Origin of the sequence: Pseudomonas sp. BNK-30 (genome assembly GCF_047456185.1) — a bacterium.
In the GTDB taxonomy this organism is placed as follows: domain Bacteria; phylum Pseudomonadota; class Gammaproteobacteria; order Pseudomonadales; family Pseudomonadaceae; genus Aquipseudomonas; species Aquipseudomonas putida_E.
Genome location: NZ_CP179904.1, coordinates 4,483,709 through 4,706,653, shown reverse-complemented (window position 1 = coordinate 4,706,653; position 222,945 = coordinate 4,483,709). Strand labels below are relative to the sequence as shown.

Genomic DNA, 222,945 nt, shown 5'->3' with positions numbered 1-222,945 from the left:
GCGTATACAGCTTGGCCATCGCCTCCGCCGTTGGATACAGGTTGGGGTTGTTGCGGATCGCTGGGCTGACCTGGTCCGTCGCATCCTTGTTCGGGTTCGGGTACCCGACAAAGTCGCTGATCGGCGCAATCACCTCTGGGCGCAGCAGGTAGTTGATGAACGTATGCGCATCCTCCGGGTTGGCAGCGCCCTTCGGAATCGCCAGCATGTCGAACCAGATCGGCGCGCCCTCCTTGGGCAAACGCATGTCCACCACCACACCGTTTTTCGCATCCCGGGCGCGGTTTGCTGCCTGGGAGAAGCTGCCGGAATAACCAACGGCAACGCAGATGTCACCGTTGGCGATATCCGCCATGTACTTGGAAGAGTGGAAGTAGGTGATGTAGGGGCGGATCTTCTGCAGCAGAGCCTCGGCTTGCTTGTAGTCATCCGGCTTGCTGCTGTTGGGGTCCAGCCCCAGGTATTGCAACGCCAGCGGCAGGATCTCTGATGGCGAGTCGAGCAGCGCTACGCCGCACTGCTTGAGCTTGGCGATGTTCTCTTCCTTGAAGAGCAGGTCCCAGCTGTCCACGGGGGCCTTGTCGCCCAGTACCGCCTTGACCTTGTCCGGGTTGAAGCCGATCAGCACCGTGCCGTACATGTAGGGCACGGCGAACTTGTTGCCTGGGTCGTTGGCCTCGATGAGCTTCATCAGTGCCGGGTCCAGGTGTTGCCAGTTCGGCAGCTTGCTGCGGTCCAGTGGCTGGAACACCCCCGCCTCGATCTGCTTGGCGAGAAAGACGTTGGACGGTACTACCACGTCGTAGCCGGAGTTGCCTGTTAGCAGCTTCGCTTCCAGGGCTTCGTTGGTGTCGAAGATGTCGTAGACCAGCTTGACGCCGCTGTCCTTCTGGAAGCCGGTCAAGGTTTGCGGGGTGATGTAATCGAACCAGTTGTAGACGCGCAAGGTGCGCTGTTCGGCTTGTGCCTGGACGGCGCCGGTGAACAGGGTGGCAGCTATGAGTGGGGCGAGCAGGCGCTTGAGTCGGGCCATTATCGGGCTCCTGGCTGGGCGAGCTGGAAGCCTTCCAGCACATTGACCGCGTTGATACCGATTTCTTCCACTGCGTAGCCGCCTTCCATCACGAACAAGGTCGGCTTGCCGAGCTGGGCGATGCGTTTGCCCATCTCCAGATAGTCCGGGCTGTCCAGCTTGAACTGGGAGATAGGGTCATCCTTGAAGGTGTCCACGCCCAGAGAGATGACCAAAACGTCGGCATCGTAATCGGCGATGCGCCGGCAGGCGTCTTCCAGCGCGGCGCTCCAGGCTGCCCAGTCGCTGCCGGCAGGCAGCGGGTAATTGATGTTGCAGCCTTCGCCCGCGCCTGCGCCGGTTTCGTCCGCGTAGCCCAGGAAGAACGGGAACTCGTCTTGCGGGTCGCCGTGGATCGAGGCGAAGAACACGTCATCGCGCTGGTAGAAGATGTCCTGGGTGCCATTGCCATGGTGGTAATCGACGTCAAGGATAGCCACCTTGGCCCTGCCTTGGTCGAGGAAGGCCTGGGCAGCAATCGCGGCGTTGTTCAGGTAGCAGTAACCTCCCATGACCTCGGCGGCGGCGTGATGCCCTGGTGGGCGGCACAGGGCGAAGGCCGCATGGGCGCCTTGCTCGATTGCAGCTTGGGCGGTGAGGGCAACCTGTGCTGCGCTGTAGGCGGCCTGCCAGGTGCCTGCGGTGATGGGCGCGCCGGCATCGAAACTGTAGTAGCCCAACTCGCCATGCAGGCCGGTGGGTTTGACTTGGCGCAAGGTGCGTGCCGGCCAGGTGAAGGGCAACAAGTCGCCCTCCTGACCCAGCGCCGCCCAACGTGCCCAGGCACCTTCGAAGAAGTCGAGATAGTCTGCGCTGTGGATGCGCTGCAGTGGTGCACGGCCAAAATCGGTCGGGGCCTGGACATCACCGAGGTTGCGCTTTTTCACCTGCTCGAGCACATGGTCAGCACGCGAAGGCATTTCGAAGCAGGGCATCAGCTTGCCGTCGATCAGCTCGCAGCGGCCGTGGTGCAGGCGGTGGTCATCGGAATAGATCGTCAGCATTGTTGTTCTCCGGTAGTACTGGCGTTGGCCCATTTTCACGGGCTGCCGGGCGCGGGAGAACGACGCAAACGGCCAAAAGGGGATCGATGTGGCCAAGCTCGCCGGCCTTGATCAACCTCGGAAATGGCTGGGCGCCACACCGCTCCAACGCTGGAAGGCATGCCGGAAGCTTGCCGTCTCACTGAACCCCAAGCGCTCGGCAATTCGGTAGATCGGCATCTGCCCCTCGGCCAGCAGCTGCTTGGCTCGCTCGAATCGCAGCTCATCGAGCAGCTGTTGATAACTGCTGCCCAGCGCCTGTAAGTGCCGGCGCAAGGTACGAGATGAGCAGTTCATCTGCCGCGCCAAGCCTTCCAGGCCGGGGGCAGCGTCCAGTTGCTGCAGCAGTAATTGGCGTATCCGCCCCAGCCAGGCCTGGCGCCCGGTGAATTCAAGGTTCAGGCGCCGGCAGCGCTCGCTCATGGCTTTGTGGGTGATCGGGTCGGCCAGGGGCAGTGGGGCGTCCAGCCAGCGCCGCTCGAAAGCAAAAGCGTTGTCCGGCGCGTCGAACCCGAGCGGGCACGGGAAAGCATCGGTATAGCGGGCGTGATAGTCGGGCCGAGCATGTTCGAAACGCGCGCCGAGCAGCGGCAGCGGGCGGCCCAGCAGGTCGTCACAGATGACTTTGAGCGAGACCAGGCAGAACTCGGCATTGAAAGCGGCCAGCGCCGGGAGGTCGCGGTATTCATCGGCGCTAAGCCAGATGCGCTGGCCATCGTCTATCAGGCGTAAGCGAAAGACTGTTCCCAGCAGTGCCGGATACTGCAAAGCAAGGCGCAAGGCGTCACCCAAAGTGGCACTGGAGAGCAGGGCGTAACCCAGCATGCCGTAGCACGACACATGCATGCGTCTGCCCAGCTCCAGGCCAATGTCTTCACGCCGTGCCACGGCGTTGGCGCATACCTGCAGCTCTTGCTGGGTGGTGATGCGGGCATCGGCATGGCCAAGGTCTGCCGGGCCTATACCGCTGCCAGCCAGCAGCGCCGTTGCCTCGCACCCCTGTTCCTGAAACAGGTTGAGGATCAGCGAAACCGCGTTGAGGGTGGTCAGGTGGCTGTGCAGCATGCTCGCTATTCCCGGGACAGGTATGAATAGATGAGCAATTTGCATGCCGTTATCGCAATCGGCGTTGACTCGCGGAAGGTACAATGCCCGTGGCGATCATTAAAGCCACCGGCCAGGAGCCCAGTGTGACTGCGCTACGCACTTGGCTCCCGCCGAGGGGCTTAAGGATGCAGCCAGAAAGGCTTGGTTACATTGGCGCGACGTCCCGGCATTGCCTGGCCAAGCGTCATCCGCTTTGGTTTGCCGGCGATCGGGTTCACCTGGAAAGCAACGATAATCATCTTGGCGCTTAGACGGCACTCGAAATGACGACGGCCAACATATCCGCCAACGTATCTGTCCAGAAATTTGCTGTGTCGAATTTACCGGCGCCTCCATAACTCGTCATTCCGTTTCCGCTGCGGTAGAGGGTGCAAACAACAACTTCATCATCTGCTATCGAGTTTTCATCGTAGGTTTTTGACCTATTCAGCGAGCGACCTTGATCCGCGTTCTTGATGGGCCAGGGTATCCCGTGGTCTGGCATGGAACTTCCCCGCATCCACATAATACGGTCGTTTTCTTCTTTTGCCGCTTTCATTTTTGCAGCTTGACTATCAATCGTATCCCATTTTGGCTTGGCTATCCGCTCCAGGAAAACGTCCTGCCCTCTCAATGATTTGATAACTGGCGCTAAAACTTCATTGATGGTGTCAGCCTGGTTTATATAGAACTCTAGTGGCAAAAGCATGTAACTGCTGTCATAAATATTTGCAGGGATGGTGTTGCTTTTCACGATCACCACCATGCGTAGTTTTCTGATTTTTTCTCCTAATTCGACTACGGATCCAGGAAAAAGCTTATGGGCGAGGACTGGCAGAACGAAGGTATCACCTTGCCTTTTTGCTTCCCCGCTATTCCAGGTGCCCATCAGCAGGGTGGTATCAGAGGGATCATAAATGAAGTTTTTATCGAGTAGCCCCTCGTAGCTGGAAGCATTGCCTAAACTATAGTCGCCCAGGCGATGTTCAGGGGAGTGCGGACTGGCGGGGTCTTCAATAACATAAGGATGAGTTTCAAAGCCTGTCCGAGGAGCCTTTACGATGCGAGTGATTTTATAGTTTTTCATGACACGTCTCTTTGAGGAGTTGGTAGTCCGAATGCTAATTTCACTCAATGGCTGCGGCAACTGGTAAAAATGATAGTTTTGACAGGTAAACAAGGGCAGTGGCGCTAAGCTAATTTGAGGCCCTTATTCGAAACGACATTCAGATATAAAAGGTGGTGGGCTTCCGGAAAGAGATTTCTCACCCCCAAGAGAAAGAACCTGCTGTTCCGCTTGTCTTAGGCAGGCGCAGTCATCGCTTCACAATCCCAAGCGGTGGTGGGGCTTTGGTTTGCTCGCACGAATATCACCCATCAATCCGGCGTCCTTGTTTGCGTCTTTCCCGGATTGCGTGAAGAACAAAAAAAGGGCCCGGAGCGTGCGCTCGGGCCCTTGAAAGGTCGAGAGGTGTCTAGTCCCTCAAACCTGGTGAGACTGTTTGCAGCAGCCGGGTTACGCCTTCAGCGGAACCAGACGTGGAGCGATCATGTTTTCCGGGCGCAGGATGTCGTTGAGCATCACTTCGTCCAGCAGCTGTTCTTCGCGCACCAGTTCCAGCACACCACGGCCGGTTTCCAGGGCTACGCGGGCGATACGGGTGGCGTTTTCGTAGCCGATGTAGGGGTTCAGGGCGGTGACCAGGCCGATCGAGTGCTCGACCAGTTCACGGCAGCGCTGTTCGTTGGCAGTGATGCCGACGATGCAGTGCTCGCGCAGCATGTCCATGGCACGCTGGAGCAGGCGGATCGAGTCGAAGATCTTGTAGGCGATCAGCGGCTCCATCACGTTCAGCTGCAGCTGGCCACCTTCGGCGGCGACGGTCAGGGCCAGGTCGTTGCCCATGATGGCGAAGGCAACCTGGTTGACGGCTTCCGGGATGACCGGGTTGACCTTGCCTGGCATGATCGAGCTGCCTGGCTGGCGCGCTGGCAGGTTGATCTCGTTGATGCCGGTGCGTGGGCCGCTGGACAGCAGGCGCAGGTCGTTGCAGATCTTCGACAGCTTGACCGCAGTACGCTTGAGCATGCCGGAGAACAGCACGAAGGCGCCCATGTCGGAGGTGGCTTCGATCAGGTCGGCAGCCGGTACCAGCGGCTGGCCGCTGATGGTCGCCAGGCGCTGTACGGCCAGGGCCTGGTAGCCAGGGTCGGCGTTGATGCCGGTGCCGATGGCGGTACCGCCCAGGTTGATTTCGGTCAGCAGTTCCGGGGCCAGCGAGCGCAGGCGCTGCAGGTCTTCGGTCATGGTGGTGGCGAAGGCGCGGAATTCCTGGCCCAGGGTCATCGGCACGGCGTCCTGCAGCTGGGTGCGGCCCATCTTCAGTACGTGGTCGAACTCTTTACCTTTGGCAGCGAAGGCCTGGATCAGGCTGTCGAGGCTGGCCAGCAGCGCGTCGTGGCCCAGCAGCAGGCCCAGACGGATGGCGGTCGGGTAAGCGTCGTTGGTCGACTGCGCCATGTTCACGTCGTTGTTCGGGTGCAGGTACTGGTACTCACCCTTCTGGTGGCCCATGGCCTCCAGTGCGACGTTGGCGATGACTTCGTTGGCGTTCATGTTGGTGGAAGTACCAGCGCCACCTTGAATCATGTCCACAACGAACTGGTCGTGGAAGTCACCGCGGATCAGGCGGGCGCAGGCCTCGCTGATGGCGGCGTGCTTGGCATCGCTCAGGTGCCCCAGCTCGCGGTTGGCGTCGGCAGCGGCCTGCTTGACCATGGCAAGTGCCACGACCAGCTTCGGGTAGTGCGACAGCGGAACACCGGAGAGATGGAAGTTGTTGGCAGCGCGCAGAGTCTGGATGCCGTAGTAGGCATCGGCAGGGACTTCAAGGGTACCAAGCAGATCTTTTTCGACGCGGAACGATGCAGCGGAGGACATGATGGATATCATCTCGATTTTGACCCGGCACATGCCGGAATGGCGCCAATCCTAGGCCTTAAGGGGATTTTGCGGCCAATGCTGTTGCACGCTAACCTATGCACAAACGGCATAGTGTTTGATGTGACGCCAATTGACATTCGAGCGTGTTCCATTTTGGTGCATGCCGGGAGATTCGCTTAGTGAACCTAGAAAGCAAATGGCTGGAAGACTTCAGTGCGCTGGCCGCCACCCGTAGTTTTTCCCAGGCGGCGGAGCGCCGTTTCGTCACCCAGCCGGCGTTCAGCCGACGTATTCGTAGCCTGGAGGCGGCGCTTGGCCTGACGCTGGTGAATCGTTCCCGCACGCCCGTCGAGCTGACGGCGGCTGGTCAACTTTTTCTGGTTACGGCGCGCACAGTTGTCGACCAGTTGAGCGAAGTTCTACGCCATTTGCATCATCTTGAAGGTGGCCAGGGCGAGGTGATCCAGGTGGCGGCGGCGCACTCGCTGGCATCAGGCTTTTTCCCTCGCTGGGTTGCACAACTGCGTAACGATGGTTTGAACATCGCCACACGGCTGGTAGCCACCAACGTCGGTGATGCTGTGCATGCCTTGCGCGAAGGCGGCTGCGATTTGATGCTGGCTTTCTATGACCCGGATGCGGCGCTGCAGATGGACGCCGAAATTTTCCCGTCGCTGCACATGGGGACCACCGAAATGCTTCCCGTCTGCGCCGTGGGGGCCGATGGAAAGCCGATGTTCGACCTTGAGGGCGATGCCAGCGTACCGTTGCTTGCTTACAGTGCCGGCGCCTTCCTTGGCCGCTCCGTGAGCCTGCTGCTGCGCCAGCGTAATTTGCGTTACACCACGGTCTATGAAACAGCCATGGCTGACAGTTTGAAGAGCATGGCGTTGGAAGGCATGGGCGTTGCCTGGGTGCCCCGGCTTTCAATGCGTGGCGAACTGGAGCGTGGCGAGTTGGCCATCTGCGGAGGGGCCCAGTGGCATGTGCCACTGGAAATCCGCTTGTATCGCTGTGCATTGGTGCGCAAGGCCAACGTGCGCCTGCTCTGGCGCAAGCTCGAGTCCGCTGGTGCTCAAGGTGAAGGCTCAGTGTGAGTTGTACTTGAGGTAGTCGGCGATGTTCGCCCGGTTCTTGTCGCTGTACCGGTAGCAGTTCGATCGGGCCGGAATTCGGGGGTGTGTGTAGGTTTCGCACACCCATCCGTTGAACTTCAGTTCGGCGTCTTCATGCGTGGCGGAAAGCAGATGGCCGATTTCATGGGCGGCGCTGCTGTAAGCGGCCAATGAGGCGATGGCGGTGTTCTGTTTGAAGTACGCCAGGCCCGCATTGTAGTTAAGCCCGCTGTGGTCATAGCTGTTGCGCGTCATCAGCAGGTGCTTGTTCATGAACGAGAAGGGGTGGTTCGAGGTCAGTTCAAGCACTCCTTGGGTGAACGCCTCAAGAATCTGACTCGATGGCACGCCTTGATAATCAATATCGGTGATGCCGGGCACGTTGCGTCGCAAGATCAGTTCCGTGGGGTGGGAGGTGAAACTGCGCATCTCATCGAGCCAGTGCTGAAAGTAATCGTTGTGCAATTGCTCGTCGCTGATGCTGGCCAGTTCGTCGTGAAGGTAAACGGTCACAACCAGCGACTTGGCCGCTACTGCGCAAGGCAGCTGCAGGGACAGCAGGAGGCTGAAAAAGAACGTGAGGGTCTTGGGCATGGCGATTCTCCAAGGAGATTGAAATTGGCGGGCGCAATCGTCACCACCCGGAATGCCTTTCGGCAGTGGGAAAAAGTTGTCCCACGAGACAGCTTGCCCTTTGATCCGACATGTGCTTGTAGGGGTGGGCGGGCCGACTTGAAATACGCTACAATCCCGCGCCTTCGGCCGACCCGGTCGATTCAGAATCCGTATGACAAGCCACGCCGGTCCACCTGCGTGGCTTGTTGCTTTTAGCGCGCCAGAAGGCGCTTGCAGGAGAGGCTCGACGATGAGTGCACTGGTTGGCGTGATCATGGGCTCCAAGTCCGATTGGTCCACCCTTAGCCACACCGCCGATATGCTGGAAAAACTCGGCATTCCCTACGAAGTGAAGGTGGTTTCCGCCCACCGCACCCCGGATCTGCTGTTCCAGTACGCTGAAGAAGCCGAAGGGCGTGGCATCGAGGTGATCATCGCCGGCGCTGGTGGCGCTGCGCACCTGCCTGGCATGTGCGCCGCCAAGACCCACCTGCCGGTGCTGGGTGTGCCGGTACAGTCGTCGATGTTGTCGGGTGTCGACTCGCTGCTGTCGATCGTGCAGATGCCTGCCGGCGTACCGGTTGCCACCCTGGCCATCGGCCGTGCCGGCGCGGTCAACGCCGCGCTGCTGTCGGCGAGCATCCTTGGTGCCAAATACCCGCAGTATCACGCGGCGCTCAAGCAGTTCCGCACCGAGCAGACCGACACTGTGCTGGACAATCCAGACCCACGTCAGGCTTGAGGCTGAACCCATGAAGATCGGTGTTATCGGTGGCGGCCAGCTGGGCCGCATGCTGGCTCTGGCGGGCACCCCGCTGGGCATGAACTTCGCCTTCCTCGACCCGGCGCCGGACGCCTGCGCGGCGCCACTTGGCGAGCACCTGCGTGCCGACTACGGCGACCAGGACCACCTGCGCCAGCTGGCAGACGAAGTCGACCTGGTGACCTTCGAGTTCGAAAGCGTCCCGGCCGAGACCGTCGCCTTCCTCTCGCAGTTCGTCCCGGTGTACCCGAGCGCCGAAGCGCTGCGTATCGCCCGCGACCGCCTGTTCGAGAAGAGCATGTTCCGCGACCTGGGCATTCCAACCCCGGCCTTCGCCGACATCCTCTCGCAGGCCGACCTTGATGCGGCGGTGGCCAGCATCGGCCTGCCGGCCGTGCTCAAGACCCGGACCCTGGGTTACGACGGCAAGGGCCAGAAGGTTCTGCGCACCCCTGAAGATGTGGTGGGTACCTTTGCCGAGCTGGGCAGCGTGCCGTGCCTGCTGGAAGGCTTCGTGCCGTTCACCGGCGAAGTATCCCTGGTGGCCGTGCGAGCACGCGATGGCGAAACCCGCTTCTACCCGTTGGTGCACAACACCCACGAGAGCGGCATCCTGCGCCTGTCCGTGGCAAGCCAGGCGCACCCTCTGCAGGGCCTGGCCGAAGATTATGTCGGCCGTGTGCTCAAGCAGCTGGACTATGTGGGTGTGATGGCCTTCGAGTTCTTTGAAGTCGACGGTGGCCTCAAGGCCAACGAGATCGCGCCGCGTGTGCACAACTCCGGGCACTGGACCATCGAAGGCGCCGAGTGCAGCCAGTTCGAAAACCACCTTCGCGCCGTTGCCGGCCTGCCGCTGGGTTCGACTGCCAAGGTTGGCGAGAGCGCCATGCTCAACTTCATCGGTGAAGTGCCGGCAGTGGACAAGGTCATCGCCATCGATGACTGCCACCTGCATCACTATGGCAAGGCCTTCAAGGCCGGGCGCAAGGTAGGCCACGCCACCTTGCGTTGCCAGGACATGGCCACCCTCGAGCGCAAGATTGCCGAAGTAGAGGCCCTGATCAGCAACTGATCGGGCATCTGATCGAACTTCTGCAAGCGGTTCGCCCTCTGAAATGGCAACAAGCCAAAGCGCTGTCTAGGCTTTGGCTTGCTCCATCTTCACTGCAGAGGGATTGCCATGGGTATCATTGGAACTATCTTCATCGGCCTCATCGTTGGTCTGCTGGCGCGCTTCATCAAGCCCGGCGACGACAGCATGGGCTGGATCATGACCATCCTGCTGGGTATTGCCGGCTCCTTGATCGCCACGTATGGCGGCCAGGCGCTGGGTATTTACCAGGCCGGGCAGGCAGCGGGCTTCTTCGGCGCGCTGGTGGGTGCCATCGTCCTTCTGGTGATCTACGGATTCATCAAGAAACGCTGAATACTGGTTAGAATGCCCGGCAATTCATCCGAGTTGCCGAGCATCTTCATGCGTGCGTTATTCCTCATCCCCATGCTCCTGGCCAGCTCCCTGGCCCATGCCGAACTGCCTGAAACCGACTGGCTCAAGCTGATGCCCAAGTCGGACCAGAAAGCCCTCGAGCAAATGCCCGAGATCGACCACAACTCGCCGGAGGCGATGGGTACCTTCACCGACAAGGGCGGCTTGAAGCAAAGCAAGGGCCTGCCGGCGGTGATGTACTCGACCAAGACCGTGGCCGCCATGAACGGCAAGGAAATTCGTCTCGGTGGTTACCCCGTGCCGCTTGAAAGCGATGCCAAGGGCAACAGCACGCTGTTCTTCCTGGTGCCGTACCCGGGCGCCTGCATCCATGTACCGCCGCCGCCACCCAACCAGCTGGTGCTGGTGCGCTATCCGAAGGGCTTGAAGATCGATGACATCTACACGCCGTTGTGGGTCAGCGGGACGTTGAAGGTGGAAAAGGTCAGCAACGACCTGGCCGATGCGGCGTATGCGCTGGAAGCCCGGAAGGTGAGGGTAGTGGAGGACGCTGACCTGTGAAGGGGCTGCTCCTGCAGGTATGCGCGATCTCCGAGCGGCCTTGTGTCGCGAAAGGACCGCACAGCGGTCCCAGGCAGTTGAATCAAAGCGCTACGCTGCCAATTGCCACTTGCAGGGAATGAACCGCCCCAGGCTTCAACTCCACCACATCGTCCCAGACATTCGCCGTCTCGATGCACAGCATCCGCTGCCAGCCATCATCGGCCATGTCAGGCAAATCCCGGGCTCTGTCGGTCCATGGGTTCCAGATCACCGCTGAACGTGAACCGCTGCTGGTCAGGGTAATGCGCCGGTTCCAGTGCGGGTCGACAATGCTCAGTTGTGCAGGCGTATTCAGGTAGATGCGATCGGTCTCACCGGTGAACGTCAGCGCACCCTGCTGCTGGCGCTGTTCCCAGTCAGCCAGGGTCTCGATGTAGCCCAGCCCGTCGACACCCTCGACGCGCGCCTGGCGCACATCGCTGACGGCAAAGTAGCTGTGCAGGGCCTGGCTGATGGTGACAGGGGTATTGCCCCTGTTACGGCTGGTGAGGGTCAGTTCAAGCGCATCACCCATGACGATCAGCAGCTTCAGCTCCACATCATGCGGCCACTCTGGCAGATCGCCCTGGGCCTTTGGCAGTTCGAATTCGATGCGCAGCGCGCCGGCTGCCTCTTCGATGCCCAACAGTTGCCAGTCACATGTGCGGGCCAACCCGTGGGCGGGAGCCTGCGTGCCACGGTACATGCCCTGAACGGATTCGGGGTTGCGCTGCAGGTTGCCGAACCACGGCCAGCACACCGGCACGCCTGCGCGCACCGACTTACCCTGACGGAACATGGCCTGGTCACTCAGCCACAGCAGCGGCGGCTCGCCAATGTGCTGGTAGCTGAGGATCTGTGCACCCTGCTGGGCGATCAGTAGTTCGGCACGGTCGCTGGTGATACGCCAGCAGTTGAGTTCGCCGTGTTGCTCGGTTACGACCTGGTAGGTAGCCATTGCGCTCGTCTCATTGATTGCCTGTGGGCCTTGGACCCGGTGCCTTGCAATGAGTTTACCGCTCGCGTGGCTTAGCGACGAGGCACCGAGCGGGTGCGGCCGCTGCCATCGATGGCGACGAAGACGAACACCGCTTCAGTCACCTTGCGCCATTCGCTGGACAGCGGGTCGTCGCTCCACACTTCGACCATCATCTGGATCGAGCTGCGGCCGATTTCCAGCGTCTGGGTATAGAACGACAGTTGTGCGCCCACGGCCACAGGCACCAGGAAGGCCATGCGGTCAATGGCCACTGTTGCCACCCGGCCGCCCGCGACGCGGCTCGCCATGGCAGTGCCTGCCAGGTCCATCTGGGCGACCAGCCAGCCGCCAAAGATGTCGCCAAAACCGTTGGTTTCGCGGGGCAACGCAGTGATTTGCAGGGCCAGGTCGCCTTGCGGGATAGGATCTTCTTGTTCGAGCTCAATCATGCGGTGGGGCCTCTGACCCGTGACGCTTTCGTTGGTGTGGCGCAAAGGCCGAGTAAACGATTCAGCTTGAAACATACTACGCCGATTTCGTTTCGCTGGACGGCCGTAGGGAAATTCTGCGAAACCGCCTGACTTAAAAGACCGGCGTTTTCGCACAACATCCCACTGTGGCGGCAACGTTTTCCTACGAACGGGCAGTATATATAGCCAAACGCTCAGCGACGACCGTGCAGTCATGAATATCTGTATGGATTTTGTATCGCTTTCAGCACGCCCCGGCAATTTGCTATCTTCGCCTGTCACCGCCAGAAGCCGCGTGCCAAGCGGCCTGCATGCCCTACAAGAGAAGAACAAGCAATGACCTCCGTGCCGAGCAGTATCGAGCAGCCCTCGCGGCCGCTGACCCGCAGTGACTACAAGACCCTCTCACTGTCCGCGCTAGGCGGAGCCCTTGAGTTCTACGACTTCATCATTTTCGTGTTTTTCGCCACGGTGGTCGGCAAGCTGTTCTTCCCGGCCGACATGCCCGAGTGGCTGCGTCTGATGCAGACCTTCGGCATTTTCGCCGCTGGCTACCTGGCCCGGCCGCTGGGCGGCATCATCATGGCCCACTTCGGCGACCTGCTTGGGCGCAAGAAGATGTTCACCCTGAGCATCTTCATGATGGCCCTGCCAACGCTGATCATGGGCTTGCTGCCGACCTATGCCCAGATCGGCATGTGGGCACCGATCCTGTTGCTGTTGATGCGCGTGATCCAGGGTGCGGCGATCGGGGGCGAAGTGCCTGGCGCCTGGGTGTTCGTGTCCGAGCATGTGCCAGCGCGTAATACCGGCTATGCCTGCGGCACCCTGACCGCCGGCCTGACCGCTGGCATCCTGCTTGGCTCGCTGGTGGCGACGCTGATCAACACGGCCTATAGCGTTGAAGAAGTCGCCGACTACGCCTGGCGTATCCCGTTCCTGCTTGGCGGTGTGTTCGGCCTGTTCTCGGTGTACCTGCGCCGCTGGCTGCACGAAACGCCGGTATTCGCCGAGATGCAGCAGCGCAAGGCGCTTGCCGAAGAGCTGCCGCTGCGGGCCGTGCTGCGTGATCACCGCGGGCCGATCATCCTGTCGATGCTGCTGACCTGGATGCTTTCTGCCGGCATCGTAGTGGTCATCCTGATGACACCGGCGTTGTTGCAGAGCATCTACCACATCAGCCCCACCGACTCGCTCAAGGCCAACAGCCTGGCGATCGTGCTGCTTAGCCTTGGCTGCATCGGCTCCGGCAGCCTGGCCGACCGCTTTGGTGCCGGCCGCGTCTTCGTGATCGGCAGCCTGCTGCTGCTGGTGACGTCCTGGACCTTCTACCACAGCCTGCCGACCCACCCGCAACTGCTGTTCCCGCTGTATGCCATCACCGGCCTGTGCGTAGGCGTGATCGGCGCGGTGCCCTATGTGATGGTCAAGGCGTTCCCGGCGGCGGTGCGCTTCAGCGGCCTGTCGTTCTCCTACAACGTGGCCTACGCCATTTTCGGCGGCTTGACGCCGATGGTGGTGACCGCGCTGCTCAAGGTCAGCCCGATGGCGCCTGCTTATTACGTAGCGGGCCTGTGCGCCGTCGGTCTGGTTGTCGGGCTGTATTTGCTGTCGAAAAAACGCTGATATCGCTCTAGCCCCCACGCTTGCAACATTTTGAAAGGCCATCCTGGGTATCCAGTGATGGCCTTTCATCCAATTGTCATATTGGAGTCATATCGTATTCATGCGGCCTGCAGATACTTGGGCCCGATCCATCCAACATCCCAATATTCCTGCTAGGAGCAAGGCATGAAACTGAAGCGTTTGATGGCGGCCCTCACCTTTGCCGCCGCTGGCGTTGCAACCGCCAACGCGGTAGCCGCCGTCGACCCTGCGATCCCGACCTACACCAAGACTACCGGTGTTTCGGGCAACCTCTCCAGCGTCGGTTCCGACACCCTCGCGAACCTCATGACTCTGTGGGCCGAGGCCTACAAGAAGGAATATCCGAACGTCAACATCCAGATCCAGGCTGCCGGCTCCTCCACCGCGCCACCCGCGCTGACCGAAGGCACCGCCAACCTTGGCCCGATGAGCCGCAAGATGAAGGACGTCGAGCTGCAGGCCTTCGAGCAGAAGTATGGCTACAAGCCGACCGCCATCCCGGTCGCCGTCGACGCCCTGGCCGTGTTCGTACACAAGGACAACCCGATCAAGGGCCTGACCATGGCTCAGGTCGACGCGATCTTCTCTTCCACTCGCCTGTGCGGCGCCAAGGCCGACGTCAAGACCTGGGGCGACCTGGGCGTGACCGGCGACCTGGCCAACAAGCCAGTTCAGCTGTTCGGCCGTAACTCGGTATCGGGTACCTACGGTTACTTCAAGGAAGAAGCCCTGTGCAAAGGCGACTTCAAGCCTAACGTCAACGAACAGCCCGGCTCGGCGTCGGTCGTGCAGTCGATCAGCTCCTCGTTGAACGGCATCGGCTACTCGGGCATCGGCTACAAGACTGCCAGCGTCAAGACCGTAGGTCTGGCCAAGAAGGAAGGCGGCGAGTTCATCGAAGACAACGAAGCCAATGCCCTGAACGGTACCTACCCGCTGTCGCGCTTCCTGTACGTCTACGTCAACAAGGCCCCGAACAAGCCTCTGGCCCCGCTGGAAGCCGAGTTCGTCAAGCTGGTGCTGTCGCAGGCTGGCCAGCAGGTCGTGGTGAAGGACGGCTACATTCCGCTGCCGGCCAAGGTGGTCGACAAGACCCTGGCTGACCTGGGCCTGTCCCACGCCGGTAACGTTGCAAAGAAGTAAGTAACTGAGGAAAAGGCCGGCACTGAAGCCGGTCTTTTCCACGAATTCTCGGTCCGAAGCCAGGGCTCCTGAGCGGCGGGCTTTTTTGCGTCAACGCACTGTCATGTTTTTGTCATACGGGACCGCTAGGGTGTGCGCATGAATGATCTGGCCAACTCCACCATGACCCAAAAATCCCCTCCCGAGCGGATTGATTTCAATACGCCCGAGTTGCAACGCAAGCGCCGCATGCGCGCGCTCAAGGACCGCCTGACCCGCTGGTATGTACTGGTGGGCGGGCTTGCCGTGCTGGCAGCCATCACGCTGATCTTCTTCTATCTGGCCTACGTGGTGCTGCCGCTGTTCCAGGGCGCCGAGCTGACCAGCAAGAAGGCCCTGGAGCCGACCTGGCTGCAGCAGGATGCCGGTAAGCCGCTGATGATCGCGCTCGAAGAGCAGAACCTGGTCGGCATGCGCGTCTCGGACAAGGGACAGGCACTGTTCTTCGATACCAAGACCGGTAACGAGCTCAACCGCGTCGACCTGCCACTGCCGGCAGGCACCCAGGTCAGCTCGATCAGCACCGACCAGCCGGGCAGCCCCCTGGTAGTGCTGGGCTTGTCCAATGGTCAGGCGCTGGTGTTCCACCACACCTACAAGATCACCTACCCGGACAACAAAAAGACCATCACCCCAGGCATCGACTACCCGTACGGCCCGGAGCCGTTCGTGTTGGATGAGCAGGGCCGCGCGCTGGAGCATGTCAGCGTCAACGTAAACGGCGATACTCTGATGCTGGCCGGTTCCACCGGTGCGCATCTGCAGGTGGTCGAGCTGACGCGCACCGAAAACCTGATGACCGAAGAGGTCACCACCGAGCAAAACCGCATCGAGCTGCCGCAAATGACCGAGGTGGTGAAGAACATCTTCATCGACCCGCGCCAGCAGTGGCTGTACGTGATCAACGGCCGAGCCACCGCGGATGTCTTCAGCCTGCGCGACAAGAGCCTCAATGGCCGCTACAAGCTGTCCGAGAGCGCTGACACCGAGATCACCGCCACCGCGCAACTGGTCGGCGGCATCTCGCTGATCATCGGTGACTCCAAAGGCGGCCTGGCCCAGTGGTTCATGGCCCGTGACCCGGATGGCGAATCGCGTTTCAAGCAGATCCGTACCTTCCAGATGGGCAAGACGCCGATCGTCCAGATCGACGCCGAAGAGCGCCGCAAGGGCTTCATCGCCCTGGACGCCGAAGGCAAGCTGGGCGTCTTCCACAGCACCGCGCACCGCACCCTGCTGGTCGAGCCTGCTGCCGAAGGCCCGGGTATCCTGGCCCTGTCGCCGCGTGCCAACCGTATCTTCATCGAAGAGGGCGGCAAGCTGCTGCCACTGAACCTGAAGAACCCGCACCCGGAAATTTCCTTCAGCGCACTGTGGGGCAAGGTCTGGTACGAGAACTACGACGAGCCCAAGTACGTCTGGCAGTCGACGGCTTCGAACACCGACTTCGAGCCTAAGCTGAGCCTGTCGCCCCTGACCTTCGGTACCCTCAAGGCCGCGTTCTACGCGATGATCCTGGCGGCTCCGCTGGCCATCGCTGCAGCAATCTACACCGCTTACTTCATGGCCCCGGGCATGCGCCGCAAGGTCAAGCCGGTGATCGAACTGATGGAAGCGATGCCGACGGTGATCCTCGGCTTCTTCGCTGGCCTGTTCCTCGCGCCGTACCTGGAAGGGCACCTGCCGGGTGTGTTCAGCCTGTTCCTGCTGATGCCGTTCGGCATCCTGCTGGCGGGCTTCACCTGGAGCCGCCTGCCTGAGTCGATTCGCCTGCGCGTGCCGGATGGTTGGGAAGCCGCCATCCTGATCCCGGTGATCCTGTTCACCGGCTGGTTCGCCCTGACCATGAGCCCGTACCTGGAAACCTGGTTCTTCGGCGGCGACATGCGCCTGTGGATCACCAATGACCTGGGTATCACCTACGACCAGCGCAACGCCCTGGTAGTGGGTATCGCCATGGGCTTTGCGGTCATCCCGAACATCTACTCGATCGCCGAAGACGCCGTGTTCAGCGTGCCGCGCAGCCTGACCCTGGGCTCCCTGGCCCTGGGTGCGACGCCGTGGCAGACCTTGACTCGTGTGGTCATCCTCACTGCCAGCCCGGGTATCTTCTCGGCGCTGATGATCGGCATGGGCCGAGCGGTGGGCGAGACCATGATCGTGCTCATGGCCACCGGCAACACCCCGGTGATGGAGATGAACCTGTTCGAAGGCATGCGTACCTTGGCCGCCAACGTGGCGGTGGAAATGCCCGAATCCGAAGTCGGCGGCAGCCATTACCGTGTGCTGTTCCTCGCCGCTCTCGTGCTGCTGATGTTCACCTTCATCATGAACACCTTGGCCGAGCTGATTCGCCAGCGTCTGCGCAAGAAATACTCGTCGCTTTGATAGAAAGGTAGAGATCCGTGAAAAAGGATTCCCTCAAAGGCTGGTTCAAGAGCGGCGCCCCAGGCGTCTGGATCAGCGGTGGCGCGGTCGCCATGGCGGTCATCATGACCGTCGGCCTGCTGGCCGTGATCGCTGTACGCGGCTTGGGCCACTTCTGGCCCGCCGACCTGGTCCAGGCCACCTACAAGGTGCCGGGCCAGGGTGACCACGTCATCGTCGGTGAAGTGGTTCAGAAAGAAGAAGTGCCCCGCGTCCGCCTCAAGGGTGCCGGCCTGCCGGTTCCTGACGAAGGCCCGGAGTTCATGACCCGTGAGCTGATCAAGGTGGGTAACCGTGACCTCAACGGCAGTGACTTCACTTGGGTGGTGGGTGAATGGTTGGTCGACGAGCAGCGTCCGGTCGACCTGATCGCCCTGGAGCGCCGCGAATGGGGCAACTTCTACGGCTACCTGGTGAGCGTCAAGGAACAAGGCCGCGTGGTCGCCGAGGGCGCTGGCGCCTGGAACGAGCTGCAGGCACGCCTGAAACGCGCCAACCAGCTCAACAGCGAGCTGCAGCAGCTTGAGAAAAAAGACATCGGTGCCATCAACCATGGCCTTGAGCGCCTGCGTCTGCATGGCCGCAAGCTGGAGCTGGAAGGCAAGCTGGACGCTACGGCCCAGGCCGACATGGATGCCGAACGTGCCGAGTTGAACAGCCGCTACAAGGCCATCGAAGACCGCCTCAGCAGCCTGCATCAGGCCTTCTCCCGCGACAGCCTGGTCGCTCGCGACGGCAACGGTCGCGAAGTGGAGATCAACCTGAGCAAGGTCGTGCACGCCATCCAGCCTAACGCCATGTCCGGCTTTACCAAGATGGGCACCTACTTCGCCAAGGTCTGGGAGTTCCTCAGCGACGATCCTCGTGAAGCCAACACCGAAGGCGGTATCTTCCCGGCTATTTTCGGTACCGTGATGATGACCCTGATCATGGCCGTGATCGTCACCCCGTTCGGCGTGCTGGCGGCGGTCTACTTGCGCGAATACGCCAAGCAAGGCCCGGTGACGCGCCTGATCCGCATCGCCGTGAACAACCTGGCGGGCGTTCCGGCCATCGTCTACGGCGTGTTCGGCCTGGGCTTCTTCGTCTATGTGCTGGGTGGTTCGATCGACCGTCTGTTCTTCCCCGAGTCGCTGCCGGCACCGACCCTGGGCACGCCAGGCCTGCTGTGGGCATCGCTGACCCTGGCGCTGCTGGCTGTGCCGGTGGTGATCGTGGCCACCGAGGAAGGCCTGGCGCGTATTCCACGCACCGTGCGTGAAGGCTCGCTGGCGCTTGGCGCGACCAAGGCCGAGACCCTGTGGAAAATCGTGCTGCCAATGGCCAGCCCGGCGATGATGACCGGCATGATCCTCGCCGTGGCCCGTGCCGCTGGTGAAGTGGCGCCGCTGATGTTGGTCGGCGTGGTCAAGCTGGCGCCGTCGTTGCCGCTGGACGGTAACTACCCGTACCTGCACCTGGACCAGAAGATCATGCACCTGGGCTTCCACATCTACGATGTCGGCTTCCAGAGCCCCAACGTCGAAGCCGCGCGGCCGTTGGTATACGCCACTGCGCTGCTGCTGGTGATGGTAATCGCCACCCTCAACCTCTCGGCGGTGTGGATCCGTAACCACCTGCGCGAGAAGTACAAGGCCCTCGACCACTGATTGATGCTTTAAGCCACAAGCGGCAAGCTCCAAGAGGAGTGCCGCTTTGCCCTAACTTGCAGCTTGCAGCTCAAAGCTTGCAGCTACAAACGGAGTGAGACCATGCAGCAAGAATCCCACACCCACGGCATCGACATGGCTGCCCTGGGCCGCGACAAGCAGAGCCTGCGCCTGGCCGAAGAGACCGTGGCCATCGAAGTACCCGGCCTGAGCCTGTATTACGGTGACAAGCAGGCGTTGTTCGATGTCAGCATGAACATCCCCAAGCAACGCGTGACGGCTTTCATCGGCCCGTCCGGCTGCGGCAAGTCGACCCTGCTGCGCACCTTCAACCGCATGAACGACCTGGTTGACGGTTGCCGTGTCGAAGGCGCCATCAACCTGTACGGCAACAACATCTACCGCAAGGGCGAGGACGTGGCCGAGCTGCGCCGCCGCGTGGGCATGGTGTTCCAGAAGCCAAACCCGTTCCCCAAGACCATCTACGAGAACGTGGTGTATGGCCTGCGTATCCAGGGCATCAACAAGAAGCGCGTGCTGGACGAAGCGGTCGAGTGGGCACTGAAGGGCGCGGCCCTGTGGGAGGAGGTCAAGGACCGCCTGCATGACTCGGCGCTGGGCCTGTCCGGCGGCCAGCAGCAGCGTCTGGTGATCGCCCGTACCATCGCCGTCGAGCCTGAAGTGCTGCTGCTCGACGAGCCTTGCTCGGCACTGGACCCGATCTCGACGCTGAAGGTCGAAGAGCTGATCTACGAACTGAAATCCAAGTACACCATCGTTATCGTGACCCACAACATGCAACAGGCGGCCCGTGTTTCGGACTACACCGCGTTCATGTACATGGGCAAACTGGTCGAATTCGGTGATACCGACACCCTGTTCACCAACCCGGCGAAGAAGCAGACCGAAGACTACATCACCGGTCGCTACGGCTAACGGCGCTGTTGGGCGCGCCTGCGGGCTTTGAGCTTCAAGCTTCAAGCTTCAAGAAAAAGCAGCCAGCGCGGAGCCAGGAAACGACACGAACTACTTGAGGCTTGCAGCTTGCAGCTTCGCGGAGCTAAACGATGATCAACAAAGAAAGCCTGACGCACCACATTTCCCAGCAGTTCAACGCCGAACTCGAAGAGGTGCGCAGCCACCTCCTGGCCATGGGCGGGCTGGTCGAGAAACAGGTCAATGACGCGGTCACCGCGCTGATCGAGGCCGACTCGGGCCTGGCCCAGCAGGTGCGTGAAGTCGACGAGCAGATCAACCAGATGGAGCGCAACATCGACGAGGAGTGCGTGCGCATCCTCGCCCGTCGCCAGCCGGCGGCCTCCGACCTGCGCCTGATCATCAGCATTTCCAAGTCGGTGATCGACCTGGAGCGTATTGGTGACGAATCGACCAAGATCGCCCGCCGCGCCATCCAGTTGTGCGAAGAAGGCGAGTCGCCGCGCGGCTACGTCGAGGTGCGCCACATTGGCGACCAGGTGCGCAACATGGTGCGCGACGCACTGGATGCCTTCGCCCGCTTCGATGCCGACCTGGCTCTGTCGGTTGCCCAGTACGACAAGACCATCGACCGCGAGTACAAGACCGCCCTGCGTGAACTGGTGACCTACATGATGGAAGACCCGCGCTCGATCTCGCGGGTGCTGAGCGTCATTTGGGCCCTGCGTTCGCTGGAGCGTATCGGCGACCACGCGCGTAACATCTCGGAACTGGTGATCTACCTGGTGCGCGGTACCGATGTACGCCACATGGGCCTCAAGCGCATGAAAGCCGAAGTTCAGGGCACGGCTGGCGATGAGGCCGAAATTGCTAATGTTCCGGCTGAACCGGACGATAAATAAGATTGCTCCCGAGCATCGACGCCCGGCCTTCGCCGGGCGTTTTCGTTTGCGCTTGAGCAGTCAGCAGGCACCCGCGAACGATGCAAAGAAGTCCCGGCGTGATCCAGGTGTTGGCAAATGGCCACCAATCGGCGGTAGGCTAGTCGGGATTCAAGAGGAGTATCGATGAGTAAAGTCAATGTGCTGGTCGTGGATGACGCCCCGTTCATCCGTGATCTGGTGAGGAAGTGCCTGCGTAATGCCTTCCCGGGCATGGTCATCGAAGATGCGGTCAACGGCCGCAAGGCCATGGCCATGCTGGGCAAGGAAACCTTCGACCTTGTGCTGTGCGACTGGGAAATGCCCGAGATGTCCGGCCTTGAGCTGCTGACCTGGTGCCGCCAGCAGCCAGAAATGAAGAGCCTGCAGTTCATCATGGTGACCAGCCGCGGCGACAAGGAAAACGTCATCCAGGCCATTCAGGCGGGCGTCTCCGATTTTGTCGGCAAGCCATTCACCAACGAGCAGTTGCTGACCAAGGTGAAGAAAGCCCTGACCAAGATCGGCAAGCTTGAAAGCTTGGTCGCCGGTGGCCAGGCGCGGGTGAATTCGGCGTTCGCCAACGATTCGCTGAGCGCGCTGACCGGGGGCAAACCTGAAGCGGTCAAGGCCGCGCCTGCTGCGGCTGCGCCGGCCAAGCCGTTGATCAATGCACCGAAACCGCAGACGGCCGCCGCAGCCGCTGCGCAGACCGGGCGTGGACAAGGCCAGCTGCGCCTTTCCAGTGGTACTCAGCCTTGTGTGATCAAGGCGCTGAGCCTTAAGGAGGCGTTGCTGGTGGTACGTCGCAGTGCAGTGCTGCCACAGGTGCTCGAAGGCGCTGTACTGGACCTTGAGCAGGGCGAGAGCGCTGAAGTTGCCCGCCTGAATGGTTACCTGCATGCCATTGCGGCATTGGAGCCGAAACCTGAAAGCGACTGGCTGCAACTGACCTTCAAATTCGTCGACCAGGATGCACAGAAGCTCGACTACCTGTCGCGGCTGATTGCCCGCGGCACTACGCAGAAGCACTTCACCCCCGGCGCCTAGTTTCGTCGTACTCCGACCCTGTTGGAGCGGCCTTGTGTCGCGAAAGGGCTGCAGCGCAGCCCCCCAGCCATTCTTGCCGCGCTGCAAAACGGGGCCGCTGTGCGGCCCTTTCGCGACGCAAGGCCGCTCCTACAGGGCTGCGGCGGTCTTCCGACCAACTGTCATACCGCTCCCAGATCCCACTGCTAGGCTTCGACAGAACATCACTGTCAAAAAGCCACTATCATGCCCGCCGCCGCCCGCCTGCTGCTGTTCTGTGCCTCGCTCACGGCCTCGGCGTCGAGCCTGGGCATGACCATTTACAAGACCACTGACAATTTCGGGGTGGCTTCCTATTCCGAGCGCCCCAGCCCAGGGGCAAAGGCTCTGGAGCTGGGCGAGCCGATATTCGAGCAGGTTGAGGGTCAGGTACGCCTGCAAACCGAGCCGTTTCCGGGCGGCGTGCGCTTCCTGGTGCGTAATGAGCTGTACGTGCCCATGCAGGTTGAACTGCGCGTCGATCAGTTGGCCAATGCCTTCGGCGGCAACGGCCCGCGGATCGTGCGAGCCGTAGTCGGGCCACGCTCGACCAAGGTGCTCAGCTCGGTGTTGGCGGCCCCCGGCGGGCCGCTCCGTTATGCCAGCAAATTTCAGTACGCCATGGGTGACCCTGGTCAGCGCTCGCAGGCTTATCGTTATCCTTTCCCATGGAAAGGCGGCCCTTTCCGCCTGACTCAAGGGCCCAACGGCCGCTTCAGCCATTACGGTCCCAAGGGCCGTCATGCCATGGACATCGCCATGCCGGAGGGCACCCCGATCATTGCGGCGAGGGGTGGGATGGTGGTGAAGATCGAGAACAACCAGAGCGGACGAGGTACCAACCCCTCGGGCAATTTCGTGCGCATTCTTCACCCGGACGGCACTATGGGAGTGTATCTGCACCTGATGCGCGGTTCAGTGGTAGTGGCCGAGGGGCAGCAGGTGGCGTTGGGGCAGGCGTTGGCCAAGTCGGGCAATACCGGCAACAGCACAGGCCCTCACCTGCATTTCGTGGTGCAGCGCAACGTCGGCTTGGCGCTGGAGTCGATCCCCTTCCAGTTCGACCGGCCGATTGGCGGTTTGCCGAACTTTACTGCGGGAAATCCCTGAAATTGCTTGCCTGGCTGTGATTTATAAGCTACATAAATGCTTATGAAGAGTATCAAACAAACGACCACCTTCAGAAACTGGGAGCAGAAGCTCCGAGACAAACAGGCAAGGGCGATCATCGCTGCACGTGTATTTCGTTTAGCGCATGGTTTAGCTGGTGATGTCCAGCCGGTGGGCCAAGGCGTTAGTGAACTGCGCATCCACCACGGCCCCGGTTACCGAGTGTATTTCCAGCAGCGTGGAAATCAGCTTGTCCTGTTGTTGTGTGGTGGAGACAAGAGCAGCCAGGCGCGAGATATCGAGACAGCTAAAGGCTTGGCCAGTCAGTGGAGGGACGACGAGTGAAAGAGCAATTCTATGACTATGACCCAGCCGAAGCGTTGACGGACGCTGAGTCCATTGCCGTCTTCATGGAAGACGCTTTTGAAACGGGTGATGCTGCCTACATCGCACAGGCCCTTGGCGTAGTAGCTCGGGCTAAAGGAATGTCTGCCATTGCGAATGAGGCAGGTGTATCCCGAGAGCACCTTTACCGGTCCTTCTCGGAAAAGGGTAACCCTACGCTTAAAACTATGCTGGCCGTGATGAGGGCCGTTGGTTTGGACCTGACGTCTCGCAAGCACGTGAAATCTGCACACTGAACACAAGCATCCACGGGGCCGCCAAGCGGCCCCGCCAGCTCAGCCGAGCTTGAGCACCTTGGCCAGCACGATCTTGGGCCCTTTCATCTTCTTGATGATGATGCGCAGGCCTTCGACTTCCAGCACTTCCTCTTCCTCAGGCACGCGCTTGAGCGTTTCGTAGATAAGCCCGGCCAGGGTTTCCGCTTCGATGTGGTCAAGGTCGATGCCCAGCAAGCGCTCCACCTTGAACAGCGGCGTGTCGCCACGCACCAGCAGCTTGCCTGGCTGGTAGGCCAGGATGCCGCGCTCGGTCTTGCGGTGTTCGTCCTGAATGTCGCCCACCAGCACTTCCAGCACGTCTTCCATGGTCAGGTAGCCAATCACCTTGCCATCGGCTTCCTCGACCAGCACGAAGTGCGCGCCACCCTTGCGGAACTGCTCCAGCAGTTGAGACAACGGCATGTGCCGCGATACACGCTCCAGCGGGCGGGCCAAGTCTTCCAGGTCGACGGTTTCGGGCAGGTGCTCGAGCTCGGCCAGTTCCAGCAGCAGGTCCTTGATGTGCAAAAGCCCGGTGAACTCCTCACGCTCGGCGTCGTACAGCGGATAGCGGCTGAACTTGTGGCGGCGCACCAGGGCCAGGATTTCCTTGAGTGGCGCATGGGCGTCGATGCTGACCATGTCTTCGCGCGAGTTGGCCCAGTCGACCACTTCCAGCTCGCCCATCTCCACGGCCGAGGCCAGCACACGCATGCCCTGGTCGCTCGGGTCCTGGCCACGGCTGGAGTGCAGGATCAGCTTGAGCTCTTCACGGCTGTAATGGTGCTCGTGGTGCGGGCCAGGCTCGCCCTGGCCGGCAAAGCGCAGGATGGTGTTGGCACTGGCGTTGAGCAGGTAGATGGCCGGGTACATCAGCCAGTAGAACAGGTAAAGCGGCACCGCAGTCCACAGCGACAGCAGTTCGGGCTTGCGGATCGCCCAGGATTTGGGCGCCAGCTCACCGACCACGATGTGCAGGTACGAGATGACGAAGAAGGCGACGAAGAACGAGACACCCTTGATCAACTCTGGCGTGTCCACGCCCAGGTATGCCAGCAGCGGCTCGAGCAGGTGGGCGAATGCCGGCTCACCGACCCAGCCAAGGCCCAGGGAGGCGAGGGTGATACCCAGCTGGCAGGCCGACAGGTAGGCGTCGAGCTGGTTGTGTACCTTGCGCAGGATGCTGCCGCGCCAGCCGTGCTGCTCGGCAATGGATTCGACACGCGTTGAGCGCAGCTTGACCATGGCGAACTCGGCGGCTACGAAAAAGCCGTTGAGCAGCACCAGGAACAGGGCAAAGAGAATCATGCCGAAATCGGCGAATAACGAGGTGAGGCTGATACCAGGGGAAGGGTCCATGATGGATTTTTTACGGGGTCCGTCTTTGGGGAAGGTAGAAAAAAAGTGCCAGCTTTTGCTGGCACAGGGGGGTCAATGTAGCGGCTGGGGCGGCAAAAGCAAAGTGGCCCTTGGAATCAAGCGTCACCGTTAGCCAGTTGTGCGGGGGCAAAGTGACAGGTGAAGGTACTGCCATGGCCCGGTACGCTGCTGATCTCAAGGCGCCCGCGATGGCGCATGAGCACATGCTTGACGATCGCCAGCCCCAGGCCGGTGCCTCCTGTGTTGGAAGCGCGGCTGGAGTCGACGCGGTAGAAACGTTCGGTCAGCCGCGGCAGGTGCTTGGCGTCGATACCGACCCCCGAGTCCTGCACTGACAGGTGGGCGCCCTGGTCGTCGGCCCACCAGCGGATACGGATGTTGCCTTCGTCCTGGGTGTACTTCACCGCGTTGAACACCAGGTTGGAGAAAGCGCTGCGCAACTCCGACTCGCTGCCTTTGAGGCGAAGGCCCGGCGCTGCCTCCAGGGTAATGCGCTGGTTGCGCGGCCCGGACAGCGCCTGGGCGTCGCTCATGATCGCACCGAGCAGGGTGTCGACCGCCACCGGCTGGTTGTCCGACGGGTAATCGGTGGCTTCCAGCTTGGCCAGCAGCAGTAGGTCGTTGAGCAGGGCCTGCATGCGCGAGCCTTGCTGGCTCATCTGCTGCAACGCCCGGCTCCAGCGCGGGTTCACGTCTTCGACGTTATCCAGCAGGGTTTCCAGGTAACCGGCTATCACCGTCAGCGGTGTACGCAACTCGTGCGAGACGTTGGCCACGAAGTCCTTGCGCATCTGTTCGAGCTGATGGATGCGAGTAACGTCGCGCACCAGCATCAGGTGTTCGTTGTTGCCGTAGCGGGTGAGGTGCAGCTGCACGCGCATGCGGTCATTGATGGGGGAAGGAATTTCCAGCGGTTCGGCAAAGTTCTGCGACTCGAAGTATTCCTTGAAGCGTGGGTGGCGTACCAGGTTTGTGACCGGCTGGCCGCCATCTTGCGGAGTCTTGAAGCCCAGCAGGGTTTCTGCGGCGCGGTTCCACCATTCCAGGTTGCCGTCGCTGTCGAGCATGATCACCGCGTCGCGCAGTGCTGCCGTGGACTCCTGTACCCGGTCGATCACTGCCTGCAGACGGCCGCGTACGCGCTGGTCGCGGCGTTGCAGGTGGTAGATGCTGTCGAACACCTCGCCCCACAGGCCATAGCCGTCGGGCGGTGCTTCGTCGGGCTGATGGTTGCGCAACCAGTCATGCAGGCGCAGCAACTGTTTGAGGGTCCAGCCCAGGTACAGGCCTAGGCCGATGGCCAGGCTCCAGCCGTAAAAACCGCTGACCAGGCCGCCTACCAGGCAGACAGTGATCAGCAGGAGCAGGTGGCGAATCAGGGTTGCGTGCCAGTTCTGGTTCAATTGACAGATCCTTCGGATCCAGCCGCAAGCTGCAAGCTACAAGCTGCAAGAAGAAGCGGATCGGTGATGCTGATAGTCCTTTTTCCAGCCTGGATGCTGCTGGCTTTTCCTTGCAGCTTGAGGCTCGAAGCTCGCAGCTAGCTTTTGGTCGAGAAGCGGTAGCCAGTGCCCCGAACGGTTTGTACCAGATTTTCGTAGGCTTCACCCAGTGCCTTGCGCAGGCGGCGGATGTGCACATCGACGGTGCGTTCCTCGACATAGACGTTGCCGCCCCAGACCTGGTCGAGCAACTGGCCCCGGGTGTAGGCGCGCTCCTGGTGGGTCATGAAGAACTGCAGCAGGCGGTATTCGGTAGGGCCCATTTCGGCCGGCTTGCCGTCGATGGTCACGCGGTGGCTGATCGGGTCGAGCAGCAGGCCGCCGACTTCGATAGGGGCTTCGCTGTCGCTTGGGCCGGCGCGGCGCAGCACGGCCTTCAGGCGCGCCACCAGTTCACGAGGCGAAAAGGGTTTGGTGATGTAGTCGTCGGCGCCGACTTCCAGGCCCTGGATCTTGTTGTCCTCTTCGCCCTTGGCGGTGAGCATGATGATCGGGATATCGCCGGTGAGCTCATCGCGCTTGAGGCGGCGAGCCAACTCGATGCCGGAGGTGCCCGGCAGCATCCAGTCGAGCAGGATCAGGTCCGGTTTACGGTCGACGATGATTGCGTGGGCCTGTTGGGAGTTCTCGGCTTCCAGGCAGTCATAGCCGGCCATTTCCAATGCAACGGCGATCATCTCGCGAATGGGCGCTTCGTCGTCGACGATCAGAATGTTTCTGCCAACCATGCTTTAAACCTCTCCTGGAATATCGGGTCTGGCCCGCATTAGATAACGGAATTATTGCAGCTGTGTGACAGGGTGTTGGCCATTCTGGCGACATTGCATGACTGGGCTAGGCTTTGAGGGGCCGCTGCGGCGGCTGTGCGAACTCATTCCACCCTCCGAATTCACGGTGATTCCAATGACACGACACACGCTGAGCTGGATGGCCCTTTGCGCTGCACTGGCACTGCCCGGGGTAGCGTCGGCCCACCATGCCATGGAGAAGGACGGCATGTGGGTCGATCACGCGGGCATGACGCTGTACACCTTCGACAAGGATGCTGGCGGCAAGTCGATGTGCAATGGCGAGTGCGCCACCAACTGGCCGCCGCTGCTGGTCAAGGCCGATGACGAGCCTGCCAAGGACAAGTGGTCGGTGGTGATGCGCGACGATGGCAAGAAGCAGTGGGCATATGACGGCAAGCCCCTGTATACCTTCGTGAAGGACAAGAAGGCTGGGGACATGACCGGTGATGGTTTGAAAGACGTCTGGCACGTCGCCAAGCCTTGAGATGGCTGGGGCCGCTTTGCGGCCCAATCGCCGGCAAGCCGGCTTCCACAGGGTGGCTTGCCGAGGTTGTGTTCAGCGCAGGGCGTAATCGAGCACCACACCCATGAATACCAGCAGCCCCGCCCAGTGATTGTGCAGAAACGCCTTGAAGCACGACTCTCTGTCCAGCTTGCGCGTCGACCAGTACTCCCAGGCAAAGCACAGTGCGGCACCCAGCAGCCCAAGGTGGAACCAGCCACCCAGCTCGAAGCGGCTTCCCGCCAGCAACAGGCAGCCCAGCGACAGCATCTGCAGGGTCAGAATGATCACCCGGTCGGACTCGCCGAACAGGATCGCAGTCGATTTCACCCCGATTTTCAGGTCATCGTCCCGGTCGACCATGGCGTAGTAGGTATCGTAACCCACCGTCCACAGCAGGTTGGCGATGTACAGCAGCCAGGCGCTGGCCGGCAACTCGCCGCCGGCGGCAGTGAAGGCCATGGGGATACCCCAGGAATACGCAGCCCCCAGCACTACCTGCGGGTAATAGGTGTAGCGCTTCATGAACGGGTAACAGAACGCCAAAGCCACCGCGCCGAATGACAGCCACACAGTCTTGCTGTTGGTACACAGCACCAGCAGGAAGCTCACCGCCACCAGGATCCCGAACAGCGCCAGCGCCTCGCGTGGCTTGACCCGGCCACTGGCCAGCGGGCGGTCGGCGGTGCGTTTAACGTGGCCATCGACCTTGCGATCGGCGAAGTCATTGATGCAGCAGCCAGCGGCACGCATCAGCACCACGCCTAGGCCGAAGATCAGCACGTTGGCCAAGGTGGGCGAACCAAGGCCTGCAATCCACACCGCCGTCAGGGTCGGCCACAGCAGCAGGTAGATGCCGATCGGCCGGTCCATGCGACTGAGCTGGATGAAGTCCCAGGCGCGCGGGTGCACGCGGTTGAGCGACTTGAGCAGTTGCAGGTACATCAGCAGTTTTCCTCCTTGGCTGCTTGCCACAGTGCCGGCAGGAATACTTCGGCCACCAGCAGATCGAGGCCATCGCGCTCGAAGCGCGAGCGCCGCCCCCACAACCCTGCATGGGCCGCTTCGACAGGTAACCACTGCTGTGGATAAGTGCACACTTCAATGGGGTGACGGATGAACGCCTGGTCGCAGAACAACAACTCGCCCAGCGAACGGCTGCCCAAGGTTTCCAGGTGCAAACCGCCGTGTTCCAAGGCGCTACGGCTGGCCACACTGCGGGCGAAGACCCACGGCTGACCATGGCCGCGCAAGTACACCTCGCGCACCCAGCCTTCAGCGCCTGGCGCGATACCCAGCGCCAGGCATTCGTCATCGCGCAGCGCCTGCCAGCCCTCGAACAGCGGAGTGACGCTGAAATGATCGTGAGACAGTCGGGTAAGGCGGCGAGTCAGGGAACCTTCGTCGAACAGCCAGTCGAGGGCAGGCTGGTCGGTATCGACCGCCAGTTGTGGATACGCCAGCCACGCGACAGCGGCTGCTTGCGGGGATTCGTACGACACGTCGATATGCTTGATTAGAGCCAGAGAGGCGGCGAGCTTAGCATGATTGCCCCAACTGCTTGCATAATGCCCGCGTAAGGGCCCTGAGCCCGAATGACAAAGCCTGAGCCTGTACCGAGGAACGACAAATCATGAAGAAGTGGCAGTGTATTGTCTGTGGCCTGATCTACGACGAGGCCCAAGGATGGCCGGATGACGGCATCGCGCCGGGTACCCGGTGGGAGGATGTGCCGCAGGATTGGCTGTGCCCCGATTGCGGCGTCGGCAAAAGCGACTTTGAAATGATCGCCATCGGCTGATCGCCATGCTGTTCAACCAAGAGGAAAGCACGAAATGACGTCCCCCGTGGTCATCATCGGGACCGGCCTGGCCGGCTATAACCTCGCCCGTGAGTTTCGCAAGCTCGATGGCGATACGCCGCTGCTGCTGATTACCGCCGACGACGGTCGCTCCTATTCCAAGCCCATGCTTTCTACCGGCTTCGCCAAGCAGAAGGACGCGGACGGCCTGTGCATGGCCGAGCCGGGGGCCATGGCCGAGCAACTCAAGGCGGTTATCCGCACCCACACGCGTATCAGCGGTATCGACCCTGGCCACAAGCGCCTGTGGATTGGCGAAGAAGCGGTGGAGTATCGCGATCTGGTGCTGGCCTGGGGCGCGCAGACCGTGCAGGTGCCGGTGGAGGGTGACGGGGCAGATCATGTGTTCCCGGTCAATGATCTGGAAGACTACGCACGTTTGCGTGCTGCCGCGGCTGGCAACCAGCGTGTATTGATCCTCGGGGCCGGCCTGATCGGCTGCGAGTTCGCCAATGACATGCGCCTGGGTGGCTTTGAGGTCGATGTGGTGGCGCCGTGCGAGCAGGTCATGCCGACCCTGTTGCATCCTGCCGCTGCCGCTGCCGTTCAGGGTGGGTTGCAAGGGCTGGGCGTGCGTTTTCACCTGGGGCCCGTACTCACTCGCCTGCAGCAGGTGAGCGAAGGCCTTGAGGCGCACTTGTCCGATGGCAGCGTGATCGCCTGCGACCTGGTGGTATCGGCCATCGGCCTGCGCCCGCGTACCGACCTGGCCGCTGCAGCGGGCCTGCAGACCAACCGCGGCGTAGTCGTGGACCGCCAACTGCGCACCTCCCACGGCAACATTTTCGCACTGGGCGACTGTGCTGAAGTCGAAGGTATCAACCTGCTCTATGTGATGCCATTGATGGCCTGCGCTCGAGCCCTGGCCCAGACTTTGACAGGCAACCCGACGCAGGTCAGTTACGGGCCGATGCCCATCACTGTGAAAACACCGGCTTGCCCGTTGGTGGTTTCGCCGCCGCCGCCTGGTTGCGAAGGTACCTGGCAGGTGCAAGGGCAGGGCAGTGACCTGAAAGTGCTCTGTCACGCTGCTGACGGCCAGTTGCTGGGCTATGCCCTGACAGGCAGCGCCGTCATGGAAAAACTGGCCCTGAACCGGCAGCTGCCTGCGCTGATGGCGTAAACAGCGGGCGTTCTGTCGGATTTATCCTGTAGTTGACCGCACAATGGCCGCCCAGATACTGGCGCGGCCCCGGTCGGCGTGCCATTCTCACTTCCGTCTGCCGCAGATTAGAGCCTGCGGTGCCTTGAACGCTGCTTCACGGGCAGCACGGCAATAACAACAAGAATTCCCGTCAAAGAGGCTTCATTATGCGTAAACCAGAACTCGCCGCCGTCATCGCCGAAAAGGCCGATCTGACCAAGGAAAAGGCCAATCAGGTGCTCAATGCCATTCTCGACAGCATCACCGGTGCGCTGGACAAAGACACCGTGACCCTCGTCGGCTTCGGCACTTTTGAAAAACGGCATCGCGGCGCCCGTACCGGCAAGAATCCTCAGACCGGTGAGCCGGTGAAGATCAAGGCCAGCAATACTGTGGCCTTCAAGCCTGGCAAAAACCTGCGTGACAGCGTCAATGTGCCCGCCAAGCCGGCCAAGAAAGCCAAATGACCGACGCTTGACTTGCAGCCTCTGCTCAAACGGGCGCCTCAGTGCGCCCGTTGTGCTTTCGGAAAGCATCGAGCTGCGAATGTGCGTAAATAGTTCAGGAAACGGATAAACTGTGCGCTTCGGTCATTTTATATTCGAGGCGCGTTGATGAAGTTCCGCTTTCTTCTCTGGGCCATGGGGTTGTTGATGGCCAAGGCCAGCCGTAACAACCCGGCATTTCAGCAGCAACTCAAGGACAAGGACCTGGTGTTCCAGATGCAGACGCTCGATGGCAAGGTTGCCCGGCACTTCATCGTCAGTGGCGAACGCATCAGCAGTAAAGGTGGCGCTCATCCGCAGCCAGCCTTTGCCATTGCCTTCAAGGACGCTGCCTATGGCTTCGCCACGATGCAGGCGAGCAACAAGCAGTTGGCGTTCATGCAGGGCATTCAGGACAAGAGCATCCAGATCAAGGGCAATCCGGCGCTGGTGATGTGGTTCCAGGGTTTGATGAAATACCTGAAACCGAAGAAGAAAAAAGGCTGAACAGCTGGGGCTGCTGTGCAGCCCCAACGTTTTCAGTGCGGTGCGTTGAACTGCGACGCCAGTTCGCGCAGCAAACTCTCGGCCTCGAGCACCTTGTTCACGACGTCCTCAGCTTTCTCCCGGGTAATGCCCAGGCGCTCCAGCAATTCGTCGGGGATCGCCTCCTGCGGCCCCGAGCCGATGCCGCGGCAGCGCAGCAGACGGGTCGCCAGGCACACCAGGTTGGGGTACGCCGAGTATTCGCCGTCATAGGCAGGATCATGCTGGAAGCGCAGCGCGGTCGACAGCTCTTCGGGCATGTCCCACAGCTTCATCAGCCAGGCGCCGATCTGCTCGCGGCTGATACCCAGCAGGTGCTGCTCCACATAGGTGTGGCACAGGTGCGGGTTGACCTCCAGATGGCGGCAGATCAGCGAGAAGTGCGGCGGGAACACATGCGCCAGCAGCAGATAGCCGAAGTTGTGCAACAGCCCGGCCAGGTAAGTCAGGCCGGCTTCAGGGCGTTCGGCCCGCGGCATGGCCCGGGTCAGGCCTTCGATGATGGCCGCGGTGTAGATCGACTGCTGCCAGTACGGCGTCGCCTGTTGTGGGTGGTCCTTGGGCAGGCTCAACGTCTTGCCCAATGCCAGGCCCAGGGCCAGGTTGATCACCAGATCGAAGCCTAAGACGCGGACGATGGCATCTTCCACCGAGCGGATCTTGCCTGGGGAGGCGTAATAGGGTGAAGCAGCCCAGCTGACCACCTGTGCGGCCAGGGCCGGGTCGGTTTCGACCACGCCGGTGATGTCGTCGATGCTGGCATTGGGGTCGACCCGCAGCTTGATGATTTTCTGCGCCGTATCGGCCAGTGGCGGGATCTCGATGGTTTCTTCCAGGCGCTTCTGGATGCGGCGGGCGGTGAATGCCTGCACTGCTAGGGTAATCTCCCTGGAGTCATCATCCGGGCGGTCGAGATTGGGGCGTATTTCCCTGACGGGTTGGCCGAAAGTGCCAGCGCTGGCCTTTTGCATCATGTGCTTGAAGTCGTCACGCTGGATTTCCAGCAACAGACCGGCTTCACCGGACTGGATCAGCAGGCGTTCGGCATCGAGCAACTTGCCTTCATAGAGGCAGGGCGAACTGGTCAGCGCCGGAATCGCAGGCAAGGCCTTCAGATGGTGCTTGTCGAGCATCTGTTTCAGGCGTTGTACCGGCACGGCTTTGAGCTTGCGGCCCGTCAGCTCTTCCAGACGATTGAGGTCCAGCAGCTTGCTCTGCGGGAACAGCACCATCAATGCGCCGATCTCGTCATCCAGCAGGATCGCCTGTACCCGTGAAGCAGCCGGCAGTTGCGTATGCTCTGGCACCTCGCGATAGGCAACACCCAGTTTTTCGAGCAACAGCCGGATGACAGACGGTGCGTGTGGGGTTGCGGTGTCCAGGGCAGCTTCAGTCATGGTCCGTATCCACTGATTCTTTTAAACGCGAAGTATAACCAGTCTGGTCGCAAAGCTGGATCCATTCTGGTACTGGCGTCACACTTGGCCATATTGCTGGCCGTGGCGCAGCCAGCGGTCGAGCAGCGGGCTGACGTGCTCGGGCCAGCGTGCAATGAGGGCTTGTGCGGCGTCGCGCACGGCTGGCAACAGGTCGGCATCGCGCATCAGGTCGGCGACCTTGAATTGTAACAAGCCGGTCTGGCGCGTCCCGAGCATCTCGCCCGGGCCGCGCAGCTCCAGGTCCTTTTCAGCGATGACGAAGCCGTCGTTGGTTTCGCGCATGATCCCCAGGCGTTCGCGGCCGATCTGCGACAGCGGCGGGTGATACAGCAGCACGCAGTGGCTCACCGCGCTGCCCCGGCCTACCCGGCCGCGCAACTGGTGCAGTTGGGCAAGGCCCAGGCGTTCGGGGTTCTCGATGATCATCAGGCTGGCGTTGGGCACGTCCACACCCACCTCGATCACCGTGGTTGCGACCAGCAGTTGCAGGTCGCCTTGCTTGAATTCGGCCATCACCGCGGCCTTTTCCGTAGGTTTCATGCGCCCGTGGATCAGGCCCACGCGCAGTTCACCCAAGGCGCTGCCCAGTTCCTCGTAGGTACTCTCGGCTGCCTGGCAGGTAAGTTCTTCGGACTCTTCGATCAGGGTGCAGACCCAATAGGCCTGGCGCCCTTCGGCGCAAGCGGCGCGCACCCGCTCCACCACCTCGAAGCGCCGGCTGTCGGCGACCAGCACGGTGTTCACCGGCGTGCGCCCTGGCGGCAGTTCGTCGAGCACCGAGGTGTCGAGGTCGGCATAGGCGCTCATCGCCAGCGTGCGCGGGATCGGCGTGGCGGTCATGATCAGCTGGTGCGGGCACAGTTCGCCTGCAACACCCTTCTTGCGCAGGGCCAGACGTTGTTGCACACCAAAACGGTGCTGTTCGTCGATAATCGCCAGGGCCAGGTGCTTGAATTGCACTTCTTCCTGGAACAACGCGTGGGTACCCACCACCATCGGCGCACCGTTGGCGATCTGTTCCAGGGCGCTGGCGCGGGCTTTGCCCTTGAGCTTGCCGGCCAGCCAGGCGACTTCCAGGCCCAGCGGCTCCAGCCAGCGCTTGAAGGTGATGTAGTGCTGCTCGGCGAGAATCTCGGTGGGCGCCATCAGCGCCACCTGGTAGCCGGCCTCCAGTGCCTGCAGCGCCGCCAGTGCGGCAACCACGGTCTTGCCGGCGCCGACATCGCCCTGTACCAGGCGCATCATCGGCTCGGCCTGGCTCAGGTCGTAGGCGATTTCATCGGCTACCCGCTGCTGTGCGCCGGTCGGCTTGAAGCCCAGGTTGGCCAGATACTGCACCTGCAGGCTATTGGCCTTGGGCAGAACCGGAGCGCGCAAGCTGCGCAGGCTTTCACGCAGGCGCTGTTGCGACAGCTGGTGGGTGAGCAGCTCTTCGAAGGCAAGGCGATGCTGGGCCCAGTGCTGGCCTTCGGCAAGCTCATCAAGGTCGGCATCGGCCGGAGGGTTGTGCAGGTAGCGGATGGCATCGTCCAGCGGTGCCAAGTGGTAGTCCCGGGCCAGTTCGTCCGGCAACCAATCCGGCAGGCTGCGTGGGCCAAGCATATCCAGGCTCTGCTGGCAGAGCAGGCGCAGGCGCTGTTGTGTGAGGCCTTCGGTGGACGGGTAGATCGGCGTCAGGGTCTGCTCGACCGGCGGCGGCGGCTCGTCGCCATTGAGTGCACGGTACTCCGGGTGGTAGATCTCCAGGCCCGAGGCACCGGGGCGGGCCTCGCCATAGCAGCGCAGGTGGGTACCGCGCTTGAGGCCTTCCTTCTGCGCATTGCTGAAGTGATAGAAGCGCAGGCTGAGCACGCCGCTGCCATCGCCCAGGCGCACGACAAGGCTGCGGCGTTTGCCCATGGTCACATCGGCGCCACTGACCACGCCTTCGATCACGGCGTCCTGGCCGGGACGCAGGGCGCCGATAGGCACCACCCGGGTGCGGTCCTGGTAGCGCAGCGGCAGGTGGAACAACACGTCCTGCAGGTTTTCCAGGCCGACCTTGGCGAGCTTCTGCGCCATGGCTTCGCCTACGCCCTTGAGCGCGGTGACAGAGACCTTCGACAGCTCAGTCATGACTCAGGCCGGTTGTTCCACAGCGGGCTTGGCTACCGAGCAGAGGCGAATCGAGTCGGCAAGGATCTCGATGGCCTTGGGCCGCGGGAAGCTGGCGCGCCAGGCGATGGCTACGGTGCGGAAGGGTGCCGGTGCGGTAAGCGGGCGCACTTCGATGACCCCCGGCGCGTAGTGGTGGCTGTGCACCGCCGAAAGCGGCAGGATCGACACGCCCAGGCCCGAAGCGACCATATGGCGGATGGTTTCCAGCGAGCTGGACTCCACCGTGGTGTGCTTGGCGCCTTCGCCGCCTTTGTTCAGCGTTGGGCAGGCCTCCAGAACCTGGTCGCGGAAGCAGTGGCCCTCGCCGAGCAGCAGCAGGCTCTTGTCGTTGAGCATGGCGGTGTCGATGGTCTTTTTCGCCGTCCAGGGGTGGTCGGCGGGCATCAGGGCACAGAATGGCTCATCGTACAGTGGCAGCGTCAGCACGTCGGCTTCGTTGAACGGCAGGGCGATGATCACTGCGTCGAGTTCACCATTGCGCAGTTTTTCGCGCAGCACATGGGTGAAGTTCTCTTCGATGTACAGCGGCATCTGCGGTGCCACGCGGTGCAGCTGCGGGATCAGGTGCGGGAAGAGGTAAGGGCCGACGGTGTAGATAGCACCGACCTTGAGCGGGGCGGTGAGCTGGTTCTTGCCGGCCTGGGCCAGTTCGCGGATGCCCTGCGCCTGCTCCAGTACCTTCTGTGCCTGGGCGACGATGCTTTCACCGACTGGCGTCAGGCGCACCGCGCTCTTGCTGCGCTCGAAGATCAGCACGCCAAGCTCGTCCTCAAGCTTTTTGACACCGACGGACAGGGTGGGCTGGCTGACATGGCAACGCTCGGCGGCGTGGCCGAAGTGCTGCTCCTGGGCGAGAGTGACGATGTAGCGTAATTCTGTGAGGGTCATAACGTGCGTCCATGAAGTTGCGAGCCCAGCATAGCGGCTGCAATCGATAGACGCACGTTATCAGACTTGCCGATTTGTGACAGAAACAAAAGTATCAGCGACGGTCCAGCGAGTAGACGAACGGTGCCACTACTTCGATCGTGCCATTGTTGAGCAATTCGGCAGGCGGCTTGGGTACCTTGCCGGCCCGGCGGATCATTTCCAGGGTTGCCCGGTCCAGTGCCGCGCTGCCCGAACCACCGGCCATGGAGTACGAGACCACCTTGCCTTCGGCGTCGACCACGAAGCGCAGGCGGTTGATGCCCTGAAGGCCCCGGCGGCGTGCGTCTTCCGGGTAGCGCTTGTACTTCGCCAGGTGGCGCAGCAGGTCGCTCTGCCACGTCGGCAACGCTTTGCTGTTCGCGGCAATGCTGGGTGCCGGTGCCGCGGACTTCTGCGGTGGCGTGTTGGTTGGCGGCGTGTCCACGACCTGTTCTTTGGTCGGTGGCTCATCCTTGGGCGGCTCAGGCTTTTTCTCAGGCTTCGGCGGTTGAGGCTTGGGTTTGGGCTTGGGCGGCTTGGCGATGGCGATCTTTGGTTTGGGCGCTTCAGCCACCTTGGGCAACGGCGGCTCTTCGACCGGTGCCGGCGGCTGTGGAGCGGCCTTCGGTGGTGGTGGCGGTGCGGGCTCGGGCAGCGGTGCAAGTTCGACCATCATGGCTGCCGGGGGCAGCTCGACGGCCTGGGGCACCGACCAGTTGAGCGTGAGCAGCACAGCGACGGCATGGACACCCAGCACAAGTGCCAGGCTGCCGCTGTAACGCGCCAGATTGTGCCGCGTCTTCGTCATTTCTTGGCTGCCGTCTCGAGACCTACCAGACCGACTTTGAGGTAGCCGGCCGCGCGCATGTTGTTCATCACTTCCATCAGGTCACCGTAATCCACGCCTTTGTCGGCCTGGAAGAAGATGGTGGTTTCCTTGTCGCCCTTGGTCTTGGCATCGAGCATCGGGCCAAGCTGGCTGGGTGCAGGCACCTGATCGTCACCGACATACAGCTTCTGGTCGGCCTTGACGCTGACGAACACCGGCTTCTCCGGCCTCGGTGCCGGCTTGGCGGTCGAGGCCGGCAGGTCGACCTTGATGTCGACCGTGGCCAGGGGCGCGGCCACCATGAAAATGATCAGCAGTACCAGCATCACGTCGATGAACGGCGTGACGTTGATTTCGTGGTTTTCGGCGAGGTCGTCGCCACCTTCGTTCAGATGCAGGCCCATGGCTTACCCCACTTTCACCATGTGCGGGGCGACGCGCTCGCCACCCTGGTGGTCCAGGTCTCGGCTGACCAGCAGCAGGACCTGCGCTGAAGCGTCGGAAACCTGGGCTTTGTAGCCGGCGATGGAGCGGGCGAAGACGTTGTAGATAACTACGGCCGGGATCGCTGCGACCAGGCCCAGGGCGGTGGCCAGCAGTGCTTCGGCGATACCGGGGGCAACGACGGCCAGGTTGGTGGTCTGGGTTTTGGCGATGCCGATGAAGCTGTTCATGATGCCCCACACGGTACCGAACAGGCCGACGAACGGCGCGGTGGAGCCGATGGTGGCGAGCACGCCGGTGCCGCTGCTCATGTTGCGGCCGCTGGCATGCACCAGGCGCTCCAGGCGGAAGCTCACGCGTTCCTTGATGCCCTCTTTTTCACGGGCGTTGGCCGACAGTCGCATTTCTTCCAGGGCGTCGTGGACCAGCGTGTGGGCCAGGGTGCCTTCCTTGTTTGAGACCTCGCTGGCTTCCTTGAGGCTGGCAGACTTCTTCAGCTGTGCGATTTCGCCGCGCAGGCGACGCTTGGCGCCCATCAGCTCGAAGCCCTTGGCGATCCAGATGGTCCAGGTGATGATCGAGGCAATGGCCAGGCCGATCATGACCGCTTTCACCACCACGTCGGCGTTCTTGTACATGCCCCATGGGGACAGGTCATGGGCCATGCCCAGCGAAGTGTTCTCGACCACGGCTTCGGTGCCTGGGGCCGCTGCCGCTGGCGCATCGACCGGCGTAGCGGCCTGAGCGTCGCCAGCAGGTGCCTGGCTTTCGGTGGCTGGGGTGGCCGGTGCGCTTGCAGCTGCTGGGGCGCTGACGTTGGTATTGGGCTCATCGGCCATAGCCGCTGGGGCCAGCACCAGGCTGAACAACAGCGCGGCAATGGCGCGCCAGGCGCGTGACGGGGTTGGCGAAGCGGAAGTGTGAGTACGTGTCATGCTGGCCGGACCTGATGAAGAAAAAAGTGTGCGTTCTCCAAGGCCTCGAGATAGGCCGAGAACAGATAGGGGTGCCATTATTGCAAGTAATTCTTGTTAACAAAAGTAATCTCGTTGCTTTTTTCGCCCATGGTCTAGCCGCCTATCGTGTAATCCGGCTAGCCTGATCCTTTGGTCTAGGGAGTTAAGTGATGTCAGACCGTTCCGTATTGATCGTAGGTTGTGGTGATGTCGGCGGCCGGCTGGCCCGCCAATTGCTCGCCCGTGGCTGGCAGGTAAGCGGCCTGCGCCGTTCGGTCGAACACCTGCCACAGGGTGTTGTACCGATCGCTGCCGACCTGTCCGATTCGGGCTTGCCCCAGGCTTGGCCACAGCATTCCCCGGATTATCTGGTGTATTGCGTAGCCGCCAGCCAGCACGATGAGGCGGGTTATCAAAGCGCTTACGTTGAAGGCTTGCGTCACGTGCTGGGTTGGCTGGCCGAGCGTGGGCAGCGCCCGCGCCGCCTGCTGTTCGTGTCCAGCAGCAGTGTGTTTGCACAAAAGGATGGGGAGTGGATCGATGAGACCGCACCTACCGAGCCGCAAGGCTATTCGGGGCGTGTGATGCTGGAGGCTGAGCGGCTGGCCCTGGCTGGCGGCATGCCGGCAAGCATCGTGCGCCTGACGGGGATCTATGGCCCCGGGCGTGAGTGGCTCCTCAGCCAGGTGCGTCAGGGCTATCGGGTGGCGACCGAGCCGCCGCTGTATGGCAACCGTATCCATGCCGAGGATGCCGCAAGCCTGCTGGCGTTCCTGCTGCAGGCCGATGCCGATGGTGTGGCGTTGGACGATTGCTATATAGGCGTTGATGACGACCCTGCGCCACTGGCCGATGTGGTTGGCTGGTTGCGAGCTTACATGGGCGTTACCGAATGGTCCGATGAGCAGCGGGTGCGCCGCACCGGCAGCAAGCGCTGCAGCAATGCCCGGGTGCGGGCATTGGGTTGGGTGCCGGAGTATCCGAGTTACAAGGAAGGTTACGCGGCGATCCTGAAAGGCGAAGGCTGAAGCCTGCTGTATCGCTGCTGGCCCTATCGCCGGCAAGCCGGCGATTAGGCCAGTGAAACCAGGCGCGACTTGGGTCAGTCTTTCTCCAGCACCCACTGGCGGGTACCGGCTGCCAGTTGCGGGATTTCATCGGGCTGTGCGCGGTTGAGCGCCTGGAAGATCTCCAGCTTGTCGCCATCGCGCTTGAAGATGAATGGCGCGCCACGTTGGTTGCGCTCAAGCCAAAGGCTGTCGTTGCTGCCCCCCATGCTTGCGCAATCGCCGGCCAGGCACAGGGCGTAGCGGTCAGGGCCGGGCAGGCCGGTGACGCCGCCGTTATCGGTGAACCGGACGACGCTACCTGTGCCCTGGCCTTCGACAATCTTCCAGTCCCCGCCGAGGTACGCCTGGTACAGTGCTTTCTCGAAGCTGCTGCCCAAGGGCACATTACCGAGCTGATTGGCGCGGACGAAACTGCGTTCGGCACCTGTTGTGTCCGTGGCTTTCAGCTCGTCGCCATCCAGCGCCAGCTGTTCGGTCTGGCCGCCCGGGAAGTTGGCCTGCCATTGCTTGTCAGCGGCGCTCAATTGGCCGTCGGCGGCCTCGAAACCATTGCTGTAGCTGGCCTGCTGGCTGGCCACATCGAGTTTCCACTCGAAGATGGGGCCGTGTTCATTGAGGGCCTGGCGCAGGCTGCCACCTTTGACGGCGGCGTTGATGGCGTCCTGGTTGATCCAGGTGCCGTTGAAATCTTCGGGTTTGTGGCTGGCGCAGCCGCTCAGAAGCAGGGCTGCCAGCGCGAGGGGCAGTGCTTGACGCATGGTAGGTTAACCTTGAACTGAAAGGTGACGGGCAAGGCGCCCGTCACCTGCGGCATCAATCGATGACCAGGATGGCGTCCATTTCTACCTGGGCGCCTTTTGGCAGCGCGGCAACGCCAATGGCGGCACGGGCTGGATACGGCTGCTCGAAGTAGCGGCCCATCACTTCGTTGACCTTGGCGAAGTGGCTCAGGTCGGTGAGGAAGATGTTCAGCTTGACGATGTCCTTGAACGAACCGCCCGCAGCTTCGGCAACGGCCTTGAGGTTCTCGAAGACCTGTACGGTCTGGGCTTCGAAGCCCTCAACCAGTTCCATGGTGTTCGGGTCCAGCGGAATCTGGCCCGACATGTAAACGGTATTGCCGGCCTTGATCGCTTGCGAGTAGGTACCGATGGCGGCAGGGGCCTTGTCGCTGTTGATGACGGTCTTGCTCATGATGACTCCTTGCGGTTGGCGGACTACGCACGCATGCGGGTGATGCGGACCACGCCGGTCAGCGTACGCAGCTTCTTGATCACACGAGCCAGGTGCACGCGGTCGTGCACGCTGACCACCAGTTGGACAACGCTGATGCGGCCGTCGCGTTCGTCCATGCTGATCTTCTCGATGTTGCCGTCGGCGGCATTGACGCTGCTGGCCAGCAGGGCAATCAGGCCGCGCTGGTGTTCCAGCTCGACACGCAACTCGACATTGAATTCGCCGGTGATGTCCTTGGCCCAGGAAAGCTGTACGCACTTCTCCGGGTTATGGCGGATTTCACTGATGTTGCGGCAGTTCTCCAGGTGCACGACCATGCCCTTGCCTGCCGACAGGTGGCCGACGATCGGGTCGCCCGGGATGGGCGTGCAGCACTTGGCATAGCTCAATACCAGGCCTTCGGTGCCGCGGATCGCCAGAGGGCCTTCCGGTGCTGGCAGCTGTTCGCCTTCGGCTGACAGCACGCGGCGGGCCACCACATAGGCCATGCGGTTGCCCAGGCCAATGTCTTCGAGCAGGTCTTCGATCAGTTCCAGGCGGTACTCGGCGAGAATCGCGTTGATACGCTCCTGAGGGATTTGCTCGAGGCTGCTGTCGAAACCGGTCAGCACCTTGTTCAGCAGGCGCTCGCCAAGGTTGATCGACTCGGAGCGTCGCTGCTGCTTGAGTGCGTGGCGGATGTGCGTACGGGCCTTGCCGGTGACCACGAAGTTGAGCCAGGCCGGGTTGGGCCGCGCGCCCGGGGCGCTGACGATCTCGACCGTCGAACCGCTCTGCAGCGGCTCGGACAGCGGCGCCAGGCGCCGGTTGATGCGGCAGGCGATGCAGCTGTTGCCCACATCGGTATGCACCGCATAGGCGAAATCGACGGCGGTGGAGCCTTTGGGCAGCTCCATGATCCTGCCTTTGGGCGTGAAGACATAGACCTCGTCAGGGAACAGGTCGATCTTCACGCTCTCGATGAATTCCAGCGAGTTGCCGGCACGCTGCTGCAGCTCGAGGATGCCCTTGACCCACTGGCGAGCGCGCGCATGGTTGCCTTTGGGCTGCTCGTCGTCGTTGGACTTGTACAGCCAGTGTGCGGCGATGCCATTGTTGGCCATCTCTTCCATTTCGCGGGTGCGGATCTGGATTTCGATGGGCACGCCGTGCATGCCGAACAGCGTGGTGTGCAACGACTGATAGCCGTTGGCCTTGGGGATCGCAATGTAGTCCTTGAAGCGCCCGGGCAGCGGCTTGTACAGGTTGTGTACGGCGCCGAGCACGCGGTAGCAGGTGTCGACCTTGTCGACGATGATGCGGAAGGCGTACACGTCCATGATCTCGGTGAAGGCGCGGCGCTTGCCGCGCATCTTCTTGTAGATGCCATAGAGGTGTTTCTGCCGGCCGCTGACCTCGCCTTGAATACCGTCGGCGGCCAGGCAGTTGGCCAGCGAGTGTTCGATCTTGGCGACGATCTCTTTACGGTTGCCGCGTGCGCTCTTGACCGCCCGGTGGATCAGCGACGAGCGCATCGGGTGCATGGCCTTGAAGCCGAGGTCTTCAAACTCTACGCGCACAGTGTGCATGCCCAGCCGGTTGGCGATGGGCGCGTAGATTTCCAGGGTTTCCTTGGCGATGCGTCGGCGTTTTTCGCCAGACAGCACTTCCAGGGTGCGCATGTTGTGCAGGCGGTCGGCCAGCTTGACCAGGATCACGCGGATATCGCGGGCCATGGCCATGGCCATCTTCTGGAAGTTTTCAGCCTGCGCTTCGGCCTTGGTCTCGAAGTTCATCTGGGTCAGCTTGCTGACCCCATCGACCAGCTCAGCAACCGTTTCGCCAAACTGCTGGCTGAGGGCTTCCTTGGCGATGCCGGTGTCTTCGATCACGTCGTGCAGCATGGCCGCCATCAGGCTCTGATGGTCCATGTGCATGTCGGCGAGGATGCTGGCCACGGCCAGCGGATGGGTCACATAGGGCTCGCCGCTGCGGCGGCGCTGCCCATCGTGTGCCTGTTCGGCGTAGAAATAGGCCCGGCGAACCAGGTTGACCTGTTCGGGGCCCAGGTAGGTCGACAGCCGTTCGGCTAAGGCTTCTATGCCCGGCATGGTTTCACCTCTTGCCGAGGAAGAGGGCCTTGCGCCGCGCGACGTCGACCAGGCATCGATCAGACAGCCTCGTTGGACTCGTCCTCGAACGCGGCGAAGACCGGATCCTCGGTGACGATCTCTTCAGCGGCAATGAATTCGTTGGTGACGATGCCTTCTGCGATTTCACGCAGGGCAACGACGGTCGGCTTGTCGTTTTCCCACGCTACGCGTGGCTCTTTGCCGCCGGTAGCCAGCTGACGGGCGCGCTTGGTCGAGAGCATGACCAGCTCAAAACGGTTATCCACGTGTTCCAGGCAGTCTTCAACAGTTACGCGGGCCATGGTCTTCCTCAGTAGCAAATGCGATGGGCGTGCAGCCCAATATGGGCAGGCGGACTCGATAGTTTAAAAAATCACCAGCCAATAGGGAAGCGCTGTTTTGCCGGATACCCCATCAGGCCTGCATCCCTCACCCTGTGGATGCGGGCTTGCCGGGGCGCCGAACCACCGCGAAAGGGCCGCGACAGACACCTTCATCTTGTATCTCACAACATCGCGCCGCGCAACCTTGGGGTCAGCTCTTCGAACAATGTCTGCACCGAGCGCAAGGCCCGGCAATCGGGCCGGGTCAGCAGCCACAGTTGGGTGTCGCAACCGGCCAGCGGTCCGCTCAGCGCCTCGACCCCAGGCAGTGCATGGACCATGTAGTCGGGCAGCGCCGCAACGCCCAGCCCCGTGCTTACCAGCTGTGCAATGGTCGACATGCTGCTGCACTGGTAGCGCGGGCTCAGCCCGGGGTACTGCTGATTGCGCCAGACCACGGTGGGGTGGTCCTGCATGGAGTCGTCCGGGGCTATCCATGGCACGCTGTTGTGGGACTCGTCCAGGCGCTCGCGCCATTGCGGCTGGCCACAGATCACATAGGACGTCGAACCCAGGCAACGGCCGACCAGGTGCTCGGGCGGCGTATTGGTCAGGCGCAGGGCGATGTCGGCATCGCGCCTGCTGAGGTTGGCGAAGGTGTTGGACGTGCCCATCTCCAGCGACAGAGCCGGGTAATTGGGCATGAACTCGGCCAGCGCCGGCAGCAGCAGGCTGTGCATTACCGCCTCAGTGCATGTCAGACGAACGGTGCCGCTCACCACCTGCTCGCCACTGGTCATGGCGATGCGCGCAGCATCCAGCGCCTGCTCGGCCCGTTCGGCCTGCTCGGCCAGGGCCTGGGCGGTGTCGGTCGGCAGGTAGCCCTTGCGGCTCTTGACGAACAGTGCGGTGCCCAGTGCCGACTCAAGCCGGCGAATCGAACGGAACACGGTCGAAACATCGACCTTGAGCAGTTCGGCGGCCTTGGCCAGTGAGCGCCCGCGCTCCAGGGCCAGGACCAGGGAGAGGTCGGCGTGGGTGATCTGATATTGCATTGGTGCACGCTCTACTTGCCGAAATGCCAATGTCTGTTGCGTTGAGGCCATTTTATAGTGGAACTGCCCCCGGGAATCAATGCGCCCGGTCGGGTAACCAATCCCCACGATGGGAAAGTTAAAAAAACAACAGCTGCAACCATCGTCGCCCGTGAGGCGCCAGCCGTATCCCCACATCGCCGCAGCACATCAAAGGATGTACACCATGACGTCGGTCACCCCGTGCGCCAGTTCTTCCAGCGAGATGAAAGACTTCCTCCAGGCCCATCCGGACACTCAGTACGTCGATCTGCTGATCTCCGACATGAATGGCGTGGTACGTGGCAAGCGCATCGAGCGGGCCAGCCTGCACAAGGTGTACGAAAAGGGGATCAACCTGCCGGCATCGCTGTTCGCCCTGGATATCAATGGCTCGACCGTGGAAAGCACAGGGCTTGGGCTGGACATCGGCGATGCCGACCGGATCTGCTACCCGATCCCCGGCACGCTCTGCAACGAACCCTGGCAGAAGCGCCCGACTGCCCAGTTGCTGATGACCATGCACGAGCTCGAGGGCGAGCCGTTCTTCGCCGACCCACGCGAAGTGCTGCGCCAGGTGGTGAGCAAGTTCGATGACCTGGGCCTGGACATCTGCGCCGCGTTCGAGCTGGAGTTCTACCTGATCGACCAGGACAACCTCAACGGTCGTCCGCAGCCACCGCGCTCGCCCACTTCGGGCAAGCGTCCGCAGTCGACCCAGGTCTACCTCATCGACGACCTCGACGAATATGTCGACTGCCTGCAGGACATGCTGGAAGCGGCCAAGGAGCAGGGCCTGCCGGCCGATGCCATCGTCAAGGAAAGCGCGCCCGCGCAGTTCGAAGTCAACCTGCACCACGTTGCCGATCCGCTGAAGGCGTGCGACTACGCGATCCTGCTCAAGCGCCTGGTCAAGAACGTCGCCTACGACCATGAAATGGACACCACGTTCATGGCCAAGCCTTACCCAGGCCAGGCGGGCAATGGCCTGCACGTGCACATTTCGCTGCTCGACAAGAAGACTGGCAAGAACATCTTTGCCCATGACGACCCACTGCAAAGCGATGCTCTGCGCCATGCCATTGGTGGCGTGCTGGAGACCATGCCGGCGTCGATGGCGTTCCTGTGCCCGAACGTCAACTCGTACCGTCGCTTTGGCGCCCAGTTCTACGTGCCGAATGCGCCGAGCTGGGGGTTGGACAACCGTACCGTAGCGGTTCGCGTGCCGACCGACAGCAGTGAAAACGTGCGCATCGAGCACCGTGTAGCGGGCGCCGACGCCAACCCTTACCTGATGCTCGCGGCAGTTCTCGCGGGGATCCACCATGGCTTGACCAGCAAGGTCGAGCCTGGCGCGCCGATTGAAGGCAACTCGTACGAACAGCTGGAGCAAAGCCTGCCGAACAACCTGCGCGACGCCTTGCGCGCGCTGGATGACAGTGAAGTCCTCAACCAATACATAAGCCCGGATTACATCGATATCTTCGTGGCCTGCAAGGAAAGTGAGCTGGCCGAGTTCGAAGTATCGATCTCCGACCTCGAGTACAACTGGTACCTGCACACGGTGTAAGCCCATGAGCGCAATTGCGGTCCCCTTGATCGGTGTCAGCGCCTGCCGTCAGCAGGTGGGGAAGAACTCGTCGCACACGGTGGGCGACAAGTATGTCGAGGCGGCCGGCTTTGCCGGGCTCCCGCTTATCCTGCCGGCCCGCGACGGGGGCAGTGACGCGCAGGCGTTGCTGGCACGGCTCGATGGCATTCTTTTTACCGGCTCGCCTTCAAATGTCGAGCCGCATCATTACAATGGCGCCCCCAGCGCGGAAGGTACCCGGCACGATCTTGCACGTGACCGCCTGACCTTGCCGCTGTTGCAGGCGGCCATTGCCGCCGGCGTGCCGGTGTTCTGTATCTGTCGTGGTTTCCAGGAGTTGAACGTGGCCCTAGGCGGCAGCTTGCACCAGCGCGTGCACGAACTGCCGGGCTACCTGGACCACCGTGAACCTGAGGACGCACCCCTGGAGGTGCAATACGGCCCTCGTCATCCCGTCGGCATTGCGCCTGGCGGGGTATTCGAGCGCCTGGGCCTGGCTGCGCAGTTCGAGGTCAACTCGCTGCACAGTCAGGGCATCGACCGCCTGGCCCCGGGCCTGCGCGTCGAGGCAAGGGCCCCGGATGGCCTGATCGAAGCGGTGTCGATGCCTGACGCGCCTGGCTTTGTGCTTGGCGTGCAGTGGCACCCGGAATGGCGTTTTGCCGACAACCCGGTCTCCACACGCCTGTTCCAGGCGTTCCGCGAGGCCTGCATTGCCCATGCTGCACGGTAGGGTCGTTACCCGAAGGTCTTGGATGACTGATACCGATACGCAAGCTTTCAATGAGTGAAAGCGCCTTGTTCGCAGGGCCTGTGACAACAATTCCAATAGTTACGGCAAATACTCATGAGCGATTACACAGAAGCTGGCCGCCCACCCGATGTGGCCGATTCAGGCAGCACCCAGCGCAGCAAAGGTTTGGCAAAAGGCCGTCTTGGCCTGTTGGCCAGCGTGGTGCTGGGCATTTCGACTATCGCCCCGGTCTATACCCTGACCGGTGCCCTTGGCCCCACCGTGCGGGAGGTCGGCGAGCACCTTCCGGCCGTCTTCATCGTCGGCTTCCTGCCCATGCTGCTGGTCGCCCTGGGCTACCGTGAGCTGAACGCGGCGGAGCCGGACAGCGGTACTTCCTTTACCTGGTCGGCCCGCGCCTTCGGCCCGATGATCGGCTGGATCGGTGGCTGGGGGCTGGTCGTTGCCACCACCATCGTGTTGTCCAACCTGGCCGGGGTGGCCGTTGATTTTTTCTATCTGTTCCTGGCTCAGATCACCGGTAACCAGGCGTTGGCTGCCTTGGCGGATAACCTGCTGATCAACATCACCACCTGTTGCGTGTTCATCGCCATGGCGGTGTGGATCTGTTGTCGCGGCATGGCCACCACCATGAACGTGCAATATGGTTTGGTGGCCTTGCAACTGCTGGTGCTGATCGGCTTTGCCTTCGCCGCCTTCAGTGAGACCACCGCGCCAGCGCCGCTGGAGTTCGACCTGGCCTGGTTCAACCCCTTCGGCGTGGAGTCGTTCTCGGCCTTTGCCGCTGGCCTGTCGTTGTCGATCTTCATCTTTTGGGGGTGGGACGTGTGCCTGACCGTCAGTGAGGAATCGATCGGCAGCGACGAGGTGCCGGGCAAAGCGGCGACCTGGACCGTGCTGCTGATTCTTGGTCTGTACCTGCTCACCGCCATCGCCACCCTGCAATTCGCGGGGATCAGCGAGCAAGGGCTGGGACTGAACAACCCGCGTATCCAGGAGAATGTCTTTGCCCACCTGGCCGGGCCAGTCATGGGGCCGCTGGCGATCCTGATGTCCATCGCCGTGCTGGCCAGCACCGCCGCTTCGCTGCAGTCGACCTTCGTCTCTCCGGCGCGCACGCTGCTCGCTATGGGTTACTACGGTGCGGTGCCAGAGCGCTTTGCCAAGGTTTGCCCGCGTTCGCAGACGCCACGTTACGCAACCATCTGTGCCGGCGTTGCCGCAGGCCTGTTCTACGTGACCATGCGTACCCTCAGCGAAAACGTGCTGGCGGACACCATCACCGCCCTGGGCATGATGATCTGCTTCTACTATTCGCTGACCGCGTTTGCCTGCGTGTGGTATTTCCGCCACAGCCTGTTCGACAGCCTGCGCCACTTCTGCATGCGCGGCCTGTGCCCCCTGTTGGGTGGTGTGATCCTGTCGGTGATCTTCGTGCGCACCGCCATCGACAGCGCGTCGCCGGATTTCGGCAGTGGCTCGCATGTGGCTGGCGTAGGATTGGTGTTCGTGATTGCGGCGATCATTTCGGCACTGGGGATAGTGCTGATGATGCTGTCGCGGATGCGCGCGCCGGCTTACTTCCTGGGGGCCACCCTGCGACAGCAGGCGACTCTGCAGCTGCAGGAATAATGCTGGGTGGGGCGCGTTGCGCCCCAACACCCCGCGGTAGGCGCGGCCTTGTGTCGCGAAAGGGCCGCAAAGCGGCCCCAACTGTCTCTATCTTCAGCCGATCAACTGCTTGAGCAATGCCCCGTGCCGTTCCTGCTGCTTGCTCAACAGCAAACGGTTCGAGCGGAATACGGCCTTCAACTCCTCCAGCGCCACATCGAAGTCATCGTTGATGATGACGTACTCGTACTCGTCGTAGTGCTGCATTTCGCTGACGGCCTCTTTCATGCGGCCGGCAATGATCTCATCGCTGTCCTGCCCACGCCCGTCCAGACGCTGGCGCAGCGCCTCCAGGTTGGGCGGCAGGATGAAGATCGAACGGGCTTCGGGCATCAGCTCGCGCACCTGACGGGCGCCTTGCCAGTCGATTTCCAGAATCAGGTCATCGCCCCGGTCCAGCACTTGCTGCAGCGTGCTACGCGAGGTGCCGTAGAAGTTGCCGAACACTTCGGCGTGTTCAAGGAAGTCGTTCTTGTCGATCAGCGCCTTGAATTCGTCATGGCTGACGAAGTGGTAGTTGATGCCGTGCTCCTCGCCCGGGCGTTTGCCGCGCGTGGTGTGCGAGACAGAAACGCTGACGCGTTTGTCGTCCTTGATCAGGGCGTTGACCAGGCTGGTCTTGCCGGCACCTGACGGGGCCGAGACGATATATAGGGTGCCGCTGCTGTGGTTCATGGTAGGGGTGGCCTTACTCGATGTTCTGTACTTGTTCACGCATCTGTTCGATCAGTACCTTCAGGTTGACCGCCGCTTGCGTGCTACGCGGGTCGAAGGCCTTGGAGCCCAGGGTATTGGCCTCGCGGTTGAGCTCCTGCATGAGGAAGTCCAGGCGCCGGCCAGCGGCCCCGCCGGACTTGAGCACCCGGCGTACTTCATTGACGTGGGTGCTGAGGCGGTCCAGCTCTTCGGCAACGTCACTCTTTTGTGCCAGCAGCACCATCTCCTGCTCAAGCCGTTGCGGGTCGAGCTCGGCCTTGAGGTCGCCGAAGCGGTCGATGATCTTCTGCCGTTGTGCGGCCAGCATCTGCGGTACCAGGGCACGCAGGGTGGTGACCTCGGTGGCCATGCTGTCCAGCCGCTCGTTGATCAGGCGTGCCAGCTCCTGGCCTTCGCGCAGGCGCCCGGCCTTCAATTCGGCCAGGGCCTCGTCGAACAGTGCCACGGCTTCGGCATTGAGCGCCTGCGGGTCGCTGGCGTCGGCCACCAGCACGCCCGGCCAGGACAACACTTCCAGCGGGTTGAGCGGCGCCGGCTGCTTGATCAGGCCGGCCACTTCTTCGGCGGCGGCGACCAGTTGTGCGGCACGCTCGCGGTCGACCTTCAGTGGTTTGCCGTTGCTGTCTTCGTGCAGGCGCAAGGTGCATTCGACCTTGCCGCGCGACAGGCCTTGGCGCAGACCCTCACGCACCGCGCCTTCCAGGTCGCGCAGGGCGTCGGGCAGGCGCAGGTGAGGTTCAAGGTAGCGGTGGTTGACCGAGCGCAGTTCCCAGACCAGGGTGCCTTGGCTGCCTGCGCGCTCGACACGAGCAAAAGCGGTCATGCTGTGCACCATGGGGAGTACCTCGCGTAGATGATGTGAACGGGAAAGCCTTTCGGCTGCAAGGCGCAGGATTGTAGCGCAGTGCGCCCTTGGCGCCCAATCCGCCCATGTTACAGAGCCCTCATCGGCCGGTGGGAAAAGGCGACAGGCTGTGCGCGGCCCGACAATAAGCATGTCCTCACCGGGCTACGGGCTTTATAATGCCGGGCAGATTCAAAGTCCCAGTACAGGTATCCCAGATGAAACGTCCAAGTGGTCGCGCCGCCGATCAGCTCCGCTCGATCCGCATCACCCGCAACTACACCAAGCACGCCGAAGGGTCGGTACTGGTCGAGTTCGGTGACACCAAGGTCATCTGCACGGTCAGCGTTGAAAACGGCGTACCGCGCTTCCTCAAAGGCCAGGGCCAAGGCTGGCTGACCGCCGAGTACGGCATGCTGCCGCGCTCCACCGGTGAGCGTAACCAGCGCGAAGCCAGCCGTGGCAAGCAGGGTGGTCGCACCCTGGAAATCCAGCGCCTGATCGGCCGCTCGCTGCGCGCCGCGCTGGACATGAGCAAGCTGGGTGACATCACCCTGTACGTCGACTGCGATGTGATCCAGGCCGATGGCGGCACCCGCACCGCGTCGATCACCGGCGCCATGGTCGCCTTGGTCGATGCCCTGGCAGTGATCAAGAAACGGGGTGGCCTGAAGGGCGGCAATCCGCTCAAGCACATGATCGCCGCCGTATCGGTGGGCATGTACCAGGGCGAAGCCGTACTCGACCTGGACTATCTGGAAGACTCCGCTGCCGAGACCGACCTGAACGTGGTCATGACCAGTGCCGGTGGTTTCATCGAAGTGCAGGGCACTGCAGAGGGTGCGCCGTTCCAGCCCGAAGACTTCAACGCCATGCTGGCGCTGGCGCAGAAGGGCATGAACGAGATCTTCGAACTGCAGCAGGTCGCTCTGGCCGACTGATTGATCCTGCAGGTATGAAAAAGCCGACTTCAATGTCGGCTTTTTCGTATCTGAACAGTGCTCAGATGGTCAACGTCCAGTCATAGTCGACGATCAGCGGCGCATGCTGCGAGAAGCGCGGCTGACGCGGCAGGCGGGCATTGCGCACGAAGCGGCGCAGGCCCGGGGTGAGGATCTGGTAGTCGAACCGGTAGCCCAGGTTGAGCATCTCGGCCTGCTCGTTGTCCGGCCACCAGCTGTACTGGTCACCTTCACGGCTGACTTCGCGCAGGGCATCCACATAGCCCATGTCGCCAGTGATCGCATCCATCCAGGCACGCTCAGGCGGCAGGAAGCCTGGCGACTGCTGGCTGTCACGCCAGTTCTTGATGTCGAGCTTCTGCTGCGCCACGTAGAACGAGCCGCAATAGATGTACTCACGACGCTTGCGCCGCTGCTTGTCCAGGTACTTGGCGAAGTCGTCCATCAACTTGAACTTCTGGTTCAAGTCGTCGTCGCCGTTCATGCCCGAAGGCAATAGCAGGCTGGCAATACTGACTTTGTCGAAATCTGCTTGCAGATAACGCCCGTAGCGGTCGGCTGTCTCGAAGCCCAGGCCGGTGATGACTGCCTTGGGCTGCATGCGCGAATACAGTGCCACGCCACCTTGGGCGGGTACCTCCGCGTCGCAGGCATAAAGGAAATAGCCATCGAGCTGGAAAGCTGGGTCGTCGAGTTCAAAGGCCGAGGCGCGGGTATCCTGAAGGCAGATGACGTCGGCATTCTGGGCTTGCAACCAGCTGAGCAATCCACGCTCGGCTGCAGCCTGAATGCCATTTACGTTCACACTGATGATCCGCATAAATGGCCCCAAAAATCTCGTGCGTGTATGATACCCGAGCTCAACCCATTTAGCTAAATCCGTGGTGTCCGGGACTTTCCATGCAGCCGTATCAGCGCGACTTCATCCGTTTTGCCATCGATCGCGGCGTTCTGCGCTTCGGTGAATTCACCCTGAAATCGGGGCGTACCAGCCCGTATTTCTTCAATGCCGGCCTGTTCAACACAGGTTCTGCCCTGGCTCAGTTGGGGCGTTGCTATGCGGCGGCCATCGTCGACAGCAAGATCCCGTTCGACGTACTGTTCGGCCCGGCCTACAAGGGTATCCCGCTGGCTGCGGCCACCGCCGTGGCCCTGGCCGAGCAACATCAGCTGGACGTGCCGTGGTGCTTCAACCGCAAGGAAGCCAAGGATCACGGCGAAGGCGGCAGCCTGGTCGGCGCGCCACTGGCCGGTGACGTCCTGATCATCGATGACGTGATCACCGCTGGCACTGCCATCCGCGAGGTCATGCAGATCATCAATGCCCAGCAGGCCAAGGCCGCTGGCGTGCTGATCGCGCTCAACCGCGAAGAGCGCGGCAACGGCGAACTGTCGGCGATCCAGGAAGTGGAGCGTGACTTCGGTATCCCGATAGTCAGCATCGTTTCGCTGACCCAGGTGCTGGAGTTCCTGGCCGATGATTCGCAGCTCAAGCAGCATCTGCCGGCGGTCGAGGCCTATCGGGCGCAGTACGGGATCTGATTGCGGCTCGGTAATGAAAAAGGCGACCTTCGGGTCGCCTTTTTTATCTGTTGCCTTTTACGGCCCTATCGTCGGCAAGCCGGCGATAGGGCCAGTGCAGGCGATCAGCGTGGCTTGCGGTTGCTGATCAAGGTGCCCACGCCGCTGTCGGTGAAGATCTCCAGCAGCACCGCATTCGGCACGCGGCCGTCGATGATGTGCGAGCTGTTCACGCCACCCTGGACCGCTTCCAGCGCGCACTTGATCTTCGGCAGCATGCCGCCGTAGATGGTGCCGTCGGCGATCAGTTCGTTCACCTGCTCGGTGGTCAGGCCGGTCAGGACCTGGCCTTGCTTGTCCATCAGGCCGGCGATATTGGTCAGCAGCATCAGCTTCTCGGCTTTCAGTGCCTCGGCCACCTTGCCGGCCACCAGGTCGGCGTTGATGTTGTACGACTCACCGTTGGCACCCACGCCGATTGGCGCGATCACCGGGATGAAGTCGCCTTTGACCAGCATGTTCAGCAGGTCGGTGTTGACGCTGACCACTTCGCCGACGTGGCCGATGTCGATGATTTCCGGCTGGGTCATCTCCGGCGTCTGGCGGCTCACGGTGAGCTTCTTGGCGCGGATCAGCTCCGCGTCCTTGCCGGTCAGGCCGATGGCGCTGCCGCCGTGGCGGTTGATCAGGTTGACGATGTCCTTGTTGACCTGGCCACCCAGCACCATTTCAACCACGTCCATGGTCGCCGCGTCGGTGACACGCATGCCGTCGATGAAGTGGCTTTCGATCGACAGGCGCTTGAGCAGGTCGCCGATCTGAGGGCCACCACCGTGCACGACCACCGGGTTGATGCCCACGGCCTTCATCAGCACGATGTCACGGGCAAACCCGGTCTTGAGCTCCTCGCTCTCCATCGCGTTGCCGCCGTACTTGATCACCAGGGTCTTGCCGACAAAACGGCGAATGTAAGGCAGTGCTTCGGACAAAACCTCGGCTACATGGGAAGCGGCATCGCGATCGAGGGTCATGCAGGGCTCCTGTAAGGAACAGATAGTCGGTCAGAACGGCAGTTGCAGCTCAGGGGCAACCCGCAGCAACTGGGCGCGGAAAACATCCTTGATACGTTGCAACTCGGCGTCGCTTTCGGCCTCGAAGCGCAGCACCAGCACCGGCGTGGTGTTGGAGGCGCGAACCAGGCCCCAGCCCTGGGCATAGTCGACCCGCACACCGTCGATGGTGGTCAGGCTGGCTTGGCCCCAGTCGGCGTCGCGTTGCAGTGCATCAATGATGCTGAATTTACCCTCGTCGGTCACATCAATATTGATTTCCGGCGTGGAAATGTCGTTCGGGAATGCGGCAAACAGGCTTTCGGCGTCCTGGCCAGCCTTGCTGAGGATCTCCAGCAGGCGTGCGGCGCTGTAGATACCGTCGTCGAAACCGTACCAGCGCTCCTTGATGAAGATGTGCCCGCTCATCTCGCCGGCCAGCAGCGAACCTGTCTGCTTCATCTTCTTCTTGATCAACGAGTGACCAGTCTTCCACATCAAGGCGCGGCCGCCGTGTTGTTCGATCAGCGGTGTCAGGCGGCGGGTGCATTTGACGTCGAAGATGATCTCGGCCCCCGGGTTACGCGCCAGCACGTCCTGCGCGAACAGCATCAGCAGGCGGTCGGGGTAAACGATGCTGCCGGTGTTGGTCACCACACCGACGCGGTCACCGTCGCCGTCGAAGGCCAGGCCGATATCGGCACCGGTTTGCTTGACCTTGGCGATCAGGTCTTCAAGGTTTTCAGGCTTGCCCGGGTCCGGGTGGTGGTTGGGGAAGTTGCCATCCACCTCGCAGAACAGTGGGATGACTTCGCAGCCCAAGGCTTCGATCAGCTGCGGCGCGATAACGCCGGCAGCGCCGTTGCCGCAGTCCACCACCACCTTGAGCTTTTTCGCCAGCTTCACGTCAGCGACGATCTGCTGGAAGTAGCGCTCGAGGATCTCGACCTTTTCCACACTGCCTTCGCCACGGGTCAGGTCGTTGGTTTTCAGGCGAGTCAGCAGGGCCTGGATCTGTTCGTTGGCCAAGGTATCGCCAGCGATCACGATCTTGAAACCGTTGTAATCCGAAGGGTTGTGGCTACCGGTGAGCATCACGCCGGACTTGCCGGCCAGGACATTGGCAGCGAAATACAGCGCCGGGGTCGGCACCAGACCGACGTCGCTGACCTGGCAACCGGCATCGGCCAGGCCTTTGATCAGTTGCTCGACCAGCATCGGGCCGGACAGGCGGCCGTCGCGGCCGACGGAAATCTGCGGCTCGCCTTGGGCGAGCGTCTGCGCGCCAATGGCGCGGCCGATCCAGTAGGCGGTTTCGGCGTGCAGGGTCTTGCCGACCACGCCGCGGATGTCATAGGCGCGGAAGATGCTGTCGGGCAGTGCGGGGACCAGGTGGGCCATGTCGTTCATCTCTGGAAGCTCCATTAGTCAAAGGCTTTCTGGGCAGGCGCAAACTGAACGCTTGGACGGTGGTTTCATCAGAGAGTTCGCCATCCATGGCCTCAACGGTCGCCGGTCGGCTCAGTGGCTGCCGGAATGGCCGAAGCCGCCGGTGCCGCGCTGGCTTTCATCGAAGGCCTCGACGACTTCAAAATGCGCTTGCACTACCGGTACCAGCACCAGCTGAGCGATGCGCTCGCCAACGGCGATGGTGAATGGCGTGTTGCCACGGTTCCAGCACGACACCATCAGCTCGCCCTGGTAATCCGAGTCGATCAGGCCGACCAGGTTGCCCAGCACGATGCCATGCTTATGGCCCAGACCCGAGCGCGGCAGGATCATCGCGGCCAGGCCCGGGTCGCCGATGTAGATCGACAGGCCGGTAGGAATCAGCAGGGTCTGCCCCGGCTCCAGGACGGTGTCCTCTTTGAGCAGGGCGCGCAGGTCCAGGCCGGCGGAGCCAGGGGTGGCGTATTGCGGCAGCGGAAATTCACTGCCCAGGCGTGGGTCGAGGATCTTGGCTTGAAGAGCGTGCATGTAACTTATTGAACCTGGTTGAGCCGTTCGGCGATGAAGGCGACCAGTTGCCGGGCAATCTTGCCTTTGCTGGTCTGCGCGAAGAGGGTTTGATGCTGCTGGCGGTCGATCACGGTCAGGGCATTTTCCTCGCTGTTGAAGCCGATGCTGGGGTTGGCCACATCATTGGCGACGATCAGGTCGAGGTTCTTGTCCTTGAGCTTGCGCGTGGCGTAATCGAGCAAATGTTCGGTCTCGGCGGCGAAGCCGACGCTGAACGGGCGGTCGGTGCGGCCAGCGATGGTGGCAAGGATATCGGGATTGCGCACCATCTGCAGCAGCATGCCGTCGGCGGTCGTAGGATCTTTCTTGAGCTTCTGTGTGGCAACGACCTCCGGGCGGTAGTCCGCGACCGCTGCCGAGGCGATGAACAGGTCGCACGGCATGGCCGCCTCGCAGGCTGCGAGCATGTCCCGCGCGCTGACCACGTCGATCCGGTTGACCCGGTCAGGGGTCTGCAGGTGCACAGGGCCGGTGACGAGGGTCACCCGGGCACCCGCTTCTGCGGCCGCCTCGGCCAGCGCGAAGCCCATCTTCCCGGAGCTATGATTGGTGATGTAACGCACCGGGTCGATGTTTTCCTGGGTTGGCCCGGCGGTGATCAGCACATGTTTGCCGGTGAGCGCCTGGCGCTTGAAGCTCTCGGCGGCGCACCAGGCCAGGTCGGTGGCTTCGAGCATGCGGCCAAGGCCCACGTCGCCGCAGGCCTGGCTGCCGGAAGCCGGCCCGAACACCTGGATGCCACGGGTCTTGAGCAGGTCGAGGTTGGCCTGGGTCGCCGGGTCGCGCCACATGGCCTGGTTCATGGCCGGGGCCACTGCCACGGTGGCGTCGGTGGCCAGTACCAGGGTAGTCAGCAAGTCGTCGGCCATGCCTTGGGCCATGCGGGCCATGAGGTCGGCGGTGGCGGGGGCGATCAGCACCAGGTCGGCCCATTTGGCCAGTTCGATGTGGCCCATGGCCGCTTCGGCGGCAGGGTCGAGCAGATCCATGTGTACCGGGTGGCCGGACAGCGCCTGCAGGGTCAGCGGGGTGATGAATTCAGCACCACCACGGGTCATGACGACGCGCACTTGCGCGCCGTGCTCCAGGAGTCGGCGAATCAGCTCGGCGCTCTTGTAGGCGGCAATGCCGCCCCCGACGCCGAGAACGATGCGCTTGCGATACAGCCGCTGCATAGGCTTGCCTTTTTCCAGAGAGAGCGGGCAGCGACGAACAGGATTGCCTGCGGCAGAACGTCGCATGTACGAGGCGAAATAGATTAACACAGGGCCTAAACGTGTCGCAGCAGGGCGCAAAGGAGATGCAATGAAGATAAGCGAGTGGCCAGCCGAGGAGCGGCCCAGGGAAAAGTTGATGCAGCGCGGGGTGGGCAGCCTTTCGGATGCCGAATTGCTGGCCGTGTTTCTCGGCTCTGGCGTGCGGGGCCACAACGTCGTGGAGCTGGCGCGGGGGTTGCTCGTCAAGTTCGGCGGCTTGCGCCAGTTGCTTGAAGCTGACAGGGACGCATTCGTTGGGTCGCTCGGGCTTGGGCCGGTGCGGTATGGCCAATTGCAGGCGCTGCTGGAGATCGGGCGGCGCAACCTTGCCACATCGATCGAGCGCGACTGCGCTCTGGAGAGCCCTTTTGCGGTGCGCAGATACCTGAAAGCCATGCTGCGTCATGAGCCTAGCGAAGTTTTTGGCTGCCTGTTTCTGGATAGCAAACACCGGCCGTTGGCTTTCGAAATCCTGTTCAGAGGGACGATCGACCGGGCCAGCATCTACCCGCGGGAAGTGGTGCGCCGTGCGTTGATGCACAACGCTGCGGCGTTGATCCTTTGCCACAACCATCCTTCGGGCAACAGTGAGCCGAGCCAAGACGACGTGCACATGACGCTTGCATTGAAGCAGGGGTTGGCGCTGATCGATGTGCGGGTGCTCGATCACATCATCGTGGGTGATGGGGAGCCGCTGTCGATGGTGGAGCAGGGGTGGATTGTCGCTTAGTGGCTGCCTGTTTGCAGGCTCGACCAATCTCCGGCAAGCCGGCATTTGGTCGAGCCTGCAAAGCCAGGGTTCAGCGCTTCACCGAAACCTTGCTGAAATCCAGCCGCCCGAACGGGCTTGCCTGGTAACCCTCGACGCCCTCGCGCAACAGCGCTGCCGCCGTCGGGTGCGCCAGCGGTACCCACAGCGCCTGCTGCTGGATCAGCGTCTGCGCCTGCTGGTACAACCGGCTGCGTACGCTCTGGTCGTTGGTGGTACGCCCTGCACTGATCAACTGGTCCAGCCGGCTGTCGCAGAACCGCGCGAAGTTGGTCCCCGACTTTACCGCCGCACAGGAAAACTGCGGGCTGAGGAAGTTGTCCGGGTCGCCGTTGTCGCCGGCCCAGCCCATGAACAGCAGGTCATGCTCGCCAGCCTTGGCCCGACGGATCAGCTCACCCCATTCGATCACGCGGATTTCGGCCTTGATGCCGATCTTGGCCAGGTCTGCCTGGAGCATCTGCGCGCCCAGGCTTGGGTTGGGGTTGAGCAGGCTGCCTGACGGGCGGGTCCAGATCGTGGTGCTGAACCCATCTGCGTAACCGGCCTTGCTCAGCAGCGCCTTGGCTCGCTTGAGATCCAGCGGGTAGCCGGGCAGGTCCTTGGCATAGCTCCAGGTGTTGGGCGGGTAGGGGCCGTTGGCGGCGGTGGCGGTGCCTTCGAAAACGGCCTTGAGGTAGGCCTGCTTGTCGAAGGCCAGGTTGATCGCCTGGCGCACTTCGGGTTTGTCCAGCGGCGGGTGCTCGCTGTTGATGGCAACGAAAGCGGTCATGAAGGCCGGTGTCGTGACGACCTTGAGGTTACCGTCCTTGCCTGCTTCGGCAACGTCCAGGGGCTTGGGTGACAGGGCCACCTGGCATTCACCACGCTTGAGCTTCTGCAGGCGTACGTTGGCATCGGTAGTGATGGCGAAGATCAGCGGATCGACCGCAGGCTTGCCATCAAAGTAGTCCGGGTTGGCGCGGTAGCGCACCACGGCGTCCTTCTGGTAGCGCTGGAAGACGAACGGGCCGGTGCCGATCGGCTGGCTATTGAGCTTCTCCGGGGTGCCTGCCTTGAGCAGTTTGTCGGCGTACTCGGCGGAGTAGATCGAAGCAAAGCCCATGCTCAAGGTGGCCAGGAAGGTCGCATCGGGGTGGGTCAGGGTGAAGCGTACGCTGTTCGGCTCCGGCGCCTCGATCGACTTGATCAGGCTGCCCAGTTGCAGTGATTGGGCGTGCGGGTAGCCACCCGGTGCGGTCTTGTGCCAGGCGTGGGCGGGGTAGAGCATGCGCTGGAAGCTGAATAGCACATCGTCGGCATCGAGGGCGCGGGTTGGCTTGAAATAAGGCGTGGAGTGGAATTTGACCCCTTCACGCAGCTTGAAGTCGTACACCAGGCCGTCAGCCGACACTGTCCAGCTTTGCGCCAGGCTGGGGACGACCTTGCCTTGGCCTGCGTCGAACTCGACCAGGCGGTTCATCAGTACGTCGGCCGAGGCGTTGGTGGTGGTCAGCGAGTTGTACTGGACCACGTCGAAGCCCTCGGGGCTGGCTTCGCTGCAGACGCTCAGTGGCGCGGCCTGGGCGATGCCGGCAGCAAGCAGGGAGGTGAGCATTAAGGAAAGGGCGGCGGCACGCATCGTGACTCCTTGGCTGTCAGTGGCCCATCTGCCAGTGCAGTCTGGAAACGTCCTACCCTAGTGTGCGCATCAGGAAATGACCACCCTCTTTTTCTACCGGCTGGCGACGAGTGGTCGACAGTTCGCCGGGCTAGCCGCTATGCTGCTCGCGCACGATTTGTCTCCGACAGATGCTCATCAGCAGTTGTTGCAATGCAGTCTTTCTGGTATAAAGCAGCGCTCTTTTCTAGGGGCTCGGCCTGTCGCATCAGCGGATCCGGTCGGTAAGACCTCCAGAATCACGGCGCCTGGCGCCAAAGACTGAGAGATTAAGCGGCCAACCCATGCCGGGTTGGGCATGTGGTTTTAGAGGGCTGAGTCATGTCGAGAGTCTGTCAAGTTACTGGTAAGGGTCCAGTAACCGGGAACAACATTTCCCACGCAAACAACAAAACCCGTCGTCGTTTCCTGCCGAACCTGCAGCACCACCGTTTCTGGGTTGAATCCGAGAACCGTTTCGTGCGTCTGCGCGTATCTGCCAAAGGCATGCGCGTCATTGACAAGCGTGGTATCGACGTAGTGCTGGCCGAGCTGCGTGCTCGCGGCGAAAAGTTCTAAGGAGAACGTCATGCGTGAATTGATCCGTCTGGTTTCGAGTGCTGGCACTGGCCACTTCTACACCACCGACAAGAACAAGCGCACCACCCCGGACAAAATCGAGATCAAGAAATACGATCCCGTTGTTCGCAAGCACGTGGTGTACAAGGAAGCCAAGATCAAGTAATTGATCGGCGACCTGAAAAAACCCGCATCCGAAAGGACGCGGGTTTTTTTTTACGTGGATGCCAACAAGAAAGGGGCTCCGTCTGGAGCCCCTTTCTTGTAGCGATCAGCAGTGGGTATCAGCTGATGTGCAGGCCGTCGATGGTACCGCCAGCGTCGACACGGATCATCACCCTGTCGGAGCGTATGTCCTTGCTGGTGATGTCGTGTGGGCCGGCGGCGGTCGTCAGGCCGGTCAGCTCGAGGATGTAAGGCTTGACGCTTTCTACATACTGCGAGCCAATCACGTGACGAGCGGCGCCGAGGATGTCGGTAGTCATGATGATTCTCCTTGGATTGTCCTGAATTGGACGCTGCAAGGATCACGCTCTTGGCTTGCCGGGCTGTGGTAATTAATCACCACGCCGGCGTCGCACTCATTTCTGCTCGAACATCACATAAATCTTGCGGCACGGCTCCAGCACTTCCCAGGTGCCCTTGAAGCCGGCCGGAATGACAAACCGATCACCGGCACGCAGGGTCTTGGCGCCGCCATCCGGGTCGCGCAGTACCGAAACGCCCTGCACGATCTCGCAGTATTCATGCTCGGTGTAGTTCACTGTCCACTGCCCGACCTCACCTTCCCAGACACCTGCGGCGAACTGTCCGCACGGGGTGGAATAATGGTTGTAGACAGCCTGGTCCGGCTCGCCCTTGAGGATTTTTTCTGCCGCGGGACGGTAGCGTTCAGCCTCGGTGAGGACTTGGGCGAAGTCGATGATGCTGGCGATGTTCATGGTGCAGCTCCTATTTTTGTTTAATAAAATGCACATCAGTAGGCTTTTAGGCCTTATGTGTCAAATATATTGATAGTTTGCACTGGCTGGTTTAGGGTATCGCTTGCCAGTGTGCGCTTGTCGCCCGGCCAGAATTCTGACAACGCCTGTGAGTCCTCAGTGCGGCGTTGCACCTAAACAAGAGGAGGAGTTTCGTATGACCACCCTGACTCGTGCAGACTGGGAGCAACGTGCCCAGCAACTGAAGATCGAAGGACGTGCCTTCATCAACGGCGAATACACCGACGCCGCATCCGGTGAAACCTTCGACTGCCTGAGCCCGGTCGACGGACGCTTCCTGGCCAAGGTTGCCAGCTGCGACCTGGCCGATGCCAATCGCGCTGTGGAAAACGCCCGCGCAACGTTCGATTCCGGCGTCTGGTCGCAGCTGGCCCCGGCCAAACGCAAGGCCAAGCTGATCCGCTTCGCCGACCTGCTGCGCAAGAACGTCGAAGAGCTGGCGCTGCTGGAAACTCTGGACATGGGCAAGCCGATCGGCGACTCCTCCAGCATCGACGTGCCGGGCGCGGCCAATGCCATCCACTGGACCGCCGAAGCCATCGACAAGGTCTACGACGAAGTCGCGCCGACCCCTAGTGATCAGCTGGGTCTGGTTACCCGCGAAGCAGTTGGCGTGGTCGGTGCCATCGTACCGTGGAACTTCCCGCTGCTGATGGCCTGCTGGAAGATCGCACCAGCCCTGGCCACCGGTAACTCGCTGGTACTCAAGCCATCCGAGAAGTCGCCGCTGACCGCCATCCGCATTGCCCAGCTGGCCATCGAAGCCGGTATCCCGGCCGGTGTGCTGAACGTGCTGCCAGGCTACGGCCACACCGTCGGCAAGGCCCTGGCCCTGCACATGGATGTAGACACCCTGGTGTTCACCGGCTCGACCAAGATCGCCAAGCAGTTGATGGTGTATGCGGGCGAGTCGAACATGAAGCGTATCTGGCTGGAAGCCGGTGGCAAGAGCCCGAACATCGTCTTTGCCGACGCTCCGGACCTGCAAGCCGCCGCCGAAGCTGCTGCCAGCGCCATCGCTTTCAACCAGGGCGAAGTTTGCACCGCAGGTTCGCGCCTGCTGGTCGAGCGTTCGATCAAGGACAAGTTCCTGCCCATGGTGGTCGAAGCGCTCAAGGGCTGGAAGCCAGGTAACCCGCTCGATCCGCAGACCACCGTCGGTGCGCTGGTCGACACCCAGCAGATGAATACCGTGCTGTCGTACATCGACGCCGGCCACAAGGACGGCGCCAAGTTGCTGGCCGGTGGCAAGCGCACCCTGGAAGAGACTGGCGGCACCTACGTCGAGCCGACCATCTTCGACGGCGTGACCAACGCCATGAAGATCGCCCAGGAAGAAATCTTCGGCCCCGTGCTGTCGGTCATCGCCTTCGATACTGCCGAAGAAGCCATCGCCATTGCCAACGACACGCCGTATGGCCTGGCCGCTGGCATCTGGACGTCGGATATTTCCAAGGCCCACAAGACTGCCCGTGCCGTGCGCGCCGGCAGCGTCTGGGTCAACCAGTACGATGGCGGCGACATGACCGCGCCGTTCGGTGGTTTCAAGCAGTCGGGCAACGGCCGTGACAAGTCGCTGCATGCGCTGGAGAAGTACACCGAGCTGAAAGCGACCTGGATCAAGCTGTAAATCCAGGGGGGCTGCGCTACAGCCCCAACGACAGCCGGGCCGGTTCACACCGTCCCGGCTGTGTCGTTTCTGCCATTCAAGAATTCTGCCTGGGAGGCTGCTATGCGCTGGGGAACCTACTTTGCCGTGCTGGCATCGGTGCTGAGCGTCGGGCTCGCGCTCGGCGTGAGCATGCCGCTGGTGTCCCTGCGCCTGGAGGCCTGGGGCTACGGTAGCTTCGCCATCGGCGTAATGGCTGCGATGCCCGCGCTGGGCGTGCTGATTGGTGCCAGCCTGGCCAGCCGCCTGGCCGGCTGGGTCGGCGTGCCTTCGGCTATGCGCCTGTGCCTGTGGGGCGGGGCATTGTCGATTGGCCTGCTGGCGGTGCTGCCCAGCTACCCGCTGTGGCTGGCGCTGCGCTTGCTGATCGGCATGTCGTTGACCGTGGTGTTCATCCTTGGTGAGAGCTGGATCAACCAGTTGGTGGTCGAGCAGTGGCGTGGGCGCCTGGTGGCGCTGTATGGCAGCAGCTATGCCTTGAGCCAACTGGCAGGGCCGCTGGTGCTGGGCTTTCTCGGCTCCGACGATGACTTTGGCTTCTGGGCTGCGACCGGCCTGCTGCTGCTATCGCCCTTGCTGTTGTTGGGTCGTGGCGGCGCGCCGAGTACCGAGGCCTGCAGCGTTACCTTCAGCGACCTGTTCGCCTTCTGTCGCCGGCTGCCGGTGATCGCCTGGGCCATCGCGCTGTTCGCTTCCTTCGAGGCGATGATCCTCACCCTGTTGCCGGTGTATTGCCTGCAGCAGGGCTTCTCCACCGAGCTGGCGCTGTTCATGGTCAGTACTGTGGTGGTTGGCGACGCGGTGCTGCAGTTGCCGATCGGCGCCTTGGCCGACCACATGTCGCGGCGCGCACTGTTCACCGCTTGTGCCGTGACCTTGCTGTGTTCCAGCCTGGCGATTCCGTTGCTTGTGCACACGCCGGCGATCTGGCCATTGTGGGTGCTGTTCGGGGCCAGTGCCGGTGGCCTGTTCACGTTGTCGCTGATACTGATCGGCGAGCGTTATCGGGATGATGCACTTGTGCGGGCCAATGCTCATGTGGCGCAGCTGTGGGGTATCGGCTGCCTGCTGGGGCCGTTGCTGGCCGGTGCGGGTAGCCAGTGGCTCAGTGGCCATGCGTTGCCGCTGCTGATGGCAGTTGGGGCGGCCGGGTTGGTGGTGTTGACCCGGCGGCGCGGTGCCTTCGAGCCTGCTGCCGCCTGAGGCCCTGCGCTACAGCATTTTCTCCAGCCCGACGGCCTTGCTGATCCACGCATTGAACCGCCGCCAGAGCCCGCCGGGCTCTGCCGTCAGGGTGTGCAGTTGGCCGTTGTCCTCGGTCACCCAGGCCAGCTTGTCATTCTCTAGCCTGACCTGATAACTCAGCGCAGGCGCCATGCCCTGAACGGCCAGCTCGCGGGTGTATTCGGCCAGCTCCGGGCTGTCCACCAGCACCCCGACCTCGGTATTCCACAACACCGAACGCGGGTCGAAATTGAACGAGCCGATGAAAGTCTTTCGCCGGTCGAACACGATCGCCTTGCTGTGCAGGCTGGAATCCGAACCGCCATGGAAATTCAGGCGCCCGGCACTGGGGTCACCCGGCTGGCGGCGCAACTCGAACAGCTGCACGCCGTGTTCGAGCAGCGCCCGGCGGTAGGGCGCATACCCGCCATGCACGGCCGGTACATCGGTGGCCTCCAGCGAGTTGGTCAACAGCTTGACCGACGTTCCGGCGTCCGCACGGCCGGTCAGGTACAGCAGCCCGGGCTCGCCAGGGACGAAATAGGCCGAAACCAGGATCAACTCGTGGTGCACGTTTGCCAGGTCAGGGGCCAACTGCTGGCTCATCAGCAGGTGCGGGTCTGGCTCATCGTCTGCCAGCACCTTGCTCGGTGCATCCCACAAGGCCTGGCTGTGGGCCCAGATCAGCTCATTGCGCCAAACATCCAGCCGAGGCTCCGACTGATAGGCCATCAGGCGGTCATACAGCGCCTTGCGCTGCACCCGCGCCTCGGCCAGCGACACCTCCAGGCGGTGGCGGCTGGCGCGCAGGTCGGCGGCATCCGGCAGTTGCCAGAGGAAGTCAGTCACGGGCCGGCTCAGGGCACTGTTCCAGTACTGGTCGAAGCTGTGCCCGAGCTGTTCGGCCACCGGGCCCACGCCGAGCATGTCGATGTCAGTGAAATTCAGGTTGGGCTCAGCATCGAAATACTCATCGCCCAGGTTGCGCCCGCCGACGATGGCCATGCTGTTGTCCACCAGGAACAGCTTGTTGTGCATGCGCCGGTGCTGGCGCGACAGGTTGAACAGGCGGCCCACCGCGCGCGTCACCCCCGTGCTGCGGCCCAGATGCAGTGGGTTGAATACGCGGATCTGGATGTTCGGATGGGCGTCGAGGGTGCCCATGATGGTGTCCAGGCCGTCGCTGGTGGTGTCGTCCAGCAGGATGCGCACGCGTACGCCTCGGTCGGCGGCGCGCAGCAGTTCATGGACCAGGGCCCGGGTGCTCAGGCCGTCGTGGACGATGTAGTACTGCAAGTCGATGCTGGCCTGCGCGTTGCGGATCAGCTCAGCGCGGGCACGGAAGGCCTCGTTGCTGTTGGGCAGCAGACGGAAACCGGACCGTCCTTCATAGGGTGCGGCCTGGCGCAGCACCGAGCGGCCGAAGGCTGAATCTTTGGCCGGCAGTGCCTGGCTGGTCTCGCGGGGTGTACCGACGCTGGCGCAGCCTGCAAGGCCGAGCAGCACCAGCAGCAGGGGCAGAGCTCGCTGGAGTCTCAAGTGTGGATCGTCCTGTGCGGCAAAGGCTTGAGAGGTTGGACCGTATAGGGCGGCGCAAAGTTACCCGTCGGTGTTACTTTGATCCAGTAGACGAAGGGCGGTTTCTCCCACTTTGCGCACCGCGTCCTCGATCTGCGGTGTTGGCCGCGCGGCGAAATTCATCCGCAGGCAGTGGCGGAACTTGCCTGAGGCCGAAAAGATGCTGCCCACGGCAACCTGCACGCCCTGTTCCAGTAAAGCGCGGTTCAGCCGCAACGTGTCGAAATGCTCTGGCAGCTCCACCCACAGCATGAAGCCACCCTGAGGCCGGCTGACGCGCGTGCCAGGCGGGAAGTAACGGTTTACCCAGTCGCTCATCAGGTCGCGGCCGCGCTGGTACTGGCTGCGCATGCGCCGCACATGGGGGTGGTAGTGGCCGCTGGCGATGAAATCGGCAATCGCCAGCTGCGGCTGGGTGGCCGTGCTGCCGGTGCTGATGTACTTCATGTGCAGCACCCGCTCCAGATAGCGCCCTGGCGCCACCCAGCCAATGCGCAGGCCCGGGGCTAGCGTCTTGGAAAACGAACTGCACAGCAGCACGCGACCGTCGTCGTCGAACGACTTGAGAGTGCGCGGGCGGGGGTAGGTGTAGGCCAGGTCGCCATACACATCGTCTTCGAGGATGGCGACGTCATAGCGCTGGGCCAGGTTCAGCAGCGCCTTCTTGCGTGCCTCGGGCATGATGTAGCCAAGCGGGTTATTACAGCTTGGCGTGATCTGGATGAGCTTGATCGGCCACTGCTCAAGCGCCAGTTCCAGGGCTTCCAGGCTGATGCCGGTGATCGGGTCGGTGGGGATCTCCAGCGCCTTCATGCCCAGGCCTTTGAGTGTTTGCATGGCGCCGTGAAAGCTCGGCGAATCGACCGCGACAATGTCGCCCGGCTCGCACACCGCGCGGATGCTGCATGACAACGCTTCGTGGCAGCCGGTCGTCACCACCAGGTCCGCGGGGCCCAGGCGGCAGCCAGAGTCCAGCACCAGGCGGGCAACCTGCTCACGCAGAGCGAGGTTGCCATGGATGTTGTCGTAATACAGCCCCGGCATGTCCTGGCGCCGGCTGAGCTGGGCGAGGCTGCGCAACAAGGGCTTGAGGCTCGGGCTGTCGATGTCGGGCATGCCGCGGCCGAGCTGTATGACGTCTTGACGAGGTGTGCTGCGCACCAGCTCCAATACCTGTTCCCACTGCGAAATGTCCACGGGTCGCTGGGCAGGGCGGCTGACGGCGGGCAGTGCGGCGAGGTGGCGATGGTCGTTGACGAAGTAGCCGGACTTGGGGCGTGGCGACACCATGCCGTTGTCTTCCAGCAGGCGGTAGGCCTGCTGCACCGTACTCAGGCTGACCCCATGTTCCACGCTCAGGGCGCGCACCGATGGCAGGCGCTGGCCGGGGCGGTACAGGCCTTGCTCGATACGGGTGCCGAGCAGCTCGGCGAGGTTCAGGTAGAGCGTCACGGCATACTCCTGTGCTCGATTGCAAGCACGACCAGTACAGTTGCGTAGAAAATACAGCATTCAGCCGCAGATCCGCCAATTCTGTATGGGAATAATAAGCCTGTATTGAATCTGTATTGCCGGTGCTGGCAGCGCGCATGCTTTCTCCACAGTAACCACTGAATGGGAGAACGCAGCGATGGGTGGCATGAGCGATGTGCGCTTGCAACTGTTGGCCAGGGAACTGGAAGCCGGGCAGCAGGCCAAGGTGTTCAACGCCCCGCAAGGGATGGGGCGTTGGGGCCTGATGCTGCATCGCTGGCACACCCGCAGGGCGTTGCTGCAGTTGACCGATGAGCAGTTGCGCGATGTTGGGCTGAGCTGGGAGCAGGCCTTGACCGAGGGGCGTAAACCCTTTTGGAAAGACTGATCAACATGACACTGCGCGGTCCATGCAGGACCGTTCAGGTCTCAAGTCAGCTCTTTGAGCCTGTGCCACAACATCCCCAACGCCAGCAGCGGCGAGCGCAGGTGTTTGCCGCCAGGGAAGGTGATGTGTGGCACCTTGGCGAACAGGTCGAAGCGCCCGCCTTGCTGGCCGCTGATGGCTTCACCCAGCAGGCGCGCTGCCAGGTGAGTGGCGTTGAGCCCATGGCCAGAGTAGGCCTGGGCGTAATAAACATTCGGCTGGCTGGCCAGGCGGCCGACCTGTGGCAGGCGGTTGGCGCCGATGCCGATCATCCCACCCCACTGGTAATCGATGCGCACATCGGCCAGTTGCGGGAACACCTTGAGCATCTTCGGCCGCATGTAGGCGGCAATGTCCTGTGGGTCGCGCCCGGAGTAATGGCAGGCACCGCCGAACAGCAGACGGTGGTCGGCGGACAGGCGATAGTAGTCCAGCGCCACGCGCTGGTCGCACACCGCCATGTTCTGCGGCAGCAATTGGCGCGCGCGTTCCTCACCCAGCGGTTCGGTGGCGATGATGTAGCTGCCGGCTGGCAGCACTTTGCCGCCCAATTCGCGGTTGAGGCCGTTGTGATAGGCGTTGCAGCACAGCACCAGGGTTTTGGCGCGCACCCGGCCTTGGGCGGTGTGCACCTTCACTTCGGGGCCGTACTCGATGCGGCTGACCTCCGATTGCTCGTATAGCTGCACACCAAGGCGGCTGGCCACGGCCGCTTCGCCAAGCGCCAGGTTGAGCGGGTGCAGGTGCCCTGAGCCCATGTCGATCAGGCCGCCGACATAACGGTCGGAGCCGACCACGCTGTGGATATCGTCTTTATGCACCAGGCGCAGTTCGTGCCGGTAGCCCAGGCTGCGCAGTTCATCGGCCTCTTCGGCGAAGCCTTGCAGCTCGCCGGGCTTGTTGGCCAGGTCGCAGTAACCCCAGGTCAGGTCGCAGGCGATGGCGTGGCGCTCGACCCGTTCACGGACGATGTCCACGGCTTCCAGGCCCATCAGCTTCATGCTGCGTACGCCTTCTTCACCGATCACCGCATGGAACTGCTCCAGGCCGTGGCCGACGCCCCGGATAAGCTGGCCGCCATTGCGCCCGCTGGCCCCCCAGCCGAGCTTGCGCGCTTCCAGCAGGATCACCGACAGGCCGCGTTCGGCCAGCTCGATGGCGGTGTTCAGGCCCGAATAGCCGCCGCCAACGATGCACACGTCGGCGCTGTGCTCGCCTTGCAGGAACGGGTGATCGGGGTGTGGCGCGCTGCTGGCGGCGTAGTAGGAGGCGGCGTGCTGCGCGCTGTGGATCATTGGCGGGTCCTGGGTATCGAGACAGAAGTGGGAGGATAAGCCGGGCTTTCGGGGTCGGGCAACCGGCCTCATTCGCGGCAGGCCGACGATGAGGCCTATAATTCAGTCTCAATCTTCAATGTATTCCTCGCCATGTCCTGCAACCGCCACAAGATCCAGTTCCTGCGTGAACTCATCCCTTCCTTCGAATGCGAGCCCGGTTGCCACGACTGTTGTGGCCCGGTTACCACGTCAGCCGAAGAGATGGCCCGCCTGCCGCGCAAGTCGCAGGCTGAGCAGGATGCGGCGCTGCAGCGCCTGGACTGTGTGCACCTGGGGCCCAATGGCTGCACCGTGTATGAAGAAAGGCCGATGATCTGCCGCCTGTTCGGCACTACCCCGCGCATGGCCTGCCCACGCGGCCGTGGCCCGCAACAGATGATCGAGCCGCAAGCCGAGCAGCTCGTCCACCGGCTCATCGCCACCACCCGGCAGGTGCTGGTTTAGCGTCAGTCCGGGATCGGCAGGCAGAGGCTTTCCTTCACCTCCTCCATCACGATGTAGCTCTTGGACTCGCGCACGTGCGGCAGCTTGAGCAGGATGTCGCCCAGCAGCTTGCGGTACGAGGCCATCTCTGAAATGCGTGCCTTCACCAGGTAATCGAAATCGCCCGACACCAAGTGGCATTCCAGCACGTGTGGCAGCTTGAGTACCGCGCGGCGGAACTCCTCGAACGTGTCGCCCGACTTGTAGTCCAGGCTGATTTCCACGAACACCAGCAGGCTGCCCTTCAGGTGCTGAGGGTTGAGCCGGGCGTTGTAGCCCATGATGATGCCCTCACGCTCCAGGCGGCGCACGCGCTCGGTGCAAGGGGTGGTGGAAAGCCCAACTTTCTCGCCCAGTTCGGTGAAGGAAATGCGCCCGTCATTCTGCAGGATCCGCAGGATGTTGCGGTCGATCTTGTCCAGTTCACGCTTGCTCTGGTGCTGGGTTCTCATAGGGGATGCCCCTCCGTGAAAGGCGATTTTGCCGAGAATTCTCGCCAAATATAGGCTTTTATATAGTGAATTGCACTGGGCTGTAATTTTTATACTGCGCGCATCCATGCCATATCAACAAAAATGCGGTGCGCCGCGTGCGAGGGATCAACGATGCGAGTTCTGGTACTTGGTAGCGGTGTAATCGGAACCGCCAGTGCCTATTACCTGGCCCGGCAAGGTTTTGAAGTGACTGTGGTCGATCGCCAACCGGCGGTGGCGATGGAAACCAGCTTCGCCAACGCAGGCCAGATCTCGCCCGGCTACGCCTCGCCCTGGGCTGCTCCAGGCGTGCCGCTCAAAGCCATCAAGTGGCTGCTGGAGCGCCACGCGCCATTGGCCATCAAGCTGACCGGCGACGTTGACCAGTACCTGTGGATGGCACAGATGCTGCGCAACTGCACCGCCAGCCGCTATGCAGTGAACAAGGAGCGCATGGTGCGCCTGTCCGAGTACAGCCGCGATTGCCTCGACGAACTGCGCGCCGAAACCGGTATCGCTTACGAAAGCCGCACTTTGGGCACTACCCAGCTGTTCCGCACCCAGGCTCAGGTTGATGCTGCTGCCAAGGATATCGCTGTGCTCGAGCAGTCGGGCGTGCCCTACGAGCTGCTGGACCGTGATGGCATTGCCCGCGTCGAACCGGCCCTGGCTGGGGTCAAGGACATTCTTGCCGGCGCCCTGCGCCTGCCCAACGACCAGACCGGCGACTGCCAGCTGTTCACCACCAAGCTTGCAGAAATGGCCCTCAAGCTGGGTGTCGAATTCCGCTTTGGCCAGGACATCCAGCGCCTGGACTTCGCCGGTGACCGAATCAATGGCGTATGGGTCGACGGCAAGCTGGAAACCGCCGATCGCTACGTGCTGGCGCTGGGCAGCTACTCGCCGCAGATGCTCAAACCGCTGGGCATCAAGGCGCCGGTGTACCCGCTCAAGGGTTATTCGCTGACCGTGCCGATCACCAACGCCGACATGGCGCCGACCTCGACCATTCTCGATGAGACCTACAAGGTTGCCATCACCCGCTTCGACAACCGTATCCGTGTCGGTGGCATGGCTGAGATAGCCGGTTTTGACCTGTCGCTTAACCCGCGCCGGCGCGAAACACTGGAGATGATCGTCAACGACCTTTATCCTCGCGGCGGTGACCTGAGCCAGGCCAGTTTCTGGACCGGGCTGCGTCCGGCGACCCCGGATGGAACCCCGATTGTGGGTGCCACCGCATTCCGTAACCTGTTCCTCAACACCGGCCACGGTACGCTGGGTTGGACCATGGCCTGTGGTTCCGGGCGCCTGCTGGCTGACCTGATTGCGCGCAAAAAGCCGCAAATCAGCGCTGAAGGGCTGGATATTTCGCGGTATGGCAATACTCGGGAAGTCGCCAAGCAAGGCCATACGGCGCCCGTGCATCAGTAATCGGCCTGCTATACCGGCCTCATCGCTGGCACGCCGGCTCCTACACTGACCCTGTGGGAACCGGCTCGCCGGCGATGAATCCAACACTGTTTTCAACCTGAACCACCATAAGGCTGCCGCCATGCGTCCCGCCCGTGCCCTGATCGACCTCCAAGCCCTGCGTCACAACTACCGCCTTGCCCGTGAACTGACCGGCGCCAAGGCCCTCGCCGTGATCAAGGCCGACGCCTACGGCCACGGTGCTGTGCGTTGCGCCCTTGCGCTGGAAGCCGAAGCCGATGGCTTTGCCGTTGCGTGTATCGAAGAGGCGCTGGAGTTGCGAGCGGCGGGTATCAAGGCTCCGATGCTGCTGCTTGAAGGCTTCTTCGAAGCCAGCGAGCTTTCGCTGATCGCCGAGCACGACCTGTGGTGCGTAGTGCATTCGCTGTGGCAGCTGGAGGCCATCGAAAAGACGCCCGTGCACAAGCCATTGACCCTCTGGCTCAAGCTCGACAGCGGCATGCACCGTGTCGGCCTGCACCCCAAGGACTATCACGAGGCTTACCAGCGCCTGCTGGCCAGCGGCAAGGTTGCGCGCATCGTGCTGATGAGCCATTTCGCCCGTGCCGACGAGCTGGATGCCGATGCCACAGAGCAACAGATTGCCGTATTCGAGGCCGCCCGCCAGGGCTTGGCTGCCGAATGCAGCCTGCGTAACTCGCCCGGCGTGCTGGCCTGGCCTCATGCCCCCAGCGACTGGGTGCGCCCGGGCATCATGCTGTATGGCGCAACACCGTTCGAGGTGGCGCAAGCCCAGGCCGAGCGCCTGCAGCCGGTAATGACCCTGCAATCGCGGGTGATCAGCGTGCGAGAGTTGCCCGCTGGCGAGCCTGTGGGCTATGGCGCCAAGTTCATCAGCCAACGCCCCACCCGGGTGGGTGTGGTTGCCATGGGCTATGCCGATGGCTACCCCCGCCAGGCCCCGACCGGTACGCCGGTGATGGTCGCCGGCAAGCGCAGCCAGCTGATTGGCCGCGTTTCCATGGACATGCTGTGCATCGACCTGACCGACGTGCCCGAAGCCACCATCGGCAGCCCGGTCGAGCTGTGGGGCAAGCACGTGTTGGCCAGTGAAGTCGCCATGCACGCAGGGACAATCCCCTATCAGATCTTCTGCAACCTCAAACGCGTGCCGCTGGACTATTTCGGCGAATGACACGCTGAAGCGGACAGCCTGAGGGGCGGTGTGTTGTAAATACTGAACGGCATTGCCATGATATCGTTCACATTCACCCCGCCATCTCACCGTTTCAGGAGGCTCCAGCTTTGGACGTCGGCGAACGACTGCAAGCCATCCGCAAGCTCAAGGGCCTGTCCCAGCGTGAACTCGCCAAGCGTGCGGGCGTGACCAACAGCACCATCTCGATGATCGAGAAGAACAGTGTGAGCCCCTCGATCAGCTCGCTGCGCAAGGTGCTAAGCGGTATTCCCATGTCCATGGTCGAGTTTTTCTCCGTGGAACTGGAAGCTGAAAGCCACGCCCAGATTGTCTACAAGGCCCACGAACTGATCGACATTTCCGACGGTGCGGTGACCATGAAGCTGGTGGGCAAGTCGCATCCCAACCGTGCCATTGCCTTCCTCACCGAGGTTTACCCGCCGGGTGCCGACACCGGAGCGGAGATGCTCACCCATGATGGCGAAGAGACCGGCATCCTCCTTGAAGGCCGGCTGGAACTGGTGGTGGGCACCGAGACCTTCATCCTCGAAGAAGGTGACAGCTACTACTTCGAGAGCACCCGCCCGCACCGTTTTCGCAACCCTTTCAATGAGCCGGCCCGGCTGATCAGTGCTGCAACGCCGTCGAACTTTTGATCCAGCGCAGTGCATTGATTCGGCAATACCCCTTTCCTGAGTAGGGTCGTTTCACGGCTTCCGGGTTCCCGCTATACTTTTCAACGCTCGCATTACCGTGGCCGCGGGCGTGATTAGCCACCATGAGGGTGTTCGCGTGAACCAAATCAAGAAGATGCTGGCCGTACCAGCAGCCGTATTCGCCCTTTGGGCAATGAGCGCAACCGCTGCGACCAATGATGACATTGCCAAACGCCTTGAGCCGGTTGGCCAAGTGTGCGTTCAGGGCCAGGAATGCAAGGGCATGGAGGTGGCCGCTTCGGCTGGCGGTGGCGGTGCCAAGACACCGGATGAAATCATCGCCAAGCATTGCAACGCCTGCCATGGCAGCGGCCTGCTCGGCGCGCCGAAAATTGGCGACACCGCCGCCTGGAAAGAGCGCGCCGATCACCAGGGCGGCCTTGACGGCATCCTGGCCAAGGCCATCACCGGGATCAACGCCATGCCCCCCAAGGGCACCTGCGCTGATTGCTCGGATGATGACCTCAAAGCGGCCATACAGAAGATGTCCGGGCTTTGAGCCTGGGTTGAATTGCCAATAGCCCGCCTTGCATGGCGGGCTTTGTCTTTGCGCAGGCAACGAACCCGCGCCGGTTCATGTCCAACCCCTGAACCCACGGAAGATTCAGGAGGCCACGATGCACCTCTGCTCCATCGACCATGCAGTCGAGCAGGTCTTGTCACGCCTGCCCGCGCATATCCACATGGGCCTGCCGCTGGGTCTTGGCAAACCCAATGCCTTCGTCAATGCGTTGTACGCCCGGGTGCGCGACCTGCCAGAGCGCCAGTTGACGATCTACACGGCCTTGTCGCTTGGCCGCCCACCATTGGGCGACGGTTTGCAACGGCGCTTCCTCGAGCCCTTCATCGAACGTGTGTTCGCCGATTATCAGGAGCTCACCTATCTCGCCGACCTGCGCAACGACCAACTGCCGCCGAACATCCGCGTCGAGCAGTTCTTCATGCAGCCCGGCGGCCTGTTGCACAGTGATTGCGCACAGCAAGACTACGTCAGCAGCAACTACAGCCATGCAGCACGCGATATCAACGCCAAGGGCCTCAACCTGATCGCGCAACTGGTAGCCGCCACGCCGGAAAAGCCGGTGCACTTGAGCCTGGCCTGCAACCCCGACATCACCCTCGACCTGCTGCCGATGATCGCCAAGCGCCGCGAGGCCGGTGAAACCATCCTCATGCTCGGACAGGTGCATGCCGAGCTGCCCTACATGCCCGGCGATTCGGAGTTGGGCATGGAGGCGTTCGACCTGCTGATCGATCAGGTGGAACAAAGTCGGCTGTTCTCTACCCCGAACATGCCGGTTACCACCCAGGACCATTGCATCGGCCTTCACGCCAGTACCCTGGTGCGCGATGGCGGCACCCTGCAGATCGGCATCGGCGCCATGGGTGATGCCGTGGCAGCTGCGTTGCTGGCGCGCCAAGGCGACAATTCTGGTTACCGAGCACTGATGGGCGAGCTGGATGTAGGGCCGTGGCAAACCCTGATCGAGCGGGAAGGGGGGCTCGATGCTTTCGGCCAAGGCCTCTACGGTTGTAGTGAGATGTTCGTCAACGGCCTGCTGGCTCTCGCCGAAGCCGGGGTGGTGCGGCGCCCTGCTGACGAGCAAGGCGTACTGGTTCACGGCGGCTTCTTCCTCGGCCCGCAGGCGTTCTATCAGCGCTTGCGGGAGATGCCGCTGGAGCAGCGCGCTCAATTTGCCATGACGCGCATCAGCTTCATCAACGAGCTGTATGGCCAGGAAGAACTGAAGCGCCGCCAGCGGCGTGATGCCCGCTTCATAAACACAGTGTTCACCATGACCCTGCTCGGCGCGGGGGTAGCCGACCAGTTGGAGGATGGCCGCGTGCTCAGCGGCGTGGGCGGGCAATACAACTTCGTCGCACAGGGACACGCGCTGGAGGGCGGGCGATCCATCCTGTTGCTGCGCAGTTGGCGCGAGGCCGGCGGCGAGGTCAGCTCAAACCTGCTCTGGGCCTACGGCCATTGCACCATCCCCCGGCACTTGCGCGACATCGTCGTGACCGAGTACGGCATCGCCGATTTGCGTGGGCAGACTGACAGCGAAGTGATCGCACGGCTGCTGGCGATCAGTGATTCGAGGTTCCAGGGCGATCTGATCGAGCAGGTCAAGAAAGCCGGCAAGCTCGCAAAAGACTTTCAGCTGGATGCGCGGTTTACCGACAACACGCCTGAGCGACTTGAGCAAATCAGGGCACGGCATGCGCGGCTGTTCCCGGAGTATCCGTTGGGGACTGATTTCACGGCCGAGGAACGGGACTTGTTGCGGGCTTTGAACTGGCTCAAAAGCAAGTTCAGGTTGAGCGAGGTGCTGGAGCTGGGCAATGCAGCGCTGGATGCGCCGGGGCCGGAGGGGTATGCGGCGCAGTTGGCGCGCATGCAGCTGGATGAGCCACGAGGGCTCAAAGACGAGCTGTATCAGCGGTTGCTATTGGCAGGATTGGCGGCGACGCGGTGATTGCCGGGGCTGCTTTGCAGCCCATCGCGACACAAGGCCGCTCCTACAGAAGCTCGGTGGTCCTGTAGGGGCGGCCTTGCGTCGCGATGGGCCGCATAGCGGCGCCAATGGCTGTCACTCGATGAAGCTGACCACGCCACCTTCCAGCGACTTCACCCGGGCCAGCGATTCAACGCGGTAACCCTGGCCGTCCAGCTCGGCACGGCCGCCCTGGAACGACTTCTCGATGACGATACCCAGGCCGGCCACGGTGGCACCGGCCTGCTTGATGATCGAGATCAGCGCCTGCGAGGCTTTGCCGTTGGCCAGGAAGTCATCGATCACCAGCACGCGATCGCTGCTGTTGAGATGGCGCGGCGAGATCGCCACGGTGTTCTCGGTCTGCTTGGTGAAGGAATACACCGAGGCAGTCAGCAGGTTTTCGGTCAGGGTCAGGGACTGATGCTTGCGCGCGAAGATCACCGGAACGCCCAGCTTCAGGCCAGTCATCACCGCCGGCGCAATACCCGAGGCTTCGATGGTGACGATCTTGGTCACACCGGCATCGGCGTAAAGGCGGGCGAACTCGTCACCGATCAGCTGCATCAGCGCAGGGTCGATCTGGTGATTGAGAAACGCATCGACTTTGAGAACCTGATCGGAAAGCACGATGCCTTCGTCGCGAATCTTCTGCTGCAGTGCTTCCACTGTGTATCTCCGATGTAGCAAATGTGGCCGCAAAGAGCGGCAGAGTTAAAGAGTAATGGTTGATCAGCGTTTGAGCATTGCCCGGATATCGGCCAGTGCGTTGTTGCCACGCGCGGCTTTGACTTCCACTGGCGCATCGTCCAGGCCTTCCCAGGCCAGGTCGTCCGGGGGCAGTTCGTCGAGGAACCGGCTGGGCGTGCAGTCGATGATTTCGCCGTACTGCTTGCGTTTGGCAGCGAAGGTGAAGGCCAGGGTCTGGCGGGCGCGGGTAATGCCCACGTAGGCCAGGCGGCGTTCCTCTTCGATGGTGTCGGCTTCGATGCTCGAGCGGTGGGGGAGGATTTCCTCCTCCATGCCCATGATGAACACGTAAGGGAATTCCAGGCCTTTGGACGCGTGCAGGGTCATCATCTGCACGCCCTCGGCGTTTTCTTCCTCTTCCTGCTGGCGCTCGAGCATGTCGCGCAGCACCAGCTTGCCGATGGCGTCCTCGATGGTCATGTCACCCTCTTCGTCCTTCTCGAGGGTGTTCTTCAGCGCTTCGACCAAGAACCAGACGTTGCTGATGCGGAATTCCGCAGCCTTGTCGCTCGCCGTTTGCTGGCGGATCCAGTTTTCGTAGTCGATGTCGCGGATCATCTCGTGCAGCGCGGCGATCGGATCTTCCAGGGCGACTTTGTGGCGCACGCCGTCGAGCCAATGCTTGAAACGCTGCAGACGCTCGGTATAACGCGCGTCCAGGTGCTCGCCCAGGCCCAGTTCCTCGCTGGCGGCATACATCGAGACGCCCCGTTCGGTGGCGTAGTTGCCAAGCTTTTCCAGGGTGGTCGAGCCGATCTCGCGGCGCGGTACGTTGATCACCCGCAGGTAGGCGTTGTCGTCATCCGGGTTGACCAGCAAGCGCAGGTAGGCCATCAGGTCCTTGACCTCCTGACGGCCGAAGAAGCTGTTGCCGCCCGACAGGCGATACGGCACCTGGTGATGCTGCAGTTTCAGCTCGATCAGCTTGGCCTGGTAGTTGCCGCGGTAGAGGATGGCGAAGTCGCTGTAAGGGCGGTTGGTGCGCAGGTGCAGGGTGAGGATTTCCATGGCCACACGCTCGGCCTCGGCTTCCTCGTTCTTGCAGCGGATCACACGGATCTCGTCGCCCACGCCCATCTCGCTCCATAGCTGCTTCTCGAACGCATGCGGATTGTTGGCGATCAGCACGTTGGCGCAGCGCAGGATGCGGCTGGTGGAGCGGTAGTTCTGTTCGAGCATGACGATTTTCAGGGAAGGGTAATCTTCCTTGAGCAGCATCAGGTTCTCGGGGCGCGCACCACGCCAGGCGTAGATCGACTGGTCATCGTCACCCACTACTGTGAATTGGTTGCGCATGCCGATCAGCATTTTCACCAGCAGGTACTGGCTGGCGTTGGTGTCCTGGTATTCGTCCACCAGCAGGTAGCGCACGCGGTTCTGCCAGCGCTCCAGCACTTCTGGGTGCTCCTGGAACAGCTTGACCGGCTGCAGGATCAGGTCGTCGAAGTCCACCGCGTTGAACGCCTTGAGCGTGCGCTGGTAGTGGGTATAGACAATGGCAGCGGTCTGCTCGCGCGGGTTGCGCGCTTTTTCCAGGGCTTCGGCGGGCAGGATCAGGTCGTTCTTCCAGGCACCGATCATGTTCTTGATCTCGTCGATGCCATCGTCGCCGGAATATTCTTTCTGCATGATGTCCGACAGCAGCGCCTTGATGTCGGATTCGTCGAAGATCGAAAAGCCCGGCTTGTAGCCCAGCTTGTCGTGCTCCTTGCGGATGATGTTCAGGCCCAGGTTGTGGAAGGTACATACCGTCAGGCCCCGGCCTTCCCCCGGGCGCAGCAGGGTGGCGACCCGTTCCTTCATCTCGCGCGCGGCCTTGTTGGTGAAGGTCATCGCGACGATGTACTGGGCACGGATGCCGCAGTTCTGGATCAGGTGGGCAATCTTGCGCGTAATCACGCTGGTCTTGCCGGAGCCTGCACCGGCGAGCACCAAAAGAGGGCCGCCGACGTAGTCACGGGCTTCCTGTTGCCTGGGATTGAGTCGGGACATGCTAGAAACCGGGGGTCGCCAGAAAATAGCCGCGCATTCTAACAGGCATGGGGCCATTGTGGCGCGACCGTCTGACGTCTGAGTCAGACTTTGTATCGCGCATAGCATTAGTCAGGCTCATGCTATTCATGGAAAAAATCGTATTTGCTGGTTTATCCACTTTCGAGCAGGATGCACGTCAAAATGTGTCGGGACGCGCTGTGGGCAAGGATATGTCTAAAAGTGAAAATCATTTTCATTTATCCAGTAGCATACCCGGCCTCCCTCGTGCCACCGTCCCCGCTTTAAGGAGCCCGCTTGTCCACGCCTGTCGAACCTTTGCGTTTGCTGTTGTTGGCTGATGAGCCGGAATGGGCCGCCGTGTTGCGCGAATGCCTGCTGCCGCTGAACGGTGCGGCGGTACTGCTGACTGCGCCCAACTGGGCAGCAGTCGACAGCCTGTTCAGCCAAGACCGCCAGGCCGTGATCCTGGCCACCCAGGCCCTGCAACCCGCGCCGGGGCGCTGCGAGCTGCCAACCATCCTGTTGCTCGACGATGAGCCGGTGGCCCCACCCACGGGCGTCAGCGACTGGCTGGTGCGCAGCCAGCTCAATGCCGATGCGCTGCGCCGTTCGCTGCGCCACGTGCGCGAACGTGGCGTGCTGGTGGCCACCTTGCAGCGCCTGGCCGAGCAGGACCCGCTGACCGGCATCGCCAACCGCCAGGGTTTTCAGGCCCTGTTGACGGCACGGCTGGCTGAGAATGACGGGCGCGGGGTAGCCCTCGGGCACCTGGACCTGGACAACTTTCGTCATGTCAACGATGCCCTCGGCCACCAGGGTGGCGACCGGCTGATCCTGCAGGTGGTGTCACGCCTGAAGCAGCAACTGGAGGCCGGCGACCAGCTGGCGCGCCTGGGCAGTGATGAATTTGCCCTGCTGATCGACACCCGTCGCGACACCGGCCGGGCCGAGCGCATCGCTGAACGCATCGTCGAAGCCCTGGCCGAGCCTTACTGGATCGACGGCGAAAGCCTGTTGCTTGGCTGCAGCCTGGGCCTGGCCCACGCCCGCGCGCAAAGTGGCGCCGACCCGTTGATGTGGCATGCGCACATCGCCATGCGCCAGGCCAAGAGCAGCCAGGGCTGTACCTTTCATGTGTTCAATGAGCGGATCAACCGCAACGCCCGCAGCCTTGCCGACCTGGAAGGCGAACTGCGCAGGGCCCTGCGCCGTGATGAACTGGAGCTGCACTACCAGCCGCGACTGAACCTGGCCGATGGCAGCATCGTCGGCCTGGAGGCGCTGGTGCGCTGGCGTCATACCGAGCGCGGCCTGTTGCCGCCGAGCGAGTTCGTGCCGCTGGCCGAGCAGAGCGGGCTGATCGTACCGTTGGGCTACTGGGTTATCTCCCGTGCCCTGCGTGACATGCAGGCCTTGCGCGAGAGCGGCCTGGCACCACTGCACATGGCGGTCAACCTGAGCTTTCGCCAGTTCCAGGACAGCCAGCTGCTGGCCACCCTGAGCCGGCTGATCATCGAGCATGGCGTCGATGCCCGCTGGCTGGAGTTCGAGCTGACCGAAACGGCGGTCATGCGCCGCAATGAGCTGGTCCGCCAGACCATGGATGCCCTGGGGCGCCTGGGCGTGCGCTTCTCGCTCGACGACTTCGGGACCGGCTTCTCATCCTTCGTGCACCTGAACAGCCTGCCGATCACCTTGCTGAAGGTCGATCGCAGCTTTGTCGCCGAAATGGAGATGCGCGAGGAAAACCGCAAGCTGGTGCACGCGATGATCAACCTGGCGCACAACCTCAACCTCGAGGTGGTGGCCGAGGGCGTTGAAAGCCCTGAGCAGATGGCTTTGCTACGTGAGTTTGGCTGTGACCAGGTGCAGGGGTTTCTGGTCAGCAAGCCACTGCCGGTGGATGAGCTGGTGGAATATCTGTCGAGAAGCACCCCGGCTCAGGTGGTGAGTCTTTGAAGCTGTAGGGGAGGGCTTTGCCCTCCTTTCGCGACGCAAGGCCGCTCCTACGCAGATGGTTGTGCAAAGCTCCACATCAGTGGAAGACAGGGAATCGTGCTCGAACTATGCTTTTTCATGGACTCGCCCTCGCTGCCGTTGGCTTCTTAGAACGCCACCGTGGCACTGTGATGCCTCGGCGGGGGCGAGTCCATCGATTACAAGCAGTGCAAGACAGCACCGGCAATCATGCAGGTATCACCGCTTTTCCAGTTACACCTGCTTTCCCCAGCATCCGCTTCATCCGCCATTCAAAGGCCAGGGTCAGCGCCACCGAAGCACACGCCAGCCCCAACGCCAGGCCCCACCACACACCGACCGCGCCGCCACCCAGGTTGAAGGTCAGCAACCACGCACTCGGCGCTCCGACCAGCCAGTAGCAGCAAAGCCCGATCAGGAAGGTGGTCTTGGCGTCCTTCAACCCACGGATCGAGCCCATGGCTATGGTCTGCACGCCATCGAACAGCTCGAACCACGCCGCCACCATCAGCAAGCTCACCGCCAACTGGTAGATCGGCGCAAACGCCGGATCATCGCCATCGATGAACAGGCTCACCAGCATCTCCGGGCGCAGCCAGAACAGTGCCGCGAAGGCGAACATGATCAGCGCGCCAAAGCTGATGCCTACCCGCCCGGCACTGCGCGCCGCCAGCAGGTTGCCGGCACCGTAATACAGCCCTACCCGCATGGTCACTGCATACGAGAGCCCGGTCGGCACCATGAACGCGGTCGAAACGATCTGCAGGGCAATCTGGTGGGCCGCAAGCTCGGTGCTGCCAAGCACCCCCATGCACAGGGCGGCAAAGGCGAACAGGCCGACCTCTACCATGTAGGTGCCCCCGATCGGCAAGCCCAGGCGCCACAGCTCGCGCAAGGCTGGCAGCGAAGGGCGCGACAGGCCCTTGCGCAGTGGGTAGGCCGCGTAAGCCGGGTGCCAGCGGATGTACAAGGCCAGCGCGATGGCCATGCCCATCGACACCACGGCGGTGACCAGGCCGATGCCCATCAGGCCAAGCTTGGGCAGGCCGAACATGCCTTCGATCAGTGCGACGTTGAACAGGTAGTTGAGCACCGTGCCGACCAGGCTGATGACCATCACCGGGGTCGAGCGGCCCAGGGCGCTGGTGAAGCCGCGCAGGGCCATGAAAGTCAGGTAGCCCGGCAACGCCAGTGGCAACAGGGTAAGGAACTCGGTGGCCGCAGCAACGTTTTCAGGTTGTTGGCCGAACAGCAGCAACACCGGTTTCAGGTTCCACAGCGCCAGTGCGGCCAGCAGCGCCAGCCCCCAGGCCAGCCACAAACCGTTTTGCGCCAGCCGCGTGGCGCCCTCGATGTCATTGGCTCCCTTGCGGATCGCCACCAAGGTGCCGACCGCGGCGATTACCCCCAGGCAGAAGATCGACACGAACGAATAGCTCGCCGCCCCCAGCCCGCCGCCGGCCAGCGCCTGGGGGCTGATGCGGGCCATCATCAGGGTGTCGGTCAGCACCATCAGCATGTGCGCCAACTGCGAGGCAACCAGCGGCCCGGCCAGGCGCAGCAAAGCCTTGAGTTCTGTGGTGGGCGCAACGTGCATGGGGGCGGTCCTTCCGACTCTGTGAGCGAGGGACGATTCTGAGGCTTCGGTCAACTTTGCACAAAAGGATAAAAACGATGATTGGCATGAGTTGAACTCATGCATATATGATTCTACGCATTCCTTCTCTGCCCCGTATGCAGGTGCCATATGTCCCGTCAGCTGCCTGCGCTGTATGCGCTGCGCGCATTCGAAGCCGCCGCCCGGCTCAGCTCGTTCACCCGTGCCGGCCAGGAGCTTTCGATCACCCAGAGTGCGGTCAGTCGACACATCCGTACCCTGGAGGAGCACTTTGCCTGCCGCCTGTTCATCCGCAGCGGCCGCAGCCTGCAGTTGACCGAAGCCGCGCGGGTGCTGCTGCCCGGCGTGCGTGAGGGCTTTGCCGCGCTGGAGCGCGCGTGCGACACCTTGCGCGGTGAGGACGACATATTGCGCATGAAGGCGCCGTCGACGCTGACCATGCGTTGGCTGCTGGCGCGCCTGAGCCAGTTCCGGCACTTGCAGCCGGGCAATGAAGTGCAATTGACCAGCGCCTGGATGGACGTAGACCACGTGGACTTCAACCAGGAACCTTTCGACTGCGCGGTATTGCTCAGTGACGGCGTTTTTCCGCCGGACTGGGAGGTACGCCGGCTGTTTGCCGAGCTACTGATCCCGGTGGGCGCACCCGACCTGCTCAAGGAAGGCCCTTTGGACGAACGCCGGCTGGCCGGGATCGAACTGCTGCACCCGACCCCCGACAAGCGTGACTGGCGCGAATGGCTGGAGCGCATGGGGCTGGCAGACACTGTTTCACTCAAGGGTGGGCAGGTGTTCGACACGCTGGAACTGGGGATGATCGCGGCGGCGCGTGGCTACGGGATATCCATGGGTGACCTGCTGATGGTCGCCGAAGATGTCGCGCATGGTCGTTTGAGCCTGCCATGGCCGACGGCGGTGCCCAGCGGCATGGATTATTACCTGGTGTGGCCGCGGACCCGGCCGGGTGGTGAGCGGTTGCGGCGGTTGAGCGTGTTTTTGCAGGAAGAGGCGCAGGCGGTGAATTTGCCGGCTGTGCACATCCTGCCGACTATTTGATTGCCTGCACTGGCCCTATCGCCGGCAAGCCGGCTCCTACAGGTGGGGCGGTGCAGACGAAGAAAACGTTTGCGAATATCCGGGTCCGACACTCAAGTATTTGCCAGCGACGCCGATCTAGTTGCACCAGCGTCCCGGAAGAGGGCGCGATTCTCCGTTGACAACAGCGGTCGGTCGGGGTGATCAGGATGATCCGGGCCGCCTGCCAGGAGCTTCCCATGTCTCAACCGCGTGCCCGAATCGCCTCGCAGCTTGGTATCGCCCTCGCCATCGTGCTGGCGCTGGTGATCACCGGCAGTACTCTGTTCGCCCTGCGTTCCCTGGACGACGCCAACCTCACCACTCGCCAGGAACACCTGGCCAGTGAAGCGCGACTGTTGGCCGATCAGCTTGAAACCTTCCACGGTTCGCTCAAGGACAACACCCAGCGCCTGAGCGGCCTGTTCGAGCGCCGCTTCGCTTCGGGGCTGTCGCTGCATGCCGGCGAAACCGTGCAGGTGGCCGGCCAGGCCACACCGGCGCTGTACCTGGGTGATCACCTGCTCAACAACGACTTCCAGCAGGTCGATGAATTTCAGCAGATGACCGCAGGGGTAGCGACCCTGTTCGTACGCAGCGGCGACGACTTTGTACGCATTAGCACCAACCTGAAAAAGCAGGATGGCAGCCGGGCCATCGGCACCCAGCTCGACCGCCAGCACCCGGCCTACGCGAAACTGATGGCTGGGCAGACCTACGTCGGCCGTGCCCTGCTGTTCGAGCGCAATTACATGACCCGTTATGTGCCGGTGACTGATGGCAGCGGGCGGGTGATCGCGGTGCTGTTCGTTGGCTTCGACTATACCGACGCGCAGAACGCGCAGTTCGCCAACCTCAAGCGCTTCCGTATTGGCGATACCGGCTCGCTGGCCTTGCGCGACGAGCAGGGCAAGTGGCTGGTACCCCCGGCCAATGCCGACCAGCCTCTGTACAGCGCTTCTGCGCCCTTTGCCGAAGGCCCTTGGACGGTAGTAGCCAGCATGCCCTTGGAAGAAATCCGCGCGGTGACCTGGGATGTTGGCTTGCGCCTGGCCATCGGCAGTTTGCTGGCGATGTTGCTGGCAGTGGCCGCCACGCTGTGGCTGTTGCGCCGCAAGTTGCGCCCGCTGGATGACCTGGTGCGCCAGGCCGAGGCGCTGGGCGCAGGCGACCTGAGCGCCCGCCTGGCCGTGACCAGCCATGACGAGATCGGCCAACTGGCACGCAGCTTCAACAAGATGGGCGAAGCGTTGGCGACCATGGTCGAACACATTCGCGGGGCCTCCGAGCAGGTCAGCGGCCGCGCCCGCTCGCTGTCTGGCCTGTCGGCCGGTGCCTGCGAAGGCATGGACCAGCAGTCCGGCGAAATCACCAGCATGGCCGGTGCGGTAGAGGAGTTCAGCGCCACCTCGATGAACATCGCTGACAACATGGCGGGCACCGAGCGCATGGCCCGTGACAATGCCCAGCAGACCCGTATTGGCCGTAGCGCGATGGATGAAGCGTCGAGTTCGTTGCGCCAGATCGCCGAGGCACTGGGTGGCACTGCAACCGTGATGGACACACTGGGTGCACGCTCCCAGGAAATCGGCGGCATTGTCGGGGTGATTACCGCCATTGCCGAACAGACCAACCTGCTGGCGCTCAACGCGGCCATCGAAGCGGCGCGCGCAGGGGAGCAGGGCCGTGGATTTGCCGTGGTGGCTGACGAGGTACGTGGCCTGGCAGCCCGTACGCGTCAAGCGACCGATGAAATCTCCGTGATGATCGCCAGTATCCAGCAGCAGACCGACCATGCCATCAGCACCCTGGAGCAGGGCAATCAGTTGATGCAGGAAGGCCTGGCACGCAACGACAAGGTGGCCGAGGCGCTGGCGCGTATTGACGAGCAAAGCCGCGTCGCGGGTGAGCAGTTTACCGTGATCAGCACTGCTACCCAGGAGCAGAGCAGCACCGCAACCGTGCTCAGTCGCAACCTGCAGAGCATTGCCCAGGCCAATAGCGAACAGCGTGACGTGGCCAATGAGCTGGCCTTTACCGCAAAGGAGCTGGAAGGGCTGGCGGCGCAGTTGCGCCAGGAAGTCGATCGGTTTCGTTGAAACCCCAGGGGCCGCTGCTACACCCCCCCGGTAGGAGCGGCCTCGTGTCGCGAAAGGGGCGCAAGGCGCCCCCAACAATCCTGACCCTTACCCCAACGCCAGGTTCAACGCCTGCGCACAAGCCTGCAACGAGCGCTGCTCACTCTGCGCATACAACGCCAGCTCATCCTGCACCTGCAGCCCCAACGCCGCCTCGAAGGCCTCGCGGTTGGCGTTGCTGCCATACTCCGCCTGTGCATCGTCACCCAGGTTGGACTGGAAGATCCCCGCCGCACTCACTGGCAAGAAGTCCTCGTAGACCAGCGCCTCGAAGTGCACATGGCCCGCCTCGATCAAACCCTCCAAAGTGGTCGGGCGATCAGCCTGCTCGCGTGCAGCCAGGCCCTTTTCGGTCGCGAAATAGCGGAAGTACGCCAGCCCTTGCTCACGCATCTGCGCCAGGTCATCCGGGAACTCGGCAAACTGCTCTTTTAGCAGTGCCATGTAGCGCTCGGCATTGGCCTCGGCCGGTGCACCGCCCAAGGCCGCACGGGTAGCGTCGAGCAGCTTGTCATACAGCTGCCGGCCTTTGGGCGTGAGTGCCGCGCCGCGCTGCTCGATCTCGCCGAAACGTGCGGTGTGGCTGCCTTCGCTAGCGTGTTGGTCACTGAACGCAACCTTCTCCTGAAGAGCCTTGAAGCTGGTCTGGCGCAGCAGGATCGGGTGGCGGCGAGTGGGCGGGCCTTCGACAACGGCTTTGGGCGGGATACCCTTGGCCGGCATGCCCAACTGGATCGCATCGATGTCCAGGGTGCGCGGGGTCAGGTGATTGATGTGCGGCCCCTTGAACGCCACCACGTCAGCGATCAGGCGGTGCTGGTCGTGCAACTGCTGGTATTGCTCGGCGGTGACCGTTGCATCCTTGTGCCAGCGGAAGGTATGCAGGGCTTGCTGCACGAACGCTTCGGCGTCGGCCGCGTTCAGGCCGCCATCGCGCTCGCACTGGGCGATCAGCTCAAGGGCGCGGGCGGTGAAAATCTTGCGCTTGGCCAGAAGGGTCTGTGCCAACTCACGCAGTGCGGGATTGTCGATCAGTTCCAGGCGCAGCAGTGAGGTGAATACGCGGAACGGGCTGATGTGCAGTGCCTGTTCGTGCACGGCGCGAAACGCAGTGGAGTGCACAGGCACGCCGGCGCTGCTGAGGTCGTAATACCCGACCGGTTGCATGCCCATGACCGCGAACAACCGGGCGATGGTGGCCAGCTCTTGTGCTGTGCCGACGCGTATGGCGCCGTGGCGCTCCTGGTCCAGGCGCTCGACCTCGCCGGTCCAGCGCAGGGCCTGGGCCACCTCTGGCTGCTGGGCCATGACCTGCTGGTTGATTTCGCTCACCAGCTCCAGCAGCGTGCCGTACAGCGGCACTTCCTGTTTGTACATGAGCGACATGGCGGCAGAGAACTGCGCGCGGATGCTGTCGGGGCTGACGAAATCGTGGGCGGGCATCGCTAGCTTCCTGGTTGGGTTCGGACGCTTACATGAAAGCTGGGAATGCACTATGGCCACAAGCGAAAAAAAGTGGCTGTATCATTCCTTTTTTGATCGATCGTCAGGGCCATTCGCGACACAAGGTGAGCTGCTGTTTGTAGGAGCGGCCTTGTGTCGCGAATGGGCCGCAAAGCGGCCCCGGCAATCTCAAGCCTGAAGCTGCTCATGAATCCATTCCACCAATGCCCGCACCTTGGGCACCTCCGCCGCATGTTCGGCATACGCCAGGTAATGCGCCCCGGCACTGCGCATCGCATGGTTCCACGGCACCACTAGGCTCCCTTCCGCCAGTTCCTTGGCCGCCAGGTAACGCGGCACCAGCGCTACCCCACAACCCGCTTGCGCCGCACTTAGCGCCATGTAGAAGGTATCGAACCGCGGCCCGTGGTAGGAGCTGACGCTGTGTAGCCCCAGCTCCAGGAACCACTCATGCCAGGCCTCCGGCCGCGACGTGCTTTGCAGCAGCACCAGGTCGGCCAGTTCCGCAGCATCGCCCAGCGTGCGCCCGGCCAGCAGCTCCGGCGCACACACCGGCACCACCTCCTCGCGGAACAGCTCGATGCAGGTTGCCCCCGGCCAGGTGCCTTGCCCATAGAAAAACACCACATCCGCCGATCCCTGCAGCAAGGCAAACGGCTCCATCTCGTTACGGATGTCCAGGTGGATGTTCGTGTGGCGCTTGCCGAAGCCCTTGAGGTGCGGGATCAACCAGCGCACGCCAAAACTCGGTTGAGTGGCTACCTTCAATATCTCGGTCTGCTCGCCATAGGTCAGGACATAGCGGCTGGACATGTCCACCTGCGTGAGAATCTTGTTGACCTCGGCCAGGTACAGGCTGCCGGCGGGGGTCAATTGCAAGCGCCGGCGGATACGCAGGAACAGGTGGTGGCGCAGCATTTCTTCGAGCTGTGCGACCTGCTTGCTGACCGCGCTCTGGGTCAGGTGCAGCTCTTCGGCGGCACGGGTGAAGCTCAGGTGGCGGGCTGCAGCTTCGAAGCACTGCAGGGCGGTCATGGAAGGCACCAGGCGTTTGGACATAGCGGTCTCTGCGGCTCAAATCATTACCTGACGGAATGATATGCGGAATAAAGGTCGTTTGTTGCACTGGTGTGATCGGATTAATACTGATCCACATCATTTTTCCACCCCATCACCCGATGTAGGAGAAGCACAATGGTTGCTGGATTGCTCGAGCGCCTTGGCGTTGCCGCCACGGCTTACACCCAGGGCGACTACCCTGTTCACACCCCGATCGACGGTAGCCAGATCGCCTCGGTGAAACTGCTTGGCAAGGCCGAGACCACCGCCCGCATCGACCAGGCGCAGAGTGCCTTCGAAGCCTGGCGCAGCGTGCCGGCCCCGCGCCGTGGCGAACTGGTGCGCCTGTTCGGTGAAGTGCTGCGTGAACACAAGGCCGACCTCGGCGAACTGGTGTCGATCGAAGCGGGCAAGATCACTCAGGAAGGCCTGGGTGAAGTCCAGGAAATGATCGACATCTGCGATTTCGCCGTTGGCCTGTCCCGTCAGCTGTACGGCCTGACCATCGCGTCCGAGCGCCCTGGCCACCACATGCGTGAAAGCTGGCACCCGCTGGGCGTGGTCGGCGTGATCAGCGCCTTCAACTTCCCGGTTGCCGTATGGGCCTGGAACACCGCGCTGGCCCTGGTGGCCGGTAACTCGGTGGTATGGAAGCCTTCCGAGAAGACCCCGCTGACCGCGCTGGCATGCCAGGCGCTGTTCGAAAAAGCCCTGAAAGCCTTTGGCGATGCCCCGGCTGGCCTGGCACAGCTGGTCATCGGTGGCCGCGAAGCCGGCGAAGCCCTGGTGGATGACCCGCGCGTGCCGCTGGTCAGCGCTACTGGCAGCACCCGCATGGGCCGTGAAGTCGGCCCGCGCGTTGCTGCCCGTTTCGGCCGCAGCATCCTGGAACTGGGCGGCAATAACGCCATGATCCTGGCGCCGAGCGCCGACCTGGACCTGGCCGTGCGTGGCATCTTGTTCTCCGCTGTTGGCACCGCCGGCCAGCGCTGCACCACCCTGCGCCGCCTTATCGTGCACCGCTCGATCAAGGACGAAGTGGTTGCCCGCGTCAAAGCGGCTTACGGCAAAGTGCGCATCGGTGACCCACGCAAAGACAACCTGGTGGGCCCGCTGATCGACAAGCTGTCGTTCGATGCCATGCAGGGCGCGCTGGCCAAGGCCCGCGACGAGGGTGGCCAGGTATTCGGTGGCGAGCGTCAGCTGGCCGACCAGTTCCCGAACGCCTATTACGTTTCGCCGGCCATCGCCGAGATGCCCGCGCAGAGCGATGTGGTGCGCCATGAAACCTTCGCGCCGATCCTCTACGTGCTGGCCTACGATGACTTCGAAGAGGCCCTGCGCCTGAACAACGAAGTGCCACAAGGCCTGTCGTCGTGCATCTTCACTACTGACATCCGTGAGGCCGAGCGCTTCCAGAGCGCCTCGGGCAGCGACTGCGGCATTGCCAACGTCAACATCGGCACCAGCGGTGCCGAGATCGGCGGTGCCTTCGGTGGCGAGAAGGAAACCGGCGGTGGTCGTGAGTCGGGTTCCGATGCCTGGAAAGGCTACATGCGTCGCCAGACCAACACCGTGAACTACTCGCGCGAGCTGCCGCTGGCGCAGGGTATCGTGTTCGACTGATGCTGCATGGCCGGGGGCTTTGCCCCCGGTTCGCCGGCAAGCCGGCTCCCACAGGGTTCGGTGCGATCCTTGTGTGAGCCGGCTTGCCGGCGACAGGGCTGCGCAGCAGCCCCAACAAGAACAATATCGCTGGAGCCGGCCATGTCCGAACTGCGTCAACAATGCTTGTGGGAACACGTCAGCCAACCGACCGTCGCCGCCCAGGCTCTGGCCGGTGAACACAAGGCCGACGTCTGCGTCATCGGCGGCGGCATTACCGGCCTGTCGGCGGCCATCCACCTGCTCGAACAGGGCAAGTCGGTGATTCTGCTGGAGGCCTGGAAGATCGGCCACGGCGGCTCCGGGCGCAACGTAGGCTTGGTCAATGCCGGCACCTGGATCCGCCCCGACGATGTCGAGGCGACTCTAGGCCAGAAGCAGGGCAGCCGCCTGAACAAGGTGCTCGGTGAGGCCCCTGGCGAAGTGTTCGCCATGATCGAGCGCCTTGGCATCGACTGCCAGGCACAGCACAAAGGCACCCTGCACATGGCGCACAACGCCACAGGCATCGCTGACCTCGAAGCACGCCATGAACAGTGGCGCCGCCGCGGTGCCGATGTGGAGTTGCTGAGCGGCGCCCAGTGCCAGGAATACTGCGGCACCGACAAGATTTCCGCCGCGCTGCTAGACCGCCGCGCCGGCACCATCAACCCCATGGGTTACACACAGGGCCTGGCCGCTGCGGTTGCGCGCCTGGGTGGCAAACTGTTCCAGCAATCGGCCGTCGAAGGCCTGGAGCGCGACGGCGATGCCTGGCGGGTCAAGACTGCACGCGGTTCGGTGCGCGCCGACAAGGTCGTGATCTCCACCGGCGCGTACACCGAGGGCGACTGGAGCAACCTGCAAAAGCAGTTTTTCCGCGGTTACTACTATCAGGTGGCCTCCAAACCGCTGCACGGCGCTGCAGCCGACAAGGTCCTGCCCCATGGTCAGGGCTCGTGGGACACCCGCACGGTGCTCAGCAGCATCCGCCGCGACGATCAAGGCCGCCTGCTGCTCGGCAGCCTTGGACGGGTCGACAACAAGCCTGCGTGGTTCGTGCGCAGTTGGGCTGACCGTATCCAGAGCCATTACTACCCGGAGCTGGGCAAGGTCGAGTGGGAGATGCACTGGACCGGCTGCATCGACTTCACCCCCGACCACCTGATGCGCCTGTTCGAGCCGGCGCCCGGGTTGGTCGCGGTGACGGGCTACAACGGGCGGGGCAATACCACCGGCACCGTGATTGGTCGGGCGTTCGCCGAGTTTCTGCTCAAGGGTGAGGCGGATAGCCTGCCGATCCCGTTCTCGCCGATGACCGGGGTGAGTGCGCCGTCGTTGCGCACGGCGTTCTACGAGTCCGGGTTCTCCCTGTACCACGCGGGGCAGTGTTTGCGGGTAGTGCTGTAAGGTTGTCCCACGACGCTGACTGTAGGAGCGGCCTTGCGTCGCGAAAGGGTCGCGCAGCGGCCCCAGGTATTCAGCGGCGCTGCAGCAATTGCCCGGGCTGCTATGCAGCCCTTTCGCGACGCAAGGCCGCTCCTACAAATAAGGCCGTGCGGGAAATCAGTTTATCTGTGCAACCAGCTGAGGAAGCCCCCTTTCTTGATCAGGGTCGGCTTCTGCAGCAACAAAGACTCTCGGCTCTGCCGTCGGAACCGTTGCAATTTGGTCAACGCCGTCTGCACCTCGCCGCGCTGTACCAGGCAGCTACGCACCTGCTCCTTTTCGATGCGATACAGCACGCAGCTGGTCAGGGTACGGAATTCGGCAAACGAGTCATCCTCATCGATGATGCCCTCGATCCCCAGCACTTCCCCCGGCCCCATGCGCCCGGCTTCCAGCAACTTGTCGCCATCGCGTATCGCCGCCGAAACCACGCCGCTACCGATCACCAGCAAGTGATCGGAATGCTCGCCAACGCCCAGAATCACTTGATCTGCCAGGTATTCGACGGCAGTCATGCGCTGGCTCAAGGCATCGCGCTCCTCGTCAGTCAGCGAACGGAACACCCGTACCTCGTCCAGCACTTCACGCTGACGGCTGCGCGGCGGCATGGCCAGGTCAACGTTCCACATCACGCCACTGGCCTCCAGGTGCCGATGTGCCAGGTCAAACAGCTGGTTGCGCGCCTCGGTCTTGCCACCCATGTCGGCGACAAAGCCGCTGGCTTCGTACTCCACCGACTCCAGCGTGGAGGCCTTCACCGTGACCCTCGGCTTGGGTGAGGTGAGAATCGCGCGGGTGCCCTGCAAGGCCTTTTCCAGGGCATCGAACACCCGTTTAGGGCGTACCTTGGCCGGCACCACTACTGTGATGGACACCCCATGAACGTCGGCCGGGCGGCTGTGGTTGAGCAGCTTGGCCTTGGCCGCCACCGAGTTGGGGATCACCGCCAGGCTGCCTGAGCCCGTGAGCAGGCGCGTTGCTCGCCAGTCGATGTCCAGCACCTTGCCTTCGGTACCGTCGATGGAGATCGAGTCGCCGATCTGGTAGGGCCGCGTGGTATTCAACACGATGCCGCTGAACACATCGGCCAGGGTGCTTTGCAGTGCCAGGCCGATAACGATGGCCATGACCCCCGAGGTGGCCAGCAGGCCTTTGACGGGCAGTTGCAGCACGTAGCCTGCAGCAGCCACCACAGCTGCCAAAAAGATCAGCGCCCCCAGCACATCCTGCAACAAGCGCCCGCCATGGCTGCCACGCGCCCCCAGCAGCAGGCCGAACACCACCGTCACCGTACGCGCGCCAAACAGCCACCAGCCGATCGCCAGCACCGTGGCCATCAGGTTGCGCGACACATCGTCGACCCAGGGTGGGGGCTGCAGCGGGCTCATGCCGGCGGCCACCAGTACCCAGCTGAACAGCACGAACGTCAACAACCGCGTGCCGATGCGCCAGGCCCGGCGCTGTGGGGGGATCAGTTGCCAGAGCACGAGGTCGAGCAGGATCAGGATTGTGCCGAGCAACAACGGGGACGACTGGATGAACGCCAGCATGGATGTCTCGGGGGGGTGAGGAGAGTTGTGCGTAGTAATAGAGCAGGTTGAGGTGGCAGGCAATGGGGCGATCTCGATTCGAAGTGCCAGGCCGTTGACCGATCTCGACAACGGCTTGCCTTGTTCTCGATATTTTTCACTCCCGATTTATACAGGTTACAGGATGAAGCCATTTACAATCAGCCAAGTGAAGCCAACTATATTAAACCAAGCGGCGATGACCATCCTTGTTCTCAGGCCTTTGGGGAACTCTAGATAGTCCTGAGCATCCAGTGATCCTCGGCGAATGCTGGCGTTAGGGAACATGAGTTCGCTCGATATCGCGGAGACGATGAGAACTCTGGATTTTAAGCCTTGCTGTCCACATAGGCCTTTCGCAAAGGGTAGACAATCACTCCTTTGAAGTGCTGAAGTCATTACTTTGAAGTCCCGGCTGCAAGCAATATAGAGGTCTAATGAAAGCCCGATCAAGCCGAGACAGAATGGAGATGCCAGTAAAAAGAGCCTAACGTTGACGTCGAGTGTGTCAGTCATCGTGGAAAGTCTCGAAGATCAGGTCCGCAAGTTCCTCGCCATACTTCATCCCTTTAGTGCTGCCGTAGTAAGCTCCAGCTCCGGTCATGGCTATGCCGCATATGAATACGCCTTTAGGATGTCCGACTCTCCAGCAAACTTTTAAAGCAGCTCTAATTCCCGCCTGGCCTCCAGCCCAGCCCCCGGCTAAACCGCCGGAAAAATTCCCTGCCTCTGTGACTTTGACTTTTTCGCAGGCCCTGGCATCGCCCGCTCGGCATACATCGGAAATTTTCACTATCGAGCCAACACCTCCAATAGCAACGCCTATATGTCCCCCTGCCTTCAAATACTTGGAAATGCTCGCCAATTTATCCAGGTGTGTTGAATATCCGGGGATCTGGCCAGGTATCCCTGCTTTGCTCCAATGATGAACCAGGCTTTTTGATGAGATGCCCAAGTCCCGACGCAGTCTTTCATAGTTGCCAAGGTTCAGGCGCTTATTCAGAACAGTCGCTTTCAGGGTCGTATCTAATTGCTTGAGGAGTTTCATACGTTCAGCGAAAAACTCACGACTGCGCAGGTGCCCGTGCTTGGCAAATTGTTGCTGATGCAATTCTTCGATCTTTCGCAAGATGTGGTTTATGTCACTCAACGACTTTGCCATCATCGCTTCGCTCACTCCGACTGAGAGGCTCACTTCACTGAGCCATCCTGCAATTTCAGCCTGATGCCGCACCATGAAATCCGCCTCTTCCGGCGTCAGGCTTGCCAACGCCTCCCGCGCCTGTTTCGCCGCGCTCATCGCATGCAGCTCTTCGCGCGTACAGACCGGTCGGCTGAGGCCGTCGCCAATGATGAATAGTTCGCCCGCTTTGAAACCCTGTTGATAGGTAGGATTCAGGCGCTCCAGGAGGGAGCGCGGCAGATTGGCCTGCGGAGCGCCGAGTTCAACCAGGACTTCCTGGTAGGTCATGCAGCGCGGGACGATGAAGAAACCTGGCTCTAAGGTATCCACCGGGGAGCTTGCAACATTTCGTCTGAAGCGAGTAGGCAGTGAATCCGCTTCATGTGGTGTTGGGCTTGCTTCAGCAGACCTGGCCACGGATGTTGGCTTGGACGGGGAGGAATCCCCCAAGGGCGCGATTACCCGGCATCCATCCGGACAACCGCAGGCTACTCGAGCTCCATCCATTGCGGCCAGCCGGCCAGCAACCACGAACCCTGGCATCCCTTCCACGATGGTGCCGCTCTTGTCGCAGGCCGGACAAGGGGTAGTCACGTCGCCTTCGCGCAGTACCCGGCGACCACCAACGCGGAAGCTGCCGATGCTGGCAAGGCAGGTAGCGCCCGTCGTGGTGCGATCACCCTCCAGTGCTTGGCCTCTGCCATTCATCTTGATGCGACTCATATCCAGGTCCTAGGCAAACCTGGAAGCTAGCACCCCGCAATAGGCCTAGAGGTCACTTGAAGATGCTTTGGGAAACGTCCTACGCAAACTAGAGAAAACTCTCCGCCTTCGGCTCTCGGGAAGTCCTTCGAGAGCTTACCCGTCTTCAATGTGCCGGCAAATCCACGGCTAGATCATCGTTCTCAAAATAGAACGCTATAGCCAAAAATCACTATCTACCGCTCCAAAGGTGATGGTTTTAATCTTCTCCCATCAACGCGAAACACCCAACTTACTGAACATCAAAACCCTTAGGAGCACGACCATGACCAACTTCAAATACAACCGCCTGAACAAAGACGACGCCGCTGTTCTGCTGGTCGACCACCAGGCTGGCCTGCTGTCCCTGGTCCGTGACATCGAGCCGGATGCGTTCAAGAACAACGTGCTGGCCCTGGCTGACCTGGCCAAGTTCTTCAACCTGCCGACCATCCTCACCACCAGCTTCGAACAAGGCCCTAACGGCCCGCTGGTACCAGAACTCAAAGCACTGTTCCCGGACGCCCCGTACATCGCCCGCCCTGGCCAGATCAACGCCTGGGACAACGAAGACTTCGTCAAGGCAGTGAAGGCCACCGGCAAGAAGCAGCTGATCATCGCCGGTGTAGTGACCGAGGTGTGTGTGGCGTTCCCGGCGCTGTCGGCACTGGAAGAAGAGTTCGAGGTGTTCGTGGTGACCGATGCCTCCGGCACCTTCAATGCCATGACCCGCGACGCCGCCCACGACCGCATGAGCCAGGCTGGCGCACAACTGATGACCTGGTTCGGCGTGGCATGTGAGCTGCACCGCGACTGGCGCAACGACGTCGAAGGCCTGGCGGCGCTGTGCTCCAACCACATTCCGGATTACCGCAACCTGATGACCAGTTACAACGCCTTCAACGCCGGCAAGTAAGCCGACCGCCCCGGGCACCGACAGCGGTGCCCGCGCAGGGCAGCACACCCATCCAATCCTGCGCCCGTCCGTTGTTGCACAGTGGATGCGGGCAAGCTCATCCCAAGGAACGCCGATGAACACCGCACTCCAAGACAACCGCAACGTGGTGACCCTGGTCATCCAGCACAAGGTCCGCGCCCAGGCGCTGGCCAGCTACGAGGCTTGGCTCAAGCGTACGGTCAGCACCGCACGGCGGCAGCCGGGGCACCTGGATGTCAATGTGATCCGCCCGGACGACGGCGGGCTGCACTTCACCACCGTGGTGCGCTTCGCAGATGCCAGCCTGCTGCAGGCCTGGGTCAACTCCAGCGAGCGCCAGACGCTGGTCAACGAAGTACTGCCGCTGCTCGAAGGCGGCGACCACACCCAGGTGCACGAAGACCCGGAGTTCTGGTTCACACCGCCCAGCACTACCTCCGCGCAACCACCGCGCTGGAAGCAGGCGCTACTGACCTACCTGGTGATCTGCCCGATGACCATGATCATCCCGCAACTGCTGGCGCCGTTTTTCGCACGCTTCCCACAACTGGGCGGGGTGATCACCGGCAACCTGATCGTCAACCTGTTCGTCATCCTGCCCGTGGTGTTTTTCATCATGCCGTGGGTAACCCGTCGCTGCGCCAACTGGCTGCGCAGCTGATCAATTTTTGACCTCGACATTTTCAAGGAGATACCGACATGACTACGCTCGTTACCCGCGATGGCACTTCGATCTATTACAAGGACTGGGGCACCGGCAAGCCCGTGTTGTTCAGCCATGGCTGGCCGTTGGATGCCGACATGTGGGACTCGCAGATGGAGTACCTGGCTAGCCGCGGCTACCGCGCCATTGCCTTCGACCGTCGTGGTTTCGGCCGTTCGAGCCAGCCGTGGAACGGTTATGACTACGACACGTTCGCTGACGACATCGCCCAGCTGATCGAGCACCTTGACCTGCGCGACGTGACCCTGGTGGGCTTCTCCATGGGTGGCGGCGATGTCAGCCGCTACATTGCCCGCCACGGTAGCGAACGCGTTGCCGGCTTGGTGCTGCTGGGCGCGGTGACGCCGGTGTTCGGCAAGCGTGACGACAACCCGGACGGTGTCGATACCTCGGTATTTGACGGCATTAAGGCTGGACTGCGGGCGGATCGGGCGCAGTTCATCGCCGATTTCGCCACGCCGTTCTATGGGCTGAACCATGGGCAGCAGGTGTCTCAGGGTGTGCAGACGCAGACCCTGAACATTGCCCTGATGGCTTCGATAAAGGGCACGCTGGATTGTGTGAGTGCGTTCTCCGAAACCGACTTTCGCCCAGACATGGCCAAGATCGATGTGCCGACCTTGGTGATCCACGGTGACGACGATCAGATCGTACCGTTCGAGACCACCGGAAAGCGGGCTGCGGAGTTGATTCGCGGGGCTGAGCTGAAGGTGTACAGCGGGGCGCCGCACGGGTTTGCAGTGACCCATGCGCAGCAGCTCAATGAAGACCTGTTGGCGTTCCTGAGCCGCTGAATAAGCGGGGGCCGCGTTGCGGCCCATCGCCGGCCCCGGCAGCACAAAATGTGAACAGGGCTAACCTTCATCAACCCACCGCACACCCCTGCAATCCCTGGCCAGGCTTGAACCGGCATGCTCCGCAGTTGCCCCAGCCACCGCCGCACCCAGACGGAGAAGAAGATGTCCCAGGACCCCAACGACAAGACCCGTCGCCAGTTCCTCGCCACCAGTACCGTGCTCGGTGCCGCCGGCGCGCTCTGGTCCGCATTGCCCTTCACCGGCGCCGCCGGCTCCGCCCACGCATCCATCCAAGGAGGTTCCATGACCGCCGACCTGATCCTGTTCAACGGCAAGCTGCATACAGTCGACCGTGAAAAGCCCACAGCCACCGCCGTCGCCATCAAGGATGGCCGCTTCATTGCCGTGGGCAACGACGCCGAGGCCATGGCCCACAAGGGTGCTGCCACGCAGATCATCGACCTGAAGCAGCGCACGGTTATCCCGGGCCTGAACGACTCGCACCTGCACCTGATCCGCGGCGGCCTGAACTACAACCTTGAACTGCGCTGGGAAGGTGTGCCGTCGGTGGCCGATGCCCTGCGCATGCTCAAGGACCAGGCGGCGCGTACGCCAACCCCGCAATGGGTGCGCGTGGTCGGTGGCTGGAACGAATTCCAGTTCGCCGAAAAACGCATGCCCACCCTGGAAGAAATCAACCAGGCTGCCCCCGAGACCCCGGTGTTCCTGCTGCACCTGTACGACCGCGCACTGCTCAACCGCGCCGCGCTCAAGGCCGTGGGCTACAGCAAGGACACGCCAAACCCGCCGGGCGGTGAAATTCAGCGCGACAAGTTCGGCAACCCGACCGGCATGCTCATCGCCCGCCCCAACGCGATGATCCTTTACGCAACCTTGGCCAAAGGGCCGAAGCTGCCGCTGGAATACCAGGTCAACTCGACCCGCCAGTTCATGCGTGAGCTCAACCGCCTGGGCCTGACCAGCGCCATTGACGCAGGTGGCGGCTACCAGAACTTCCCTGACGACTACTCGGTGATTCAGGAGCTGGCCGACAATAACCAGCTGACCGTGCGCATCGCCTACAACCTGTTCACCCAAAAGCCCAAGGAAGAGCTGGACGACTTCAGGAAGTGGACCTCCAGCGTCAAGCTGCACAGCGGCACCGACTTCCTGCGCCATAACGGCGCCGGTGAGATGCTGGTGTTCTCCGCAGCCGACTTCGAGGACTTCCTCGAACCGCGGCCGGACCTGCCGCAAACCATGGAAGAAGAGCTGGAACCGGTGGTGCGCCACCTGGTCGAGCAGCGCTGGCCGTTCCGCCTGCACGCTACGTACAACGAATCGATCACGCGCATGCTCGACGTGTTCGAGAAGGTCAACCGCGACATCCCTTTCAACGGGCTGCCATGGTTCTTCGACCACGCCGAGACCATTACCCCGCAGAACATCGAGCGCGTGCGTGCGTTGGGCGGTGGTATTGCCATCCAGGACCGTATGGCCTTCCAGGGTGAGTACTTCGTCGATCGCTATGGTGCGAAGGCCGCCGAGCAGACCCCGCCGATCAAGCGCATGCTCGAAATGGGTGTGCCTGTGGGCGCCGGTACCGACGCCACCCGGGTCTCCAGCTACAACCCGTGGACTTCGCTGTACTGGTTGGTCAGCGGCAAGACCGTAGGCGGTATGGAGCTGTACCCGGAAGGGCTGAGCCGCGACACCGCACTGCAACTGTTCACCCAGGGCAGCGCCTGGTTCTCCAGTGAGCAGGGCAAGAAAGGCCAGATCAAGGTTGGCCAGCTGGCGGACCTGGCGGCCCTGTCGCTGGACTTCTTCAGCGTTGATGAAGAGGCGATCAAGGGCATCGAGTCGGTACTGACTATCGTTGACGGCAAGGTGGTGTACGGCGCTGGCGAATTCGACAGGCTTGGCCCGCCACAGGTGCCGGTGCTGCCGGAGTGGTCGCCGGTGGCCAAGGTGCCTGGGCACTGGCGCGTGGGTACGCCATCACTGGCTGCAACGGTGCACCAGTGCAGCGGGCCTTGCGGGGTGCATGCGCACAGCCATGAAAAGGCGCGGCATTCGAGTGTGCCGGTGAATGACTTCCAGGGCTTCTGGGGAGCCTTGGGGTGTTCGTGCTTTGCGTTTTGAGCTGATGTAAGAAAGGGCGCTCTGCGGTAATGCCAGTCAGTTAGTTATCAGGGCTGCTACGCAGCCCATCGCCGGCAAGCCGACTCCCACAGGGCCTGTAGGAGCTGGCTTGCCGGCGATGAGCCGCAAAGCGGCCTCCAATCGCTTACCTGACGGGTATCAACGCTGTCTGTTCTTGGCGATCTCGATATCGTCCATCAGCGCTTTGGCCAACAGGCTCAGATAGTCGGCTGCTGCCAGCAGCTTGTGGTCATCCTCCATGTCGCCTTCACGCACCAGGTGCTTGATGTAGCTGAGCAGCACGGACACCTGTTCGTAGGCATCGTCTATGGGAATGCCGGGCTGCACACGCAGCAGATCAACCGGCGGGTTACCCACATCGAGGAAAGTCGCCACGCCAACGGTGGTCAGGACCTTGGGTTCGTCTGTCATGGCTTCACTCCTCGGCCCGTTGGCCAAACAGCCGAGCGTGCACGTGCTCGACCAGCGAATGGGCGATCTCGCTGGCATGCATGGCATTGCTCAGCATGTTCAGGCCAGGTTCGCCTGCGCGGGCGCGGCAGTGTTCGTCGATGGTTTCGATGACGCCGCGCAACAGCTCGCTGGCATGGGCCAGGGCGTCGGGCGGGTACATGTCGGACTGGACGGTGAAGAATGGGGTAGTGACGGGTTTACGGCTGGGTGGATCGGGTACGATCTTCTTCATGGCTTGTAACCTTTGTTCGGCTTATGGAAACCGCCACCTGAATCTTTCTCACGGATTGTGGGTGGCAGCCGTACGCAGGGTGAGAAACCGAGGAACAAAGGCAAAACTCGGCCAGGCGTAAGCCTGCCCGCGCACGGCCGCCATAACGACGATGCCTTGTATCAGTCGGGTTCTCACACCCGGTCACCGAAGTGACCCGAAAACGTTATCCCTGAGGCATTTCCCCGACAACAGCGATACTTCAGCAGCGCTCGTAGGATAATTCCCAAGCAGGTCGATGCTGAAGCATTTGATTTCAGGTTCAGAAATGTCTTACGGCTATTGGTCCTTGCACGATTGTCTTAGGCAGCCGCAATCCCCAGAATTGCCCGCCACACACTGTTCTCCCACAGGACCTGTAGGAGCTGGCTTGCCGGCGATGGGCCGCAAAGCGGCCCGCAATCGCTTACCTGACGGGTATCAACGCTGTCTGTTCTTGGCGATCTCGATATCGTCCATCAGCGCTTTGGCCAACAGGCTCAGATAGTCGGCTGCCGCCAGCAGTGTTCGTCGATGGTTTCGATGACGCCGCGCAACAGCTCGCTGGCATGGGCCAGGGCGTCGGGCGGGTACATGTCGGACTGGACGGTGAAGAATGGGGTAGTGACGGGTTTACGGCTGTGTGGGTCAGGTACGATCTTTTTCATGATGTAATTCCTATTTTTTCAAAATGGGAACTACCACTTGAATCTTTCTCACAGATTGTGGGTGGCAGCCGTACGCAGGGTGAGAAAACCGAGGAAAAAACGGCAAAAACCCGGCCGAGCCGAAGCCCGCCCACGTACGGCAACCATTACGGTGCTGCTGTTTTATCGGTCGGGTTTCTCACACCCGGTCGCCTGAGCGACCCGAAAACGTTATCCCTGAGGCATTTCCCCGACAACAGCGATACTTCAGCAGCGCTCGTAGGATAATTCCCAAGCAGGTCGATGCTGAAGCATTTGCTTTCAAGTTCAGAAATGTCTTACGGCTAGAGACCCTATCGCTGCTACTGGTCTAGGCCATGTCGCTGAACGCGAATTCCTCCGCCAAGTGATCGATCAGCGACCGCACCGACGGCAGCAACCCACGCCGCGAAGGGAAGATGGCGTGCACGATGCCGCAGCGAGGGTGCCACTGCGGCAACAGCTCCACCAAACGGCCTTCGGCCAGGTCTTCGCGCACCGCCACCCGTGGCAGGTGCGCGATACCAACTCCGGCCACCACGAAATGGCGCAGGGCAAACAGGTCATCGGTGACCATGCGCGGTGTGTGCGGGATCACGATACTGCGGCTCATGTCCTCGCCCTGGAACAGCTCCCACTGGTACTCGCGCTGGGCGCTACCCCAATGCACGCTGGGCAGCGTGCCGAGCAACTGCGGGTCGAAGCCCTTGGGCAAGTGCTCCAGATACTGCGGGTGCCCCACCAGGCACTGGGTGCTGTTGCTCAGCACTTTCATCACCATGTCGGTGTTTTCCAGCGGCGGGAAGCGCACGCGCAGCGCTACGTCGAAGCCTTCGTGCAGCAGGTCGACGCGGCGGTTGGTGCTCTCGATGAACAGCTCTACCTGCGGATACTTGAGCATGTAGCGGGTGAGCATTGGCCCGACCCAGGAGTTGAGCAGGGTAGTCGGGCAACTGATGCGCACCAGCCCGCGCGGTTCGCTGCGGTTGCGCTCGATGATTTCTGCCGCGCCCTCGGCCTCTACGCGCATGGCCAGGCAACGGTTGTAGTAGGCCTGGCCGATCTCGGTGAGCGAACAGTGCCGGCTGGTGCGGTGCAGCAGGCGCACGCCCAGGCGGTCCTCAAGGTCGGCGATGCGGCGGCTGAGTTTCGACTTGGGCATGTCCAGCGCCCGCCCGGCCGGGGCGAAGCCGCCGTGCTCGACCACTTGGGTGAAGTAGTAGAGGGAGTTGAGGTCTTCCAATGATCGTTCTCCAGGCGGAACGCTAAGGGCAATTTTCGCAGTCTATCGCTTTTGCCGGAGCGCGAAATCAGTTGCCCTTGAGAACAGGCTGGCCAATCCGGAAATTTGCCTGAAGCTTAATCCGCATCCGAATCAAACAATCGCTCCAACTCCACCCGCGCTTCCTTGGCCGTCTGCATCACCTTGGCCCGGTCATCACGCACCTGCCCCTGCGCCTCCAGCACTTCTTCGTCATGCTGGGCAAACCGATCGATGCGGTCCGCCGCCTGTTCACTGCTCAGCCCTAACCCGACCAGCGCCCGGCGGGTCATTTCCAGGCTCGAATAGAACGTCTCGCGAATCGGCTCTGCGCCCACGTCTACCAGCTTGTGCACATGCTGCCGGTTACGCGCGCGTGCCAGTACTTTAAGGTGTGGGTACAGGCGCTTGACCCGCTCTGCAGTGCGTGTGGTCACTTCCGGGTCGTCGATGGTGATGACGAAATACTCCGCCTCGCCGACCTTGGCTGCATGCAGCACCTCGGGGCGCTGCGGGTCGCCGTAGAACACCGGGGCCTGTTCGAGCATGCGGGTCATCTCGATGGCGTCCACCGAGGTTTCCAGGGCGACGAAGGGGATTTTCTGCGCCCGCAGGATCCGCGAGACGATCTGCCCCATGCGGCCCATGCCGACAATCACCACGCGTGGGGCACCGGCATCGATGGCCTTGTATTGCTCGGGTACTTCGCGGGCAGGTTGCGTGCGCTTGAGGGCGCGGGCGCAGCCGAGCATCAGCAGCGGGGTGATGGCCATCGACAGGGTGATGGTCATCAGCAGCAGGTCGTAGGTCTGGGTGTCGAACAGGCCCTGGTCCTTTCCCAGCTTGAACACCACGAAGGCGAACTCACCACCGGTGGCCAGTACCATCCCCAGGCGCAGTGCGCTGGCGCTGTGCAGGCCACCGGCCAGACGGCCGATGCCGATCAGCAGTACCAGTTTGACCGTCACCAACAACAGTGTCAGGCCCAGCAGCACCAGCGGCATTTCCAGCAGCAGGCTCAGGTTTGCGCCCATGCCGACACTCATGAAAAACAGCCCCAGCAGCAGGCCTTTGAACGGTTCGATCTGCGATTCCAGCTCATGCCGGTATTCCGAGTCGGCCAGCAGCAGGCCCGCGAGGAAGGCGCCCAGGGCCATGGAAATGCCTGCTTCCTCCATCAGCCAGGCGGTGCCGATCACTACCAGCAGCGCGGTGGCGGTGGACACTTCCGGTATGCCGGTGCGGGCCACGATGCGGAACACCGGGCGCAGTAGGTAGCGCCCGCCGACGATCACCACAGCGATGCTGGCGAAGACGTTCAGGCCATTTTGCAGGCTGTCACCGTGGCTGGTGTCCGGGCCGCTGGCGGCCAGCAGTGGCACCAGGGCGATCAGCGGGATCGCGGCTATGTCCTGGAACAGCAAGATGGCGAATGCCAGGCGGCCGTGAGGGGCGTTGAGCTGCTTGCTCTCGGCCAGGCTCTGCAGGCCCAGGGCGGTGGACGAAAGGGCCAGGCCAAGGCCTACCACGATGGCGGCAGAGAGTGACTGGCCGAAGCCGAACAGGGCGATGGCGCCGATGAGTGCGCCGGTCAGCAGCACCTGTGCAGTACCGACGCCGAACACTGACTTACGCATCAGCCACAGGCGCTTGGGCGACAGTTCCAGGCCGATGATGAACAGCAGCAGGACCACGCCCAGCTCGGAAATGTGCGCCACGCTTTCGGTGTCGCGGATCAGGCCCAGGGCCTGTGGGCCGATGGCCACGCCAGCCAGCAGGTAGCCGATAACGGCGCCCAGTTGCAGGCGTTTGGCCAAGGGTACGGCGAGGACGGCGGCGAGCAGGAAGATCACCGCGGTTTGCAGAAGGCTGCCTTCGTGTGGCATTGGCTCGAACTCCATGAGCTGCCGGGGCAGCGTTAGAACAGTGTGGCGGGCAATTCTGAGGATTGCGGATGGTTCAGACAATCTGCCTGCGGCAAGAAACATTGTCCCGATTGATGTGACAGTCCGGGTCGACCTCGTGGCGAGGCTTCCTGCGAAAGGACCAATAGCCGTAAGACATTTCTGAGCCTGAAACCAAATGCTTCAGCATCGACCTTTTGGGAATTATCCTGCGAGCGCTGCTGAAGTATCGCTGTTGTCGGGGAAATGCCTCAGGGATAACGTTTTCGGGTCACTTCGGTGACCGGGTGTGAGAACCCGACTGATACAAGGCATCGTCGTTATGGCGGCCGTACGTGGGCGGGCTTTCGCCTGGCCGAGTCTTTGCCAATTTCTCCTCGGTTTTCTCACCCCACGTATGGCTGCCACCCTTAATCTGTGAGAAAGATTCAGGTGGCTGTTTCCTTAAGCCGAACAAAGGTTACAAGCCATGAAGAAGATCGTACCGGATCCACCTAGCCGTAAACCCGTCGCTACTCCATTCTTCACCGTCCAGTCCGACAGCCTGATGGCCAAAGCGCTGATGAACGATATCGAGATCGCCAAGAACAGGCAGCGTTAACCTTCAGTGCACCATCGCCGGCCCGCCAGCGATGGTGCAAGGGGCTCAGCCCAGGCCGAGCAGATCCACACCCAACTGGAAGGCCACCCACAACGCCAGCCCGGTCGCGAATGCCAGCGCGATGTTTTCGAACAGGTTGTTGCGGTATTCCTTGCTGAGCAGCGACTTTTGGTTGGACATGATCAGCAAGCCCAGCGAAATGACGGGCAAGCCGATGATGTTCAACGCACTGACGCCAATGGTCAGGGTCACGAAGTCGGGCATGCCCGGGATCGACCAGATCAGCGGCGTGACCAGAATGAACAGCATGAACCACTTGTGCATCGGGTCTTTGTGGAACTCTTTGCCGTAACGCTCGCGCCGCTGCGGCTGTACATGCTGGAAGGCATCGGTAATCAGCATCGGGAAGGCCGTGGTCTTGCCGGAGATGCTGGCAAACAGCGTAGCGAACACGCCGATGAAGAAGATGTACCAGCCGATCGGGCCGAAGAAGATTTCCAGCGCCTTGCCAAGGTCGCCGAGGGTTTTCACTTCGATGCCGTTTGGCCGCAGGATTTCTGCGCCGACGATCCAGATGGCCAGGTTGATGACGATACCGACGAACACCGCGAATAGCAGGTCGTTGCGTTGGATGCGTTTGTGTTGCGGGCCTACCCAGCCCTTCTGGCGCATCACGTACGGGTGCACGAAGTTGGCCACCGAGCCTGCCACCGCGCCGATCACCGAGACCGCCACTAGCAGCGCCCCGTGCACGCCTTCGTCAGCCGGGATGCTGAAGCCGATCGTACCTTTGACGATACCGGCCACATCCGGGCCAGACATCACGGCCAGTGCCAGAAACGCCAGCGTCATCACGGCGAGCAGGACCTTCATCACGCCTTCGATCATTGCGTAGATGTTGCGCCCGACCAGCATCCACACAGCCAGCACCACAGCCATCGAGCACAGCAGCGGATAGTCGATGCGCAACAGCATCGCCAAGGCTTCGCCGGCGCCCTTGATCATGTAGGCGTTCATCAGGTGGCCCATCAGCAGTGCATAGGCCAGCATGAACCAGGCAAATACGGGGTGCAGTTGCGCATACCCCTGAAGGATGGTCATGCCTTGGTTATTGCACAGCTGGAAGCGGGCGATGATGTTGACGATCAGGTATCTGAGCAGCAGCGAAACGGCCAGTACCCACATCATGGCGTAACCGTAGTTGGCGCCGGCCACGGATGAGGTTATCAGATCACCTGCGCCAAGCCAGGACAGCACCGCGATGATGCCTGGGCCCAGCAGTTTGATCAGCCGTGTTACACGGCCTTGAGAGGGTGTGGCAGCACTGCCCTCGGCCGAATGAATGCTCGACATGGGGATGTCTCCGATTATTGTTCTTGTTAAACGAGCGCAGTCGAACACAGTAGATAGGATGTCGTACAACTACATTTTGTTTTCAAATGTTTCTAAGTATTGCAGATTTTAGGTGATGCCTTGTTACTACTGGTGTCGCGAGCAGATGCCTCGAAAGTGCCAGTATCCTGCAAATGAAAAAGGCCGTTTGCACGGCCTTCTTCGAACTCGCATGGGCATTTAGTTCTGGTTGCCTTGAGCGTCGTCTGGTTGGTAGTAGCGAATGCTCCGAACCTGGCCAGTGCTGTCCCGGTAGGTCATGGTCGCGGTGCTTGCCTGGCCTTGGATTTTGGCCGAGGGGGCGAGGCTGATCACTTCGGCGATGTCCAGGTTCATGCCGTAGTGGTAGGGCGTCGCTTCGGTGGACTGGGCAAAGGCGCCGGCGCTGGTGCCCAGTGCAAGGGTAGCGAGGGTGAGTGCGAAAACGGTGCGAAGGGTCATGGTCGTTCTCCAGATTCAGTAAGGGGTGGCGACGATTGCTTGCTGTCTGGAACCAATGTTGCGCGCAATTAGTTGGCGCGCAAAATATATTGCTGCTATGGGCAGCATTGAGTGCGCATATGAGGGGCAGGCCGCAGGGCTAATGACTACCGGGCCGGTACTGCAGGGCTTCGGCCAGATGCGCCCTGGCAATCGTGCTGGCCCCCTCCAGGTCGGCCAGCGTGCGCGCTACCTTCAACAGCCTGTGTGCGGCGCGCAGGGAAAGCGTCAGGCGCTCGCAGGCACTCTCCAGCCAGGCCTGGTCGGCAGCGCACAATTCACAGTGCCGGCGCAGCCCCTCGAGGTCCAGAAACGCATTGGCACAGCCTTGCCGCCGGTGCTGCACCTCGCGCGCCTCGGCCACCCGGGCCGCCACATCGGCACTTGTCTCGCCGCAAGGTTGATTGTTGAGCGTGGTGGTTTCGCGCGCCACGGTCAGGTGCAGGTCGATGCGGTCCAGTAGCGGGCCGGAAAGCTTGTTGCGGTAGCGCTGGATCTGTTCGGTGCTGCAGCGGCAGCGGCCCGTGGGGTCGCCCAGGTAACCGCAAGGGCAGGGGTTCATGGCCGCCACCAATTGGAAGCGCGCCGGAAAGCGTACTTTGTCCCGTGCCCGGGCAATCACGATCTCGCCAGACTCCAGCGGCTCGCGAAGCACCTCAAGTACACGGCGCTCGAACTCCGGCAGCTCATCCAGAAACAGTACCCCATGGTGCGCCAGGGTGATTTCACCGGGTTGTGGCCGGCTGCTTCCGCCTACTAGCGCGGGCCCGGACGCTGAGTGGTGCGGATGGCGAAACGGCCGTTGCGGCCAGCTATCAAGCGGTTTGTGCCCGCTTACCGACTGGATGGCTGCCACTTCCAGCGCTTCATGCTCATCCAGCGGCGGCAGCAGGCCGGGCAGGCGGCTGGCCAGTAGTGTCTTGCCCGTGCCGGGCGGCCCCGTGAACAGTAGGTTATGCGCACCTGAAGCCGCCAGCAGCAAGGCACGCTTGGCGGCCACCTGGCCCTGCACCTCGCTGAGGTCGGGGTAAGGGCGGCTGTGCAGCAATAGACCGTTGGCGGCAAAGGGAGGCAGCGGCACCTGGCCGTTGAGGTGCGCGACCAGTTCCAGCAGGTGCCCCACGGCGTACACCACCAGCCCACCCGCCAGGCTCGCCTCTTCGGCGTTTTCCCGCGGCACCACCAGTGCCCGGCCAGCCTCCCGCGCCGCCAGTGCAGCAGGCAGCACGCCCTGCACCGGTCGCAGCTTGCCCGAAAGCGCCAGCTCGCCCAGGCATTCGATGTCGGTCAATGTGGCCACCGGCACCTGGCCGTCAGCGGCAAGGATGCCCAGGGCGATGGCCAGGTCGTAGCGCCCGCCGTCCTTGGGCAGGTCTGCCGGTGCCAGGTTTTGGGTGATGCGCCTTTGCGGGTAGTTCAGCCCGGAGTTGACGATGGCGCTACGCACCCGGTCCTTGCTTTCCTTGACGGTGGTTTCGGGCAGGCCGACCAGGGTGAGGTGGGGCAGGCCGTTGGCCAGGTGGGTTTCGACGCTGACAGCAGGTGCCTGCACGCCAACCTGGGCGCGGCTGTGGACGAGGGCAAGGGACATGGACGCTCCGTTGTCGCGAATAGGGGGCCGCTTCCTGCGGCTGGCTCAAGCATAGTGAGTGGCCTCATGGCCCTGTAGAAAAAAGTGCTTCCATGTCTTTCTGCAGCGCGGTGAAGACGGAGAAATCTTTTTGACACTCGTATTACCCATCCCTAGTCGCGCTGGCCTGGCATTGGTCGTCGACGGCGAGCTGCTCAACCAGGCCGGCGTACGGGTTGCCTCTGGCCGCACGCGTAAACGCTGTAAATGGTTCCTTGCCGCCAAGGGCTACGCCGCTACTATGACCATATTGAATGCAACCCGTCATCCCGCTGCGCTCCATGAAGCCCACATTCCAAGCGACTACCTGAAGCCCGATGCTGCGCTCCCGATTTCTTTCTGGAGCCAGTCCGCCATGATGCGTCCCGACAGCAAAGTCGAAAAGGTTTACCTTTATCCCACCGACGAAGCCATCGTCCTGACCGTCCAGGAACTTAACTGTTTACTCGACGGCTTCGACCTCTGGCGCAACCGTCCACATCAGGTTCTGACACCCTGTTTCGTTGCCTGACCCGGTATAATCCGGGGCATGATTTCCTTGCCCGACAACCTTTCAGACGATCCCGTACTACTCAAGTAGATGTTGCTTGAGGCCTACGAAGCACGCTTGCGCGAGCAGGAAGTCAACGAAGCCTATGCCACCCACATCGTCGACCTGAAAGAACAGATCAAGCTGCTGCGTGATCGCCTGTTCAACCGCAAATCCGAGCAGACGGTCGATCCCAATACGCCGCAACTGGCAATGTTCAACGAGCCGGAAAGCGAGCCGTTGCTGGCCGTGGTTGAACGCCGTGATGAGATGGGGAATTTGAGTGCCTTTGTACCCAATAAAAAACGCTCCGCCTTGGTCAGCTTCCCTGTCCGGCTCATCGTTGCGGCCGCAAAGCCGGTTGGCAATAGCTATGATGGGGGGAAGGGAACGGTAGTTGCGGGTAAGCTTGTACTCTTGCACTCCCGGGCGGTCGGCGTAGGTTTTCAGAAACATGCCATCGGCGCCGGCGAAAGCGAAGATGCCTTGGTTAGCGTCACCGATCAATGAAACCTGGGCGCCCGCATTGATCAGCTGCTCAAGGATTGCCTGATGCATTGACCCCAGGTCCTGCGATTCATCTACCAGAATCTGGGGGTAGCGAGTGACGAGCGCTCGCAGAATTGCAGGTTGTTGAATCAACGTTCGATAGACCCAATAGCGCCCCAACTCATGGGTATACGCGCCAGTACGCCCTAGCTTCTCTATAAGCGCTCTGGCCTTCCCGCGGTCAAGCTTTTCGACGCCAGCATGTGTTTCGATGAAAAAACTGCTTTTCCAGCCTCTACGCCCACTTGCAGATCTTTCAGCGGGATAGGGCGCTCCTTATCTTGCTCATTCCTCCAGTATTGGAAATTGTTTAAGAAGGGTTCTGATCCTGACACGAGATAGGCGGCTTGCTTGGCGCCCATGGAGCGGAAAGCATGGGGCCGTAGAACATGCTGGGTGGAGAAGCCATCCAATGTGTCCACTTCTAAGGCGTTGCTCGAAGCGCTCAAAACGTGAAATGGCCTGCTGAGCCGCCAGTTAGGGGGCCCCAAAGTCTCCACGACGGATTCATACCGGCCAGATGCACCCTTGCGAGGCCAACTGAGCTAATCCAGGCAATTTCCTGCCAGTTTTGCAAGCGTCCCTAGATAGCCACGACCTTCAACGCATTCCGCGAGTTTTCACCCAGCCTGGACCCATAGCGGACATTGCGAGTTACGCAAAAAGGCAGCTGGTACAGACGACTACTGCGATCGGGACAGGTAGCGCCTTAGCTACCCACCTTCGAAGAGCCTGAAGGTGAACTTGTATCCATCTTCATCGAGCTTTTTAACTACTTGATTTAAAAATTTCTCCCCGTCTAGGTCAGGCATGTATTTCCCCACTACCTCAATCGCGAGTTTCATACCCTGAAGGTCAGGTCTCGCCTCCAGCAAAGTACCCTCCTCGATGAAATTCAGATATTCATTAATTTTATTTTGCAGTAGTAGTCGGTGGTCGGACTGCTTCGTCGACCATTCTAGGTGGTCAGTAATGATCAGGCGCGCAGTCTTTTGATCTGCGGAAATTGAAATCATATCAACAACGCCGCTTTGTTCAATTGTCATCCTCTCCACCTCCGCACTTTGGCCTTCCACAACGGGTCAAATTTATTTTCTGCCCAACAGCAATTTCAGTAGGAGTGGCTTACCCGCGAACTCCGGCACAGTCGGTGCCATCCACCGCAGCGCCTGCTTCGCGGACAAACCCGCTCCCTTAGAGTGCGCGACTTGCCCACAGAACCAGTTTTTTTGCGCCTGCCATGTGTCGAAAGCTGCCGGTGTTCAGTGAGTGCAGCTGTAAATGCCGTGCGTTGTACTCATCCGTTTGCCAGGGCACTGTACTGGAAACGTACCTGCCCCTGCAGCAACATTCGTTTTGCCCGTAGCAGATGTATCGGCTGCCGCTTTTGCACCGACTAAACGACTATCACGTCACCAGAGTCTAGATAAATCGAATAGGACTCATAGTCGCCACCGCAATCAGCCTCAATTACAATTTTGTCGCCTGAATCAAATGAAATCTGAAGTGAAGACCCCTCAACCTCCTCAACAAGCACAACATCTTTCAACAAAAGATCTAACAACGGTGCGCTGGTAGATGAGTCTGTAAAGTCTCTCCTCCCTGATATATCACCAACCTGATAAGTTAAGCCTGCCTCAACACAAATAGAAACCTTATATGGAGGGACACCAGGAGCAATTTGCGGTCGTGAAAAATCCAGCCTTGTGAGGTGCGCACCATAACAAACCATTTCCAAATAACACTCGGAAAGCAGCATAAAATCAAAATCACCTGGCAATTTGTACATGTGCCCCCCTAATTAATCCATGTTTTCAACGACGAACAGGTGGTAAAGAATCCGGCGGAAGTGGAACATGTGTATCCCCCTGCCCTATACCAGGTTTACCTGTTGCTGGATTCATCGGTTGTTTGCCGGAGTTCTGCCAACGCCAGTATCCGTTCTCGTATCCTGGAACAGGTGATGAACCGGGTGGCATAACTCTAATGTGTTCTCCTTTCGCTGGATCAGTACCAGCTGGAAAGTAGATTTCACCGCCATTTCGCCCCGGTCGACTGACCCACCCTGCCGGAATGACCGGTGCCTGTGGGGGGTTTGATATCTCTTCTACAGCTTTTGGAGTCTTCGATCCGCCTTTTGCGCCAACGGAGCTACCGCCCATGGTCGCACTCAGCAACGTTGAGCCTAGCACGGAAAGGAACCGACTCCCATCTCCCCCTTCGAGCGCGCTCAATTCACTTGCGATGATATTCTGCGCGTCTTGGTTACTACTGCTAATCACATATCCGATGACAACGGATGCGCCATATTCACCTTGAGCAGCTGCTTCTTTAGCTAACGCTCTGAGTTTCGGCTCGTCGGCACTGAGCTTCGCGGAAATATCCTCGCATCTCCCAGGATTATTACGACACAAGTCGGCCAACTTTTTATTGCGACCTTCATCCAGTTCTGCATATTCCTCTCGTACATCTTGTACGCACCCATCATCCGCGCAGGCTTTTTCTTTCGCGCGCTTATCTTCAACTTCTTCATGTGTAAGATAATTATATTGCGTCGAGTAGCTCGCCACCCACGCTCCCATTTGCGAGCTGTCGCCGTCTCCGTTGGCCGCAGCAGCAGCTAAAACACCCAATAACTGTGAGTTCATTAACAGTAACTGCTGCTTTTTCTCAGGCTCCATTTCCGCATAATGCTGCGCAAGGGTATTTACTAACGCCTCATTGAGCCCGGCTGCAACTGCGCCAGTTTTGAAATCGCCTCCAGCCGCCTCCGCTGCCAGCCCGCCCATCACCGCATGGAGTGTAACTTTGGCGGCGCCTCCTTGCTGAAGGTCGAAGCGATTACCCAAATCGCCAACCAGATTGAACCCAGCAGCTGCGAATGTACTGGCAAGGCTACTACGCAGCGCATCACTCAACGCGCTGTCACCACCGAGAGCACGATCCAGCACAGTCGAAGTACCGTTTTGAAGAAGCTGGTTGCCTGCAAAGCGACCAATGCCGTCCCAAGTGGAAAGCCCCCCGGCTGGCAATACGGCGCCACTATTAGGCAGCGCGGTTGAGGTTGCCGTTTCGGTCGCTGTCCAGTCATCGAACACACCGGTGGTCAAACCTGCGGTAATTCCCGAAACCACATAACCACGAAGCGCATCAGAGGACGTCACATCCTTGAGCACCAGGCCCAAGTTGCCTCGATTGTTGATCGTGCTTATGGTCGCTCCGCTTGCCGCACTGGCGGCGATCGAGGATAGCGCCACGTTCGCCCATCCTGCCGCTACGGTCGAACCCGCTGCCGCGCCACCAGCCACGGCACTGGCCGTGGCCGTGCCACTGGCCGCCATGGCTGTCCCGGAACCTGCGGTCGCACCTGCTGCGGACCCCAAGGCTGCACTGGCGGCACCCGCCGTGAGGTAGGTGACGATGATCGCGATGATCAACTGCGCCGCGACACCCAACCCTGCGCTGTTGTATTTGAAGGAGTCGTGCACTTCCTTCACTTGCCGCCAGTCGACATCACCTCGCGCCTCGGCGTCTTTCAGCCAGGCCAGTTGCGGGTCTTGCTGGACCATCAGATCGATGGTCTCTCTGACGCTCTTCTGATCTACCTGCCTAATATCGATCCTTAAGCTATCGGCAGCCTTGATCAGTACCTCACCACTGGCCAGCAAATGTTTCATCGGTGTTGCCCCTGCCTTTGGCGCTGTTCCAGCCAAGGCTGTTCTTGCTCTTGACGTGACTCTCCTGATGCAGGTCCTTGACCGCTTCGAAGGTCACTGCGCCGCCACTGTCGATGATCAGGTCTGCACCACTGTCGAGCTTGGCCGCCTGGTACAACTGGTCACCACCGCTGACCAACATCAGGTCGCCACCTGTGCTGATCGCGCTGCCGACGTTGGTAACCTGGGTGATTTCATCGCGTTTGGTGTACTTGCTGCCGAAGCTGCCCTTCTTTTTCTTGTCGTACAGCGAGTAGTCCAGATCCTCCGCCGCCAGTAAGGCAAGTTGACCGCCTGCCACCAGATAGGCTTCGTCGCCGGCACTGATGCGGCTGGCACTCAGGGCCAGGTCCTGGCCGGCGCTGATGGAGACATCGGTACCGGCTGTCAGCACGGTGGACACCTGGCTGATATGGTCTTCCTGGGTCTTGAGCTTCTTCGAGGTGTACGCCGAATGGGTCTCGTCCGTCGCCGACATCAAGGTCACGTCACCCGTGGCGCTGATTTCAATGGCGCGCTGCGCCTCGATCTGGCTGGCCACCGCGGTGAGGTCGCGCCCTGCCACGGCGGTGAAATCGCGCCCGGCACTCACGCTGGAGCCGTTCTGAGTCACCGACTGGGTGGTGGTGCGCCCATAGGCGGCGCTGTCGATGGCCTCGGCGGAACCCAGCAAAATGTCCCGACCGGCCGTGATTGAGGTGTCGCGCCCGCTTTGCAGTACTCCGCCAACGCTGACGAAATCTCGCCCGACGCCGATGCTCAAGTCGTTGGCGGCCTCGATGCGCGCGGCGCTGTCGACGTAATCGGTACGTAACTGCAAGCGGGCAGCGTCGGTGACCTGGCTGGTCACCGAACGCTCGTTGATCACATCCCCCATCAGCGTGGTCATGCTGATGTCGCGACCGGAGATGATGCCTCCGGCCTTGTTGATGATGTCGTTGCCGGCCAGCAGGTCGACCCGGTTACCCGCCTGGATCAGGCCACTGTTGACGATGTCGTTGCCAGCTGCGGCCGAGAGGTTGCTGCTGGCGCGCAGGGTGCCGACGTTGAGCAGATCTTGCCCAGCCACCAGGTTGACGTCATTGCCCGCCACCAATGCGCCATTGGGTGCCAGGCGGTTGTTGGCATTGGCCATGTACAGCACGGGTACCAGCACCTTCTCGCCGTTGACCGTGACCTCTTCCAGCCAGACGATATCGTGCGTCAGCGCCGCCACCTGCTCCGAGGTCAGGCCCACGCCCACCGCCAGGTTCAGTTGCTGTTTGCTGGCGATGGCGTTGTCCATCAGGTACTTGAACATCTGCTCGTCGCTGGTCTGGCCGGCCAGGAAGCGCTGCCCGGTGGCTGCCACCACGGCTTGCTGGAGCAGGCGCTGCTCGTAGAAGCCGTCGCCCAAGCGCTTGGCGCTTTCGTCCGGGTTGTAGCCCAGGCCGGCCAGCAGGTAGTCGGAGCTCATGAACTGCTTGAGGTCGGTGAGCAACGGGCTGGTTTCGACCAGGTACTTGTGCGGCTGAGACGCGAAGGTGCGGTCCGGTAGGCCTGTGACCCGGTCGATGCTCAGCCCGGCCGCGTCCGTCAGTTGCGCGCTGCCTGGCGAGGTGACGGCCGAGCGGCCGTCGGCACTTGGCGTGCCGGGGCGATCGGCCGCCGAAACCACGGCCTGGCTTGCCGGCGACAAGGGGGCGACGGTGGTCACCTGTGCAGGTTGCACGGCGGCCACATCGGTCAGCCCGTCACGTGCTTGCGGCGCCAGGTCGTTGCGGCCAGTGGACTGCCCGGCTACTGTGGTTTCGCGGCTGCCGGAAGCCAGTCCCGGTACGTTCGCCGGGCCTGTCGAGCTCCCTGGGGTGCTGACGACGATCTGGGTGTCGCGGTTCGCCTCGATACCGGCAAGCTCGACAGACTGGCCGGTGGCGCTGAGCGAGCCGGCGGCATCGCCGGAAGGCGCCTGGCTGCCGATGCCATCGTTGCGGGTGACTCCACCGGACTGGCTGCGGCCCGATTGCCAGGTGCCGTTGTTGACGCTGCCAACCGCAGACACATCGATGCGCTACACCGTTGGAGCAAGTAGCGGCGGCAAAGGAAGGCAGCGGCACCTGGTCGTTAAGGTGCGCGACCAATTCCAGCAGTTGTCCGACGGGAGCCGCTTCCTGCGGTGTTGGCAAGCATAATGAGGTTGAAGAGGCCAGGTGCAGGAAGAGTGCATCCTTGTTGTTCAGATCAGGGCATTGACCCTACGTTTCATACAATCTGACAAACAATGGATCCAATAACTTTGCGCCCGGCAAAGCTATGGCTTAGTGTTCAACCGTTACTGCCTTGCCAAGGGATGGCAATGCATCTCCTCCAAATGGACTTGAGGTACTGCCCGTGCAAACGCTCATTCGCACCCGCCAGCAGATCCTGGAGCGGGTAAAGGCCAAGGAGTTCGCTGAACTCAACCATTTCTTCGATAACCTTCAGGCGCAGTGGCGGCAAGCGCGCCCAGGGGAGTGCCCGGCCTACCTTGAGGCTGTTCAGGGGCACATGCTGGTCGACTGGGATGTAGACGGCAGCAAGGCCCTCACACAACGCCTCAAAGCCTGGATCGATGCCTGCCCCAAGGCTTATCACCCCCAGGTAGCCATGGGCTTTCACTGCTTCAATCGCGCTTGCCGTATTCGCGGTACGGTTGCCGCCAATGAGGTGTCCACAGCGCGCTGGCTGGCCGCCGAGCAGGCCTGCGAAATGGCCGCTGGGCACTTCCTGCGGGCCATTGAGCGTTGCGCGCAGCCTGTAGCGGCGGCGATCGGTATGTTGCAGATCAGTGCGCACTTTCGTGAACCGGGCTGGCTGGTGGAGCTGTTTCATGGCCGGCCGGCGCGCTTTCGGCCCAGCGCCCATGCCGATGTCGAAGTGCAGGAGGCTGCGGCACCGTTACTGGTCAAATATGGGCTGGCACCGCTGGTTGAGCTGCCGCAAGTGCTGCCGTCGTGCCTGAGTGCCCGCCTGCCCGCTGAGCAGGAGTCTGCGCGGGACTACTGGCTGCGCCATGCCTTGAACTGGTTCCCTGGCTGCTTCGAGGTGGTCGAGGCCTATGCCAGCTACCTCACACCCCGTTGGGGCGGTAGTTATGAGGCCATTGATGCCGTGGCCAGCGGCCCTTTGTGCCGGGGCTGGCCTGAAACCCTGCGTAATGCAATCCGCTGGCTGGCACTTGAGGATCAGTTCCGGCTGCCTCCTGCCGATCAGGTGCAGCAAGTCACGGCTTGGCAGCGAGTCTTCGAGCGGTGGATGCAACGCGAGCTCAGGCCAAAGGAACGCGCCACGCTCATGGCCCGGCGAGGGGCTTTTCGCCGCTTTTCGCTAAAGGATTACCCCGGTGCGATGCACGACTTCGTCGCTTCTGTGGCGCTATACCCCGATCAGGGCTTCGTACCGGCCATTGGTGAGCCGTTCTACAGCTTTGTTTGCCTGGTAGTGGCCCATGGCGTGCAAGACGATGCGCACAGCTTGCGTATCGCCATCGAGCGGTTAAGCGAAAACCGCAGGCAAGCGGCGGCCTGTGCGTTGCGGTCCGTGGGGCACCAGTTCGGGTTGTGGGGTTTCAGGCAATGCGCCGAGCAGGCGCGTATCTGGCTGCACGCTGCGGTGAAACGGCAGTGCGGGCGCGAGGGGCTGGGCTTTGATGTACTCGAGGTAGCGCGCCTGCTTTGGGCCGCCAAGTATTACGAGGCCGCTTATTTTCTGTACAGGCAGTGTGCCGAGTGCAAGTTGCCCGATGCCGCAGCCGCGCTTTACGCGCTGCATTGCGGTCGGCTCGAGGGAACGCCGGAAGACTACATAGACTCTGGGGCAGCAGCGCATTGGCTGCTGTGTGCCGCGCAGGCAGGCAGCCAGATGGCCAAGTACGACCTGGCCTGCCAACGCATGCGTAATGACCAGAACTTGAGCGAGCGTAGCGCGATGCTGGCGGTAAGGCGCTTGCTGCTCGATTGCCTAGGCAACGAGGCGCTCGATGCCCAGGCCCGCTTGCAGTTGGCCATTCTGCAGCGCCAGTTCGGCGACCCCCGGGAGCGCGCAGAGGCGGTCGCCTACCTGCTGGATCTGGTGCACTACCCTGATTGCGCGATAGCCGGGCGTGCCAGCGCGGAGCTAGGCCTGGCCTGGATGCACGGGCATGGTACGCGCAAGCCGAGCCGCTTCGCGGCCATCGAGTGGGCCAACCGTGCGGTCGCGCTGCAGCCAGGGGATTCGGCCATCGAGGGCATTCAGGCCCGGATTCGCAACTCGCACAACCTGTTCAGGACGCTGTTCACGGTGTGCGGTGCAACGCTGTTTCGAGGGGACCTGCATGCCAGTGAGCTGCCGCCCAAGCCAAGCAGCCAGGCGCCCGGCCGGCTACGGGCTCCCGCGTGAGGGCGGGGCGCGGAGCTTAATCCTGTGCCGCGGGTGCCATGCGGGCTTCCAGCTCGGCGACCTGTTTCTCCAGGGCCTCCAGGCGCGCACGGGTGCGGGCCAATACGACCATCTGGCTGTCGAATTCTTCACGGCTGACCAGGTCCAGCTTGCTGAAGGCACCTTGCATCAGCACCTTGAACTGGCTTTCCAGTTCGGCGCGGGGCTGTGCGGAGTCGCCACTGAACAGGCGCGAGGCCTGGTCGCTCAGGGCATCGAGAAGGGCTTTGGGCGCGAGCATGATCGGCTGTCCACTGCTGATGGGAATGGCCGGCAGTGTAACACGTGGCCCTTTCGCGCTTCGTTGCACGTTTTTCGAGCAGGCCCGTGCACTGATGTGCACCAAGGCTGTGCATCTTTTTAATGCTGGCGACTGGCCAATCCTGACTCTTCCACGCAACTGCCTGTTTTTCGGCGCTTTAACGGAACTGGCAAGGTTTCTGCAATGACCTGTACGAGCCATGCACTGATGCAGTTCCTTGTGACCAGGCAGTGCGCACGCGGAGCCGGATGCCGACGACGCGTTACAAAGCCAACCGCTGCGCTTAGACTTGAGACGGGTTTGTTTTCCTGGGGCAAGTCCACCAAATCGGGAGAGAGTTTCATGAAGCTAGTCACAGCCATCATCAAGCCGTTCAAGCTGGACGACGTGCGAGAGTCACTGTCGGAAATCGGCGTGCAGGGCATCACCGTCACCGAAGTCAAAGGCTTCGGTCGGCAGAAGGGTCACACCGAGTTGTATCGCGGTGCGGAATACGTGGTCGACTTCCTGCCCAAGGTGAAGATCGACGTCGCCATCGACGACAAAGACCTCGATCGAGTGATCGAAGCCATCACCAAGGCTGCCAACACCGGCAAGATCGGTGACGGCAAGATCTTCGTGGTGAATCTGGAGCAGGCAATCCGCATCCGTACCGGCGAAACCGATACCGACGCGATCTAAGCGCCCAAAAAAAGCCTCACCAAACCCAACGCCCCAGGAGAAAACAACATGACTCTGCGTAAGATCGCAGGGCTAGGAGCCCTATTGTCCCTCGTAATGCCGGGCCTCGCCCTGGCAGAGGAGGCTGCCGCCCCAGTACTGAACTCCGGTGACACCGCCTGGATGCTGACTGCCACGGCGCTGGTGCTGTTCATGACCATCCCGGGCCTGGCCCTGTTCTACGGCGGTATGGTGCGTTCGAAGAACGTACTCTCGGTGATGATGCAGTGCTTTGCCATCACCGGCCTGATGAGCATTCTCTGGGTCGTTTACGGTTACAGCATGGCCTTCGATACCACTGGTATGGAAAAGGGCGTGCTCAACTTCAATTCCTTCGTCGGCGGCTTCTCCAAGGCGTTCCTCAGCGGCGTAACGCCGGACGGCCTGACGTCGGCTGCCGCACTGTTCCCTGAAGCGGTCTTCATTACCTTCCAGATGACCTTCGCCATCATCACCCCGGCGCTGATCGTGGGTGCCTTCGCCGAACGCATGAAGTTCTCGGCGATGCTGGTGTTCATGGGCATCTGGTTCACCCTGGTCTACGCACCGATCGCGCACATGGTCTGGAGCGGTGATGGCGCGCTGATGTGGGACTGGGGCGTGCTCGACTTCGCTGGCGGCACCGTGGTGCACATCAACGCCGGTATCGCCGGCCTGGTCTGCTGCCTGGTACTGGGCAAGCGCAAAGGCTACCCGACTACCCCGATGGCCCCGCACAACCTGGGCTACACCCTGATGGGCGCAGCCATGCTGTGGATCGGCTGGTTCGGCTTCAACGCCGGCTCCGCCGCAGCCGCCAACGGCACTGCCGGCATGGCCATGCTGGTGACCCAGATCGCCACCGCTGCTGCAGCGTTGGGCTGGATGTTCGCCGAGTGGATCGGCCACGGCAAGCCGAGCGCCCTGGGCATCGCCTCGGGTGTGGTCGCCGGCCTGGTTGCCATCACCCCGGCTGCCGGCACCGTGGGCCCGATGGGCGCCCTGGTGATTGGCCTGGTGTCTGGCGTGCTCTGCTACTTCTGCGCTACCACCCTCAAGCGCAAGCTGGGTTATGACGACTCCCTGGATGCCTTCGGCGTGCATGGCATCGGCGGCATCATCGGCGCGATCCTCACCGGTGTGTTCGCGGCACCGGCCCTGGGCGGCTTCGGCGCGGTCACCGATATCGGTGCGCAGGTCTGGATCCAGGCCAAGGGCGTGATTTTCACCGTGGTCTACACCGCCATCGTCACCTACGTGATCCTCAAGGTGCTGGACGTGGTGATGGGCTTGCGGGTCAACGAAGAAGAAGAGTCGGTCGGCCTCGACCTGGCTCAACACAACGAACGCGGTTACAACCTGTAACTGCGACGCTGGAAAAACTTGCCCGGCTTGCCGGGCATTTTTTTTGCCTGTTTTTTGCCATTTCCCGCAGAGCAAACGGTTTATCAGTCACGTTCGCGACGTAAGCCAAAAACTTACAACAAGCAGGGCGTTTATGGAGCTTTGCTTTTTCCACGGGCGCGCTAGAATGCGCGCCGAGAGGTGTTGCACGAGTTGTCCGCACGCTTCGTCAGCCTTTGCTAGGCTTGCCAATAGCGTGTGGCCAGCAAGGGCTGCAAGGTTTTGTCAGGTCCTGCCAGGAGCAGGGCCTGCCGGGCGGGGCGTCCCATCAGGAGTGCCGTCCCAAGGGCAGTGGCCAACCCACGGCCAGTTGAATTTTCACTGGTGGCTGCCGGTCTACGGCTGCACTGGTCTATAACTAACCTGCTTTTCGCAAGTCATGAGGTAGAACATGAGCGACGACGATCTGGAAAATGATGACCTCGAAGTAGGCGACGAAGACGAGGCTGATGATAGCCTCGACGCTGCGGCTGGCGATGGCGCCGAAGACGCTGGCGATGACGACAGCAGCCCGGCACCGGTTGCCAAGGGCAAATCCAAGGCGGCTGTCTCGGTAGACGAGATGCCGAGCATGGAAGCCAAGCAAAAGGAGCGTGATGCCCTGGCCAAAGCGATGGAAGAATTCCTTTCGCGCGGTGGCAAGGTGCAGGAAGTCGAGGCCAACGTAGTCGCCGACCCGCCCAAGAAGCCGGACAACAAGTACGGCAGCCGCCCTATCTGAGTGGCTGAACACCAAAAAGCCCGCCGTCGCTGCGGGCTTTTTTGTGGCTACTGGTTTCACTGCCGCAAAGCGGCCCCTGTCAGCGCCAGCGCGCAAGTATGTCGGGCAGCTGCGACAGGCGCTGGACTTCGGCATCCGGCGGCGCTTCCCCCAACCAGGCCTTGCCCTGGGGGTTGAACCACACCGCACGCAAGCCTGCGCGCTGGGCGCCGCCAATGTCATCACCGGGGTGATCGCCAACATGCACGGCGGCACTGGCCTCTACTTCGCCACGCTTCAGCGCTTCGATGAAGGGCGCGGGGTCTGGTTTGCCTATCCCCAGGTCCTCGGCGCACAGGGCGAAGCGGAAGTAATCGGCCAGGCCCAGGCGGCGTACGTCGGCATTGCCATTGGTGACCACGCCCAGGGTGTAGTGGTGGCGCAGAATTTCCAGCACCGGCTGCACTTCGGGGAACACCTCGACCTGATGTCGGGCATGCAAGAACACCTCAAACCCTTCGTTGGCCAGCTCCTGAGCGTGCTTTTCGCTGTATCCCACCTCTTCCAGCGCATGGAACAGCACGCGCCGGCGCAGGGCGCTGATACGGTGCTTGAGGCCCGGCTCGGCCTGCACCAGACGTTCGCGGATGGCGAACAGGTGTTCCACCGGCACGCCGCCAAGTATGGGAGCATTGGCCTGCAGCCAGTCGCGTAGCACGACTTCCGCGCTGGCAATCACTGGCGCGGTGTCCCACAGGGTGTCGTCAAGGTCGAACGTGATCAGCTTGATGCTCATGAGTCTGTGCCTTTGCTGCGTTTGGCCCGTGGGTGGGCGCTGTCGTACACCGCGGCCAGGTGCTGGAAGTCCAGGTGGGTGTAGATCTGCGTGGTGCTGATGTCGGCATGGCCGAGCATTTCCTGCACCGCCCGCAGGTCCTGGGACGATTCCAGCACATGGCTGGCGAATGAATGGCGAAGCATGTGCGGGTGCAGGTGCTGGCCCAGTTCGCGTTCACCGGCTGCCTTGACCCGCATCTGGATAGCCCGTGGCCCCAGGCGATTGCCTTGGCGGCTGATGAAGACGGCGCCGTCACGCGGGCCGCCGATGCCGCGCAGCCGCAACCATTGCTGCATGGCTTCGCGCGCCTTGCGGCCGACGGGCAGCACGCGCGCCTTGCCACCTTTGCCGAGCACCTGTACCAGGCCGGCAGCAAGGTCCAGGTGCTCAAGGTCGAGGTTGGTCAGCTCGGACAGGCGCAGGCCAGAGGAATAGAACAGTTCGAGGATGGCCTGGTCGCGGCGGGCGATGAAGTCGTCGTCCACGCCGCCGTCGAGCAGTTGCAGGGCGCGGTCGGTGTCCAGCACCTTGGGCAGCCGGCGCTCGCCCTTGGGCGCGCTCAGGCCGCTGGCGGGATCGTGCTGGCAAAGGCCTTCACGGTTCAGGTAGCGATACAGCCCGCGTACCGCCGACAGTAGCCGCGCCAGGCTGCGCGAGGACTGCCCCTGATGATGCTGGCGGGCGATCAGTTGGCGCAGTTGCTGGATCTGCAAGGCGCCCCAGCCCGCGATGCCTTGGGTGTTGCAGTATTCGATGACCTTTTCGAGGTCGCGGCGGTAGGCCAGCAGTGTGTGTTCGGACACCTGGCGCTCGTTGCGCAGGTGGGCGCAATAAGCCTCCAGCTGGCGTTCCATCAGCGCACCGGGCGCAGGGGCTGGGTAACGCGCGGGACCACGCGGCCGAGCACTTCGGCGATGTAGCCAAGGAACAGGGTGCCGACGCTGCTCTTGTAGTGTTGCGGGTCGCGGCTGCCTATTGCCAGCACGCCGTGCAACCCTTGGTACTCCAGGGCAGCGACGGCGCTGGAGCCCACTTCATGGTGCTGCTCCTCACCGAACAGGAAGGCCAGTTCGTGCTCACGCAGGTTGCCACTGACTGTCTTGCCGCCGCCCAGCAGCCCGCCGATGGCCTGCTGGGCCTCGGCATTACTGACCCAACGGCCGACCGGCGCTGCATGGTCACCGAACAGGATCAGGCTGACGAACGGGACCTGGAACTCCTGGCGCAGGCTGTCTTCGACCGCCATGACCACTTCTTCCAGGCTGCCGGCATCGAGCAGGTCGAGGATCAGCCGGCGAGTCTTTTCGAACAGCCGGTCGTTGTCCCGGGCCACGTCCATCAGTTGCGACAGGCGATGGCGCATCTCGATGTTGCGATCGCGTAGCAGTTTGAGCTGGCGTTCCACCAGCGACACGCTGTCGCCACGCTGGTGAGGGATACGTTGCTCGACCAGCAGTTCGTCGTGTTCGGCGAAAAAGGTCGGGTGGGCGCGCAGGTAGGCGACCACCGCTTCGGCATCGAGCTCACTGGACTGCTGGGGTACAACCTTGGGCTGATCGGTCATGGCGGTTACTCGCTTAGAGACGAACCTGTCCTTCGTAGACGCGTACGGCTGGGCCAGTCATCAACACGGACGTGCCGGGGCCGGCCCACTCGATGTGCAGGCGCCCACCAGGCAGGTCCAGGGACACCGGAGAGTCCATCCAGCCCTGGCTGATGGCTGCCACGGCTGCTGCACAGGCACCGGTGCCGCAGGCCTGGGTCTCGCCAGCGCCACGTTCCCATACCCGCAGGTTGGCGCGGTGGCGGTCAACGACCTGGAGGAAACCGGCGTTCACCCGCTGCGGGAAGCGTGGGTGGTTCTCGATTTTCGGGCCCAGGCCATGAACCGGCGCAGTACGTATGTCATCGACGCGCAGCACGGCATGCGGGTTACCCATGGACACGGCAGCAATAGAGTGCAACTCGCCGTCGACTTCCAGCGGGTAATTGAGCGCCTGCTCATCAGCGACGAATGGGATTTCGGCGGGAATGAAGCGCGGCGGGCCCATGTCGACACACACCTGGCCGTCGTTCTGCACGTCCAGCTCGATGATGCCGCCCTTGGTTTCAACACGGATGCGCTTTTTCGCGGTCAAGCGTTTGTCCAGCACGAACCGTGCGAAGCAGCGCGCACCGTTGCCGCATTGCTCCACTTCCGAACCGTCGGCATTGAAGATCCGGTAGCGGAAATCCACTTCCGGATTGTTCGGTGCCTCGACGATCAGCAGCTGGTCGAAGCCGATGCCGGTGTGGCGGTCGCCCCATTGCTTGGCGTGCTTGGGCTGGATGTGTGCGTGCTGGCTGACCAGGTCCAGGACCATGAAGTCATTGCCCAGCCCATGCATCTTGGTAAAACGCAGAAGCATGGGGTCACTCCGGCAGCAGGCTTTCGCCAGCGTACAGTTCGGCGATGGTCTCGCGACGGCGGACTTCGAAAGCCTGATCGCCGTCGACCAGGATTTCCGCACAACGGCCACGGGTGTTGTAGTTCGAGCTCATGACGAAACCATAGGCGCCCGCGGACTGCACGGCCAGCAGGTCACCTTCGGCCAGGTTCAGCTGGCGGTCCTTGGCGAGGAAGTCGCCGGTTTCGCAGATTGGCCCGACCAGGTCGTAGGCACGGCCTTCGCCCTCACGTGGGGTGACCGCGCTGACGCCCATCCAGGCCTGGTACAGGGCTGGACGGATCAGGTCGTTCATCGCCGCATCGATGATGGCGAAGTCTTTGTGTTCGGTGTGCTTGAGGTATTCCACGCGGGTCAGCAGGGCACCGGCGTTGGCTACGATGTAGCGGCCTGGCTCGAACACCAGGGCCAGGTCACGACCGCCGACGCGCTCGCGGATGGCCTTGATGTAATCGGCTACCAGTGGCGGCTCTTCGTCGCGATAGCGCACGCCAACACCGCCGCCCAGGTCCAGGTGGCGCAGGTGGATGCCGCAATCGGCCAAGCGGTCGACCAGGTCCAGCAGGCGGTCGAGGGCGTCGAGGAATGGCTCTACGGTGGTCAGCTGCGAGCCGATGTGGCAGTCGACACCGACCACTTCCAGGTTGGGCAGCTGCGCGGCACGCACGTAGATGGCTTCGGCGTCGGCGATGGCGATGCCGAACTTGTTCTCTTTGAGGCCGGTGGAAATGTACGGGTGGGTGCCGGCATCGACGTCCGGGTTGACCCGCAGCGAGACCGGGGCAACCTTGCCCATCTCGGCGGCAACCACCTGCAGGCGCTCCAGTTCGTCGGTGGATTCGACGTTGAAGCAATGAACGCCGACTTCCAGCGCCCGGCGCATGTCTTCGCGGGTCTTGCCGACGCCGGAGAACACCACACGGTCAGCCCGCCCACCGGCGGCCAGTACCCGCTCCAGCTCACCGCCGGAAACGATGTCGAAGCCTGCGCCCATGCGAGCCAGAACGTTCAGCACGCCAAGGTTGGAGTTGGCCTTGACCGCGAAGCACACCAGGTGCTCGATACCTTGCAGGGCATCGGTATAGCTGCGGTACTGGGCCTCGATGTGGGCGCGCGAGTACACGTAGGTGGGGGTGCCGAAACGTTCGGCGATGGCCGACAGGGCCACGCCCTCCGCGAACAGTTCACCGTCGCGGTAATTGAAAGCGTTCATCTGATTTCCTTACTGCTCTGGCGTTTGCTCGGGCTCGATTGGCTGCTCATCCTGTGGCTGGACAGGCTGAGCGTGCTGGTGCTGATGCGACTTCTGGCTGCCCTTGCCGTCCTTGCCGTCTTCTGGCAGGTACAGGGGGCCTTTCTGACCGCAGGCCGAAACGAGGCAGGCAACCGCGACCAGCGCCGCGAGCGAGGAAATCAGGCGCTTCATGGGTGAAATCCTTTGAAATATGCAGTATTGCGCCCGAGTATACCGAGCGACTGCCGGATTGCCTATGCAAGAGCCGGTCCGCCGGGCGGGCAGAAATTAGCCACAAGCGGCGAGCGGCAAGCGGCAAGAAAAAGCGCTCAGGTGTACGCTGTGCTTTTTCTTGCCGCTTGGAGCTCGCCGCTTGCGGCTGGCGCCAAGCGCCCGTATCGTGCCCGGCCTGCCTGTAACGCAGCCAATTTCGAGGTTCCTGCAATGAGTTTGAGCGAAGCGCGTTTCCATGATCTGGTCGACGCCACCCAACAGGCCCTGGAAGACCTGTTCGACGAGAGCGGCCTGGACCTGGACATGGAGAATTCCGCCGGCGTCCTTACCATCAAGTTCGACAACGGCAGCCAGCTGATCTTCAGCCGCCAGGAGCCACTGCGTCAGCTTTGGCTGGCCGACCGCTCCGGTGGCTTCCACTTCGACTACGACGAAGAGAGCGGCAAGTGGGTCTGCGAGAAGAGCGATGAGCTGCTGGGTGAGATGCTCGAGCGGATTGTCTGGGAGCGGGCCGGCGAAAAGCTGGACTTCGACGAGATCTGAGATGAGTGCCCCGGCGCGGCCCGCCAAGCCGCTTTACAGCAACGTCAGCCCAGCGGTGCCGTCGCCGTGCATCAGCGTGTGCCGGCTGGATGAACAGCGCGTTTGCACCGGTTGCCATCGCCATGTCGAGCACATTCGTGAGTGGCGCTCGGCCGACGACGAACGGCGCCGGCAGATTTGCCGCGAAGCCGAGGCCTTGCGCGCGCAGGCTTGAGTATTTGCCCGGCTGTGGTAGTGTCGGGTTATGCGTCGGTGACGCCAAAGCACTCATCAAACCCCGCCCTCTGGGCGGGGTTTTGCTTTATCTGCCCCTAGAAAACCAACTGTTCAATGGAGTCTGACTGGATCATGAGCACCAAGCCTTCCCTCATCCTTACCCGATTGGACGTGCAGCGTCTGGAGCGCCTGATCGACAGCCTCGACGAAAGTACCCCGGGTGTGCTCGCCCTGCAGGACGAGCTGGACCGCGCCGAGCAGGTGGTCGGTCACGAGGAGGTGCCGGCTGGTGTTGTGACCATGAATTCGCGCGTGCACTGCCGCGAAGAAGCCAGTGGCAAGGACTACCACCTGACCCTGGTGTATCCGAAGGATGCCGGCGGCGAAGGCAAGGTATCGATCCTGGCGCCGATCGGTTGCGCACTGCTGGGCTTGTCGGTGGGCGAGCAGATCGACTGGCCTGCGCCGGGGGGCAAGACCCTCAAGCTCAAGTTGCTGGCCGTCGAGTACCAGCCTGAAGCTGCGGGCGATTTCGACCTCTGAGGGTTCAAGGCTCCAGGGTTGCCTGCAACTGCGCCAGGCCATCGTTCAGAGCCTGCTCCAGCTCGCGCTTGTAGCGCAGGTAGAGGACGGTCGAGCCCCGTTCGTCATCGAGCAGTTCGGACAGGTCAAGATCTGTGATGTAACAGCGGTAGTGCCCGGCGCTGCGGCGCTGGCTGAGAATCTGTCGGGCGACCACGGTATAGAGCTCATCGCCATGGTCAAGCTCGGAAAACTCCTGCTGATTGCAATAGAGCGTGACATGCATGTCATCGCCCGTGCCGGCCTGGAGGATGGCCTGCACCTCGTAATACGGCTGATCATTGAGGTCGTCTGGCGTTGGCCGCGGCTCTATGCTGCGGGCCTTGCCCGGCCCCGAGGGCAGCAGTTGCGCATAGTGGGTCTGCAATGGTGCTTGTTGCAGGTTGTCCAGCGGCACGCGTGCGTCGTGGCGCATTACCATCGAGCGCAGAAAGCGCTGCAGCGGCAGCAGCAGGTGGTTTTCGTCGTGCAAGGGCAGGCGTTGCTGCCACAGGGCATTGTACTCATCCAGCACGTACAGGTCGGCCCAGCCCTCGAGCAGGCGGTAGAACACCTGGATGCAGCCGGGGCGTGCGTTTTCCAGTACCAGTGGCAGGTCGTGGTCCTGCAGGGCATTGGCATCCAGGTACAGCGGGCTGTAGGTGCTGCGTTCTTCGCCCAGGCATTCGAGTACGGCCTCATGCTCTGCGAGGGTGGTCAGGCTGACCTGGCCGGGCAGCAGTTCCAGCACGTGTGTGTGCTGCGCCACCTGCAGCAGGTAGCGGTGGTTGCGCCCCTGATCTAGCAACAGCTGCACCGTGTCGAAAATCTCCTCGACCCGCTGGCTGATGGCCTGGGCGCGGTTGTGGCAGAAACAGCGCACCCGCACGCGCGGCCGGTGCCTGCGCTGGCCGAGGCTGTTGAGGAAATCGCGCAGGCAACGTGCCAGGGCGTGCTCGCCGTCGTAACGCTGGACCAACACTTCGTTCCAGCTGTTGAGGGTAATCTGGTCGAGGGTCAGCACCAGGTTTTCGCGAACGCCCGCGTAGCTCAGCGAGTCGGTTCGCTCGGTGGTCATCAGGATGTTCAAGTCGCGATGGTGTTGCAACGGATCGACACCGACGTTGACCAGCAGCAGAATCTCGTTGGCCACGCTCGGTTGCAACAGGCGCACTTCACTGACGGTTTCCAATGGCAGAGGGATGCTCTGCTGCAGGCTGCCGAGCAGGTTGAACAGCTCGAACTCGTTCAGGTCACTGGCGCCGGGGTGCAGCGCCAGGCGCGTGGTGCTGTCGATGACGCCGTTGTGGTGTGCCCAGGCCAGCAGCTCGATCAGCTCTCGGCAGCGTTTGATCGGGCTGAAGTGCTCCCATTCGTGAACACTGAGGTTACCGTTGTACAGGCCCCAGTGATGGCTGCCCGGTTCCTTGCGGTTCGGCGACTGGACCAGGGTCAGGGTGTCCTCGGCGAGGTCCGGGGCAATGCCGGGGTTGATCACTTCTATCTTGCCGGCACGGCGCTCGAACGCGGCATAAAGGCGCCGGCCCAGCACATTCAGGTCGCGCTGGTCGGCGCGGCTGCTGGCATTGTTGTTTTGCGCGAACTGGTTGAGGAAGCGGTAGCTATGGTTCAGCTCAGCAACCAGCTCGCGGCGCTCCACGGCGACCTGACGCACTTTCCATTGGCTGCGGCTGTCGAGCAACGCCAGTTGGCGCTCGTCCCAACCCCACTCATCGACCAGGCGCTTGAGCAACCGGCGCTGCCAGCCGTTGCTTCGTGCGCGGTCCAGGCCGCTGAGTTTCTTGTTGACCTTCAGGTAAAGGCTGCGCCTTGCCAGCTCCAGCCGCCTGGTTTCACCGCGCGCTTGCAGGTAGCGTTCGATGCGCCGGTAAACCATCACATAGGGATCGAGCGCGTCGAGGTCGAGGTGGTTGGCGAATACCGCCTGCTTGTAATCCAGGCTCAGGCAGCGCACGGCTGGATGTTCGCTGGCGTAGGCCTCGGTCAGCAACAGCTTGAGCAGTGACTTGTAAGGTGAGTCGATACCTTTGAACAGCTGCCACAGGCCAGCGCCGACGAATTCGCCGGCCGGGATGTGGGCCAGGTTGCCGAGATCGAGGGCATCGGTGCTGCGGATGAAACGCTTGGACAGCAAGGTTTCGGTATAGCTGCTGTAGTTGTGCTCTTCATACGCCGGCACCAGCCACCAAAGCGGTGTGCGCCCGGCCAACCAGATGGCCGTGCGGTAGAACTCGTCGAGCAGCAGGTAGTGCTGGGTGGTGCCACAATCGTCAGAGCTCAGCTGGCTGTCGCGCAGGCCTTGGGCGAAGCTTTGCGGGTCGATCAGGAAGCAGTGTGCTTCGGCGCCCAGGCTGGCGGCCCAGGTTTCGAGCAACTGGCATTTGCGTCGCAGTTCATCGAGCTGGCTGTCACCCAGGCCGGGGGCATGACAGACCCACAGGTCGATGTCGCTTTGCTCAGCCTGGGCCAGCGTGCCAAGGCTGCCCATCAGGAACAGGCCGTGGATTGGGCGGTTGGGGTTGCCCAGGCGTGTCTTGTACGTGAACGATCGCGCCAGCCGTTGGCCTTCGGCGACCAGGTTGGCATCGGGCTCGAAGCCCGATACGCCGGCCGGGGTGCTACCTGAAACATAGCCAGGCAGCAGCGGGTGGTTGACGTGAAACAGCAGTGGTAGCAGGGTCAACACCTGTTGCTGGCGGGTCGAAAGCCCATCCATGGCGCGCTGTAGCCGGCCTGTGTTCAATTGCAGAAACCGCGCACGCAATTTCGCCAGCACCTTGCGGTCGATGCCTTCGTCGATATCGGGGCGGATTTCGTGGGGGTGGGTCATTGCACACTCAGGGCAGGCCGGGGGAGCTCTGGCGAGTTTAGCCTGAGTAATGCACTCGGATAAGCGGCAATTGGAGTTTTGACGCCATTTTTCTTGCGCCTTGGCGGGCCCCATCGCCGGCTTGCCAGCGATGGGGCGGGGCAGGTTTATGCCGGCTGGGGCGACTTGAGAATGTTCAGCAGCAGTTGCACGCTTTCGACTGCGTCATGCCCAAGGCTGGTGAGGTAACCGCCATCGGGCTGATCGGTCAATTGCTTTTCATGCAGGCGTCGAGCTGCTGCGACCAGTGCGGGGGAGGCATTGGCGTGAATCTTGATGCCTTCCTGGCTGCTGTCCAGGTTGAACAGGGCAAGGACTTCCAGTTCAGCAATCAGTTCGGGGGTGAAGGACATGGCGACTCCTGACTTCCAGACGAGGATGGCGGCACCGCCAGCGGTGCCTGACCCTGGAGTGTAGCCGGGTTATTCGTCCTCGCCTTGATCTGCCTCAGGTGGCAGCTCGGGCAGAGCGCGCAGGGCGGTTTCGTACCACTCGGTGTTGAACGGACGGTCCTCGTCGAGCATGTTGTCGATCTCGATGGCCAGCACGTGGGCCATGAGGTTGAGGATGTCTTCGCGCTCGTAGCCAACCAGGCTCAGCTTGTTGAACGTAGCCTTGGCTGCCGGCGGTTCGCCGCTTTCGATCTGGTTTTCGATGGCCTGGGTCAGCGTCGCCTCGGCGAAGGCTTCGTCGTCATTGTCGATGTCGGTGGGCTCGCTCATGGCGCTACTCCTGTGATTGGGCACACAGTGTGCCATGCCCGCGTCGGCAATGCCCGGTCATCGACCGGGTGCATGACGCTGGTCAGGCACTGGCGTAACGAGCTATAAAAGCCCGGCCAACCCCCTACGGCCTGGAGGCTGTTACCCCATGCTCAAGCTTCACGGATTCTCGGTCAGCAACTACTACAACATGGTCAAGCTGGCCCTGCTGGAAAAGGGCCTGCCGTTCGAAGAGGTCACCTTCTATGGTGGTCAGACGGCTCAGGCGCTGGACGTCAGCCCGCGCGGCAAAGTGCCGGTGCTGCAGACCGAACACGGCTTGCTCAGCGAAACCGGTGTGATTCTCGACTATATCGAGCAGACCCAGCCGGGTAAGGCGCTGCTGCCAGCCGATCCGTTCGAGCAGGCCAAGGTGCGCGAGCTGCTCAAGGAGATCGAGCTGTACATCGAGCTGCCGGCCCGTACCTGCTATGCCGAGTCGTTCTTTGGCGCGGCGGTAGAGCCCTTGATCAAGGAGCGCGCGCGTGCGGATCTGCTGGCGGGGTTCGCCACGTTGAAGCGCAATGGCCGTTTTGCACCCTATGTAGCCGGTGAACAACTGACGATTGCCGACCTGATGTTCTGCTTCTCGGTCGACCTGGCTTGTGCAGTAGGCAAGAAGGTGCTGAACGTCGACTTCCTCGCCGACTTCCCTGAGGCCAAGGCGCTGCTGCAGAAAATGCACGAAAACCCGCACATGGCGCGGATCGTGGCAGACAAGGAGGCGGCGATGCCGGCCTTCATGGAGATGATTCGCAGCGGTAAGCGCTGAAGACCAGGGCTGCCTTGCAGCCCAATCGCCGGCATGCCGGCTCCTACTGGTACTGCACAGGGCTTGAAGCCGATGCGGTCGAGTGGGAGCCGGCTTGCCGGCGATCGAGGGCCAAGCCCTCGCAATGGCGCTTAGCGCGAAGCCAGCAGCGCCTTGCCACGTACAACGGCAGCGCGCACCTGCGCTGGCGCAGTGCCGCCAATGTGGTCGCGGGCATTCACCGAGCCTTCCAGGGTCAGCACGGCGAATACATCCTGCTCGATCTGGTCGCTGAACTGGCGCAGTTCGTCCAGGCTCATCTCGGCCAGGTCCTTGCCGGTGTCGACGCCATACTTCACGGCATGGCCGACGATTTCGTGGCAATCACGGAACGGCAGGCCGCGGCGCACCAGGTAGTCGGCCAGGTCGGTGGCGGTAGAGAAGCCGCGCAGGGCCGCTTCGCGCATGATCGCGTGGCGTGGCTTGATGGCTGGGATCATGTCGGCAAAGGCACGCAGCGAATCGCGCAGGGTATCGGCGGCGTCGAACAGCGGCTCCTTGTCTTCCTGGTTGTCCTTGTTGTAGGCCAGCGGCTGGCCTTTCATCAAGGTCAGCAGGCCGGTCAGGGCGCCGAACACACGGCCGCTCTTGCCACGCACCAGCTCCGGCACGTCCGGGTTCTTCTTCTGCGGCATGATCGAGCTGCCAGTGCAGAAACGGTCGGGCAGATCGACGAACTGGAACTGGGCGCTGGTCCACAGCACCAGCTCTTCGGAGAAGCGCGACAGGTGCATCATCGCCACGCTGGCGGCAGCGCAGAATTCGATGGCGAAATCACGGTCCGAAACGCCATCCAGCGAGTTGCCGGCAACGGCTTCGAAACCCAATAGCTTGCAGGTCAGCTCGCGGTCGATCGGGTAGGTGGTGCCAGCCAGCGCAGCGCTGCCCAGAGGCATGCGGTTGGCGCGCTTGCGGCAGTCGACCAGGCGCTCGTAGTCACGGCTGAGCATTTCGAACCAGGCCAGCAGGTGGTGGCCGAAGGTGACTGGCTGAGCGGTCTGCAGGTGGGTGAAGCCCGGCATGATGGTTTCGGCTTCACGCTCGGCCTGTTCCAGCAGGCCCTGCTGCAGGCGGGTGATCTCGGCCAGAATCAGGTCGATCTCGTCGCGCAGCCACAGGCGGATGTCGGTGGCGACCTGGTCGTTGCGGCTACGGCCGGTGTGCAGCTTCTTGCCGGTAATGCCGATGCGGTCGGTCAGGCGTGCTTCGATGTTCATGTGCACGTCTTCGAGGTCGACGCGCCAGTCGAAATTGCCGGCTTCGATTTCACCCTGGATGGTGTTCAGGCCATCGATGATGGTGTCGCGCTCGGCATCGCTGAGTACACCGACCTGCGCCAGCATGGTGGCGTGGGCGATCGAACCCATGATGTCGTGGCGGTACAGGCGCTTGTCGAAATCGACCGAGGCGGTGAAGCGGGCGACGAAGGCGTCGACGGGTTCACTGAAGCGGCCGCCCCAGGACTGATTGGTCTTGTCGGTGCTCATGGATTCACTCGTTGAAGGCGTGAACGAAAAAGTGGCGCCGATAATAGCAGGGTTGGGCTTGTGGCCGAAGGACGCCGGTCGACAGAAATCTGCAGAAAACAGCGCTCAATGCAGGTGAAGACGATATTCAACGATTGAACGGCAGTGTTCCACGGACCGTCTACAGTTGGACAAAGGACTGGCAGCGAATCTGCCGGCGCAGTGAATCTTTGGCCATCGTATTGGTCTAGAGCGTGACCGCAGTGTCGCTCGACCTGCAACTGTCTACGCTATACCTGTGCGAGACTCACTCAGGAATCCAGAGCAATTATGAATGTCCTGATCGTTGATGACGAACCCCAAGCCCGTGAACGCTTGACGCGGTTATTCGGGGAACTGGAGGGGTACACCGTGCTGGAGCCCAGCGCCACCAACGGCGAGGAGGCCCTGGCCCTGATCGAAAGCCTCAAGCCCGATGTGGTCCTGCTGGACATCGGCATGCCGGGCCTCGATGGCCTGCAGGTCGCGGCCCGCCTGTGCGAGCGCGAAGCGCCACCGTCGGTGGTGTTCTGCACCGGTGACGATGAATACGGCGCAGAGGCTTTCACGGACAGCACCCTCAGCCATGTAACCAAACCGATCCATCCCCATGCCCTGCGCGATGCCTTGCGCAAGGCTGAGAAACCCAGCCGTACGCAGTTGGCGGCGCTGACCCGGCCGGGCAGTGAAGGGGGTGGCCCGCGCAGCCATATCAGCGCGCGTACGCGCAAGGGCATCGAGCTGATCCCTTTGCCGCAGGTGATCTATTTCATCGCCGACCACAAATATGTGACGTTGCGCCATGAAGCAGGTGAAGTGCTGCTTGATGAGCCGCTCAAGGCCCTGGAAGATGAGTTCGGCGAACGCTTCGTGCGTATCCACCGCAACGCCCTGGTAGCCCGCGAGCGCATCGAACGCCTGCAGCGCACGCCGCTTGGGCATTTTCAACTGTTCCTCAAAGGCCTGGATGGTGATGCCTTGACTGTCAGCCGCCGGCATGTGGCTGGCGTACGCAAGATGATGCAGACGCTCTGAGCCCTGCAGGGCCCTCATCTCCGGCAAACGGCGATGAGGGCGCACAAGGCAAAACTGGATCGTGACCCACATCTGCTAGCGATACCGACGGAGCTGTTATCATCGGCGGCATTCCTAAGTATTGGGGCGTTCCATGTCCACTCGCGAAATCCGCATTGCCACCCGTAAAAGTGCCTTGGCCCTGTGGCAGGCCGAATACGTCAAAGCCCGCCTCGAACAGGCGCACCCTGGCCTTCTGGTGACTCTGGTGCCCATGGTCAGCCGCGGCGACAAACTGCTCGACGCGCCGCTGGCGAAGATCGGCGGCAAAGGCCTGTTCGTCAAGGAGCTGGAAACCGCCCTGCTGGACAATGAGGCCGACATCGCCGTGCATTCGATGAAGGACGTACCCATGGACTTCCCCGAAGGCCTGGGTCTGTACTGCATCTGTGAACGTGAAGACCCGCGCGATGCCTTCGTTTCCAACCATTTTCCCAGCCTTGAGGCTCTGCCTGCCGGTAGCATCGTCGGCACCTCCAGCCTGCGCCGTCAGGCCCAGTTGCTGGCGCGCCGCCCTGACCTGCAAATCCGCTTTCTGCGCGGCAACGTCAACACTCGCCTGGCCAAGCTCGATGCCGGTGAGTATGACGCCATCATCCTTGCCGCGGCGGGCCTGATCCGCCTGGGCTTCGAAGAGCGCATCACCGCCAGCATCAGCGTCGACGACAGCCTGCCGGCCGGTGGCCAGGGCGCAGTGGGCATCGAATGCCGTAGCGCAGACAGCGAGATCCATGCGCTGTTGGCGCCTTTGCACCACGCCGATACCGCTGACCGTGTGGTGGCCGAACGAGCGTTGAACAAGCACTTGAACGGCGGCTGCCAGGTACCGATTGCCTGCTATGCCGTGCTCGAAGGCGAGCAACTATGGCTGCGCGGGCTGGTTGGCCAGCCCAGCGGTGGGACCCTGCTGGTGGCTGACGCCCGTGCACCGCGGGCATCCGCCGAAACGTTGGGGGTGCAGGTGGCCGAAGACCTGCTGGGCCAAGGTGCCGCGGCCATTCTCAAGGAAGTCTACGGTGAGGCCGGGCACCCGTGAGCCCCTGGCGCCTGTTGCTGACCCGTCCTGAAGAGGACTGCGCGGCGCTGGCGCAGACGCTGGCAGCTGCCGGCATTGCCAGCGCCTGCCTGCCCTTGCTGGCGATCGAGCCAGTGCAACCGGACGCTCGGCAGCGCCAGCAGCTTGCCGGGCTAGGGCAGTGCCAGGCCATGATCGTGGTCAGTAAACCTGCAGCCAGGTTGCTGCTTGCGCAACTCGCACAAGCAGGGCTGCAGCCCCCTTCAGCCGGATGGTTCACTGTAGGTGAAGCCACGGCGGCGGTGTTGCAGTCTGCGGGGCTGACGGTGACTTACCCTGCACAGGGTGACGACAGCGAAGCCTTGCTCACGCTCCCGGCCTTGCACGAGGCTATGGCGGGGCCTGCGCCACGTGTCCTGATCGTGCGTGGTGTAGGGGGTCGCGAACTGCTGGCCGAGCGTCTTGCAGAGCAAGGTGCTAGTGTCGATTATCTGGAACTGTATCGTCGTTGTCTGCCGGTGTATCCGGCGGGCACGCTGGTGGGTCGCATCGAAGCGGAACGCCTGAACGGCGTGGTGGTCAGCAGTGGGCAGGGTCTTGAACACCTGCAACGGATGGCCGCTGCCGATTGGCCGCGTGTGGCGCGCTTGCCCTTGTTCGTGCCGAGCCCCAGGGTGGCCGAGCAGGCCAGGGCCGCAGGGGCACAACAGATTGTGGATTGCCGTGGCGCGAGTGCCACGGCCTTGCTGGCAGCCGTGCAGCGCAGCGCTGCACCTGCCTCTTAAGGCGCTAAGCTCAGAGCGACGCGCCCCCATGCAAAGGATGGATACGTGAGCGAAACTGTCTTGTCCCACAATGATCAGCCGTCGGCGCAGGAGCCGACGCAACCCGTCACCCCCCCACCTGCCAAACGTTCCGGCACAGGCCTGGCCTTGCTGGCATTGTTGGTGGGTGCCGCTGGGGTCGCAGTGGGCGGGTGGGGTGTCTGGCAGGTGCGGCATCTGCAAGGCAGTGAGCTGAGCCAGGGTGAGCACCTCGAGGCGCTTAGCCAGCGTGCCGCTGCACTGCAGCAGCGCGAGCAACAGATCAGTGCCCAGTTGGCCAGCCTGCCGGCAGCCAGCGAACTGGAAGACCGCCGCCGCCTGGTGGCGCAGTTGCAGGGTGACCAGCAGCGCTTGAGCCAGCGGCTTGAAACCGTGCTTGGCGAAAGCCGCAAGGAATGGCGCCTGGCCGAGGCCGAGCACCTGTTGCGCCTGGCCACCCTGCGGCTTTCGGCCCTGCAGGACATCACCAGCGCCAAGGCCCTGGTCGAAGGCGCCGACGAAATCCTGCGCGAGCAGAGCGACCCTGGCTCGTTTGCCGCGCGGGAGCAGTTGGCGCGTAGCCTGGCAACGCTCAACAGCACCCAGCAGCCGGACCGTACCGGTTTGTATCTGAAGCTGGCTGCCCAGCGGGAGTTGGTGCAGCAGCTCAACGCCCAGTCGCCGGAATTCGACAGCGATGCCGATGCCGTCGGTGCTTTGACCGCCGATGGCGATGGCGCCAGCCGCCTGGCGCAGTGGTGGGCGGAGATTTCCAAGTACTTCCAGATCGATTTCAACGCCGACGACAACGTCCGTCCGTTGCTGGCCGGGCAGTCGCTCAACCAGTTGCGCCTGGCCCTGAGCCTGACCATCGAGCAAGCCCAGTGGGCTGCGCTCAATGGCGACGCCAAGGTCTACACCCAGGCGCTGGATGATGCGCGCAGTGTGCTGGTGGCCAATTTCAACGCTGACAACCCGCAGAGCAAGGCCATGCTCGAAAGCCTCAATGCGCTGGCCGAGCAACCGGTGTCGGTGGTTACCCCGGACCTGAGCGAAAGCCTGGCTGCGGTGCAGGCGTATATCCAGCGCCGCCATCTGCCTGCCGAGGGTGAGGGGGGCAAACCATGAAACGTGTGTACCTGCTGGCCGTGCTGGCGATCGTGATCGCTGCGGCACTGGGCATCGCGGTGGCCAAGCACAGCGGCTACGTATTGATTTCCTACGGTGGCTTCCGTTACCAGTCCGGGCTGTGGGCGGCGCTCGCGGCGCTGGTTGCCGTGCTCGCACTGTTGTGGCTGCTGCGCTATCTGGTTGGGCTGGTGCTGACGTCCAGTGGTGTGGTCAACCCCTGGTCGCGACGCAACCGCAGCCGTCGCATTCGCATCGCAATCGAGCAGGGCCAGCTGGACCTCGCCGAGGGTCGTTGGGCCAGCGCCCAACGTCACTTGCACCGCGCCGCCGAGGCCGAACGCCAGCCATTGCTGTATTACCTCGGTGCCGCGCGTGCGGCCAATGAACAGGGGCGAACGGAAGACAGGGACAACCTGCTCGAGCGTGCACTGGAGCGTCAGCCCCAGGCGGAACTGGCGGTCGCCCTGGCCCATGCGCAATTGCAGATGGACCGTGGCGAAAGCGATGGCGCCCTGGAAGCCCTGCTGGCCATGCAGGAGCGGCACCCGCACAACAATCAGGTCTTGCGCTTGTTGCAGCGCCTGTATCTGGAGCGCGGCGACTGGTCGGCGTTGATTCGCCTGTTGCCCGACTTGCGCAAGGGCAAAGTGCTGCCGGCCGAGGAACTCGCTGCACTGGAACAGCGTGCCTGGGGTCAGAACCTGGGGCTTGCGGCAGCCCGTGGCGACGATGAGCAAAGCGCCCGTCAGTCGTTGGAGCGCGCCTGGCAACAGCTGACTGCGGCCCAGCGTCAGGAGCCCCGGTTGGTGCTGGCTTATGCCGAACAACTGCGCCAGGTGGGCGCTCAAGGCGAAGCCGAACAGGTACTACGCGCTGCCCTCAAGCGTGACTACGAAAGCCACCTTGCGCGCCTGTATGGCCTGGTGCGCGGCGATGATCCGGCGCGTCAACTGCAAACAGCCGAGGGCTGGCTCAAGGCGCATCCCCAGGACCCGAGCCTGTTGCTGACGCTTGGACGCCTTTGCTTGCAGAACCGCCTTTGGGGCAAGGCGCGCGATTACCTGGAAAGCAGCTTGCGCATGGAGCGCAACCCGGAAACCTGCGCCGAACTGGCCCGGCTGCTGGCTGGCCTCGGTGAGACCGAACGCAGTAACCAGCTGTTCCAGGAAGGCCTGGGCCTGCTTGATGAGCGGTTGTTGGCCCTGCCATTGCCCGAGGCCGTGCGCGCCTGAGAGGCCCCATGAGCCCGCACTGAAGGCGGGCTCATGGGGTGGTTGGTGAGTCTCGCGATACCTGTTTTCTTCTGAAATGCGCTTCGCAAGAAATTTCCCACAATGCGAGTGGAAATTTCTTCTACCCCTCAGTGACTTATCTCCCCTGTAGTGCCTTGAAACAAAGCACATCTTTCCTCTACCGTTCCAAGCCACTCAATTTGCCCCGGGACCACCACCTTTCATGTTGCCGGCCCGCTTGCGCACGTTTTTTCTACCGGCCTGCCTTGCCTCGTTGGCGGTGCTGGTCGCGTCCTTTTACCTGGAGCGCACCCTCGGTCTGGTGCCTTGCCCGCTGTGCTTCAGCCAGCGGTTTCTGTTGGGTGTGTATGCCATGATCTGCCTGTGTGCGGCTGTGCATGCGTCGGGCGTTGCCGCTGTGTGCCAGTATGCGCGAGCAGCCCTGGGCTGTTCGGCAGCCGGGGCCCTGCTGGCGGCCAGGCATGTCTGGATACAAGGGGAAATTGGTACAAGCCACGAGTGCCCGGCGCCTTTCTGGCATGTAGTGGAAAGCTCCTGGCGTGAAGCGGCCCGTCAACTCTTGCTCGGCGGCCCCGATTGCAGCTCGTTGACCTGGAGCTTTCTTGACCTGACCTTGCCCGAATGGAGCCTGCTGGCCTTCTTGCTGCTGGCAGTGCTGCCCTTGACCTGCCTGCTGGCGTATCGTTTCCGCACACTGGGCAAAGCTTGAGTTGGCGCGGCTGCGGTAGCCGGCACGACCAGTGGTGATACCCCAGGGTATTAAACACTTGTATGAACTTTGTCTGCTGCGTACCTTGAAGGGCAGCACGCGCGGGAATAATCTCCCAGCACGCATACCAAAAACACAACTGCTCGATGCCGTCCTGCTGATGTCACCTTTGTACCGCACGATCGGGGTGCGAGGTGCAGCGGCATCTACCCAGAAGGGAAGAGATCGCCATGCTCGATAGTTGTCAGAACGCCCAGGAACGCTGGGGTGGGGTTCACAAGCTGATCGACACCTGGCTCAAGGAGCGGGAGGAGTTGGTTCAGGCCTTCGGTGCCTTGCGCGATGCCAAGCCGGCATTTGCGGACAAGGACAAGAGCCGCGACTTTTGTGCGGTGCTTGTCGATTACGTGTCAGCCTGGCATTTCGAGGTCAGTGAACAACTGGTCACCGAGGCCAAGGCGTTTGGTGACCAGAAAGCGCTGAAGCTGGCTGAAGAGATCAACCCGCGGATCAATGACATTACCCAGATTGCGCTGGCTTTCAATGACCATTGCGAGAAAGGTGATTGCAAGGACACTGAGCGCTTCGCCGATAAACTCGGCAAGCTCGGCAGCCTGCTGCACGAACGCTTCGAGCTCGAAGACTGCCTGATCGAGGTGTTGCACAACGCGCACAAGGAAGAAGACGCGGTCCAGGCCTGAGGGTCGACGTCAGCCGCCGACCGCCAGCAGCTCGATTTCGAACACCAGAGGTGTATAGGGCGCGATCAGATTACCCGCGCCCTCGGCACCGTAGGCTTGTGCCGAGGGGATCACCAGGCGCCATTTCGCTCCTGCTTTCATGTGTGGCAACGCCACCTGCCACCCTTCGATGACCGAGTCCAGGCTGAACCACTGTGGCTGCAGGTTCTGATCGAACACCGTGCCGTCAGGCAACTTGCCTACATAGCGTACTTGCACCTTGCCCTTGGGGTTGGGCTGCGCGCCGATACCACTTTTCAGTTCACTGTAGAGCACGCCCTCAGGCAGCTCATGCACACCGGCGCGTGCGCGTTCATTGGCCATGAAACGCGCCTCGATAGCTTGCAGTTTTTCCACTTCGGCTTGCACGGCGGCGTTGTTCGTCTGTTCTTCATGCTGCTGAAGAATGGCTTGCATGCGAGCCTTGTCGAGTTTGAGGGGCTGGTTCTGATAGGACTGGCGAAGGCCTTCAACCAACGCCTCCAGCTGCAATCCAGGCACTTCCTGGCGCAGTCGCTCTCCAAGGCTTGCGCCCAGGCTGTAGGCCACCTCGTGATCGCTGGCAGGAGCCGTTTCGGGGGCGGCGAGTGCGATAGGAGCCGCCAGGCACAGGCCGATAAGAAGATAACGAGGCATGGTCAACTCCGAGCTCAAGAGCTGCGAAGTATGCCAGCCTTGTTGCTTCGATTTGCGTAAATGTCGGCAACGATTTGCTAAGCAACTACACTTTCACGCAGCTGCAAGACAACAACTTTGCCCAGGCATGCAACGCGGCGCCAACGATACTGTCAACATGCCCTAGCGGCGGTAGCAGCACAAGCATAGTATTAGCCGCAAACTCGTCAGCCAGGAGGTAAACCATGTCGGCCAAGAAGAAGCCTGTAAGTACGCCGTTACACCTGCTCCAGCAACTTTCGGGCAGCTTGCTCGAACACTTGGAAGATGCCTGCTCGCAAGCGCTGGCTGATGCGGAAAAACTGCTGGCAAAGTTGGAAAAGCAGCGCGGCAAGGCCCAGGAAAAACTGCACAACGGTCGCCTGAAGTTGCAGGACGCGGCCAAGGCAGGTAAAGCCAAGGCCCAGGGCAAAGCCCAGAAAGCCATTGGTGAACTTGAGTCGTTGCTCGACTCGCTCAAAGAGCGTCAGACGCAAACCCGTACTTATATTCAGCAACTCAAACGCGATGCCCAGGAAAGCCTGAAGCTGGCCCAGGGTGTAGGCAAGGTGCGTGAGGCTGCTGGCAAGGCACTGGACCAGCGGGCTGTGGCAGCCAAATCGGCTAAGCCAGCCACTGCAAAAGCGCCTGCCAGAGCAGCGGCCAAACCTGCAGCAAGGCCGGCCGCCAAAGCTGCCGCAAAAGCGCCTGCCAAGGCCGCCGCTGCCAAGGCGCCGTCGCGCGCTGCTGCCAAGCCTGCTGCCGTAAAAGCCCCGGCCAAGGCTGCGGCTAAACCTGCAGCCAAACCGGCCGCTGCCAAAGTGGCTGCAGCCAAGGCGCCATCGCGCGCTGCTGCGGCCAAGCCAGCTACCACCAAGGCCCCGGCCAAAACCGCTGCTGCCAAGCCTGCCGCCAAACCAGCCGCTTCCAAAGGGGCTGCGGCTAAACCGGCCGCGGCCAAAGCGCCGGCTAAAACCACTGCAGCCAAGCCCGCTGCGAAAGCTGCCGCCAAGCCTGCAGCCAAGCCTGCAGCCAAGCCAGCCGCCAAAGCTCCGGCCAAGGCTGCGGCCAAGGCTGCGGCCAAACCTGCCGCTGCCAAGCCGGTCGCCAGCAAACCGGCTGAAGCCAAGCCGGCTACGCCTGCGGTGACCAACTCGGCAGGCCCCGCTACCCCGGCGCCGTCCTCGGCACCGGCAAGCACCTCGCCTCAGACGCCGTCTTCGGCCTCCTGAAGCCCTGTGGCGGCGACTCGCAGCTGAGCCAGCGAGTCGTGGCCACGGACCTGGTCGGGCGCCAGCCTGGCCAGCCAATCGCCTGCGGGCTCAAGCGAGCCCGTGGGCCATTGCCTTGCGCATTCCTCAAGGCGTTGCAGCAAGCGCTTCTCCGCCTGCAGTTCCAAGCCCTTTACGTGCTCACGCAACGCCTCCAGGTGCAGGTCATGCTGTGCGGCCGTCCGCCATTGCTGGCGCAAACTGCGTAGCGGCGTTACCACTTCAGTTTGCCAAGGCTCGGCAATGGCGCGCAAAGCGTCGATTCGCCCGGCTTCTACGGCGACACCTCGGGTTTGCAGCCAGCTTGCGCACAGCAGCAGGCACACATCGCCCCCCTGGGCCTGAACGCTCAGGCAAGCCGCTTCGACTCCCGGCCGGGCATACAGGGCCAGGGCGTAATTCCACAGGTCGGTGTACATGATTCCACTTACGCTCCGGGTCGAGGAAGCTGGTAGACTCCGCGACCATCATGATCAGACTATCCAACCTCACTTTACAGCGTGGTCCGCAGCGCTTGCTAGAAGGCGCCGAGATGACCCTGCACGCCGGTCACAAGGCCGGCCTGATCGGCGCTAACGGCGCCGGAAAATCCAGCCTGTTCGCCTTGCTGCGCGGTGAGCTGTCGCCTGATGGTGGCGACTGCCAGCTGCCGGGTGACTGGCGCATCGCCCACATGCGTCAGGAGGTCGATACGCTCGATCGCCTGGCCGTGGACTATGTGCTCGATGGCGACGCGCGCCTGCGCAAGGTCCAGACCGAGCTCGCCGTGGCCGAGACGGCCCACGACGGCACGGCCCTGGCACGCCTGCACAGTGAGCTGGAAAGCGCTGACGGCTATACCGCCGATGCCCGTGCGCGCAAATTGCTGGCCGGTCTTGGTTTTACCAACGAGCAGATGGACCGCCGCGTCGGCGACTTCTCCGGTGGCTGGCGGATGCGTCTGAACCTGGCCCAGGCCCTGATGTGCCCATCCGACCTGCTGCTGCTCGACGAACCGACCAACCACCTGGACCTCGATGCGATCCTGTGGCTCGAAGACTGGCTCAAGGGCTACCCGGGCACGCTGTTGCTGATTTCCCACGACCGCGATTTCCTGGATGCTGTTGTCGATCATGTATTGCACGTCGAGCAGCGCAAGCTGAACCTGTACAAGGGTGGCTATACCGCCTTCGAACGCACCCGTGCCGAGCGCCTGGCGCAGCAGCAGCAAGCCTACGAGAAGCAACAGGCCCAGCGTGCGCACATGGAAAAGTACATTGCCCGCTTCAAGGCCCAAGCCACCAAGGCCCGTCAGGCGCAGAGCCGGATCAAGGCCCTGGAGCGCATGGAAGAGCTGTCGGCGGCGCACGTCGATTCGCCGTTCGACTTCGTTTTCCGTGAATCGCAGAAGATTTCCAGCCCGCTGCTGAGCCTTTCCGAAGGCTGTCTGGGCTATGGCGACAAGGCGATCCTCGACAAGGTCAAGCTGCAGCTGGTGCCCGGTGCGCGCATCGGCCTGCTGGGCCCTAACGGCGCCGGCAAGTCGACCCTGATCAAGAACCTTGCCGGCGAACTAGCGCCGCTGTCGGGCCGCCTGGTGCTGGGTGAGAACCTGGCAGTCGGTTACTTCGCCCAGCATCAGCTGGACTCGCTGGACGACAAGGCCAGCCCGCTGTTGCACTTGCAGCGCATTGCGCCGGCCGAGCGCGAGCAGACCCTGCGTGACTTCCTCGGCGGGTTCGACTTCCATGGCGACCGCGTGGACGAGCCGGTGGTGAATTTCTCCGGGGGCGAAAAAGCCCGCCTGGCGCTGGCCCTGATCGCCTGGGAGCGGCCAAACCTGCTGCTGCTCGACGAACCGACCAACCACCTGGACCTGGAAATGCGCCTGGCGCTGACCATGGCGTTGCAGGAGTTTGCCGGTGCCGTGGTAGTCGTGTCCCACGACCGCCACTTGCTCAAGAGCACCACCGACGATTTCCTGCTGGTGGCCGATGGCAAGGTCGATACCTTCGATGGCGACCTGGACGACTACAGCCGTTGGCTGGTCGAGTACCGGCAGCGCAGCGCACCGGCTAGCAACGCGCCGGCCAACCCGGACAAGACCGACAAGAAGGCCCAGCGCCAGGCCGCCGCTGCCTTGCGCCAGCAACTGGCACCGCACAAGAAGGCTGCCGACAAGCTGGAGGCCGAGCTCAACCAGGTGCATGCGCAAATGGCCGAGATCGAAACCGCCTTGGGCGACAGCGGCCTCTACGAGGTGGCGCGCAAAGATGAACTGCGCGACCTGCTGGCCCGCCAGAGCAAGCTCAAGCAGCGTGAAGGCGAACTCGAGGAAGGCTGGATGCAAGCCCTGGAAACGTTGGAGAGCATGCAGGCCGAGCTTGAGGCGCTGTCCTGAAGCCTGGGTTGGCGCAGGCTTGAGGGCCAGATCGCTATAGGATTTGCGGATGCCAGGCCGGGCATTTACAGCACACCCGAAATACCCGGCTTGCCTTTGGACTCTGCAAAATTCGCTGGTTATTTTTTCGCCAAAACCTTAGCTTAACGTTTTGCAACATATGTTCGAGCGAGGTGTGTGATGTCGATGGAAGTGTGGTTGGGCTTCTTTGCCGCGTGTTGGGTGATCAGCCTTTCACCCGGGGCCGGGGCGATCGCCTCGATGTCCAGCGGCCTGCAATATGGTTTCTGGCGCGGCTACTGGAACGCGCTGGGCCTGCAGATTGGCCTGGTCGTGCAGATTGCCATCATCGCAGCGGGTGTCGGCGCCATCCTTGCCGCTTCCGCTACAGCGTTCACCATCATCAAATGGTTCGGCGTCGCCTACCTGGTCTACCTGGCCTACAAGCAATGGCGCGCTTTGCCGATGGACATGACCGATGAGTCCGCCGTGCGTCCGATCGGCAAGCCGTTGAGCCTGGTGTTCCGAGGTTTCCTGGTCAACGTCAGCAACCCCAAGGCGCTGGTGTTCATGCTCGCTGTACTGCCGCAGTTCATCAACCCGCATGCTCCGCTGTTGCCACAATACGTGGCGATCACGGTCACCATGGTCACCGTCGACATGCTGGTGATGGCGGGTTATACCGGCTTGGCTTCGCGGGTGCTGCGCCTGTTGCGCACCCCCAAGCAACAGAAGCGTTTGAACCGGACGTTCGCGGGCTTGTTCATTGGTGCTGCCACGTTCCTGGCGACCTTGCGCCGCGCACCTGTCTGACCGATTTGCGGGGCCTTGCGCAGGCCCCTCATTTCTCTCGGTCCATCATCCCCTTGAGCAAGTCCAACGGCATCGGAAACACGATGGTCGATGTCTTGTCCCCGGCAATCGACCCCAGCGTCTGCATGTAGCGCAACTGCATGGCCCCCGGCTCCTTGCTGAGCATCTGCGCGGCCTGCATCAACTTCTCGGACGCCTGCAGTTCCCCTTCGGCGTGGATGACCTTGGCCCGGCGTTCACGCTCGGCTTCGGCCTGACGGGCAATGGCGCGGACCATCGATTCGTTGAGGTCGACGTGCTTGATCTCGACGTTGGCCACCTTGATGCCCCAGGCATCGGTTTGCGCGTCCAGCACCTGGCGAATATCCAGGTTCAACTGCTCGCGCTCGGCCAGCAGCTCGTCCAGCTCATGTTTGCCCAGCACCGCACGTAGCGTTGTCTGCGCCAGCTGGCTGGTGGCGACCAGGAAGTCTTCGACCTGGATGATCGCCTTCTGAGGGTCGAGCACGCGAAAATACAGCACCGCATTGACCTTCACTGACACGTTGTCGCGGGTGATCACATCCTGCGGCGGTACATCCAGCACCACGGTGCGCAGGTCCACCCGAACCATCTGCTGGATCACGGGGATGAGCAGGATCAGCCCCGGGCCTTTGACCTGCCAGAAGCGCCCCAGCTGGAACACCACGCCGCGCTCGTATTCGCGCAAGATACGAAACGCCGACAGCAGTAAGACGCCCAGCAGCATCAGCAGGGCGCCGAAACCCAATTGCATGAACATCGTCATTCTCCTTGCGCTGTAGGGGCAGCAGCGCTCACTTCGAGCATCACGCCATGACGCGCGGTGACCCGCACCTGCTGGCCGAGCTGCAAGGGCGTAGTGCACTGGACCTGCCATTGTTCGCCCTGGGCCATTACCGCGCCACAGAACGGATTGCCTGCCACCACCTGAGAGACACTCACCAGGCTGCCGACCAGGCCGGCATCACCGCTGACCAAGGCCCGCTTGCGAGCTTTGAGGGCCATCCCCAACACGCCACCGTTCAACAATGCCGAGAGCACCGCCAGGCTCGCGATCAACGCCAGCGGAATGCCAAAGCCGGGGGCGTCGGTGTCTATCAGGATGACCGCGCCCACCACGAACGCCACGATGCCGCCAAAGCCGACCACACCAAAACTGGGGAGGAACGCCTCGGCGATCATGAAGGCGATACCGAGCATGACCAGCGCGACACCGGCAAAGCTCACCGGTAGCAATTGCAGGGCATACAGCGCCAGCAACAGGCAGATGCCACCGACCACGCCGCCCACGCCGGAGCCAGGGTTCATGAACTCGAACAGCAGGCCATAGACGCCGATCATGATCAGGATCAGTGCCACGCTGGGGTTGGTGATCACGGCCAAGAGGCGCGTGCGCCAGTCCGGCAGATGCTCGGCCAGGTTGGCGTCGCGGGTCTGCAACTGGCGCGGCTGATCAGCGGCGATCAGGGTCTTGCCGTCGAGCTGGCGCAGCAGGTCAGGCAGGTCGTTGGCCACGTGGTCGATCACCTTCTGCTTGAGCGCTTCGCTGGCCGACAGGCTTACCGCTTCGCGTACAGCCTTTTCCGCCCAGTCGGCGTTGCGCCCGCGCAGCTGCGCCAGGCCGCGGATATAAGCGGCTGCATCGTTCACCTGCTTGCGCGCAAGGGCTTGTTCATTGGCGTCGGGCTTGGCCTTGTCATCCTTTGGTGTACCTGCAGGGCCGCCAATCTGCACGGGGGTGGCGGCGCCGAGGTTGGTCCCCGGCGCCATGGCCGCCACGTGGCTGGCATACAGGATGTAGGTGCCAGCGCTGGCAGCACGGGCACCGCCTGGGGCAACGAAGGTCGCAACCGGCACGGGGCTGGCGAGGATGACCTTGATGATCTGGCGCATGGCGCTGTCCAGGCCGCCGGGTGTATCCATGCGGATCACCACCAGTTGCGCGCCTTGTTCCTTGGCCTGATCCAGGCCGCGCACCACATAGTCGGCGCTGGCCGGCCCTATGGCATCATCGATGCTCAGCACCCAGATCGCCCCAGGCGCGGCCTGGCTGCCCGGGGCGAGGCCAAGCATCAGCACCAATAACCACCAGCGCCAGCAGCGAGCGATCACCTGTCGTCACCTTGTTCGCTTCTATACCCCAAGTTTAGCCATGCCTGCCCAGGCAGGGCCTAAAATTGGAGATGGGGGCGAAACCGGAGGTGCATCATGCGAATGGCCAAGACCCTGCAGCAGCGCCTGGACCAGGCCAACTGCGACTACGACATCATTCCCCATCCCCACTCGGCGACCAGCCTGGAATCGGCGCGTACGGCTGGTGTGCCGGCCGAGCGGGTTGCCAAGTCGGTCATGCTCGACGACCGCCATGGCAACTACATCATGGCGGTGCTGCCTGCCAATCGGCACCTGGACATGAGCAAGGTACGCATGTCTGGCGCCTGGCAACTGACCCGCGAAAGCGGCCTGCCGAGCTTGTTCGGTGACTGCGAGCGTGGCGCCATCCCGGCAATGGGTGACGCTTATCAGATAAAGATGCTGCTCGATTCGAGTCTTACCCGCCAGGGCGATGTCTACCTGGAGGCAGGTGACCACGATCACCTGATCCACATGAGCATGGAGCAGTACCTGAAACTGGTGCCGCAAGCCGAAGTACGCGAGCTGTGCTGATGTTCTCAAACCAATGCCGGGCTGGCGTCGTGGACGGCCCGCCCGGTACCCAGGAGGAAACATGGAAGCGCCTACCCACCACTTTTCCGAGCTGTTCAAGCAGTTGGGCTTGCCCGACGACCCTCAGAGCATCGATCAGTTCATCACCAGCCATTCACCGCTGAAAAACGAGATCAAGCTGGTGGATGCGCCGTTCTGGAGCGACTCCCAGCGCGCTTTTCTCAAGGAGAGCATCATTGAAGATTCCGATTGGGCAGTGCCCTTCGATCAACTCAACGAAGCGTTGCGCCGCCCCCGCAAATAAAGCGCCGAGCGGCACCTGACGAGTGATCGGCCGTTGCTATGCTCAGGAAAACAATAAGGGGATATGCGCGATGAAAGATCCCTACGCACCAGGTTTCTGGTGCACCGTGACCATCCTGGGCACCCTGACGGCCGGTTACTTCTACGGTATCCGCCATACACACCAGATGAGCCAGGCTGTGCAGTTCCTGTACGCTGCGGCGGCAGTCGCGGCGGCGGTCGCGCTGCTGGGCCTTACGTGGATCGCCTGGCAGCAACTGCACCTGAACAAGCGCGAGGTGATCCAGGGGCGAACATTGCTGACCATCTGGAACACCAAGGTAGCGCTACGCCGGGTAGAGACGGTTTTCGACCGGTATTTCTGGGGCAGCTATTGGCACTCGGGGCGCACCTTCGAGGAAGTGATGGGCGAGCTCAAGGGCACACCCCTGGAGCAAAGCCTGGATGCGCTCAAGCGCCAGTGCCGGGTGCTGGACCGCGAGATCCACGACCATCAGCATCACTGGCTGGCCAACGCCCGCGATCTCTCCAGTGTGGCCACGGCCATGGCACGCGAACGTTACCAGCTCGACCTGTGCGAGCCCTCGAGCAGTGGCCAGGGCAACACCGCAGTGCTCAATCGTGACCTTGAAGTGCTGGTTTACACCTGGTCGGCGCGCCTGCGCAGCTTCGACCATCAGTTGGACGAACTGGAGCGCGCCTACCATTGAGGGTGGTCATTCGCCGCGGATGTACTGCTCCAGCTGCAGGATCAGGCTGGCCTGTTCGGCGATGGTTTCCTTGACCAGGTCGCCGATCGACAGCAGCCCGAGCAGCTCGCCATTGCTGACCACTGGCAGGTGGCGCAAGTGGCGGTTGGTCATCAGGTTCATGCAGTACTCAAGATTCTGCTTGGGCTCCACCGTGACCACAGGTGCACTCATGATTTCCCGCACTGGCGTGGCCGCCGAAGAGCGCCCCTTGAGCACGAGCTTACGGGCATAGTCACGCTCGCTGACGATTCCCACTACCTGGTTGTTCTCCACGACCGGCAGCGCACCGACGTTTTTCTCCGCCAGCATTTTCAGGGCGTCGAGCACCGAGTCATCAGGGCCGATGGTGTAGACGGTCTGGTGCTGGGACTTGGTCTTGAGGATTTGTTCGACGTTCTTCATACAGGCCTCTGCGGGTGGAAAAAACGAGCTCTTGGAGTAACTAAAGCATCCGGCACGGTGGCCTGCACGGCAATGCAGGAAACGGCATCGAGTCGATTGAAAAACGTCATGGCTGAAGTCGTTGCGTGGTGAGGCAGTGGTCAGGCTTGAGGCCGCAGGTGGGATGTCGAATCGGATGGGGCAATATTCACGATAATCTGTGACAATGCATGTCAAGTTGCCATCACTCAGTCCTCTTTCGGCAAGGAGCCGCAATGCACCGTGTGTTTCGCCTTACAGCGCTAAGCTGTGCCTTCATCACCGCTGCCGGGTGCAGCACTCAGCAGATGGACACTATTTCCAAGAAAGTCAAAGACATTGGCAGGGACTACGGCATGCCGGTGCTCTGTGGTGTCGGTGTGGTGGCCGGGGGGGCTGCCGGTTACGCCCTCAAAGGCAAGGACGGCATCTTGCCGGGTGCTGCCGTAGGCGGCGCGGTGGGTTGCGTCGTGGGTTATGTCTGGCAGTCCCGACTGCAGGAGCTGGATCGCATCGCCAAGGAAGAAAACCTGAAGATCACCACCGAGAAGCTGACCGTGGCCTCGGCCGCCGTGGTAACCGCTGTGCCCGAGCAGGCAGGGTTGGTGACCCAGATCGAAGACAGCGGCATGTTCGCCACCGGCTCTGACCAGTTGACCCCAAGCGGCCAGCGCGCCGTGGCCAAGCTGGCGCAGATGTATGCCAAGCCTGCCGCCACCGATAAGCAGGCCGCCGCCAAGGAGTCGCAGGATCGTCGCCTGCTGATCGTCGGCCACAGTGATGCTGTGGGTAACGCCGAGTTCAACCAGAAGCTGTCTGAGCGCCGCGCCAAGACCGTGGGCAAGGTCATGCTGCAGGCGGGCATTCCCGCCAATGCGATCTACTACCAAGGGGCCGGAGCCTCGCGACCGATTGCCGACAACAGTGACCCGCTGTTGCGTGGCCAGAACCGCCGAGTGGAAATCGTCGAGCTGGCCAACGAACAGGCCCTGGTGATGCGGGCCCAGGCAGAGGCGAGCAACACGCGCTACCTGCACTATGGCACCTCGACCGCAGCCAAACCCAAGGCTGCCGGCAGCGCTCGGGCCAGTAGCACGCCGGCACAGGCCAAGCCGACCGGGCGGGAGACCGCAATGCCCGGTACGGGCGTCGCCAGCACCCCTGGCCGCACCAACCCCACGAAAGCCGCTGCCCGGCCGCAAGTCGATTTCGCTGGCACGCCGGTGGCCAGCTACAACTGGACCATGGCCCAGAGCATCAAGCCCAAACAGAGCGGTTTCACTTTGATCAGCAGCGCTTATGCCGCGCAGATGCCGATGTCGAGCTGTGAGGCCGACAGGCCGCGCAACGCTGGCGAGGTCCTGAGCATGGTCAACGACCAGCCGCTGCAGCGGCGCGCTACCAAAGACTACCTGCCCGGTTATAACAACCGTGTCTGGGCCAATCTGGTCAATGGGCACCTGGTGACGGTGTCGCCGGTATCGATCCTGCGCGAGAACGCCAAGGTCGATCGCCAGCCGATCCTTCAGCTGGTCGAAGATTACAAGCTGCCCACGCAGCACAAGCCACGCACGATGAAAGCCGTGGCCAACACCTATGAAGGCGAAAGCGAAGTGCTGTACCGGGTCTTCGCCAGTGATGCCCAGGCATCGATTTCCTGCATGGATATCGTGTTCAGCAAGGGCAATGCCCAGGCCAGTCAAGGTGCCTTGTTCTATGCCGCCGGCGGTGATGCTTTCGTCGCTGCTTACAAGCCGATCCCGGCCACCAAATAACCCAGTCAAGGACGTCCTGAATGGAAGACTTTTCGCTAGCTGCACTCAAATCATTGATTCTCGCCAATCAGTTGTTCACCGCCGGCCTCCTTTCGCTGCTGGTTACTGCGCTGATCGTGCGTAAATACTGGGAGGAGGTTTCCTACTTTCTCATCCGTGTCTGGCACAGCCTCCCCCTGATCGGTACGGTGGCCCGGCTGTCGCGCAAGCGTTCCTCGGTCGACAGCGATGGCTGGATCAACCACGAAGTGACCTTGTCCAAGCCGTACTACGGCCAGTACAAGAAGTACATGAAGGGCGTCAACGCCTACAATGCCTCCCTTGACTACCTCGCCAAGGCCGGTGAGGCCGGGCGCTCGCCGCGCCCGGGTTGGGTGCTGGTGCTGGTGCTGATGCTGGTGCTGATCGAGGCCATGGGTTTTGCCTACGTCCTGGCGGGCTGGATGAACATGGATGCTTCTACCAATGACCGCCATTGGCTGACCGCCGGCACTGCGATCCTGCTCGCCGTCGCCTCGGCGTTCTTCGCCGAAGCCGCCGGCCATACGTTGCACCACAACAGCCTGATCGCCCGTGCACGCCACTGGTGGCAAGGTGAAGAGCCTACCAAGCGCTCGCGTTCGCTGAAGGCTGGCAAGGCGATCAACCTGGAAGACTCTTTCTCCGACGCGGACAAGCCGGACTACGAGCAACTGCTGGTACGGGTGAAGGACGTCAATTCCAACGTCTCGCGCAAGTTCGTCTGGCTGGTGGTCTGTGGTGTGTTCGTGGCGGCCATGGCCGTGGGGGCATTCGTCGTGCGCTCGGCGACCCTGGACAGCATCGAGACCGAGATGGTCAACGGTATGCGCGCAGAGTCCGCTGCGCAAAGCTCCAGTGCAGGTTCCCCGTTTGACCTGCCAGCAGAATCCCAGGCCATCAACGATGAGGCCGACAACGCCACCATCGATGACAAGATGCAAGCGATACGCCAGGCCAGCCTGACCACCTACATCATGCTGTCACTGATCTACATCGCTATTCAGGGCATCAGTATCTGGCTGGCCAGCCGTTACTACTTTGCCGGCACCCACTCGCCAACCGCCTGGCGCCTGACCCACGAGTACGCCACCGCCGAGGAAATGCTCGACGCGATGGATCAGAAGCGTCATGCCATTGCCAGCCACGCCGACGACAAGCTGCGCCGCCTGCAGACCTCGCTGTCTGGCCGCGACCACACCGACGCCGCTGTGCTGCACGCGCTGGAAGGTGAGAACACCGCACATCGCAACTTCCTCGCCTACGTCGAGTACAAGGCCGGCAAGGTCGCGCCCCAGGCAGTCAAGCCAAAACCTAGCGTTGAAGCCGCTGCGCCAGTGCCTGCCGCGCAACCTGTAGCCCCCGCCCCGGTTGCGCAGCAGGCTGCTGTATTCGAGCCTGTCGCAGTGCCCTTGGCCGAGCCTGCCGCCCCTGCCGAAATCAAGGCTTCGGACTTCCACGACATGACTGGCCTGCCTGAAGAGAACCTGGCTGCCGCCAGCCGTGCGCTGAATGTCAGCGAGGCACAACTGCGTGACATCCGCGAGCAACAGCAGGCGCTCAAGGCGCTTGGCCTGTTCCCTGCGAAAAAGGAGGGCATGCTGTCATGAGGCTTGCCAAGGCCCTGATCCTTGCGCTGGCGTTGCCTTGCGCAGCACTGGCTGCTGAGCGCAATGACCTGCAGAGCTGCTACACGCGCAATGGTCTGGCTGACATCAAGCCTGCAGCGTCCGGGCGCGAGCTGGTGGTGATCATCGATCAGACCATCCCGATGCCTGAAGACCTGCAGCGCAGCAGCTGGGGCCAGATCGACCGGTTCGTTCAGCCGGGCGATCGCGTCAGGCTCTATACATTCTCAGCGTTCTTGCCGGGGGAGTATCAGCGCCTGGTGTACGCCGGTGAGCTGGACATGCCGTTGCAGGGCGAGGTTCGCGACGACGTCAACATGCGCAAGCTGAGGGGCCTGGATCAGTGCCTGGCGACCCAGAAGAAAGCGTTCCAGGCCGGCTTCGGCGGGCTGTTCGTCAAAGGGCTGCGTGACGCTCGCCAGGATATCCCCAAGAGCGAAATCATGAACACCTTGCGCCGGGTTGGTGAGGACATGAGCAAAGAGCAGGGTGTCCAGGAGCGGGTGGTGTATCTGATTTCGGACATGCTCGAGCATTCGGACTACACCAGCTTCTATGCGGCAAACCAGATCAAGCAGCTCAATGTCAGTAATGAACTCAAGCTGGCACAGAGCAAAGGGCTGTATGCGGACCTGCAGGGTGCCAGGGTGTATGTTTCCGGTGCAGGCCTGGTTACCGATGCGGTGAAGCATGCCTACCGATCGGGCAAGACCATGGATGCGTTGAACGATTTCTGGGCGCAATACCTGAATGCGTCCAACGCGACCCTGGAAGGTTTCGGCACGCCGAGCCTGAGTACTGATCTTCGCTAAGCAGGGAGGGGCTGCAAACCAGCCCCGGTCCGCCAACGAAAAAGCCCCGGGCGCAGGCCCAGGGCTTTTTGATATGGCGCACTCGGCGGGATTCGAACCCACGACCCCTGCCTTCGGAGGGCAGTACTCTATCCAGCTGAGCTACGAGTGCAACGCGCACGCATGATACCCATCTGATTCGATTGCGTCCATCGCCTTGATCTTTGTCCATTTTTCCTGATCCAGGCGCACTTGCGCGACGCACACCAGATTGCGCAATTTTTGCGCAATCACCTCGGCCCGATGCCTGCTCAGCCCGCCGATACCTATTTCGATGTCCAGCAAGTCATCTTGCTGGCTGACTTGCACGCTGTGCGGCGTCAGAAACTGCAGGGCGAACAGGTTGAGTACCCGGCACAGGGTATCCGGCTCGGCTTCGGCTTGCAGGCGATAGCACACGTTGCTGTGGCTACTGCTGGCGGCCCAGACATCGGTTCGGGGCAGGGGGCGTTCGAATGGGTTCATGCTGGTCTCCGCAAAGGTGGGAGAAATTCTGGCAGGTTGATGCCGGCTTTTTTTCGCTATTATTTGATGAATCAGCCGTTCAGGCGAATTGGTTGATTCGAAAAATATAAGCTTGGGGAATTTTTAATGCAAAGCGATCTGGATGCGTATGACCGGCGGATTCTCGAGCTTCTTCAGGAGGATGCGTCACTGTCCAGCGCGCAGATTGCCGAGCGCGTAGGGCTGTCGCAGTCGCCGTGCTGGCGCCGTATTCAGCGGCTCAAGGAAGAGGGGGTCATCCGGGGGCAGGTCACCCTGCTCGATCGCAAGAAGGTCGGCCTGAACACGCAGATCTTTGCCGAGGTGAAACTGAACGCCCATGGTCGCTCCAACTTCACCGAGTTCACCGAGGCGATCCGGGGCTTTCCAGAGGTGCTGGAGTGTTATGTGCTGATGGGGTCAGTAGACTTCCTGTTGCGTATCGTCACGCAGGATATCGAGGCTTACGAGCGGTTCTTCTTCGAAAAGCTGTCGAACGTACCGGGGATTCAGGAGGTGAATTCCATTGTGGCGCTGTCGGAGATCAAGTCCACCACCAGCCTTCCGCTGATGCGCTGATGCGCTGATGCGCTGATGCGCTGATGCGCTGACGCTGTCGCCGGCAAGCCGGCCCCCACTGGGTTTTGCGCTGAGCTTGAGAGCAGCGGGGTAACCTGTGGGGGCTTGCCGGCGATGATGCACAAGCGAATGTCAGGCCTTGAGCAGATGTTTCCAGCCACGGCTCTGATCAATCGCACGGGCCTGTTCCACGCGGGCCTCCAGCAGCTCGCCAGGCTCTTCGGCCAGTGGCAGTTCAGCCAGCTCATGCAGCTTTTTCAGATCGCCATACAAGCGGTCCATCTGCGGCGCCTCGAGTACCTGGCGCGCATGGTGCAGCCAGGCCAGCAACTGTTCGATGCGCGGCAGTTGTTCTGCCAGGTCTTCCGGGCGTTGGGTGTAAAGCGGTAGCTTCAGCGCACGGCCTTCTTCGCCCAGCAGGTGTGCCACCCAGCTGGCCAGTTGCGCCTTGCCCTGGCGTTCGCCACGGCCCTTGCGCTCTGCGGTCCAGGCGCGGGCCAGCAGCCAACGTGATGTTTCCAGGGAGAATTGGCCCCAGCGCACGTCCTCGAGCTCTTCGAGGAACTGCTCTGGCGCGGCGCGACGGATGTCTTCGTCGTCATTGCCGGCCTGTACCAGCGGGCGCCAGTCTTCCAGCAGCGCGTCCAGGCTGGCGCGCAGGTCACGCGTGCTGGCACGCGGCGCGGCCTGGCCAAGGCTTGCGACCAGTGCACGCAGTTCTGCCAGGCACTGCACCCAGTCCTGCAGCAGGCGCCAGTGGCCATTGTGGCGGTATTGCTCGGCCAGGCGCTGGCTGCTGCCCAGCAGTTGCCAGGCGAGGGCAGCGAAGGCATCGTCGACCGGCATTTCGGCGTCCAGTTCGGTGCTTGGCAGGCCCAGCTCATAGCTGTCCGGCTCCAGCAGGCGGTAGCCGCGCTCGGCCTTGCTGATGTCGCACGGCATCAGGGGCAGGCTGGCGGCCAGCTCGGCGGCCAGCTCCAGCAACGCCTCGGGGGCACCTTCGCGCAGTTCCAGCTCCAGCTCGCAGATCTCTTCCTTGCGCTTGCCGGCAATCACGAAGCCCTGGTCCAGCGCTGCCTCGATCACTACTTTGCTCTTGCCGCGGCCCCAGGCGATCTCAGCGAATTCGCGGGTGAAGTCGGTGGTGAACAGCGGTTTGATGGATTTTTTGTCAAGTTCGGCCAGTTGCTCAGGCCAGCAGGTGGCGTCGAGCTTTTTCAGGTCGAGTTTGACTTTGTCCAGGTGCCACTCGTATTCGTTGCGTTCGGACAGGCCGGCGACGCTTTGGCCACGGCACTTCAAGGTCTGGATGATCACCTCGCCGTCGCGGCGCAGGCGCAGCGCCACTCGGGCAGCAGAAAGGTCGCGCTCAGGGGTGTCGAAGTACTGGTTGAGCAGCTCGCGGGTCTGCCAGCCGGACTTGTTGCGCTTTTTCAGCAGAGGGTGCTCGCGCAGTGCGGCCAGGGTGTCGCGGCTGGCGCGGAGCTTGAGTTCGGTTTCTTTGTGCATCGCAGGCTCGAAGAGGGGCGTGATTGCCGTGCAGTCTACAGCAGTGTGCCGGCAACGGTTTATTCCTTACGGCGGATGGCCCTATGATGGGCAATGCTTCCGAGGAGTTCGCGCATGCCGTTGCCCACGCTGAAAGACCAGTTTGCCGCTTTGATCGCCGCGCCCTCGGTCAGCTGCACCCAACCTGCCCTGGACCAGTCCAACCGCCAGGTCATCGACCTGCTGGCAGGCTGGTTGGGCGACCTGGGGTTCAGTTGCGACATCCAGCAGGTCAGCCCAGGCAAGTTCAACCTGTTGGCCAGCCGTGGCACTGGCCCGGGCGGGCTTGTGCTGGCTGGCCACAGCGACACCGTGCCGTATGACGAGCAGTTGTGGACGAGCGACCCGCTCAAGCTGACCGAGGTCGATGGCCGCTGGGTGGGCCTGGGCAGCTGCGACATGAAGGGTTTTTTCGCCTTGATCATCGAAGCGGTGATTCCGTTGCTGGAGCATGACTTCAAGCAGCCGCTGCTGATCCTCGCCACCTGCGACGAAGAAAGCTCGATGTCCGGTGCCCGCGCCCTGGCCGAAGCGGGTCAGCCGCTTGGCCGTGCGGCGGTCATCGGTGAGCCGACCGGCTTGCGCCCGGTCCGCATGCACAAGGGTATCCTCATGGACCGCATCGACATTCTCGGGCGCAGCGGCCATTCCTCTGACCCAAGCCTTGGCCGCAGCGCGCTGGAAGCCATGCACGCGGTGATGGGTGAGCTGATGGGCCTGCGCCGGCAATGGCAGGACACCTACCGCAACCCGCAATTCACCGTGCCCACGCCGACCATGAACTTTGGCTGCATCCACGGTGGCGACAACCCCAACCGTATCTGCGGCCAGTGTGCCCTGGAGTTCGACCTGCGCCCACTGCCAGGCATGGATGTAGAGCAGTTGCGTGCGGCCATCCGTGAGAAGCTTCGGCCGGTGGCCGAGCGCCATGAGGTGCGTATCGACTACGCGCCGCTGTTCCCCGAGGTGCCACCGTTCGAACAGGCGGCCGATGCCGAACTGGTGCAGGTGGCCGAGCGCTTGACCGGCCATCGCGCCGAAGCGGTGGCGTTCGGTACCGAAGCGCCTTATCTTCAGCAACTGGGTTGCCAGACCATCGTTCTTGGCCCTGGCGACATTGCCTGTGCCCACCAGCCGGGCGAATACCTGGAAATGTCACGAATCGAGCCTACCGTGCGTCTATTGCGTGACCTGATCCGGCACTATTGCCTGAATTAAACGTCCACCCTGCTGATTCGTCTTTGCCTAGAGGAGACCGCGCGTGACCGCAAGCCTGTTCCGACGATGATCCTGAACGCCGTGTGATCCAACGTTCTCCGTCCACTTTATCCACAGGCCCTGTCATGCCCGATTACGTCAACTGGCTGCGTCATGCCTCCCCGTACATCAATGCTCATCGCGACTGCACCTTTGTGGTCATGCTCCCCGGCGATGGGGTGGAACACCCGAATTTCGGCAATATCGTCCATGACCTGGTGTTGCTGCACAGCCTGGGCGTGCGCCTGGTGCTGGTGCATGGTTCGCGCCCGCAGATCGAGAGCCGGCTGGCCGCCCGTGGCCTGACCCCGCACTATCACCACGGCCTGCGCATCACCGATGCCGCAACCCTGGACTGCGTGATCGACGCCGTGGGTGCCTTGCGCCTGGCCATCGAAGCGCGCCTGTCGATGGACATCGCCGCCTCGCCGATGCAGGGCTCACGCCTGCGCGTGGCCTGCGGCAACCTGGTGACTGCCCGCCCTATCGGCGTGCTCGAAGGGGTGGACTACCACCACACCGGTGAAGTACGGCGCATCGACCGCAAAGGCATCAGCCGCCTGCTCGACGAGCGCTCGATTGTGCTGCTTTCGCCGCTGGGCTATTCGCCGACCGGTGAGATCTTCAACCTGGCCTGCGAAGACGTGGCCACCCGCGCCGCCATCGAATTGGGTGCCGACAAGCTGTTGCTGTTCGGCGCCGAACCCGGGCTGCTGGATGAGAGTGGCAAGCTGGTGCGTGAGTTGCGCCCGCAGCAGGTTGCACCACACCTGGCGCGGCTGGGCAGTGATTACCAAGGCGAGTTGCTCGATGCCGCCGCCGAGGCCTGCAAGGGCGGCGTGGCGCGTAGCCACATCGTCAGCTATGCCGAGGACGGCGCACTGCTCACCGAGCTGTTCACCCGCGGCGGTGGCGGCACGCTGGTGTCGCAGGAGCAGTTCGAAGTGGTGCGCGAGGCGACCATCGAGGATGTGGGTGGTTTGCTGGAGCTGATCAGCCCGCTGGAAGAGCAGGGCATTCTGGTGCGACGCTCACGTGAAGTGCTGGAGCGTGAGATCGAGCAGTTCAGCGTGGTCGAGCGCGAGGGCATGATCATCGCGTGCGCGGCGCTGTATCCGATTGCCGATTCCCAGGCTGGTGAGCTGGCGTGCCTGGCAGTGAACCCGGAGTACCGCCATGGCGGGCGCGGTGATGAGCTGCTGGAGCGGATCGAGAGCCGGGCGCGGGCGTTGGGGTTGAATACCCTGTTCGTGCTTACCACCCGGACCGCGCACTGGTTCCGCGAGCGAGGCTTTGCCCCCAGTGGGGTAGAGCGGCTACCGTCGGCGCGAGCATCGCTGTACAACTACCAGCGCAATTCGAAAATTTTCGAAAAGTCTCTGTAAGCCAGGGAATCGAGTGCCCTGCCAACCCATGAAAAACGCCGCCCCAGAGGGCGGCGTTTTCATTTACACGGTATGCAGGTACCAGTTGTACTCGAGGTCGGAGATCGAATGCTCGAACTCCTCCAGCTCGCTCTCCTTGCACGCGACGAAGATGTCGATGTACTTCGGATCGATGTACTTGTTCAGGATCTCGCTGTCGTCCAGCTCGCGCAGGGCATCGCGCAGGTTGTTCGGCAGGCTCTGCTCCAGCTGCTCGTACGAGTTGCCTTCGATCGGCTCACCCGGCTCGACCTTGTTGGTCAGGCCATGGTGCACACCAGCCAGTACGGCGGCCATCATCAGGTACGGGTTGGCGTCGGCGCCGGCCACGCGGTGTTCCAAGCGTACGGCGTCGGGCGAACCGGTCGGCACGCGCAGGGCCACGGTACGGTTGTCCAGGCCCCAGCTCGGCGCGTTCGGCACGTAGAACTGGGCGCCAAAGCGACGGTACGAGTTGACGTTCGGGCAAAGGAACGCCATCGACGCAGGCAGGGTCTCGAGCACACCGCCGACAGCATGACGTAGCGCGGCGTTCTGCTCGGGATCCTCGCTGGTGAAGATGTTGTTGCCATCCTTGTCCAGCACGGAAATGTGTACATGCAGGCCGTTGCCTGCCTGGCCCGGGTAGGGCTTGGCCATGAACGTGGTGTCCATTTCATGGTCGTAGGCGATGTTCTTGATCAGGCGCTTGAGCAGCACTGCATAATCACAGGCCTTGAGCGGGTCGGGGACGTGGTGCAGGTTGACTTCGAACTGTGCCGGGGCGCTTTCCTTGACGATGGCGTCGGCCGGAATGCCTTGTTCCTTGGCGCCTTCGAGGATGTCCTGCAGGCAATCGGCGTATTCGTCGAGGTCGTCGATCAGGTACACCTGGGTCGACTGCGGGCGCTTGCCCGAGATCGGCGAGCGTGGTGGCTGCGGGCGGCCGTTCACGTTCTCCTGGTCGATCAGGTAGAACTCCAGTTCGAACGCGGCGCAGATGGTCAGGCCCAGGTCGTCGAACTTGCTCACCACCTGACGCAACACTTCACGAGGGTCGGCGAAGAACGGCTCGCCTTCAAGCTCGTGCATGGTCATCAGCAACTGGGCGGTCGGGCGTTTCTGCCACGGCTCGTTGCAGAGCGTGTCCGGGATCGGATAGCAGATGCGGTCAGCATCGCCGATGTCCAGGCCAAGCCCGGTGCTTTCGACGGTGGACCCGTTGATATCGAGGGCGAAGAGGGAGGCCGGCAGGTTGATGCCTTTCTCGTAAACCTTGTGGAGGCTGGTGCGCTCTATGCGCTTACCGCGCACCACACCATTCATATCTGCAATCAGAAGGTCAACGTAGAGAACCTCAGGATGTTCCTTAAGGAACGCGTTCGCTTCGTTAAGCTGAACGGCACGCGGGGGTACCGACATGATGCAACACCTTTGTTGTTAAAAATATCAATCAAGGGGGGCTTGCAGGACCAGTCAATCGAAAAGCCTTACTGATGTCAAGCCAACCCCATGATGCCCTGAAATGGCACATCGACGGCAGATTTGCTGCATATCGGGGCGTGCCATTATCCGCTATTTCCCTGACAAAGGGCTATCTCCGACAAGCCGTGTTTTATTTTTTACGGAGGTGTTGTGTAAAAAAATGAACAAGGCTAAGCTCGGTCTCAACCCAAAACACAATAATACGAGGGTCACATGGTCCGCTTGTCGCGACCTGAAAGCGCTGCCTGTGCAGTGCGCTCGGGTATCCCTGCCGTTGCGGCACGCATCAATTGCGCGGTGGTCGCACTGGCCGCAATAATTGACGCTTTGCGCTTCTGGACTACCCCTCGTAGCGCCGTTTCGCTTCCTTTCTTGTATTCCTGCCCTTCGAACTCATTACGGACACGCTTGTTTCCAGTGTATCCACTGTGCTCCTGCGTGGGGGTTTTTGCTTTAGCAACCCACTCCATCCAGAATCAATGCGCGGACCACATTACCTCCTGAGGTATCTATGAGTAACAACCTCGACCAGCTCACCGATTGGTTGAAAGAGCACAAGATCACCGAAGTCGAATGCCTGATCAGTGACCTGACTGGCATCACCCGCGGCAAGATCTCGCCGACCAACAAGTTCATCGCCGAGAAAGGCATGCGCCTGCCCGAGAGCGTGTTGCTGCAGACCGTGACCGGCGATTACGTCGATGACGACATCTATTACGAACTGCTCGACCCGGCCGACATCGACATGATCTGCCGGCCCGATGAGAACGCTGTGTTCCTCGTGCCGTGGGCCATCGAGCCTACCGCCCAGGTCATTCACGACACCTACGACAAGAAGGGCAACCCGGTCGAGCTGTCGCCGCGCAACGTACTGAAGAAAGTCCTGCAGCTTTACGCCGACAAGGGCTGGCAACCGATCGTCGCGCCAGAGATGGAGTTCTACCTGACCAAGCGCAGCGAGGACCCGGACTTCCCGCTGCAGCCGCCGGTAGGTCGTTCAGGCCGCCCGGAAACCGGCCGCCAGTCGTTCTCCATCGAAGCTGCCAACGAATTCGACCCGCTGTTCGAGGACGTCTACGACTGGTGCGAGCTGCAGCAACTGGACCTCGACACCCTGATTCACGAAGACGGCACGGCGCAGATGGAAATCAACTTCCGTCACGGCAACGCCCTGCACCTGGCCGACCAGATCCTGGTGTTCAAGCGCACCATGCGCGAAGCGGCGCTCAAGCACAATGTAGCCGCCACCTTCATGGCCAAGCCCATGACCGGCGAGCCGGGCAGCGCCATGCACCTGCACCAGAGCGTGGTCGATTCGGTCACCGGCAAGAACATCTTCAGCAATGAAGACGGCAGCATGAGCGAGCTGTTCCTGCACCACATCGGTGGCCTGCAGAAGTTCATCCCCGAGGCGCTGCCGCTGTTTGCCCCGAACGTCAACTCGTTCCGCCGCTTCCTGCCAGACACTTCGGCCCCGGTAAACGTCGAGTGGGGCGAGGAAAACCGCACCGTCGGCCTGCGCGTACCGGATGCCGGCCCACAGAACCGTCGCGTCGAGAACCGCCTGCCAGGCGCCGATGCCAACCCTTACCTGGCCATCGCTGCGAGCTTGCTGTGCGGCTACATCGGTATGGTCGAAGGCATTGCCGCCAGCGCGCCGGTGCAGGGGCGCGGCTACGAGCGGCGCAACCTGCGCCTGCCGCTGACCATCGAAGACGCCTTGGAACGCATGGAAGTCAGCCGCGCGCTGACCCAGTACCTGGGCAAGAAATTCATCACCGGCTACGTTGCCACCAAGCGCGCCGAGCATGAGAACTTCAAGCGCGTCATCAGCTCTTGGGAGCGTGAGTTCCTGCTGTTTGCTGTGTGATCAACCCCTGAGGCCGCCCGCCGGCGGTCTGTGGACCCTGGAGAAGCACATGAGCGTCAAAAACCCGCAAACCCGTGACTGGCAAACCCTGAGCGGCGAGCACCACCTTGCACCTTTCAGTGACTACAAGCAGCTGAAGGAAAAGGGGCCGCGCATTATCACCAAGGCGCAGGGTGTGCATTTGTGGGACAGCGAGGGGCACAAGATCCTCGACGGTATGGCCGGCCTGTGGTGCGTCGCAGTGGGTTATGGCCGTGAAGAGCTGGTGCAGGCTGCCGAAAAGCAGATGCGCGAACTGCCGTACTACAACCTGTTCTTCCAGACGGCCCACCCGCCTGCGCTGGAGCTGGCCAAGGCCATCACCGACGTAGCGCCCGAAGGCATGACCCATGTGTTCTTCACAGGCTCCGGCTCTGAAGGCAATGACACCGTGCTGCGCATGGTCCGCCACTACTGGGCGCTCAAGGGTAAGCCGCAGAAGCAGACCATCATCGGCCGTATCAACGGCTACCACGGCTCGACCGTCGCCGGTGCAAGCCTGGGCGGCATGAGCGGCATGCACGAACAGGGCGGGCTGCCGATCCCGGGCATCGTGCATATCCCGCAACCGTACTGGTTCGGTGAAGGCGGCGACATGAGCCCGGACGACTTCGGGGTGTGGGCGGCCGAGCAGCTGGAGAAAAAGATTCTGGAAGTGGGCGAGGACAACGTCGCAGCTTTCATCGCCGAGCCGATCCAGGGCGCCGGCGGCGTGATCATCCCGCCAGAAACCTACTGGCCGAAGGTCAAGGAGATCCTCGCCAAGTACGACATCCTGTTCGTCGCTGACGAAGTGATCTGCGGTTTTGGCCGTACCGGCGAGTGGTTCGGCTCAGACTACTACGACCTCAAGCCCGACCTGATGACCATCGCCAAAGGCCTTACTTCCGGTTACATCCCCATGGGCGGTGTGATCGTGCGTGACAAGGTGGCCAAGGTGCTCAGCGAAGGCGGAGACTTCAACCACGGCTTCACCTATTCCGGCCACCCGGTGGCGGCTGCGGTAGGCCTGGAAAACCTGCGCATCCTGCGCGACGAGAAGATCGTCGAGAAGGTCCGTACGCAAGTGGCACCCTACTTGCAGAAACGTCTGCGTGAGCTGCAGGACCACCCGCTGGTGGGCGAGGTACGCGGCCTGGGCCTGCTCGGCGCGATCGAGCTGGTCAAGGACAAGGCCTCCCGTAGCCGTTACGAAGGCAAGGGTGTGGGCATGGTCTGCCGCAATTTCTGCTTCGACAACGGCCTGATCATGCGCGCGGTGGGTGACACCATGATCATCGCTCCACCCTTGGTGATCAGCCATGCAGAGGTGGACGAGCTGGTGGAAAAGGCGCGCAAGTGCCTGGACCTGACCCTCGAAGCGATCCGTTGAGCGCCTGCTAGGCTAGCGATGTGACATTAAGTCGTTACAAGGGGATGGTTTCCTTGAAACAGCGCCTTGTAACTTGCCAGACTAGCGGCTGTTTCAGTCGCCCGGCGCTCTGCACGGTAGGCTCTGGCTGCTGAACAGATGGCTAAATAAAAAATTCTGGAGCATGACGCATGAAGAAAATGGGCAAGACGTTGCTGGCCGCCGCCCTGATGGGTGCCATGGCCACCGCTGTACAGGCTGAAGACAAGGTGCTGAACGTCTACAACTGGTCGGACTACATCGCTCCGGACACCATCGCGAAGTTCGAAAAACAGACAGGCATCAAGGTCAAGTACGACGTCTTCGACAGCAACGAAACCCTGGAAGCCAAGCTGCTGGCGGGCAAGTCCGGCTATGACGTGGTCGTGCCGTCCAACAACTTCCTGGCCAAGCAGATCAAGGCGGGGGTCTACGAAGAGCTCGACCGCTCCAAGCTGCCGAACTGGAAGAACCTCGACGAAGACCTGCTCAAGGCCGTCGGTGACGCCAGCGACAAAGGCAACAAGCACGCCTTCCCTTACATGTGGGGCTCGATCGGCATCGGCTACAACCCGGAGAAGGTCAAGGCCGCGCTGGGCGTCGACAAGATCGATTCGTGGGACGTCGTGTTCAAGCCTGAGAACATCGAGAAGCTCAAGAGCTGTGGCGTGAGCTTCCTCGACGCCCCGACCGAAATGCTGCCAGCCGCGCTGCACTATCTGGGCCTGCCTAGCGACAGCACCAAGAAAGAAGACCTGAAGAAGGCCGAGGACCTGTTCCTGAAGATTCGTCCTTCGATCACCTACTTCCACTCGTCCAAATACATCGGCGACATGGCCAACGGCAACATCTGCGTGGCCGTCGGGTACTCGGGTGACCTGGAGCAATCCAAAGCCCGTGCGCACGAAGCCGGCGACAAGGTCAAGGTCGACTACATCATCCCGAAAGAAGGCGCTGGCACCTTCTACGACATGGTCGCCATCCCCAAGGATGCCGAGCACAAGGACGCCGCCTACAAGTTCATGGATTTCCTGATGCAGCCGGAAATCATGGCCGAGATCACCAACGCCGTACGTTTCCCGAACGGTAACGCTGCTGCGACCCCGTTGGTGGACAAGGACATCACCAGCGACCCGAGCATCTATCCACCTGCCGACGTGAAAAAGCACCTGTACGCGATCGCCGCGCCAGAAGCTGCTGCCCAGCGTCTGATCACCCGCAGCTGGACCAGGATCAAGTCGGGCAAGTAAGCCCGATGCAAGACCTCTGGGCCGGGGTTTTCCGGCCCAGAGCCGGTGAATGGCAATTGATGATTGCGGCATCGTGGCTGCGAGGGTAAGTTGCGCGCCGGTTTTGCGTGCGCGGCAGCGCTGCGCCGTTACCAAGGCACTGATTGTGAGGACCACCCACTTGTCTATTTCTGTATTACGCAAAGCCTTGATGGCTGGAGCGGGCCTGACGCTGGCATGCAGCGTCCAAGCGGCGCCTACGGTGCACTTCTACAACTGGTCCGACTACATTGGCCCGACCACGCTCGAAGACTTCGAGAAAGCCACGGGTACCAAACCTGTGCAGGACGTGTTCGACTCCAACGAAACCCTGGAAGGCAAGCTGCTGGCCGGCAACACCGGTTATGACGTGGTAGTGCCGTCCAACCATTTCCTCGGCAAGCAGATCAAGGCGGGCGCGTTCCAGAAGCTCGACAAGAACCTGCTGCCCAATTATTCCAACCTGGACCCGGCGTTGATGAAGCGCCTGGAAAAGAACGACCCAGGCAACCAGTACGCCGTGCCTTACCTGTGGGGCACCAATGGCATCGGCTACAACGTCGACAAGGTCAAGGCGGCACTGGGCGTGGACACCATCGATTCCTGGGCCGTGCTGTTCGAGCCCGAGAACATGAAGAAGCTCTCCCAATGCGGCGTGGCGTTCCTGGATTCGGCGGATGAAATGCTGCCGGCGGTGCTCAACTACATGGGGCTGGACCCCAACAGCACCAACCCCAAGGACTACGAGAAGGCCGAGCAGAAGCTGCTGGCGGTACGCCCGTACGTAACCTACTTCCACTCGTCCAAGTACATCACGGACCTGGCCAACGGCGACATCTGCGTCGCGGCAGGTTTTTCCGGCGATGTGTTCCAGGCCAAGGCCCGCGCTGAAGAAGCGAAGAAGGGCGTGAACCTGGCCTACGCGATTCCCAAGGAAGGCGGCAACCTCTGGTTCGACGTGCTGGCGGTCCCCAAGGACGCCAGGAACGTCAAAGAGGCTCACGCCTTCATCAACTATTTGCTGAAACCTGAGGTTATCGCCCAGGTCAGTGATTACGTCGGTTACGCCAACCCGAACCCCAAGGCTGGCGACCTGATGGACCAGGCCGTGAGGACTGACGCCGCGGTTTACCCACCGCAGGAAGTGCTGGACAAGATGTTCGTCAACAGTGAGTTGCCACCGAAGGTGCAACGTTTGATGACCCGCAGCTGGACCAAGGTCAAGTCGGGCAAGTAACAATCCAGGCCCGCCGCCAAAGCAGGGGCGGGCACACAAATCTTGTTGGGAGTTTCACTCATGGCAGTTGCCTCCGGTGCCTATAAGAAAGCCCTCGAGGGTGGCCAGCAACCCAAGCAGGTGTTGGTCAAGATCGACCGGGTCACAAAAAAATTCGACGAAACGGTAGCGGTGGACGATGTGTCGCTGGAGATCCGCAAGGGCGAAATTTTCGCCCTGCTCGGTGGCTCCGGTTCGGGCAAGTCGACCTTGCTGCGTATGCTGGCCGGTTTCGAGCGCCCGACTGAAGGGCGTATTTTCCTCGATGGCGTAGACATCACCGACATGCCGCCCTACGAGCGGCCGATCAACATGATGTTCCAGTCCTACGCGCTGTTCCCGCACATGACCGTGGCGCAGAACATCGCCTTCGGCTTGCAGCAGGACCGGATGCCCAAGGCCGAGATCGACGCCCGCGTGGCCGAGATGCTCAAGCTGGTGCACATGACCCAGTACGCCAAGCGCAAGCCGCACCAGCTCTCCGGTGGTCAGCGTCAGCGTGTGGCCTTGGCCCGTTCGCTGGCCAAGCGCCCCAAGCTGTTGCTGCTCGACGAGCCAATGGGCGCGCTGGACAAGAAGCTGCGCTCGCAGATGCAGCTGGAACTGGTCGAGATCATCGAGCGCGTGGGCGTGACCTGCGTGATGGTGACCCACGATCAGGAAGAGGCCATGACCATGGCCCAGCGCATTGCCATCATGCACCTGGGCTGGATTGCCCAGATCGGTTCGCCTGTGGATATCTATGAGACGCCCACCAGCCGCCTGGTGTGCGAGTTCATCGGTAACGTCAACCTGTTCGAGGCCGAAGTGATCGACGATGCCGAAGGCCATGCGCTGATCGCCTCGCCGGAGCTCGAGCGCAAGATCTACGTTGGCCACGGTGTGTCCACTTCGGTTGAAGACAAGCACATCACCTATGCCCTGCGCCCGGAAAAAATGCTGGTGACTACCGAGCAGCCGGATTTCGAGCACAACTGGTCGCGCGGCAAGGTCCATGACATCGCCTACCTGGGCGGCCACTCGGTGTTCTACGTCGAGCTGCCCAGCGGCAAAGTGGTCCAGTCTTTCGTCGCCAACGCCGAGCGCCAGGGCACCCGCCCGACCTGGGGCGATGAAGTGTACGTCTGGTGGGAAGACGACAGCGGCGTGGTACTGCGGTCATGAAACTGCGCAAGCTCAAGCGAGCCTTCCAGCGCCTTATCCCCGAGGGGCGGCACCTGGTGATCGGTGTGCCGTTCATCTGGCTGTTCCTATTCTTCATGCTGCCGTTCTTCATCGTGCTGAAGATCAGCTTTGCCGAAGCCGACGTGGCGATCCCGCCGTATACCGAGATCTACAGCTACGTCGAAGACAAGGTGCAGCTGGTAATCAACCTGGCCAACTATGGCCTGTTGACTGAGGATGAGCTGTACATCTCGGCCTATCTGGGCTCGCTGAAGATGGCCTTCATCAGCACCGTGCTGTGTTTGCTGATCGGCTACCCGATGGCCTATTCGATTGCCAACGCACGCAAGGAAACCCAGACCGTGCTGTTGCTGCTGATCATGATGCCGACCTGGACCGCGATCCTGATCCGCGTCTATGCCTGGATGGGCATCCTCAGCAACAACGGCCTGCTCAACGGGTTCCTGATGTGGACCGGGCTGATCGACCAGCCGTTGCAGATCCTCAACACCAACCTGGCGGTGTACATCGGCGTGGTCTATTCGTACCTGCCGTTCATGATCCTGCCGCTGTTCGCCAACCTGGTAAAGCACGACCAGAGTCTGCTTGAAGCCGCATCGGACCTGGGTTCGAGCACCTTCAACAGCTTCTGGAAGATCACCGTGCCGCTGTCGAAAAACGGCATTATCGCCGGCTGCATGCTGGTGTTCATCCCGGTGGTGGGCGAGTTCGTCATTCCGGAACTGCTGGGCGGCCCGGAAACCCTGATGATCGGTAAGGTGCTGTGGCAAGAGTTCTTCAACAACCGTGACTGGCCGGTGGCCTCTGCCCTGGCGGTGGTGATGCTGGCGATCCTGATCGTACCGATCCTGCTGTTCAACCGTAGCCAGGCCAAAGAAATGGAGGGCAGGGCATGAAGCGCTTCAGTTTCTCCAAGCTGATGCTGGTGCTCGGCTTGCTGTTCATCTACCTGCCGATGCTGATCCTGGTGATCTATTCGTTCAACGCCTCCAAGCTGGTAACGGTGTGGGGCGGCTGGTCGATCAAGTGGTACGTCGGCCTGCTCGACAACACCCAGCTCATGGGGTCGGTGATGCGCTCGCTGGAGATCGCCTGCTACACGGCGGTGGCGGCGGTGGCTTTGGGTACCCTGGCAGCCTTCGTGCTGACCCGGGTCACCCGCTTCAAGGGCCGCACGCTGTTCGGTGGCCTGGTCACTGCACCGCTGGTGATGCCTGAAGTGATCACCGGTCTGTCGCTGTTGCTGCTGTTCGTGGCCATGGCGCAGACGATCGGCTGGCCGCAGGAACGGGGCGTGGTCACCATCTGGATCGCCCACACCACGTTCTGCGCGGCTTATGTGGCGGTAGTGGTGTCGGCGCGCCTGCGCGAGCTGGACCTGTCGATCGAAGAAGCGGCCATGGACCTGGGTGCCAAGCCGTGGAAGGTGTTCTTCCTGATCACCATCCCGATGATTGCGCCGTCGCTGGCGGCGGGCGGCATGATGTCGTTCGCCCTGTCGCTGGATGACCTGGTACTGGCCAGCTTCGTGTCCGGGCCTGGTTCGACCACCTTGCCGATGGAAGTGTTCTCCGCTGTGCGCCTGGGCGTGAAGCCGGAGATCAACGCCGTGGCCAGCCTGATCCTGCTGTCGGTGTCGTTGGTGACCTTCATGGTCTGGTACTTCAGCCGCCGCGCCGAAGAGCATCGCCGCAAGGCGATCCAGCAGGCGATCGAGGAGGGTGCTGCGGCCAGCGTGTCGCAGCCGCAGGTCAAACGCACGACGGCAGCCGCAGCGTCGGCCTGAGCGCGGTAGTCGCGGGCAAGCCCGCTTCCACAGGTAGGTTGCACGCCGCGAGGGCTGCATCGATCCAGTGGAAGCGGGCTTGCTTGTTTCAGGGCCCGCATTGTCGCCATGACCGCCCAACTGACCTTGATCAGTGTTTTTTCTGAACCCTGATCTACGCTAACAGTCGCATCCCACGAATCATTTGCGCGCAAGCCAGGAGCCTGCATGAGGGTGACGCGTTCACTGTTGGTCGTAGGCTTGGGGCTGCTTGGCCTGCTCACAGGTTGCAGCAAGGAAGAGGCTCCCGAGGTTTTGCCACGGGTCGGTGTATTGCAAGTCCAACCCACTGACTTCGCCGCCAGGGTCACCCTGACCGGTGATGTGCAGGCGCGTGTGCAGACTGATCTCTCGTTTCGCGTGGGTGGCAAGATCATCTCGCGCAGCGTTGACGTGGGCGACCACGTGAAGGCCAATCAGGTGCTGGCCCGGCTGGACCCCAAAGACCTGCAGAACAATGTCGATTCGGCCAAGGCCGAGGTGTTCGCTGCTCAGGCGCGCGTCACCCAGACCAGCGCGGCCTTCGTCCGCCAGCAAAAACTCTTGCCCAAGGGGTACACCAGCCAGAGCGAATACGACTCGGCCGAAGCATCGCTGCGCAGCAACCAGAGCGCGCTCAAGGCAGCCCAGGCGCAACTGGCCAATGCCCAAGAGCAACTGGGCTACACCGCATTGGTGTCGGAGGCTGATGGGGTGATCACCGAGCGCCAGGCCGAGGTCGGTCAAGTGGTCCAGGCGACCATGCCGATCTTCAGCCTTGCGCGCGATGGCGACCGCGATGCGGTGTTCAATGTCTACGAGTCCCTGCTGGTGGCGCCGCCGAGCGATGCCGGGGTGATGGTCAGCCTGCTCGACGACCCCAAGGTCCAGGCCCAAGGCTTTGTCCGTGAAATCACCCCGACCGTATCGGCCCAGAGCGGTACGGTGCAGGTCAAGGTGGCCCTGCGCAATGTGCCAGCGGCCATGCGCCTGGGTTCGCCTGTTACTGCCACGGCCAACGCGCAAGGGCGGCCGAGCATCGAGTTGCCTTGGGCGGCACTGACCAAGGCCTTGCATGAGCCTGCGGTGTGGTTGGTGGGTGAAGGCGACAAGGTTGAGCTGCGCAAAGTCCAGGTAACCCGCTATCTCACCGGCAAGGTGGTCATCGCCCAAGGCATAAAAGGCGGTGAGACGGTAGTCGTCAGCGGTGGCCAGTTGTTGCATCCCGGTATGCAGGTCGAGAAGGTCGATGCCAAGGACGGAGGCGCCGCGCCATGAACAAGGTACTGTTGATGTGTGCGGCAGGCTTGCTGTTGACGGCCTGTGGCAGTGAGGAAGAACAACCCGAAGCCGTGCGCCCGGTGCTGTCAACCGTGGTCGAAGCCCAGGCGCAGTCGCAGCTTGGCCGCTTCGCCGGTACCATCCAGGCGCGCTATGAAAGCACGCTGGGTTTCCGGGTGGCCGGGCGCATTGCCCGGCGCTGGCTGGATGTCGGGGCCCAGGTGAAGCCGGGTGACACGCTCGCCACCCTTGATCCCACCGACCAGCAGAACCAGCTGCGCGCTGCCGAGGGCGACCTGGCCAGGGTCCAGGCGCAATGGATCAACGCCCAGGCCAATGCCCGCCGGCAACAACAGCTGTATGACCGGGGCGTCGGCGCCCAGGCCCAGCTGGACATCGCCCAGACCGACCTGAAAACCACCGGCGCGAGCCTGGAGCAAGCGCGTTCGGCGGTCAGTCAGGCGCGTGACCAGCTCGATTACAGCACCTTGCGCAGCGACCATGCGGCGGTGATCACGGCCTGGCAGGCAGAGGCCGGGCAGACGGTCACCGCCGGTCAGGCGGTGGTCACGCTGGCGCGACCTGACATCAAGGAAGCGGTGATCGACCTGCCCATCGGCATCGCCGAACAGCTGACCAAGGACCTGACGTTCACGGTTGCCTCGCAACTGGACAACAGCATCAATACCACCGCCATACTGCGTGAACTGGAGCCCCAGGCCGATGCCGCCACGCGCACCCGGCGTGCCCGCCTGACCCTTGCCAGTACCCCCGATGCCTTCCACCTGGGTACCGCGATCAGTGTCACCCTGACCTCGGCAATCACCCCGCGCAGCGAATTGCCGCTGAGCGCGCTGCTCGAGCGCGATGGCAAGACCCAGGTATGGGTCATCGATCCGGAGCAAAAAACCGTCGCTACCCGTGACGTTGCCCTGCTGGACCGCACCGGCGACAGTATCGTGCTGGCGTCTGGAGTGCAGCCTGGGGAGCGGGTGGTCACTGCCGGTGTCAACAGCCTCAAGCCTGGCCAGAAGGTCACCTTCGACGAGGAAGCGCAATGAAAGGAAGCTTCAACCTGTCCGAATGGGCGTTGCGCCATCAGTCTTTCGTCTGGTACCTGATGTTCGTCGGCCTGCTGATGGGGATTTTTTCCTACTTCAACCTTGGCCGCGAAGAAGACCCTTCGTTCACCATCAAAACCATGGTGATCCAGACCCGCTGGCCTGGGGCGACCCAGGACGAAACCCTGTACCAGGTCACCGACCGCATCGAGAAAAAACTTGAGGAGCTGGACTCCCTCGACTACACCAAGAGCTACACCCGCCCGGGTGAGTCCACCGTCTACGTCTACCTGCGAGACACCACCAAAGCTGCTGACATTCCGCAAATCTGGTACCAGGTGCGCAAGAAGATCCAGGATATTCGCGGCGAGTTCCCACAGGGTATCCAGGGGCCAGGGTTCAATGACGAGTTCGGCGATGTGTTCGGCTCGATCTACGCGTTCACCGCAGATGGGCTGACCCTGCGCCAGCTGCGCGATTACGTGGAGCAGGCCCGCGCCGAGGTGCGCGAAGTCCCCAATATCGGCAAGATCGAGCTGGTCGGCACCCAGGATGAGGTGCTCTACCTGAAGTTTTCCACGCGCAAGCTGGCCGCTCTGGGCATCGACCAGCGTCAGGTCATGCAAGCCCTGCAGCAACAGAACGCGGTAACTCCGGCCGGGGTGATCGAAGCAGGCCCAGAGCGGATCTCGGTGCGCACCACCGGGCAATTCGCGTCAGAGAAAGACCTGCAGACCGTCAACCTGCGCATCAATGACCGTTTCTTCCGTCTGGCCGATATCGCCGATATCGAGCGCGGCTATGTCGACCCGCCGTCACCGATGTTCCGTTATAACGGCCAGACCGCCATTGGCCTGGCCATTGGCATGAAGGCTGGCGGTAACATCCAGGTGTTCGGCGCCGCCCTCAAGAAGAAGATGGACAGCATCGTCAACGACCTGCCGGTTGGCGTAGGCGTTCACACCGTGTCCGACCAGGCGGTGGTGGTCAAAGAGGCGGTAGGGGGCTTTACCAGCGCACTGTTCGAGGCCGTGGTGATCGTGCTGGCAGTGAGTTTCGTCAGCCTTGGCGTGCGTGCAGGGCTGGTGGTGGCCTGCTCGATCCCGCTGGTGCTGGCCATGGTCTTCGTGTTCATGGAGTACAGCGGCATCACCATGCAGAGGATCTCACTCGGTGCACTGATCATCGCGCTGGGCCTGCTGGTGGATGATGCGATGATCACCGTCGAGGTCATGGTTACACGCCTTGAGATGGGCGAGAGCAAGGAACAGGCTGCGACCTTTGCCTATACCTCGACCGCGTTCCCCATGCTTACCGGCACCCTGGTGACCGTGGCCGGCTTTGTGCCGATCGGCCTGAACGCCAGCTCCGCCGGTGAGTACACCTACACCCTGTTCGCGGTGATTGCCGTGGCGCTGATCGTGTCCTGGGTGGTTGCGGTGTTCTTTGCGCCGGTGCTCGGTGTACATATTCTCAAGAGCGACAAGCTCAAGGGCCATGAGGCGGAGCCCGGCCGCGTGGGGCGGGCGTTCGAAGGTGGTTTGCTGTGGTGCATGCGGCACCGCTGGCTGACCATCATCGGCACCATCCTGCTGTTCGCCCTGTCGCTGTTCAGCATGCGCTTTGTGCAAAACCAGTTTTTCCCGTCTTCGGACCGTCCGGAAATCCTCGTCGACCTCAACCTGCCGCAGAACGCCTCGATCGAGGAGACGCGCAAGGTGGTCGACCGCCTGGAGGCGAAGATCAAGGACGACCCGGACATGGTGCGTTGGAGCACCTACATCGGCCAGGGCGCCATCCGTTTCTACCTGCCGCTGGACCAGCAACTGCAGAACCCGTACTACGCCCAGCTGGTCATCGTCAGCAAAGGCTTCGAGGAGCGTGCGGGCATGATGGCGCGCCTGCAGAAGCTGTTGCACGAAGAGTTCGTCGGCATCGGCACCAATGTGCAGTCGCTGGAAATGGGCCCGCCGGTAGGGCGGCCGATCCAGTATCGGGTCAGCGGCAAGGACATCGACCAAGTGCGAAAGCATGCGATCGACCTGGCCACGATGCTCAATACCAATGAACACATCGGCGAGATGATCTACGACTGGAACGAGCCGGGTAAGGTGCTGCGCATAGAGATCGCCCAGGACAAGGCGCGCCAGCTCGGGCTGTCGTCCGAGGACGTGGCCAATGTGATGAACAGCATCGTCAGCGGCGCGCCGGTCACCGAGGTCAACGACAACATCTACCTGGTGGACGTGATCGCCCGTGCCGTGGACAGCGAGAGGGGCTCACCAGACACCTTGCAGAACCTGCAGATCGTCACGCCCAGTGGCACCTCGATACCCTTGCTGGCATTCGCCACGGTGCGCTACGAGCTGGAGCAGCCGCTGGTATGGCGCCGCGACCGTAAACCTACCATCACCATCAAGGCATCGGTCAACGGCGAGATCCAGCCTACCGACCTGGTCGCGCAGCTCAAGCCGAAGATCGATGAGTTCGCCAGCCAGTTGCCAGTCGGTTACGAGGTAGCCACAGGTGGTACGGTGGAGGAGAGCGGCAAGGCACAAGGGCCGATCGCCAAGGTCATCCCGCTGATGCTGTTCCTCATGGCGACGTTCCTGATGATCCAGCTGCACAGTGTGCAGAAGCTGTTCCTGGTGGTCAGCGTGGCGCCGCTGGGGTTGATCGGCGTGGTCGTGGCACTGGTGCCGACGGGCACGCCCATGGGCTTTGTGGCGATTCTCGGGATTCTCGCGCTGGCCGGTATCATCATTCGTAACTCTGTAATCCTGGTGACCCAGATCGATGAGTTCGAAGCCCAGGGCTATTCACCTTGGGATGCGGTGCTGGAGGCCACCAATCACCGCCGCAGGCCAATCTTGCTGACTGCCGCGGCGGCCAGTCTGGGCATGATCCCGATTGCCCGTGAGGTGTTCTGGGGGCCGATGGCCTACGCCATGATCGGCGGCATCATCAGTGCAACGCTGCTGACGCTGCTGTTCCTGCCGGCGCTCTATGTGGCCTGGTACAAGATCCGCGAGCCTCAGAAGCAATCCAGTTAGTCCTGCAGAAAGCTGGGGCCGCAGTGCGGCCCTTTAGCGAGCTCAGCGAATAATACTTCTGGTTATATAAAAATTCTTAAACAGTATTTTTAAGAATAACTGCGCCTCTCTACTATTGCTCTCAAGCCAGGCGCATACCCCCTTCAAAAACCTCTGCCCGGCACCTCACTCACAGGAGAGCGAGCATGAGTGCATCTGTGCGCAGCATTGACGGTCAGGACGAAGCCACCATTGTGCGTGAGATCCAGAGCGCTCTGCGCGATCTGCGTTTCGGTGCGGTGGAGATTACCGTGCACAACGGTCAGGTTGTGCAGATCGAGCGTAAAGAGAAGTTCCGCCTGCAACAGCCCGGCAACAAGCCCGGCTGATACCGCACTTCACTCAAAACTAGAAAAATGCCAATCGGGAGCTTCACCATGTCCATCCGCCGTTATGCGCTCGCCGCCTTGGCCAGTGTCGTTTTTGCCGGTTCCGCCATCGCCAAGGACTACGAACTGCTGAACGTGTCCTACGACCCGACCCGTGAGCTGTATCAGCAATACAATTCTGAGTTCATCAAGCACTGGCAGCAGTCTCACCCGGACGACAAGGTGAAGATCCAGCAGTCCCATGGCGGCTCGGGCAAACAGGGCCGCGCGGTAATCGACGGCTTGCGCGCCGACGTGGTGACCCTGGCCCTGGCGGGTGACATCGACGAGATCGCCAAGCTGGGCAAGACCCTGCCGCAGGACTGGCAGAAGCGCCTGCCGGACGCCAGCACCCCGTACACCTCGACCATCGTGTTTCTGGTGCGCAAGGGCAACCCGAAAGGTATCAAGGACTGGGGTGACCTGATCAAGAAGGACGTGTCGGTCATTACCCCCAACCCTAAAACTTCCGGCGGCGCTCGCTGGAACTTCCTCGCCGCTTGGGCCTACGGCCTGAAGCAAGGTGGCAGCGAAGCCAAAGCCAAGGAATACGTGCAGGAACTGTTCAAGCACGTGCCGGTTCTGGATACCGGTGCCCGTGGCTCGACCATCACGTTCGTCAACAACGGCCAGGGTGATGTTCTGCTGGCCTGGGAAAACGAAGCTTTCCTGGCGCTGAAGGAAGACGGCGGTACCGACAAGTTCGAAATCGTCGTGCCTTCGCTGTCGATCCTGGCCGAACCGCCTGTGGCGGTGGTCGACAAGAACGCTCAGAAGAAGGGTAATGAACAGATCGCCGAGGAGTACCTCAAGCACCTGTACAGCCCGGCTGGCCAGAGAATCGCTGCCGAGAACTTTTACCGCCCACGTGACGCTAAGGTCGCTGCCGAGTTCGGCAAGCAATTCCCGGAACTGGATCTTGTAACCATCGACAAGGATTTCGGTGGCTGGAAGGCAGCACAGCCCAAATTCTTCAATGATGGCGGGGTGTTCGACCAGATCTATCAGGCGCAGTAAACAGCCATGGAAAAGCGGGGCCGCCTTGCGGCCCTTTCGCGACACAAGGCCGCTCCTACAGGTAGAGCGTGGCCTGCGTCGCGTAAGGGCTGCGCAGCAGCCCCAGGATTCACAAGCCTGCACCCGCCTGGCACATCCGCCGGGCTTGGTGCGTTAAACCAGGGATCTTTATGTCACGTCGCATTTCCCCCGTCATACCCGGCTTCGGGCTGACACTGGGCTACACCTTGGTGTATCTCAGCCTGATCGTGCTGATACCGCTGGCCGCCATGTTCGTGCATGCCGCGCAGCTGACCTGGGAGCAGTTCTGGAACATCATCAGTGCGCCGCGTGTGATCGCCGCGCTCAAGCTGAGTTTCGGCACCGCCCTGTTCGCCGCCATCATCAACGGTGTCATCGGTACCCTGCTGGCTTGGGTGCTGGTGCGCTATACCTTCCCTGGGCGCAAGATCATCGATGCGATGATCGACCTGCCATTTGCTCTACCCACTGCCGTTGCGGGTATCGCCCTGACTGCGCTGTATGCCCCGGCAGGCTGGGTCGGTCAGTTCGCCACCGACCTGGGCTTCAAGATCGCCTACACCCCTCTGGGCATCACCCTGGCGCTGACCTTCGTCACCCTGCCGTTCGTGGTGCGTACCGTGCAACCGGTGCTGGCGGACATCCCGCGGGAAGTCGAAGAGGCTGCTGCCTGCCTGGGCGCGAAACCACTGCAGGTGTTCCGGCACGTGCTGGCACCGGCCCTGCTGCCCGCCTGGCTCACAGGGTTTGCCCTGGCCTTTGCCCGTGGCGTGGGCGAGTACGGTTCGGTGATCTTCATTGCCGGCAATATGCCGATGAAGACCGAGATCCTGCCGCTGCTGATCATGGTCAAGCTCGACCAATACGACTACACCGGCGCGACTGCCATCGGCGTGCTGATGCTGGTGGTTTCCTTCATCCTGCTGCTGCTGATCAACCTGCTGCAGCGCCGCATCGAAACCCCTTGAAGGAGGCCGGCATGTCCAGTTCATCCCTGAGTGCTACCGCTGCCGCCAATGCCGCACGTCGCGGCAGCGCCACGTCGCGGCGCATCCTGATCGGCCTTGGCTGGCTGGTGTTCGCACTGTTTCTGCTGCTGCCGCTGGTGATCGTGGTATCGCAGGCGCTGAAGAACGGTTTCGGTACCTTCTTCGAGGCGATCTTCGAGCCTGATGCCTTGTCGGCGCTGAAGCTGACGCTGCTCGCCGTCGTCATCTCTGTGCCGCTGAACCTGGTATTCGGCGTCAGCGCCGCCTGGTGCGTGAGCAAGTACACCTTCCGTGGCAAGAGCATCCTGGTCACCCTGATCGACCTGCCGTTCTCGGTATCGCCGGTGATCGCCGGCCTTGTCTACGTGCTGATGTTCGGCGCCCAAGGCTTTTTCGGGCCTTGGCTGCAGGACCACGATATCCAGATCGTCTTCGCTTTGCCGGGCATCGTGCTGGCGACCATCTTCGTCACCGTGCCCTTCGTTGCCCGTGAGCTGATCCCGCTGATGCAGGAGCAGGGTACCCAGGAAGAAGAGGCTGCGCGCCTGCTCGGTGCCAACGGCTGGCAGATGTTCTGGCACGTGACCCTGCCGAACATCAAGTGGGGCCTGATCTACGGTGTGGTGCTGTGTACTGCGCGGGCCATGGGCGAGTTCGGTGCGGTATCGGTGGTCTCGGGCCATATCCGTGGCGTCACCAATACTTTGCCGCTGCATGTGGAGATCCTCTACAACGAGTACAACCACGTCGCGGCCTTCAGTGTGGCCAGCCTGTTGCTGATCCTGGCGCTCTTCATCCTGCTGCTCAAGCAGTGGAGCGAGAACCGTATTAACCGCCTGCGCCATAGCGCAGCGGAGGAATAAGTCATGTCGATCGAAGTTCGTAACGTCAGCAAGCGCTTCAACAGCTTCCAGGCCCTGGCCAACATCAACCTGGATATCCACAGCGGTGAGCTGGTGGCCCTGCTCGGCCCCTCTGGCTGTGGCAAGACCACCCTGCTGCGCATCATCGCCGGCCTGGAAACGCCGGATGACGGCAATATCGTGTTCCACGGCGAAGACGTATCCGGCCACGATGTACGCGATCGCAACGTTGGTTTCGTGTTCCAGCACTACGCGCTGTTCCGCCACATGAGCGTGTTCGACAACGTTGCCTTCGGCCTGCGCATGAAGCCCAAGGGCGAGCGCCCGAGCGAGAGCAAGATTGCCGAGAAGGTTCATGAACTGCTGAACATGGTGCAGCTGGACTGGCTGGCGGACCGCTACCCTGAACAGCTTTCCGGTGGCCAGCGCCAGCGTATCGCCCTGGCCCGCGCTTTGGCGGTGGAGCCCAAGGTGCTGCTGCTCGATGAGCCGTTCGGTGCCCTCGATGCCAAGGTGCGCAAGGAGTTGCGCCGCTGGCTGGCGCGTTTGCACGAGGACATCAACCTGACTTCGGTGTTCGTCACCCACGACCAGGAGGAGGCCATGGAAGTGGCCGATCGCATCGTGGTGATGAACAAGGGGGTGATCGAGCAGATCGGCTCCCCGGGGGAAGTGTATGAGAAGCCGGCCAACGACTTCGTCTACCACTTCCTCGGCGACTCCAACCGGCTGGCGTTGAGCGAGGGTCATCATGTGCTGTTCCGCCCGCACGAGGTGTCGTTGTCGCGCCATGAAACAGAAGGGCACCATGCCGCCGAGGTACGTGATATCCGCCCATTGGGCGCGACTACCCGGGTGACTTTGAAGGTGGAAGGGCAGAGCGAGCTGATCGAGGCCGAGGTGGTCAAGGATCACGACAGCCTGACCGGCCTGGCGCGAGGTGAGACGCTGTTCTTCAGGCCAAAGGTCTGGCAGAAGGTGGCGGATATCTGAGTTGCTTTAGCGGGTGAAAAACCCGGACAAGGTCCTGATGCCTGCCAGTTAAGCGATTCGGGGCCGCTTTGCGGCCCATCGCCGGCAAGCCAGCTCCCACTGGTACAGCGCAGACTCAAGAACTGCGCTGTACCAGTGGGAGCTGGCTTGCCGGCGATGGGCTGCGGAGCAGCCCCAATGCTAAACGGTTGGCAGGCTCGTTTTGATTTTTGGTTATTAGTAAATATCTTCTTATTCCTTTAAGGATATAAACCCTTCCCTATACTTGCCTCCAAGTACGCAAATTCACAGGAGGCTTCCCCATGCGCAATGAGTCCATTCGCTACCTGATTGTGCCGGGTTGGCAAGGTTCGCCAGACAATCATTGGCAGAGTCACTGGCAGCGCACCTTGCCCAACAGCGCGCGGGTAGAGCAGAACGACTGGCTCACCCCGCAGCGCCAGGACTGGGTGCAGGCGTTGGAGCAGGCAATCGCTGCTGAACGCTCGCCGGTGATTCTCATTGCCCACAGCCTGGGCTGCATCACGGTCGCCCATTGGGCTGCCCAGGCCAGCCCGGCCTTGCTGCGGCACGTACGCGGCGCGCTGTTGGTTGCCCCGGCAGATGTCGAGCGGCCGACCTGCTCGCCCGCCCTGCGCAACTTCGCGCCAATGCCGTTGCAGGCCCTGCCATTTCCCTGCCAGGTGGTCAGCTCCGACAACGACCCTGCCGTGAGCGTGCCGCGCGCGCTGTACCTGGCTCAGGCTTGGGGCGCAGAAGCGGGGTTGCTGACCAATGCAGGGCATATCAACGTCAAATCCGGGCATGAACACTGGGAGCAGGGGTTTGCCTACCTGTATCGCCTGCAAAGCCGTGTCGAACAGCGCGCGCTGCGCCGCGCCTGATCGCCACCACTGTTTATCGTTTGCCTGACGCCCGGCCCGCAGAGGTTTGGGCGGGAGTTAGTCATGACTTTTCAAAACCCGTTTGGCCAGCCGCTGCTGACCTTCCCTGAACTGGACAAGAGCCCACTTAGCATTCGTGCCAAGGCGCTGGTGTTCATCGACCCACGCTCGCAGCAGTTGCGCCAGGCGCTGGACCGCCTGGCACCGCAAGCCTTGCCGGTGCTGATCCGCGGTGAGACCGGTACCGGCAAGGAGTTGCTGGCACGGCAAATCCACCGGGCCAGTGACCGTGGTGGGCTGTTCGTCTCGGTAAACTGCGCGGCCATCAGCCATACCTACGCCGATGCTGAGCTGTTCGGCTACAGCGCCGGCACCCATGGAGGTACCGCCAGCAGCCGGGCGGGCTGGTTCGGATCGGCCAATGGCGGCACGTTGTACCTGGATGAAATCGCCGACTTGCCGTTGGCGATCCAGGGCAAGCTGCTGGCCGCGCTGGAAAACCGTGAAGTCATCCGCGTCGGCGCGCAGCTGCCGCAACCGGTGGACGTACGCCTGGTGGCTGCGACGAGCATTGACCTGGCCCGGGTGGTCAAAGCTGGCAGGTTCAATGAACGCTTGTACCAGTACTTGCGTGAGGGCTCGCTGGAGCTGCCTCCGTTGCGTGAGCGCTGCGGCGATATCCTGCCGTTGGCTGAGTATTTCGTAGGTATCTACTGCGCACGCCTGCAGCGCCCTGTGCCGTTAATCAGTGAAGCGGCCCAGCAGGTGCTCCAAGCCCACGCGTGGCCCGGCAATACCCGCGAACTGGAAAACATCATCCACTTCGCCCTGCTGGTGAATGATAGTGAAGAGATCCAGCCACAGGACCTCGACCTGCCGAATACCCCGCGCTAGACGTTGCTCATAAACAAAGTGGGTAATGGCAATTTGCTTTTGGAATAAGCAGCTAATTAAAAGGTATTGTTGCGGAATAAAAAATCTCGGTATCTTGCGCCTCACGCCCGCTGATGAAACGGTTGGGCACCTGACTTCGCCATCACAGATGGCCCAGAAACAAAACAAGGACCACCATGAAGAAGACCCTGCTGACCACTGCCCTGGCCGCTGCCCTGTCGTTCTCCGGCCTGGCTGCCGCCGCCGAGAAACTGGTGGTTGCCGCGACCCCTGTGCCCCACGCCGAAATTCTGGAGCTGATCAAGCCGACCTTGGCCAAGGAAGGCGTGGACCTGCAGATCAAGGTCTTCACTGACTACGTACAGCCCAACGTACAGGTAGACCAGAAGCGCCTGGACGCCAACTACTTCCAGACGCTGCCTTACCTGAAGAGCTTCAACGAAGGTAAAGGCACCCATTTGGAAACCGTGATCGGCGTGCACGTCGAACCGTTCGGTGGCTACTCGAAGAAGATCAAGAACCTGTCCGAACTGAAGGACGGCGCCACCGTTGCCATTCCTAACGAAGGCAGCAACAGTGGCCGCGCCCTGATCTTGCTGCAGAAGGCTGGCCTGATCACCCTGAAAGATCCAAAAAACGCCCTGGCCACTCCGAAAGACATTGCCGAGAACCCGAAGAACCTGAAGTTCAAGGAGCTTGAGTCGGCCATGCTGGCGCGTGTACTGGACCAGGTCGACCTGGACATGATCAACACCAACTACGCGCTGGAAGCTGGCCTGAACCCGGCCAAGGATGCGTTGGTGATCGAGGGTAGCGACTCGCCGTACGTGAACTTCCTGGTGGCCCGCCCGGACAACAAGAACAGCGAGGCTATGCAGAAGCTGGCCAAGGCCCTGACCAGCCCTGAGGTCAAGGAATTCATCGCCAAGAAGTACAGCGGTGCGGTGCTGCCGGCGTTCTGATTCGCCTGCTTAACCCTTGCATGAAAAACGCCGACGCATTCGCGTCGGCGTTTTTTTGGGGGTGGCACAACGCTCAGCGTTGGCTACCCAATGCCCGGCTCAATGCCAGCAGCCACAGCAGTTGTTCGTTGGAGTCAGTCGGGCAGGGGCTTTTCATCGTTATCGTCCTTGTAGTGTGATGGCCGTGCGGATCGCAGTCTGAAGCTGTTGGAGAAGCCGATCCGAAGAAAAGTTTCCATCACTCTGTGGGTACCAGACGCAAGGTAGTGTGGGCCGGTATCACCCCCATCTGGGCGCGCTGGTACTGCCCCTCGATATAGCCTTCAGCCTGATCCGAATAGTGCCGATCGAACGGCACACCACTCTGCCCGACCGGGTTGCTGGTCAACGCCTGCCCAGCGTCGGCGAAGTCGATCAGCCTCCGTGTCGATGGCCCATACGTCACCGGCCACGGCGCAGGCCCGATTTTCGCCGACAGGTTGTTGGGCACCTCATGGGTACCCGGCGCGGCAAACGGGCCGACGTTGAACAGCAGGTTCATCGGCTTTTTAACACCCAGTGGATGGTTGTGCGTCAGGGTATGCGCCTTGCCCCATTGCCAGCTGGCCGGGTCTTTGCCAAAGGTTTCGCGCAGGTGCTCGAGGGTTTGCTGCCAGGCGATGCGCACGATGGCGGTGCGGTCGGTACGTTGGTTAGCACCGCGCGTGTTCCACCACGGTGATTGCGCGTCCGCCGCCAAGCGTGGCAGTGCAGAGTCGATGGTGCGGGTACTGATGAGCACCGGGAACCAGGTATCGCCCAGTTCGTCATGCATCGCGGCATGTGCCAACTGGTAGAGAAACTGGTTGAACAGTGTGGCGCTGGTAGAGTCCAGCGGGTGATCTCCGCGCCAGGCGGCCAGTTGCTCTACCAGCTCCTTTTCCTCATCGCCCTGGGCGATGTCGCGCAGCGTCGCAAGCAGGGGCGCCAGGGTACGTGGGCCGTAGTCGTTGGCGGTGTCCAGTTGCAGCGCCTGGCTGTTCTGGGTATCCCACTTCACCTGCGGGTTGGCTAAGTGGCGCTCCAGCTGGCGGCCCCGGTCCGGCAAGTTGTAGTAGCCCGGTATCGGTACCGCCGCTGGCGGCTGGTGGTTCGCTGAAACGATGTAACCGCTGGCCGGGTTTTCCTGCTGTGGGTTGACGCTGAAAGGGTAGAAACCCAGCTTGTCGGCCTGGTGGCTCGCGCCATCGAGGATGAACGACGGGTTGACGCCATCCGGGCGGATCGGCAGTTGCGCCGCAGCCCACCAACCAATATCGCCACCTGCACTGGCCCAGACGAAGTTGAGCCCCGGCGCCTGAACCTTGGCCGCCGCCTCGCGCATCTTGGCAAGGGAGTCGGCACGGTTGAGCTGATAGAAGCCTTCGAGGATCGGATTCTCGGTTTCCAGGAAGGCCCACCACATCGCGATTGGCGTCGTGCCGGCGGTCGCGCCCAGCACGTCGTTGACGATCGGCCCGTGGGGTGAGCGGCGCAGGCTGATGCTGACGGGCTGCTCGCCTTTGACGGCGATTTTCTGCTCAGTCTTTTCCAGTGTTCGCCATTGGCCCTCGACCATCACCTGATCGCTGTTGGCCGGGTTGGTCTTTTCCGCTATCAGGTCGACATCGTCGTTCTGGAACATGGTCAGGCTCCAGCCGAAGTCGCGATTGTGACCGAGCAGCGCGAACGGGTTCAGCGCCTGGAAGTAGCCGTACAGGTTGAACCCTGGCGCCGACAGCTCGGCCTCGTACCAGACGGCCGGCACCGCGAAGCTGATGTGCGGGTCGCCGGCCAGCAGCGGCTTGCCGCTGCGGGTACGGCCGCCGGCCACTGCCCAGGCATTGCTGCCTTCGAATTGGGGAATGCCGGCATCGCCAAGGGCTTGGTGGCTGAGGCGGGCGAGGGTTTCAAGGCCCTGCCAGTCCTGCGCCGCCAGCGGGGTCCCCAGCGCGCCGTCAGGTTGCCAGTCGAGGTCGAAAATCTCCAGGTACTGCGGCCCGAGCTGGTCGCGGATGTAGGTCAAGGCAGGCTCGGTGCGGAACGCGGCGGCAAAACTGTAGGCCAGGTAGCCGGCAATGCTCAGGGTGTCTTCAGCGGTGAACGGTCTGGGCGTTATGCCTATAAGGTCAAACTCCATGGGTTTGGGGTGGCTCGCCTGCCAGGCGTTGATGCCATCGAGGTAGGCTTGCAAGGCCTTCCATGCGGGGGATTGGTGGTCCAGGCGCTGAACCATCAGCGCCGCCTGATCACGGATGCGCAGGCTGCGGAACAGGGTATCGGTGGCCAGCAGCTTGTCGCCCAGCACCTCGGCCAGTTCACCGCGGGCCAGGCGGCGCATGATTTCCATCTGGAACAATCGGTCCTGGGCATGCACGTAGCCGAGGGCGCGGTACAAGTCTGCTTCGTTCTGCGCCTGCAGGTGCGGCACGCCGCGGGTGTCATAGCGCACACTGACCGGAGCCTGCAGGCCGGCTACCGCTACCTCGCCGTCACGCTGCGGCAGTTTGCCGTGCACGTACCAGTAACCGGCACCGGCGGCCACGGCCACTACCACGGCCAAAAGGGTCAGGCTGCGCTTCATTGAAGCTCCTTGTGCATTCGAGCGGGAATTGTGGTCCGATCTTCGGCGGATTCGCGCAAAGAGCATAGCCCTCGACAGGAGTTTCCATGTCCCTCAGCGAAAAACAGAAAATGCTCAGCGGCCAGCCCTACCACGCCGGCTGCCCCGAACTACAGGCTGAGCAAATCGCAAGCAAGCACTGGATGCAGCGCTACAACACCAGCTTCGAGTTGCTTAACGAAGCCCGTAACGGTCTGCTTGCCGAGCACTTCGGCCATGTGGGCGAAGGCACGGTCATCCGCCCGCCGTTCTATTGCGACTACGGCTACAACATCAGTGTCGGCCGCAACACCTTCATGAATTTCAACTGCGTGATCCTGGACGTGCTGCCGGTACGTATCGGCGATGATTGCCAGATTGGGCCGGCGGTGCAGATCTACACCGCCGATCACCCGCTCGACCCTGAACTGCGGCGTACCGGGCTGGAGAGCGGACGGCCGGTGACCATCGGCAACAATGTGTGGATCGGTGGTGCGGCAATCATCCTGCCTGGGGTGACCATTGGCGATAACGCAGTGGTTGGTGCGGGCAGTGTGGTGACCCGCGATGTGCCGGCAGGCGCGGTGGTGGTCGGTAACCCGGCGCGCGTGCGTCAGCCGGCCCAAGGGCAATAGCAGCCGACGGCCAGCGTGTTCGATGCGGTGACGTGGCGGCCATCGAGCAGGGCCTTGAGGATCGGCTCGATGAAGCTGTTGCTGGCGTTGCACACCGCGCCTTCGCTGTAGGGGCCGAAGTACGCGAGGTTGCCTTGGCGGTCCCAGATCGCTACGGCCGGAGAGGCGGGCAGGTTTTCGCTGCCCGGCAGGTGGGTGATGGGCTGCAGGTGGGTGAGGCTTACCGGCAGCTGGCCATGGCTGCCCGGCTTTTGCACAACGTGGAAGGCCACGCCCTTGTCTGCGAAATGGCTGACCAGGTCACCCAGGTGCTGCTGGTTGCCGACATTGCACGGGCAGGTCGGGTCCCAGAAGTGCACTACGCGAACCGGGCCGGGGCCGGCGAGCTCTGCGGGCAGGCGCAGCTGGCTGCCGTCGAACAGCGTGGTCTGGCTTTCGAACGGGCGCAGGTAGCGGGCCTGGAAACTGTCGTATGCCCACCAGAGCACGGCGGCGCATGACAGTAATGCAATGGCTGAAAATATCGGCTTGATCGTTCGAGTTTTCATGGCACATCCGCAGCCTTTGGAGGAGCGGTCTTGTTGATTGAAAAAGTGGCCAAGCTTGCCACGGCGCAGCCAAGAGCTGAATATCCCGGATCAATACTCGCTTCGCTGTGGATGTACCCGATGCCTGCCGCTTTTCACCCCGACCGCCTGCGCGTCAGCCTCGCGCCCCTGGGCAAACGCCAACCCTTGTCCGTTCAGGCGCAGGATTATCAGCGTTTCTACGGCCTGAACCTGCCGGCGCAGAGCTGGCTGGGCGGTTTTCAGGCAGCGGGTTTCGAGCTGGTGGGGCAGGTCTGGCTACCTTCGCAGCCCGTGGCGACAGTGTTTGTGCTGCATGGCTATTACGACCACATGGGCCTCTACCGCCACGTGATCGAATGGGCACTGAAACAGGGTTATGCAGTGATCAGCTGCGACCTGCCTGGCCATGGCCTGTCCAGTGGCGAGCGCGCCAGCATCACTGATTTCGCACTCTATCAGCAGGTGCTCGATGCCCTGTTCGAGCAGGCGCGCGGCCTTGCTTTACCGCACCCGTGGCACCTGTGCGGGCAAAGCACTGGCGGTGCCATCGCCGTCGATCATCTGTTGCATCAGGGGGTACAGAGCCCGGTTGATGGCCAGGTGATCCTGCTTGCGCCGCTCGTGCGCCCACGCGCCTGGCTGTGGTCGAAACTCAGTTATCGAGTGTTGCGCCACTTCGTCAATGGCATTGAGCGGCGCTTCAGCGAAAACAGCAACGACCCGACGTTCTTGCCGTTTCTGGAGGCCGACCCGCTGCAGCCTCGGCGCCTGCCGACAGCCTGGGTCGGCGCGCTGATGGCCTGGGTCAAGCGGATCGAGGCCGCGCCGTGCAGCCCGCGGCGGCCGTTGATCGTGCAGGGGCAGGCCGATGGCACAGTGGACTGGCCCTACAACCTCGAAGTGCTCAAGGCCAAGTTTGCTGAGCCACAGATCCTGCTGCTGCCCGAAGCCCGTCACCACTTGGCCAATGAACTGCCGGGAATCCGCCAGCGCTATTTCGACTTCATCGACCAGCGCTTGGGCTGACTACTTGAGGTTCGCGCCGTTCTGGCCGACTGCCAGGCCGGCGCGCACGGCTGCCACGGCGGCCTGGTAGTACGCTTTGCCTTGGGGGGACTCGGCGAAGGTGGCGAACTCTTCCAGCTCGGCGTCGGACAGGTCGCGGTAGACGTAAAGCAACGTATTGTTGAGGTCTTCGCCAATCTGGTTCATCAGCCGCTGGCGCTGGCCATCGAGCAGGCCCTGGGCCTGGCCACCGCCGAACAGGCCGGGGATCATCGAGCTAAGGCTGTCGGCCGCCACACCGGCTATCGCCAGGCTAACCTCGGCACCGGCTTCGCGGGCCGGAAGGGCCTGAGCCAGGTGCCCGATGATCAGCAGACGGTTGTCGCTGGCCTGAATTTTCGGCAAGCCCTTGGCGTGCTTGGCCAACTGGTCCTTGCGCGTGGCCAGCAGTTCGGCGGCGACGATCTTGCGCCCCAGCGGTGACTGGAAAAAGGCCAGCGCCGGCGCAGGGTCGGGCAGGGCGCTGCGCAATTGCGCCTGGGCACGGCGGTCCATGGCCTCGGCCTGGAAGCGCTGGTTGCTGTTACTGACCAGCGCCTGGTAAACCGCAGGCGGCAGGCTGTTGCGATAGCGCTGCTGGGCGGCGCTCACGGCATCATTGAAATGGGCGCGCTGGTCGGGCCAGCCGGCGGCCTTGTACAGCTGATCGAGGCTGTCTGCCCAGACCGGCATGGTGCAGATCATCAGCAGAATCAGGGAAAACAGACGGCGCATTCAGGACTCCTGTCGGCAGGTGGCTATTGTCCTTGGCTCGGCGCCGGTTTGTCGAGATAGCGGAGTGTTTCTCGGCCAAGTGGCGCTGTGCGAGTGCAGGGCTAATGGATATGATGCGCGCCATGCATATCTCCCCTGAACACCCGATGCTTGCGGCCGTCGTTGACGATCTGGCCACCCATGGCTGGTCGCAGCAGGCCCTTTTCCTGCCGGCCGAGCTGGTGCGTGCGCTTGCGGCCGAGTGTCGGCGCCGTGATGCCGAAGGCCAGCTCAACCCTGCCGGGGTGGGGCGCGGTGTGGCCCAGGAGGTGCGCGAGGCGATCCGTGGCGACCAGATCCAGTGGATCGACCCGGGGCAGGCCGAGGCTTGCGACAAATACCTGGAAGCCATGGACCAGCTGCGCCTGGCCATCAACCAGGGCCTGTTCCTGGGCCTTGAAGACTTCGAGTGTCACTTCGCCCTGTACCCGGCAGGTGCGTTCTACCGTCGCCACCTGGACCGTTTTCGCGACGACGACCGGCGCATGGTCTCGGCTGTGCTCTACCTCAACGAAGACTGGCAGCCGCAGGATGGTGGCCAGTTGCGCATGTTCCTGGCTGACGCTGTCGAGCATGACGTGCAGCCCGTGGCCGGCTGCCTGGTGGTGTTTCTGTCGGGTGAAGTGCCTCACGAAGTCTTGCCTGCGGGGCGTGAGCGGCTTTCGTTGACGGGTTGGTTCCGGCGCCGTGGCAATGACCCGTTCTGACCCGCCCAAGGTACTGGTCAGCGCCTGCCTGCTGGGGCAGCCGGTGCGTTATGACGGGCGGGCCAGCGGCCATCCTGATCTGTTGCAGCGCTGGCAGGCTGAAGGGCGTGTGGTGCCGTTGTGCCCGGAGGTGGCCGGTGGCCTGCCCACACCGCGCCCGCCCGCAGAGATCCCGGGCGGGCAGGGTGGCGATGTGCTCGATGGGGCAGCGCAGGTGCTGACGGTGAAGGGCGAGGACGTAAGCGCGGCCTTTCTTGCCGGTGCGCACCAGGCGCTGGCACTGGTGCGTCGGCATGGCATCCGGGTCGCGGTGCTCAAGGCGGGCAGCCCTTCGTGTGGCAACCGCTTGACCTACGATGGCACGTTCGCAGGGGTGAAGGTGCCGGGGCAAGGGGTTACCACTGCACTGCTGCAGCGGGAGGGGGTACTGGTGTTCAGTGAGCTGGAGCTGGAAGAGGCCCAGCGAGCGCTGGCTGGGCTGTCAGCGTAGTCTGGTGCTGGCCTTTCGCGGGGTTAGCCGCGTAAAGGCTGGTGCAGGCAATAAATGACTCACTGCCCGGTAGCCGTCTCCGGCACACCCTTGAACCACTTCTGCTCAAGCTCCGCTGTACGGCCGCTGTCCTTGAGGCGCTGCAGCGCGTTGTTCACCGCGCTCTCGAACGCCGGGTTGTCTTTCTGGAACGGGATGACCAGTTTCCTCTCGCCAAAAGGCTGGCTCAGATCAAACGGCGTATCGGCCTTGGGAGCATTGTCCGATGGGGTCAGGGTGATGTCGTATTTGCCACTTTCAACACCCGGCAGTATCTCGGCCACAGGCGTTTCAATGAACTCGACACGCAGGTCCAGTTGTTTGGCCAGCTCTTGGCCGAATTCGATTTCAAAGCCCGTCAGATGCTCGTTTTCCTTGAAGGCATACGGCGAGTTGTCGGCCTGTACGGCAATGCGCAGTTCGCCCCGGTCGGCGATTTCGTCTATCAGCTCGGCTTGAGCCAATGGCGTGATCAGTACTGCCAGCAGTACACCCATGGTCGAACGCATCTAATGCCCCTTTTCTTTGGCAAATGAATAACTGTCGCCACGACTTTCTTCCTCGTCGTGGTCGAGCGCAGCCTATGACCTTGAAGCCTTGGCGATGTTTAACCCTAACTGAATTTTTTCTCTTTGTGGGCTATGGTGAGCTTCCGCTGCCGTTCGTTTGCAGGTGGCGGTCAATGAGTGAATCACAGGAGAAGTGAATGAACAGCCTATTTTCGCGTGCTGCCGTAGCCGGTCTGCTGATGGGGGCCTCGGTACTGGCCAGCGCTGCGGATGCGCTGAAGAGCCAGGAGCCGCCCAAGGATGCCAAGGTCTTCATCGTTTCCCCCGCCGATGGCGCAACGGTCGACAAGACCTTTACCGTCAAGTTTGGCATCGAAGGCATGGGGCTCAAGCCTGCGGGTGACCAGACCCCGCACACGGGCCACCACCACCTGCTGGTAGATGTGGACAAGGAGCCTGCAGCCGATCAGCCACTGCCGACCAGCCTGATGCCGGAAGGCGGCGCGGCGTTGCCAGCCGGCCCGCAGGTGCTGCACTTCGGCAAGGCCCAGACCGAAACCACTCTTACCCTGACGCCGGGCAAGCATACCCTGCAGCTGGTACTGGGTGACCAGTATCACGTGCCGTTCAAGCCAAGCGTTGAGTCGAAGAAGATCACGGTTGAAGTGAAGTAAGCCGAGCCATCACGCAGCCCTTAAGCTGGCAAGTCGATCCCCACTGGCATCGTTGTGTGAGCTGGCTTGTTGGCGAAACAAAAAAGGGAGGCCACCAAGGCCTCCCTTTTTTCATACCGCAATCAAGCTCAGAACAGTACGCGCGAGCGGATGGTGCCCTTGACGTGCTGCAGCTTCTCTTGCGCAAGGTCCGAGTACTCGGCGTCAACGTCGATTACCACGTAACCCACTTTCTCGTTGGTCTGCAGGAACTGACCGGAGATGTTGATACCGTTCTCGGCGAAGACTTTGTTGATCTCGCTGAGCACACCCGGAATGTTTTCGTGGATGTGCAGCAGGCGGTGCTTGCCCGGGTGTGCCGGCAGGGCGACTTCAGGGAAGTTGACCGACGATACCGAGGTGCCGTTGTCGCTGTACTTGACCAGTTTCTCGGCCACTTCCAGGCCGATGTTGGCCTGGGCCTCGGCGGTGGAGCCGCCGATGTGCGGGGTCAGGATCACGTTGTCCAGGCCGCGCAGCGGGCTTTCGAACTCTTCGTCGTTGGAGCGTGGCTCGACCGGGAACACGTCGATGGCGGCGCCGATCAGGTGCTTGTCCTTGATGGCTGCGGCCAGGTGGTCCAGTTCTACCACGGTGCCACGGGCGGCGTTGATCAGGATCGAGCCCTTCTTCATCGCGCGGATTTCTTTCTCACCGATCATCCACTGAGTGGATGGCAGCTCAGGCACATGCAGCGAGACGATGTCGGCCAGGCCCAGCAGTTCGTGCAGGCTGGTGACTTGTACGGCGTTGCCCAGCGGCAGCTTGGTCAGCGGGTCGTAGAAGTAGACCTGCATGCCCAGGCTCTCGGCCAGTACCGACAGCTGGGTACCGATCGAGCCATAGCCGACGATGCCCAGCTTCTTGCCGCGGATTTCGAACGAGTTGGCCGCGCTCTTGATCCAGCCGCCACGGTGGCAGGAGGCGTTTTTCTCGGGGATGCCGCGCAACAGCAGGATGGCTTCGGCCAGTACCAGTTCCGCCACCGAACGGGTGTTGGAGTATGGCGCGTTGAACACGGCAATGCCGCGCTCGCGTGCAGCGTCCAGGTCGACCTGGTTGGTGCCGATGCAGAAGCAACCGACGGCGACCAGTTTCTTGGCACAGTCGAAGATCTCTTCGGTCAGCTGGGTACGCGAACGGATGCCGATGAAGTGGGCATCAGCGATCTTTTCCTTGAGTTCTGCTTCCGGCAGCGAGCCAGTGAGGTACTCGATGTTGGTGTACCCGGCGGCCTTGAGGGTATCCACCGCGTTCTGGTGCACACCTTCAAGAAGAAGGAACCTGATCTTGCTCTTGTCGAGAGAAGTCTTGCTCATCTGCGTAAACCTGTATCCCGGAGAAAAAATGGCGAGAAATGATGCTAGGCGCAGCGCGGGCCTTAGCACGAACAGCGGGGGCGCTATGCTAGCATACGCGACACAATCTGAGCTTATCCCGACAGGTGAAGAGTACTCAGGGTGACTATGAATAAGTCGAGAGTTCCGGCGATGACGCACCCCGCGGTAATTGATGAACTGATGACCTTGGTAGACCCTGGCAAGGTCCTGACCGATGCCGCTTCCCTGGAAGCGTACGGCAAGGATTGGACCAAGCATTTTCCGCCCGCGCCCACTGCCATCGTGTTCCCCAAAAGCGTGGAACAGGTTCAGGCCATCGTTGGCTGGGCCAATCGCCATCAGGTGGCGCTGGTGCCTTCCGGCGGTCGGACCGGGCTCTCCGCCGGTGCGGTGGCAGCCAATGGTGAAGTGGTAGTCGCCTTCGACTACATGAACCAGATTCTCGATTTCAATGCCTTCGACCGCACGGTGGTCTGCCAGCCAGGGGTCATCACTCGCCAGCTGCAGGCATTCGCCGAAGAACAGGGGCTTTATTACCCGGTGGATTTCGCCTCGAGTGGCTCCAGCCAGATCGGCGGCAACATCGGCACAAACGCCGGCGGCATCAAGGTTATTCGCTACGGCATGACCCGTAATTGGGTTGCCGGCCTGAAAGTTGTCACCGGCAAGGGTGAGCTGCTCGAGCTGAACAAGGACCTCATCAAGAACGCCACGGGCTATGACCTGCGCCAGTTGTTCATCGGCGCCGAAGGTACCCTGGGCTTCGTGGTCGAGGCCACCATGCGCCTGGACCGCGCCCCACGCAACCTCACCGCCATGGTGCTGGGCACGCCGGACTTCGATTCGATCATGCCGGTGTTGCATGCCTTCCAGGGCAAGCTTGACCTCACGGCATTCGAGTTCTTTTCCGACAAGGGCCTGGCCAAGATCATGGCACGTGGCGATGTGCCTGCGCCGTTCGCCACCGACTGCCCGTTCTATGCCCTGCTGGAGTTCGAGGCCAGTACCGAGGAGGTGGCCAACGATGCGCTAGCCACCTTCGAGCACTGCGTCGAGCAAGGCTGGGTAATAGACGGGGTGATGAGCCAGAGCGAAGCTCAACTGAAAAACCTGTGGAAGCTGCGCGAGTACCTGTCCGAAACCATCTCCCACTGGACGCCGTACAAGAACGACATTTCGGTCACGGTCTCCAAGGTGCCGGCGTTCCTGCGCGACATCGATGCCATCGTCAGCGAGCACTATCCCGACTATGAGGTGGTCTGGTACGGGCACATCGGCGACGGCAACCTGCACCTGAACATCCTCAAGCCCGAGTCCATGAGCAAAGACGATTTCTTCGCTTCATGCACCAAGGTCAACAAGTGGGTGTTCGAGATCGTCCAGCGCTATAACGGCTCGATCTCCGCCGAGCACGGTGTGGGCATGACCAAGCGCGATTACCTTGGGTATAGCCGCTCCCCACAGGAAATCGCCTGCATGAAGGCGATAAAGGCCGTCTTCGACCCTAACGGCATCATGAATCCGGGTAAGATCTTCGCTCCTGAATAAAAGCAGTAATCAAAGGAGTCGGCCATGAGTTACCAGCACCAGTACGTAGACGGCACCCGTATCCACTTCCCGCTGGGCAAGGTGGTGTGCGTTGGCCGCAACTATGCCGAGCACGCCAAGGAACTGGGCAATCCCATTCCGACCGAGCCGTTGCTGTTCATCAAGCCGGGCAGTTGCGTGGTGCCGCTGGAGGGTGGTTTCAAGATTCCTACCGACCGTGGTTCGGTGCATTACGAAGCCGAAATCGCGGTGTTGCTGGGCAAGCCGCTGTCGGCACATCCATCTGAAGAGGAAGTGCTGGATGCCATCTCCGGCTTTGCCCCGGCGCTGGACCTGACCCTGCGTGACGTGCAGGCCAAACTCAAGGAAAAGGGCATGCCGTGGGAGACTTGCAAGAGCTTCGACGGTGCCTGCGTACTGCCGCCTTTCGTCGCTGCCGGCACGTTCGAAGACCTGGCCGACATCCCGGTGCGCCTGACCATCAATGGTGACGTTCGCCAGGACGGTAACAGCGCGATGATGCTCAACCCGATCGTGCCGATCATTCAGCACATGGCCTCGCACTTTTCGCTGCTGCCGGGGGATGTGATCCTGACCGGTACCCCGGCTGGCGTCGGCCCCTTCGAAGTGGGTGATGAGCTGGTGCTGGAGTTGCCGGGCGTGAGCCGCTTCGAAAGCCGGGTACTCTGAGCAGAGACTGTGTCGCCCGCGAAGCGGGCGACGCGATTTACCGTTTTTTTCACAACCTATCTGGATAATGCGCGAATCTCCGCCTATTTACCCAGGAATACTCTGTATGGCCCTGTCTTCCAGCGCTCCCGTATCCACCAAGCGTCGCTTCTACCTGCGCTGGCCGTTCGGCCTGGCTGTGGCTGCGGTGATCGGCTATGGCGTGGCCGTGGCGATGCACTGGGATGACCGTGGCCGACTGTGGGTCCAGGAAGGCTTCGAGAGCAGCGCCGAGCGCAGCGAAAGCGTCTGGTTGCCGGACTATAAGGTCGATATCGATGCCAAGCCTATGCCGGGCATGGAAGATGATGAAGCCTCGGACGTAGCGTTCAATCCGCATACCCGCACGTTGTTTGTGGTCATGGGCAAGAACCCGTTCCTGGTCGAGCTGAGCCTGGATGGTGATGTGCTGAGGCAGATCCCCTTGCAGGGGTGGAACAACCCCGAAGGGGTTGCCGTGCTGGAAGATGGCCGCTTGGCCATTACCGATGAACGTCTGCACGACCTGACCGTGGTCAAGGTGGACGCACAAACCAAGTCGCTGAACCATGCAGATTTTCAGAGCCACGACCTGGGCGAGTCGGTGAAAAGCAACAAGGGCTTCGAGGCCGTGGCATGGGACCCGATGCGCCAGCGTCTGGTGATCGGCGAGGAGCGGCCGCCAAAGCTGTATACCTGGAGCACCGATGGGCGCAGCCCGCTCAAAGGTGACAAGCAGCCGCTGGCCAGCAACGAACTCGACCTGCGCAACCTCTCAGGCTTGGGTGTCGACCCGCGTACGGGCCATCTGTTGGTGCTGTCGGCGGACTCCAACATGCTGCTGGAGCTCGACGAGCAAGGTCAGCAGGTGAGTTTCATGACCTTGCTGGGCGGTTTCAACGGCCTCAAGGACACCATTCCGCGTGCTGAAGGGGTGGCGATGGACGACCAGGGCAACCTGTACATGGTCAGTGAGCCGGCGCTGTTCTATCGATTCAAGAAAAACTGACGGCCATTTCAGATTTTTCGCATGCTGGCATTAAGCTTTACTTCAGTTGTTCGTGGTTAGATTCGTCATCCTCAAACCGAGTCTGCCCTATGCGTCGCTATGTTCGTCTGCCCCTGGTCCTGGCTGTCATTGGCCTGCTCGCCGTGCTCTTACTGGGCGTGGCGGAGCAGCAGTTCCGTTTGCTCGAGCGTGGCTGGTTCAACTTCAAGACCTGGTGGCAGCCCGCTGAGCAAAGCATGGGCCTGGATCGCTATCGGGTAGTGATCGAGGCGCAGCCTATAGACGGGCTGGACGATGATGTTTCGGCACTGACTTACGACCCCGACCGCAAGACCCTGTTCACGGTGACCAACAAGCGGTCCGAACTGATCGAGTTGTCCCTCGACGGTCGTATCCTGCGGCGGGTGCCGTTGACCGGTTTCGGCGACCCCGAGGCGGTCGAATACGTAGGGCCCAACAGTTACGTGATCACCGATGAGCGCCAGCAACGGCTGATTCGCGTGCGCCTTGAGGACGACACGATGTTCCTGGATGCCCACGATGCCGAGCAGTTGAGCCTTGGTATCGGCCTGAACGGCAACAAGGGGTTCGAGGGGCTGGCCTACGACTCGGCGGGCAAACGCCTGTTCGTGGCCAAGGAGCGAGACCCGATGGTGATCTACGAAATTCACGGGTTTCCCCATGAAAACCCGGAGCAGCCCTATGCAGTGCATGTGGTGCAGGACCGCAAGCGCGATGCGCGGCTGTTCGTCAGGGATCTGTCGAGCCTGCAGTTCGACGAGCGCAGCGGGCATCTGCTGGCGTTGTCGGATGAATCACGCCTGGTGCTGGAGTTGGATGTGAAAGGTAAACCGTTGAGCACGCTGTCGCTGCGCAAGGGGTACCAGGGGCTCAAGCAGACGGTGCCGCAGGCGGAGGGGATTGCCATGGATGAAGCGGGGACCATTTATCTGGTCAGTGAGCCGAACCTGTTCTATGTGTTCAAACAGCCCACGGATTGACTGGGCTTTTGAGCGTAATTGCCGGCAAGCCGCCTCCCACGCGGTCACCACTGCTGTGGATTGCCTGGGCGAGCCAGCTTGCCGGCAATGGCATCACTCGGCTTTCAGGCTCTTCACGCCTTCCGGGGTGCCCAGCAACAGCAGGTCTGCCGGCCGTGCGGCAAACAGGCCATTGGTCACCACGCCGACGATCGCATTGATCTGCGCCTCCAGCTCTACGGGGTTGGTGATCTGCAGGTTGTACACATCCAGGATCACGTTGCCGTTATCGGTGACCACACCCTCACGGTACACCGGGTCGCCACCCAGCTTGACCAGTTGGCGCGCCACGTGGCTGCGGGCCATCGGGATCACCTCGACCGGCAGCGGGAAGGCGCCCAGCACCGGCACCAGCTTGCTGGCATCGGCGATGCAGATGAAGGTCTTGGCCACTGCCGCGACGATTTTTTCGCGCGTCAGTGCCGCGCCACCGCCTTTGATCAGGTTCAGGTGTGCGTCGCTCTCGTCGGCGCCGTCGACGTAGAACTCCAGCTCGCTGACGCTGTTCAGCTCATAGACCGGGATGCCATGGCCCTTCAGACGCTGTGCCGTGGCCTCGGAGCTGGCGACCGCGCCGTCGAACGCCGTCTTGTGCTGGGCCAGGGCGTCAATGAAAAAGTTGGCAGTCGAACCGGTGCCGACGCCGACGACGCTCTTTTCATCCAGCTTGGGCAGAATGAAGTCGACAGCGGCCTGGGCGACGGCCTGTTTGAGTTGGTCCTGGGTCATGCGGGCTCCGGAAAGGGGCAGGGCGGTAATGAAATGAAAGGAGGCTAGTATAACGGCTCGGGCGGCTTTGCTGTGGTCGCCCGACGTAGCGCTGGGGTAGACTCGCAGCCCTTGTCCCGCGGCCAGTGATGCTTTCCCGATGCTCGAACAGTACGTCAAGAAGATCCTCACCTCGCGCGTCTACGACGTCGCTGTCGAAACCCCGCTGCACAGCGCCGGGCAACTGAGCAAGCGCCTGGGCAACCAGATTCTGCTCAAGCGTGAAGACCTGCAGCCGGTGTTCTCCTTCAAGATCCGTGGGGCGTACAACAAGCTGGCGCAACTGAGCCCGGAAGAACTGGCCCGCGGCGTGGTCACCGCCTCGGCCGGCAACCATGCACAGGGGCTGGCCCTGGCAGCCCGCGAGCTGGGCATCAAGGCCACCATCGTGATGCCCAAGACCACCCCGGAGATCAAGATCGAAGGCGTACGCTCGCGTGGCGGCAAGGTGGTATTGCATGGCGACTCGTTCCCCGAGGCGCTGGCCTACTCGCTGAAACTGGTCGATGAGAAGGGCTTCGTCTATATCCACCCTTATGACGACCCGCACACCATTGCCGGGCAAGGCACCGTGGCCATGGAAATCCTGCGCCAGCACCCAGGCCGGCTGGATGCGATCTTCGTGCCGGTGGGCGGCGGTGGGCTGATCGCCGGCATCGCCGCCTACGTGAAATACCTGCGCCCGGAAATCAAGGTGATTGGCGTCGAACCGGATGACTCCAATTGCCTGCAGGCAGCCATGGCCGCTGGCGAGCGCGTGGTGCTGCCGCAGGTTGGGCTGTTCGCCGATGGCGTGGCCGTGGCCCAGATCGGTCAGCATACCTTCGACATCTGCCGCTTGCATGTGGATGAAGTGATCACCGTCAGCACTGACGAGATCTGTGCAGCAATCAAGGATATCTACGACGATACCCGCTCGATCACCGAACCTGCAGGTGCCTTGGGTGTCGCTGGCATCAAGAAGTATGTGGAGCTCAACGGCGTCAGCGGGCAAACGCTGGTGGCTATCGACTCGGGCGCCAACGTCAACTTCGACCGCCTGCGTCACGTCGCCGAGCGTGCCGAGCTGGGCGAGAAGCGCGAAGCGATCATCGCCGTGACCATCCCCGAGCGGCCGGGCAGCTTCAAGGCGTTCTGCGAGGCCATCGGCAAGCGCCAGATCACCGAATTCAACTACCGCAAGCACACATCCGACGAAGCCCATATCTTCGTTGGCGTGCAGACCCATCCGGAGAACGACCCACGCGCTGCGTTGGTGCAGCAACTGACCGAGCAGGGTTTCCCTGTTACCGACCTGACTGACAACGAACTGGCCAAGATGCACATCCGCCACATGGTGGGTGGCCATTCGGCCGGTGCACGCGACGAGATCGTGCTGCGCTTCGAGTTCCCTGAGCGGCCGGGGGCGCTGTTCAACTTCCTCAACAAGCTGGGCGGGCGCTGGAACATCTCGATGTTCCACTACCGCAACCACGGCGCCGCCGACGGGCGTGTGGTGGCCGGGTTGCAGGTGCCGGAGGACGAACGCCACCTGGTGCCGGCGGCGCTGGCCAAGATTGGGTATCCGTACTGGGATGAGACCGACAATCCCGCTTACCGGCTCTTCCTGGGTTGAGCGACTAAGCTTGGCTAACCCTCCAAGGATGTGAAGACATGGAACACCTGACCACCCTCAAGGCCCTGCACCTCATTGCCACCGCCCTGTTATTGCTGGGCGCACTGGGCTTGGCGATCTGGACCGTGCGCGCCCGGCGCCAAGGCGACGCCCAGGCTTATGGCAAGCTGCTGCGTCGGCCTTTGGTGTTCGTCTGGCTGGTGATGGGCGTGAGCCTGCTGAGCATGCCGTTCACCGGTTGGTGGCTGGTTCACCTGGTGGGTTGGCCGCTGGGGCAGACCTGGGTGCTGGCGTCCAGCGTCATCTATACCCTCGGTGCGTTCGCCGCGTGGTGGCTGCTGGTGCGTCTGAACCGGCTGCGCAAGGCTGAGGCGGTGGGTTTGCGGTTTACCCTGGCCCTGGCGGTCTTCAGCGGTGTCTGCTTCCTGTCCATCGCCGGGTTGATGGGCGCCAAGCCGGTCTGAAGCTGGCCGGGCCGCTCTGCAGCCCATCGCCGGCGAGCCAGCTACATACCTTGTGCGCTTGCCAGCGATGGGGCGCAAGGCGGCCCCAAAAAGGCTCAGTCCCTAAGCGAAATCACCGGCCACCCGCGCCGCTCAGCCTCAGCCTGCAGGTTAGGGTCCGGGTCCACCGCGACAGCATGTGACACCCGCTGCAACAGCGGCAAGTCATTCATCGAGTCGCTATAGAAGTAGCTGTCTTGCAGGTCGAACCCGTTCTCCAGCATCCAGCGTTCCAGCCTCGTCACCTTGCCTTCACGGAAGCACGGTATATCGGTACTGCGCCCGGTATAGCGGCCATCGCGTGTTTCGCATTCGGTCGCCAATAGCGTGCGAACGCCCAGACGGCGGGCAATCGGCGCGGTGACGAAACGGTTGGTGGCGGTGATGATTACCAGTTGGTCGCCTGCCTCACGGTGTTGCTGCAGCAGGGCCAGGGCCTTGGGCAGGATGATCGGCTCGATGCAGTCGCGCATGAATTCGCGGTGCCATTGGTCGAGCTGGGCGGGTTCGGTGGCTGCGAGGATTTCCATGGAAAAGGCCAGGTAGGCCTGCAGGTCGAGGGTGCCGTTCAGGTAATCCTGGTAGAAGGCATCGTTGCGTTGTTTGTACGCGATCGGGTCAAGAATCCCCCGTTCGCACAGGTAATCACCCCACGCGTGGTCACTGTCGCCACCGAGGAGGGTATTGTCCAGGTCGAATAAAGCCAGGCGCATTGCGGTTACTCGCGTCAGCCATAGGGAAGGCCCGCAGAATACGGAGTTTTCACCTCGCTGCACATAAGCGTGGCGGGCGCGTTGCTGCGCTCGCAGGCTTTGTGGAACAATGCGGTGACATGCGTTTGCGAGGTTGCTGCCGTGATCGACCCGGATGGTTTTCGCCCAAATGTCGGGATCATTCTCACGAATGATGCCGGGCAGGTGCTATGGGCTCGGCGGATCAACCAGGATGCCTGGCAATTCCCTCAGGGTGGTATCAACCCTGACGAGACGCCGGAAGATGCCCTGTACCGCGAGCTGAACGAAGAAGTTGGCCTTGAACGCGATGATGTGGAAATTCTTGCCTGCACCCGCGGCTGGTTGCGTTATCGTTTACCCCAGCGTCTGGTACGTACCCACAGCCAACCGCTGTGTATCGGCCAGAAGCAGAAATGGTTTTTGCTGCGCCTGGTGAGCAATGAGCAACGGGTGCGGATGGACCTGACCGGCAAGCCTGAATTCGATGGCTGGCGCTGGGTCAGCTATTGGTACCCGCTGGGCCAGGTGGTGACCTTCAAGCGTGAAGTGTATCGCCGCGCCCTGAAAGAGCTAGCACCGCGTCTTTTGACGCGCGACTGACGACGGAGTTCGACCCCGAGCCATGCTCAATACGCTGCGCAAGATCGTCCAGGAAGTGAACTCCGCCAAAGATCTCAAGACGGCGTTGGGGATCATTGTCTTGCGCGTCAAGGAGGCCATGGGCAGCCAGGTCTGCTCGGTCTACCTGCTCGACCCGGAAACCAACCGCTTCGTGCTGATGGCCAGCGAAGGCCTCAACAAGCGATCCATCGGCAAGGTCAGCATGGCCCCCAACGAAGGCCTGGTTGGTCTGGTCGGTACCCGGGAAGAGCCGCTGAACCTGGAAAACGCCGCTGATCACCCACGTTACCGCTACTTCGCTGAAACGGGCGAGGAGCGTTTCGCGTCCTTCCTGGGTGCACCGATCATCCACCACCGTCGTGTGGTCGGCGTGCTGGTCATTCAGCAGAAAGAACGCCGCCAGTTCGACGAGGGTGAAGAAGCTTTCCTGGTCACCATGAGCGCTCAACTCGCCGGGGTTATCGCTCACGCCGAGGCCACCGGCTCGATTCGTGGCCTGGGCCGCCAGGGCAAGGGCATCCAGGAAGCGCGCTTCGTCGGCGTACCAGGCTCGCCGGGTGCTGCCGTCGGCCGAGCCGTGGTCATGTTGCCGCCTGCCGACCTTGAGGTGGTGCCGGACAAGACGGTCGAAGACATCGACGCTGAACTCAAACTGTTCCACAACGCCCTCGAGGGCGTGCGCGCCGACATGCGCAAGCTTTCGGCCAAACTGGCCACCCAGTTGCGCCCGGAAGAACGCGCGCTGTTCGACGTGTACCTGATGATGCTTGAGGACGCAGCCCTCGGCGGTGAGGTGACTGACGTCATCAAGACCGGCCAGTGGGCCCAGGGCGCCCTGCGCCAGGTGGTCGGCGAGCACGTCAGCCGGTTCGAACTGATGGACGACGACTACCTGCGCGAACGCGCCTCGGACGTGAAAGACCTCGGTCGCCGTCTGCTGGCCTACCTCCAGCAAGCCCGTTCGCAATCGCTGGTGTATGCCGACAACACCATCCTGGTCAGCGAGGAACTGACCCCGGCGATGCTGGGTGAGGTGCCGGAAGGCAAGCTGGTGGGCCTGGTCTCGGTGCTGGGCTCGGGCAACTCCCACGTTGCCATCCTGGCCCGTGCCATGGGTATCCCGACGGTGATGGGCCTGGTCGACCTGCCGTATTCCAAGGTCGATGGTATCGAGCTGATCGTCGATGGCTACAAGGGCGAGGTGTTCACCAACCCCAGCGACGTGCTGCGCAAGCAATACAGCGAGGTGGTCGAAGAAGAGCGTCAGCTGGCCCAGGGCCTGGATGCGTTGCGCGAACTGCCTTGCATCACCCCGGACGGCCATCGCATGCCGCTGTGGGTCAACACCGGCCTGCTTGCCGACGTGGCCCGTGCCCAGCAGCGGGGCGCCGAAGGGGTGGGCCTGTACCGCACAGAAGTGCCGTTCATGATCAACCAGCGCTTCCCCAGCGAAAAAGAGCAGTTGGCCATCTATCGCGAGCAGTTGGCGGCGTTTCACCCGCTGCCGGTGACCATGCGTACCCTCGACATCGGCGGGGACAAGGCGCTGTCCTACTTCCCGATCAAGGAAGAAAACCCGTTCCTGGGGTGGCGTGGCATCCGCGTGACCCTCGACCACCCGGAAATCTTCCTGGTCCAGACCCGCGCCATGCTCAAAGCCAGCGAAGGCCTGAACAACCTGCGCATTCTGCTGCCGATGATCTCCGGCATTCACGAACTGGAAGAGGCGCTGCACCTGATTCACCGCGCCTGGGGCGAGGTGCGTGACGAAGGCACGGACGTGCCGATGCCACCGGTTGGCGTGATGGTCGAGATCCCGGCCGCGGTTTACCAGACCAAGGAGCTGGCGCGTCAGGTGGATTTCCTTTCGGTAGGCTCCAACGACCTGACCCAGTACCTGCTGGCAGTAGACCGCAACAACCCGCGGGTTGCCGACCTTTACGACTACCTGCACCCGGCAGTGCTGCAAGCCTTGAACACCGTGGTGCGTGATGCCCATGGCGAGGGCAAGCCAGTCAGTATCTGCGGCGAGATGGCCGGTGATCCGGCAGCAGCGGTCCTGTTGATGGCCATGGGCTTCGACAGCTTGTCGATGAACGCCACCAACCTACCGAAGGTGAAGTGGATGCTGCGCCAGATAAACATGAGCAAGGCCAAGGAGCTGCTGGCCGATGCCCTGAGCCATGACAACCCGCAGGTTATCCACAGCTCGTTGCAATTGGCGCTGAAGAACCTGGGGCTGGCGCGGATGATCGGGCCAGAGGCCAACAAGACCCTGTGAATTATGGGGCCGCTTTGCGGCCCTTTCGCGACACAAGGCCGCTCCTACAGGCGACGCGACCCTGGTAGGAGCGGCCTTGCGTCGCGAAAGGGCTGCAAAGCAGCCCCCTGGCCCTCAAATCCAAAGTTCAACCTCCCCCAAGTGCCCCCCAAAAGGCCCGAAACTGCGCTCGACAAGCCGTCTTACACCCTGATCATCCACGATCAGCACCGTACTGGCCCGCGTCCCATAATTCTGGCTGGCAATAAACACACTCGACAGCAGCTTCTCTGTCGCCACCCCCACGCCAGTTTCCGGCAGCTCTGCCTCAGGCGCCGTCTCACCATCGGCCAGCAACGCCATCAAACGCTGCGGGTCCGCTGAACCCAGTAACCGTTCCAGCCCGTCGCGCGCCTTGACCAGCTTGGGCCACGGCGTATCCAGCCCGGCATTGGAAAGCCCATACACCCCAGCCGCCAGCAAGCGCGGCGCCGCGTCTCGAGCGTGCAGATACCCCAGGCGCACACCATCGCCCACCAGCAGGTTGAACCCCGAATACTGTTTGCTGCGGCTGGCGACCTGGTCCAGATAGGCCTCGACCCCAAGTTCACCCTGCAGGTATGCCGCCACCAGCTCGCCGCGTGAGCGGGGGCCCAACGGCTGCCCTGGGTCGCGAATGTTGGTCAGCGCGGCGAACCGCCCCTGCGGCCCCACGCCCAGCCAGGTACCACCGGCCTCCAGGTCACGCCCTGCATGCACGCCGGGCGCATCTTCCCAGGCTGCCAGCGCCTGCGTGGGCCGGGCATAGAACTCGTCGCGGTTGGCCGCCACGATCAGCGGCAGGGCATGCCCTGGCCGCCAGGCGAATACGATCAGGCACATAGGTTGGGCCTCTGGGTTTTTTGCCACTCTACCCACTGCGGCGGCGCCGATCCATCCTGTCACAGAGTTCACTAGAGCCCCGAGCCCGGCTTCCGTTACCATGCCGGATTGTTTTTCGGGGACGACGAATGGAGTTCGCACTCTATCTGCTTCTGGGCGCCTGTGCCGGCGTGCTGGCCGGGCTGTTCGGCGTGGGCGGCGGCATCATCATCGTGCCGGTGCTGGTGTTCAGCTTCACCCTGCAGGGCTTCGACGCTTCGGTGCTCACTCACCTGGCGGTGGGTACCTCGCTGGCAACCATCGTCTTCACATCGATCAATGCCGTGCGCGAGCACCATCGTCGGGGCGCGGTGCAGTGGCCGATCTTCGCCTGGATGACCGTGGGTATCCTGCTGGGCGCCGGGGTGGGCGCGAAGACGGCTTCGCTTATCCAGGGCCCGCTGTTGCAGAAGATCATCGGCGTATTCGCGCTGATCATTGCCGCGCAGATGGCACTGGACCTCAAGCCCAAGGCCAGCCGCGGCATTCCCGGCAAGCCCGCACTGATCGGTGCCGGTGGCGTGATCGGTTGGGCCTCGGCGATCTTCGGCATCGGCGGTGGTTCGTTGACCGTGCCATTCCTGACCTGGCGCAGCCTGCCGATGCAGCAGGCGGTGGCCACGTCTTCGGCCTGCGGCCTGCCGATTGCCGTGGCCAGCGCCCTGAGTTTCATGTGGCTGGGTTGGCACGATGAGCATCTGCCAGCCCATAGCGTGGGCTTCGTGTACCTGCCAGCGCTGGTCGGCATTGCCGTGACCAGCATGTTTTTCGCCCGCTTCGGCGCGCGGCTGGCGCACAAGTTGTCGCCCCGTCTGCTCAAGCGTTTGTTCGCCGCGCTGCTGTTTAGCGTAGGTCTGAGCTTTTTGATTTGAAACCAGAGGAATATCCATGCTGCCTTACCCGCAGATAGACCCCGTGGCCGTTGCGCTCGGGCCGCTGAAAATCCATTGGTACGGCCTGATGTACCTGATCGGCATTGGTGGCGCGTGGCTGCTCGCCTCGCGCCGGCTCAACCGTTTCGACCCCACCTGGTCGCGTGAAAAGCTCTCTGACCTGGTGTTCTGGTTGTCGATGGGGGTGATCGTCGGCGGGCGCTTGGGTTATGTGCTGTTCTACGACCTGCACGCCTACCTGGCCAACCCGACGTTGATCTTCGAGGTATGGAAGGGTGGCATGTCGTTCCACGGCGGCTTCATCGGCGTGATGCTGGCGGCCTTGTGGTTCGGCAAGCGCAACAACAAGTCATTCTTCGAACTGATGGACTTCGTCGCACCGCTGGTGCCGATTGGCCTGGGGGCAGGGCGTATCGGCAACTTCATCAACGCCGAACTGTGGGGCAAGCCGACCGACGTGCCGTGGGCGATGATCTTCCCGCCGTTCAGCGACCCGGCCCAGCTGCCGCGCCACCCATCGCAGCTGTACCAGTTCGCCCTGGAAGGCGTGGCGTTGTTCGCGATCCTCTGGCTGTTCTCGCGCAAGCCGCGCCCGACCATGGCGGTTTCCGGGATGTTCGCCCTGTTCTACGGCATCTTCCGCTTCATCGTCGAATTCGTCCGCGTGCCGGATGCCCAGCTGGGCTACATTGCCTGGGGCTGGCTGACCATGGGTCAGATACTCTGCATCCCGATGATTCTGGCCGGCCTCGGATTGATCTGGTGGGCTTATAATCGCAAACCCACGGCGAAACCCGCCATCTGATTCCCAACGGCAGGGGCGATCCCCCTGCCGTTCTTGCTACAGGTAAGCCATGAAACAGTATCTGGACCTGGTCCGTGACGTCATCGAAAACGGCACTCTGCAGGAAAACCGCACGGGCATCCGCACCATCAGCCTGCCGGGCGCCATGCTGCGCTTCGATCTGCAAAAGGGCTTTCCGGCCATCACCACGCGCAAGCTGGCATTCAAGTCTGCCATCGGCGAGATGGTCGGCTTCCTGCGTGGCGTGAAGAACGCGGGTGAATTCCGCGAACTGGGCTGCAAGGTGTGGGATCAGAACGCCAACGAGAACGCCCAGTGGCTGGCCAACCCGTTCCGCCAGGGCCATGACGACCTCGGCGAGATTTACGGTGTGCAGTGGCGCCAGTGGCCGGGCTACAAGCGCATCCCGCTGAGCAACCCGGCAGCGATCGAAATGGCCGAAAAAGCGGGCTTTCGCAGGATTGCCCAGGACGAGGAAGATGGCCAGGCGTTCGTCGTGCTGTACAAGGCCATCGACCAAGTGCGTCAGTGCCTGGACACCATAGCCAACGACCCAGGCAGCCGGCGCATCCTGTTCCATGGCTGGAACTGCGCGCAGCTGGACGAAATGGCACTGCCGCCGTGCCACCTGCTGTACCAGTTCCACCCCAATGTCCAGACCAGGGAAATCTCCCTGACGCTCTACATCCGCTCCAATGACTTGGGCCTGGGCACACCGTTCAACCTCACCGAAGGTGCGGCGCTGCTGTCGCTGTTCGGCCGCCTGACGGGCTATACGCCGCGCTGGTTCACGTACTTCATTGGCGATGCCCATGTGTACGAAAACCATCTGGACATGCTTAACGAGCAACTCAAGCGCGAGCCGCTGGAAGCGCCGAAGCTGGTGATCAGCAACCGCGTGCCTGCGTTCGCCGAGACGGGCAAGTACGAGCCGGAGTGGCTGGAGAAGATCGAACCGAGCGATTTCAGCCTGGAAGGCTATGAGCACCATGCACCGATGACGGCGCCGATGGCGGTCTGATTCACGCAAATGCCCAGGGCTGCGCAGCAGCCCCAGCGGCTTCAATGCCCGTGGCTACGCCCCACGTGCGAATGCTCGGTATCCGGCACGGATACGGCTCCGTTCACCTCCAAACGCTGCAAGATCGCGCATTCCTCTCCCTGCGCACTGCACCGTCTGCGTAACTCCACCAGTTGCTCCTGCAATGCCACCAGGCCATCGATCCGCGCCTGCACGTGTTCGATATGTTCGTCTATCAACGCATTGACGCTGCCACATGAGCCCGCCGGGCTATCGCGCAGGCGCAAAAGGCTGCGTATTTCGTCCAGGGTCATGTCCAGGGTGCGGCAGTTGCGAATAAAGGTCAGCCGCTCGACATGGGCCTGGGTGTACAGCCGGTAATTACCGTCGGTACGCGCTGGCTCTGGCAGTAGCTGCTCACGCTCGTAATAACGGATGGTCTCCACCGCACAGTCGGTGGCTTTGGCCAGTTCTCCGATTTTCATGGCGATTCTCCATCAGGTGGCTTGACCCTATAGTGGCTACAGGGTGTTCACTTGGCAACAGGTGCTCACTAAGGATGACCCCATGAACCAGCCTGTCAGCCACGAACACGTGCATGACCATGACCACGTCAACGCCGGTAAAAGCCATTGCCACGACGCACATGCGCATAGTTGCTGCGGTTCCAGTGCGGCGCCTGCGTTTGTGCAATTGAGCGAAAAGGCCAGTGACCAGGCCCGGCTCAGCCGTTTTCGCATACAAGCCATGGACTGCCCGACAGAACAGACCTTGATCCAGGACAAGCTCGGCAAGCTGTCCGGCATCGAGCAGCTGGAGTTCAACCTGATCAACCGCGTGCTGGGCGTGCGCCATACCTTGGATGGCACTGCTGAGATCGAGCGGGCCATCGAAAGCCTGGGCATGAAGGCAGAACCGCTGGCTGTAGAGGATGAGGGTGGCGTGATCGCACCCGCGCCAGCCAAGACTCGCTGGTGGCCATTGGCATTGTCCGGCATCGCGGCGATCGCCGCCGAAATCATCCATTTCAGCGCGCTGGCGCCCGAGTGGGTGGTAGCCGCGTTGGCGCTGGCAGCGATCCTTGGCTGTGGCCTGGGCACCTACAAGAAGGGCTGGATTGCCCTTAAAAACCGCAACCTGAACATCAACGCGCTGATGAGCATTGCCGTGACCGGTGCCGTGCTGATCGGCCAGTGGCCTGAGGCGGCCATGGTCATGGTGCTGTTCACCATCGCCGAACTGATCGAGGCACGTTCACTTGACCGTGCGCGCCATGCCATCAGTGGCCTGATGCAGCTTACGCCGGACATGGCCACGGTGCAGCAGGCCGATGGCCAATGGCGTGAGGCCGAGGTGCGCCACGTAGCGATCGGTGCGCTCGTGCGGGTACGCCCCGGTGAGCGTATCGGCCTGGACGGTGAAGTGGTCAGTGGGCAATCCAGCGTCGATCAGGCGCCGATCACCGGCGAGAGCCTGCCTGTGGACAAGGCCCCTGGCGACAAGCTGTTCGCCGGCACCATCAACCAGGCCGGCGCTCTGGAGTACCGGGTAACTGCAGTGGCAGGGCATTCCACATTGGCCCGTATCATCAAGGCCGTGGAGCAGGCGCAGGGCGCTCGAGCGCCTACCCAGCGTTTCGTCGATACCTTCTCGCGCATCTACACGCCTGTGGTGTTCGCCCTGGCTTTGGCCGTAGCGCTCATCCCGCCGCTGTTCATGGCCGGCGCCTGGTTCGACTGGGTCTACCGCGCCTTGGTGCTGTTGGTGGTGGCCTGCCCATGTGCCCTGGTGATTTCCACCCCGGTGACCATTGTCAGTGGCCTGGCGGCTGCGGCGCGCAAGGGCATCCTGATCAAGGGGGGGGTGTACCTGGAAGGGGGCCGCAAGCTGGACTTCCTGGCCCTGGACAAGACTGGCACTCTCACCCACGGCAAGCCGGTGCAGACCGATACCAAGGTGCTAGACCCATTGTTCGAAGGCCGCGCCCAGGCACTGGCGGCAAGCCTGGCCGAGCGCTCAGACCACCCGGTATCGGCTGCCATCGCCCAGTTGGCCAGGGCGCAGGGGCTGGCCCTGAGTGAGGTCAGCGCGTTCGCTGCCTTGGCGGGGCGCGGTGTGCGTGGTGACATCGATGGCGAAACCTATCACCTGGGCAACCATCGTCTGGTCGAAGAGCTGGGCTTGTGCTCACCGCAGCTCGAAGCACAGCTGGACCAACTCGAGCGCCAAGGCAAGACCGTGGTGCTGTTGCTCGACCGCTCTGGCCCGCTGGCGCTGTTTGCCGTCGCCGACACGGTCAAGGACAGCAGCCGTGAGGCCATCGCCGAGCTGCACGCGCTGGGCATCAAGACTGTCATGCTTACCGGCGACAATCCCCATACCGCCCAGGCCATCGCTGCCCAGGTCGGTATCGACCGCGCCGAAGGCAACCTGCTCCCTGCCGACAAGCTGAGCACGATCGAGCAGCTCTACGCCCAGGGGCACCGGGTTGGCATGGTCGGTGATGGCATCAACGATGCGCCGGCGCTGGCCCGTGCCGAGATCGGTTTCGCCATGGCGGCTGCCGGTACCGACACCGCCATCGAGACCGCCGATGTGGCGCTGATGGATGACGACTTGCGCAAAATCCCGGCCTTCGTCAGGCTGTCGCGGCAAAGTGCGGCGATCCTTAAGCAGAACATCGTGCTGGCGTTGGGCATCAAGGCCATCTTCCTGGCAATCACCTTTGCCGGCATGGCCACGCTGTGGATGGCGGTGTTCGCCGACATGGGCGTAAGCCTGCTGGTGGTGTTCAACGGCCTGCGCCTTTTGCGCAAGTAGCAGCCGCAAGCTACAAGCTGATCGAGGTGGAATCGAGACTTATGAAACTACACAGCGCTGCCTCTGCTTACGGCTGCTTTTGCGGCTGCGGAGCCCAGCAATGCTGAGTGCCGAGCTCAAAGCCTTCTACATGGTGGCCCGCCTGGGCAGCATCACACTGGCGGCGAAGAAGCTTGGCCTCAGCCAGCCGACGGTGACCACCCAGATCCGCAACCTCGAAAGCCAGTACGCGGTGGAGCTGTTCTACCGCGGCGGCCGGCGCCTGGTACTGAGCGAGGAGGGCGTGCGCCTGCTGCCAATGGTCAAGGCGCTGCTGCAACAGGAAGCCGACATCGAGTTCGAGCTGCGCAACAGCGGCCATGCCCAAGGCAACCTGCGCATCGCTGCCACTGCGCCGTACTACATACTCGATCTGGTGAAGATCTTCCGTGAGCGCTTGCCACAGGTGGGCGTGGCCGTGGAGATCGGTAATTCGCAGCAGGTGCTGGAGATGCTGGAGGACTACCGCGTCGATCTCGCCGCCTCGTCACAGTTGGTGGAGGATGCTCGCCTGGTGAGGCGCGTGCTGGGCACTGACCCGCTGGTGGTGGCGGTGCACCGCAATCACCCGCTGGCGCAGCGTCAGGTGGTGTCTATCGAGGTGGTGGCAGGGCAATGCCTGCTGATGCGTGAGAAAGGTTCGACCACGCGCAAGCTCACCGAAGAAATGATGCACGGCGCTGGGGTGAAGGCCGAAGCGGTGCTGGAAATCGGCAGCCGCGAGTCGATCCGTGAGGCGGTGCTGCGCAATATCGGCATCAGTGTGATCGCCCGGCACGAGGTGCCGCACAACTCGGAGCTGCGGGTGCTGACACTGGAAGATGCGCCGGTGATGCATGAGTACCTGTACTGCCTTAAGGAAAGACGCCAGGCCCGGTTGCCGGCAGCCTTTCTCGGGGTGGCGCAGGAAGTGGTGGGGTCGCAGTTCTGAACCTGCAACGTCACTACAAAATCTGCCTATACCACTATCGCCCGCTTTTGCCTCGCCGCCACAGAACCTTCGCACAGCCTTTCTAGCATGGCCACATCTGCTCGATGAGGCTTTGCCATGAACCACGCCACCCCGGGCGCACAAATGAAAGTGCGCGGTATCCACAAGCGTTTCGGCGCCTTCACGGCGTTGAACGATGTCTCCCTGGACATCGCCGCCGGCGAGCTGGTTTGCCTGCTCGGCCCTTCCGGCTGCGGCAAGACCACCCTGCTGCGCTGCATCGCAGGGCTGGAACGCCAAGACCGTGGCGAGTTGTACATCGGTGAGCGTGACATCAGCGAATTGCCCCCACAGGCCCGTGACTACGGCATCCTCTTTCAATCCTACGCGCTGTTCCCCAACCTCACCGTCGAAGCCAACATTGCCTACGGCCTGAACCGCAGTGGCCGTGAAGAAAGCCGCCAGCGCGTAGCCGAGATGCTGGACCTGGTAGGCCTGGCCGGCAGTGAAAAGAAATACCCCGGGCAATTGTCCGGGGGGCAACAGCAGCGGGTTGCGTTGGCCCGTGCCCTGGCCCCGTCGCCTTCGCTGCTGTTGCTCGACGAGCCTATGTCGGCGCTGGATGCGCGTGTGCGTGAGCACCTGTGTACCGAACTTCGACAGCTGCAGCGTCAACTGGGTATCACCACGCTGATGGTCACCCACAACCAGGACGAAGCCATGCTGATGGCCGACCGCATTGCGGTGATGAACAACGGCCAGGTCGAGCAGTACGCCACCCCTCAGGAAATCTACGATCAGCCGTCCACGCCGTTCGTTGCCGAGTTCGTTGGCCAGGGCAACTGGCTGCCGTTTCAGCGTACTGGCGACAGCCATGCCCAGGTGGGCGCCATGAGCATGCGCCTGGCAGCGGGTGCGCCGCGGGCCAGCAGCGGCCGGTTGTTCTGCCGCCCGGAGGCCATCACTGTGAACCCGGTGGTGCATGAAGAAAACCTGTTCCCGGCCAAGGTCCGCGAAATCACATTCCTTGGCAACCGCTGCCGCATGAGCTTTGAATTCAAGGCCCTGCCGGGCCATCCGCTGCTCGCCGAACTGGCGCCAGAAGCCATGCCACACTTGGGCTCGCAGGACATCTGGGTGGCCCTGCCGCCGCAGAGCCTGCAGGTGTTTGCCTGAGATGGCCGCGCCCATGCCTTTGCCGCTGGCCCAGCCCAAGCACACAGCGCGCAATGATGTTGCATTCGGTGATCGGCTGTTCGTCGTCGGTGGCAAGTGCCTGCTGCTGGCCTTGCTGTTGCTGGCGGTGCTGATGCCGTTGCTGGCGATCTTCTGGCGCGGCTTCAGCGGCGATGCCGGCCAGGGTGGCGGTCTGCTGGCGGCCCGTGAACTGTTTGCCAGTGACAACTTCCACTGGCTGCTTGGCAACAGCTTGTCGGTTGCCTTCACGGTTGCCGCGATCGTGGTCCCCCTGGCATACCTGTTCGCTTATGCCTTGCAGCGCACGCTGATCCCGGCCAAGGGGCTGTGGCGGGGTATCTCGCTGCTGCCACTGCTGGCACCGTCGATGTTGCCGGCGATTGCCCTGGTCTACCTGTTCGGTAACCAAGGCCTGCTGCGCGGGTTGCTCAGTGACAACATCTATGGCTTCTGGGGCATTGTCCTGGGGGAGGCCATCTACACCTTCCCGCATGCGCTGATGATCCTGCTGTCGGCCTTGTCGCTGGCCGATGCACGGTTGTTCGATGCCGCCTCCAGCATGGGGGCCGGGGCGTCGCGGGCGTTTCGCAGCATTACCTGGCCGGCAACGCGCCAGGCGGTGTTCGCGGCGTTCTGCCTGGTGTTCACCCTGACCATCACCGATTTCGGTGTACCGGTGGTTGTCGGTGGCGACTACCAGGTGCTGGCGCTCGAGGCCTACAAGGCGGTCGTCGGCCAGCAGCAGTTCGGCCGGGGTGCATTGATCGGCATGGTGCTGCTGGTGCCGGCATTGCTGAGCTTTGCGGTCGATGCCTGGCTGCGTCGCCGCCAGGGCGAGGCTATGAGTGGTCGTGCCCAGGTATTCGAACCCAAGCCGTCGCCCGGGCGTGATGCCTGCTATCTGGTGATCGTCCTGCTGGTATGCACGGTGCTGGTGGGCGTGATCGGCATGGCGGTGTACTCGTCACTGGTGACCTTCTGGCCCTACAACCTGACCTTGTCGTTCAAGCACTACATGTTCGAAGACACCGCCGGCGGTGGCTGGCTGGCCTATCGCAACAGCGTGACCATGGCCATCGGCACCGCGCTGATCGGCAGCATGGTGATCTTTGCCGGTGCCTACCTGATGGAGAAAACCCAGGGCCAGCGTTTGCTCAACCAGGCCCTGCGCCTGCTCAGCTTCATCCCCATGGCGGTACCGGGGTTGGTGCTGGGCCTGGGCTATGTCTTCTTCTTCAACCTCAATGGCAACCCACTGCACGTTTTCTATGGCGGCATGGGGCTGTTGGTGGTGTGCACCATCGCCCACTACCTGACCACTGCGCAGATGACCGCAACCACGGCGTTGCGCCAGCTCGATGGGGAGTTCGAGGCCGCCGCGCTGTCGCTCAAGGCGCCGTTGTACAAGCACTTCGTGCGGGTGACCGTGCCGATCTGCCTGCCCGCACTGCTGGACATCATCCGTTATCTGTTCGTCTCGGCCATGACCACGGTATCGGCGGCAATCTTCCTGTACAGCCCCGACACCATCCTCGCCGCCGTCGCCGTGCTGAACATGGACGATGCCGGCAATGTCGGCGGCGCTGCCGCCATGTCGACCTTGATCCTGCTGACCAGTGCGGCTGCATCGCTGCTGCTGGCCGGCGCTTCCCGCGGCCTGCTGCGCCGCTCCCAGGCCTGGCGCCAGCGCGCTCCCGGCCATTGACCGACTGCCCACACTGACAGGAAACGCATCATGTTCAAGCCCCTCGCACTTGCCGCTGCCGTGACCGCTGTATTCAGCCTGCAGGCTTCGGCCGCCACTACGCAGCTGACCGTCTACACCGCCCTGGAAGCCGAGCAGCTCAAGACCTACAAGCAGGCCTTCGAAAAGGCCAACCCGGACATCGAAATCAAGTGGGTGCGTGACTCCACCGGCATCATCACTGCCAAGCTGCTGGCCGAGAAAGAGCGCCCGCAGGCCGATGCGGTGTGGGGGCTGGCGGCTTCCAGCCTGGCCATCCTCGACCAGAACGGCATGCTCGAAGCCTATGCACCGAAAGACCTGGGCAAGATCTCCGCCAACTACCGTGACGCCGCCAACCCTCCGGCGTGGGTCGGCATGGACGTTTGGGCCGCGACGATCTGCTTCAATACCATCGAGGCCCAGAAGCAGGGCCTGAGCAAACCGGTGAGCTGGCAGGACCTGACCAAGCCGGAGTACAAGGGCAAGATCGTGATGCCGAACCCGGCGTCGTCCGGTACCGGTTTCCTGGATGTGAGCGCGTGGCTGCAGACCTTTGGCGAGCCTCAGGGCTGGGCCTATATGGACGCGCTGCACCAGAACATCGGCCAGTACGTCCATTCCGGCTCCAAGCCTTGCAAACTGGCAGCGGCAGGGGAGTTCCCGATCGGTATCTCCTTCGAGTACCCGGCGGTGCAGCTCAAGCGCCAGGGCGCGCCACTGGATATCGTACTGCCCAAGGAAGGCCTGGGCTGGGAGATCGAGGCGACTGCAGTGATCAAAGGTTCACCGAAGGCTGATGCCGCCAAGCGGCTGGCGGATTTCTCGGCAAGCCCTGCGGCCATGGAACTGTACAAAGAGAACTTCGCTGTACTCGCTGCCCCGGGTATTGCCAAACCGCAAACCGAGCTCCCCGCGGACTACGAGCAGCGCCTGATCAAGAACGACTTCGCCTGGGCTTCGAAGAACCGCGACCAGATCCTGGCCGAGTGGCGCAAGCGTTATGACGGCAAGTCGGAGAAGGTGGCGCAGCAGTAAGCTCTGCGGGGCCTGTGCCCTCAGGTTGGCAGTGCCAAACCTGAGGGCGCGGGTTTACCCGCGATCAGGCTGGAACAGGCAGCTCAAATCTGCAATACCAGTGCTTCCAGCTGTTCCTGCCGCTCAGTCTGGTTCACTCGCGCCCCCGGATTGAGCGTCGACCACTGCGGATGCGCCCGCGCTTTGTTCAGCGCCTCGGGAAGCTTGCCTTCACGCCAGGTTTTCTCGTCCGGCTCATTCAGGCGAATACTGTTCTGTGCCGCATGCCCGCGGCTATCCAGTGCTGCCATCAACTGTTGCTGACGCAACGCCAATAGGCGCAACACCGTGTCATCCACCGTCAGCTCGCGCTGGCCCTTCAGTTTACCCATCAACCGTGCGCCATAGTTGCGTGCAGTCTGCAGGGCTCCGCCGGCAATGGCTCCGGCCAAGGCGGCAGCACCGAGCGTAAGGCCACCGACCAGCAGGTCGACCCCCGCGCCGGCCGCAGCCCCTGCCGCCACGCCGCTGCCCAGGCGTACGCCCAATAGCTTCAAGGTTTCGGGGTTGAACAGGTCATCGCCCCAGCGCCCGTTCAACAGCGGCAGGTCACCGGCATTGGCATCTTCGCGACGGAAACCGTAGAGCTTCAGAAGCGCTTCGACGCAGCGCTGTTCTCGCTGGCGCACCTCCTGGCGCAAGGTCTCGATGGCCTTGGCTTCAGCCGCTGGTTCAGCTTCGACGCTGCGCCGACATGCTGCGCAGTCGAGCAGCAGCTCAGCGATCAGCCGTTTACCGCTGTGCTGGCGGGCCAGCCGCTGTGCCTGCTGGTCGTCGATCAGCCGCTGCAGGGCGGGGCGGGCGTCTTCCAGCAGCAATGCCAAGCTCTCGTAAAGGCGGCGCTCGCCGTCTTCAGGGGGCGCAACGCTGTCGAACCTTACCAGCGCATGCAGCCCGAGGCGGGCCAGGGCCTCGCGCCATTCAGGTTCGCGATGCTGGCTGCTGGCGACGAAGTTGAGCACCGGCAGCAATGGCTTGCCGCAACTGGCCAGCACCTCCAGTTCGTCGCGGTATTTGGCCAGCACCGGCTCGCGCGCGTCGATCACATACAGGCCGGCATTGCTTGCCAGCAACTGGCGCAGCACCTTGGCTTCCTGCTCGAAGCGCTGGCGTGCTTCGCTGCCCTGCAGAAAGCGCTCCAGCCGTGCCGGGCCGTCCAGGCGCTCGCCCGGCCGTTCGAGGCGTTCCAGGTAGTCGAGCAAGGCAATGGCATCTTCCAGCCCGGGGGTATCGTAGAGCTCAAGCAGCGGCTCACCGTCCACCGAAAGGCGCGCGCCCTCGACGTGGCGGGTGGTGCTCGGGCGATGAGACACCTCACCGAAGCCGACATCGCGGGTCAGGGTGCGCAGCAGCGAGGTCTTGCCGACATTGGTGTGGCCGACCACGGCCAGTTTCAGGGGCTCAGTCATGGCCATGCTCCAGCCAGCTCATGGGGGCGGTGTCGGCGTGGGGCAGGCCCAGGCGGTCGAGGGCTTCATGCCAGTCCCCCAGGCGCTCGGCGTCCAGGACCTGGCCTGGGGCAGCCTGCAACAACCAGATGCGCGTGGCACCGGCATTGCGTGCCAACTCTGCCAGAAGTGCCAGGCTGCCGCGGTCAGGTGAGCGGCGGGGGTCGCAGGCGATGGCCAGGCGTGCCGGAGGGAAGCGGCTCAACTGCTCGAGCAGCCGGTTGCGCGATTCACGGCTGTCGAGTACGCCGGCGTCGGTCACCCCCTTGGCCAGCGCAGGCGGCCATGGGCGCTGGTCGTCCAGTTCGAGGCCGACCAGCAAGGCTCCACTGCTGCCGGTTTCCAGTTGACCTGCCTGGAACTGTGGCAACGCTTCGGGGGCAGTGTCCTGCACACCAATCCGTTCGCTGCGGGGCATCAGTGCATCGCGCAGTTGGGCGTAGCCGGGCAGGCTGAGGTCCAGGGCCAGGCGTCGGCGACCTTGGTACCAGCGCCAAAGGCACAAGCCAGTCAACAGCAGGCGCGGCAGCAGGCCATAAACCAACACTACGCCCAGCAGCCAGCTGGCCCAGGACTGGCGGGCGATATCAACGGCAAGCTGGGTGTCGCCGCTGGCGCGGATCATGCCCTCGTCCGGCACGGCAAAGCCGAGCAATGAGGGCAGGGCACCAAGCGTTTGGGTAAGGGTGATGAAGGGCTCGGGGGCGAGCAGGGTGGTTTCCCAGACGAAGCCGTAGCGCCGGGTGGCAAGCAACACCAGCAGTAGTGTCAGCGCACTGAGCATGGCCGCCAGCCACAAGCTGTGTACGAGCAGGCCAAGCAACCAGCGGTTGAGGCGCTGGCGCTGCAGTAGCACCAGCAGTGCTGGCGCCAGGTGTACGGCCTTGGCGTCGCGCGCGAAGCGTTCGCTCAGCCAGAGCCACAGCCGTCCGAGGCTGGCGCCATGTTCGCCACTCAAGGCCAGCCCGGCGGCCCAGCCCAGAAGCATCAGCAGGTTGAGCCCGAGCAGGCTGCCCAGCGCCCAGAACACGTTGACCGGGCGCAGGCCATCGCCGAGGGCGGCAAAGGCAAGGCCCGCGCCGCTGAGTATGGCCAACAGCAGCAACGCCAGCAGGGCCAGGCGTGCGCCTTGTTTCCAGTGCTGCAGGGCAGTGGTCATGCCATCCCGTTCGGCCAGGAACAGTGCGCGCGCTTCGATGCGGGCTGCCAGGTCGCCGCCCTGCTGGCGGGCGTGGCGGTTGGCTTCCTGATCCTCCAGGGGGCCGGCGTGTTCCTCGCGCAGGCGCACCGCTTCGGTGAGCCAGCGCTTGTCCAGTGGAGTATGTCCAGTCACAGGGTATTCCATTGCACACGGTTCAGGGCGCAAGCATAACCCACCATGGGTTTGCTATCCTCGCCGGCATGACTACTTCACTCCCCCTCAGCCTGATTGCGGCCCTCGCCGAGAACCGCGTCATCGGCATCGACAACACCATGCCCTGGCACTTGCCGGGGGATTTCAAATATTTCAAGGCCACCACCTTGGGCAAGCCGATCATCATGGGCCGCAAGACCTGGGACTCGCTGGGCAGGCCGCTGCCGGGGCGCCTGAACATCGTGGTCAGCCGTCAGGCCGGCTTGGTGCTGGCCGGGGCCGAAGTGTTCGCTTCGCTCGAAGATGCGCTGGAGCGCGCTGAGCAGTGGGCACGTGAGCAGGGTGTTGACGAACTGATGCTGATCGGCGGCGCACAGTTGTACGCTCAGGCCCTGGAAAAGGGCTTGGTGAACCGTATGTATCTGACCCGGGTGGAGCTTTCGCCGCAAGGGGATGCGTGGTTCCCGGAGTTCGACAAGGCGCAGTGGCAGCTGGCATCGAGTGAGCCGCAGGCAGAAGCGGACAAGCCTGCGTATCACTTCGAGGTGTGGGACAAGTCTTGAAGTGGTTGGGGCTGCGCAAGCAGCCCCGTCTATATCAGGATTGGCTCAGCTCGGCATGCTCTTCGCCGGCCAGCACATCCTTGTCGGTTTCTTTCAACAACTGGCTGGTCACCACGCCCGCCGTCATCGAGCCGTTCACGTTCAAGGCCGTTCGGCCCATGTCGATCAGCGGCTCAACCGAAATCAGCAGTGCCACCAGCTCGACCGGCAGCCCCATCGCTGGCAGCACGATCAGCGCTGCGAAGGTCGCACCGCCGCCCACGCCGGCAACGCCAGCGGAACTCAAGGTCACGATGGCCACCAAGGTCGCGATCCACAGCGGGTCGAAGGTGTCGATACCCACTGCCGGGGCCACCATCACCGCCAACATGGCCGGGTAGAGCCCGGCGCAGCCATTCTGGCCAATGGTTGCACCGAACGAGGCGCTGAAGCTGGCGATCGACTGTGGTACGCCCAGGCGACGGGTCTGCGCCTCGATGTTCAACGGGATGCTCGCCGCGCTGGAGCGGCTGGTGAAGGCGAAGGTCAGCACCGGCCATACCTTGCGCAAGAAGCGCAGCGGGCTGACGCCGGTTGCGGCCAGGATGATGCCGTGCACCACGAACATCAGGCCCAGGCCGATGTACGACACGACGACGAAACTGCCGAGCTTGAGGATGTCGTCCAGGTTAGAGCTGGCCACCACTTTGGTCATCAGCGCCAGCACGCCGTACGGGGTCAGCTTCATCACCAGGCGCACCAGGCGCATTACCCAGGCCTGCAGTGTATCGATGGCCGAGAGGGCGCGTGCGCCCTTCTCGGAGTCATCCTTGATCAGCTGCAGCGCGGCCAGCCCGACGAACACGGCGAAGATCACCACGCTGATGATCGAGGTCGGCTTGGCCCGTGCCAGGTCGCCTACCGGATTGCTTGGGATGAACGAAAGCAGCAGTTGCGGGATGTTGAGGTCGGCGACCTTGCCGGCATAGTCACTGTGGATGGCCTGCAGGCGTGCGCTTTCCTGTACGCCTGCCACCAGCCCCTCGGCACTCAGGCCGAACAGATTGGTCAGGGCGATACCGATCAGCGCAGCGATGGCAGTGGTCAGCAGCAGTGTGCCGATGGTCAGGACGCTGATGCGGCCAAGCGCGGAGGCGTTGTGCAGGCGGGCTACGGCGCTGAGGATCGAGGCGAAGATCAGCGGCATGACGATCATCTGCAGCAAGCCGACATAGCCGTTGCCGACCAGGTCCAGCCAGCCGATGGTGGCTTTCAGTACCGGGTGGCCAGCACCGTAGATGGTGTGCAGCACCAGGCCGAAGCCCACACCCAATGCCAGGCCGAGCAGGACTTTCTTGGCCAGGCTCCAGTCGGTATGGCGAGTTTGCGCCAGGCCCAGCAGCAAGGCCAGGAACACCAGCAGGTTGAGAGACAGCGGCAGGTTCATTGAAGCTCCAGGAAAAAGCAGAAGAGGCATCGCCTCTGTGAGCGATTGCGAACGGAAATGCTAACAGCCTGAAAACAAACGAATTTATACCCAAAGGTAATTTGCTTAGTCGTTTATGGAATAACAGGTGGTCGTAAATAGCAATGAACACGACGTTTACAATTGTATGAGCGTCGCAGTGGAAGGGGGCTCGGGTGAGTGAGTGGTCTAGCTTTTCCCGATCAATTCAGGAGATTCGTACATGAAGTTTGCTCCGAAAGCCTTGGCCATCGGTTTGTCCCTGCTGTTCAGTATCGAAAGCGGAGCCACTGAGCTTAAGCACTGGCCAACTGAGGCGGCCAAGCAGCTCGACGCGATGATTGCCGCCAATGCCAACAAGGGAAATTACGCGGTGTTCGACATGGACAACACCAGCTACCGCTACGACCTTGAAGAAGCCTTGCTGCCGTTCATGGAGAACAAGGGCCTGCTGACCCGCGAAAAGCTCGACCCGTCACTCAAGCTGATCCCGTTCAAAGACACCGCCGAGCACAAGGAAAGCCTGTTCAGTTACTACTACCGCCTGTGCGAAATCGACGACATGGTCTGTTACCCGTGGGTGGCCCAGGTGTTCTCGGGCTTTACCCTCAAGGAGCTGAAAGTGCAGGTCGATGAGCTGATGGCTTCTGCCACGCCTATCCCTAGCACCTACTTTGAAGGGGGCAAGGTAAAAGCCATCGAGGTGCAACCACCCAAGGTCTTCACCGGCCAGGCCGAGCTTTACAACAAACTGATGGAAAATGGCATCGAGGTGTATGTCATTTCGGCAGCGTCCGAAGAGCTGGTGCGCATGGTCGCGTCCGACCCCAAGTACGGCTACAACGTGAAACCGCAGAACGTCATAGGCGTTAGCCTGCTACTCAAGGACCGCACCAGCGGCCACTTGACCACCGCACGCAAGCAGATCAGTGAAGGCAAGTACGATGCGACGGCCAACGCTGGCCTGGAACTGACCCCTTACCTGTGGACGCCGGCGACCTGGATGGCTGGCAAACAGGCGGCGATCCTTTCCTATATCGATGAGTGGAAGAAGCCGGTACTGGTGGGCGGTGATACCCCGACCAGTGATGGCTACATGCAGTTTCATGGCGTGGACATTGGCAAGGGCGGTATCCACCTGTGGATAAACCGCAAGGCCAAGTACATGGACCAGTTGAACGGGATGATCGCCAGGAACGCGGCGGCCCAGGCGAAGGCCGGGTTGCCGGTGACAGCGGACAAGAACTGGGTGATCGTCACGCCGGAGCAGATTCAGTAGGCCATTGGGTGCCTGTGCAGGCCCACATGGACCGCGCAGTTCCTGAAGTCTGCGCTGTACATGTGGGAGACTCTATGGTTATCAGCAAGCCATTTTCGCGCCTTTGGTGACCTATTCGTTCTGATTTTTCATCAGGACGAATGCCACTGGTGCGAACTTTCTAGCCAGGATTACCTTTGCGGGGCTTTCTTTTGAGTCTTGCATCGGATTTACCGGCCCTATCGCCGGCAAGCCGGCTCCCACTGGGTTTGCGCTGAGCTTGAGAGCAGCGGGGCACCTGTGGGAGCCGGCTTGCCGGCGATGGGCCGCAAAGCGGCCCTAAATCACTTGACTGCCTGGCACTAGGGCTCAGGGCGCCGGTTTCTTCACATCATCAAGGCCTCACAGCCCTTCAAGCATCGCCTTGTCGCGCACAGCACCCTTGTCGGCACTGGTCGCCAGCAGGGCGTAGGCTTTCAGCGCGGTGGTCACCTTGCGTGGGCGCACTTCGGCCGGTTTCCAGCCTTTCTTGTCCTGCTCCACGCGGCGTGCAGCCAGCTCTTCATCACTGACCTGCAGGTTGATCGAACGGTTGGGGATGTCGATCAATACCTTGTCGCCGTCACGTACCAGGCCGATGGCGCCACCAGCGGCGGCTTCTGGCGAGGCATGGCCGATCGACAGGCCCGAGGTACCACCCGAGAAGCGGCCATCGGTGAGCAACGCGCAAGCTTTGCCCAGGCCTTTGGATTTCAGGTACGAAGTCGGGTAGAGCATTTCTTGCATGCCCGGGCCGCCTTTCGGGCCTTCGTAGCGGATGATGACGATGTCACCGGCCTTCACTTCGTCGGCGAGGATGCCGCGCACCGCGCTGTCCTGGCTTTCGAAGATTTTAGCGTTGCCTTCGAACACGTGGATCGACTCATCGACACCTGCGGTTTTCACCACGCAGCCGTCCAGGGCGATGTTGCCGTACAGCACGGCCAGGCCGCCTTCCTGTGAGTAGGCATGTTCGAAGCTGCGGATGCAGCCGTTTTCACGGTCGTCGTCCAGGGTTTCCCAACGGGTCGACTGGCTGAAGGCCGTCTGGGTCGGAATACCCGCCGGGCCGGCTTTGAAGAAGGTGTGCACCGCCTCATCGTCGGTCTGGGTGATATCCCACTTGGCGATGGCCTCTTCCATGCTGCGGCTGTGTACCGTAGGCAGGTCGGTGTGCAGCAGGCCGCCGCGGGCCAGCGAACCGAGGATGCTGAAGATGCCGCCGGCGCGGTGGACGTCTTCCATGTGGTACTTCTGGATGTTCGGCGCCACTTTGCACAGCTGCGGCACTTTGCGCGACAGGCGGTCGATGTCACGCAGGTCGAATGCCACCTCGCCTTCCTGCGCTGCGGCCAGCAGGTGCAGGATGGTGTTGGTCGAACCGCCCATGGCGATGTCGAGCATCATGGCGTTTTCGAACGCCTTGAAGTTGGCGATGCTGCGCGGCAGGACCGACTCGTCGTTCTCGCCGTAGTAGCGCTTGCACAACTCGACGATCGTACGGCCGGCGGTGAGGAACAGCTGCTCACGGTCGGCGTGGGTGGCCAGGGTCGAACCGTTGCCAGGCAAGGCCAGGCCGAGTGCTTCGGTCAGGCAGTTCATGGAGTTGGCGGTGAACATGCCGGAGCAGGAACCGCAGGTCGGGCAGGCGCTGCGCTCGTACTCGGCAACCTTTTCGTCGGAGGCCGAGGAGTCTGCAGCAATGACCATGGCGTCGACCAGGTCCAGGCCGTGGCTGGCCAGTTTGGTCTTGCCCGCTTCCATCGGGCCGCCGGACACGAAGATCACCGGGATGTTCAGGCGCAGGGCGGCCATCAGCATGCCGGGGGTGATCTTGTCGCAGTTGGAAATGCACACGATGGCGTCGGCGCAGTGGGCGTTGACCATGTATTCCACGGCGTCGGCGATGATCTCGCGGCTGGGCAGGGAGTACAGCATGCCGTCATGGCCCATGGCGATGCCGTCATCGACCGCAATGGTGTTGAACTCTTTGGCCACGCCACCGGCGCGTTCGATCTCGCGGGCGACCAGTTGGCCCAGGTCCTTCAGGTGCACATGGCCCGGGACGAACTGGGTGAACGAGTTGGCGATGGCAATGATCGGTTTCTTGAAATCTTCGTCCTTCATCCCGGTGGCGCGCCACAGGGCACGGGCGCCGGCCATGTTGCGGCCTTGGGTGGAAGTCTTGGAACGATAATCAGGCATGAAGCACTCCTGGCGGCTTAATCAGGTCACAAAAAGGGGAGTGAGCTTCTCTTTTCCTATGCGCCTTAGGCCGGTTGCCACTGGCACGGATGGGGCCGAAGACACAACGGGATCGCCGCGTGCTCGACCAGAGCTCATAAACCCGCCGGGGATGACTGGCGATGAATAGCCCGATTCTACACCGCTGGCGCGGCGAGGGAATGGCGATGTGTCTGGGCGGTGGCTTGGGGAGCATGACCGGCACTTTGTAGGACCGATCTGAAAAGCCCGGTGCGCAGCTGACAGGTGCGCATTGGCTGCTTATTATCCGCCGCGCCGCATGTGCGGTATCACGAGACAACACCTCAATGGACCTTCCCAGTTTCAGTTCATACAGAACCTGCAAATTGGCACTGAGCGCGCCGTCGCCAGGGCTTCCGAAGGCTTGAGCTCGTGAGGCTGAGGTTTACGGGTGCCTGCGTCGGCGCCTGGAGAATCTCATGCAACACACTTCCGATTTCGTCGTTTCCCCGTTCGACCTGCGTCAGGCTGCACAGGCGCGTCGTGATGGCCTGCTTCATCCTGAAGGCTACCCCGAGGGCACAGCCGGTTACCTGATGACCAGCGAGTATTCGTGTCTGGATGCCGGCCTCACTGCCAGCCAGGCGATCGACATGCTGCGCCGCGAGGCCGCAGATGCCGAAACCATCTATCAGTCCTATGTGCTCGACGAGAAACGCAACCTGCTGGGTTCGCTTTCCCTGCGCGAGCTTATCCTTGCGGCGCGTGAACAGCCGATCGAGCAGCTCATGGTGCGCAAGGTCATCTGCGTGTGTACCTCGACCCGCCAGGAGGAAGTGGCGCGGTTGATCCGCGAGCACGACCTGCTGGCGGTGCCGGTGCTGGATGAGGCCGGCCGTTTGGTCGGCCTGGTGACCTGCGATGACGCACTCGATGTGGTCGTCGAAGAGGCTACCGAGGACTTCCACAAGGGCGCCTCCATCACCAACCACGTGGGCAATCTCAGGGACGCCACTGTCAGCCTGCTGTACCGCAAGCGGGTGCTGTGGCTGGTGCTGCTGGTGTTCGGCAATCTGTTTTCGGGGGCGGGGATCGCGGCATTCGAGGAAACCATTGCCGCGCATATCGTCCTGGTGTTCTTCCTGCCGCTGTTGGTGGACAGCGGTGGCAACGCGGGCGCGCAGTCGGCGACATTGATGGTGCGTGGTTTGGCAACGGGTGAGGTGGTGATGCGCGACTGGTTGCGCATGCTGGCACGTGAATGCGCTGTGGCGCTGGCGCTGGGCGGCACCATGGCAGTGGCGGTGGCATCGCTGGGGGCGCTGCGCGGTGGGGCGGATGTCGCCTTGATCGTTGCCAGCAGCATGCTGGTGATCGTCTTGCTGGGCAGCCTGATTGGCATGAGCCTGCCCTTCATGTTCACCAGGCTCAAGCTCGACCCGGCCACTGCCAGCGGGCCGCTGGTGACCTCTATCGCCGATGCGGCAGGGGTGCTGGTGTATTTCGGTATTGCTTCTTACGTGCTGGGCATCTGAGGCACCCAAGGGGCCGCAGCGCGGCCCCTTGGACGTGAATCAGCTGTTGGGCAGCAACCGGCAGGTAATGCTCTTGATATAGCGGGTTTCAGCGATGGCCGGGTGAACCGGGTGGTCCGGGCCCTGGCCGCCGCGTTCGAGCATTTGCAGGTTGCGGTCCAGGTGGCGGGCGCTGGTCAGCAGGATGTTGTTCAGGTCGTCTTCGGGCAGGTGCATCGAGCACGAAGCACTGACCAGGATGCCGTCCTTGGTCAGCATGCGCATGGCCTGTTCGTTGAGGCGGCGGTAGGCGGCTTCGCCGTTTTTCAGGTCTTTCTTGCGCTTGATGAACGCGGGTGGGTCGGCAATGATCACATCGAAGCGCTCTTCAGCGGCCTTCAGCTCGCGCAGAGCCTCGAACACGTCGCCTTCGATGCAGGTCAGTTTTTCGCTGATGCCATTGAGCGCGGCGTTACGCTCCACGCCATCCAGTGCAAAGCCCGAGGCATCCACGCAGAACACTTCGCTGGCGCCGAATGCGCCGGCCTGCACGCCCCAACCACCGATGTAGCTGAACAGGTCGAGCACACGCTTGCCTTTGACGTAGGGCGCCAGGCGCGCGCGGTTCATGCGGTGGTCATAGAACCAGCCGGTCTTCTGGCCTTCGCGTACTGGCGCTTCGAACTTCACGCCGTTTTCTTCCAGCGGGACCCAGTCCGGCACTTCGCCGTAGACGGTTTCGACGTAACGCTGCAAGCCTTCGGCGTCACGGGCGGCGGAATCGTTCTTGAACAGGATGCCGCTGGGCTTGAGGACCTGGACCAGGGCGGCGATCACGTCGTCCTTGTGCAGTTCCATGGTGGCCGAGGCCAGTTGCACCACGAGAATGTCGAAGAAGCGGTCGACCACCAGGCCCGGCAGCAGGTCGGAATCACCATAGACCAGGCGGTAGCACGGCTGGTCGAACAGGCGCTGGCGCAGGGACAGGGCGACGTTGAGGCGGTGTACCAGCAGCGACTTGTCCAGCGGCAGCTTGGCATCGCGTGACAGCAGGCGGGCGCAGATCAGGTTGTTCGGGCTCAGCGCCACGATACCCAGCGGCTTGCCGTTGGCGGCCTCGAGGATCGCCTGTTGGCCGGCCTGAAAGCCCTGCAGCGGCGTCGCGGTGACATCGACTTCGTTGCTGTAGACCCACAGGTGGCCGGCGCGCAGGCGGCGGTCGGCATTGGCTTTGAGGCGAAGGCTGGGCAGGGACATGACGTCGCTCCGGGAAAAAAGAGCGGGAGTATAACCGGTTGGCCCTTGATTCGGTGCAGGGTACGACAAACTGCCCTGCCTGTTCGCGGGCACAAGCGCTACAAGTCGAGCGACCTACAGGGTTAGAATCCCCCGTCCTCAACGAGTATGTACGTATGTCCCAAGAACTCAGCGCCGAACAGATCCAGCAAGCCTTGCAAGGCATTACCATCCCGCCGCAACCGCAGATCATGGTCGACCTGCAGTTCGAGCAGTACATGCCCGACCCG

The 222,945-nt window shown here is 62.1% G+C and carries 207 protein-coding genes, 1 tRNA gene and 5 pseudogenes (2 of these 213 only partly in view); 121 read left to right on the top strand and 92 right to left on the bottom strand.

Annotated elements, in window-relative coordinates:
* From ACMGGN_RS21805 to aspA, 5 genes are all read right to left on the bottom strand, one after another.
* On the bottom strand, positions 1–1,033 hold the 5' portion of the coding sequence (locus tag ACMGGN_RS21805) for a polyamine ABC transporter substrate-binding protein (protein ID WP_115273260.1). The gene continues 71 nt to the left of window position 1, outside the view; 1,033 of the gene's 1,104 nt are visible here — the first part of the coding sequence; it begins with the start codon at positions 1,031–1,033; its stop codon lies beyond the left edge, outside the window.
* Positions 1,033–2,076, bottom strand: a complete 1,044-nt coding sequence (locus tag ACMGGN_RS21800; RefSeq protein ID WP_046786833.1) for a histone deacetylase family protein — start codon at positions 2,074–2,076, stop codon at positions 1,033–1,035. Before ACMGGN_RS21800 ends, ACMGGN_RS21805 begins: the two co-directional genes overlap by 1 nt.
* Before the next feature lie 111 nt (positions 2,077–2,187).
* Positions 2,188–3,180: an AraC family transcriptional regulator gene (locus ACMGGN_RS21795; RefSeq protein WP_115273261.1), complete on the bottom strand. Its 993-nt coding sequence runs from the start codon at positions 3,178–3,180 to the stop codon at positions 2,188–2,190.
* Between the two features lie 289 nt (positions 3,181–3,469).
* A complete protein-coding gene (locus tag ACMGGN_RS21790; protein ID WP_174141085.1) occupies positions 3,470–4,288 on the bottom strand; it encodes a hypothetical protein in 819 nt (272 codons plus the stop codon).
* A 429-nt stretch (positions 4,289–4,717) separates the two neighbouring features.
* Entirely contained in the window at positions 4,718–6,142 is a 1,425-nt protein-coding gene (aspA, locus tag ACMGGN_RS21785) for an aspartate ammonia-lyase (RefSeq protein WP_042111854.1), read from the bottom strand.
* Positions 6,143–6,324: 182 nt separating this feature from the next.
* On the opposite strand from aspA, the gene ACMGGN_RS21780 reads away from it, so the two are divergent.
* Positions 6,325–7,242, top strand: a complete 918-nt coding sequence (locus ACMGGN_RS21780) for a LysR substrate-binding domain-containing protein (RefSeq protein ID WP_182445235.1) — start codon at positions 6,325–6,327, stop codon at positions 7,240–7,242.
* Here the strand turns inward: ACMGGN_RS21780 and ACMGGN_RS21775 are convergent.
* Positions 7,234–7,854, bottom strand: coding sequence for a hypothetical protein (locus tag ACMGGN_RS21775; RefSeq protein WP_115273263.1), 621 nt, complete (start codon positions 7,852–7,854; stop codon positions 7,234–7,236). The two genes, ACMGGN_RS21780 and ACMGGN_RS21775, sit on opposite strands and share 9 nt — an antisense overlap.
* 271 nt (positions 7,855–8,125) lie before the next feature.
* On the opposite strand from ACMGGN_RS21775, the gene purE reads away from it, so the two are divergent.
* From purE to ACMGGN_RS21755, 4 genes are all read left to right on the top strand, one after another.
* Positions 8,126–8,617: a 5-(carboxyamino)imidazole ribonucleotide mutase gene (gene purE, locus ACMGGN_RS21770; protein WP_003253304.1), complete on the top strand. Its 492-nt coding sequence runs from the start codon at positions 8,126–8,128 to the stop codon at positions 8,615–8,617.
* A 10-nt stretch (positions 8,618–8,627) separates the two neighbouring features.
* Positions 8,628–9,710, top strand: coding sequence for a 5-(carboxyamino)imidazole ribonucleotide synthase (locus ACMGGN_RS21765; RefSeq protein WP_046786838.1), 1,083 nt, complete (start codon positions 8,628–8,630; stop codon positions 9,708–9,710).
* A gap of 108 nt (positions 9,711–9,818) precedes the next feature.
* A complete protein-coding gene (locus ACMGGN_RS21760) occupies positions 9,819–10,064 on the top strand; it encodes a GlsB/YeaQ/YmgE family stress response membrane protein (RefSeq protein WP_046786839.1) in 246 nt (81 codons plus the stop codon).
* Positions 10,065–10,112: 48 nt separating this feature from the next.
* The gene (locus tag ACMGGN_RS21755) at positions 10,113–10,646 is read left to right on the top strand and encodes a DUF3299 domain-containing protein (RefSeq protein WP_414156293.1); all 534 of its coding nucleotides are present in this window, start codon (positions 10,113–10,115) and stop codon (positions 10,644–10,646) included.
* 82 nt (positions 10,647–10,728) lie between these two features.
* Here ACMGGN_RS21755 and ACMGGN_RS21750 read toward each other — a convergent pair whose 3' ends face one another.
* Entirely contained in the window at positions 10,729–11,625 is an 897-nt protein-coding gene (locus ACMGGN_RS21750) for a D-hexose-6-phosphate mutarotase (RefSeq protein ID WP_115273264.1), read from the bottom strand.
* A gap of 71 nt (positions 11,626–11,696) precedes the next feature.
* Positions 11,697–12,095, bottom strand: a complete 399-nt coding sequence (locus ACMGGN_RS21745; RefSeq protein WP_003253317.1) for an acyl-CoA thioesterase — start codon at positions 12,093–12,095, stop codon at positions 11,697–11,699.
* 357 nt (positions 12,096–12,452) lie between these two features.
* On the opposite strand from ACMGGN_RS21745, the gene ACMGGN_RS21740 reads away from it, so the two are divergent.
* The 10 genes from ACMGGN_RS21740 (at position 12,453) to ACMGGN_RS21695 (ending at position 23,696) form a co-directional block, all read left to right on the top strand.
* Positions 12,453–13,742 carry an MFS transporter gene (locus ACMGGN_RS21740; protein ID WP_119688037.1) on the top strand — a complete coding sequence of 430 codons (1,290 nt, stop codon included), beginning with the start codon at positions 12,453–12,455 and terminating at the stop codon, positions 13,740–13,742.
* A 165-nt stretch (positions 13,743–13,907) separates the two neighbouring features.
* A complete protein-coding gene (locus tag ACMGGN_RS21735; protein WP_012312096.1) occupies positions 13,908–14,906 on the top strand; it encodes a phosphate ABC transporter substrate-binding protein PstS in 999 nt (332 codons plus the stop codon).
* A gap of 138 nt (positions 14,907–15,044) precedes the next feature.
* Positions 15,045–17,333, top strand: coding sequence for a phosphate ABC transporter permease (locus ACMGGN_RS21730; RefSeq protein ID WP_414156292.1), 2,289 nt, complete (start codon positions 15,045–15,047; stop codon positions 17,331–17,333).
* 17 nt (positions 17,334–17,350) lie between these two features.
* Positions 17,351–19,021, top strand: coding sequence for a phosphate ABC transporter permease PstA (pstA, locus tag ACMGGN_RS21725; RefSeq protein ID WP_119688039.1), 1,671 nt, complete (start codon positions 17,351–17,353; stop codon positions 19,019–19,021).
* A gap of 102 nt (positions 19,022–19,123) precedes the next feature.
* Positions 19,124–19,957 (top strand): phosphate ABC transporter ATP-binding protein PstB, encoded by an 834-nt coding sequence (gene pstB, locus ACMGGN_RS21720; protein ID WP_012312099.1) that lies wholly within the window; start codon positions 19,124–19,126, stop codon positions 19,955–19,957.
* Positions 19,958–20,088: 131 nt separating this feature from the next.
* Entirely contained in the window at positions 20,089–20,859 is a 771-nt protein-coding gene (gene phoU / locus ACMGGN_RS21715) for a phosphate signaling complex protein PhoU (protein ID WP_012312100.1), read from the top strand.
* 165 nt (positions 20,860–21,024) lie between these two features.
* Positions 21,025–21,927 (top strand): response regulator, encoded by a 903-nt coding sequence (locus ACMGGN_RS21710; protein WP_046786845.1) that lies wholly within the window; start codon positions 21,025–21,027, stop codon positions 21,925–21,927.
* 225 nt (positions 21,928–22,152) lie between these two features.
* On the top strand, positions 22,153–23,055 hold the full coding sequence (locus tag ACMGGN_RS21705; RefSeq protein WP_414156291.1) for a peptidoglycan DD-metalloendopeptidase family protein: 903 nt from the start codon (positions 22,153–22,155) through the stop codon (positions 23,053–23,055).
* 42 nt (positions 23,056–23,097) lie between these two features.
* Positions 23,098–23,400, top strand: a complete 303-nt coding sequence (locus ACMGGN_RS21700; RefSeq protein ID WP_046787063.1) for a type II toxin-antitoxin system RelE/ParE family toxin — start codon at positions 23,098–23,100, stop codon at positions 23,398–23,400.
* On the top strand, positions 23,397–23,696 hold the full coding sequence (locus ACMGGN_RS21695) for an addiction module antidote protein (RefSeq protein WP_046786847.1): 300 nt from the start codon (positions 23,397–23,399) through the stop codon (positions 23,694–23,696). Before ACMGGN_RS21700 ends, ACMGGN_RS21695 begins: the two co-directional genes overlap by 4 nt.
* A gap of 39 nt (positions 23,697–23,735) precedes the next feature.
* Here the strand turns inward: ACMGGN_RS21695 and ACMGGN_RS21690 are convergent, their stop codons facing one another.
* From ACMGGN_RS21690 to phoB, 3 genes are all read right to left on the bottom strand, one after another.
* Positions 23,736–25,076: a hemolysin family protein gene (locus ACMGGN_RS21690; protein WP_046786848.1), complete on the bottom strand. Its 1,341-nt coding sequence runs from the start codon at positions 25,074–25,076 to the stop codon at positions 23,736–23,738.
* A gap of 116 nt (positions 25,077–25,192) precedes the next feature.
* A complete protein-coding gene (gene phoR / locus ACMGGN_RS21685; protein ID WP_404601465.1) occupies positions 25,193–26,500 on the bottom strand; it encodes a phosphate regulon sensor histidine kinase PhoR in 1,308 nt (435 codons plus the stop codon).
* A gap of 137 nt (positions 26,501–26,637) precedes the next feature.
* Positions 26,638–27,327, bottom strand: coding sequence for a phosphate regulon transcriptional regulator PhoB (gene phoB, locus ACMGGN_RS21680; protein ID WP_012312105.1), 690 nt, complete (start codon positions 27,325–27,327; stop codon positions 26,638–26,640).
* A gap of 175 nt (positions 27,328–27,502) precedes the next feature.
* Here phoB and ACMGGN_RS21675 point away from each other — a divergent pair, with 175 nt between their 5' ends.
* A complete protein-coding gene (locus tag ACMGGN_RS21675) occupies positions 27,503–27,874 on the top strand; it encodes a hypothetical protein (RefSeq protein ID WP_039604143.1) in 372 nt (123 codons plus the stop codon).
* Positions 27,875–27,946: 72 nt separating this feature from the next.
* On the opposite strand, the gene ubiA is transcribed toward ACMGGN_RS21675, so the two are convergent.
* Both ubiA and ACMGGN_RS21665 read right to left on the bottom strand, forming a co-directional pair.
* Entirely contained in the window at positions 27,947–28,837 is an 891-nt protein-coding gene (gene ubiA, locus ACMGGN_RS21670) for a 4-hydroxybenzoate octaprenyltransferase (RefSeq protein ID WP_115273269.1), read from the bottom strand.
* Entirely contained in the window at positions 28,837–29,394 is a 558-nt protein-coding gene (locus ACMGGN_RS21665; protein ID WP_119688041.1) for a chorismate--pyruvate lyase family protein, read from the bottom strand. The genes ubiA and ACMGGN_RS21665 overlap by 1 nt, the downstream gene beginning before the upstream one ends.
* A gap of 131 nt (positions 29,395–29,525) precedes the next feature.
* Here ACMGGN_RS21665 and ACMGGN_RS21660 point away from each other — a divergent pair, with 131 nt between their 5' ends.
* The 4 genes from ACMGGN_RS21660 to ACMGGN_RS21645 all read left to right on the top strand — a co-directional run bounded on the left by ACMGGN_RS21660 (position 29,526) and on the right by ACMGGN_RS21645 (position 31,889).
* The gene (locus ACMGGN_RS21660) at positions 29,526–29,693 is read left to right on the top strand and encodes a rubredoxin (protein ID WP_012312109.1); all 168 of its coding nucleotides are present in this window, start codon (positions 29,526–29,528) and stop codon (positions 29,691–29,693) included.
* 34 nt (positions 29,694–29,727) lie between these two features.
* Complete coding sequence (locus ACMGGN_RS21655; protein WP_119688042.1) at positions 29,728–30,876, top strand: NAD(P)/FAD-dependent oxidoreductase; 1,149 nt, start codon at positions 29,728–29,730, stop codon at positions 30,874–30,876.
* Between the two features lie 188 nt (positions 30,877–31,064).
* A complete protein-coding gene (locus ACMGGN_RS21650; RefSeq protein ID WP_039605050.1) occupies positions 31,065–31,364 on the top strand; it encodes an HU family DNA-binding protein in 300 nt (99 codons plus the stop codon).
* Positions 31,365–31,511: 147 nt separating this feature from the next.
* Complete coding sequence (locus ACMGGN_RS21645) at positions 31,512–31,889, top strand: helicase (protein WP_039605049.1); 378 nt, start codon at positions 31,512–31,514, stop codon at positions 31,887–31,889.
* Between the two features lie 32 nt (positions 31,890–31,921).
* Here ACMGGN_RS21645 and ACMGGN_RS21640 read toward each other — a convergent pair whose 3' ends face one another.
* The 6 genes from ACMGGN_RS21640 to exbB form a co-directional block, all read right to left on the bottom strand.
* A complete protein-coding gene (locus tag ACMGGN_RS21640; RefSeq protein WP_115273271.1) occupies positions 31,922–33,325 on the bottom strand; it encodes an aminoacyl-tRNA deacylase and HDOD domain-containing protein in 1,404 nt (467 codons plus the stop codon).
* 78 nt (positions 33,326–33,403) lie between these two features.
* Positions 33,404–35,482, bottom strand: coding sequence for an ATP-dependent DNA helicase RecG (gene recG, locus ACMGGN_RS21635; RefSeq protein WP_196997284.1), 2,079 nt, complete (start codon positions 35,480–35,482; stop codon positions 33,404–33,406).
* Between the two features lie 3 nt (positions 35,483–35,485).
* The gene (locus tag ACMGGN_RS21630; protein WP_012312115.1) at positions 35,486–36,412 is read right to left on the bottom strand and encodes a hydrogen peroxide-inducible genes activator; all 927 of its coding nucleotides are present in this window, start codon (positions 36,410–36,412) and stop codon (positions 35,486–35,488) included.
* 94 nt (positions 36,413–36,506) lie between these two features.
* Positions 36,507–37,241, bottom strand: a complete 735-nt coding sequence (locus ACMGGN_RS21625; protein ID WP_039604282.1) for an energy transducer TonB — start codon at positions 37,239–37,241, stop codon at positions 36,507–36,509.
* Complete coding sequence (gene exbD, locus ACMGGN_RS21620) at positions 37,238–37,666, bottom strand: TonB system transport protein ExbD (protein WP_012312117.1); 429 nt, start codon at positions 37,664–37,666, stop codon at positions 37,238–37,240. The genes ACMGGN_RS21625 and exbD overlap by 4 nt, the downstream gene beginning before the upstream one ends.
* A gap of 3 nt (positions 37,667–37,669) precedes the next feature.
* Complete coding sequence (exbB, locus tag ACMGGN_RS21615) at positions 37,670–38,641, bottom strand: tonB-system energizer ExbB (RefSeq protein ID WP_196997285.1); 972 nt, start codon at positions 38,639–38,641, stop codon at positions 37,670–37,672.
* 191 nt (positions 38,642–38,832) lie between these two features.
* On the opposite strand from exbB, the gene ACMGGN_RS21610 reads away from it, so the two are divergent.
* Positions 38,833–39,690, top strand: coding sequence for an SDR family oxidoreductase (locus tag ACMGGN_RS21610; protein WP_046786860.1), 858 nt, complete (start codon positions 38,833–38,835; stop codon positions 39,688–39,690).
* A gap of 74 nt (positions 39,691–39,764) precedes the next feature.
* On the opposite strand, the gene ACMGGN_RS21605 is transcribed toward ACMGGN_RS21610, so the two are convergent.
* From ACMGGN_RS21605 to ACMGGN_RS21585, 5 genes are all read right to left on the bottom strand, one after another.
* On the bottom strand, positions 39,765–40,490 hold the full coding sequence (locus tag ACMGGN_RS21605) for a hypothetical protein (RefSeq protein ID WP_414156290.1): 726 nt from the start codon (positions 40,488–40,490) through the stop codon (positions 39,765–39,767).
* Positions 40,491–40,545: 55 nt separating this feature from the next.
* The gene (locus ACMGGN_RS21600) at positions 40,546–40,926 is read right to left on the bottom strand and encodes a RidA family protein (RefSeq protein WP_012312121.1); all 381 of its coding nucleotides are present in this window, start codon (positions 40,924–40,926) and stop codon (positions 40,546–40,548) included.
* Positions 40,927–40,949: 23 nt separating this feature from the next.
* Positions 40,950–43,058: a bifunctional GTP diphosphokinase/guanosine-3',5'-bis pyrophosphate 3'-pyrophosphohydrolase gene (gene spoT, locus ACMGGN_RS21595; protein WP_414156289.1), complete on the bottom strand. Its 2,109-nt coding sequence runs from the start codon at positions 43,056–43,058 to the stop codon at positions 40,950–40,952.
* Between the two features lie 59 nt (positions 43,059–43,117).
* Entirely contained in the window at positions 43,118–43,381 is a 264-nt protein-coding gene (gene rpoZ, locus ACMGGN_RS21590) for a DNA-directed RNA polymerase subunit omega (RefSeq protein WP_012312123.1), read from the bottom strand.
* A gap of 203 nt (positions 43,382–43,584) precedes the next feature.
* Entirely contained in the window at positions 43,585–44,457 is an 873-nt protein-coding gene (locus tag ACMGGN_RS21585) for a LysR family transcriptional regulator (RefSeq protein WP_046786863.1), read from the bottom strand.
* 244 nt (positions 44,458–44,701) lie between these two features.
* Between ACMGGN_RS21585 and ACMGGN_RS21580 the strand changes: the two genes are divergently transcribed.
* The 3 genes from ACMGGN_RS21580 to ACMGGN_RS21570 all read left to right on the top strand — a co-directional run bounded on the left by ACMGGN_RS21580 (position 44,702) and on the right by ACMGGN_RS21570 (position 48,452).
* Entirely contained in the window at positions 44,702–46,045 is a 1,344-nt protein-coding gene (locus ACMGGN_RS21580; RefSeq protein WP_414156850.1) for a glutamine synthetase family protein, read from the top strand.
* A 4-nt stretch (positions 46,046–46,049) separates the two neighbouring features.
* A complete protein-coding gene (locus ACMGGN_RS21575) occupies positions 46,050–46,799 on the top strand; it encodes a gamma-glutamyl-gamma-aminobutyrate hydrolase family protein (RefSeq protein ID WP_346640404.1) in 750 nt (249 codons plus the stop codon).
* Between the two features lie 114 nt (positions 46,800–46,913).
* Positions 46,914–48,452, top strand: coding sequence for an APC family permease (locus ACMGGN_RS21570; protein WP_115273277.1), 1,539 nt, complete (start codon positions 46,914–46,916; stop codon positions 48,450–48,452).
* A gap of 93 nt (positions 48,453–48,545) precedes the next feature.
* Here the strand turns inward: ACMGGN_RS21570 and gmk are convergent, their stop codons facing one another.
* Together gmk and ACMGGN_RS21560 are read right to left on the bottom strand one after the other, a co-directional pair.
* Positions 48,546–49,166 (bottom strand): guanylate kinase, encoded by a 621-nt coding sequence (gene gmk / locus ACMGGN_RS21565; protein ID WP_414156288.1) that lies wholly within the window; start codon positions 49,164–49,166, stop codon positions 48,546–48,548.
* 13 nt (positions 49,167–49,179) lie between these two features.
* Positions 49,180–50,043: a YicC/YloC family endoribonuclease gene (locus tag ACMGGN_RS21560; protein ID WP_039604571.1), complete on the bottom strand. Its 864-nt coding sequence runs from the start codon at positions 50,041–50,043 to the stop codon at positions 49,180–49,182.
* Positions 50,044–50,270: 227 nt separating this feature from the next.
* Between ACMGGN_RS21560 and rph the strand changes: the two genes are divergently transcribed.
* On the top strand, positions 50,271–50,993 hold the full coding sequence (rph, locus tag ACMGGN_RS21555) for a ribonuclease PH (RefSeq protein ID WP_046786868.1): 723 nt from the start codon (positions 50,271–50,273) through the stop codon (positions 50,991–50,993).
* A gap of 61 nt (positions 50,994–51,054) precedes the next feature.
* Here rph and ACMGGN_RS21550 read toward each other — a convergent pair whose 3' ends face one another.
* A complete protein-coding gene (locus ACMGGN_RS21550) occupies positions 51,055–51,834 on the bottom strand; it encodes an exodeoxyribonuclease III (RefSeq protein WP_012312131.1) in 780 nt (259 codons plus the stop codon).
* An 80-nt stretch (positions 51,835–51,914) separates the two neighbouring features.
* Between ACMGGN_RS21550 and pyrE the strand changes: the two genes are divergently transcribed.
* Positions 51,915–52,556, top strand: a complete 642-nt coding sequence (pyrE, locus tag ACMGGN_RS21545) for an orotate phosphoribosyltransferase (RefSeq protein ID WP_414156287.1) — start codon at positions 51,915–51,917, stop codon at positions 52,554–52,556.
* Between the two features lie 104 nt (positions 52,557–52,660).
* Here the strand turns inward: pyrE and argB are convergent, their stop codons facing one another.
* The 4 genes and pseudogenes from argB to coaBC form a co-directional block, all read right to left on the bottom strand.
* The gene (argB, locus tag ACMGGN_RS21540; protein ID WP_046786869.1) at positions 52,661–53,566 is read right to left on the bottom strand and encodes an acetylglutamate kinase; all 906 of its coding nucleotides are present in this window, start codon (positions 53,564–53,566) and stop codon (positions 52,661–52,663) included.
* Between the two features lie 30 nt (positions 53,567–53,596).
* Positions 53,597–54,970, bottom strand: a pseudogene (locus ACMGGN_RS21535) (phosphomannomutase/phosphoglucomutase); the annotation flags it as partial.
* Positions 54,971–55,105: 135 nt separating this feature from the next.
* Positions 55,106–55,561 carry a dUTP diphosphatase gene (dut, locus tag ACMGGN_RS21530; protein WP_012312134.1) on the bottom strand — a complete coding sequence of 152 codons (456 nt, stop codon included), beginning with the start codon at positions 55,559–55,561 and terminating at the stop codon, positions 55,106–55,108.
* A gap of 5 nt (positions 55,562–55,566) precedes the next feature.
* The gene (gene coaBC, locus ACMGGN_RS21525; protein ID WP_174141075.1) at positions 55,567–56,778 is read right to left on the bottom strand and encodes a bifunctional phosphopantothenoylcysteine decarboxylase/phosphopantothenate--cysteine ligase CoaBC; all 1,212 of its coding nucleotides are present in this window, start codon (positions 56,776–56,778) and stop codon (positions 55,567–55,569) included.
* A gap of 130 nt (positions 56,779–56,908) precedes the next feature.
* On the opposite strand from coaBC, the gene radC reads away from it, so the two are divergent.
* Positions 56,909–57,589 carry a RadC family protein gene (radC, locus tag ACMGGN_RS21520; protein ID WP_204919305.1) on the top strand — a complete coding sequence of 227 codons (681 nt, stop codon included), beginning with the start codon at positions 56,909–56,911 and terminating at the stop codon, positions 57,587–57,589.
* A gap of 70 nt (positions 57,590–57,659) precedes the next feature.
* Here the strand turns inward: radC and ACMGGN_RS21515 are convergent, their stop codons facing one another.
* Positions 57,660–59,249, bottom strand: a complete 1,590-nt coding sequence (locus tag ACMGGN_RS21515; RefSeq protein ID WP_046786875.1) for an ABC transporter substrate-binding protein — start codon at positions 59,247–59,249, stop codon at positions 57,660–57,662.
* Between the two features lie 360 nt (positions 59,250–59,609).
* On the opposite strand from ACMGGN_RS21515, the gene rpmB reads away from it, so the two are divergent.
* Positions 59,610–59,846 carry a 50S ribosomal protein L28 gene (gene rpmB / locus ACMGGN_RS21510; RefSeq protein ID WP_012312138.1) on the top strand — a complete coding sequence of 79 codons (237 nt, stop codon included), beginning with the start codon at positions 59,610–59,612 and terminating at the stop codon, positions 59,844–59,846.
* Positions 59,847–59,856: 10 nt separating this feature from the next.
* Positions 59,857–60,012, top strand: coding sequence for a 50S ribosomal protein L33 (gene rpmG, locus ACMGGN_RS21505; RefSeq protein ID WP_003253507.1), 156 nt, complete (start codon positions 59,857–59,859; stop codon positions 60,010–60,012).
* 118 nt (positions 60,013–60,130) lie between these two features.
* Here rpmG and ACMGGN_RS21500 read toward each other — a convergent pair whose 3' ends face one another.
* Both ACMGGN_RS21500 and ACMGGN_RS21495 read right to left on the bottom strand, forming a co-directional pair.
* Entirely contained in the window at positions 60,131–60,331 is a 201-nt protein-coding gene (locus tag ACMGGN_RS21500) for a hypothetical protein (RefSeq protein ID WP_115273281.1), read from the bottom strand.
* 96 nt (positions 60,332–60,427) lie between these two features.
* On the bottom strand, positions 60,428–60,787 hold the full coding sequence (locus tag ACMGGN_RS21495) for a cupin domain-containing protein (protein ID WP_115273282.1): 360 nt from the start codon (positions 60,785–60,787) through the stop codon (positions 60,428–60,430).
* Positions 60,788–60,983: 196 nt separating this feature from the next.
* On the opposite strand from ACMGGN_RS21495, the gene ACMGGN_RS21490 reads away from it, so the two are divergent.
* On the top strand, positions 60,984–62,477 hold the full coding sequence (locus ACMGGN_RS21490; RefSeq protein WP_046786878.1) for an aldehyde dehydrogenase: 1,494 nt from the start codon (positions 60,984–60,986) through the stop codon (positions 62,475–62,477).
* Between the two features lie 102 nt (positions 62,478–62,579).
* Positions 62,580–63,719, top strand: coding sequence for an MFS transporter (locus tag ACMGGN_RS21485; RefSeq protein WP_414156286.1), 1,140 nt, complete (start codon positions 62,580–62,582; stop codon positions 63,717–63,719).
* 9 nt (positions 63,720–63,728) lie between these two features.
* Here ACMGGN_RS21485 and ACMGGN_RS21480 read toward each other — a convergent pair whose 3' ends face one another.
* A complete protein-coding gene (locus ACMGGN_RS21480) occupies positions 63,729–65,279 on the bottom strand; it encodes a phospholipase D family protein (RefSeq protein ID WP_115273284.1) in 1,551 nt (516 codons plus the stop codon).
* Positions 65,280–65,339: 60 nt separating this feature from the next.
* On the bottom strand, positions 65,340–66,770 hold the full coding sequence (locus ACMGGN_RS21475; protein WP_161872405.1) for a PLP-dependent aminotransferase family protein: 1,431 nt from the start codon (positions 66,768–66,770) through the stop codon (positions 65,340–65,342).
* Between the two features lie 178 nt (positions 66,771–66,948).
* Here ACMGGN_RS21475 and ACMGGN_RS21470 point away from each other — a divergent pair, with 178 nt between their 5' ends.
* Positions 66,949–67,179, top strand: a complete 231-nt coding sequence (locus ACMGGN_RS21470; protein ID WP_046786882.1) for a DUF1127 domain-containing protein — start codon at positions 66,949–66,951, stop codon at positions 67,177–67,179.
* Between the two features lie 41 nt (positions 67,180–67,220).
* On the opposite strand, the gene ACMGGN_RS21465 is transcribed toward ACMGGN_RS21470, so the two are convergent.
* Positions 67,221–68,513 carry an NAD(P)/FAD-dependent oxidoreductase gene (locus tag ACMGGN_RS21465; protein ID WP_281869616.1) on the bottom strand — a complete coding sequence of 431 codons (1,293 nt, stop codon included), beginning with the start codon at positions 68,511–68,513 and terminating at the stop codon, positions 67,221–67,223.
* Between the two features lie 132 nt (positions 68,514–68,645).
* On the opposite strand from ACMGGN_RS21465, the gene ACMGGN_RS21460 reads away from it, so the two are divergent.
* Positions 68,646–68,999: a YkgJ family cysteine cluster protein gene (locus tag ACMGGN_RS21460; protein ID WP_115273287.1), complete on the top strand. Its 354-nt coding sequence runs from the start codon at positions 68,646–68,648 to the stop codon at positions 68,997–68,999.
* A 2-nt stretch (positions 69,000–69,001) separates the two neighbouring features.
* On the opposite strand, the gene dadR is transcribed toward ACMGGN_RS21460, so the two are convergent.
* Positions 69,002–69,490, bottom strand: coding sequence for a transcriptional regulator DadR (gene dadR / locus ACMGGN_RS21455; protein ID WP_003258963.1), 489 nt, complete (start codon positions 69,488–69,490; stop codon positions 69,002–69,004).
* 153 nt (positions 69,491–69,643) lie between these two features.
* Here dadR and dadA point away from each other — a divergent pair, with 153 nt between their 5' ends.
* The 5 genes from dadA (at position 69,644) to ACMGGN_RS21430 (ending at position 75,336) form a co-directional block, all read left to right on the top strand.
* Positions 69,644–70,945: a D-amino acid dehydrogenase gene (dadA, locus tag ACMGGN_RS21450; protein ID WP_115273288.1), complete on the top strand. Its 1,302-nt coding sequence runs from the start codon at positions 69,644–69,646 to the stop codon at positions 70,943–70,945.
* A gap of 121 nt (positions 70,946–71,066) precedes the next feature.
* Positions 71,067–72,140: an alanine racemase gene (gene alr, locus ACMGGN_RS21445; protein ID WP_115273289.1), complete on the top strand. Its 1,074-nt coding sequence runs from the start codon at positions 71,067–71,069 to the stop codon at positions 72,138–72,140.
* Positions 72,141–72,250: 110 nt separating this feature from the next.
* On the top strand, positions 72,251–72,799 hold the full coding sequence (locus ACMGGN_RS21440; protein WP_125924393.1) for a cupin domain-containing protein: 549 nt from the start codon (positions 72,251–72,253) through the stop codon (positions 72,797–72,799).
* A gap of 136 nt (positions 72,800–72,935) precedes the next feature.
* Positions 72,936–73,358 carry a c-type cytochrome gene (locus ACMGGN_RS21435; protein WP_012312151.1) on the top strand — a complete coding sequence of 141 codons (423 nt, stop codon included), beginning with the start codon at positions 72,936–72,938 and terminating at the stop codon, positions 73,356–73,358.
* A 118-nt stretch (positions 73,359–73,476) separates the two neighbouring features.
* Positions 73,477–75,336 (top strand): acetyl-CoA hydrolase/transferase C-terminal domain-containing protein, encoded by a 1,860-nt coding sequence (locus tag ACMGGN_RS21430; protein WP_414156285.1) that lies wholly within the window; start codon positions 73,477–73,479, stop codon positions 75,334–75,336.
* Positions 75,337–75,450: 114 nt separating this feature from the next.
* On the opposite strand, the gene ACMGGN_RS21425 is transcribed toward ACMGGN_RS21430, so the two are convergent.
* Both ACMGGN_RS21425 and rep read right to left on the bottom strand, forming a co-directional pair.
* Positions 75,451–76,023 carry a xanthine phosphoribosyltransferase gene (locus ACMGGN_RS21425; RefSeq protein ID WP_012312153.1) on the bottom strand — a complete coding sequence of 191 codons (573 nt, stop codon included), beginning with the start codon at positions 76,021–76,023 and terminating at the stop codon, positions 75,451–75,453.
* 63 nt (positions 76,024–76,086) lie between these two features.
* Positions 76,087–78,096, bottom strand: a complete 2,010-nt coding sequence (gene rep, locus ACMGGN_RS21420; RefSeq protein ID WP_012312154.1) for a DNA helicase Rep — start codon at positions 78,094–78,096, stop codon at positions 76,087–76,089.
* 297 nt (positions 78,097–78,393) lie between these two features.
* Between rep and ACMGGN_RS21415 the strand changes: the two genes are divergently transcribed.
* Entirely contained in the window at positions 78,394–80,058 is a 1,665-nt protein-coding gene (locus ACMGGN_RS21415) for a putative bifunctional diguanylate cyclase/phosphodiesterase (RefSeq protein ID WP_115273291.1), read from the top strand.
* A gap of 226 nt (positions 80,059–80,284) precedes the next feature.
* Here the strand turns inward: ACMGGN_RS21415 and ACMGGN_RS21410 are convergent, their stop codons facing one another.
* A complete protein-coding gene (locus ACMGGN_RS21410) occupies positions 80,285–81,673 on the bottom strand; it encodes a NorM family multidrug efflux MATE transporter (protein ID WP_414156284.1) in 1,389 nt (462 codons plus the stop codon).
* Between the two features lie 150 nt (positions 81,674–81,823).
* Between ACMGGN_RS21410 and ACMGGN_RS21405 the strand changes: the two genes are divergently transcribed.
* The 3 genes and pseudogenes from ACMGGN_RS21405 (at position 81,824) to ACMGGN_RS21395 (ending at position 84,867) form a co-directional block, all read left to right on the top strand.
* The gene (locus ACMGGN_RS21405) at positions 81,824–82,750 is read left to right on the top strand and encodes a LysR substrate-binding domain-containing protein (protein ID WP_404601472.1); all 927 of its coding nucleotides are present in this window, start codon (positions 81,824–81,826) and stop codon (positions 82,748–82,750) included.
* A gap of 188 nt (positions 82,751–82,938) precedes the next feature.
* A pseudogene (locus ACMGGN_RS21400) lies at positions 82,939–84,009 on the top strand (Cache 3/Cache 2 fusion domain-containing protein); the annotation flags it as partial.
* Entirely contained in the window at positions 84,007–84,867 is an 861-nt protein-coding gene (locus tag ACMGGN_RS21395) for a methyl-accepting chemotaxis protein (RefSeq protein ID WP_414156849.1), read from the top strand. The pseudogene ACMGGN_RS21400 and the gene ACMGGN_RS21395, both read left to right, overlap by 3 nt.
* A gap of 87 nt (positions 84,868–84,954) precedes the next feature.
* On the opposite strand, the gene ACMGGN_RS21390 is transcribed toward ACMGGN_RS21395, so the two are convergent.
* Both ACMGGN_RS21390 and ACMGGN_RS21385 read right to left on the bottom strand, forming a co-directional pair.
* Positions 84,955–86,349, bottom strand: coding sequence for a VOC family protein (locus ACMGGN_RS21390; protein WP_414156283.1), 1,395 nt, complete (start codon positions 86,347–86,349; stop codon positions 84,955–84,957).
* A 189-nt stretch (positions 86,350–86,538) separates the two neighbouring features.
* Entirely contained in the window at positions 86,539–87,429 is an 891-nt protein-coding gene (locus ACMGGN_RS21385) for a LysR family transcriptional regulator (protein ID WP_414156282.1), read from the bottom strand.
* A 135-nt stretch (positions 87,430–87,564) separates the two neighbouring features.
* Between ACMGGN_RS21385 and ACMGGN_RS21380 the strand changes: the two genes are divergently transcribed.
* Positions 87,565–89,055 carry an aldehyde dehydrogenase family protein gene (locus tag ACMGGN_RS21380; protein ID WP_414156281.1) on the top strand — a complete coding sequence of 497 codons (1,491 nt, stop codon included), beginning with the start codon at positions 87,565–87,567 and terminating at the stop codon, positions 89,053–89,055.
* Positions 89,056–89,196: 141 nt separating this feature from the next.
* A complete protein-coding gene (locus ACMGGN_RS21375; protein WP_414156280.1) occupies positions 89,197–90,483 on the top strand; it encodes an NAD(P)/FAD-dependent oxidoreductase in 1,287 nt (428 codons plus the stop codon).
* Positions 90,484–90,644: 161 nt separating this feature from the next.
* Here ACMGGN_RS21375 and ACMGGN_RS21370 read toward each other — a convergent pair whose 3' ends face one another.
* Positions 90,645–92,072 carry a mechanosensitive ion channel domain-containing protein gene (locus ACMGGN_RS21370; RefSeq protein ID WP_414156279.1) on the bottom strand — a complete coding sequence of 476 codons (1,428 nt, stop codon included), beginning with the start codon at positions 92,070–92,072 and terminating at the stop codon, positions 90,645–90,647.
* A gap of 526 nt (positions 92,073–92,598) precedes the next feature.
* Positions 92,599–93,996 (bottom strand): PAAR domain-containing protein, encoded by a 1,398-nt coding sequence (locus tag ACMGGN_RS21365; protein WP_174141064.1) that lies wholly within the window; start codon positions 93,994–93,996, stop codon positions 92,599–92,601.
* A 304-nt stretch (positions 93,997–94,300) separates the two neighbouring features.
* Here ACMGGN_RS21365 and ycaC point away from each other — a divergent pair, with 304 nt between their 5' ends.
* The 4 genes from ycaC to ACMGGN_RS21345 all read left to right on the top strand — a co-directional run bounded on the left by ycaC (position 94,301) and on the right by ACMGGN_RS21345 (position 98,617).
* Positions 94,301–94,930 carry an isochorismate family cysteine hydrolase YcaC gene (gene ycaC, locus ACMGGN_RS21360; RefSeq protein WP_012312166.1) on the top strand — a complete coding sequence of 210 codons (630 nt, stop codon included), beginning with the start codon at positions 94,301–94,303 and terminating at the stop codon, positions 94,928–94,930.
* Between the two features lie 115 nt (positions 94,931–95,045).
* Positions 95,046–95,612: an antibiotic biosynthesis monooxygenase gene (locus ACMGGN_RS21355; RefSeq protein ID WP_012312167.1), complete on the top strand. Its 567-nt coding sequence runs from the start codon at positions 95,046–95,048 to the stop codon at positions 95,610–95,612.
* A gap of 38 nt (positions 95,613–95,650) precedes the next feature.
* Positions 95,651–96,469 carry an alpha/beta fold hydrolase gene (locus ACMGGN_RS21350; RefSeq protein WP_039604835.1) on the top strand — a complete coding sequence of 273 codons (819 nt, stop codon included), beginning with the start codon at positions 95,651–95,653 and terminating at the stop codon, positions 96,467–96,469.
* Between the two features lie 306 nt (positions 96,470–96,775).
* On the top strand, positions 96,776–98,617 hold the full coding sequence (locus ACMGGN_RS21345) for an amidohydrolase (RefSeq protein ID WP_414156848.1): 1,842 nt from the start codon (positions 96,776–96,778) through the stop codon (positions 98,615–98,617).
* A gap of 159 nt (positions 98,618–98,776) precedes the next feature.
* Here the strand turns inward: ACMGGN_RS21345 and ACMGGN_RS21340 are convergent, their stop codons facing one another.
* The 5 genes from ACMGGN_RS21340 to ACMGGN_RS21320 form a co-directional block, all read right to left on the bottom strand.
* Positions 98,777–99,049 carry a DUF3077 domain-containing protein gene (locus ACMGGN_RS21340; protein ID WP_251962132.1) on the bottom strand — a complete coding sequence of 91 codons (273 nt, stop codon included), beginning with the start codon at positions 99,047–99,049 and terminating at the stop codon, positions 98,777–98,779.
* Between the two features lie 4 nt (positions 99,050–99,053).
* A complete protein-coding gene (locus ACMGGN_RS21335; protein WP_251962131.1) occupies positions 99,054–99,323 on the bottom strand; it encodes a hypothetical protein in 270 nt (89 codons plus the stop codon).
* 518 nt (positions 99,324–99,841) lie between these two features.
* Positions 99,842–100,009 (bottom strand): hypothetical protein, encoded by a 168-nt coding sequence (locus ACMGGN_RS21330; protein ID WP_174140959.1) that lies wholly within the window; start codon positions 100,007–100,009, stop codon positions 99,842–99,844.
* A 349-nt stretch (positions 100,010–100,358) separates the two neighbouring features.
* Positions 100,359–101,270: a LysR substrate-binding domain-containing protein gene (locus ACMGGN_RS21325; protein ID WP_115273303.1), complete on the bottom strand. Its 912-nt coding sequence runs from the start codon at positions 101,268–101,270 to the stop codon at positions 100,359–100,361.
* A 116-nt stretch (positions 101,271–101,386) separates the two neighbouring features.
* On the bottom strand, positions 101,387–103,174 hold the full coding sequence (locus ACMGGN_RS21320) for a monovalent cation:proton antiporter-2 (CPA2) family protein (RefSeq protein WP_237859735.1): 1,788 nt from the start codon (positions 103,172–103,174) through the stop codon (positions 101,387–101,389).
* Between the two features lie 487 nt (positions 103,175–103,661).
* Between ACMGGN_RS21320 and ACMGGN_RS21315 the strand changes: the two genes are divergently transcribed.
* A complete protein-coding gene (locus tag ACMGGN_RS21315; RefSeq protein ID WP_256658419.1) occupies positions 103,662–103,793 on the top strand; it encodes a hypothetical protein in 132 nt (43 codons plus the stop codon).
* Positions 103,794–103,838: 45 nt separating this feature from the next.
* On the opposite strand, the gene ACMGGN_RS21310 is transcribed toward ACMGGN_RS21315, so the two are convergent.
* The 3 genes from ACMGGN_RS21310 to ACMGGN_RS21300 form a co-directional block, all read right to left on the bottom strand.
* Positions 103,839–105,146: an Nramp family divalent metal transporter gene (locus tag ACMGGN_RS21310; protein WP_012312181.1), complete on the bottom strand. Its 1,308-nt coding sequence runs from the start codon at positions 105,144–105,146 to the stop codon at positions 103,839–103,841.
* 219 nt (positions 105,147–105,365) lie between these two features.
* Positions 105,366–105,626 carry a DUF2790 domain-containing protein gene (locus ACMGGN_RS21305; RefSeq protein ID WP_115273307.1) on the bottom strand — a complete coding sequence of 87 codons (261 nt, stop codon included), beginning with the start codon at positions 105,624–105,626 and terminating at the stop codon, positions 105,366–105,368.
* Between the two features lie 139 nt (positions 105,627–105,765).
* Positions 105,766–107,256, bottom strand: a complete 1,491-nt coding sequence (locus ACMGGN_RS21300; RefSeq protein WP_012312183.1) for a YifB family Mg chelatase-like AAA ATPase — start codon at positions 107,254–107,256, stop codon at positions 105,766–105,768.
* Between the two features lie 130 nt (positions 107,257–107,386).
* On the opposite strand from ACMGGN_RS21300, the gene ACMGGN_RS21295 reads away from it, so the two are divergent.
* The gene (locus ACMGGN_RS21295; RefSeq protein WP_414156278.1) at positions 107,387–107,806 is read left to right on the top strand and encodes a hypothetical protein; all 420 of its coding nucleotides are present in this window, start codon (positions 107,387–107,389) and stop codon (positions 107,804–107,806) included.
* A 69-nt stretch (positions 107,807–107,875) separates the two neighbouring features.
* A pseudogene (locus tag ACMGGN_RS21290) lies at positions 107,876–108,097 on the top strand (IS66 family transposase); the annotation flags it as partial.
* A 234-nt stretch (positions 108,098–108,331) separates the two neighbouring features.
* Here the strand turns inward: ACMGGN_RS21290 and ACMGGN_RS21285 are convergent.
* The 4 genes and pseudogenes from ACMGGN_RS21285 to ACMGGN_RS21270 form a co-directional block, all read right to left on the bottom strand.
* A pseudogene (locus tag ACMGGN_RS21285) lies at positions 108,332–108,466 on the bottom strand (hypothetical protein); the annotation flags it as partial.
* Positions 108,467–109,086: 620 nt separating this feature from the next.
* Positions 109,087–109,419, bottom strand: coding sequence for a DUF6572 domain-containing protein (locus ACMGGN_RS21280; RefSeq protein WP_204919336.1), 333 nt, complete (start codon positions 109,417–109,419; stop codon positions 109,087–109,089).
* Between the two features lie 350 nt (positions 109,420–109,769).
* On the bottom strand, positions 109,770–110,162 hold the full coding sequence (locus ACMGGN_RS21275; protein WP_204919338.1) for a hypothetical protein: 393 nt from the start codon (positions 110,160–110,162) through the stop codon (positions 109,770–109,772).
* Positions 110,163–110,187: 25 nt separating this feature from the next.
* Positions 110,188–113,809, bottom strand: a pseudogene (locus tag ACMGGN_RS21270) (DUF637 domain-containing protein); the annotation flags it as partial.
* Between the two features lie 650 nt (positions 113,810–114,459).
* Between ACMGGN_RS21270 and ACMGGN_RS21265 the strand changes: the two are divergent.
* Entirely contained in the window at positions 114,460–116,487 is a 2,028-nt protein-coding gene (locus tag ACMGGN_RS21265; RefSeq protein ID WP_414156277.1) for a DUF4034 domain-containing protein, read from the top strand.
* A 16-nt stretch (positions 116,488–116,503) separates the two neighbouring features.
* Here ACMGGN_RS21265 and ACMGGN_RS21260 read toward each other — a convergent pair whose 3' ends face one another.
* On the bottom strand, positions 116,504–116,767 hold the full coding sequence (locus ACMGGN_RS21260; RefSeq protein ID WP_414156276.1) for an accessory factor UbiK family protein: 264 nt from the start codon (positions 116,765–116,767) through the stop codon (positions 116,504–116,506).
* Between the two features lie 363 nt (positions 116,768–117,130).
* Here ACMGGN_RS21260 and glnK point away from each other — a divergent pair, with 363 nt between their 5' ends.
* The 3 genes from glnK (at position 117,131) to sutA (ending at position 119,612) form a co-directional block, all read left to right on the top strand.
* Entirely contained in the window at positions 117,131–117,469 is a 339-nt protein-coding gene (glnK, locus tag ACMGGN_RS21255; RefSeq protein ID WP_002555808.1) for a P-II family nitrogen regulator, read from the top strand.
* A 48-nt stretch (positions 117,470–117,517) separates the two neighbouring features.
* Entirely contained in the window at positions 117,518–118,852 is a 1,335-nt protein-coding gene (locus tag ACMGGN_RS21250; RefSeq protein ID WP_046786947.1) for an ammonium transporter, read from the top strand.
* A gap of 430 nt (positions 118,853–119,282) precedes the next feature.
* Positions 119,283–119,612, top strand: a complete 330-nt coding sequence (gene sutA / locus ACMGGN_RS21245; protein WP_046786948.1) for a transcriptional regulator SutA — start codon at positions 119,283–119,285, stop codon at positions 119,610–119,612.
* Between the two features lie 79 nt (positions 119,613–119,691).
* Here the strand turns inward: sutA and ACMGGN_RS21240 are convergent, their stop codons facing one another.
* From ACMGGN_RS21240 to lptM, 6 genes are read right to left on the bottom strand one after another with little or no spacing between them, the layout of a single operon-like run.
* Positions 119,692–120,387, bottom strand: coding sequence for an HAD family hydrolase (locus tag ACMGGN_RS21240; RefSeq protein WP_161870894.1), 696 nt, complete (start codon positions 120,385–120,387; stop codon positions 119,692–119,694).
* Positions 120,384–121,283 (bottom strand): tyrosine recombinase XerC, encoded by a 900-nt coding sequence (gene xerC, locus ACMGGN_RS21235; protein ID WP_012312189.1) that lies wholly within the window; start codon positions 121,281–121,283, stop codon positions 120,384–120,386. The genes ACMGGN_RS21240 and xerC overlap by 4 nt, the downstream gene beginning before the upstream one ends.
* Positions 121,283–121,993 carry a DUF484 family protein gene (locus ACMGGN_RS21230; protein ID WP_012312190.1) on the bottom strand — a complete coding sequence of 237 codons (711 nt, stop codon included), beginning with the start codon at positions 121,991–121,993 and terminating at the stop codon, positions 121,283–121,285. The genes xerC and ACMGGN_RS21230 overlap by 1 nt, the downstream gene beginning before the upstream one ends.
* A 13-nt stretch (positions 121,994–122,006) precedes the next feature.
* Positions 122,007–122,837 (bottom strand): diaminopimelate epimerase, encoded by an 831-nt coding sequence (gene dapF, locus ACMGGN_RS21225; RefSeq protein WP_046786951.1) that lies wholly within the window; start codon positions 122,835–122,837, stop codon positions 122,007–122,009.
* 4 nt (positions 122,838–122,841) lie between these two features.
* The gene (lysA, locus tag ACMGGN_RS21220) at positions 122,842–124,089 is read right to left on the bottom strand and encodes a diaminopimelate decarboxylase (RefSeq protein WP_174141053.1); all 1,248 of its coding nucleotides are present in this window, start codon (positions 124,087–124,089) and stop codon (positions 122,842–122,844) included.
* A 9-nt stretch (positions 124,090–124,098) separates the two neighbouring features.
* Positions 124,099–124,302: an LPS translocon maturation chaperone LptM gene (gene lptM, locus ACMGGN_RS21215; RefSeq protein ID WP_012312193.1), complete on the bottom strand. Its 204-nt coding sequence runs from the start codon at positions 124,300–124,302 to the stop codon at positions 124,099–124,101.
* 252 nt (positions 124,303–124,554) lie between these two features.
* On the opposite strand from lptM, the gene cyaY reads away from it, so the two are divergent.
* From cyaY to rnk, 3 genes are all read left to right on the top strand, one after another.
* Positions 124,555–124,887: an iron donor protein CyaY gene (gene cyaY, locus ACMGGN_RS21210; protein ID WP_251962110.1), complete on the top strand. Its 333-nt coding sequence runs from the start codon at positions 124,555–124,557 to the stop codon at positions 124,885–124,887.
* A 1-nt stretch (position 124,888) separates the two neighbouring features.
* Positions 124,889–125,101, top strand: coding sequence for a DUF1289 domain-containing protein (locus ACMGGN_RS21205; protein WP_251962109.1), 213 nt, complete (start codon positions 124,889–124,891; stop codon positions 125,099–125,101).
* Between the two features lie 134 nt (positions 125,102–125,235).
* A complete protein-coding gene (rnk, locus tag ACMGGN_RS21200; protein ID WP_012312196.1) occupies positions 125,236–125,646 on the top strand; it encodes a nucleoside diphosphate kinase regulator in 411 nt (136 codons plus the stop codon).
* A gap of 4 nt (positions 125,647–125,650) precedes the next feature.
* Here the strand turns inward: rnk and ACMGGN_RS21195 are convergent, their stop codons facing one another.
* From ACMGGN_RS21195 to ACMGGN_RS21185, 3 genes are all read right to left on the bottom strand, one after another.
* Positions 125,651–128,515 carry a class I adenylate cyclase gene (locus ACMGGN_RS21195; protein WP_414156275.1) on the bottom strand — a complete coding sequence of 955 codons (2,865 nt, stop codon included), beginning with the start codon at positions 128,513–128,515 and terminating at the stop codon, positions 125,651–125,653.
* Positions 128,516–128,661: 146 nt separating this feature from the next.
* Complete coding sequence (locus tag ACMGGN_RS21190; RefSeq protein WP_012312198.1) at positions 128,662–128,907, bottom strand: TIGR02647 family protein; 246 nt, start codon at positions 128,905–128,907, stop codon at positions 128,662–128,664.
* Between the two features lie 69 nt (positions 128,908–128,976).
* Positions 128,977–129,276, bottom strand: coding sequence for a hypothetical protein (locus ACMGGN_RS21185; protein WP_046786954.1), 300 nt, complete (start codon positions 129,274–129,276; stop codon positions 128,977–128,979).
* A 148-nt stretch (positions 129,277–129,424) separates the two neighbouring features.
* On the opposite strand from ACMGGN_RS21185, the gene ACMGGN_RS21180 reads away from it, so the two are divergent.
* A complete protein-coding gene (locus ACMGGN_RS21180) occupies positions 129,425–130,087 on the top strand; it encodes a glutathione S-transferase (RefSeq protein ID WP_046786955.1) in 663 nt (220 codons plus the stop codon).
* 131 nt (positions 130,088–130,218) lie between these two features.
* Here ACMGGN_RS21180 and argH read toward each other — a convergent pair whose 3' ends face one another.
* Positions 130,219–131,613 carry an argininosuccinate lyase gene (argH, locus tag ACMGGN_RS21175; protein ID WP_115273312.1) on the bottom strand — a complete coding sequence of 465 codons (1,395 nt, stop codon included), beginning with the start codon at positions 131,611–131,613 and terminating at the stop codon, positions 130,219–130,221.
* 309 nt (positions 131,614–131,922) lie between these two features.
* On the opposite strand from argH, the gene ACMGGN_RS21170 reads away from it, so the two are divergent.
* From ACMGGN_RS21170 to ACMGGN_RS21140, 7 genes are all read left to right on the top strand, one after another.
* Positions 131,923–132,666 carry a LytR/AlgR family response regulator transcription factor gene (locus ACMGGN_RS21170; protein ID WP_115273313.1) on the top strand — a complete coding sequence of 248 codons (744 nt, stop codon included), beginning with the start codon at positions 131,923–131,925 and terminating at the stop codon, positions 132,664–132,666.
* A gap of 133 nt (positions 132,667–132,799) precedes the next feature.
* The gene (gene hemC, locus ACMGGN_RS21165; RefSeq protein WP_046786957.1) at positions 132,800–133,741 is read left to right on the top strand and encodes a hydroxymethylbilane synthase; all 942 of its coding nucleotides are present in this window, start codon (positions 132,800–132,802) and stop codon (positions 133,739–133,741) included.
* Positions 133,738–134,505, top strand: a complete 768-nt coding sequence (locus ACMGGN_RS21160) for a uroporphyrinogen-III synthase (protein ID WP_115273314.1) — start codon at positions 133,738–133,740, stop codon at positions 134,503–134,505. Before hemC ends, ACMGGN_RS21160 begins: the two co-directional genes overlap by 4 nt.
* Before the next feature lie 45 nt (positions 134,506–134,550).
* Positions 134,551–135,651, top strand: coding sequence for a uroporphyrinogen-III C-methyltransferase (locus tag ACMGGN_RS21155; RefSeq protein WP_414156274.1), 1,101 nt, complete (start codon positions 134,551–134,553; stop codon positions 135,649–135,651).
* Entirely contained in the window at positions 135,648–136,886 is a 1,239-nt protein-coding gene (locus ACMGGN_RS21150; protein WP_237859749.1) for a heme biosynthesis protein HemY, read from the top strand. The genes ACMGGN_RS21155 and ACMGGN_RS21150 overlap by 4 nt, the downstream gene beginning before the upstream one ends.
* 223 nt (positions 136,887–137,109) lie before the next feature.
* Positions 137,110–137,616 carry a disulfide bond formation protein B gene (locus ACMGGN_RS21145; protein ID WP_046786961.1) on the top strand — a complete coding sequence of 169 codons (507 nt, stop codon included), beginning with the start codon at positions 137,110–137,112 and terminating at the stop codon, positions 137,614–137,616.
* Positions 137,617–137,846: 230 nt separating this feature from the next.
* Positions 137,847–138,317 (top strand): Rsd/AlgQ family anti-sigma factor, encoded by a 471-nt coding sequence (locus ACMGGN_RS21140; protein WP_046786962.1) that lies wholly within the window; start codon positions 137,847–137,849, stop codon positions 138,315–138,317.
* 9 nt (positions 138,318–138,326) lie between these two features.
* Here the strand turns inward: ACMGGN_RS21140 and ACMGGN_RS21135 are convergent, their stop codons facing one another.
* On the bottom strand, positions 138,327–138,992 hold the full coding sequence (locus ACMGGN_RS21135; RefSeq protein WP_414156273.1) for an FKBP-type peptidyl-prolyl cis-trans isomerase: 666 nt from the start codon (positions 138,990–138,992) through the stop codon (positions 138,327–138,329).
* A gap of 224 nt (positions 138,993–139,216) precedes the next feature.
* Between ACMGGN_RS21135 and ACMGGN_RS21130 the strand changes: the two genes are divergently transcribed.
* Positions 139,217–140,242 (top strand): AlgP family protein, encoded by a 1,026-nt coding sequence (locus tag ACMGGN_RS21130; RefSeq protein WP_414156272.1) that lies wholly within the window; start codon positions 139,217–139,219, stop codon positions 140,240–140,242.
* On the opposite strand, the gene ACMGGN_RS21125 is transcribed toward ACMGGN_RS21130, so the two are convergent.
* Complete coding sequence (locus ACMGGN_RS21125; protein WP_414156271.1) at positions 140,218–140,700, bottom strand: TIGR02444 family protein; 483 nt, start codon at positions 140,698–140,700, stop codon at positions 140,218–140,220. The genes ACMGGN_RS21130 and ACMGGN_RS21125 overlap by 25 nt on opposite strands.
* 50 nt (positions 140,701–140,750) lie before the next feature.
* Here ACMGGN_RS21125 and ACMGGN_RS21120 point away from each other — a divergent pair, with 50 nt between their 5' ends.
* Entirely contained in the window at positions 140,751–142,661 is a 1,911-nt protein-coding gene (locus ACMGGN_RS21120; protein WP_414156270.1) for an ATP-binding cassette domain-containing protein, read from the top strand.
* A gap of 180 nt (positions 142,662–142,841) precedes the next feature.
* On the top strand, positions 142,842–143,474 hold the full coding sequence (locus ACMGGN_RS21115; RefSeq protein ID WP_012312213.1) for a LysE family transporter: 633 nt from the start codon (positions 142,842–142,844) through the stop codon (positions 143,472–143,474).
* Between the two features lie 28 nt (positions 143,475–143,502).
* Here the strand turns inward: ACMGGN_RS21115 and ACMGGN_RS21110 are convergent, their stop codons facing one another.
* A complete protein-coding gene (locus tag ACMGGN_RS21110) occupies positions 143,503–144,255 on the bottom strand; it encodes a slipin family protein (RefSeq protein ID WP_012312214.1) in 753 nt (250 codons plus the stop codon).
* 2 nt (positions 144,256–144,257) lie between these two features.
* Positions 144,258–145,607, bottom strand: coding sequence for an NfeD family protein (locus ACMGGN_RS21105; protein ID WP_414156269.1), 1,350 nt, complete (start codon positions 145,605–145,607; stop codon positions 144,258–144,260).
* A 96-nt stretch (positions 145,608–145,703) separates the two neighbouring features.
* Here ACMGGN_RS21105 and ACMGGN_RS21100 point away from each other — a divergent pair, with 96 nt between their 5' ends.
* The 3 genes from ACMGGN_RS21100 (at position 145,704) to ACMGGN_RS21090 (ending at position 147,175) form a co-directional block, all read left to right on the top strand.
* Positions 145,704–146,162, top strand: a complete 459-nt coding sequence (locus ACMGGN_RS21100) for an aminoacyl-tRNA deacylase (protein ID WP_039601719.1) — start codon at positions 145,704–145,706, stop codon at positions 146,160–146,162.
* Positions 146,163–146,223: 61 nt separating this feature from the next.
* Positions 146,224–146,466 (top strand): DUF2789 domain-containing protein, encoded by a 243-nt coding sequence (locus tag ACMGGN_RS21095; protein WP_012312217.1) that lies wholly within the window; start codon positions 146,224–146,226, stop codon positions 146,464–146,466.
* A gap of 70 nt (positions 146,467–146,536) precedes the next feature.
* Complete coding sequence (locus ACMGGN_RS21090; protein ID WP_115273320.1) at positions 146,537–147,175, top strand: NADH:ubiquinone oxidoreductase subunit N; 639 nt, start codon at positions 146,537–146,539, stop codon at positions 147,173–147,175.
* A 6-nt stretch (positions 147,176–147,181) separates the two neighbouring features.
* On the opposite strand, the gene ACMGGN_RS21085 is transcribed toward ACMGGN_RS21090, so the two are convergent.
* A complete protein-coding gene (locus ACMGGN_RS21085) occupies positions 147,182–147,619 on the bottom strand; it encodes a CBS domain-containing protein (RefSeq protein WP_012312219.1) in 438 nt (145 codons plus the stop codon).
* Between the two features lie 254 nt (positions 147,620–147,873).
* Here ACMGGN_RS21085 and ACMGGN_RS21080 point away from each other — a divergent pair, with 254 nt between their 5' ends.
* Genes ACMGGN_RS21080 through ACMGGN_RS21070 form a run of 3 tightly spaced genes read left to right on the top strand, consistent with a single transcriptional unit; the run spans position 147,874 to position 151,870 of the window.
* A complete protein-coding gene (locus ACMGGN_RS21080; RefSeq protein ID WP_115273321.1) occupies positions 147,874–149,412 on the top strand; it encodes an OmpA family protein in 1,539 nt (512 codons plus the stop codon).
* Positions 149,413–149,432: 20 nt separating this feature from the next.
* Positions 149,433–151,040 (top strand): hypothetical protein, encoded by a 1,608-nt coding sequence (locus ACMGGN_RS21075; protein ID WP_404601489.1) that lies wholly within the window; start codon positions 149,433–149,435, stop codon positions 151,038–151,040.
* Positions 151,037–151,870, top strand: coding sequence for a hypothetical protein (locus tag ACMGGN_RS21070; RefSeq protein ID WP_115273323.1), 834 nt, complete (start codon positions 151,037–151,039; stop codon positions 151,868–151,870). Before ACMGGN_RS21075 ends, ACMGGN_RS21070 begins: the two co-directional genes overlap by 4 nt.
* A 74-nt stretch (positions 151,871–151,944) precedes the next feature.
* Here the strand turns inward: ACMGGN_RS21070 and ACMGGN_RS21065 are convergent.
* Together ACMGGN_RS21065 and ACMGGN_RS21060 are read right to left on the bottom strand one after the other, a co-directional pair.
* Positions 151,945–152,021 (bottom strand) — tRNA-Arg (locus tag ACMGGN_RS21065).
* The gene (locus ACMGGN_RS21060; RefSeq protein ID WP_125923602.1) at positions 152,012–152,374 is read right to left on the bottom strand and encodes a hypothetical protein; all 363 of its coding nucleotides are present in this window, start codon (positions 152,372–152,374) and stop codon (positions 152,012–152,014) included. Before ACMGGN_RS21060 ends, ACMGGN_RS21065 begins: the two co-directional genes overlap by 10 nt.
* Positions 152,375–152,500: 126 nt before the next feature.
* On the opposite strand from ACMGGN_RS21060, the gene ACMGGN_RS21055 reads away from it, so the two are divergent.
* Positions 152,501–152,971 carry an Lrp/AsnC family transcriptional regulator gene (locus ACMGGN_RS21055; protein WP_046786973.1) on the top strand — a complete coding sequence of 157 codons (471 nt, stop codon included), beginning with the start codon at positions 152,501–152,503 and terminating at the stop codon, positions 152,969–152,971.
* A gap of 132 nt (positions 152,972–153,103) precedes the next feature.
* Here ACMGGN_RS21055 and ACMGGN_RS21050 read toward each other — a convergent pair whose 3' ends face one another.
* Complete coding sequence (locus ACMGGN_RS21050) at positions 153,104–154,480, bottom strand: inorganic triphosphatase (protein ID WP_046786974.1); 1,377 nt, start codon at positions 154,478–154,480, stop codon at positions 153,104–153,106.
* Between the two features lie 114 nt (positions 154,481–154,594).
* Here ACMGGN_RS21050 and argE point away from each other — a divergent pair, with 114 nt between their 5' ends.
* The gene (gene argE / locus ACMGGN_RS21045) at positions 154,595–155,737 is read left to right on the top strand and encodes an acetylornithine deacetylase (protein WP_125923603.1); all 1,143 of its coding nucleotides are present in this window, start codon (positions 154,595–154,597) and stop codon (positions 155,735–155,737) included.
* Between the two features lie 125 nt (positions 155,738–155,862).
* Positions 155,863–157,161 (top strand): amino-acid N-acetyltransferase, encoded by a 1,299-nt coding sequence (gene argA / locus ACMGGN_RS21040; RefSeq protein WP_012312225.1) that lies wholly within the window; start codon positions 155,863–155,865, stop codon positions 157,159–157,161.
* Positions 157,162–157,224: 63 nt separating this feature from the next.
* Here argA and ACMGGN_RS21035 read toward each other — a convergent pair whose 3' ends face one another.
* Together ACMGGN_RS21035 and ACMGGN_RS21030 are read right to left on the bottom strand one after the other, a co-directional pair.
* Positions 157,225–158,601 carry a glutamine synthetase family protein gene (locus tag ACMGGN_RS21035; RefSeq protein ID WP_012312226.1) on the bottom strand — a complete coding sequence of 459 codons (1,377 nt, stop codon included), beginning with the start codon at positions 158,599–158,601 and terminating at the stop codon, positions 157,225–157,227.
* Between the two features lie 272 nt (positions 158,602–158,873).
* Entirely contained in the window at positions 158,874–159,134 is a 261-nt protein-coding gene (locus ACMGGN_RS21030; RefSeq protein ID WP_115273326.1) for a hypothetical protein, read from the bottom strand.
* Between the two features lie 41 nt (positions 159,135–159,175).
* Between ACMGGN_RS21030 and ACMGGN_RS21025 the strand changes: the two genes are divergently transcribed.
* From ACMGGN_RS21025 to ACMGGN_RS20940, 18 genes are all read left to right on the top strand, one after another.
* Positions 159,176–160,534: a glutamine synthetase family protein gene (locus ACMGGN_RS21025; RefSeq protein WP_012312227.1), complete on the top strand. Its 1,359-nt coding sequence runs from the start codon at positions 159,176–159,178 to the stop codon at positions 160,532–160,534.
* Positions 160,535–160,583: 49 nt separating this feature from the next.
* Positions 160,584–161,945 (top strand): aspartate aminotransferase family protein, encoded by a 1,362-nt coding sequence (locus ACMGGN_RS21020; RefSeq protein WP_125923604.1) that lies wholly within the window; start codon positions 160,584–160,586, stop codon positions 161,943–161,945.
* A 170-nt stretch (positions 161,946–162,115) separates the two neighbouring features.
* Complete coding sequence (locus tag ACMGGN_RS21015; protein WP_046786978.1) at positions 162,116–163,213, top strand: polyamine ABC transporter substrate-binding protein; 1,098 nt, start codon at positions 162,116–162,118, stop codon at positions 163,211–163,213.
* A gap of 160 nt (positions 163,214–163,373) precedes the next feature.
* Positions 163,374–164,468, top strand: a complete 1,095-nt coding sequence (locus ACMGGN_RS21010) for a polyamine ABC transporter substrate-binding protein (protein ID WP_414156268.1) — start codon at positions 163,374–163,376, stop codon at positions 164,466–164,468.
* A 60-nt stretch (positions 164,469–164,528) separates the two neighbouring features.
* Positions 164,529–165,671 carry a polyamine ABC transporter ATP-binding protein gene (potA, locus tag ACMGGN_RS21005; protein WP_012312231.1) on the top strand — a complete coding sequence of 381 codons (1,143 nt, stop codon included), beginning with the start codon at positions 164,529–164,531 and terminating at the stop codon, positions 165,669–165,671.
* A gap of 35 nt (positions 165,672–165,706) precedes the next feature.
* Entirely contained in the window at positions 165,707–166,588 is an 882-nt protein-coding gene (locus ACMGGN_RS21000) for an ABC transporter permease subunit (RefSeq protein ID WP_172655290.1), read from the top strand.
* Complete coding sequence (locus tag ACMGGN_RS20995; RefSeq protein WP_046786979.1) at positions 166,585–167,478, top strand: ABC transporter permease subunit; 894 nt, start codon at positions 166,585–166,587, stop codon at positions 167,476–167,478. The genes ACMGGN_RS21000 and ACMGGN_RS20995 overlap by 4 nt, the downstream gene beginning before the upstream one ends.
* A 207-nt stretch (positions 167,479–167,685) precedes the next feature.
* On the top strand, positions 167,686–168,774 hold the full coding sequence (locus ACMGGN_RS20990) for an efflux RND transporter periplasmic adaptor subunit (protein WP_414156267.1): 1,089 nt from the start codon (positions 167,686–167,688) through the stop codon (positions 168,772–168,774).
* On the top strand, positions 168,771–169,838 hold the full coding sequence (locus tag ACMGGN_RS20985) for an efflux RND transporter periplasmic adaptor subunit (RefSeq protein ID WP_196997323.1): 1,068 nt from the start codon (positions 168,771–168,773) through the stop codon (positions 169,836–169,838). Before ACMGGN_RS20990 ends, ACMGGN_RS20985 begins: the two co-directional genes overlap by 4 nt.
* Entirely contained in the window at positions 169,835–172,891 is a 3,057-nt protein-coding gene (locus ACMGGN_RS20980; protein ID WP_161871734.1) for an efflux RND transporter permease subunit, read from the top strand. Before ACMGGN_RS20985 ends, ACMGGN_RS20980 begins: the two co-directional genes overlap by 4 nt.
* 185 nt (positions 172,892–173,076) lie before the next feature.
* On the top strand, positions 173,077–173,259 hold the full coding sequence (oscA, locus tag ACMGGN_RS20975; protein ID WP_046786983.1) for a sulfur starvation response protein OscA: 183 nt from the start codon (positions 173,077–173,079) through the stop codon (positions 173,257–173,259).
* Positions 173,260–173,307: 48 nt separating this feature from the next.
* The gene (locus ACMGGN_RS20970; protein WP_237859764.1) at positions 173,308–174,315 is read left to right on the top strand and encodes a sulfate ABC transporter substrate-binding protein; all 1,008 of its coding nucleotides are present in this window, start codon (positions 173,308–173,310) and stop codon (positions 174,313–174,315) included.
* A gap of 170 nt (positions 174,316–174,485) precedes the next feature.
* On the top strand, positions 174,486–175,304 hold the full coding sequence (cysT, locus tag ACMGGN_RS20965; protein ID WP_161871732.1) for a sulfate ABC transporter permease subunit CysT: 819 nt from the start codon (positions 174,486–174,488) through the stop codon (positions 175,302–175,304).
* Positions 175,305–175,315: 11 nt separating this feature from the next.
* On the top strand, positions 175,316–176,188 hold the full coding sequence (gene cysW / locus ACMGGN_RS20960) for a sulfate ABC transporter permease subunit CysW (RefSeq protein ID WP_414156266.1): 873 nt from the start codon (positions 175,316–175,318) through the stop codon (positions 176,186–176,188).
* A gap of 3 nt (positions 176,189–176,191) precedes the next feature.
* The gene (locus tag ACMGGN_RS20955) at positions 176,192–177,181 is read left to right on the top strand and encodes a sulfate/molybdate ABC transporter ATP-binding protein (RefSeq protein ID WP_204919377.1); all 990 of its coding nucleotides are present in this window, start codon (positions 176,192–176,194) and stop codon (positions 177,179–177,181) included.
* Positions 177,182–177,483: 302 nt separating this feature from the next.
* Positions 177,484–178,065 (top strand): alpha/beta hydrolase, encoded by a 582-nt coding sequence (locus ACMGGN_RS20950; protein ID WP_414156265.1) that lies wholly within the window; start codon positions 177,484–177,486, stop codon positions 178,063–178,065.
* Between the two features lie 63 nt (positions 178,066–178,128).
* Complete coding sequence (locus ACMGGN_RS20945) at positions 178,129–178,959, top strand: sigma 54-interacting transcriptional regulator (protein ID WP_115273334.1); 831 nt, start codon at positions 178,129–178,131, stop codon at positions 178,957–178,959.
* A gap of 176 nt (positions 178,960–179,135) precedes the next feature.
* The gene (locus ACMGGN_RS20940) at positions 179,136–179,921 is read left to right on the top strand and encodes a MetQ/NlpA family ABC transporter substrate-binding protein (protein WP_046786990.1); all 786 of its coding nucleotides are present in this window, start codon (positions 179,136–179,138) and stop codon (positions 179,919–179,921) included.
* Between the two features lie 238 nt (positions 179,922–180,159).
* Here ACMGGN_RS20940 and ACMGGN_RS20935 read toward each other — a convergent pair whose 3' ends face one another.
* Positions 180,160–182,523, bottom strand: a complete 2,364-nt coding sequence (locus ACMGGN_RS20935; RefSeq protein ID WP_414156264.1) for a penicillin acylase family protein — start codon at positions 182,521–182,523, stop codon at positions 180,160–180,162.
* Positions 182,524–182,609: 86 nt separating this feature from the next.
* On the opposite strand from ACMGGN_RS20935, the gene ACMGGN_RS20930 reads away from it, so the two are divergent.
* Positions 182,610–183,176: a sugar O-acetyltransferase gene (locus tag ACMGGN_RS20930; protein ID WP_119688101.1), complete on the top strand. Its 567-nt coding sequence runs from the start codon at positions 182,610–182,612 to the stop codon at positions 183,174–183,176.
* On the opposite strand, the gene ACMGGN_RS20925 is transcribed toward ACMGGN_RS20930, so the two are convergent.
* Positions 183,155–183,724: a DUF6436 domain-containing protein gene (locus tag ACMGGN_RS20925; RefSeq protein WP_251962097.1), complete on the bottom strand. Its 570-nt coding sequence runs from the start codon at positions 183,722–183,724 to the stop codon at positions 183,155–183,157. The two genes, ACMGGN_RS20930 and ACMGGN_RS20925, sit on opposite strands and share 22 nt — an antisense overlap.
* A 120-nt stretch (positions 183,725–183,844) precedes the next feature.
* Here ACMGGN_RS20925 and ACMGGN_RS20920 point away from each other — a divergent pair, with 120 nt between their 5' ends.
* On the top strand, positions 183,845–184,771 hold the full coding sequence (locus ACMGGN_RS20920) for an alpha/beta hydrolase (RefSeq protein ID WP_174141039.1): 927 nt from the start codon (positions 183,845–183,847) through the stop codon (positions 184,769–184,771).
* On the opposite strand, the gene ACMGGN_RS20915 is transcribed toward ACMGGN_RS20920, so the two are convergent.
* Positions 184,772–185,524 (bottom strand): DUF2059 domain-containing protein, encoded by a 753-nt coding sequence (locus ACMGGN_RS20915; RefSeq protein ID WP_414156263.1) that lies wholly within the window; start codon positions 185,522–185,524, stop codon positions 184,772–184,774. It abuts the gene before it with no gap.
* Positions 185,525–185,637: 113 nt separating this feature from the next.
* Here ACMGGN_RS20915 and ACMGGN_RS20910 point away from each other — a divergent pair, with 113 nt between their 5' ends.
* A complete protein-coding gene (locus tag ACMGGN_RS20910; protein ID WP_046787080.1) occupies positions 185,638–186,270 on the top strand; it encodes a 2OG-Fe(II) oxygenase in 633 nt (210 codons plus the stop codon).
* Positions 186,257–186,760 (top strand): DUF523 domain-containing protein, encoded by a 504-nt coding sequence (locus tag ACMGGN_RS20905; protein ID WP_046786996.1) that lies wholly within the window; start codon positions 186,257–186,259, stop codon positions 186,758–186,760. Before ACMGGN_RS20910 ends, ACMGGN_RS20905 begins: the two co-directional genes overlap by 14 nt.
* Before the next feature lie 59 nt (positions 186,761–186,819).
* Here the strand turns inward: ACMGGN_RS20905 and ACMGGN_RS20900 are convergent, their stop codons facing one another.
* Complete coding sequence (locus tag ACMGGN_RS20900; RefSeq protein ID WP_046786997.1) at positions 186,820–187,308, bottom strand: substrate-binding periplasmic protein; 489 nt, start codon at positions 187,306–187,308, stop codon at positions 186,820–186,822.
* Positions 187,309–187,505: 197 nt separating this feature from the next.
* Between ACMGGN_RS20900 and ACMGGN_RS20895 the strand changes: the two genes are divergently transcribed.
* Positions 187,506–187,982, top strand: a complete 477-nt coding sequence (locus ACMGGN_RS20895) for a DUF4399 domain-containing protein (protein ID WP_046786998.1) — start codon at positions 187,506–187,508, stop codon at positions 187,980–187,982.
* Positions 187,983–188,110: 128 nt separating this feature from the next.
* On the opposite strand, the gene serA is transcribed toward ACMGGN_RS20895, so the two are convergent.
* Positions 188,111–189,340, bottom strand: a complete 1,230-nt coding sequence (gene serA, locus ACMGGN_RS20890; protein ID WP_039602651.1) for a phosphoglycerate dehydrogenase — start codon at positions 189,338–189,340, stop codon at positions 188,111–188,113.
* 171 nt (positions 189,341–189,511) lie between these two features.
* Here serA and ACMGGN_RS20885 point away from each other — a divergent pair, with 171 nt between their 5' ends.
* The 4 genes from ACMGGN_RS20885 (at position 189,512) to ACMGGN_RS20870 (ending at position 193,627) form a co-directional block, all read left to right on the top strand.
* Entirely contained in the window at positions 189,512–190,909 is a 1,398-nt protein-coding gene (locus tag ACMGGN_RS20885; protein WP_414156262.1) for an FAD-binding oxidoreductase, read from the top strand.
* 24 nt (positions 190,910–190,933) lie between these two features.
* Complete coding sequence (locus tag ACMGGN_RS20880; RefSeq protein WP_012312259.1) at positions 190,934–191,599, top strand: fumarylacetoacetate hydrolase family protein; 666 nt, start codon at positions 190,934–190,936, stop codon at positions 191,597–191,599.
* Positions 191,600–191,705: 106 nt separating this feature from the next.
* Positions 191,706–192,626 carry an SdiA-regulated domain-containing protein gene (locus tag ACMGGN_RS20875; RefSeq protein WP_046787000.1) on the top strand — a complete coding sequence of 307 codons (921 nt, stop codon included), beginning with the start codon at positions 191,706–191,708 and terminating at the stop codon, positions 192,624–192,626.
* An 89-nt stretch (positions 192,627–192,715) separates the two neighbouring features.
* Positions 192,716–193,627, top strand: a complete 912-nt coding sequence (locus ACMGGN_RS20870; protein WP_323614676.1) for an SdiA-regulated domain-containing protein — start codon at positions 192,716–192,718, stop codon at positions 193,625–193,627.
* Positions 193,628–193,720: 93 nt separating this feature from the next.
* Here the strand turns inward: ACMGGN_RS20870 and rpiA are convergent, their stop codons facing one another.
* Complete coding sequence (gene rpiA / locus ACMGGN_RS20865) at positions 193,721–194,395, bottom strand: ribose-5-phosphate isomerase RpiA (protein WP_012312262.1); 675 nt, start codon at positions 194,393–194,395, stop codon at positions 193,721–193,723.
* A 139-nt stretch (positions 194,396–194,534) separates the two neighbouring features.
* On the opposite strand from rpiA, the gene ilvA reads away from it, so the two are divergent.
* Both ilvA and ACMGGN_RS20855 read left to right on the top strand, forming a co-directional pair.
* Positions 194,535–196,049 carry a threonine ammonia-lyase, biosynthetic gene (ilvA, locus tag ACMGGN_RS20860; protein WP_115273341.1) on the top strand — a complete coding sequence of 505 codons (1,515 nt, stop codon included), beginning with the start codon at positions 194,535–194,537 and terminating at the stop codon, positions 196,047–196,049.
* 38 nt (positions 196,050–196,087) lie between these two features.
* Positions 196,088–196,513, top strand: coding sequence for a DUF2269 family protein (locus tag ACMGGN_RS20855; RefSeq protein ID WP_119688106.1), 426 nt, complete (start codon positions 196,088–196,090; stop codon positions 196,511–196,513).
* Between the two features lie 95 nt (positions 196,514–196,608).
* On the opposite strand, the gene ACMGGN_RS20850 is transcribed toward ACMGGN_RS20855, so the two are convergent.
* The gene (locus ACMGGN_RS20850; RefSeq protein WP_115273343.1) at positions 196,609–197,265 is read right to left on the bottom strand and encodes an HAD family hydrolase; all 657 of its coding nucleotides are present in this window, start codon (positions 197,263–197,265) and stop codon (positions 196,609–196,611) included.
* Positions 197,266–197,406: 141 nt separating this feature from the next.
* Between ACMGGN_RS20850 and ACMGGN_RS20845 the strand changes: the two genes are divergently transcribed.
* Both ACMGGN_RS20845 and ptsP read left to right on the top strand, forming a co-directional pair.
* The gene (locus ACMGGN_RS20845; RefSeq protein WP_003249017.1) at positions 197,407–197,886 is read left to right on the top strand and encodes an RNA pyrophosphohydrolase; all 480 of its coding nucleotides are present in this window, start codon (positions 197,407–197,409) and stop codon (positions 197,884–197,886) included.
* A gap of 22 nt (positions 197,887–197,908) precedes the next feature.
* Positions 197,909–200,188 (top strand): phosphoenolpyruvate--protein phosphotransferase, encoded by a 2,280-nt coding sequence (ptsP, locus tag ACMGGN_RS20840; RefSeq protein ID WP_046787005.1) that lies wholly within the window; start codon positions 197,909–197,911, stop codon positions 200,186–200,188.
* Positions 200,189–200,302: 114 nt separating this feature from the next.
* Here the strand turns inward: ptsP and ACMGGN_RS20835 are convergent, their stop codons facing one another.
* The gene (locus tag ACMGGN_RS20835) at positions 200,303–201,049 is read right to left on the bottom strand and encodes an NRDE family protein (RefSeq protein ID WP_196997333.1); all 747 of its coding nucleotides are present in this window, start codon (positions 201,047–201,049) and stop codon (positions 200,303–200,305) included.
* 128 nt (positions 201,050–201,177) lie between these two features.
* On the opposite strand from ACMGGN_RS20835, the gene ACMGGN_RS20830 reads away from it, so the two are divergent.
* Genes ACMGGN_RS20830 through ACMGGN_RS20820 form a run of 3 tightly spaced genes read left to right on the top strand, consistent with a single transcriptional unit; the run spans position 201,178 to position 203,807 of the window.
* Positions 201,178–201,960 (top strand): sulfite exporter TauE/SafE family protein, encoded by a 783-nt coding sequence (locus ACMGGN_RS20830; RefSeq protein ID WP_174141036.1) that lies wholly within the window; start codon positions 201,178–201,180, stop codon positions 201,958–201,960.
* A 16-nt stretch (positions 201,961–201,976) separates the two neighbouring features.
* On the top strand, positions 201,977–202,786 hold the full coding sequence (lgt, locus tag ACMGGN_RS20825) for a prolipoprotein diacylglyceryl transferase (protein ID WP_046787008.1): 810 nt from the start codon (positions 201,977–201,979) through the stop codon (positions 202,784–202,786).
* 49 nt (positions 202,787–202,835) lie between these two features.
* Positions 202,836–203,807, top strand: coding sequence for a thymidylate synthase (locus tag ACMGGN_RS20820; protein WP_174141035.1), 972 nt, complete (start codon positions 202,836–202,838; stop codon positions 203,805–203,807).
* Between the two features lie 41 nt (positions 203,808–203,848).
* Here the strand turns inward: ACMGGN_RS20820 and cadR are convergent, their stop codons facing one another.
* Positions 203,849–204,292, bottom strand: a complete 444-nt coding sequence (cadR, locus tag ACMGGN_RS20815; protein ID WP_119688108.1) for a cadmium resistance transcriptional regulator CadR — start codon at positions 204,290–204,292, stop codon at positions 203,849–203,851.
* Positions 204,293–204,374: 82 nt separating this feature from the next.
* Between cadR and ACMGGN_RS20810 the strand changes: the two genes are divergently transcribed.
* The 5 genes from ACMGGN_RS20810 (at position 204,375) to ACMGGN_RS20790 (ending at position 211,555) form a co-directional block, all read left to right on the top strand.
* Entirely contained in the window at positions 204,375–206,627 is a 2,253-nt protein-coding gene (locus ACMGGN_RS20810; protein WP_414156261.1) for a heavy metal translocating P-type ATPase, read from the top strand.
* A gap of 100 nt (positions 206,628–206,727) precedes the next feature.
* Positions 206,728–207,597 carry a LysR substrate-binding domain-containing protein gene (locus ACMGGN_RS20805; RefSeq protein WP_046787012.1) on the top strand — a complete coding sequence of 290 codons (870 nt, stop codon included), beginning with the start codon at positions 206,728–206,730 and terminating at the stop codon, positions 207,595–207,597.
* A gap of 117 nt (positions 207,598–207,714) precedes the next feature.
* Entirely contained in the window at positions 207,715–208,773 is a 1,059-nt protein-coding gene (locus tag ACMGGN_RS20800; protein ID WP_046787013.1) for a putative 2-aminoethylphosphonate ABC transporter ATP-binding protein, read from the top strand.
* Between the two features lies 1 nt (position 208,774).
* A complete protein-coding gene (locus ACMGGN_RS20795; RefSeq protein ID WP_125923621.1) occupies positions 208,775–210,499 on the top strand; it encodes a putative 2-aminoethylphosphonate ABC transporter permease subunit in 1,725 nt (574 codons plus the stop codon).
* A gap of 30 nt (positions 210,500–210,529) precedes the next feature.
* A complete protein-coding gene (locus ACMGGN_RS20790; RefSeq protein ID WP_046787015.1) occupies positions 210,530–211,555 on the top strand; it encodes a putative 2-aminoethylphosphonate ABC transporter substrate-binding protein in 1,026 nt (341 codons plus the stop codon).
* A gap of 83 nt (positions 211,556–211,638) precedes the next feature.
* Here the strand turns inward: ACMGGN_RS20790 and ACMGGN_RS20785 are convergent, their stop codons facing one another.
* Positions 211,639–213,003: a GTPase/DUF3482 domain-containing protein gene (locus ACMGGN_RS20785; protein WP_115273348.1), complete on the bottom strand. Its 1,365-nt coding sequence runs from the start codon at positions 213,001–213,003 to the stop codon at positions 211,639–211,641.
* The gene (locus ACMGGN_RS20780; RefSeq protein ID WP_115273349.1) at positions 212,996–214,387 is read right to left on the bottom strand and encodes a DUF2868 domain-containing protein; all 1,392 of its coding nucleotides are present in this window, start codon (positions 214,385–214,387) and stop codon (positions 212,996–212,998) included. Before ACMGGN_RS20780 ends, ACMGGN_RS20785 begins: the two co-directional genes overlap by 8 nt.
* 56 nt (positions 214,388–214,443) lie before the next feature.
* Here ACMGGN_RS20780 and ACMGGN_RS20775 point away from each other — a divergent pair, with 56 nt between their 5' ends.
* Positions 214,444–214,959 (top strand): dihydrofolate reductase, encoded by a 516-nt coding sequence (locus ACMGGN_RS20775; RefSeq protein ID WP_115273350.1) that lies wholly within the window; start codon positions 214,444–214,446, stop codon positions 214,957–214,959.
* A gap of 34 nt (positions 214,960–214,993) precedes the next feature.
* On the opposite strand, the gene ACMGGN_RS20770 is transcribed toward ACMGGN_RS20775, so the two are convergent.
* Complete coding sequence (locus ACMGGN_RS20770) at positions 214,994–216,385, bottom strand: L-cystine transporter (RefSeq protein WP_174141032.1); 1,392 nt, start codon at positions 216,383–216,385, stop codon at positions 214,994–214,996.
* A 241-nt stretch (positions 216,386–216,626) separates the two neighbouring features.
* Between ACMGGN_RS20770 and ACMGGN_RS20765 the strand changes: the two genes are divergently transcribed.
* Positions 216,627–217,682, top strand: coding sequence for a haloacid dehalogenase-like hydrolase (locus ACMGGN_RS20765; RefSeq protein WP_174141031.1), 1,056 nt, complete (start codon positions 216,627–216,629; stop codon positions 217,680–217,682).
* A gap of 381 nt (positions 217,683–218,063) precedes the next feature.
* On the opposite strand, the gene ilvD is transcribed toward ACMGGN_RS20765, so the two are convergent.
* Positions 218,064–219,905 (bottom strand): dihydroxy-acid dehydratase, encoded by a 1,842-nt coding sequence (ilvD, locus tag ACMGGN_RS20760; protein WP_119688112.1) that lies wholly within the window; start codon positions 219,903–219,905, stop codon positions 218,064–218,066.
* Between the two features lie 479 nt (positions 219,906–220,384).
* Here ilvD and mgtE point away from each other — a divergent pair, with 479 nt between their 5' ends.
* On the top strand, positions 220,385–221,440 hold the full coding sequence (mgtE, locus tag ACMGGN_RS20755; protein WP_046787022.1) for a magnesium transporter: 1,056 nt from the start codon (positions 220,385–220,387) through the stop codon (positions 221,438–221,440).
* A 39-nt stretch (positions 221,441–221,479) separates the two neighbouring features.
* Here mgtE and ACMGGN_RS20750 read toward each other — a convergent pair whose 3' ends face one another.
* Positions 221,480–222,676 carry a class I SAM-dependent rRNA methyltransferase gene (locus ACMGGN_RS20750; RefSeq protein WP_046787023.1) on the bottom strand — a complete coding sequence of 399 codons (1,197 nt, stop codon included), beginning with the start codon at positions 222,674–222,676 and terminating at the stop codon, positions 221,480–221,482.
* Positions 222,677–222,885: 209 nt separating this feature from the next.
* On the opposite strand from ACMGGN_RS20750, the gene ACMGGN_RS20745 reads away from it, so the two are divergent.
* Positions 222,886–222,945, top strand: partial view of an HDOD domain-containing protein gene (locus tag ACMGGN_RS20745; protein WP_174141113.1) — the 5' end (the start) only. 759 nt of this gene lie beyond the right edge of the window; the window shows 60 of its 819 coding nt (coding positions 1–60); its start codon is at positions 222,886–222,888; its stop codon lies off the right edge, out of view.

Excerpts from the sequence above, each read along its gene's own strand:
- ACMGGN_RS21800 (WP_046786833.1), bottom strand. The coding sequence starts at position 2,076 with ATGCTGACGATCTATTCCGATGACCACCGCCTGCACCACGGCCGCTGC.
- ACMGGN_RS21795 (WP_115273261.1), bottom strand. The coding sequence starts at position 3,180 with ATGCTGCACAGCCACCTGACCACCCTCAACGCGGTTTCGCTGATCCTC.
- ACMGGN_RS21790 (WP_174141085.1), bottom strand. The coding sequence starts at position 4,288 with ATGAAAAACTATAAAATCACTCGCATCGTAAAGGCTCCTCGGACAGGC.
- aspA (WP_042111854.1), bottom strand. The coding sequence starts at position 6,142 with ATGTCCTCCGCTGCATCGTTCCGCGTCGAAAAAGATCTGCTTGGTACC.
- ACMGGN_RS21775 (WP_115273263.1), bottom strand. The coding sequence starts at position 7,854 with ATGCCCAAGACCCTCACGTTCTTTTTCAGCCTCCTGCTGTCCCTGCAG.
- purE (WP_003253304.1), top strand. The coding sequence starts at position 8,126 with ATGAGTGCACTGGTTGGCGTGATCATGGGCTCCAAGTCCGATTGGTCC.
- ACMGGN_RS21765 (WP_046786838.1), top strand. The coding sequence starts at position 8,628 with ATGAAGATCGGTGTTATCGGTGGCGGCCAGCTGGGCCGCATGCTGGCT.
- ACMGGN_RS21760 (WP_046786839.1), top strand. The coding sequence starts at position 9,819 with ATGGGTATCATTGGAACTATCTTCATCGGCCTCATCGTTGGTCTGCTG.
- ACMGGN_RS21755 (WP_414156293.1), top strand. The coding sequence starts at position 10,113 with ATGCGTGCGTTATTCCTCATCCCCATGCTCCTGGCCAGCTCCCTGGCC.
- ACMGGN_RS21750 (WP_115273264.1), bottom strand. The coding sequence starts at position 11,625 with ATGGCTACCTACCAGGTCGTAACCGAGCAACACGGCGAACTCAACTGC.
- ACMGGN_RS21745 (WP_003253317.1), bottom strand. The coding sequence starts at position 12,095 with ATGATTGAGCTCGAACAAGAAGATCCTATCCCGCAAGGCGACCTGGCC.
- ACMGGN_RS21740 (WP_119688037.1), top strand. The coding sequence starts at position 12,453 with ATGACCTCCGTGCCGAGCAGTATCGAGCAGCCCTCGCGGCCGCTGACC.
- ACMGGN_RS21735 (WP_012312096.1), top strand. The coding sequence starts at position 13,908 with ATGAAACTGAAGCGTTTGATGGCGGCCCTCACCTTTGCCGCCGCTGGC.
- ACMGGN_RS21730 (WP_414156292.1), top strand. The coding sequence starts at position 15,045 with ATGAATGATCTGGCCAACTCCACCATGACCCAAAAATCCCCTCCCGAG.
- pstB (WP_012312099.1), top strand. The coding sequence starts at position 19,124 with ATGCAGCAAGAATCCCACACCCACGGCATCGACATGGCTGCCCTGGGC.
- phoU (WP_012312100.1), top strand. The coding sequence starts at position 20,089 with ATGATCAACAAAGAAAGCCTGACGCACCACATTTCCCAGCAGTTCAAC.
- ACMGGN_RS21710 (WP_046786845.1), top strand. The coding sequence starts at position 21,025 with ATGAGTAAAGTCAATGTGCTGGTCGTGGATGACGCCCCGTTCATCCGT.
- ACMGGN_RS21705 (WP_414156291.1), top strand. The coding sequence starts at position 22,153 with ATGCCCGCCGCCGCCCGCCTGCTGCTGTTCTGTGCCTCGCTCACGGCC.
- ACMGGN_RS21700 (WP_046787063.1), top strand. The coding sequence starts at position 23,098 with ATGAAGAGTATCAAACAAACGACCACCTTCAGAAACTGGGAGCAGAAG.
- ACMGGN_RS21690 (WP_046786848.1), bottom strand. The coding sequence starts at position 25,076 with ATGGACCCTTCCCCTGGTATCAGCCTCACCTCGTTATTCGCCGATTTC.
- phoB (WP_012312105.1), bottom strand. The coding sequence starts at position 27,327 with ATGGTTGGCAGAAACATTCTGATCGTCGACGACGAAGCGCCCATTCGC.
- ACMGGN_RS21675 (WP_039604143.1), top strand. The coding sequence starts at position 27,503 with ATGACACGACACACGCTGAGCTGGATGGCCCTTTGCGCTGCACTGGCA.
- ubiA (WP_115273269.1), bottom strand. The coding sequence starts at position 28,837 with ATGTACCTGCAACTGCTCAAGTCGCTCAACCGCGTGCACCCGCGCGCC.
- ACMGGN_RS21660 (WP_012312109.1), top strand. The coding sequence starts at position 29,526 with ATGAAGAAGTGGCAGTGTATTGTCTGTGGCCTGATCTACGACGAGGCC.
- ACMGGN_RS21655 (WP_119688042.1), top strand. The coding sequence starts at position 29,728 with ATGACGTCCCCCGTGGTCATCATCGGGACCGGCCTGGCCGGCTATAAC.
- ACMGGN_RS21650 (WP_039605050.1), top strand. The coding sequence starts at position 31,065 with ATGCGTAAACCAGAACTCGCCGCCGTCATCGCCGAAAAGGCCGATCTG.
- ACMGGN_RS21645 (WP_039605049.1), top strand. The coding sequence starts at position 31,512 with ATGAAGTTCCGCTTTCTTCTCTGGGCCATGGGGTTGTTGATGGCCAAG.
- ACMGGN_RS21640 (WP_115273271.1), bottom strand. The coding sequence starts at position 33,325 with ATGACTGAAGCTGCCCTGGACACCGCAACCCCACACGCACCGTCTGTC.
- recG (WP_196997284.1), bottom strand. The coding sequence starts at position 35,482 with ATGACTGAGCTGTCGAAGGTCTCTGTCACCGCGCTCAAGGGCGTAGGC.
- ACMGGN_RS21630 (WP_012312115.1), bottom strand. The coding sequence starts at position 36,412 with ATGACCCTCACAGAATTACGCTACATCGTCACTCTCGCCCAGGAGCAG.
- ACMGGN_RS21625 (WP_039604282.1), bottom strand. The coding sequence starts at position 37,241 with ATGACGAAGACGCGGCACAATCTGGCGCGTTACAGCGGCAGCCTGGCA.
- exbD (WP_012312117.1), bottom strand. The coding sequence starts at position 37,666 with ATGGGCCTGCATCTGAACGAAGGTGGCGACGACCTCGCCGAAAACCAC.
- exbB (WP_196997285.1), bottom strand. The coding sequence starts at position 38,641 with ATGACACGTACTCACACTTCCGCTTCGCCAACCCCGTCACGCGCCTGG.
- ACMGGN_RS21610 (WP_046786860.1), top strand. The coding sequence starts at position 38,833 with ATGTCAGACCGTTCCGTATTGATCGTAGGTTGTGGTGATGTCGGCGGC.
- ACMGGN_RS21605 (WP_414156290.1), bottom strand. The coding sequence starts at position 40,490 with ATGCGTCAAGCACTGCCCCTCGCGCTGGCAGCCCTGCTTCTGAGCGGC.
- ACMGGN_RS21600 (WP_012312121.1), bottom strand. The coding sequence starts at position 40,926 with ATGAGCAAGACCGTCATCAACAGCGACAAGGCCCCTGCCGCCATCGGT.
- spoT (WP_414156289.1), bottom strand. The coding sequence starts at position 43,058 with ATGCCGGGCATAGAAGCCTTAGCCGAACGGCTGTCGACCTACCTGGGC.
- rpoZ (WP_012312123.1), bottom strand. The coding sequence starts at position 43,381 with ATGGCCCGCGTAACTGTTGAAGACTGCCTGGAACACGTGGATAACCGT.
- ACMGGN_RS21585 (WP_046786863.1), bottom strand. The coding sequence starts at position 44,457 with ATGCAATATCAGATCACCCACGCCGACCTCTCCCTGGTCCTGGCCCTG.
- ACMGGN_RS21580 (WP_414156850.1), top strand. The coding sequence starts at position 44,702 with ATGAAAGACTTCCTCCAGGCCCATCCGGACACTCAGTACGTCGATCTG.
- ACMGGN_RS21575 (WP_346640404.1), top strand. The coding sequence starts at position 46,050 with ATGAGCGCAATTGCGGTCCCCTTGATCGGTGTCAGCGCCTGCCGTCAG.
- ACMGGN_RS21570 (WP_115273277.1), top strand. The coding sequence starts at position 46,914 with ATGAGCGATTACACAGAAGCTGGCCGCCCACCCGATGTGGCCGATTCA.
- gmk (WP_414156288.1), bottom strand. The coding sequence starts at position 49,166 with ATGAACCACAGCAGCGGCACCCTATATATCGTCTCGGCCCCGTCAGGT.
- ACMGGN_RS21560 (WP_039604571.1), bottom strand. The coding sequence starts at position 50,043 with ATGGTGCACAGCATGACCGCTTTTGCTCGTGTCGAGCGCGCAGGCAGC.
- rph (WP_046786868.1), top strand. The coding sequence starts at position 50,271 with ATGAAACGTCCAAGTGGTCGCGCCGCCGATCAGCTCCGCTCGATCCGC.
- ACMGGN_RS21550 (WP_012312131.1), bottom strand. The coding sequence starts at position 51,834 with ATGCGGATCATCAGTGTGAACGTAAATGGCATTCAGGCTGCAGCCGAG.
- pyrE (WP_414156287.1), top strand. The coding sequence starts at position 51,915 with ATGCAGCCGTATCAGCGCGACTTCATCCGTTTTGCCATCGATCGCGGC.
- argB (WP_046786869.1), bottom strand. The coding sequence starts at position 53,566 with ATGACCCTCGATCGCGATGCCGCTTCCCATGTAGCCGAGGTTTTGTCC.
- dut (WP_012312134.1), bottom strand. The coding sequence starts at position 55,561 with ATGCACGCTCTTCAAGCCAAGATCCTCGACCCACGCCTGGGCAGTGAA.
- coaBC (WP_174141075.1), bottom strand. The coding sequence starts at position 56,778 with ATGCAGCGGCTGTATCGCAAGCGCATCGTTCTCGGCGTCGGGGGCGGC.
- radC (WP_204919305.1), top strand. The coding sequence starts at position 56,909 with ATGAAGATAAGCGAGTGGCCAGCCGAGGAGCGGCCCAGGGAAAAGTTG.
- ACMGGN_RS21515 (WP_046786875.1), bottom strand. The coding sequence starts at position 59,249 with ATGCGTGCCGCCGCCCTTTCCTTAATGCTCACCTCCCTGCTTGCTGCC.
- rpmB (WP_012312138.1), top strand. The coding sequence starts at position 59,610 with ATGTCGAGAGTCTGTCAAGTTACTGGTAAGGGTCCAGTAACCGGGAAC.
- rpmG (WP_003253507.1), top strand. The coding sequence starts at position 59,857 with ATGCGTGAATTGATCCGTCTGGTTTCGAGTGCTGGCACTGGCCACTTC.
- ACMGGN_RS21500 (WP_115273281.1), bottom strand. The coding sequence starts at position 60,331 with ATGACTACCGACATCCTCGGCGCCGCTCGTCACGTGATTGGCTCGCAG.
- ACMGGN_RS21495 (WP_115273282.1), bottom strand. The coding sequence starts at position 60,787 with ATGAACATCGCCAGCATCATCGACTTCGCCCAAGTCCTCACCGAGGCT.
- ACMGGN_RS21490 (WP_046786878.1), top strand. The coding sequence starts at position 60,984 with ATGACCACCCTGACTCGTGCAGACTGGGAGCAACGTGCCCAGCAACTG.
- ACMGGN_RS21485 (WP_414156286.1), top strand. The coding sequence starts at position 62,580 with ATGCGCTGGGGAACCTACTTTGCCGTGCTGGCATCGGTGCTGAGCGTC.
- ACMGGN_RS21470 (WP_046786882.1), top strand. The coding sequence starts at position 66,949 with ATGGGTGGCATGAGCGATGTGCGCTTGCAACTGTTGGCCAGGGAACTG.
- ACMGGN_RS21465 (WP_281869616.1), bottom strand. The coding sequence starts at position 68,513 with ATGATCCACAGCGCGCAGCACGCCGCCTCCTACTACGCCGCCAGCAGC.
- ACMGGN_RS21460 (WP_115273287.1), top strand. The coding sequence starts at position 68,646 with ATGTCCTGCAACCGCCACAAGATCCAGTTCCTGCGTGAACTCATCCCT.
- dadR (WP_003258963.1), bottom strand. The coding sequence starts at position 69,490 with ATGAGAACCCAGCACCAGAGCAAGCGTGAACTGGACAAGATCGACCGC.
- dadA (WP_115273288.1), top strand. The coding sequence starts at position 69,644 with ATGCGAGTTCTGGTACTTGGTAGCGGTGTAATCGGAACCGCCAGTGCC.
- alr (WP_115273289.1), top strand. The coding sequence starts at position 71,067 with ATGCGTCCCGCCCGTGCCCTGATCGACCTCCAAGCCCTGCGTCACAAC.
- ACMGGN_RS21430 (WP_414156285.1), top strand. The coding sequence starts at position 73,477 with ATGCACCTCTGCTCCATCGACCATGCAGTCGAGCAGGTCTTGTCACGC.
- rep (WP_012312154.1), bottom strand. The coding sequence starts at position 78,096 with ATGTCCCGACTCAATCCCAGGCAACAGGAAGCCCGTGACTACGTCGGC.
- ACMGGN_RS21410 (WP_414156284.1), bottom strand. The coding sequence starts at position 81,673 with ATGCACGTTGCGCCCACCACAGAACTCAAGGCTTTGCTGCGCCTGGCC.
- ACMGGN_RS21405 (WP_404601472.1), top strand. The coding sequence starts at position 81,824 with ATGTCCCGTCAGCTGCCTGCGCTGTATGCGCTGCGCGCATTCGAAGCC.
- ACMGGN_RS21395 (WP_414156849.1), top strand. The coding sequence starts at position 84,007 with ATGGGCGAAGCGTTGGCGACCATGGTCGAACACATTCGCGGGGCCTCC.
- ACMGGN_RS21390 (WP_414156283.1), bottom strand. The coding sequence starts at position 86,349 with ATGCCCGCCCACGATTTCGTCAGCCCCGACAGCATCCGCGCGCAGTTC.
- ACMGGN_RS21385 (WP_414156282.1), bottom strand. The coding sequence starts at position 87,429 with ATGTCCAAACGCCTGGTGCCTTCCATGACCGCCCTGCAGTGCTTCGAA.
- ACMGGN_RS21380 (WP_414156281.1), top strand. The coding sequence starts at position 87,565 with ATGGTTGCTGGATTGCTCGAGCGCCTTGGCGTTGCCGCCACGGCTTAC.
- ACMGGN_RS21375 (WP_414156280.1), top strand. The coding sequence starts at position 89,197 with ATGTCCGAACTGCGTCAACAATGCTTGTGGGAACACGTCAGCCAACCG.
- ACMGGN_RS21370 (WP_414156279.1), bottom strand. The coding sequence starts at position 92,072 with ATGCTGGCGTTCATCCAGTCGTCCCCGTTGTTGCTCGGCACAATCCTG.
- ACMGGN_RS21365 (WP_174141064.1), bottom strand. The coding sequence starts at position 93,996 with ATGAGTCGCATCAAGATGAATGGCAGAGGCCAAGCACTGGAGGGTGAT.
- ycaC (WP_012312166.1), top strand. The coding sequence starts at position 94,301 with ATGACCAACTTCAAATACAACCGCCTGAACAAAGACGACGCCGCTGTT.
- ACMGGN_RS21355 (WP_012312167.1), top strand. The coding sequence starts at position 95,046 with ATGAACACCGCACTCCAAGACAACCGCAACGTGGTGACCCTGGTCATC.
- ACMGGN_RS21350 (WP_039604835.1), top strand. The coding sequence starts at position 95,651 with ATGACTACGCTCGTTACCCGCGATGGCACTTCGATCTATTACAAGGAC.
- ACMGGN_RS21345 (WP_414156848.1), top strand. The coding sequence starts at position 96,776 with ATGACCGCCGACCTGATCCTGTTCAACGGCAAGCTGCATACAGTCGAC.
- ACMGGN_RS21340 (WP_251962132.1), bottom strand. The coding sequence starts at position 99,049 with ATGACAGACGAACCCAAGGTCCTGACCACCGTTGGCGTGGCGACTTTC.
- ACMGGN_RS21335 (WP_251962131.1), bottom strand. The coding sequence starts at position 99,323 with ATGAAGAAGATCGTACCCGATCCACCCAGCCGTAAACCCGTCACTACC.
- ACMGGN_RS21330 (WP_174140959.1), bottom strand. The coding sequence starts at position 100,009 with ATGAAAAAGATCGTACCTGACCCACACAGCCGTAAACCCGTCACTACC.
- ACMGGN_RS21320 (WP_237859735.1), bottom strand. The coding sequence starts at position 103,174 with ATGCCACACGAAGGCAGCCTTCTGCAAACCGCGGTGATCTTCCTGCTC.
- ACMGGN_RS21315 (WP_256658419.1), top strand. The coding sequence starts at position 103,662 with ATGAAGAAGATCGTACCGGATCCACCTAGCCGTAAACCCGTCGCTACT.
- ACMGGN_RS21310 (WP_012312181.1), bottom strand. The coding sequence starts at position 105,146 with ATGTCGAGCATTCATTCGGCCGAGGGCAGTGCTGCCACACCCTCTCAA.
- ACMGGN_RS21305 (WP_115273307.1), bottom strand. The coding sequence starts at position 105,626 with ATGACCCTTCGCACCGTTTTCGCACTCACCCTCGCTACCCTTGCACTG.
- ACMGGN_RS21300 (WP_012312183.1), bottom strand. The coding sequence starts at position 107,256 with ATGTCCCTTGCCCTCGTCCACAGCCGCGCCCAGGTTGGCGTGCAGGCA.
- ACMGGN_RS21280 (WP_204919336.1), bottom strand. The coding sequence starts at position 109,419 with ATGACAATTGAACAAAGCGGCGTTGTTGATATGATTTCAATTTCCGCA.
- ACMGGN_RS21275 (WP_204919338.1), bottom strand. The coding sequence starts at position 110,162 with ATGTACAAATTGCCAGGTGATTTTGATTTTATGCTGCTTTCCGAGTGT.
- ACMGGN_RS21260 (WP_414156276.1), bottom strand. The coding sequence starts at position 116,767 with ATGCTCGCGCCCAAAGCCCTTCTCGATGCCCTGAGCGACCAGGCCTCG.
- glnK (WP_002555808.1), top strand. The coding sequence starts at position 117,131 with ATGAAGCTAGTCACAGCCATCATCAAGCCGTTCAAGCTGGACGACGTG.
- ACMGGN_RS21250 (WP_046786947.1), top strand. The coding sequence starts at position 117,518 with ATGACTCTGCGTAAGATCGCAGGGCTAGGAGCCCTATTGTCCCTCGTA.
- sutA (WP_046786948.1), top strand. The coding sequence starts at position 119,283 with ATGAGCGACGACGATCTGGAAAATGATGACCTCGAAGTAGGCGACGAA.
- ACMGGN_RS21240 (WP_161870894.1), bottom strand. The coding sequence starts at position 120,387 with ATGAGCATCAAGCTGATCACGTTCGACCTTGACGACACCCTGTGGGAC.
- xerC (WP_012312189.1), bottom strand. The coding sequence starts at position 121,283 with ATGGAACGCCAGCTGGAGGCTTATTGCGCCCACCTGCGCAACGAGCGC.
- ACMGGN_RS21230 (WP_012312190.1), bottom strand. The coding sequence starts at position 121,993 with ATGACCGATCAGCCCAAGGTTGTACCCCAGCAGTCCAGTGAGCTCGAT.
- dapF (WP_046786951.1), bottom strand. The coding sequence starts at position 122,837 with ATGCTTCTGCGTTTTACCAAGATGCATGGGCTGGGCAATGACTTCATG.
- lysA (WP_174141053.1), bottom strand. The coding sequence starts at position 124,089 with ATGAACGCTTTCAATTACCGCGACGGTGAACTGTTCGCGGAGGGCGTG.
- lptM (WP_012312193.1), bottom strand. The coding sequence starts at position 124,302 with ATGAAGCGCCTGATTTCCTCGCTCGCGGCGCTGGTCGCGGTTGCCTGC.
- cyaY (WP_251962110.1), top strand. The coding sequence starts at position 124,555 with ATGAGTTTGAGCGAAGCGCGTTTCCATGATCTGGTCGACGCCACCCAA.
- ACMGGN_RS21205 (WP_251962109.1), top strand. The coding sequence starts at position 124,889 with ATGAGTGCCCCGGCGCGGCCCGCCAAGCCGCTTTACAGCAACGTCAGC.
- rnk (WP_012312196.1), top strand. The coding sequence starts at position 125,236 with ATGAGCACCAAGCCTTCCCTCATCCTTACCCGATTGGACGTGCAGCGT.
- ACMGGN_RS21195 (WP_414156275.1), bottom strand. The coding sequence starts at position 128,515 with ATGACCCACCCCCACGAAATCCGCCCCGATATCGACGAAGGCATCGAC.
- ACMGGN_RS21190 (WP_012312198.1), bottom strand. The coding sequence starts at position 128,907 with ATGTCCTTCACCCCCGAACTGATTGCTGAACTGGAAGTCCTTGCCCTG.
- ACMGGN_RS21185 (WP_046786954.1), bottom strand. The coding sequence starts at position 129,276 with ATGAGCGAGCCCACCGACATCGACAATGACGACGAAGCCTTCGCCGAG.
- ACMGGN_RS21180 (WP_046786955.1), top strand. The coding sequence starts at position 129,425 with ATGCTCAAGCTTCACGGATTCTCGGTCAGCAACTACTACAACATGGTC.
- argH (WP_115273312.1), bottom strand. The coding sequence starts at position 131,613 with ATGAGCACCGACAAGACCAATCAGTCCTGGGGCGGCCGCTTCAGTGAA.
- ACMGGN_RS21170 (WP_115273313.1), top strand. The coding sequence starts at position 131,923 with ATGAATGTCCTGATCGTTGATGACGAACCCCAAGCCCGTGAACGCTTG.
- hemC (WP_046786957.1), top strand. The coding sequence starts at position 132,800 with ATGTCCACTCGCGAAATCCGCATTGCCACCCGTAAAAGTGCCTTGGCC.
- ACMGGN_RS21150 (WP_237859749.1), top strand. The coding sequence starts at position 135,648 with ATGAAACGTGTGTACCTGCTGGCCGTGCTGGCGATCGTGATCGCTGCG.
- ACMGGN_RS21145 (WP_046786961.1), top strand. The coding sequence starts at position 137,110 with ATGTTGCCGGCCCGCTTGCGCACGTTTTTTCTACCGGCCTGCCTTGCC.
- ACMGGN_RS21140 (WP_046786962.1), top strand. The coding sequence starts at position 137,847 with ATGCTCGATAGTTGTCAGAACGCCCAGGAACGCTGGGGTGGGGTTCAC.
- ACMGGN_RS21135 (WP_414156273.1), bottom strand. The coding sequence starts at position 138,992 with ATGCCTCGTTATCTTCTTATCGGCCTGTGCCTGGCGGCTCCTATCGCA.
- ACMGGN_RS21130 (WP_414156272.1), top strand. The coding sequence starts at position 139,217 with ATGTCGGCCAAGAAGAAGCCTGTAAGTACGCCGTTACACCTGCTCCAG.
- ACMGGN_RS21125 (WP_414156271.1), bottom strand. The coding sequence starts at position 140,700 with ATGTACACCGACCTGTGGAATTACGCCCTGGCCCTGTATGCCCGGCCG.
- ACMGGN_RS21120 (WP_414156270.1), top strand. The coding sequence starts at position 140,751 with ATGATCAGACTATCCAACCTCACTTTACAGCGTGGTCCGCAGCGCTTG.
- ACMGGN_RS21115 (WP_012312213.1), top strand. The coding sequence starts at position 142,842 with ATGTCGATGGAAGTGTGGTTGGGCTTCTTTGCCGCGTGTTGGGTGATC.
- ACMGGN_RS21110 (WP_012312214.1), bottom strand. The coding sequence starts at position 144,255 with ATGTTCATGCAATTGGGTTTCGGCGCCCTGCTGATGCTGCTGGGCGTC.
- ACMGGN_RS21100 (WP_039601719.1), top strand. The coding sequence starts at position 145,704 with ATGCGAATGGCCAAGACCCTGCAGCAGCGCCTGGACCAGGCCAACTGC.
- ACMGGN_RS21095 (WP_012312217.1), top strand. The coding sequence starts at position 146,224 with ATGGAAGCGCCTACCCACCACTTTTCCGAGCTGTTCAAGCAGTTGGGC.
- ACMGGN_RS21090 (WP_115273320.1), top strand. The coding sequence starts at position 146,537 with ATGAAAGATCCCTACGCACCAGGTTTCTGGTGCACCGTGACCATCCTG.
- ACMGGN_RS21085 (WP_012312219.1), bottom strand. The coding sequence starts at position 147,619 with ATGAAGAACGTCGAACAAATCCTCAAGACCAAGTCCCAGCACCAGACC.
- ACMGGN_RS21080 (WP_115273321.1), top strand. The coding sequence starts at position 147,874 with ATGCACCGTGTGTTTCGCCTTACAGCGCTAAGCTGTGCCTTCATCACC.
- ACMGGN_RS21075 (WP_404601489.1), top strand. The coding sequence starts at position 149,433 with ATGGAAGACTTTTCGCTAGCTGCACTCAAATCATTGATTCTCGCCAAT.
- ACMGGN_RS21070 (WP_115273323.1), top strand. The coding sequence starts at position 151,037 with ATGAGGCTTGCCAAGGCCCTGATCCTTGCGCTGGCGTTGCCTTGCGCA.
- ACMGGN_RS21060 (WP_125923602.1), bottom strand. The coding sequence starts at position 152,374 with ATGAACCCATTCGAACGCCCCCTGCCCCGAACCGATGTCTGGGCCGCC.
- ACMGGN_RS21055 (WP_046786973.1), top strand. The coding sequence starts at position 152,501 with ATGCAAAGCGATCTGGATGCGTATGACCGGCGGATTCTCGAGCTTCTT.
- ACMGGN_RS21050 (WP_046786974.1), bottom strand. The coding sequence starts at position 154,480 with ATGCACAAAGAAACCGAACTCAAGCTCCGCGCCAGCCGCGACACCCTG.
- argE (WP_125923603.1), top strand. The coding sequence starts at position 154,595 with ATGCCGTTGCCCACGCTGAAAGACCAGTTTGCCGCTTTGATCGCCGCG.
- argA (WP_012312225.1), top strand. The coding sequence starts at position 155,863 with ATGCCCGATTACGTCAACTGGCTGCGTCATGCCTCCCCGTACATCAAT.
- ACMGGN_RS21035 (WP_012312226.1), bottom strand. The coding sequence starts at position 158,601 with ATGTCGGTACCCCCGCGTGCCGTTCAGCTTAACGAAGCGAACGCGTTC.
- ACMGGN_RS21030 (WP_115273326.1), bottom strand. The coding sequence starts at position 159,134 with ATGGAGTGGGTTGCTAAAGCAAAAACCCCCACGCAGGAGCACAGTGGA.
- ACMGGN_RS21025 (WP_012312227.1), top strand. The coding sequence starts at position 159,176 with ATGAGTAACAACCTCGACCAGCTCACCGATTGGTTGAAAGAGCACAAG.
- ACMGGN_RS21020 (WP_125923604.1), top strand. The coding sequence starts at position 160,584 with ATGAGCGTCAAAAACCCGCAAACCCGTGACTGGCAAACCCTGAGCGGC.
- ACMGGN_RS21015 (WP_046786978.1), top strand. The coding sequence starts at position 162,116 with ATGAAGAAAATGGGCAAGACGTTGCTGGCCGCCGCCCTGATGGGTGCC.
- potA (WP_012312231.1), top strand. The coding sequence starts at position 164,529 with ATGGCAGTTGCCTCCGGTGCCTATAAGAAAGCCCTCGAGGGTGGCCAG.
- ACMGGN_RS20995 (WP_046786979.1), top strand. The coding sequence starts at position 166,585 with ATGAAGCGCTTCAGTTTCTCCAAGCTGATGCTGGTGCTCGGCTTGCTG.
- ACMGGN_RS20990 (WP_414156267.1), top strand. The coding sequence starts at position 167,686 with ATGAGGGTGACGCGTTCACTGTTGGTCGTAGGCTTGGGGCTGCTTGGC.
- ACMGGN_RS20985 (WP_196997323.1), top strand. The coding sequence starts at position 168,771 with ATGAACAAGGTACTGTTGATGTGTGCGGCAGGCTTGCTGTTGACGGCC.
- ACMGGN_RS20980 (WP_161871734.1), top strand. The coding sequence starts at position 169,835 with ATGAAAGGAAGCTTCAACCTGTCCGAATGGGCGTTGCGCCATCAGTCT.
- oscA (WP_046786983.1), top strand. The coding sequence starts at position 173,077 with ATGAGTGCATCTGTGCGCAGCATTGACGGTCAGGACGAAGCCACCATT.
- ACMGGN_RS20970 (WP_237859764.1), top strand. The coding sequence starts at position 173,308 with ATGTCCATCCGCCGTTATGCGCTCGCCGCCTTGGCCAGTGTCGTTTTT.
- cysT (WP_161871732.1), top strand. The coding sequence starts at position 174,486 with ATGTCACGTCGCATTTCCCCCGTCATACCCGGCTTCGGGCTGACACTG.
- cysW (WP_414156266.1), top strand. The coding sequence starts at position 175,316 with ATGTCCAGTTCATCCCTGAGTGCTACCGCTGCCGCCAATGCCGCACGT.
- ACMGGN_RS20955 (WP_204919377.1), top strand. The coding sequence starts at position 176,192 with ATGTCGATCGAAGTTCGTAACGTCAGCAAGCGCTTCAACAGCTTCCAG.
- ACMGGN_RS20950 (WP_414156265.1), top strand. The coding sequence starts at position 177,484 with ATGCGCAATGAGTCCATTCGCTACCTGATTGTGCCGGGTTGGCAAGGT.
- ACMGGN_RS20945 (WP_115273334.1), top strand. The coding sequence starts at position 178,129 with ATGACTTTTCAAAACCCGTTTGGCCAGCCGCTGCTGACCTTCCCTGAA.
- ACMGGN_RS20940 (WP_046786990.1), top strand. The coding sequence starts at position 179,136 with ATGAAGAAGACCCTGCTGACCACTGCCCTGGCCGCTGCCCTGTCGTTC.
- ACMGGN_RS20935 (WP_414156264.1), bottom strand. The coding sequence starts at position 182,523 with ATGAAGCGCAGCCTGACCCTTTTGGCCGTGGTAGTGGCCGTGGCCGCC.
- ACMGGN_RS20930 (WP_119688101.1), top strand. The coding sequence starts at position 182,610 with ATGTCCCTCAGCGAAAAACAGAAAATGCTCAGCGGCCAGCCCTACCAC.
- ACMGGN_RS20925 (WP_251962097.1), bottom strand. The coding sequence starts at position 183,724 with ATGAAAACTCGAACGATCAAGCCGATATTTTCAGCCATTGCATTACTG.
- ACMGGN_RS20920 (WP_174141039.1), top strand. The coding sequence starts at position 183,845 with ATGCCTGCCGCTTTTCACCCCGACCGCCTGCGCGTCAGCCTCGCGCCC.
- ACMGGN_RS20915 (WP_414156263.1), bottom strand. The coding sequence starts at position 185,524 with ATGCGCCGTCTGTTTTCCCTGATTCTGCTGATGATCTGCACCATGCCG.
- ACMGGN_RS20910 (WP_046787080.1), top strand. The coding sequence starts at position 185,638 with ATGCGCGCCATGCATATCTCCCCTGAACACCCGATGCTTGCGGCCGTC.
- ACMGGN_RS20905 (WP_046786996.1), top strand. The coding sequence starts at position 186,257 with ATGACCCGTTCTGACCCGCCCAAGGTACTGGTCAGCGCCTGCCTGCTG.
- ACMGGN_RS20900 (WP_046786997.1), bottom strand. The coding sequence starts at position 187,308 with ATGCGTTCGACCATGGGTGTACTGCTGGCAGTACTGATCACGCCATTG.
- ACMGGN_RS20895 (WP_046786998.1), top strand. The coding sequence starts at position 187,506 with ATGAACAGCCTATTTTCGCGTGCTGCCGTAGCCGGTCTGCTGATGGGG.
- serA (WP_039602651.1), bottom strand. The coding sequence starts at position 189,340 with ATGAGCAAGACTTCTCTCGACAAGAGCAAGATCAGGTTCCTTCTTCTT.
- ACMGGN_RS20885 (WP_414156262.1), top strand. The coding sequence starts at position 189,512 with ATGACGCACCCCGCGGTAATTGATGAACTGATGACCTTGGTAGACCCT.
- ACMGGN_RS20880 (WP_012312259.1), top strand. The coding sequence starts at position 190,934 with ATGAGTTACCAGCACCAGTACGTAGACGGCACCCGTATCCACTTCCCG.
- ACMGGN_RS20875 (WP_046787000.1), top strand. The coding sequence starts at position 191,706 with ATGGCCCTGTCTTCCAGCGCTCCCGTATCCACCAAGCGTCGCTTCTAC.
- ACMGGN_RS20870 (WP_323614676.1), top strand. The coding sequence starts at position 192,716 with ATGCGTCGCTATGTTCGTCTGCCCCTGGTCCTGGCTGTCATTGGCCTG.
- rpiA (WP_012312262.1), bottom strand. The coding sequence starts at position 194,395 with ATGACCCAGGACCAACTCAAACAGGCCGTCGCCCAGGCCGCTGTCGAC.
- ilvA (WP_115273341.1), top strand. The coding sequence starts at position 194,535 with ATGCTCGAACAGTACGTCAAGAAGATCCTCACCTCGCGCGTCTACGAC.
- ACMGGN_RS20855 (WP_119688106.1), top strand. The coding sequence starts at position 196,088 with ATGGAACACCTGACCACCCTCAAGGCCCTGCACCTCATTGCCACCGCC.
- ACMGGN_RS20850 (WP_115273343.1), bottom strand. The coding sequence starts at position 197,265 with ATGCGCCTGGCTTTATTCGACCTGGACAATACCCTCCTCGGTGGCGAC.
- ptsP (WP_046787005.1), top strand. The coding sequence starts at position 197,909 with ATGCTCAATACGCTGCGCAAGATCGTCCAGGAAGTGAACTCCGCCAAA.
- ACMGGN_RS20835 (WP_196997333.1), bottom strand. The coding sequence starts at position 201,049 with ATGTGCCTGATCGTATTCGCCTGGCGGCCAGGGCATGCCCTGCCGCTG.
- ACMGGN_RS20830 (WP_174141036.1), top strand. The coding sequence starts at position 201,178 with ATGGAGTTCGCACTCTATCTGCTTCTGGGCGCCTGTGCCGGCGTGCTG.
- lgt (WP_046787008.1), top strand. The coding sequence starts at position 201,977 with ATGCTGCCTTACCCGCAGATAGACCCCGTGGCCGTTGCGCTCGGGCCG.
- ACMGGN_RS20820 (WP_174141035.1), top strand. The coding sequence starts at position 202,836 with ATGAAACAGTATCTGGACCTGGTCCGTGACGTCATCGAAAACGGCACT.
- cadR (WP_119688108.1), bottom strand. The coding sequence starts at position 204,292 with ATGAAAATCGGAGAACTGGCCAAAGCCACCGACTGTGCGGTGGAGACC.
- ACMGGN_RS20810 (WP_414156261.1), top strand. The coding sequence starts at position 204,375 with ATGAACCAGCCTGTCAGCCACGAACACGTGCATGACCATGACCACGTC.
- ACMGGN_RS20805 (WP_046787012.1), top strand. The coding sequence starts at position 206,728 with ATGCTGAGTGCCGAGCTCAAAGCCTTCTACATGGTGGCCCGCCTGGGC.
- ACMGGN_RS20800 (WP_046787013.1), top strand. The coding sequence starts at position 207,715 with ATGAACCACGCCACCCCGGGCGCACAAATGAAAGTGCGCGGTATCCAC.
- ACMGGN_RS20795 (WP_125923621.1), top strand. The coding sequence starts at position 208,775 with ATGGCCGCGCCCATGCCTTTGCCGCTGGCCCAGCCCAAGCACACAGCG.
- ACMGGN_RS20790 (WP_046787015.1), top strand. The coding sequence starts at position 210,530 with ATGTTCAAGCCCCTCGCACTTGCCGCTGCCGTGACCGCTGTATTCAGC.
- ACMGGN_RS20785 (WP_115273348.1), bottom strand. The coding sequence starts at position 213,003 with ATGACTGAGCCCCTGAAACTGGCCGTGGTCGGCCACACCAATGTCGGC.
- ACMGGN_RS20780 (WP_115273349.1), bottom strand. The coding sequence starts at position 214,387 with ATGGAATACCCTGTGACTGGACATACTCCACTGGACAAGCGCTGGCTC.
- ACMGGN_RS20775 (WP_115273350.1), top strand. The coding sequence starts at position 214,444 with ATGACTACTTCACTCCCCCTCAGCCTGATTGCGGCCCTCGCCGAGAAC.
- ACMGGN_RS20770 (WP_174141032.1), bottom strand. The coding sequence starts at position 216,385 with ATGAACCTGCCGCTGTCTCTCAACCTGCTGGTGTTCCTGGCCTTGCTG.
- ACMGGN_RS20765 (WP_174141031.1), top strand. The coding sequence starts at position 216,627 with ATGAAGTTTGCTCCGAAAGCCTTGGCCATCGGTTTGTCCCTGCTGTTC.
- ilvD (WP_119688112.1), bottom strand. The coding sequence starts at position 219,905 with ATGCCTGATTATCGTTCCAAGACTTCCACCCAAGGCCGCAACATGGCC.
- mgtE (WP_046787022.1), top strand. The coding sequence starts at position 220,385 with ATGCAACACACTTCCGATTTCGTCGTTTCCCCGTTCGACCTGCGTCAG.
- ACMGGN_RS20750 (WP_046787023.1), bottom strand. The coding sequence starts at position 222,676 with ATGTCCCTGCCCAGCCTTCGCCTCAAAGCCAATGCCGACCGCCGCCTG.